This is a genomic window from Halomonas sp. M1 (genome assembly GCF_029581375.1).
Taxonomy (GTDB): domain Bacteria; phylum Pseudomonadota; class Gammaproteobacteria; order Pseudomonadales; family Halomonadaceae; genus Vreelandella.
The window spans coordinates 1,897,427-2,128,112 of record NZ_CP121119.1; the positions used below are offsets into that span (position 1 = coordinate 1,897,427).

Annotated in this window: 199 protein-coding genes, 1 pseudogene and 2 riboswitches (2 of these 202 cut by a window edge); of the genes and pseudogenes, 116 read left to right on the forward strand and 84 right to left on the reverse strand. The window is 54.8% G+C overall.

Translation table 11 applies throughout. From position 1 onward, the window contains the following. A protein-coding gene (locus P8S54_RS08660; RefSeq protein ID WP_281441400.1) for an aminotransferase class I/II-fold pyridoxal phosphate-dependent enzyme crosses the window boundary here: on the reverse strand, positions 1–650 show its 5' portion. It extends 511 nt beyond the left edge of the window; the window shows 650 of its 1,161 coding nt (coding positions 1–650); the start codon lies at positions 648–650; its stop codon lies off the left edge, out of view. 213 nt (positions 651–863) lie between these two features. On the opposite strand from P8S54_RS08660, the gene dksA reads away from it, so the two are divergent. The 11 genes and pseudogenes from dksA to P8S54_RS08715 all read left to right on the forward strand — a co-directional run bounded on the left by dksA (position 864) and on the right by P8S54_RS08715 (position 13,176). Further along, positions 864–1,301 carry an RNA polymerase-binding protein DksA gene (gene dksA, locus P8S54_RS08665; protein WP_009101440.1) on the forward strand — a complete coding sequence of 146 codons (438 nt, stop codon included), beginning with the start codon at positions 864–866 and terminating at the stop codon, positions 1,299–1,301. Positions 1,302–1,400: 99 nt separating this feature from the next. Further along, positions 1,401–2,300 (forward strand): tRNA glutamyl-Q(34) synthetase GluQRS, encoded by a 900-nt coding sequence (gluQRS, locus tag P8S54_RS08670; protein WP_281441401.1) that lies wholly within the window; start codon positions 1,401–1,403, stop codon positions 2,298–2,300. A gap of 1 nt (position 2,301) precedes the next feature. Next, the gene (locus P8S54_RS08675; protein WP_009101435.1) at positions 2,302–2,478 is read left to right on the forward strand and encodes a hypothetical protein; all 177 of its coding nucleotides are present in this window, start codon (positions 2,302–2,304) and stop codon (positions 2,476–2,478) included. Then, positions 2,468–5,413: an ATP-binding protein gene (locus P8S54_RS08680; protein WP_281441402.1), complete on the forward strand. Its 2,946-nt coding sequence runs from the start codon at positions 2,468–2,470 to the stop codon at positions 5,411–5,413. The genes P8S54_RS08675 and P8S54_RS08680 overlap by 11 nt, the downstream gene beginning before the upstream one ends. Next, positions 5,391–6,771, forward strand: a pseudogene (locus P8S54_RS08685) (sigma-54 dependent transcriptional regulator). Before P8S54_RS08680 ends, P8S54_RS08685 begins: the two are co-directional and overlap by 23 nt. An 856-nt stretch (positions 6,772–7,627) precedes the next feature. Beyond that, complete coding sequence (gene pcnB / locus P8S54_RS08690; protein WP_035540871.1) at positions 7,628–9,013, forward strand: polynucleotide adenylyltransferase PcnB; 1,386 nt, start codon at positions 7,628–7,630, stop codon at positions 9,011–9,013. An 8-nt stretch (positions 9,014–9,021) separates the two neighbouring features. Next, positions 9,022–9,555: a 2-amino-4-hydroxy-6-hydroxymethyldihydropteridine diphosphokinase gene (gene folK, locus P8S54_RS08695; protein WP_281441403.1), complete on the forward strand. Its 534-nt coding sequence runs from the start codon at positions 9,022–9,024 to the stop codon at positions 9,553–9,555. 136 nt (positions 9,556–9,691) lie between these two features. Further along, on the forward strand, positions 9,692–10,483 hold the full coding sequence (panB, locus tag P8S54_RS08700) for a 3-methyl-2-oxobutanoate hydroxymethyltransferase (RefSeq protein ID WP_009101428.1): 792 nt from the start codon (positions 9,692–9,694) through the stop codon (positions 10,481–10,483). 45 nt (positions 10,484–10,528) lie between these two features. Then, positions 10,529–11,398 carry a pantoate--beta-alanine ligase gene (gene panC / locus P8S54_RS08705; protein ID WP_281441404.1) on the forward strand — a complete coding sequence of 290 codons (870 nt, stop codon included), beginning with the start codon at positions 10,529–10,531 and terminating at the stop codon, positions 11,396–11,398. A gap of 26 nt (positions 11,399–11,424) precedes the next feature. Next, complete coding sequence (gene panD, locus P8S54_RS08710) at positions 11,425–11,805, forward strand: aspartate 1-decarboxylase (protein ID WP_009101425.1); 381 nt, start codon at positions 11,425–11,427, stop codon at positions 11,803–11,805. Between the two features lie 192 nt (positions 11,806–11,997). Next, positions 11,998–13,176, forward strand: a complete 1,179-nt coding sequence (locus P8S54_RS08715; protein ID WP_281441405.1) for an acetyl-CoA C-acetyltransferase — start codon at positions 11,998–12,000, stop codon at positions 13,174–13,176. 114 nt (positions 13,177–13,290) lie between these two features. On the opposite strand, the gene P8S54_RS08720 is transcribed toward P8S54_RS08715, so the two are convergent. Next, positions 13,291–14,460, reverse strand: a complete 1,170-nt coding sequence (locus tag P8S54_RS08720; protein WP_281441406.1) for an MFS transporter — start codon at positions 14,458–14,460, stop codon at positions 13,291–13,293. A 279-nt stretch (positions 14,461–14,739) separates the two neighbouring features. Beyond that, positions 14,740–15,021 carry a hypothetical protein gene (locus P8S54_RS08725; RefSeq protein WP_009101418.1) on the reverse strand — a complete coding sequence of 94 codons (282 nt, stop codon included), beginning with the start codon at positions 15,019–15,021 and terminating at the stop codon, positions 14,740–14,742. A gap of 349 nt (positions 15,022–15,370) precedes the next feature. On the opposite strand from P8S54_RS08725, the gene P8S54_RS08730 reads away from it, so the two are divergent. Then, positions 15,371–16,312 (forward strand): exopolyphosphatase, encoded by a 942-nt coding sequence (locus P8S54_RS08730; RefSeq protein WP_281441407.1) that lies wholly within the window; start codon positions 15,371–15,373, stop codon positions 16,310–16,312. A 145-nt stretch (positions 16,313–16,457) separates the two neighbouring features. Further along, positions 16,458–17,663, forward strand: a complete 1,206-nt coding sequence (locus P8S54_RS08735) for a CoA transferase (RefSeq protein WP_281441408.1) — start codon at positions 16,458–16,460, stop codon at positions 17,661–17,663. Positions 17,664–17,808: 145 nt separating this feature from the next. Here P8S54_RS08735 and P8S54_RS08740 read toward each other — a convergent pair whose 3' ends face one another. From P8S54_RS08740 to speB (P8S54_RS08765), 6 genes are all read right to left on the reverse strand, one after another. Next, a complete protein-coding gene (locus tag P8S54_RS08740; RefSeq protein WP_281441409.1) occupies positions 17,809–19,281 on the reverse strand; it encodes an aldehyde dehydrogenase family protein in 1,473 nt (490 codons plus the stop codon). A gap of 13 nt (positions 19,282–19,294) precedes the next feature. Then, on the reverse strand, positions 19,295–20,029 hold the full coding sequence (locus P8S54_RS08745; RefSeq protein ID WP_281441410.1) for an MBL fold metallo-hydrolase: 735 nt from the start codon (positions 20,027–20,029) through the stop codon (positions 19,295–19,297). Beyond that, positions 20,026–21,336: a cytosine permease gene (locus tag P8S54_RS08750; RefSeq protein ID WP_281441411.1), complete on the reverse strand. Its 1,311-nt coding sequence runs from the start codon at positions 21,334–21,336 to the stop codon at positions 20,026–20,028. The genes P8S54_RS08745 and P8S54_RS08750 overlap by 4 nt, the downstream gene beginning before the upstream one ends. Further along, positions 21,326–22,951 (reverse strand): 5-guanidino-2-oxopentanoate decarboxylase, encoded by a 1,626-nt coding sequence (locus P8S54_RS08755; RefSeq protein WP_281444083.1) that lies wholly within the window; start codon positions 22,949–22,951, stop codon positions 21,326–21,328. The genes P8S54_RS08750 and P8S54_RS08755 overlap by 11 nt, the downstream gene beginning before the upstream one ends. 73 nt (positions 22,952–23,024) lie before the next feature. Further along, entirely contained in the window at positions 23,025–24,407 is a 1,383-nt protein-coding gene (locus P8S54_RS08760; protein WP_281441412.1) for a YjiH family protein, read from the reverse strand. Positions 24,408–24,512: 105 nt separating this feature from the next. Then, positions 24,513–25,463, reverse strand: coding sequence for an agmatinase (gene speB, locus P8S54_RS08765; protein ID WP_281441413.1), 951 nt, complete (start codon positions 25,461–25,463; stop codon positions 24,513–24,515). A gap of 287 nt (positions 25,464–25,750) precedes the next feature. Between speB (P8S54_RS08765) and P8S54_RS08770 the strand changes: the two genes are divergently transcribed. The 8 genes from P8S54_RS08770 to P8S54_RS08805 all read left to right on the forward strand — a co-directional run bounded on the left by P8S54_RS08770 (position 25,751) and on the right by P8S54_RS08805 (position 34,620). Next, entirely contained in the window at positions 25,751–27,166 is a 1,416-nt protein-coding gene (locus P8S54_RS08770; protein WP_281441414.1) for a sigma 54-interacting transcriptional regulator, read from the forward strand. 113 nt (positions 27,167–27,279) lie between these two features. Beyond that, entirely contained in the window at positions 27,280–28,410 is a 1,131-nt protein-coding gene (locus tag P8S54_RS08775; RefSeq protein WP_281441415.1) for an ABC transporter ATP-binding protein, read from the forward strand. A 41-nt stretch (positions 28,411–28,451) separates the two neighbouring features. After that, a complete protein-coding gene (locus tag P8S54_RS08780; protein ID WP_281441416.1) occupies positions 28,452–29,732 on the forward strand; it encodes an ABC transporter substrate-binding protein in 1,281 nt (426 codons plus the stop codon). Positions 29,733–29,812: 80 nt separating this feature from the next. Continuing rightward, positions 29,813–30,697 carry a sugar ABC transporter permease gene (locus P8S54_RS08785; RefSeq protein ID WP_281441417.1) on the forward strand — a complete coding sequence of 295 codons (885 nt, stop codon included), beginning with the start codon at positions 29,813–29,815 and terminating at the stop codon, positions 30,695–30,697. Beyond that, positions 30,694–31,548, forward strand: coding sequence for a carbohydrate ABC transporter permease (locus P8S54_RS08790; RefSeq protein ID WP_009101387.1), 855 nt, complete (start codon positions 30,694–30,696; stop codon positions 31,546–31,548). The genes P8S54_RS08785 and P8S54_RS08790 overlap by 4 nt, the downstream gene beginning before the upstream one ends. Before the next feature lie 64 nt (positions 31,549–31,612). Continuing rightward, positions 31,613–33,448 carry a DNA helicase RecQ gene (gene recQ, locus P8S54_RS08795; protein ID WP_281441418.1) on the forward strand — a complete coding sequence of 612 codons (1,836 nt, stop codon included), beginning with the start codon at positions 31,613–31,615 and terminating at the stop codon, positions 33,446–33,448. Between the two features lie 93 nt (positions 33,449–33,541). After that, positions 33,542–33,943 (forward strand): MbcA/ParS/Xre antitoxin family protein, encoded by a 402-nt coding sequence (locus P8S54_RS08800; protein ID WP_281441419.1) that lies wholly within the window; start codon positions 33,542–33,544, stop codon positions 33,941–33,943. Then, positions 33,940–34,620 carry an RES family NAD+ phosphorylase gene (locus P8S54_RS08805; RefSeq protein ID WP_281441420.1) on the forward strand — a complete coding sequence of 227 codons (681 nt, stop codon included), beginning with the start codon at positions 33,940–33,942 and terminating at the stop codon, positions 34,618–34,620. Before P8S54_RS08800 ends, P8S54_RS08805 begins: the two co-directional genes overlap by 4 nt. A gap of 15 nt (positions 34,621–34,635) precedes the next feature. Here P8S54_RS08805 and mtnA read toward each other — a convergent pair whose 3' ends face one another. Then, positions 34,636–35,652 carry an S-methyl-5-thioribose-1-phosphate isomerase gene (mtnA, locus tag P8S54_RS08810; protein WP_281441421.1) on the reverse strand — a complete coding sequence of 339 codons (1,017 nt, stop codon included), beginning with the start codon at positions 35,650–35,652 and terminating at the stop codon, positions 34,636–34,638. 98 nt (positions 35,653–35,750) lie between these two features. Here mtnA and mtnB point away from each other — a divergent pair, with 98 nt between their 5' ends. Genes mtnB through P8S54_RS08825 form a run of 3 tightly spaced genes read left to right on the forward strand, consistent with a single transcriptional unit; the run spans position 35,751 to position 37,636 of the window. Then, complete coding sequence (mtnB, locus tag P8S54_RS08815; protein ID WP_281441422.1) at positions 35,751–36,338, forward strand: methylthioribulose 1-phosphate dehydratase; 588 nt, start codon at positions 35,751–35,753, stop codon at positions 36,336–36,338. 28 nt (positions 36,339–36,366) lie between these two features. Beyond that, on the forward strand, positions 36,367–37,053 hold the full coding sequence (mtnC, locus tag P8S54_RS08820) for an acireductone synthase (protein ID WP_281441423.1): 687 nt from the start codon (positions 36,367–36,369) through the stop codon (positions 37,051–37,053). Between the two features lie 34 nt (positions 37,054–37,087). Then, positions 37,088–37,636: a cupin gene (locus P8S54_RS08825; protein WP_281441424.1), complete on the forward strand. Its 549-nt coding sequence runs from the start codon at positions 37,088–37,090 to the stop codon at positions 37,634–37,636. Between the two features lie 78 nt (positions 37,637–37,714). On the opposite strand, the gene mtnK is transcribed toward P8S54_RS08825, so the two are convergent. Then, on the reverse strand, positions 37,715–38,974 hold the full coding sequence (mtnK, locus tag P8S54_RS08830) for an S-methyl-5-thioribose kinase (RefSeq protein ID WP_281441425.1): 1,260 nt from the start codon (positions 38,972–38,974) through the stop codon (positions 37,715–37,717). 126 nt (positions 38,975–39,100) lie between these two features. Next, positions 39,101–39,367: a DksA/TraR family C4-type zinc finger protein gene (locus P8S54_RS08835; protein ID WP_281441426.1), complete on the reverse strand. Its 267-nt coding sequence runs from the start codon at positions 39,365–39,367 to the stop codon at positions 39,101–39,103. 345 nt (positions 39,368–39,712) lie between these two features. On the opposite strand from P8S54_RS08835, the gene P8S54_RS08840 reads away from it, so the two are divergent. From P8S54_RS08840 to P8S54_RS08890, 11 genes are all read left to right on the forward strand, one after another. Next, positions 39,713–40,126, forward strand: a complete 414-nt coding sequence (locus P8S54_RS08840) for a DUF350 domain-containing protein (RefSeq protein ID WP_281441427.1) — start codon at positions 39,713–39,715, stop codon at positions 40,124–40,126. A 6-nt stretch (positions 40,127–40,132) separates the two neighbouring features. Then, complete coding sequence (locus tag P8S54_RS08845; protein ID WP_281441428.1) at positions 40,133–40,744, forward strand: DUF1190 domain-containing protein; 612 nt, start codon at positions 40,133–40,135, stop codon at positions 40,742–40,744. Between the two features lie 19 nt (positions 40,745–40,763). Continuing rightward, positions 40,764–41,930 carry a glutathionylspermidine synthase family protein gene (locus P8S54_RS08850; protein ID WP_281441429.1) on the forward strand — a complete coding sequence of 389 codons (1,167 nt, stop codon included), beginning with the start codon at positions 40,764–40,766 and terminating at the stop codon, positions 41,928–41,930. 232 nt (positions 41,931–42,162) lie between these two features. Next, positions 42,163–44,175 carry a methyl-accepting chemotaxis protein gene (locus tag P8S54_RS08855; protein ID WP_281441430.1) on the forward strand — a complete coding sequence of 671 codons (2,013 nt, stop codon included), beginning with the start codon at positions 42,163–42,165 and terminating at the stop codon, positions 44,173–44,175. A gap of 12 nt (positions 44,176–44,187) precedes the next feature. Next, positions 44,188–45,258: a chemotaxis-specific protein-glutamate methyltransferase CheB gene (gene cheB, locus P8S54_RS08860; RefSeq protein WP_281441431.1), complete on the forward strand. Its 1,071-nt coding sequence runs from the start codon at positions 44,188–44,190 to the stop codon at positions 45,256–45,258. Continuing rightward, on the forward strand, positions 45,255–46,682 hold the full coding sequence (locus P8S54_RS08865; RefSeq protein WP_281441432.1) for a CheR family methyltransferase: 1,428 nt from the start codon (positions 45,255–45,257) through the stop codon (positions 46,680–46,682). The genes cheB and P8S54_RS08865 overlap by 4 nt, the downstream gene beginning before the upstream one ends. Position 46,683: 1 nt before the next feature. Beyond that, complete coding sequence (locus tag P8S54_RS08870; RefSeq protein ID WP_281441433.1) at positions 46,684–48,792, forward strand: response regulator; 2,109 nt, start codon at positions 46,684–46,686, stop codon at positions 48,790–48,792. Positions 48,793–48,829: 37 nt separating this feature from the next. After that, positions 48,830–49,186, forward strand: coding sequence for a response regulator (locus P8S54_RS08875; protein WP_281441434.1), 357 nt, complete (start codon positions 48,830–48,832; stop codon positions 49,184–49,186). Positions 49,187–49,270: 84 nt separating this feature from the next. Next, positions 49,271–50,950, forward strand: coding sequence for a diguanylate cyclase (locus P8S54_RS08880; RefSeq protein WP_281441435.1), 1,680 nt, complete (start codon positions 49,271–49,273; stop codon positions 50,948–50,950). After that, the gene (locus tag P8S54_RS08885) at positions 50,940–51,473 is read left to right on the forward strand and encodes a chemotaxis protein CheW (RefSeq protein ID WP_281441436.1); all 534 of its coding nucleotides are present in this window, start codon (positions 50,940–50,942) and stop codon (positions 51,471–51,473) included. Before P8S54_RS08880 ends, P8S54_RS08885 begins: the two co-directional genes overlap by 11 nt. Before the next feature lies 1 nt (position 51,474). Beyond that, complete coding sequence (locus tag P8S54_RS08890) at positions 51,475–51,882, forward strand: hypothetical protein (protein ID WP_281441437.1); 408 nt, start codon at positions 51,475–51,477, stop codon at positions 51,880–51,882. A gap of 12 nt (positions 51,883–51,894) precedes the next feature. Here the strand turns inward: P8S54_RS08890 and glp (P8S54_RS08895) are convergent, their stop codons facing one another. The 11 genes from glp (P8S54_RS08895) to P8S54_RS08945 form a co-directional block, all read right to left on the reverse strand. Then, the gene (glp, locus tag P8S54_RS08895; RefSeq protein ID WP_281441438.1) at positions 51,895–53,100 is read right to left on the reverse strand and encodes a gephyrin-like molybdotransferase Glp; all 1,206 of its coding nucleotides are present in this window, start codon (positions 53,098–53,100) and stop codon (positions 51,895–51,897) included. Next, entirely contained in the window at positions 53,093–53,611 is a 519-nt protein-coding gene (gene moaB / locus P8S54_RS08900; protein ID WP_009101355.1) for a molybdenum cofactor biosynthesis protein B, read from the reverse strand. The genes glp (P8S54_RS08895) and moaB overlap by 8 nt, the downstream gene beginning before the upstream one ends. Before the next feature lie 3 nt (positions 53,612–53,614). Further along, the gene (locus P8S54_RS08905; RefSeq protein ID WP_009101353.1) at positions 53,615–53,941 is read right to left on the reverse strand and encodes a DUF1244 domain-containing protein; all 327 of its coding nucleotides are present in this window, start codon (positions 53,939–53,941) and stop codon (positions 53,615–53,617) included. An 85-nt stretch (positions 53,942–54,026) separates the two neighbouring features. After that, positions 54,027–55,127, reverse strand: a complete 1,101-nt coding sequence (locus P8S54_RS08910; protein WP_281441439.1) for a formate dehydrogenase subunit gamma — start codon at positions 55,125–55,127, stop codon at positions 54,027–54,029. Between the two features lie 11 nt (positions 55,128–55,138). Continuing rightward, positions 55,139–55,753, reverse strand: coding sequence for a formate dehydrogenase FDH3 subunit beta (fdh3B, locus tag P8S54_RS08915; protein ID WP_009101348.1), 615 nt, complete (start codon positions 55,751–55,753; stop codon positions 55,139–55,141). 75 nt (positions 55,754–55,828) lie between these two features. Further along, positions 55,829–58,681, reverse strand: coding sequence for a formate dehydrogenase subunit alpha (locus P8S54_RS08920; protein WP_281441440.1), 2,853 nt, complete (start codon positions 58,679–58,681; stop codon positions 55,829–55,831). A gap of 25 nt (positions 58,682–58,706) precedes the next feature. Next, positions 58,707–58,910: a twin-arginine translocation signal domain-containing protein gene (locus P8S54_RS08925; protein ID WP_281441441.1), complete on the reverse strand. Its 204-nt coding sequence runs from the start codon at positions 58,908–58,910 to the stop codon at positions 58,707–58,709. 30 nt (positions 58,911–58,940) lie between these two features. Beyond that, entirely contained in the window at positions 58,941–59,555 is a 615-nt protein-coding gene (locus tag P8S54_RS08930) for a molecular chaperone TorD family protein (protein WP_281441442.1), read from the reverse strand. A gap of 4 nt (positions 59,556–59,559) precedes the next feature. Next, positions 59,560–61,284 (reverse strand): 4Fe-4S dicluster domain-containing protein, encoded by a 1,725-nt coding sequence (locus P8S54_RS08935; RefSeq protein ID WP_281441443.1) that lies wholly within the window; start codon positions 61,282–61,284, stop codon positions 59,560–59,562. Positions 61,285–61,471: 187 nt separating this feature from the next. After that, on the reverse strand, positions 61,472–62,095 hold the full coding sequence (locus P8S54_RS08940) for a DUF3306 domain-containing protein (RefSeq protein ID WP_281441444.1): 624 nt from the start codon (positions 62,093–62,095) through the stop codon (positions 61,472–61,474). Then, the gene (locus tag P8S54_RS08945; RefSeq protein ID WP_281441445.1) at positions 62,092–62,532 is read right to left on the reverse strand and encodes a DUF3305 domain-containing protein; all 441 of its coding nucleotides are present in this window, start codon (positions 62,530–62,532) and stop codon (positions 62,092–62,094) included. The genes P8S54_RS08940 and P8S54_RS08945 overlap by 4 nt, the downstream gene beginning before the upstream one ends. Positions 62,533–62,704: 172 nt before the next feature. Here P8S54_RS08945 and P8S54_RS08950 point away from each other — a divergent pair, with 172 nt between their 5' ends. The 5 genes from P8S54_RS08950 to P8S54_RS08970 are packed head-to-tail and all read left to right on the forward strand — an operon-like array spanning position 62,705 to position 67,444. Then, a complete protein-coding gene (locus P8S54_RS08950) occupies positions 62,705–63,562 on the forward strand; it encodes a formate dehydrogenase accessory sulfurtransferase FdhD (protein ID WP_281441446.1) in 858 nt (285 codons plus the stop codon). After that, positions 63,559–64,179, forward strand: coding sequence for a molybdenum cofactor guanylyltransferase MobA (mobA, locus tag P8S54_RS08955; protein ID WP_281441447.1), 621 nt, complete (start codon positions 63,559–63,561; stop codon positions 64,177–64,179). Before P8S54_RS08950 ends, mobA begins: the two co-directional genes overlap by 4 nt. Next, a complete protein-coding gene (gene glp, locus P8S54_RS08960; protein ID WP_281441448.1) occupies positions 64,176–65,429 on the forward strand; it encodes a gephyrin-like molybdotransferase Glp in 1,254 nt (417 codons plus the stop codon). Before mobA ends, glp (P8S54_RS08960) begins: the two co-directional genes overlap by 4 nt. Continuing rightward, the gene (gene moaA / locus P8S54_RS08965; protein WP_281441449.1) at positions 65,426–66,433 is read left to right on the forward strand and encodes a GTP 3',8-cyclase MoaA; all 1,008 of its coding nucleotides are present in this window, start codon (positions 65,426–65,428) and stop codon (positions 66,431–66,433) included. Before glp (P8S54_RS08960) ends, moaA begins: the two co-directional genes overlap by 4 nt. A gap of 3 nt (positions 66,434–66,436) precedes the next feature. Continuing rightward, positions 66,437–67,444 (forward strand): GTP-binding protein, encoded by a 1,008-nt coding sequence (locus P8S54_RS08970; protein ID WP_281441450.1) that lies wholly within the window; start codon positions 66,437–66,439, stop codon positions 67,442–67,444. Here P8S54_RS08970 and P8S54_RS08975 read toward each other — a convergent pair. Next, entirely contained in the window at positions 67,412–70,405 is a 2,994-nt protein-coding gene (locus P8S54_RS08975) for an EAL domain-containing protein (RefSeq protein ID WP_281444084.1), read from the reverse strand. The two genes, P8S54_RS08970 and P8S54_RS08975, sit on opposite strands and share 33 nt — an antisense overlap. 293 nt (positions 70,406–70,698) lie before the next feature. Between P8S54_RS08975 and P8S54_RS08980 the strand changes: the two genes are divergently transcribed. Beyond that, positions 70,699–71,604, forward strand: coding sequence for a LysR family transcriptional regulator (locus P8S54_RS08980; RefSeq protein WP_281441451.1), 906 nt, complete (start codon positions 70,699–70,701; stop codon positions 71,602–71,604). Positions 71,605–71,664: 60 nt separating this feature from the next. Here the strand turns inward: P8S54_RS08980 and P8S54_RS08985 are convergent, their stop codons facing one another. Beyond that, the gene (locus tag P8S54_RS08985; RefSeq protein WP_281441452.1) at positions 71,665–73,182 is read right to left on the reverse strand and encodes an NCS1 family nucleobase:cation symporter-1; all 1,518 of its coding nucleotides are present in this window, start codon (positions 73,180–73,182) and stop codon (positions 71,665–71,667) included. Between the two features lie 625 nt (positions 73,183–73,807). On the opposite strand from P8S54_RS08985, the gene P8S54_RS08990 reads away from it, so the two are divergent. From P8S54_RS08990 to codA, 5 genes are all read left to right on the forward strand, one after another. Continuing rightward, positions 73,808–74,674 carry a nitrilase-related carbon-nitrogen hydrolase gene (locus P8S54_RS08990; protein ID WP_281441453.1) on the forward strand — a complete coding sequence of 289 codons (867 nt, stop codon included), beginning with the start codon at positions 73,808–73,810 and terminating at the stop codon, positions 74,672–74,674. A 34-nt stretch (positions 74,675–74,708) separates the two neighbouring features. Next, entirely contained in the window at positions 74,709–76,148 is a 1,440-nt protein-coding gene (hydA, locus tag P8S54_RS08995; RefSeq protein ID WP_281441454.1) for a dihydropyrimidinase, read from the forward strand. A 39-nt stretch (positions 76,149–76,187) separates the two neighbouring features. After that, positions 76,188–77,567 (forward strand): NAD(P)-dependent oxidoreductase, encoded by a 1,380-nt coding sequence (locus P8S54_RS09000; protein WP_281441455.1) that lies wholly within the window; start codon positions 76,188–76,190, stop codon positions 77,565–77,567. Continuing rightward, positions 77,564–78,898, forward strand: coding sequence for an NAD-dependent dihydropyrimidine dehydrogenase subunit PreA (gene preA, locus P8S54_RS09005; protein ID WP_281441456.1), 1,335 nt, complete (start codon positions 77,564–77,566; stop codon positions 78,896–78,898). The genes P8S54_RS09000 and preA overlap by 4 nt, the downstream gene beginning before the upstream one ends. Before the next feature lie 128 nt (positions 78,899–79,026). After that, positions 79,027–80,283, forward strand: coding sequence for a cytosine deaminase (gene codA, locus P8S54_RS09010; RefSeq protein ID WP_281441457.1), 1,257 nt, complete (start codon positions 79,027–79,029; stop codon positions 80,281–80,283). Between the two features lie 27 nt (positions 80,284–80,310). Here codA and P8S54_RS09015 read toward each other — a convergent pair whose 3' ends face one another. Next, positions 80,311–80,763 (reverse strand): GNAT family N-acetyltransferase, encoded by a 453-nt coding sequence (locus P8S54_RS09015; protein WP_281441458.1) that lies wholly within the window; start codon positions 80,761–80,763, stop codon positions 80,311–80,313. 111 nt (positions 80,764–80,874) lie between these two features. Here P8S54_RS09015 and P8S54_RS09020 point away from each other — a divergent pair, with 111 nt between their 5' ends. Continuing rightward, positions 80,875–81,480 carry a DNA-3-methyladenine glycosylase I gene (locus P8S54_RS09020; protein ID WP_281441459.1) on the forward strand — a complete coding sequence of 202 codons (606 nt, stop codon included), beginning with the start codon at positions 80,875–80,877 and terminating at the stop codon, positions 81,478–81,480. A gap of 213 nt (positions 81,481–81,693) precedes the next feature. Then, positions 81,694–82,386 (forward strand): phosphatidylcholine synthase, encoded by a 693-nt coding sequence (gene pcsA / locus P8S54_RS09025; RefSeq protein WP_348651281.1) that lies wholly within the window; start codon positions 81,694–81,696, stop codon positions 82,384–82,386. Here pcsA and P8S54_RS09030 read toward each other — a convergent pair. From P8S54_RS09030 to P8S54_RS09040, 3 genes are all read right to left on the reverse strand, one after another. Next, positions 82,383–83,003, reverse strand: coding sequence for a TetR/AcrR family transcriptional regulator (locus tag P8S54_RS09030; RefSeq protein WP_281441461.1), 621 nt, complete (start codon positions 83,001–83,003; stop codon positions 82,383–82,385). The genes pcsA and P8S54_RS09030 overlap by 4 nt on opposite strands. 113 nt (positions 83,004–83,116) lie before the next feature. Next, complete coding sequence (locus P8S54_RS09035) at positions 83,117–84,613, reverse strand: CoA-acylating methylmalonate-semialdehyde dehydrogenase (protein ID WP_281441462.1); 1,497 nt, start codon at positions 84,611–84,613, stop codon at positions 83,117–83,119. Between the two features lie 20 nt (positions 84,614–84,633). Continuing rightward, the gene (locus P8S54_RS09040; RefSeq protein ID WP_281441463.1) at positions 84,634–86,007 is read right to left on the reverse strand and encodes an aspartate aminotransferase family protein; all 1,374 of its coding nucleotides are present in this window, start codon (positions 86,005–86,007) and stop codon (positions 84,634–84,636) included. 194 nt (positions 86,008–86,201) lie between these two features. On the opposite strand from P8S54_RS09040, the gene P8S54_RS09045 reads away from it, so the two are divergent. Beyond that, positions 86,202–87,479, forward strand: coding sequence for a Zn-dependent hydrolase (locus P8S54_RS09045; RefSeq protein ID WP_281441464.1), 1,278 nt, complete (start codon positions 86,202–86,204; stop codon positions 87,477–87,479). 51 nt (positions 87,480–87,530) lie between these two features. On the opposite strand, the gene frdD is transcribed toward P8S54_RS09045, so the two are convergent. Genes frdD through frdA form a run of 4 tightly spaced genes read right to left on the reverse strand, consistent with a single transcriptional unit; the run spans position 87,531 to position 90,921 of the window. Next, positions 87,531–87,941, reverse strand: a complete 411-nt coding sequence (frdD, locus tag P8S54_RS09050) for a fumarate reductase subunit FrdD (protein ID WP_281441465.1) — start codon at positions 87,939–87,941, stop codon at positions 87,531–87,533. Position 87,942: 1 nt separating this feature from the next. Further along, a complete protein-coding gene (locus tag P8S54_RS09055) occupies positions 87,943–88,338 on the reverse strand; it encodes a fumarate reductase subunit C (protein ID WP_281441466.1) in 396 nt (131 codons plus the stop codon). A 16-nt stretch (positions 88,339–88,354) separates the two neighbouring features. After that, a complete protein-coding gene (locus P8S54_RS09060) occupies positions 88,355–89,137 on the reverse strand; it encodes a succinate dehydrogenase/fumarate reductase iron-sulfur subunit (protein ID WP_281441467.1) in 783 nt (260 codons plus the stop codon). After that, positions 89,134–90,921 carry a fumarate reductase (quinol) flavoprotein subunit gene (frdA, locus tag P8S54_RS09065; protein WP_281441468.1) on the reverse strand — a complete coding sequence of 596 codons (1,788 nt, stop codon included), beginning with the start codon at positions 90,919–90,921 and terminating at the stop codon, positions 89,134–89,136. The genes P8S54_RS09060 and frdA overlap by 4 nt, the downstream gene beginning before the upstream one ends. A 575-nt stretch (positions 90,922–91,496) precedes the next feature. On the opposite strand from frdA, the gene P8S54_RS09070 reads away from it, so the two are divergent. Together P8S54_RS09070 and P8S54_RS09075 are read left to right on the forward strand one after the other, a co-directional pair. Next, complete coding sequence (locus P8S54_RS09070) at positions 91,497–92,966, forward strand: anion permease (RefSeq protein ID WP_281441469.1); 1,470 nt, start codon at positions 91,497–91,499, stop codon at positions 92,964–92,966. 100 nt (positions 92,967–93,066) lie between these two features. After that, complete coding sequence (locus P8S54_RS09075) at positions 93,067–93,993, forward strand: 1,4-dihydroxy-2-naphthoate polyprenyltransferase (RefSeq protein WP_281441470.1); 927 nt, start codon at positions 93,067–93,069, stop codon at positions 93,991–93,993. Between the two features lie 32 nt (positions 93,994–94,025). Here the strand turns inward: P8S54_RS09075 and P8S54_RS09080 are convergent, their stop codons facing one another. After that, a complete protein-coding gene (locus P8S54_RS09080) occupies positions 94,026–94,331 on the reverse strand; it encodes an antibiotic biosynthesis monooxygenase (RefSeq protein WP_009102062.1) in 306 nt (101 codons plus the stop codon). A 111-nt stretch (positions 94,332–94,442) separates the two neighbouring features. Between P8S54_RS09080 and P8S54_RS09085 the strand changes: the two genes are divergently transcribed. Beyond that, positions 94,443–96,023, forward strand: coding sequence for an FAD-binding domain-containing protein (locus tag P8S54_RS09085; protein WP_281441471.1), 1,581 nt, complete (start codon positions 94,443–94,445; stop codon positions 96,021–96,023). A gap of 160 nt (positions 96,024–96,183) precedes the next feature. Here P8S54_RS09085 and P8S54_RS09090 read toward each other — a convergent pair whose 3' ends face one another. The 4 genes from P8S54_RS09090 to P8S54_RS09105 form a co-directional block, all read right to left on the reverse strand. Beyond that, on the reverse strand, positions 96,184–97,329 hold the full coding sequence (locus P8S54_RS09090; RefSeq protein WP_281441472.1) for a hypothetical protein: 1,146 nt from the start codon (positions 97,327–97,329) through the stop codon (positions 96,184–96,186). Between the two features lie 110 nt (positions 97,330–97,439). Further along, positions 97,440–98,108, reverse strand: coding sequence for a DUF6602 domain-containing protein (locus tag P8S54_RS09095; protein ID WP_281441473.1), 669 nt, complete (start codon positions 98,106–98,108; stop codon positions 97,440–97,442). A 366-nt stretch (positions 98,109–98,474) separates the two neighbouring features. Further along, on the reverse strand, positions 98,475–99,746 hold the full coding sequence (gene gabT / locus P8S54_RS09100; RefSeq protein WP_281441474.1) for a 4-aminobutyrate--2-oxoglutarate transaminase: 1,272 nt from the start codon (positions 99,744–99,746) through the stop codon (positions 98,475–98,477). An 11-nt stretch (positions 99,747–99,757) separates the two neighbouring features. Further along, positions 99,758–101,209: an NAD-dependent succinate-semialdehyde dehydrogenase gene (locus P8S54_RS09105; RefSeq protein WP_281441475.1), complete on the reverse strand. Its 1,452-nt coding sequence runs from the start codon at positions 101,207–101,209 to the stop codon at positions 99,758–99,760. A gap of 140 nt (positions 101,210–101,349) precedes the next feature. On the opposite strand from P8S54_RS09105, the gene P8S54_RS09110 reads away from it, so the two are divergent. The 4 genes from P8S54_RS09110 to P8S54_RS09125 all read left to right on the forward strand — a co-directional run bounded on the left by P8S54_RS09110 (position 101,350) and on the right by P8S54_RS09125 (position 106,242). Next, complete coding sequence (locus P8S54_RS09110; protein WP_281441476.1) at positions 101,350–102,768, forward strand: PLP-dependent aminotransferase family protein; 1,419 nt, start codon at positions 101,350–101,352, stop codon at positions 102,766–102,768. A 180-nt stretch (positions 102,769–102,948) separates the two neighbouring features. Next, the gene (locus P8S54_RS09115; protein WP_281441477.1) at positions 102,949–103,629 is read left to right on the forward strand and encodes a lysozyme-like domain containing protein; all 681 of its coding nucleotides are present in this window, start codon (positions 102,949–102,951) and stop codon (positions 103,627–103,629) included. 133 nt (positions 103,630–103,762) lie between these two features. Further along, complete coding sequence (locus P8S54_RS09120) at positions 103,763–105,751, forward strand: methyl-accepting chemotaxis protein (protein WP_281441478.1); 1,989 nt, start codon at positions 103,763–103,765, stop codon at positions 105,749–105,751. A gap of 119 nt (positions 105,752–105,870) precedes the next feature. Further along, on the forward strand, positions 105,871–106,242 hold the full coding sequence (locus P8S54_RS09125) for a hypothetical protein (protein WP_281441479.1): 372 nt from the start codon (positions 105,871–105,873) through the stop codon (positions 106,240–106,242). Positions 106,243–106,252: 10 nt separating this feature from the next. Here the strand turns inward: P8S54_RS09125 and P8S54_RS09130 are convergent, their stop codons facing one another. Further along, positions 106,253–107,956, reverse strand: a complete 1,704-nt coding sequence (locus P8S54_RS09130; protein ID WP_281441480.1) for a methyl-accepting chemotaxis protein — start codon at positions 107,954–107,956, stop codon at positions 106,253–106,255. Positions 107,957–108,223: 267 nt separating this feature from the next. On the opposite strand from P8S54_RS09130, the gene P8S54_RS09135 reads away from it, so the two are divergent. The 3 genes from P8S54_RS09135 to P8S54_RS09145 all read left to right on the forward strand — a co-directional run bounded on the left by P8S54_RS09135 (position 108,224) and on the right by P8S54_RS09145 (position 110,598). Next, positions 108,224–109,342, forward strand: a complete 1,119-nt coding sequence (locus P8S54_RS09135) for an alkene reductase (RefSeq protein ID WP_281441481.1) — start codon at positions 108,224–108,226, stop codon at positions 109,340–109,342. 156 nt (positions 109,343–109,498) lie between these two features. Next, positions 109,499–109,966 (forward strand): TspO/MBR family protein, encoded by a 468-nt coding sequence (locus P8S54_RS09140; RefSeq protein ID WP_281441482.1) that lies wholly within the window; start codon positions 109,499–109,501, stop codon positions 109,964–109,966. 26 nt (positions 109,967–109,992) lie between these two features. Then, positions 109,993–110,598 carry a cell division protein ZipA C-terminal FtsZ-binding domain-containing protein gene (locus P8S54_RS09145; RefSeq protein WP_281441483.1) on the forward strand — a complete coding sequence of 202 codons (606 nt, stop codon included), beginning with the start codon at positions 109,993–109,995 and terminating at the stop codon, positions 110,596–110,598. Between the two features lie 4 nt (positions 110,599–110,602). On the opposite strand, the gene P8S54_RS09150 is transcribed toward P8S54_RS09145, so the two are convergent. From P8S54_RS09150 to P8S54_RS09160, 3 genes are all read right to left on the reverse strand, one after another. After that, the gene (locus P8S54_RS09150) at positions 110,603–112,192 is read right to left on the reverse strand and encodes an ABC-F family ATPase (protein WP_281441484.1); all 1,590 of its coding nucleotides are present in this window, start codon (positions 112,190–112,192) and stop codon (positions 110,603–110,605) included. A gap of 83 nt (positions 112,193–112,275) precedes the next feature. Then, positions 112,276–113,142, reverse strand: coding sequence for a CbiX/SirB N-terminal domain-containing protein (locus tag P8S54_RS09155; RefSeq protein WP_281441485.1), 867 nt, complete (start codon positions 113,140–113,142; stop codon positions 112,276–112,278). 22 nt (positions 113,143–113,164) lie between these two features. Continuing rightward, the gene (locus P8S54_RS09160) at positions 113,165–114,079 is read right to left on the reverse strand and encodes a histone deacetylase (protein WP_281441486.1); all 915 of its coding nucleotides are present in this window, start codon (positions 114,077–114,079) and stop codon (positions 113,165–113,167) included. A 38-nt stretch (positions 114,080–114,117) separates the two neighbouring features. On the opposite strand from P8S54_RS09160, the gene P8S54_RS09165 reads away from it, so the two are divergent. Both P8S54_RS09165 and P8S54_RS09170 read left to right on the forward strand, forming a co-directional pair. Further along, positions 114,118–114,702, forward strand: a complete 585-nt coding sequence (locus P8S54_RS09165) for a gamma-glutamylcyclotransferase (RefSeq protein ID WP_281441487.1) — start codon at positions 114,118–114,120, stop codon at positions 114,700–114,702. Further along, positions 114,699–115,622 carry an EamA family transporter gene (locus tag P8S54_RS09170; protein WP_281441488.1) on the forward strand — a complete coding sequence of 308 codons (924 nt, stop codon included), beginning with the start codon at positions 114,699–114,701 and terminating at the stop codon, positions 115,620–115,622. Before P8S54_RS09165 ends, P8S54_RS09170 begins: the two co-directional genes overlap by 4 nt. Here P8S54_RS09170 and P8S54_RS09175 read toward each other — a convergent pair. Further along, a complete protein-coding gene (locus P8S54_RS09175; protein ID WP_281441489.1) occupies positions 115,597–115,890 on the reverse strand; it encodes a hypothetical protein in 294 nt (97 codons plus the stop codon). The two genes, P8S54_RS09170 and P8S54_RS09175, sit on opposite strands and share 26 nt — an antisense overlap. Before the next feature lie 131 nt (positions 115,891–116,021). Continuing rightward, positions 116,022–116,112: riboswitch (glycine riboswitch) on the forward strand. 8 nt (positions 116,113–116,120) lie between these two features. Continuing rightward, positions 116,121–116,228, forward strand: a riboswitch (glycine riboswitch). Between the two features lie 59 nt (positions 116,229–116,287). Here P8S54_RS09175 and P8S54_RS09180 point away from each other — a divergent pair. Next, positions 116,288–117,526: a D-amino acid dehydrogenase gene (locus P8S54_RS09180; protein WP_281441490.1), complete on the forward strand. Its 1,239-nt coding sequence runs from the start codon at positions 116,288–116,290 to the stop codon at positions 117,524–117,526. Positions 117,527–117,575: 49 nt separating this feature from the next. Here the strand turns inward: P8S54_RS09180 and P8S54_RS09185 are convergent, their stop codons facing one another. Then, positions 117,576–118,484 (reverse strand): GGDEF domain-containing protein, encoded by a 909-nt coding sequence (locus P8S54_RS09185; protein ID WP_281441491.1) that lies wholly within the window; start codon positions 118,482–118,484, stop codon positions 117,576–117,578. 377 nt (positions 118,485–118,861) lie between these two features. On the opposite strand from P8S54_RS09185, the gene P8S54_RS09190 reads away from it, so the two are divergent. Further along, positions 118,862–119,218 carry a DUF6482 family protein gene (locus tag P8S54_RS09190; RefSeq protein WP_281441492.1) on the forward strand — a complete coding sequence of 119 codons (357 nt, stop codon included), beginning with the start codon at positions 118,862–118,864 and terminating at the stop codon, positions 119,216–119,218. Positions 119,219–119,287: 69 nt separating this feature from the next. Here P8S54_RS09190 and P8S54_RS09195 read toward each other — a convergent pair whose 3' ends face one another. After that, positions 119,288–119,992 (reverse strand): HAD family hydrolase, encoded by a 705-nt coding sequence (locus P8S54_RS09195; RefSeq protein WP_281441493.1) that lies wholly within the window; start codon positions 119,990–119,992, stop codon positions 119,288–119,290. A 115-nt stretch (positions 119,993–120,107) separates the two neighbouring features. Beyond that, positions 120,108–122,801 carry an EAL domain-containing protein gene (locus P8S54_RS09200; RefSeq protein WP_281441494.1) on the reverse strand — a complete coding sequence of 898 codons (2,694 nt, stop codon included), beginning with the start codon at positions 122,799–122,801 and terminating at the stop codon, positions 120,108–120,110. Positions 122,802–123,005: 204 nt separating this feature from the next. Between P8S54_RS09200 and P8S54_RS09205 the strand changes: the two genes are divergently transcribed. After that, a complete protein-coding gene (locus tag P8S54_RS09205; RefSeq protein WP_281441495.1) occupies positions 123,006–124,538 on the forward strand; it encodes a GGDEF domain-containing protein in 1,533 nt (510 codons plus the stop codon). 13 nt (positions 124,539–124,551) lie between these two features. On the opposite strand, the gene P8S54_RS09210 is transcribed toward P8S54_RS09205, so the two are convergent. The 4 genes from P8S54_RS09210 to P8S54_RS09225 form a co-directional block, all read right to left on the reverse strand. Further along, a complete protein-coding gene (locus P8S54_RS09210) occupies positions 124,552–125,856 on the reverse strand; it encodes a TRAP transporter large permease subunit (RefSeq protein ID WP_009098904.1) in 1,305 nt (434 codons plus the stop codon). 30 nt (positions 125,857–125,886) lie between these two features. Continuing rightward, a complete protein-coding gene (locus P8S54_RS09215) occupies positions 125,887–126,450 on the reverse strand; it encodes a TRAP transporter small permease (RefSeq protein WP_281441496.1) in 564 nt (187 codons plus the stop codon). A gap of 70 nt (positions 126,451–126,520) precedes the next feature. Beyond that, positions 126,521–127,504, reverse strand: a complete 984-nt coding sequence (locus P8S54_RS09220) for a TRAP transporter substrate-binding protein (RefSeq protein WP_281441497.1) — start codon at positions 127,502–127,504, stop codon at positions 126,521–126,523. 17 nt (positions 127,505–127,521) lie between these two features. Next, complete coding sequence (locus P8S54_RS09225) at positions 127,522–128,511, reverse strand: LysR family transcriptional regulator (protein WP_281441498.1); 990 nt, start codon at positions 128,509–128,511, stop codon at positions 127,522–127,524. A 446-nt stretch (positions 128,512–128,957) separates the two neighbouring features. On the opposite strand from P8S54_RS09225, the gene P8S54_RS09230 reads away from it, so the two are divergent. Genes P8S54_RS09230 through P8S54_RS09240 form a run of 3 tightly spaced genes read left to right on the forward strand, consistent with a single transcriptional unit; the run spans position 128,958 to position 131,337 of the window. Beyond that, positions 128,958–129,710, forward strand: coding sequence for a 5-oxoprolinase subunit PxpA (locus P8S54_RS09230; protein WP_281441499.1), 753 nt, complete (start codon positions 128,958–128,960; stop codon positions 129,708–129,710). Beyond that, positions 129,707–130,411, forward strand: a complete 705-nt coding sequence (pxpB, locus tag P8S54_RS09235; protein ID WP_281441500.1) for a 5-oxoprolinase subunit PxpB — start codon at positions 129,707–129,709, stop codon at positions 130,409–130,411. Before P8S54_RS09230 ends, pxpB begins: the two co-directional genes overlap by 4 nt. Continuing rightward, the gene (locus tag P8S54_RS09240) at positions 130,408–131,337 is read left to right on the forward strand and encodes a biotin-dependent carboxyltransferase family protein (protein ID WP_281441501.1); all 930 of its coding nucleotides are present in this window, start codon (positions 130,408–130,410) and stop codon (positions 131,335–131,337) included. Before pxpB ends, P8S54_RS09240 begins: the two co-directional genes overlap by 4 nt. A gap of 92 nt (positions 131,338–131,429) precedes the next feature. Here the strand turns inward: P8S54_RS09240 and katG are convergent, their stop codons facing one another. Beyond that, positions 131,430–133,583: a catalase/peroxidase HPI gene (gene katG / locus P8S54_RS09245; protein ID WP_281441502.1), complete on the reverse strand. Its 2,154-nt coding sequence runs from the start codon at positions 133,581–133,583 to the stop codon at positions 131,430–131,432. 408 nt (positions 133,584–133,991) lie between these two features. On the opposite strand from katG, the gene P8S54_RS09250 reads away from it, so the two are divergent. The 5 genes from P8S54_RS09250 to P8S54_RS09270 are packed head-to-tail and all read left to right on the forward strand — an operon-like array spanning position 133,992 to position 139,868. Next, positions 133,992–134,492, forward strand: coding sequence for a GspH/FimT family protein (locus P8S54_RS09250; RefSeq protein WP_281441503.1), 501 nt, complete (start codon positions 133,992–133,994; stop codon positions 134,490–134,492). A 1-nt stretch (position 134,493) separates the two neighbouring features. Beyond that, on the forward strand, positions 134,494–134,901 hold the full coding sequence (pilV, locus tag P8S54_RS09255; protein ID WP_281441504.1) for a type IV pilus modification protein PilV: 408 nt from the start codon (positions 134,494–134,496) through the stop codon (positions 134,899–134,901). Position 134,902: 1 nt separating this feature from the next. Continuing rightward, the gene (locus P8S54_RS09260; protein WP_281441505.1) at positions 134,903–135,988 is read left to right on the forward strand and encodes a PilW family protein; all 1,086 of its coding nucleotides are present in this window, start codon (positions 134,903–134,905) and stop codon (positions 135,986–135,988) included. Positions 135,989–135,990: 2 nt separating this feature from the next. Continuing rightward, entirely contained in the window at positions 135,991–136,434 is a 444-nt protein-coding gene (locus tag P8S54_RS09265) for a PilX N-terminal domain-containing pilus assembly protein (protein ID WP_281441506.1), read from the forward strand. Beyond that, the gene (locus P8S54_RS09270; RefSeq protein WP_281441507.1) at positions 136,431–139,868 is read left to right on the forward strand and encodes a PilC/PilY family type IV pilus protein; all 3,438 of its coding nucleotides are present in this window, start codon (positions 136,431–136,433) and stop codon (positions 139,866–139,868) included. Before P8S54_RS09265 ends, P8S54_RS09270 begins: the two co-directional genes overlap by 4 nt. Before the next feature lie 11 nt (positions 139,869–139,879). Here the strand turns inward: P8S54_RS09270 and P8S54_RS09275 are convergent, their stop codons facing one another. Then, positions 139,880–140,803, reverse strand: coding sequence for a LysR family transcriptional regulator (locus tag P8S54_RS09275; protein WP_281441508.1), 924 nt, complete (start codon positions 140,801–140,803; stop codon positions 139,880–139,882). Between the two features lie 183 nt (positions 140,804–140,986). Here P8S54_RS09275 and speB (P8S54_RS09280) point away from each other — a divergent pair, with 183 nt between their 5' ends. Next, positions 140,987–141,898, forward strand: a complete 912-nt coding sequence (speB, locus tag P8S54_RS09280; RefSeq protein WP_281444085.1) for an agmatinase — start codon at positions 140,987–140,989, stop codon at positions 141,896–141,898. A gap of 71 nt (positions 141,899–141,969) precedes the next feature. On the opposite strand, the gene P8S54_RS09285 is transcribed toward speB (P8S54_RS09280), so the two are convergent. Next, positions 141,970–143,244 (reverse strand): aminotransferase class I/II-fold pyridoxal phosphate-dependent enzyme, encoded by a 1,275-nt coding sequence (locus P8S54_RS09285; protein ID WP_281441509.1) that lies wholly within the window; start codon positions 143,242–143,244, stop codon positions 141,970–141,972. 838 nt (positions 143,245–144,082) lie between these two features. Between P8S54_RS09285 and P8S54_RS09290 the strand changes: the two genes are divergently transcribed. Further along, complete coding sequence (locus P8S54_RS09290; RefSeq protein WP_281441510.1) at positions 144,083–145,732, forward strand: sodium:solute symporter family protein; 1,650 nt, start codon at positions 144,083–144,085, stop codon at positions 145,730–145,732. 72 nt (positions 145,733–145,804) lie between these two features. Then, complete coding sequence (locus P8S54_RS09295; RefSeq protein ID WP_281441511.1) at positions 145,805–145,933, forward strand: putative transporter small subunit; 129 nt, start codon at positions 145,805–145,807, stop codon at positions 145,931–145,933. Between the two features lie 33 nt (positions 145,934–145,966). Here the strand turns inward: P8S54_RS09295 and P8S54_RS09300 are convergent, their stop codons facing one another. From P8S54_RS09300 to ccoG, 3 genes are all read right to left on the reverse strand, one after another. Further along, positions 145,967–146,755 (reverse strand): alpha/beta hydrolase, encoded by a 789-nt coding sequence (locus tag P8S54_RS09300; RefSeq protein ID WP_281441512.1) that lies wholly within the window; start codon positions 146,753–146,755, stop codon positions 145,967–145,969. A 41-nt stretch (positions 146,756–146,796) separates the two neighbouring features. Beyond that, positions 146,797–148,539 carry a GGDEF and EAL domain-containing protein gene (locus tag P8S54_RS09305; protein WP_281441513.1) on the reverse strand — a complete coding sequence of 581 codons (1,743 nt, stop codon included), beginning with the start codon at positions 148,537–148,539 and terminating at the stop codon, positions 146,797–146,799. Between the two features lie 292 nt (positions 148,540–148,831). Continuing rightward, complete coding sequence (gene ccoG, locus P8S54_RS09310; protein WP_281441514.1) at positions 148,832–150,295, reverse strand: cytochrome c oxidase accessory protein CcoG; 1,464 nt, start codon at positions 150,293–150,295, stop codon at positions 148,832–148,834. 283 nt (positions 150,296–150,578) lie between these two features. Here ccoG and mapR point away from each other — a divergent pair, with 283 nt between their 5' ends. Together mapR and P8S54_RS09320 are read left to right on the forward strand one after the other, a co-directional pair. Continuing rightward, positions 150,579–151,988, forward strand: a complete 1,410-nt coding sequence (mapR, locus tag P8S54_RS09315) for a GntR family transcriptional regulator MpaR (RefSeq protein ID WP_281441515.1) — start codon at positions 150,579–150,581, stop codon at positions 151,986–151,988. Positions 151,989–152,236: 248 nt separating this feature from the next. Further along, a complete protein-coding gene (locus tag P8S54_RS09320) occupies positions 152,237–153,088 on the forward strand; it encodes a sensor domain-containing diguanylate cyclase (RefSeq protein WP_281441516.1) in 852 nt (283 codons plus the stop codon). Between the two features lie 74 nt (positions 153,089–153,162). On the opposite strand, the gene P8S54_RS09325 is transcribed toward P8S54_RS09320, so the two are convergent. After that, positions 153,163–154,959 (reverse strand): ABC transporter transmembrane domain-containing protein, encoded by a 1,797-nt coding sequence (locus P8S54_RS09325; RefSeq protein WP_281441517.1) that lies wholly within the window; start codon positions 154,957–154,959, stop codon positions 153,163–153,165. 419 nt (positions 154,960–155,378) lie between these two features. Next, positions 155,379–156,701 (reverse strand): MFS transporter, encoded by a 1,323-nt coding sequence (locus P8S54_RS09330; RefSeq protein ID WP_281441518.1) that lies wholly within the window; start codon positions 156,699–156,701, stop codon positions 155,379–155,381. Positions 156,702–156,979: 278 nt separating this feature from the next. Between P8S54_RS09330 and P8S54_RS17230 the strand changes: the two genes are divergently transcribed. Next, positions 156,980–157,597 (forward strand): PAS domain-containing protein, encoded by a 618-nt coding sequence (locus P8S54_RS17230; protein ID WP_348651265.1) that lies wholly within the window; start codon positions 156,980–156,982, stop codon positions 157,595–157,597. A gap of 186 nt (positions 157,598–157,783) precedes the next feature. Here the strand turns inward: P8S54_RS17230 and P8S54_RS09345 are convergent, their stop codons facing one another. Together P8S54_RS09345 and P8S54_RS09350 are read right to left on the reverse strand one after the other, a co-directional pair. Then, on the reverse strand, positions 157,784–157,990 hold the full coding sequence (locus tag P8S54_RS09345; RefSeq protein ID WP_009099216.1) for a cold-shock protein: 207 nt from the start codon (positions 157,988–157,990) through the stop codon (positions 157,784–157,786). A gap of 284 nt (positions 157,991–158,274) precedes the next feature. After that, positions 158,275–159,642 carry a VOC family protein gene (locus P8S54_RS09350; protein ID WP_281441519.1) on the reverse strand — a complete coding sequence of 456 codons (1,368 nt, stop codon included), beginning with the start codon at positions 159,640–159,642 and terminating at the stop codon, positions 158,275–158,277. Positions 159,643–159,843: 201 nt separating this feature from the next. Between P8S54_RS09350 and P8S54_RS09355 the strand changes: the two genes are divergently transcribed. Next, positions 159,844–160,728, forward strand: coding sequence for a LysR substrate-binding domain-containing protein (locus tag P8S54_RS09355; protein ID WP_281441520.1), 885 nt, complete (start codon positions 159,844–159,846; stop codon positions 160,726–160,728). A gap of 76 nt (positions 160,729–160,804) precedes the next feature. On the opposite strand, the gene P8S54_RS09360 is transcribed toward P8S54_RS09355, so the two are convergent. Continuing rightward, a complete protein-coding gene (locus P8S54_RS09360) occupies positions 160,805–161,671 on the reverse strand; it encodes a hypothetical protein (protein WP_281441521.1) in 867 nt (288 codons plus the stop codon). Positions 161,672–161,842: 171 nt separating this feature from the next. Between P8S54_RS09360 and uraD the strand changes: the two genes are divergently transcribed. From uraD to aceF, 3 genes are all read left to right on the forward strand, one after another. Then, positions 161,843–162,376 (forward strand): 2-oxo-4-hydroxy-4-carboxy-5-ureidoimidazoline decarboxylase, encoded by a 534-nt coding sequence (uraD, locus tag P8S54_RS09365; protein ID WP_281441522.1) that lies wholly within the window; start codon positions 161,843–161,845, stop codon positions 162,374–162,376. A gap of 131 nt (positions 162,377–162,507) precedes the next feature. Further along, positions 162,508–165,180: a pyruvate dehydrogenase (acetyl-transferring), homodimeric type gene (aceE, locus tag P8S54_RS09370; RefSeq protein WP_281441523.1), complete on the forward strand. Its 2,673-nt coding sequence runs from the start codon at positions 162,508–162,510 to the stop codon at positions 165,178–165,180. 57 nt (positions 165,181–165,237) lie between these two features. Beyond that, complete coding sequence (gene aceF / locus P8S54_RS09375) at positions 165,238–166,929, forward strand: dihydrolipoyllysine-residue acetyltransferase (RefSeq protein ID WP_281441524.1); 1,692 nt, start codon at positions 165,238–165,240, stop codon at positions 166,927–166,929. Between the two features lie 137 nt (positions 166,930–167,066). Here aceF and eno read toward each other — a convergent pair whose 3' ends face one another. The 7 genes from eno to gcl all read right to left on the reverse strand — a co-directional run bounded on the left by eno (position 167,067) and on the right by gcl (position 175,929). Continuing rightward, the gene (gene eno / locus P8S54_RS09380; RefSeq protein ID WP_009100533.1) at positions 167,067–168,359 is read right to left on the reverse strand and encodes a phosphopyruvate hydratase; all 1,293 of its coding nucleotides are present in this window, start codon (positions 168,357–168,359) and stop codon (positions 167,067–167,069) included. A gap of 127 nt (positions 168,360–168,486) precedes the next feature. Further along, positions 168,487–169,254 carry a GntR family transcriptional regulator gene (locus P8S54_RS09385; RefSeq protein WP_328287041.1) on the reverse strand — a complete coding sequence of 256 codons (768 nt, stop codon included), beginning with the start codon at positions 169,252–169,254 and terminating at the stop codon, positions 168,487–168,489. Between the two features lie 55 nt (positions 169,255–169,309). Continuing rightward, positions 169,310–170,785, reverse strand: coding sequence for a pyruvate kinase (pyk, locus tag P8S54_RS09390; protein WP_009100539.1), 1,476 nt, complete (start codon positions 170,783–170,785; stop codon positions 169,310–169,312). Then, on the reverse strand, positions 170,782–172,110 hold the full coding sequence (locus tag P8S54_RS09395; RefSeq protein WP_281441525.1) for a glycerate kinase: 1,329 nt from the start codon (positions 172,108–172,110) through the stop codon (positions 170,782–170,784). The genes pyk and P8S54_RS09395 overlap by 4 nt, the downstream gene beginning before the upstream one ends. A 177-nt stretch (positions 172,111–172,287) precedes the next feature. After that, positions 172,288–173,172 carry a 2-hydroxy-3-oxopropionate reductase gene (locus P8S54_RS09400; protein WP_281441526.1) on the reverse strand — a complete coding sequence of 295 codons (885 nt, stop codon included), beginning with the start codon at positions 173,170–173,172 and terminating at the stop codon, positions 172,288–172,290. Positions 173,173–173,278: 106 nt separating this feature from the next. Next, the gene (hyi, locus tag P8S54_RS09405; protein ID WP_281441527.1) at positions 173,279–174,055 is read right to left on the reverse strand and encodes a hydroxypyruvate isomerase; all 777 of its coding nucleotides are present in this window, start codon (positions 174,053–174,055) and stop codon (positions 173,279–173,281) included. Between the two features lie 86 nt (positions 174,056–174,141). Further along, positions 174,142–175,929: a glyoxylate carboligase gene (gene gcl / locus P8S54_RS09410; protein ID WP_281441528.1), complete on the reverse strand. Its 1,788-nt coding sequence runs from the start codon at positions 175,927–175,929 to the stop codon at positions 174,142–174,144. Positions 175,930–176,534: 605 nt separating this feature from the next. Between gcl and P8S54_RS09415 the strand changes: the two genes are divergently transcribed. The 3 genes from P8S54_RS09415 (at position 176,535) to P8S54_RS09425 (ending at position 179,745) form a co-directional block, all read left to right on the forward strand. Continuing rightward, positions 176,535–177,281, forward strand: coding sequence for an aspartate/glutamate racemase family protein (locus P8S54_RS09415; RefSeq protein ID WP_281441529.1), 747 nt, complete (start codon positions 176,535–176,537; stop codon positions 177,279–177,281). Positions 177,282–177,443: 162 nt separating this feature from the next. Next, entirely contained in the window at positions 177,444–178,829 is a 1,386-nt protein-coding gene (locus tag P8S54_RS09420) for an NCS1 family transporter (RefSeq protein WP_281441530.1), read from the forward strand. Between the two features lie 118 nt (positions 178,830–178,947). Continuing rightward, positions 178,948–179,745 (forward strand): aspartate/glutamate racemase family protein, encoded by a 798-nt coding sequence (locus tag P8S54_RS09425; protein ID WP_281441531.1) that lies wholly within the window; start codon positions 178,948–178,950, stop codon positions 179,743–179,745. 115 nt (positions 179,746–179,860) lie between these two features. Here P8S54_RS09425 and P8S54_RS09430 read toward each other — a convergent pair whose 3' ends face one another. The 7 genes from P8S54_RS09430 to uraH all read right to left on the reverse strand — a co-directional run bounded on the left by P8S54_RS09430 (position 179,861) and on the right by uraH (position 185,716). Continuing rightward, complete coding sequence (locus P8S54_RS09430; protein WP_281441532.1) at positions 179,861–180,349, reverse strand: ureidoglycolate lyase; 489 nt, start codon at positions 180,347–180,349, stop codon at positions 179,861–179,863. Between the two features lie 44 nt (positions 180,350–180,393). Beyond that, positions 180,394–181,230 (reverse strand): bifunctional allantoicase/(S)-ureidoglycine aminohydrolase, encoded by an 837-nt coding sequence (locus P8S54_RS09435; RefSeq protein WP_281441533.1) that lies wholly within the window; start codon positions 181,228–181,230, stop codon positions 180,394–180,396. 50 nt (positions 181,231–181,280) lie between these two features. Beyond that, positions 181,281–182,057 carry an IclR family transcriptional regulator gene (locus P8S54_RS09440; protein WP_281441534.1) on the reverse strand — a complete coding sequence of 259 codons (777 nt, stop codon included), beginning with the start codon at positions 182,055–182,057 and terminating at the stop codon, positions 181,281–181,283. 3 nt (positions 182,058–182,060) lie between these two features. Next, the gene (gene puuE, locus P8S54_RS09445; protein WP_281441535.1) at positions 182,061–183,011 is read right to left on the reverse strand and encodes an allantoinase PuuE; all 951 of its coding nucleotides are present in this window, start codon (positions 183,009–183,011) and stop codon (positions 182,061–182,063) included. Between the two features lie 160 nt (positions 183,012–183,171). Beyond that, positions 183,172–183,903 carry a GntR family transcriptional regulator gene (locus P8S54_RS09450; RefSeq protein ID WP_281444086.1) on the reverse strand — a complete coding sequence of 244 codons (732 nt, stop codon included), beginning with the start codon at positions 183,901–183,903 and terminating at the stop codon, positions 183,172–183,174. A 175-nt stretch (positions 183,904–184,078) separates the two neighbouring features. Further along, complete coding sequence (locus P8S54_RS09455; protein ID WP_281441536.1) at positions 184,079–185,284, reverse strand: urate hydroxylase PuuD; 1,206 nt, start codon at positions 185,282–185,284, stop codon at positions 184,079–184,081. A gap of 78 nt (positions 185,285–185,362) precedes the next feature. Then, positions 185,363–185,716 (reverse strand): hydroxyisourate hydrolase, encoded by a 354-nt coding sequence (uraH, locus tag P8S54_RS09460; protein ID WP_281441537.1) that lies wholly within the window; start codon positions 185,714–185,716, stop codon positions 185,363–185,365. Between the two features lie 460 nt (positions 185,717–186,176). Here uraH and P8S54_RS09465 point away from each other — a divergent pair, with 460 nt between their 5' ends. The 3 genes from P8S54_RS09465 (at position 186,177) to P8S54_RS09475 (ending at position 190,039) form a co-directional block, all read left to right on the forward strand. Then, on the forward strand, positions 186,177–187,640 hold the full coding sequence (locus P8S54_RS09465; protein WP_281441538.1) for a nucleobase:cation symporter-2 family protein: 1,464 nt from the start codon (positions 186,177–186,179) through the stop codon (positions 187,638–187,640). Between the two features lie 166 nt (positions 187,641–187,806). Next, positions 187,807–189,417 carry a methyl-accepting chemotaxis protein gene (locus P8S54_RS09470; protein WP_281441539.1) on the forward strand — a complete coding sequence of 537 codons (1,611 nt, stop codon included), beginning with the start codon at positions 187,807–187,809 and terminating at the stop codon, positions 189,415–189,417. A 103-nt stretch (positions 189,418–189,520) separates the two neighbouring features. After that, entirely contained in the window at positions 189,521–190,039 is a 519-nt protein-coding gene (locus tag P8S54_RS09475; RefSeq protein WP_281441540.1) for an AmiS/UreI family transporter, read from the forward strand. Here P8S54_RS09475 and P8S54_RS09480 read toward each other — a convergent pair. After that, positions 190,029–190,388 carry a hypothetical protein gene (locus P8S54_RS09480; RefSeq protein ID WP_281441541.1) on the reverse strand — a complete coding sequence of 120 codons (360 nt, stop codon included), beginning with the start codon at positions 190,386–190,388 and terminating at the stop codon, positions 190,029–190,031. The two genes, P8S54_RS09475 and P8S54_RS09480, sit on opposite strands and share 11 nt — an antisense overlap. Before the next feature lie 211 nt (positions 190,389–190,599). Here P8S54_RS09480 and P8S54_RS09485 point away from each other — a divergent pair, with 211 nt between their 5' ends. Both P8S54_RS09485 and P8S54_RS09490 read left to right on the forward strand, forming a co-directional pair. After that, positions 190,600–192,573, forward strand: coding sequence for a DUF1510 family protein (locus P8S54_RS09485; protein ID WP_281441542.1), 1,974 nt, complete (start codon positions 190,600–190,602; stop codon positions 192,571–192,573). A gap of 2 nt (positions 192,574–192,575) precedes the next feature. Further along, positions 192,576–193,664: an ADP-ribosylglycohydrolase family protein gene (locus P8S54_RS09490; RefSeq protein ID WP_281441543.1), complete on the forward strand. Its 1,089-nt coding sequence runs from the start codon at positions 192,576–192,578 to the stop codon at positions 193,662–193,664. 16 nt (positions 193,665–193,680) lie between these two features. On the opposite strand, the gene ovoA is transcribed toward P8S54_RS09490, so the two are convergent. Continuing rightward, positions 193,681–195,828 (reverse strand): 5-histidylcysteine sulfoxide synthase, encoded by a 2,148-nt coding sequence (gene ovoA / locus P8S54_RS09495; protein ID WP_281441544.1) that lies wholly within the window; start codon positions 195,826–195,828, stop codon positions 193,681–193,683. A gap of 315 nt (positions 195,829–196,143) precedes the next feature. Here ovoA and P8S54_RS09500 point away from each other — a divergent pair, with 315 nt between their 5' ends. Both P8S54_RS09500 and P8S54_RS09505 read left to right on the forward strand, forming a co-directional pair. Continuing rightward, positions 196,144–196,620 (forward strand): NYN domain-containing protein, encoded by a 477-nt coding sequence (locus P8S54_RS09500; protein WP_281441545.1) that lies wholly within the window; start codon positions 196,144–196,146, stop codon positions 196,618–196,620. 360 nt (positions 196,621–196,980) lie between these two features. Next, entirely contained in the window at positions 196,981–198,228 is a 1,248-nt protein-coding gene (locus tag P8S54_RS09505; RefSeq protein WP_348651282.1) for a carboxylate--amine ligase, read from the forward strand. Between the two features lie 76 nt (positions 198,229–198,304). Here the strand turns inward: P8S54_RS09505 and P8S54_RS09510 are convergent, their stop codons facing one another. After that, positions 198,305–198,889: a phasin family protein gene (locus tag P8S54_RS09510; RefSeq protein ID WP_281441547.1), complete on the reverse strand. Its 585-nt coding sequence runs from the start codon at positions 198,887–198,889 to the stop codon at positions 198,305–198,307. A gap of 408 nt (positions 198,890–199,297) precedes the next feature. On the opposite strand from P8S54_RS09510, the gene P8S54_RS09515 reads away from it, so the two are divergent. The 6 genes from P8S54_RS09515 (at position 199,298) to paaX (ending at position 205,055) form a co-directional block, all read left to right on the forward strand. Continuing rightward, complete coding sequence (locus P8S54_RS09515) at positions 199,298–200,200, forward strand: PHB depolymerase family esterase (RefSeq protein ID WP_281441548.1); 903 nt, start codon at positions 199,298–199,300, stop codon at positions 200,198–200,200. A gap of 117 nt (positions 200,201–200,317) precedes the next feature. Then, a complete protein-coding gene (locus P8S54_RS09520; RefSeq protein WP_281444087.1) occupies positions 200,318–201,943 on the forward strand; it encodes a BCCT family transporter in 1,626 nt (541 codons plus the stop codon). A gap of 97 nt (positions 201,944–202,040) precedes the next feature. Then, positions 202,041–202,526 carry a hypothetical protein gene (locus P8S54_RS09525; protein ID WP_281441549.1) on the forward strand — a complete coding sequence of 162 codons (486 nt, stop codon included), beginning with the start codon at positions 202,041–202,043 and terminating at the stop codon, positions 202,524–202,526. 292 nt (positions 202,527–202,818) lie between these two features. Further along, positions 202,819–203,475, forward strand: a complete 657-nt coding sequence (locus tag P8S54_RS09530) for a hypothetical protein (RefSeq protein ID WP_281441550.1) — start codon at positions 202,819–202,821, stop codon at positions 203,473–203,475. Further along, complete coding sequence (locus P8S54_RS09535; RefSeq protein ID WP_281444088.1) at positions 203,476–204,042, forward strand: GGDEF domain-containing protein; 567 nt, start codon at positions 203,476–203,478, stop codon at positions 204,040–204,042. It begins immediately after the preceding gene. 86 nt (positions 204,043–204,128) lie between these two features. After that, a complete protein-coding gene (gene paaX, locus P8S54_RS09540; protein ID WP_281441551.1) occupies positions 204,129–205,055 on the forward strand; it encodes a phenylacetic acid degradation operon negative regulatory protein PaaX in 927 nt (308 codons plus the stop codon). 1 nt (position 205,056) lies between these two features. Here the strand turns inward: paaX and paaY are convergent, their stop codons facing one another. After that, on the reverse strand, positions 205,057–205,671 hold the full coding sequence (gene paaY / locus P8S54_RS09545; RefSeq protein ID WP_281441552.1) for a phenylacetic acid degradation protein PaaY: 615 nt from the start codon (positions 205,669–205,671) through the stop codon (positions 205,057–205,059). 11 nt (positions 205,672–205,682) lie between these two features. Continuing rightward, the gene (gene paaN / locus P8S54_RS09550) at positions 205,683–207,359 is read right to left on the reverse strand and encodes a phenylacetic acid degradation protein PaaN (RefSeq protein WP_281441553.1); all 1,677 of its coding nucleotides are present in this window, start codon (positions 207,357–207,359) and stop codon (positions 205,683–205,685) included. Between the two features lie 366 nt (positions 207,360–207,725). Between paaN and paaF the strand changes: the two genes are divergently transcribed. The 12 genes from paaF (at position 207,726) to paaZ (ending at position 220,250) form a co-directional block, all read left to right on the forward strand. After that, a complete protein-coding gene (paaF, locus tag P8S54_RS09555; protein WP_281441554.1) occupies positions 207,726–208,499 on the forward strand; it encodes a 2,3-dehydroadipyl-CoA hydratase PaaF in 774 nt (257 codons plus the stop codon). 16 nt (positions 208,500–208,515) lie between these two features. Continuing rightward, the gene (paaG, locus tag P8S54_RS09560) at positions 208,516–209,307 is read left to right on the forward strand and encodes a 2-(1,2-epoxy-1,2-dihydrophenyl)acetyl-CoA isomerase PaaG (protein WP_281441555.1); all 792 of its coding nucleotides are present in this window, start codon (positions 208,516–208,518) and stop codon (positions 209,305–209,307) included. Between the two features lies 1 nt (position 209,308). Further along, positions 209,309–210,850 carry a 3-hydroxyacyl-CoA dehydrogenase PaaH gene (gene paaH / locus P8S54_RS09565; RefSeq protein ID WP_281441556.1) on the forward strand — a complete coding sequence of 514 codons (1,542 nt, stop codon included), beginning with the start codon at positions 209,309–209,311 and terminating at the stop codon, positions 210,848–210,850. Continuing rightward, positions 210,843–211,325 carry a hydroxyphenylacetyl-CoA thioesterase PaaI gene (gene paaI / locus P8S54_RS09570; RefSeq protein ID WP_281441557.1) on the forward strand — a complete coding sequence of 161 codons (483 nt, stop codon included), beginning with the start codon at positions 210,843–210,845 and terminating at the stop codon, positions 211,323–211,325. Before paaH ends, paaI begins: the two co-directional genes overlap by 8 nt. Further along, positions 211,322–212,527, forward strand: a complete 1,206-nt coding sequence (gene pcaF / locus P8S54_RS09575; RefSeq protein WP_281441558.1) for a 3-oxoadipyl-CoA thiolase — start codon at positions 211,322–211,324, stop codon at positions 212,525–212,527. The genes paaI and pcaF overlap by 4 nt, the downstream gene beginning before the upstream one ends. A 95-nt stretch (positions 212,528–212,622) precedes the next feature. Further along, complete coding sequence (gene paaK, locus P8S54_RS09580; protein ID WP_281441559.1) at positions 212,623–213,936, forward strand: phenylacetate--CoA ligase PaaK; 1,314 nt, start codon at positions 212,623–212,625, stop codon at positions 213,934–213,936. Positions 213,937–214,239: 303 nt separating this feature from the next. Beyond that, positions 214,240–215,226 (forward strand): 1,2-phenylacetyl-CoA epoxidase subunit PaaA, encoded by a 987-nt coding sequence (gene paaA / locus P8S54_RS09585; protein ID WP_281441560.1) that lies wholly within the window; start codon positions 214,240–214,242, stop codon positions 215,224–215,226. Between the two features lie 88 nt (positions 215,227–215,314). Then, positions 215,315–215,596: a 1,2-phenylacetyl-CoA epoxidase subunit PaaB gene (gene paaB / locus P8S54_RS09590; protein WP_009101609.1), complete on the forward strand. Its 282-nt coding sequence runs from the start codon at positions 215,315–215,317 to the stop codon at positions 215,594–215,596. A gap of 11 nt (positions 215,597–215,607) precedes the next feature. Beyond that, the gene (gene paaC, locus P8S54_RS09595) at positions 215,608–216,438 is read left to right on the forward strand and encodes a 1,2-phenylacetyl-CoA epoxidase subunit PaaC (RefSeq protein ID WP_281441561.1); all 831 of its coding nucleotides are present in this window, start codon (positions 215,608–215,610) and stop codon (positions 216,436–216,438) included. Further along, positions 216,422–217,036 carry a 1,2-phenylacetyl-CoA epoxidase subunit PaaD gene (paaD, locus tag P8S54_RS09600; RefSeq protein WP_281441562.1) on the forward strand — a complete coding sequence of 205 codons (615 nt, stop codon included), beginning with the start codon at positions 216,422–216,424 and terminating at the stop codon, positions 217,034–217,036. Before paaC ends, paaD begins: the two co-directional genes overlap by 17 nt. Before the next feature lie 19 nt (positions 217,037–217,055). Continuing rightward, positions 217,056–218,138: a 1,2-phenylacetyl-CoA epoxidase subunit PaaE gene (gene paaE, locus P8S54_RS09605; protein ID WP_281441563.1), complete on the forward strand. Its 1,083-nt coding sequence runs from the start codon at positions 217,056–217,058 to the stop codon at positions 218,136–218,138. A gap of 69 nt (positions 218,139–218,207) precedes the next feature. Then, complete coding sequence (paaZ, locus tag P8S54_RS09610) at positions 218,208–220,250, forward strand: phenylacetic acid degradation bifunctional protein PaaZ (protein ID WP_281441564.1); 2,043 nt, start codon at positions 218,208–218,210, stop codon at positions 220,248–220,250. Positions 220,251–220,366: 116 nt separating this feature from the next. Here paaZ and P8S54_RS09615 read toward each other — a convergent pair whose 3' ends face one another. From P8S54_RS09615 to P8S54_RS09630, 4 genes are all read right to left on the reverse strand, one after another. Continuing rightward, complete coding sequence (locus P8S54_RS09615; protein ID WP_281441565.1) at positions 220,367–221,662, reverse strand: TRAP transporter large permease; 1,296 nt, start codon at positions 221,660–221,662, stop codon at positions 220,367–220,369. Next, the gene (locus tag P8S54_RS09620) at positions 221,655–222,197 is read right to left on the reverse strand and encodes a TRAP transporter small permease (RefSeq protein WP_281441566.1); all 543 of its coding nucleotides are present in this window, start codon (positions 222,195–222,197) and stop codon (positions 221,655–221,657) included. Before P8S54_RS09620 ends, P8S54_RS09615 begins: the two co-directional genes overlap by 8 nt. Positions 222,198–222,269: 72 nt before the next feature. Continuing rightward, the gene (locus P8S54_RS09625; RefSeq protein ID WP_281441567.1) at positions 222,270–223,331 is read right to left on the reverse strand and encodes a TRAP transporter substrate-binding protein; all 1,062 of its coding nucleotides are present in this window, start codon (positions 223,329–223,331) and stop codon (positions 222,270–222,272) included. Between the two features lie 360 nt (positions 223,332–223,691). Then, the gene (locus P8S54_RS09630) at positions 223,692–224,180 is read right to left on the reverse strand and encodes a MarR family winged helix-turn-helix transcriptional regulator (RefSeq protein WP_281441568.1); all 489 of its coding nucleotides are present in this window, start codon (positions 224,178–224,180) and stop codon (positions 223,692–223,694) included. 443 nt (positions 224,181–224,623) lie between these two features. Here P8S54_RS09630 and P8S54_RS09635 point away from each other — a divergent pair, with 443 nt between their 5' ends. The 6 genes from P8S54_RS09635 to maiA form a co-directional block, all read left to right on the forward strand. Continuing rightward, positions 224,624–225,592: an MBL fold metallo-hydrolase gene (locus P8S54_RS09635; RefSeq protein WP_281441569.1), complete on the forward strand. Its 969-nt coding sequence runs from the start codon at positions 224,624–224,626 to the stop codon at positions 225,590–225,592. Between the two features lie 76 nt (positions 225,593–225,668). Next, complete coding sequence (locus tag P8S54_RS09640) at positions 225,669–227,399, forward strand: FAD-dependent oxidoreductase (RefSeq protein WP_281441570.1); 1,731 nt, start codon at positions 225,669–225,671, stop codon at positions 227,397–227,399. After that, positions 227,386–227,586, forward strand: coding sequence for a DUF2783 domain-containing protein (locus P8S54_RS09645; protein WP_281441571.1), 201 nt, complete (start codon positions 227,386–227,388; stop codon positions 227,584–227,586). The genes P8S54_RS09640 and P8S54_RS09645 overlap by 14 nt, the downstream gene beginning before the upstream one ends. An 82-nt stretch (positions 227,587–227,668) precedes the next feature. Next, positions 227,669–228,976 carry a homogentisate 1,2-dioxygenase gene (hmgA, locus tag P8S54_RS09650; protein WP_281441572.1) on the forward strand — a complete coding sequence of 436 codons (1,308 nt, stop codon included), beginning with the start codon at positions 227,669–227,671 and terminating at the stop codon, positions 228,974–228,976. A 57-nt stretch (positions 228,977–229,033) separates the two neighbouring features. Then, positions 229,034–230,053 carry a fumarylacetoacetate hydrolase family protein gene (locus tag P8S54_RS09655; RefSeq protein WP_281441573.1) on the forward strand — a complete coding sequence of 340 codons (1,020 nt, stop codon included), beginning with the start codon at positions 229,034–229,036 and terminating at the stop codon, positions 230,051–230,053. A 25-nt stretch (positions 230,054–230,078) separates the two neighbouring features. Next, on the forward strand, positions 230,079–230,686 hold the 5' portion of the coding sequence (maiA, locus tag P8S54_RS09660; RefSeq protein WP_281441574.1) for a maleylacetoacetate isomerase. Its footprint extends 37 nt past the window's final position; only the first 608 of its 645 coding nucleotides appear in the window; it begins with the start codon at positions 230,079–230,081; the stop codon falls past the right edge of the window.

Below are 230,686 nucleotides of genomic sequence, written 5' to 3' on the forward strand. Positions count from 1 at the left end.
GCAGACAACGGCGCATCGTCGTAATTTAAACCCTGATAAATCTCGTCAACGATGACATCGCCACCTCTGGCCGCTACCGTTTTAAAGACGGCCGTTAGCGCTTCTGCTCCTAGCGTGTGGCCGGTGGGATTCGACGGGCTTGCCAGCATCGCCAGCCGCGTTTTCTCTTGCCAGTGTTTCTCAATCAGCGGGGCGTTCAACTGCCAGCCGCTCTGGCGACCTACCGGTATGGCATCCACCTCCGCCCCTGCCAAGGCCATAAAATGGCGATTACAGGGATAGTTGGGGTCAGCCATAAGAACCCGGTCGCCGGTTTCTACCAATAGCTGGCTGGCCAACAGCAGCGCGCCTGATGCTCCAGGGGTTACCAGAATACGCGCCGGATCAACGCTGGCATTGAAGTGCTCGGCGTAGTGGCCTGCAATGGCTTCGCGCAGCGTCGCTAAACCAGCCGCCGGTGTATAGCGTGTTTTGCCTGTGGCCAGGGCTTGCTGGCCCGCCGCCACAACAGGCTCAGGCGTCGCAAAATCAGGCTCCCCCACCTCCAAGTGAATCACATCATGGCCTTGGGCCTCGCGGGCCTGAGCCATCTCCAATAAGTGCATCACGCGAAAGGGTGCGACATGACTCACGCGGGAATTCCAGGCCATAGTGTCTCCTTCACCTTATGTCCATAAAAACGCAGTTATAAAGGCCCAGTAGAGAAGCATGGGCGAGGCCAAATAAGCTGTAAGACCTTAGTATAAGACCGCTCATTATGCTTGCAACACGGTCAGTTTTCAGCTAAACAAGCATCCCTTTGGCGTGAGATCGTGACACACGCTCATGGTCGATCAGCAGTCACATACGTAAGGGGCACTCCCATGCCAGTAGCGGAAAAGAAACCGGAAGCGTCCAAGTCCTTCACCCCGTACGAGCCAGCGCCGGGTGAAGAGTATATGAACGAGAAGCAGCTTGCGCACTTTCGGCAGCTGCTCCTGGATTGGAAACAGGATCTCATGGAAGAGGTGGACCGTACTGTACGCCACCTGCAGGAAGACGCTAACAACTACGCCGACCCCGCTGACCGCGCTACCCAGGAAGAGGGCTTTAGCCTTGAACTGCGTACGCGGGATCGCGAGCGTAAGTTGCTGAAAAAAATTAACGAGACAATCGACAAAATCGATGAAGACGACTACGGCTTCTGTGAAGCGTGTGGCGTAGAAATCGGCATTCGTCGCCTTGAAGCTCGCCCCACGGCAACGCTGTGCGTTGATTGTAAAACACTGGCAGAGCTTAAAGAAAAACAGCTCGGCGGCTAATGTCGTCAGCGGTAAAGCACTAGACGCTACAATAAAAGCCGGGCACCTTTAGGGTGCCCGTTTTTGTTGGTCATTTAATTGAAATTGCTATTGGCACCCATGATACAGACCGCTTGCTACCGGGGGCGCTTTGCTCCCACGCCATCAGGGCCTCTCCACTTTGGCTCGTTAGTCGCAGCCTTAGGCAGCTTTCTAGATGCCCGAGCAGCGGGGGGAACGTGGCTGGTACGCATTGAGGACATTGACCCACCGCGCTGTCCAGCGGGCACCGACAGCACTATTCTGCGCCAGCTTGAAGCCTTTGGCCTGCACTGGGACGAAGAGGTAACGTGGCAACATAGCCGCCAGGCTGCCTATCAGCACGCATTAGACTGCTTGATGTCGCAAGGCTTGGCCTACCCCTGCAGCTGCTCACGAAAGCAGTGGCAAGCGTTCGCGATTTATCCTGGCTGGTGCCGCAACGGGCAGCGCGAGACCAACAAGCCCGTCGCCTGGCGGCTACGCAGCGACTTAGCCAAACGCCCCATTACGTGGCACGACCGCTTATTTGGCCACCAGCTGTTCGATCCCGCCACACAGGGCGACGTGGTCTTAAAGCGTAAAGACAACCTCTGGGCCTACCAGCTTGCCGTCGTGGTGGACGATGCCGAGCAGGCGATTAGCGATGTCGTCAGGGGCTACGATCTGCTGGACAACACCCCTTGGCAAGGCCAACTACAAAAAGCACTTGGCTTACCGACACCGCGCTATCTCCACCTACCACTGATCGTGACGGATGAAGGCCAAAAGCTCTCTAAGCAGAATATGGCCCCCGCGCTGGCAGAGCGTGCTGATGATATTCGTCGCCAGCTATTTCAAGCGCTTCAAGCGCTTGACCAAACACCGCCCGCCGAGTTGGCCCAGGAAGCCCCTGAAACACAGTTAAACTGGGCAATAGCACACTGGTCGATTGAGCAGTTAAGGCCTTTCCACCACCGTGCATTACCCTCGGAGCACTGACATGTACGTTTATCGCATCATGCTGTTTCTTGTATTTGGGGGCTACCTGCTCTCGCCACTGCTCATGGACGGCTGGGGCGACCCCAGTATCGCCTGGTACCGACCGTTTGCTATCTGGGGCGGCCTGATTGCGCTAACGCTGTGGCTAGAGCAAAAGAGGAAGTTAGATGAGCGTTGAGTTACTCGGTGTACTGCTTCTAGGCCTTGGCTACCTCGCGCTCCTGTTTGGCTGTGGCATGGCCGTAGAGCGCGGCTGGGTGCCAGTACGCGTTACCCGTCACCCAGTGGTGTATACCCTGGCGCTAGGCGTCTATGCCAGCGCATGGGCCATTTACGGCAGCATTGAGTTCGCCTCCAAAGCAGGGTTTGGCTATTTAGCCTACTATCTGGGCGCTGCGGGCGCTTTTTTGCTTGCGCCTGTGCTGCTCGTGCCTATTCAACGCATCACCCGCACTTACCAGCTCTCGTCGCTGGCCGATCTGTTTGCTTTTCGCTTTCGCTCGCGCTGGGTCGGCACTGTGGTCACCCTGCTTAGCCTCTTGGCGGTAATGCCGCTGCTGGGCATTCAGGTACAAACCCTTAGCGATACAATACACCTGCTAACCGGTAGCCGTTTTAGCGCGGCAGTGGCCCTCTTATTCTGCGCCGTGATTGCGGGCTGCGCCGTGCTGTTCGGCGCACGGCATAGCCACCGACACCGCCACGATACACTGCTTAGCGTGATTGCCTTTGAATCCATCATTAAGCTTTTAGCCATGCTTGGGCTAGGCGCTATTGCGCTATGGTGGGTGTTTGATGGCCCACAAGATTTACAACAGTGGCTAGAAGGCCCGGGGGCAGCGGCTCAGGCCGCGACCCCACAGCTAGAAGCGCCGCAATGGCGCACGTTGCTACTGCTGTTTTTTGCCGCCGCCTTTATGATGCCGCACCTCTTTCAAATCACCTTTGCCGAAAGTCTTTCCCGCCATACGCTGCTGCAGGCCAGTTGGTCGCTACCGCTATTTTTACTGCTGATGGCACTGCCGGTACCGCTCATTTGGTGGGCAGCGCAGTCCACCAATGAGTCAGTCCCTATGGCCGCTTATGCAGCCTATGTCATGACAGAGCACTGGTGGGTCGGGGCGCTGGCGTTTATTGGCGGCTTAGCGGCCGCCAGCGGCACCATGATGATGATTGCGCTGGCGCTTTCCGGCATGCTGCTAAATCACGTGGTACTCGTCGCACGCCCCCCCGAAGCACAAAACGATCTATACGGCTGGCTACTTTGGCTTAGACGCGGATTAGTGGTGGCCGTTATTTTCGGGGGCTGGCTATTTGCCGAAAGTGTTGGACGCTACCACTCACTCACTAACCTTGGATTAACCGCTTTTGTGGGCATGGCCCAATGCCTACCTGGGATGCTCGCGCTGCTTTACTGGCCAGGCGCTAATCGTAAAGGCATGGTGGCAGGATTGATTGGCGGTATCTCAGTCTGGCTAGCGGGCGTTTGGCTGCCACTGCTTTTTGATATCTCGGTGACAACGCTTTTTTTCATGCATTCACTGCCGACCGATTCGCCACACTGGTATAACGTCACACTAACGTCCCTTGCCGTTAATATTTTGCTACTCATCCTAGTATCACTGTTTACCCGTACCTCAGAGGGCGAGCGTTCAGCGGCTGAAGCCTGTTCAGTAGATGCTGTCATCCGCTCCAAGCGCTTGCCGCTAGAAGCTGCGACGGCCGGTGATTTTACCGCGCATCTTGCTCAAGCAGTGGGGGATGAAGCTGCTGAGCGTGAAGTTGAGCGTGCCCTAAAGGCGCTTAATTTTACCCCTCAGGAGCGGCGCCCCTACGCACTGCGCCGCCTTCGCGACCGGATTCAGGCCAACCTCTCCGGCCTAATGGGGCCATCCGTAGCCAGGGATATCGTTGATCGCTACCTTCCCTATCGCCACAACGACGCGCCGCTTACCGATGACATCCACTTTGTTGAAAGCCGACTTGAAGCCTACCGCTCACGCTTAACCGGACTTGCCCGCGAGCTTGACGGGCTGCGCCGCCACCACCGCCAAACCCTGGCCAAGCTACCCGTCGGGCTATGCGTATTGGGGGATGACGATGAGCTACTGATGTGGAACCAAGCACTCTCTAAACTCTCGGGCATTAGCGGTGATAGCGTGATTGGCTCCCACCGAGATAGCCTGCCAGCTCCCTGGCCTACTCTGCTCGGCAGCGTGCTTAGCGCCACCCATACCCCCCTGTACAAGCAAGCGGTAGCATTGCACGGTAGAGACTACTTTCTAACCTTGCATCAAGCGGTGCTTAGCGGCCACGACAGCCGGGGCGGCAGCGTTATTCTGGTGGAAGACCACACTGAGATGAAGTGGCTCGAAGATGAGTTGGTGCACGCGGCCCGGCTAGCCTCTATCGGCCAGCTTGCCGCAGGGGTTGCCCATGAAATCGGCAATCCCATTACCGGCATTTCATCGCTGGCACAAAACCTGCGCTACGATACCGAGGATCCCGCATTACTGGAAACCGCGGATCAAATTCAACAGCTTACCCAGCGGGTTACTAAAATCGTCAACTCACTGGTAGGCTTTGCTCACGGCGGGCGTCAAACCGTGCCACTGCCTGCTTCGCCCGTGACACTTAAGACTATTAGCGAAGACGCCTTGCACTTGATCCACTTAGGCCGCTCAGGAGAGGATGTCATCTTCACTAACCACTGCCCTGGCAATATCGTGGTACGCGGCGATGACCAGCGCTTAACTCAGGTAATGGTTAATTTACTAAGTAACGCCAGGGATGCCTGCCAGCCGCAAGGCAATATCCGCATTGAAGCGGGTACAGACGCCAACCATGCCTGGTGGCTCGTAAGCGACGATGGTCACGGCATTGCACCCAGCGTTAAAGATCGCCTTTTCGAGCCGTTTACGACCACTAAACCTGCGGGTGAAGGCACTGGGCTTGGACTATCGTTGGCGTATCAAATTATTAACGAACATCAAGGCAAAATAGACGTGGCCTCGCCACCTCCCGGCCAGCCTTGCGGCACCGCCATTACCCTCTGGCTACCGCTCTACCAACAGGATGATCTTTCACCCCATGCCCCGGATACTGATTGTTGAAGATGAAGCGATTATTCGCAGCGCCCTAAAACGCTTACTCGACCGCCATGGCTATACCGTGAGCGAGGCCGCCAGCGCTGAAGAAGCAATTGCTCTGCCGCTTAACGAATTTGACCTCATCATCAGCGATCTGCGCCTTCCAGGGGAGCCGGGCACTACGCTGATCACGGCGGCAGCGCCTGCGCCGGTGCTTATTATGACCAGCTACGCCAGCATGCGCTCTGCCGTAGATGCCCTAAAACAGGGGGCCGTGGACTACGTAGCAAAGCCGTTTGATCACACCGAGCTGTTAGAAACCGTTGAACGTATCCTGCACAAGCAGTCGATGCAGCAAGGCACCCCGCCGGATATTACTGACGAAGGGGGTGGGCGCCAGACCATGATTGGCAACTGCGCCGCCATGCAGCAGGTGTACACCCGCATCCGCAAAACCGCACCGGCAGATGTTACCGTGCTGATCCAAGGGGAGTCTGGTACCGGCAAAGAGCTAGTGGCCCGCGCCATTCACCAGCAAAGCAAACGCGCAAAAGCATCCCTAATCTGCGTTAACTGCGCGGCAATTCCTGAAACGCTAATTGAGTCGGAACTGTTCGGCCACGAAAAAGGCGCCTTTACCGGCGCCAGCGCTGCCCGCACTGGGCTAGTGGAAGCCGCCGACGGCGGTACGCTTTTCCTTGATGAAATTGGAGAGCTACCGTTGGATGCCCAGGCACGCCTGTTACGCGTACTGCAAGAAGGTGAAATTCGTAAAATCGGCTCTGTCGAAACCCGCCATGTGGATGTCCGCCTGATCGCCGCTACCCACCGGGATTTACGCGCGCTCTCAAAAAGCGGCGAGTTTCGTCTTGACCTTTACTACCGCCTGAACGTGATGCAGATCGAACTGCCGCCCCTACGTGAGCGCGAAGAAGACGTCCTAAAAATCGCCGATATCCTGCTAGACAAAGCCTGTAAGCGCCACGAGCGCCAAGGGCTAAGGCTATCGCGGGCAGCGCGCCAAGATTTACAGGACTACCCGTGGCCCGGAAACGTACGGGAGCTGGAGAACGCACTAGAACGCGGAGTCATTCTGGCTGAAGGGCACCTGATTCACCCAGATGATCTTGGCCTAGGGCCAGTGACTAACCGCCCCCACCCCCACCGTCCATCCGGCGCCCCTTGGCAACGATGTCCAAACGCCTGCCGAAGAGGACGATCTCTCTCTAGAAGATTACTTTCAGCACTTTGTGCTAGAGCACCAGGATCAAATGAGTGAAACAGAACTGGCACAAAAGCTTGGCATTAGCCGAAAAAATCTCTGGGAGCGCCGCCAGCGGTTGGGCATTCCACGCAAGAAAACCGCCCGCCGACCTAGTTAGGCAGTGCTCACAGCGGCATCAATGCCTACGCCTACGACCAATGTCTAATACACTGATTTTAATAAGAAACATCCAAAAATCGTTACCTCACGACTGTTACCTTCCCACACAACCACCGTTAAAAAACCCCGCAAGCGGGGTAACACTTTCTGTTGCTATTAGTTCCCTGGCATCACGCTAAAACGCCAAGTTTATGAAATGTATGATATATCCAATGAGTGGCACGGCGAGTGCACTATTACTGGGTAAGAAAAACAAACTGGGCAGCGCGGTAAGTCGCTAACAAAAACAACATGACACCGCCCCGACCTGAGCCAAAACAAAAACAACAGGGCCAGGTAGAGATAACAGCACTAACAAAAACAACAGGCTTGAGTCTCACAACTTGCTTGCGCTAAGCAAAAGATAGATAGAACAAGCGCAGCGAATAACAATAACAACGCCAGCAAGTGCCCAAATGGACGCGACGTACAACGAGTTACCTGCAACCAAACAAAAATAACAGCAGGTCGTGTGTACACCCCGGAGCCAACAACAATAAGCCGGGTAGACAAAGTTCGCGGTTGGATTATTGTTTTGAATACGAGGCGGTCGGAATCAGACTGGTTCTTACGCCTACCGACTGCGGTGCGTATTCAGGGCGATGTGCCATCATGAAGAAAAACAGCAGCATGGACGCTGATTGTCTGCTTTATAGGGGAGGCTTGCTTAGCTTCCCCTTTCTGCGTTTATAGGCCTTAGCATCGACCAAACCCACCATAGACGCTTTGCAAGCCTTAAGGGGTCGGCTACACTCAGCAACTTACTGCTAATTGTACAGCCACTTTTTCTATACCCTGCGAGTCGATATCGCCGCATGTTCAAAGGATTTACCCGTTTCTTACATAGCCCGGGAGAGCAATTGAAATCCCTGCTCGATTCCCCAGAGAGCGCCGTTGAGCCTCTCAGCCCCCGCATTATCCCGCGCTCCGAGCACCCTGTTTCTCGTCAGCAGATCAGCGATGCCGCTTTAAAAGTTCTACATCGCCTTAACAGCGCCGGATTCGATGCTTTCTTGGTAGGTGGCTGCATTCGCGATGCACTGCTAGGCAAAATGCCTAAAGATTTTGACGTCGCGACGAACGCTACGCCAGAACAAGTGCGCGATCTGTTCCGTAACTCACGCATGATTGGTCGACGCTTTCGCATTGTGCACGTGCGGTTTGGCCGTGAGGTGATTGAGGTCACCACCTTCCGTGGCAAGCCCCAGGACGAGCACGGCGACCATATCGCCCAGCAGTCCGATGCGGGCCTACTGCTGCGTGATAACGTGTGGGGCAATATTGAAGAGGACGCCCTACGCCGCGACTTCACCGTCAATGCGCTGTACTACAACATTGCCGACTTCACTATTCATGATTTCGCCAATGGCGCCCAGGATATTAAATCACGCACCCTGCGCCTGATTGGCGACCCGGCAACACGCTACCGGGAAGACCCCGTGCGCATGCTAAGAGCCGTGCGTTTCGCTGCCAAGCTAGATTTCACCATCGACCCGGCGACCGAAGAGCCGATGTTTGACCTAGCGCCACTGCTGCTACAGATTCCGCCTGCCCGTCTGTTTGATGAGGTGCTGAAACTGTTTATGTCGGGGCATGGCTTAGTCACCTTCCGCCTACTCAGCCATTACAACCTGTTTGGCATGCTCTTCCCTGAAGCGGAAGAAGCCATGGCGGACGCGGCCTGGGCCGAAGAACTCATTGAACAAGCACTTACCAATACCGATAAGCGCATTGCGGAAGACCGTCCAGTTACGCCGGCCTTCCTGCTAGCCGCATTTTTATGGGCACCGGTGGCACATCGCCAGGCAGAGCTTGAGCGCGAAGGCATGCCTGCCATCCCTGCGCTGCAAACTGCCTCCCAAGAAGTGGTCTCTCGTCAGCTTCAACACATCTCAATTCCCAAGCGCTTTGGGATGCCGATGCGTGAGATTTGGGAACTACAGGCACGCCTGCCCATGCGCCGTGGCAAACGCGCTTTTCAGACCCGCGAGCACCCGCGCTTCCGTGCCGCCTATGATTTGCTATTACTGCGTGAACAGGCGGGCGAAATACCGCGTGGCCTGGGCGACTGGTGGACCGCGTTCCAGCATGGTGATGAACACGAACAGCGCCGGCTGCTGCAAAAAGTTGGCAGCGACCCGGCAAGCCAAGGTGACCGCCGCCGTAAAAAACGCCGCAAGCCACGCAAAACCGACCCGTGAGCATCCCGATGGCGCTTGCTTATATCGGATTAGGCAGCAACCTGGAAAACCCGGTCGCGCAGGTACGCCAAGCCCTTGACGAACTCGGTGGCCTGCCTCTCAGCTCGCTAGTGGCCCAGTCATCGCTCTATGCAACGCCCCCCTTAGGGCCGCAAGACCAGCCTGATTTTATTAATGCCGTAGCGGTTATCAAAACAGCGCTTTCCCCCCTGGCGATGCTAGACCAGCTTCAAGCGTTAGAGCAGCGCCATCGCCGCCAGCGCTTACGTCACTGGGGACCCCGCACGCTGGATTTAGACCTACTACTCTACGGACAGCAGACGATTGAGCGCCCACGACTGCGGGTACCCCATCCGCATATGCACGAACGTGCCTTTGTTCTAGTACCTTTAGCCGAAGTATCCGCCGCTGCTGCCGAACAACCGCTAATGCTGCACCAGCAGACGCTGGATCAATGGCTTACCCAATTAGATCACTCTGCTATAAAACGCATATCTAACGCTGAAGCCCCCAAAAGTGTCACCGTCACTGCTACCAGCTGACACAAATCTCGACACCACGCCCCCATTCAGGTAACAATTGCCGGTTACGCCACTTCACGCATGCAAGGATGCAGCGTTAATAACGGTCGGCTTCCTTAGTGATGTATCGGCCCCACGTAGAAAACGAGAGCACGCCATGAAAACCGTCACCCTGAGCACTCTGCAGGCGTACAAACGCGCCGGCGAAACGTTCAGCTGCCTGACCGCTTACGATGCCTCCTTTGCCCATGCTGCCAGCGATGCAGGCATTGATGTCTTACTAGTGGGCGACTCCCTAGGCATGGTCTTGCAAGGGCACAGCAGCACCCTCCCCGTCACCATCGACGATATCTGCTACCACACCCGCTGTGCGGCGCGTGGCAAAGGGCACAGCCTGCTCATGGTTGATTTGCCGTTTATGAGCAATGCCACTACTGAACGCCTGCTGGAAGATGCGGCTGCCTTGATGCGCGCGGGCGCCGAGCTGGTCAAAGTAGAAGGCGAGGCATGGATGGCTGAAGGCATCCGCGAGCTCACTCGTCGCGGCGTGCCGGTTTGCGCGCACCTCGGCTTAACGCCGCAAACGGTCTATCAAATGGGCGGGTATAAAGTGCAGGGCCGCGAAGCCGCCCAGGCTGAGCAAATTATCAACGATGCCAAAGTGCTGGTTGAAGCAGGTGCCTCGGTAATTCTGCTTGAGTGCGTCCCGGCAAGCTTAGGCAAAGCCGTTACTGAGGCCCTGGACGTACCGGTCATTGGCATTGGTGCAGGCCCCGATACCGATGGACAGATCCTGGTAATGCACGATGTCCTTGGCGTTACCCACGGTCGCACACCACGCTTTGTGAAAAACTTTATGGTCGACGCAGATAGCATTCAGAACGCTTTTCAGGACTACCATGAAGCGGTCAAAACTCGCGCCTTCCCAGCACCGGAACACTGTTTTTAAGCGGTGTTTTCACTTTTGTAGCCTGTGAACGACGAAACTTCTCTTATGCGTACTTTACGAGACATCAACGAACTACGTAGCGCTCTAGGCGAGCACCGCTTAGACGGCCAGCGCATTGCACTGGTGCCCACCATGGGCAACCTGCATGAAGGCCACCTGGCGCTCGTCGCGCGGGCCCGCCAACATGCTGATATCGTGGTGGCCAGCCTGTTTGTGAACCCCATGCAGTTTGGTCCCGGTGAAGACCTTGATGCATACCCACGCACGTTTGAGGCAGATCACGCAAAGCTGAGCGATGCAGGCTGCGATATTTTGTTCGCCCCAACGGTTAGCGCGCTCTACCCAAACGGCCTGACTGCCCAAACCAAAGTACACGTACCCGTCGTAGGCGAAGGCCTGTGCGGTGGCTCACGACCTGGGCATTTCGACGGCGTATCTACCGTCGTCAGCATGCTGTTTAACCTCGTACAGCCAGACGTTGCCTGCTTTGGCGAGAAGGATTACCAGCAGCTCGCGGTGATTCGTAAGCTGGTGAGCGATCTACATGTGCCCATTGAGATTATCGGCGTGCCTATTGTGCGTGCCGAGGACGGCTTGGCGCTCTCTTCGCGGAATGGATACCTAAACGAGCAAGAGCGCACCACGGCTCCGATGCTCTATCGCACTCTCTGTACACTTAGGGACGCGCTGGAACGCGGCGAATCCATCGAACAGGTACTACAACAGGGCAAAACGACCCTGTATGATGCCGGCTTTACGCCCGATTACCTTGAGCTGCGCGATACCACCCTTGGCCCAGTAACCGCCACCACGCGCCAAGCGGTAATGCTAGCTGCCGCGAAGCTAGGCCCTGCCCGGCTTATCGACAACCTCAGCGTGCAGCTGCCAAGCACGACTACTGACGCTAGCCGCTAGGCTAGCTTCGCTATTTAGGAGTTACCATGCATACCATTATGCTCAAAGCCAAGCTGCATATGGCTCGCGTTACTCACGCGGTACTCAACTACGAAGGCTCCTGCGCTATCGATGGCGACCTTCTCGATATGGCGGGGATTCGCGAAAACGAACAGATTCAAATTTATAACGTAGAAAACGGTGAGCGCTTCACTACCTACGCTATTCGCGGTGAAGAGGGCTCCCGGCTAATTTCCATTAACGGCGCGGCTGCGCACTTAGCGGCCCCAGGGCATCGTATTATTATTTGCAGCTATGCTCACTACTCCGATGCTGAGCTGGACAACCACCAGCCCGCACTGGTGTATCTGCAAGAAGGCAATCACGTTAGCCATACCAGCAACGCGATTCCAGTGCAGTTAGCCTAAGCCGAATAACTGAGCAAGCGTACTTAAAAATGGGCCGTAGATCGGCCCGTTTTTATTTGCTCACAATTGCGTATTGCCGCAATGCACACCCTTCCCCTATGCTGAAGAGACGGCTGAGAGATACGGCTAGCAGAGTACGCCTATCAGGCAATTGGTTTCAGAGTGTCTGTTATTTACTCCAGGAGTCATTTTATGCAAGAAGTAGTCATTGTTGCGGCACGCCGCACCGCCGTAGGCGCTTTCGGCGGTTCCCTCGCAGGTATTCCAGCGAGTGACCTAGGCGCCTTGGTGATCAAAGATATTCTCGCCTCAACCGGCGTTGCCCCTGACCAAGTCGATGAAGTATTACTCGGCCAGGTGCTTACCGCAGGCGTGGGCCAAAACCCTGCGCGTCAGGCGGTGATCAAAGCAGGTCTTCCCGAATCTGTCCCCGCCATGACGATTAACAAAGTCTGCGGCTCTGGCTTGAAAGCGCTTCACCTAGCCACCCAGGCGATTCGTTGCGGCGATGCCGAGCTCATTTTGGCTGGCGGCCAGGAGAATATGTCCGCATCGCCCCACGTGTTGCCTAATTCCCGTAACGGCCAGCGAATGGGTGATTGGAAAGCGATCGACACCATGGTTCACGACGGCCTGTGGGACGCTTTCAATAACTACCACATGGGCATTACCGCCGAAAACTTAGCCGAAAAGTACGGTATTACCCGCGAAGCGATGGATGAATTTGCCGCTGCGTCTCAGCAGAAAGCAGCTGCCGCCATCAAAGAGGGCAAGTTCAAAGGGCAAATCGTGCCGGTGGAAATTCCACAGCGCAAAGGCGATCCGGTGGTGTTTGATACCGACGAAAACCCACGCGAAGTATCGGCTGAAAAGCTTGGCGGCATGCGCCCAGCGTTTAAAAAAGACGGTACCGTGACCGCGGGTAACGCTTCATCACTCAATGATGGCGCAGCCGTCGTCATGCTTTGCTCCGCAGAAAAAGCCAAAGAACTTGGCCTTGAGCCACTAGCGCGCATTGCTGCCTACGCGAACGCTGGCGTTGACCCTGCGATTATGGGCATTGGCCCCGCACCGGCCACCCGCCGCTGCTTGGAAAAAGCGGGCTGGAGCCTGGACGACCTGGATCTAGTTGAAGCCAACGAAGCCTTTGCCGCCCAAGCACTGTCGGTAAACAAAGAGCTTGGCTGGGATACGTCCAAGGTCAACGTCAACGGCGGCGCGATTGCCCTGGGCCACCCGATCGGCGCCTCCGGTTGCCGTGTGCTGGTTACGCTGCTGCATGAGATGATCGCGCGTGACGCCAAAAAAGGCCTCGCAACATTGTGTATTGGCGGCGGGCAAGGCGTTGCGCTGGCGATTGAACGCCCTTAACGCCTAGGCATCACCTACCGGCTTAAAGCCTCTTCGCAATTATGAAAAAGCCCTCGTCATTTCAAACGACCAGGGCTTTTTTAATGTTTATTCGTGTAAAACAGCGCGGCCATTTCAGCGAGCTTTTACGCCTACCACCGTGCTGGGTGTCCTCAGCACCAGTAATGCGCCGACTAAGAACAAGCCAGACGCTATCCACATGGCGATGGGTAAGCTAGTGCTATCCATCACTTGCCCACCCAACATGGCCCCCAGGCCAATCGACATATTAAACGTAAACGCCATTAGCGCAGTGGCCGCCTCGGTGTTTGGCGCTGTGCGTATAATCCACGTCTGAATACTGACCGAGACGCTGCCAAATACCGCTCCCCACACCATCAATAGCATCACACCGCTGCTCGGCTGCCCGCCTAACAGTGGAAAAGCGGCTACGACAATGAGCAACAAGCTAGGAATAACCAGCACGGCGCGATAAGGGTGACGCCCAGCAAACATACCCGCCGCTATATTACCCATGATGCCCGCTGCTCCATAAAGCAGCAGTAGGCTGCCCACATGGCGTTGAGAAATCCCACTGATTTCTTGCAGAATCGGGCTGATAAACGTGTAAGCCGCGAAGTGCCCAACCACCACAAAGCCCGTGGTTAAGACCGCCACGCGCACGCCGCGATTGCTAAACTGCTGAGCAAGCACCCGCAGGCGCACCGGCTCGCGCGGTGGTAGTGGCGGCAGCCAGCACCATAGCGCAATAGCCGTTAATAAACTAAAGCCCCCTAACGCTCCAAAGGCCACACGCCAGTTGCTGTAGTCCCCCAGCAGCGTGCCTAATGGCACGCCGAGCACCGATGCCGCCGCAACGCCACCAAAAATCATTGTCATCGCTTTAGGCACCTGAGCTTCAGGCACTAAGCGTGGTGCGATACCGCCTGCAACGGCCCAAAAGCCACCAATGCTTAGTCCCACCAGCACACGGGCGGCCAACAGCTGACCAAAACTGCTCGCAAACGCCGAGAGTAAACTCCCCACCACCATGACAACCATGAGTACCGTGAGCATGATGCGTCGATCTAAGCGCCCCACAGCGACGGGTAGTAAAGGCGCTGAAAACGCAGCAACCACGCCAGGCACCGTCACCATCAACCCCGCCATGCCCGGCGTAACCCCCATTGAAGAAGAGACTTGAGAAAGCAAACCAATCGGCAGTTGTTCTGCAGTCACCAATAGAAAAATACCGGTCATCACGGCGACCACCGCCCACCAGCGCGGCGCTTGTTCCTGCTCCATGGCTCTCTTCTCTTTTTCTGTACGACCTATAAAACACTGCGCTAACCGCAGCTAGTAAATAAGGAGGAGGACTATACCCGTAATATGGGTTAATTAGCGATATCTGCTATCGCTATGCCTGGATGGAAAATGGGATGAGCTTTAAAACCTGCTATCGATGATATTTACAGCACACAGAGGGTAGGTAACGCGCGCACCAAAAATGCCCCGCAGCTGGCGGGGCATTTTTTATCTCATCCATGAGACGTTGAAGCGATTAATCCTTTAGCAGGTTAGAGATTACCAAGCGGTATCATCTTCTTCCTCAGTTTCCCACTGATCCTGCTCATCGTCCTCTTCATACGTAAATTCTTGCTCTTCCTCTTCAAACTCAGTAGTGGCGTCGTGCTCATGCTCAGTGTCATAAGAGTTGAAAGAGCCTTGATCGTCCTGCATGGTCTCTTCTTGCGGAGTCGGCTCGTACTCGTCATTGCCTTCCATTCCAGCGAAAGCTAATGGGCTGGCCATCAGGCCGAAAGATACACCTAGGATGCCGAGTTTCTTTAAAGAATCCTTCTTCATCATCATGCCTCCTCATATGGCTTCTTGGTAAAAGCGTCATGCCTTCCTGACATTTCGCTCTTACCAAACTCATTGCACAGGCCATACCAAAAAATGCCAATAAAAAATATAAATTATAAAAATCAATTGTTTAAAAACAAAAACACTGTGCCAACTCTGCGCCTGGTTAATGTTTAAGGCGCTTTTAATTGTTTACTAATGACACATGAGCCCTAGGTGCCCATGCCAAGATGCTCCGCTGTACGTTGGCTAAACCGTTGGAGCAAGCGACGATAAGCCTGGATGGTTTGTTTTAACCCTTAGTGACTACTGGTATCTTTTGATGACCTTCATCGTCATGAGAAAAATAATGCCTACGCAACAAGCCTCCACGTTTCGTTTAGTTACCCGCAGCGATTTTGATGGGTTGGTATGCGGTGCACTGCTCAAGCACCTACGCCTTATTGATGAAATCACCTTCGTGCATCCAAAAGATATGCAGGATGGCAAGATTGATATCGATGCCAACGACATCACAACCAACCTTCCCTATGTACCCGGCTGCCACTTGGCCTTCGACCACCATTTAAGCGAGACCGTGCGTAATGTGGAGCGGGCAGACAACCACATCATTAACGCCGATGCGCCATCCGCTGCTCGTGTGGTCTGGGAGTATTACGGCGGCCATGACGCCTTCCCCGCCCGCTGGGACGATATGATGGAGGCCGTTGATAAAGGCGACTCAGCTCAGTTTAACAAAGAGGAAATTTTAAACCCTCAGAGCTGGGTACTGCTTAATTTCATCATGGATGCGCGCACGGGCCTGGGTCGCTTCCGCGACTTCCGCATTTCCAACTATCAATTGATGATGAAGCTGATTGACTACTGCCGTGAACATACCATCGACGAGATTCTCGCCCTTGATGATGTTCAAGAACGCACAGCGCTCTACCGTGAGCACGAACAATTAGCGAAAGAACAGATTCAGCGCTGCGCCACCGTACATGGCAGTTTAGTGGTGCTAGACCTGCGTAACGAAGAGACGATTTACGCCACCAATCGCTTTGTGATTTATGCCCTATACCCCGAGTGCAATGTCTCTATTCATGTTATGTGGGGGCTTAAGCAGCAGAACACCGTGCTGGCGATTGGTAAATCGATACTCAACCGCTCAAGCCACACGAATATTGGTGAGCTATGCCTTAGCTACGGCGGCGGCGGGCACTTAAATGCGGGAACCTGCCAAATAGATAACGAACAAGCTGAAAGTGCACTCACTGGCATTATTGAGCGCATTAATGCTGATGGATAATCTCCACCCCTAATATGCTTCGCCCCTGGCTCAGATTGTATGATGGGGCGAAGCAAACCTATTTCTCTCTTCTCAACACCCCATCGTTTTGGCAGCCACGCCACCCGTTTCAGCATAATCATTAGTCGCACAGAGAGAGGCCTTCATGAATGTTTCCGAAGCGCGCCAGCTTCCGCTACAGGGCTTAAAAGTGCTTGAGCTCGGCCAACTGATTGCCGGGCCTTTCGCCACCAAACTGCTGGGTGAATTCGGTGCCGATGTGATTAAGATTGAGCCGCCCGGTACCGGCGACCCACTTCGCAAGTGGCGAATAATTGAAGACGGCACCTCGCTGTGGTGGCACGTCCAGACCCGCAACAAGCGCTCGGTGGCCCTGGATTTACGCAGTGAAGAGGGCCAACGTCTGGTACGCCAGCTTGCCACCGAGGCCGATGTGGTAGTTGAAAATTTCCGCCCCGGCACGCTTGAGAACTGGGGACTGGGTTATGAAGCGCTCTCAAAACTCAACCCCCGGCTGATCATGGCGCATATATCCGGCTACGGGCAGACAGGACCGTACCGCGACAAGCCCGGCTTTGGTGTCATTGGCGAAGCCATGGGAGGGCTGCGTTACCTCACAGGCCAACCGGGGGAGCCTTCGGTACGCGTGGGCGTAAGCATTGGTGATTCCCTTTCTGCCCTCTACGCGGTCATCGGCACCCTGCTAGCGCTCCAGGAGCGCAACCGCAGTGGCTTAGGCCAAGAGATCGATGTGGCGCTATATGAATCGGTGTTTGCGATGATGGAGAGCCTGCTGCCGGAGTTCGATGCCAGCGGCCAGGTTCGCGAACCCAGCGGCAGCGCCCTGCCCGGCATTACCCCTTCCAACGCTTACCGCTGTCAGGGCGGCGATTACGTGCTGATTGCCGGTAACGGCGATAGCATCTTCAAACGCTTGATGAGTGTCATTGGACGGGATGATCTCGGCTGCGACCCAGCACTGGCTCATAACGATGGGCGCAGCCAGCACGCCGAGATGATTGATGCCGCTATTCAGGCCTGGACTGAAGAGCGCCCTCGGGAGGCCATCTTAGAGGCGCTGGACGGTGCCCGTGTGCCAGTGGGCTATCCGTATACCGCCGAAGATATTGCCGTTGACCCCCATTACCTAGCGCGGGAGATGATTCAAACCTTTACCCGCCCCAACGGCAAACCGCTAAAAGTACCCGGCGTGCTGCCAAAGCTTAGCGCTACCCCTGGGCGAATTGGCGACGGCGGCCCAACGCTTGGTCAGCATACCGACGACGTGCTGGATGAACTGGGCATTGATCACGAAACCCGCGCCAAACTGCGCCACGCAGGCATCATCTAAGAAGCGTGCTTAACGTGAACCCGCCAAGCCCATGCCCCACCAAAATCGAGATCTAAGACGTTGCCCCGCAACGTCTTAGAAATTGAGACAGGCTTTATCTCAACCTCTACAGGAGGATAAAGCCCACTGATTTGACGCGTTCGCCTTATGCAGGCCCTACGATATGCTTCACTTCCAGGTAAGCGCTCAGCCCCCAGGGGCCAAGCTCACGACCAATACCGCTGCGCTTGAAGCCACCCCAGCCGGTTTCGGGTAGCACTAGCTGCTCACTGTTATACCAAATGCTGCCCGCCTTAAGCTGGCGGCCAATACGCTTTGCCCGCTCAGGGTCACCGCTAATGACCGTTGCCGCCAAGCCATAGGCACTGTCGTTGGCAAGCTGGACAGCCTCGGCTTCGCTTGCCACGCTGCGACCGCAGAGCACCGGGCCAAAAATTTCTTCCTGCCATAAACGGCTCTCGACCGGCACGTCACGGTAAAGCGTGGGCGCGAGGAAGTAGCCTTGAGCGGGCAGCGTGCGGTGTTTGCCGTCGCGCACGACTGAAAGCCCCTCCTGTTCGGCAATATCCAAATAGCGCTGCACGGCATCACGCTGCTTGGCGCTGGTCAAAGGCCCTAAGTCGGTGCCTTCAGCAAGCGGGTCGCCTAGCGTGAGCGCATCCATCCGCTCGGCAAGAGCGGTATAGAGTGCTTCTGCTACGTCTTCGTGTACCAACAACCGCGAGGTCGCAGAGCAGATTTGTCCAGCATTGAAGTAAATACCCGCCATTACCCAGTCAGCGGCTTGGGCAGGGTCGGCATCTTCCATTACCAGAATGGGGGATTTTCCACCTAGCTCTAGAGAGACGCTGGCGGTGCGAGCGGCGGCGGCTTGCATGACCGCTTCGCCTACTCGATTACTGCCGGTAAAGGAGATTTTATCAACACCAGGATGCTGAGTAAGCGGTGCGCCGATGCCTTCACCGTCGCCATTCAGCAGGTTGAGCACACCTGCGGGCAGGCCAATTTCCAGGGCTATCTCTGCCAGCACCCGCTCGGGGAGCGGCGTCACTTCCGACGGTTTGAGCACCGCGGTACAGCCGGCCGCCAACGCAGGCGCCAGCTTCCAGGCGCTGGTCACCAGCGGGAAATTCCACGGCGCGATCATCCCCACGACGCCAACGGGGTCGTGATACGTGCGCGCCTCAACGCCCTCCATGTCTACGCTGACTAACTCGCCCTGGCGGGCATCTAGCGCCTTGGCCTGCCCGGCGTAGTAACGATAGCAAGCAATCGCGTCGTCGAGATCGATCTCCGCTTCTGCGAGCGGCTTACCGTTGTTGGTCGCGGAAAGCGTGATAATCGAGTCACGGCGGGCCTCCAGTGCATCGGCAAACCCCTCAAGGTATGTTGCCCGTGCGGCTCCGCCCAGCGCTTGCCAAGCGGGCTGCGCCTGCTGGGCGGCGTTTACCGCGGCGTCGACATCCGCCGCATCCCCGGCGGTCACCTGGGCAATCCGCACTTCGCGATAGGGGTTCATCACGTCAAGCAGGCGGGTGCCCGCCGAGGGCACCCACTGGTTGTTGATGAATTGGTGGTCAACCACCGAAGGGTAATCGGTCTGGGAGGTTATGGGCATTGCCGTGGCTCCTTTAAAGGTCGTGTTGGCGAAGCCAATCATCGATAAGTTGGGTTAGGTGCTGGCCGCTAAAGCTGGGAAAATGGCCGCCGTGCACGGTGCGAACGGGCAGCTTACGCAGCCTGCGCATGCTGGCAGCGTAGTCAGCGAGATTGCTGTGCCAGAGGTCTTCGATTAACGGGCCATCGTAAATCAGATCACCTGAAATCAGCGTTTGGGTTGCTGCTTCCCACAAGGCGATACCCCCAGGGGAGTGCCCCGGCGTGTGAATCACCTCCCACTGACGATTGCCTAAATCCAGCATTTCGCCATCCTCTAACGGGGATACCATTTGCGGCGCCGTAATGCGGTAGCCCGCGTGGGAGTACGGCTTCGCGGGTAGCGCCTCAAACATATCGTCGCTAAGAAACTGCTCTGCCAGGGTGCGCGCGTTGTCGGGTGAGGCAAGAATCTCTGCCTCGTCGGCATGTACATGACAGCAGCCAAACTCGTGGGCTGCGCCGATATGATCAAAGTGCGTATGGCTCGCTACCGCCAAAAGATCACGCTCGCTAAGCAGCGCCACGTGTTGACGCAGCGGCACGGCCCCCAGGCCAAAGTCTACGACCATGCCACATTTACTGCCTTGGACATGCCAGATATTGCAGCGATAAAACGGCTTGATCCACGGTTCATCGATCAGGGTGATACCGTCCGCCTTGGGGGCGGTACGGTACCACTGCTGTTCATTGATGCGCTGAAGGCTCATACGGCTACCCGCTTCGCGAAAGCAACCTTACTAACTACAAAATAGAGCGCCCCCGTAATCACGAAAACCGGCAGCGAAGCGCCAAAGTCCAGCGGTGCGACCCAGTTCCAGTAATAAGCCAACAGAGCGCCTAACGCGTAGCTACCCAATGCCAGCCAGTTGAAAGCAGGTAGGCTATGTTCAGCTTGGATTAACTGTGCCGAGGTATAGCGCTGGCGACCCAGCAGGTAGTAATCCACGATCATCAGGGAAAAGGCCGGAATAAATACGCTGCCAATAATTAATAGAAAGGTCTGGAACTGGTCAAGAATACCGGGGATCAGCGCGCCTACTACAGAGACCACGCCAATGATTAATGCCGGTTTCCAAAACGGTACTTTAGGCCGCACGCTCATAAATGAAAGCGTTGCGCTGTAGACACACATGACGTTGGTGGTCAGTACCGAAAAGAAAATCACCAAGGCGGCGGGCAGGCCGAAACCAAAACCACTGAGCAGCGCGGTTGGGTCATAGGTTTGCTCCATGCCCACCGTAATTGAGAGTGCCGACACCGTGGCCCCCAACCCCATCGCAATTAACGTGGCAGTAACGTAACCACCCCACGTGCCCACAACGGCAGCTTTCAGCGAGCGGCAGTGACGGTTGTAATCCGCGGCTAATGGTATCCAAGAAAAAGCGGTCGCCACCACAATGTCGAACACCACGCCACCGCCTAGCACGCCTTCGGGCGGAATCTGAGTAATGCTGGGTAAATCATAGTGACGACTCAGCGCAAAAAGCACTACGGCCGACAGCCCCACCATCAGAACCGCCGCTATTTTCTCTACCTTCTCGATGCCTAAATGACCGCGTAAGGCGATCAATACGACCAGCGACTCACACAGCACCGTAAACAGCGCCACATTGGAGTAACCGGTGAGACTTTCAACCGCGTAATCCAGACTCATGCCTGCTAAGAGCGCTTGAATCCAGCTCCACGCAATGAGCGCTAGCAAATTAACCCAGGCGGGGAAATTAGCGCCTTTGCGGCCAAACGTGCCCCGCGCCAGCACCATGGTCGTCATGCCAGTTTGCTGCCCCATTACACCGATTAACACCAAAGGAATAATGCCAATCGCTGAGCCCAGGACAATCAGCAGCATGGCATGCTGGAAAGTTAGGTCGGGCACCAAAAACATGCCGGTGAGAATGGTAGTAACCACCACATTAGCCCCCAGCCACAGGGCAAAGGTTCCCGGTAGTCCCAGGCTGTGCTCAACGCTATCCGCTGAGAGGGTATCTTGGCCCAACACGCTATTATTCTTCATTATTATCTCCTGGTTTTAGCAGGCTTTTTTGCCAGGCCGCGGCGTCAATTTCGATCATTAACGGCCCGTTGGTTTCGCGGTTGGCGAGCGCCTTGGCAAGTTCAGCGGGGCTTTCTACCCGTACGCCGGGGCAACCAAAGCCTTCGGCCAGGGTGAGGAAGTTGGGCGCTTGAATATCCACGCCCAAGCGGGCCACGCCGTTGGCATCCATATAGCGACGAATCTCTTCGTGACCAGCGTTGTGCCATAGCACAATCACCACGGGCAGGCGCTCTTCTACGGCCGTTGCCATTTCCGAAAGCGTAAACATCACGCCGCCATCACCCACCAGTGCCACCACCGGCAGATCCGGCTGCGCCAACTGTGCGCCCAGCGCCGCCGGTAGCCCATAACCCAAGGTGCCGTAGCCAGTAGATGCATTGAAGTAGCGTCTTGGTGCTGGCTGGCTAACCACGTGGTTACCGGCATACACCGGTGCAGTGGAATCGCCCACCAAAACTGCCTCAGGTAGATGATCAGCCAGGGTTTTATAAAGCGGTACGAAGTCGCTAAAGGCAGGGTCGTTTGCCAGATTCAACCGGCGCAAAGCCGCGGCAGTTCGCTCAACGCCGTTCCGCTTCAATGAGTCAGGGAAGTGAGCTAGCAACAGTTCCAGGCTACGCCCAGCATCGCCCACTAAGCCAAGCGTTGTACGCTGGTTGCGCACCAATTGCTCAGGGTCGAGATCAATACGAATCAGCGCGCCGTTGAGGTGAAAGCCATCATCAAACACTACGTCGTAATCGGTTTCACCTAGCTCGGTGCCTATGGCCAGAATCACATCGGCGTTGGCCGCCAGTTCACGTACCGCGGGCAGTGCCGCATTAGCCCCCAAGTCCAGCGGATGGTCGCGGCCTAGCAGCCCTTTGGCATTAATGGTGGTGACCGTCGGGGCATCGAGTTTGTCTATCAATGCCCGCGCTGCCGCTGGCGCTGAAACACAGCCACCGCCTAACAGCACTAAAGGCTGCTTCGCTGCGTGCAACAAGCGAGCGGCTTCGGCAAGCCCTTCTGGGTCAGGCGCTGCCCGGTATAGCGTTGGCGCGTGCCAGCTAGTCGGAAGGTGGACTGGCGCATTGAACAGGTCGATAGGAATTTCGATATGCACCGGGCCTGGGCGCGCGCCATTGAAGATAGCAAAGGCGCGGGCCAGCACGTCAGGTAGCGTATTGGCATCCAGCAGCGTGTGGCTAAACCGCGCCACACCGCTGATCATCTGCTGCTGGCTGGGCAATTCATGCAGCCGCCCCTGGCCTAAGCCCAGGGTGTCACGGCGGTTCACGCTGGAGATCACCAGCATGGGGATAGAGTCCGCCAGGGCTTGGCCCATGGCGGTGGCAATATTGGTCATCCCCGGCCCGGTGATAATCAGGCACACCCCCGGCAGGCCGCTGGCGCGGGCATAACCGTCCGCCATAAACCCCGCTCCTTGCTCATGACGCGGGGTGATGTGCCTCACATCGCCACCTTCCAAGCCGCGATACAGTTCCACCGTGTGCACGCCGGGGATGCCGAACAGGGTACGCACCCCGTAAGTATCGCGCAGCAGGCGAATCAGTAGCTCAGCACAGGTCATGGTTGCACGATTTTTCTTTGCATCAGCGTTCGTTGCATCAGAGTTCTTGGCATTAGCGTTCATTGCAGGCCCCTTAGAAGAAAAACGTGTGGGCCATAAAGGCAATGATCGGCAGCGTAATGGCAGTCCGCAGTAGGAAAACGACCGCCAGTTCCCAGAACTTGATGGGAATTTTCGACTTGAGCAGCAGCGCGCCAATTTCAGACATATACACCAACTGCGTCATGGAAAGACAAGCAATCACGAAACGGGTCAGCTCGCTTTCAATGTTGGTCGCCAACACCGCCGGTAAGAACATATCGGCAAACCCTACCAGCGTAGCAGGGGCCGCCGCCTGAGCTTCAGGAATACGCAGCAGCTCCAGCACCGGCACCATCGGGTAAGAGAGCCAGGTAAACAGCGGCGTAAATTCGGCCAAAATCAGCGCAACAGTGCCGATTGCAAAGACCAGCGGCAGCAGCGTGAGGAAGATATCAATGACATTGAGTAGCGCTAGGCGGGCTAGCTCCCGTGGCCCCGGCGCACTGCCTGCCCGGCGGGTGGCTTGCAAAAGGCTGTAGCGGAACAGGCCTACATTGTCGTGACGCTCTTCGCTTAACTGACAGCCAACCGGCTCATGGTAGTCGTTGGTTTTGCGCGATAGCGGCGGAATTCGTGACACGATGACCGCGGCGATCAGCCCGGACACCACCACCGTAAAGTAGAACTGCACAAAAAGGTGGTTAATACCCACAAAGTTGATCACCAACAGGCTGAAAGCGATGGAGGCAACCGAAAAGTTCGTGGCAATCACCGACGCTTCGCGGCCATTGTAATAGCCTTGCTCGTACTGCTGTGCCGTAATCAAAACACCTACGGTACCCGAGCCCATCCACGAAGCCGTGGCATCGATAGCACTACGCCCAGGTAGATTAAAAATCACCCGAAACGGTTTACGCACCATGGTGCCGATAAACTCCATAAAGCCGAACTCGACCAAAAACGGCAGCAGCACCGCCGCAAAAAAGAAGAACGTCAGCAGCACCGGCGCCAAATCGTTGAGCATCACGCCACCGGTAAAGGAAGCAGTGACGAACTCTGGCCCAAACTGGAAATAGGTCATCAGGACAAAAATGGCGCCTAGTACGCGCATCACCACCCAAATAGCCCCTACATCAAACATATCGTGAAAGGGGCCACTTTTTATCCAGGCAGGCTGGGCGATTTTGGCGTACAGCGTTACCACGACGGACAAGCAGAGTATCACCACGGCAATGGCAGGCAGCGCCGAGCCCAGCAGGGTTTGCAGGCCATCGGCCATCAGGCCCATGCCAATATTAATGGAGTCACCCACTTGAAAGGGGATTAGAAACAGCAGCACCCCAATCAATGAAGGAATCAGAAACTTCAGTAAATGCGCGCGGGGTATCGGTGCCGAGGGGGACGGCTGCTCCGCTTTATCATTGCTATACGACATAGGGGTCACCCATTGGAAGTGATTATTGGAGGTGGGCTGGCGGCGTTGTTAGGTCGGCGCTTTTTTTATTTGTTAGCTATTGATGAGTTAGCTATTCGGTTAGCATTAATCGCTACGCTTAACGCCCGGCAGTACGCAAAGCATTTCATACAGCAGCGTGGCGCCCATTAGGGCGGTGTTACCGCTGGGGTCATAGGGAGGTGACACTTCTACCAGATCACAGCCGACGATATTGAGGCCAGCGGCACCACGCACAATCTCCAATCCTTGAGCAGACGTCAGGCCACCCATTTCAACGGTGCCGGTGCCTGGTGCAACGGAAGGATCCAAACCATCAATGTCGAAACTGATATACACCGGAATATCGCCCATCTGCTCACGCACTTCCTGCATCAATGGCGCTAGCGAGCGGTACCAGCACTCCTCGGCGGGCACGACGCGAAAGCCTTGATCGCGGCACCAGTCAAAATCTTCAGCGGCATAGCCAGTGCCGCGCAGACCGATTTGCACCACCTTACCGTGGGCTAACAAGCCCTCTTCTTGAGCGCGACGAAATGGCGTGCCGTGGGCAATCGGCTCGCCGAACATGTGCTCGTTAACATCGGCGTGGGCATCAATATGAATCAGTCCCACCGGGCCGTGCTTTTTGGCTATGGCTCGCAGAATCGGCAGCGTCAGCGTATGTTCACCGCCCAGCGTTAGCGGAATGCAGTTGTGCTTAAGCACGTCATCGTAGAAGGCGGTGATGATGTCGACGCTTTTCGGCAGGTGGAAGGTATTGATAGGCACGTCACCGATATCCGCCACTTGTAGGCTTTCAAATGGCGCGGCGCGGGTTGCCATATTGTAGGGGCGCAGCATACGCGACTCATCGCGAATCTGACGCGGGCCAAGGCGTGTACCCGGGCGGTTGGAAGTGCCGATATCCATGGGGATGCCAATAAACGCAGCGTCTAAGCCCTCGGCAGTGGCTTGGGTAGGCAGGCGCATCATAGTGGCGGGGCCTGCAAAGCGTGGCATGGTGTTGCCACCTAGGGGCTGATTAAACTCCGACATAAACATCTCCTTGGATTTGTTGTAACGCTTTAGCGTGGTTGACGCATCTTTACTAAGACGCTGCCTTAGCTATCTCTTTTAAACATTGCACAGACCATGCCAAGTCGTAGATGCCCTAAACAGGTAGGATTACCAGCCAATTGATGCAAAAATGAATCGAATGAGCGCTCATTTAATTCACTCATGCATCGATGATTCAAAAATGACTCAAAGAAAGAGCCGACATCATTGGATTCACGTGAGTGGCACTAAATGAGTGAGATAGAACGAGAGAGTTGAGCAACAACATGAGTGAAATAGACAAGCGCGTACTGCAAACCATCGTGGAAACCGCCAACGACCACTTCTTTATCGTCAGTGGCGATGGGCAAATAGTCGATATTAGTCCAGGCGCTGAAGCGGTTTACGGCGTTTCTCGGGAAGAGCTTCTCTCCAGCAGTGTTCATCAGCTACAAGCTGCCGGCGTGCTTAAACCGTCTATTACCCTGGAAGTGATGCGCACCCGCAAGCCTGCACAGCTTATGCAGATAACCGGTACAGGTCGCCGAGTCATTGCCGAAGCCTACCCTGTGTTCGTCGATGGCAAGCTGGAACGCATTATTAGCCGCTCGCGGGATTTAACCGACCTGCAGTTATTGCAGGACGAATACGCGCTGCTGCAAAAACGCTTTAGTGAACACTTAAAACGCAGCCAGGCAGCCCCAGATGCCGAGGAGCAGGCGTTGGATGACGCCTTAGACAATTTGCAGGTGCGCAGCAGCGTAATGCGCGAAATAGCGCTACTGCTTAAGCGGGTCGCCCCATCAGATGCTAATGTGCTGATGCTGGGTGAATCCGGCGTAGGTAAAACGGCGTTCGCCAAGCAGCTACACCGCTGGAGCCAGCGCTGTGATGGCCCCTTTATTGACGTTAATTGTGCAGCGATACCTGAAAACTTGTTTGAGTCGGAGATGTTTGGCTATCAACCCGGCGCCTTCAGCGGGGCTGCGCGGCAGGGAAAAGCGGGCCTTTTAGAGCAGGCCGAAGGCGGTACGCTGTTTCTGGATGAAATTGGTGAACTGCCGCTGTTGATGCAAACCAAGCTGCTTAAAGTGATTCAAGACGGCAGCTTAACCCGATTGGGTGATACCCGTGCTCGCAAGGTCAACTTTCGTTTGGTAGTGGCCACCAACCAAGACTTGGCAAAACAGGTAGAAGCCGGGCTGTTTCGTCTGGATCTTTACTACCGACTTAATGTCATCCCGGTCACCCTGCCACCACTACGTGACCGCCGAGAGGATATCCCTGATCTAGTTGAAGCGTCTTTAAATCGGCTCAACCAGCGCTATGGCCGACGAAAAATTCTTGATACCCGCGTTTGGTCGACGCTGATGGGCAGCGAATGGCCGGGTAACGTCCGCGAGCTGGAAAACTGGTTAGAAAGAGCCTGGCTCTCAAGCCCCACCGACCAGATCGAGGAGCCCGCCGTGCTCCCTCACGCCGAGCAGCTCCCCGTCAATTTACCGAACGCCTCACCCGCACAGGCAGTTACACTTGAACCCCACGAAACGCTTAAGCAATATCTTGCTCGACTGGAACGGGAAACCCTTGAAGAACTCAGCAACACACTCCCCAGCACCTACGCCATTGCGAAGCGGCTTGGCATTAGCCAATCCAGCGTAGTGCGGCGGCTGCAGCACTACGGCATCAAAATTACCAAGTGAGTTTTTGCTTAATGCCGCTCACGTAATACACCTGCCACACAAGCGTCACACAACGGCAACATCTTCATAACAAGATTTACCCATTACAGCTAACAGCCGGTGATGGGTGTGCCATGTCAAATCAATCGCGAATCCGCTTGGAAAGCGTCAGCAAGCGCTGGGGCGCAACCGCCGCTGTCGATAACATTTCCTTCGACGTCACCCCCGGGCAATTTGTGATTCTGCTGGGCCCTTCAGGCTGCGGTAAATCCACCACGCTACGCATGATCGCAGGCTTGGAAGAAGCCAGCGACGGCCGCATTCACATTGGTGAACGCGACGTTACGCGCCTACCGCCCGGTGATCGTGGGCTCAGCATGGTGTTTCAATCCTACGCGCTGTTTCCGCATTTAAGCGTGGCCGACAATATCGTGTTTGGTTTGCGTAGCCGCAAAGTGCCCAAAGATGAACAGCGCCAGCGACTGGCGAACGTTGCCGAGCTGGTCGATTTAACCGACTACCTGAACCGCAAACCCGCCCAACTTTCCGGCGGACAGCGCCAGCGCGTTGCGTTAGCGCGCTCGGTTATTTCTGAACACCCGATCTGCTTGATGGATGAGCCACTCTCCAACCTTGACGCCCGTCTGCGCAGCGATATGCGCCGGGAAATCAAAGCGCTGCAAAGCCGCCTGAACATGACGGTTATCTACGTTACTCACGATCAAGTCGAGGCCATGAGCATGGGCGATCGCGTTATTTTAATGCAGCACGGCAAAATCGTTCAGGATGACTCGCCTGACGAGCTCTATAACCGCCCCGCCAGTGCCTTTGCGGCAAGCTTTATTGGCAGCCCCGCCATGAACCTGCTGCCACTGGTGGTAGGCGAGAATGGTGCTGTGATCGAAGGCGAACCCAGCACGCCAGTAGCCCCAATGGAAGCGGCAGGTGGTCACTTGGGTGTCCGCCCGGAAGATATTGAGCTAAGCACCACGTCAACCACAGGTGTACCCGCCATAGTTGTCAGCGATGAGTACCTGGGTGCCGATACGATTGCCCATGTCACCGTTGGCAGTCATACCGTGAGGGTTCGCATGAGCGGTAAACACGCGCTAGCGGGTCAGCCCTGTCGCCTTCGCTGGGCAAGCCAACACGCTCACCTGTTTGGCAGTGACGGCCTGCGCCGAGATGACATAACCCCACACGCTTTACCCAACGCCTCTCGAGCTGTTCCTCGCCCACCGGCAGTGGGCTCTTTCCAACACTGATCGCTAAACCTGGTTCAGTACTGACACTTGCGGAGTCTCTTATGCGTTTGCGTACCCCTTTTGCAATGACTGCTTTGGCAGCGGGCTTATTAAGCGCCGCTCAGGTAAACGCCGATAGCATTGATCTCACCATGTACTATCCCGTCTCGGTGGGCGGTGCACTCACGGATGTCATCGACAACTTGGTCGCTGAGTTTGAGAGCGAACACCCTGAGATTAATGTGGAAGCGATTTACGCCGGTAACTACGACGACACCCGCGTACGGGCAATGTCGGCCATTGAGGCCGGTGATGCACCGCAACTATCGGTGCTGTTCTCCATCGACCTTTACGAGCTAATTGAGCAAAATGCCATCGTCGCTTTCGACGACTTAATCGAAACTGACGAAGAGCGCGAATGGCTAGATAGTTTTTATCCTGGCTTGATGGAAAACGGCCAGTTAGATGGCAAAACCTACGGCATCCCCTTCCAGCGCTCTACCATCGTGCTGTTCTGGAACAAAGACGCCTTTGAAGCCGCGGGCCTAGACCCCGATATGCCTCCCGAGAACTGGGAAGAGATGGCCGACATGGCCGCTACCGTGCGTGAAGCCTCCGGCGGCGATCAGTGGGGCGTGATGGTACCTTCCACTGGCTACCCCTATTGGATGTTTCAGGCCTTCGCCTTTCAAAACGGCCATCGTCTAATGAGCGAAGATGGCACCGAGGTCTACTTTGACGATCCGGCGGCCATTGAAGCGCTTGAGTACTGGGTTTCGCTATCCACTGAGCACAATGCCATGCCCGACGGCACCATTGAGTGGGGCACCTTGCGCCAGAACTTCCTTGAAGCGTCTACCGCCATGATGTGGCATACCACGGGCAACCTAACCGCCGTACGTAACGAAGCGACGTTTGACTTCGGTGTTGCCATGCTGCCAATGAATACCCAGAGGGGCAGCCCCACCGGCGGCGGCAACTTCTATATTTTTGAAGACGCGACCGAAGAAGAACAGCGCGCGGCAATGACCTTTATTCGCTGGATGACAGACCCCGAGCGCGCCGCTGCATGGTCCATTGAGACGGGCTATATGGGCGTTAGCCCTGCCGCTTATGAGACCGACGCGCTGCAAAGCTATGTGGAAGCGTTCGCGCCTGCGGCGGTAGCCCGTGACCAGCTTGAACACGGTACTGCGGAGCTTTCCACCTACCAAGGCGGTCGTGTACGTCGCGCTTTGGACAACGCTGTGCAAGCCGCACTAACCGGCCAGAGGTCGCCGGAAGAAGCGCTAAGACAAGCGCAGCAAGAAGCAGAAAGTGCGTTACGTCGCTACGCACGCTAAGTGCGCTAGCGCTGTAACACTTGCCCGATTGCCATGCTCGCCGGGGTACGCCCCGGCTTTTTCTCCTGCGGTACATCCCTATGAACTTAACCTCTTATCGGCGAATGCAGTTATATGGCGCCCTACTGTTACTGCCTGCCGCAGTGCTGTTAACCACGTTCGCCTACCTGCCTACGATCACAACCGTTATCAATAGTCTGTTTTTGCCCAGCTTTCGCGGTGCGCCCGCCGAATTTGTAGGGCTCGAAAACTATCAGGTGTTGTTTGATGACCCCACGTTTTGGAAGGTAGCACGCAACAACTTAATTTATGCCGTGGGTACGATTCCTACCTCTATTGCACTGGCATTGGGCATGGCGCTGTTCGTTAACGGTAAACTTCCGGGGCGCGGCTTTGTGCGTATGGCGTACTTTACGCCCACCATCCTGCCCATGATCGCCGCTGCCAATATCTGGATGTTCTTCTACGCCCCGCAGATTGGCTTATTTAATAAACTGCTCGGCGCATTAGGGTTTTCTGGGGTTAACTGGCTTGGCGATCCCAGCATGGCGCTGGGGTCAGTGATTGTGATGTCGGTATGGAAAGAAGCCGGCTTTTTTATGATTTTCTACTTAGCGGCATTGCAGGGTATTGCCCCCGAGCTTAAAGAGGCTTCCGACCTTGAAGGCACCAGCCGCTGGAGCTTCTTCTGGCGAGTCACCTTTCCGCTGTTAATGCCCACCACGCTTTTCGTGCTCATTAACGCCTTGATTAATGCGGTAAGGGTCGTCGATCACCTGTTTATTTTGACTAAAGGTGGGCCCAATAACGCCACCAACCTGCTGCTTTATTACGTTTACGAGAATGCGTTTTCGTTCTTTGACCGCACCACGGCGGCCACTATTACAGTGGTCATTTTGCTGGTACTCGCCGTCGTTGCCACGCTTAAGTTCACGATTTTAGACCGCAGGACCCATTACCAATGAGTTCAACCCTATCGCCTTCAAAAACCTATGCGTCCCGCTATCGTTACCTCTCCATTCCATCGCTGGAAACCGTGGCAGCATGGTTGCTGGCGATTATCTGGGTATTTCCCCTACTGTATGCGTTCTGGGCCGCCTTTCATCCCCCGGCCTATATGGTGCGCTTCGACTTATTTGCCCCCCTTACGCTGGATAACTTTAAAAACGCTTGGGCGCAGGCGCCCTTTGCCCGCTACTACCTGAACACGTTTGCCCTGGTTACCGGCGTTGTTTTTGCTCAGTTTGTAGTCTGCACCCTGGCAGCCTTTGCCTTTGCGCGTTTTCCCATCCCAGGCAAAAACGTGCTGTTTATGCTGGTGCTAATTCAGCTGTTTGTGTTCCCCGAAGTGCTGATTGTCGAGAACTACCGCATCGCCAGCGAGCTGGGGCTGATCAACACGATCACTGGCATTGGATTGCCCTACGTGGCCAGCGCCTTCGGTATTTTCCTGCTGCGTCAGACGTTTAAAACCATACCCAGGGAGCTTGAAGACGCTGCGCGTATTGAAGGCTGTAACTGGCTAGAAATTCTCTGGAAGGTGTACGTCCCACTGGCCAAACCCACCTACCTTGCTTACGGGCTTGTCTCGATCAGCCATCACTGGAATAACTTTCTATGGCCACTGGTGGTCACCAATTCGGTAGAGAGTCGTCCGTTAACGGTAGGCTTAGGGGTTTTCTCAGCGCCCGAAACCGGCGTTAACTGGGCCACCGTTAGCGCCGCCACGCTGTTAAGCATCGCCCCGTTGCTCATCGCTTTTCTACTCTTTCAGCGCCAGTTCGTGCAGTCGTTCTTAAGAGCAGGGATTCGCTAGGCAGACGCCCCTCAGGTTTTTCGTGCGACAATTCTCCCTCACGCATGAGACAAGGAGAGCATTGATGCACGGCGACCCCCATCCTGCAGCCCTAAAGGTGCTGCAGGAGGTCTTTGGCTACGACAACTTTCGCGGCCCACAGCAGGCTATTATTGAGCATGTGATTGCTGGTGGCGATGCGCTGGTGTTGATGCCCACCGGCGGTGGCAAATCGCTGTGCTATCAGATCCCCGCGCTACTGCGCGAAGGCACCGCTATTGTGGTTTCGCCGCTGATCGCGCTAATGCAGGATCAAGTAGCAGCGCTGGAACAGAACGGGGTTAGGGCAGCCTACCTCAACTCAAGCCTCGATTATCACGAGGCGGTTGATGTGGAAAATCGCCTGCGGGCGGGCGAGCTGGATCTTTTGTATGTGGCTCCCGAGCGGCTGGCCACGGCGCGCATGCAGATGCTGCTGGAACAGACCCACATTGCCCTGTTCGCCATCGATGAAGCCCACTGCGTCTCCCAATGGGGTCACGATTTTCGCCCGGAGTATCGCCAGCTCTCCCATCTGCATCAGCGCTTTCCCCAGGTGCCGCGCATCGCCCTGACCGCCACCGCCGACGTGCCCACCCGGGGCGATATCATGGAGCACCTGCAGCTTCAAAACGCGGCGCTATACAACAGCGGCTTTGACCGCCCCAACATTCGCTACCATATCGCCGAAAATCAGGGCAACGCCAAGGAACAGCTGCTGCGCTTTATTCGCGAGCACCACAATGGCGAGGCAGGCATTGTCTACTGCCTTTCCCGGCGCAAAGTAGAGGAGACTGCCGCTTGGCTGGAACGCCAGGGGCTCACCGCGCTGCCCTACCACGCGGGGCTTCCTGCCGAGCAGCGCCAGCACCACCAAACCCGCTTTCTACGTGAAGATGGCGTGATTGTGGTGGCCACCATCGCCTTCGGCATGGGCATCGACAAGCCGGACGTGCGCTTTGTGGCGCACCTCAACCTCCCCAAGAGCATCGAAGCCTACTACCAAGAGACTGGCCGTGCCGGGCGCGACGGCCTGCCTGCCGATGCCTGGATGGCCTATGGGCTTCAGGACGTAATCACCCTGCGCCAGATGCAGCAGGGCTCCAGCGCCGCTGACCAGCAAAAACGCATTGAGCAGCAGAAGCTCGACGCTATGCTGGGGCTATGTGAAATCATTAGTTGCCGCCGCCAGGCGCTGCTCCACTACTTTGGCGATCACTTGGACGCGCCCTGCGGCAACTGCGATAACTGCCTGACCCCACCCGAGACCTGGGACGCCACCGTGGCTGCACAAAAGGCGCTGTCATGCGTCTATCGCACCGAGCAGCGCTTTGGTGTGACCTATCTGGTGGATGTCCTGTTGGGCAAAAGCAACGAACGAATCACCCGCTTTGGCCACGACAGACTCAGCACCTACGGCATAGGCAAAGACCTCTCCGCCAACGAATGGAAGGCGCTCTTTCGGCAGCTGATTGCTAGCGGTTTTTTAAGCGTGGATATGGAGGGCCATGGCGGCATCAAGCTAACCGCTAACGCAAAGCCGGTACTGCGCGGCGAGCATGACCTCACCCTGCGCAAGCCAATCAACAAACCCAGTAAGGCTAAAGCCGCTCGGCGGGGCAGCAAAGTCTCTGCCACGCACAGCCACGGCCCACTGTGGGAGGCACTGCGACAGCACCGCCGGGAGCTTGCCGAAGCCCAGGGCGTGCCTGCCTATGTGATTTTCCACGACGCCACCCTGGCTGAAATGATCGAGCAGAAGCCCCAAAGCCTGGAGGCGCTGGGCGCGATCTCTGGCATCGGTGCGCGCAAGCTGACGGACTACGGCGAGGGCTTTTTGGATGTGATCCTGCAGCATCAGGAATCCGGGCAAAGCAGCTGAACCAGCGCGCCGGGGATTAAAAAGCTCAAATGATCGATATTTTCAAAAATCGCTCACTTGGCGTAAACTAGCCGTAAGTGAGGAGAACGATATATGGCCATTCAGCATAAAACAGCCGATAAGCGCCGCGAGATGGGGGCCGCAGCAATGCGCACCTACCCCAAGATTTCACACGCCTGGGGATTGAAAGAGAGCGAAGCCGCGCTGTTGTTAGGTGTACCGGACTCCACCTATCGACGCTGGAAGCAGTCGCCTGAGCAGGCGCGGCTTGATGCGAACCATTTGGAGCGGATGTCGTTAATTCTGGGCATCTACAAGGCGCTGCATATACTGTTGCCCAACAAAGAAGCCGCTAACGGCTGGCTGCAACGAGCTAACAGCAATCCTCTTTTTGCCGGTCACTCGCCAGCGGAGCGCTTATTAAATGGCCAGGTCTCCGACCTTTATGTTGTTCGCCAACACTTAGATGCAGCGCGTGGTGGGGGCCATGCATGACGTTCCCGCTTAGCAGCGTTACATGGCGCCCAAGTTATCGAGTTATCCCCTCACGTTTCCCACCCATCGATCTATTTGAAAGCGTCAATAACAGCGCTGACGACTGGGACTTACTCAATGAGCTGGAGGGTGAAACATCAGCACGCCTGCGTGAGCAGGCCGGGGCTATTCACCTAGTGCGCGATGAAGACCGACGCTACGGGCCCGGCTGGACGCCCATCATGGCCGCCTTCTGTCACTTTCCCGCTACCGGCTCGCGTTTTACCGATGGCACCTTCGGTGCTTACTACTGCGCGCTCACAGAAGCCACCGCCATTGCCGAAACCTGTTACCACGCTGAACGCTTTATGAGCGAGTCGAACCAGCCACCGCTAATGCTTCAGCAGCGGGTTTATCTGTCAGATTTAGCAGGTCAGTTGATTGATTTACGTGGGCAAAGTGCAGCTCAGGCACTTCTCACACCGGATAGCTGGGCAGCCGGTCAAGTGTTTGGCAGCCAAGCCTGGCAAGAGCAAGCCGCTGGCATCGTCTATCCAAGCGTTAGAGACCCTGAAGGCGAGTGCGCTGCCGTACTACGCCCTCCGGTATTGTCCGAAACACGCCAAGGGCGCCACCTTGGCTATGATTGGGATGGTCAGCGTATCCGCCATGTTTATGAGCTAACGCTACTGGGTTAGCGCCTGCCGATACGGTTAATCCCGCCGGCAATGCTCGCCACGAGCGATGGCAGCTGCATCAAACACGCCAGTATCCAAAACCCAGGCGGTGACGAGGTTGGCGGGCGTAACATCAAAGGCGGGGTTCCACACCGGCGCATCTTTAGGTGCCCACACCACATTGCCAAAGGCACCCGCAGCGCCGCGGATCTCGGCGGGATCGCGCTGCTCAATAGGAATATCAGCACCGGTGGCACAAGCAGGATCTACCGTGGTGTAGGGGGCGACCACATAGAACGGCACCTGATGGTAGTGAGCGATCACTGCCAGCATGTAAGTACCCACTTTGTTGGCGAAGTCGCCGTTGGCGCAGATACGGTCGGCGCCCACCATCACTTTATCTACCTTGCCTGCTGCCATCAGGCTTGCAGCCATGCTGTCAGTAATCAGCTGATAGGGAATCCCCAAATCCGCCATTTCCCAAGCGGTTAAACGGCCACCCTGCAGCAATGGGCGCGTTTCTCCCACGTAGACATGCAGCTCAACGCCGCGCTGTTTGGCCACTGCCAGCGCGCCAATCGCGGTACCCACCCCTGCGGTGGCCAGCGCCCCGGTGTTGCAGTGAGTCAGCACCCGGTCGCCCGGTTGTAAAAGATCAGCGCCCCGCTCGGCCATACGCTGGCAAAGCTCTCGGTCTTCTGCATAAAGCTCGGCGGCTCGCTCGGCAAGTGCCGCGGCGCCTTGCTCAAAGCAGGCTTCCATGGCATCTAAGCAGTACATCAAGTTAACCGCCGTGGGGCGAGTGGCGCGTAAGCGATCGCTTACCAACTGCCAATCACCACCTGGATGGCGCGCGGCATGCTGCGCAAGCACAAAGGCTGCGCTCAAGCCAATCAACGGCGCGCCGCGAATTGCTAAGCTTTTCACCGCCATCTGCCACGCTTCTGGCGAATCACAGGGCACCCACTGCTCCGCCTGGGGTAGTTGGGTTTGATCCAAATACTCAAGGTGTTCGGCATAGATCCGCAAACTGCGTGATTGAAGGTGAGGCATCGATAGGCTCCTTGAGCACTTGAGCGGAACAGCTGGCTTATCAGCCGCGAAGCTTATCATATAGAATGGCTGCCATTAGAAGAGGCGACGCAGATCCTATGATGACGCTACAAAATGAATTGCTGGCTGCCATTTCATGGGCGGCGCAGCAAGGCTGGACACCCGCCACCGGCGGCAACTTTTCCGCCCGCACCGAGGCTGGCTACCTTGTCACTGCCTCTGGCCGGGATAAAACCCGCATTCAGGCCGATGACCTGCTGGTGTGTAACCTGGGTGGCAAGATGCTTGAAGGCAACGGCACGCCGAGTGCAGAGAGCGATCTACATGCCGCGCTGTATCGGCTAGACCCGACCATTCACTGCGTGCTGCACACGCACACCGTGGCCAGCACGGTGCTCTCACGTCGCTTCCCCCAGGGCATAAAGCTAAGCGGTTTTGAGATGCAAAAAGCGCTAGCGGGCAATGTCACCCACGACGCTACCATTACGTTACCGGTGGTGCCCAATTCCCAGGATATGCAAGAACTGGCCGAGCATGTGCGCAATGGCTGGCCAATGCCCTGGGGCTTTTTGGTCTCGGGCCACGGCATTTACGCCGTAGGTGATAGCATCGCCAGCTGCCGCCGCCACTTGGAAGCCATCGAGTTTTTACTCACCTGTGTTCTTGAAGAGAGTCGCTGGTCTTAAATAAGCAGTCTTATATGAGTAGCCCTAAATGAGCCACCCAACCGTTCGCGCTATTGTGACCGATATTGAAGGCACCACCACGGACATTAACTTTGTCCATAAGGTGCTGTTCCCCTACGCCCACGCCAAGCTGCCCGACTTTCTACGTGCGAATGCAGACACCCCCGCAGTTGCTGAGCAGATCAACGCGGTGCGCAGTGAAATGGGCGACCCTGATGCCACGCTAGAAGCCGTCATTGTTCAGCTGCTGCACTGGATCGAAACCGACCAAAAAGTCACCCCGCTGAAAGCCTTGCAGGGCATGGTGTGGGCGGATGGTTACCAGCGCGGCGACTTTAAAGGCCACTTATACAGCGACGTTGCTCCCGCACTACGCCAATGGAAAAATGCTGGCATGGCGCTGTACGTCTATTCGTCCGGCTCCGTGCAGGCGCAGAAGCTGCTGTTTGGCTACAGCGATGAGGGCGATTTAACCCCGCTGTTTAGCGGCTACTTTGACACCCATATTGGCCATAAACGCGAAGCCACTGCCTACCAGCGAATTATCGCGGCGCTTGACCTGCCACCGGACGCGGTGCTGTTTTTGTCTGACGTGGTCGAAGAGCTAGACGCCGCCAAACAGGCCGGCATGCAAACCCTACAATTAGTACGCGAAGGCACCCAGGCGGGCACCGCTCACGCTTGCGTCACGCGCTTTGATGAAATCGCTGTGTAGCGTTGTCGTTTATCGCTTTTAAGGAGAGTTTTTAATGTCGCAGCTAAAAATATTTGCTGATCAGAACCCTAATGACGCACTCGTGGACACCACTGACGGCGAGCAAATTACGACTGAGCTCAACAAAGTGGGCGTTCTGTTTGAGCGCTGGGCAGCGCCGGGCGAGATTGCCGACGATGCAACCCAGGAAGATATTTTAGCGCTTTACCAAGAAGACATTGACCGGGTAAAAGCCATGGGCGGCTATCAAACCGTCGATGTGCTGCACATGGTGCCCACCCATCCTGAAAAAGACGCCATGCGTCAGAAGTTCTTAAATGAGCATCGCCATCACGAAGATGAAGTGCGCTTTTTCGTCAAAGGCCAGGGGCTGTTCTGCTTACACATTGAAGACAAGGTGTATCAGGTGCTGTGCACCCGTAATGACCTGATTAGCGTACCCGCCAACACGCCGCACTGGTTCGATATGGGCCCAGCGCCGGAATTCACTGCGCTACGTTTCTTCGACAATGTGGAAGGCTGGGTGCCCCACTGGACAGAGAGCGATATTGCCGGAAAGTTTGATCGTATTGACCAACTGTGAGTGGTGAATCGTAAGTTGTGAATTGTAAAACGCAGCTTTAGCGCGAGACCGCTAAAGCTGCGATTAAATGATTTGTTGTTACAGCACCTCTTGCTGGTTATACGCCCGGGCTAGCTCTGCCAGCGCGCTAAGATCGCTGTAGGCTTCTGGCTCTAGAATCAGTGCTTGGCCCATTAGCACATTGCGTGCTTCAAGCTTAGCGCGCAGCGCGTTGTCTTTAATCTCTTCAAAGTCGGCGTTGTGGGCCAGCGACAGTACGCGACGGTGCATTTCGATGCCGCAGTAGGCCAGTGCGTCCAGGCGGATCTCTTCAAGCAGTGCATCGCAGGCGTCGTCGGCGCTATTGCCCTGCTCTTCAAATAGCGATTTGGGAAACAGAATACCGGTGCGTTCGGTTTGCCATAGATGGCGGAACTCGGCGTCAAAGCAGATAAAGCATGCCTCGATCACCTCAAGAATCCATTCCTGATACGCCTCAAGCGCCTGTGGTTGACGGTGGGCCGGTTGGCTGAAATAAGCCATTAGGAAGTTAGCCACCGCCATGCCTAAGTCAAACGCCATCGGCCCGTATTGCGAGAACTCGGGGTCAATAACCCGCACGTCAGTATCCGTGGCCATTATCGAGCCGGAGTGCAAATCACCGTGGAGCATGGTTTCGGTGTTAGCGGTGAACTTCATCAACAGCCGCTGTACTTTGGCTTTTAACCGCGCATTACGGCGCAGCTCATCCACCACCGGCGAAAGCTCCGGCGTGTGGTGATTCATTTCGGCGCCGTAATAGGGGTCGGTAAAGACCAGCGACTCGGTAATAGCGGGAATCGCCACATTGCCGGAAAACAACCCCACATCCGCCTTTTTCTCAGGGCTGCTTAGCGAAAGCTCCGAGCCACGAAATGCCATGCGCGCGCAAAATTCACCGATGGTTTCGCCAAGCTGAGCAACCCGCTCACCGCTGATCAGCTTGCGGCGCAGAATCGTGTGCGGATAGAGGTACTCCATGACAATCAGCGCTTGGGGCTTATCGAAATAAAACACCTCTGGCGCAATGCCCGGCGCGCGCTGGGCCTGACGCACTAAGGCATAATATTCAAAGTGGGCGCGGTAAAGTGGCAGCGGCCAGCTTTCACCCACCATACGCACATAAGGCAGCGCCTGTTTCACCACGACGCTGCCTGCACTACCTGAAACGATAAACACAAGATTTAGGTTGCCATCGCCGACTTCGCGAACTCGCCAGGTTGACGAATCGCCCCCTACCCTGCTCGCGACGTCATCCACGCCACCTAGCCGCTGGGAAAGTGTCTCAACACTGAGTGCACAGTACTGTTGATCAGTCACCAAAGGTCCATCCTCATAGAATTGTTGCGTGCAGGCATGCCCTAAAGCAGGACGTAAAGACGTTAATTTGAGGAGGGTAACAAAGGCGCTGTCGCCATCGCCATTAATTAGTAAAAGCGGGTAGCGTTAACGCAGCTGGCTATCTTTACTGCCGCGCCGATTATAGCCGCTGAAGCCCGACTGTTTTTTGTCCAACGCTTCCTGACAAACAATACAGAAACGAACACCGGGAATTGCTTTACGGCGCGGCTCAGGTATGGGGTCACCACACTCCTCACAAGCGTCAAGGCTCTCGCCACGGGGCAGCTGGCTACGAGCGCGCTGCACCGCGTCATCTACCGTACTCTCAATTTGCTCTTGTTCCGCGCCATCTTTTGCCCATCCACCGGCCATGGTTTAACTCCCCTTTCCGTGATTCGCACCCTTTCAGCATAGCAGTAGCGCCACCAAGCCAAAAAGCTGGCCCACCAGAACACCTTGGCTTAGGTTATTTAGCATTGAAAACTACCCTCTACTTAGTGTTGTCCTTTTCCGATACGCGCACACATAAGGCGTACTCTTTTCGAGCAAGCGATGGAGTCGTTGCACATGCAGTGTTCGGCTTCTGAAGTTACTCAAAAAAGATCGTTCTGCTGCTGTCGCGTCTTTATCTTCATCTGCGATAGCCCCACATAGCGCTATGCTATGTCACAATGGGTTTATCTACAGGCGCAACTATTAACCAGGAAGAGACTCGCAATGCTGCACTATCTACAAGGCCTCCCCCATTTTTTTGGCTACTTGATCAGCGCTCTTGGGCTATTAGTTGCCTTTATGTACTGCTATAGCCGCATTACGCCACACCACGAGTGGACACTGATTCGTGAAGGCAACGCCGCTGCCGCCCGCGCCTACGGCGGCTCTATTCTGGGCTTTACCATACCGCTGTATAGCGCCATGGCGAACTCTGTCAGCTATATCGACTTTATTCTCTGGGGCATTATTGCCTTTGGTGTTCAGTTAGCGACTTTCTTTGGGTTGAAGCTGTTTCTGCGTCAGCAGGGCGAAAGCCTTTCCCAGCATATTAACGAAGGCCACCAAGCCTACGGCACGTTGGTAGGCAGCGTTTCCATTGCGGTCGGCTTGATCAACGCAGCCTCAATGACGTGGTAAAGGAGAGTGACATTGGATACGCATAACCACCCGGCACATTTACCCCGTCGCAAGCGCAGCGCTCGCCTGACCCTGGCGATGATGGGCACCAGCGCTTTTGGCTTAACCGCGTGTGTTGAATCAGCGCCTGATGAACACGTGACCGAGGTCAGCTTCGATGAACCCAGAAGCTTTCAAAGTGTTGAGGAGTGCGTTGCTGCCAACGTTTATACCCGCAGCGCCTGCGAAGATGCTCACGCTGCATCGCTTGAGTCTGTTCCCCGCTTTGACACACTGGAAGCCTGCGAAGCAGAGCACGGCGAAGGCGCTTGCACAGCGCCTACCGAGGAACAAGCCCAAGCCACTAGCGGTGGCGGCAGTTGGTTTATGCCCGCCATGATGGGTTACATGATGGGCAGCATGTTGTCGAACACCAACCGTGGTCGTTCTATTGAGCGGGTCTATCAAGAACCGGTTTACCGTAATCGCCAAAACCAAGGCAATTGGAATACCGCCTCCACCCAAGCAACCCAGCGTGTTAATCAGCGCAATGAGGCCATGCGTAGCTCGGTGGTTCAGAACCGCCAAGCAACGACACGACGCGGTCTGGGCACACGTTCAGCCTCCTGGGGTTCATAGCCAGTATTCGAGGATTGCTATGCTGCGGGTAGATATACCTGAACGTAAAGAGTGGAAAGCCCTAGCCGACGAGCTAGGGTTTCATTTTCACACCATTGATGGTGCGCCGTATTGGAAAGAGGACGCCTACTACCAGTTCACCCTGGAGCAGGTAGAACAGGACATCGAGGCTCCAACTGAAGCGCTGCATGAGATGTGTATGGAGTTGGTCGACAAAGTCTGCCACTCCAATGTGTTAATGCAGCGCTTAGCGATTCCTGAGTTTATGTGGGACACCATTCATAACTCCTGGAAAACGGGCCAGCCGCACCTGTATGGCCGTATGGACTTTGCCTATTCCGGTAACGGCCCAGCGAAGCTGTTAGAGCTGAATTACGATACGCCCACATCGCTCTATGAAGCGGGATTTTTCCAGTGGGTATGGCTTGAACAAGCCATTGAGCAGGGCATTCTTCCTCGTCAGGCAGACCAGTACAACTCGATTCAAGAGCGCTTAATCAACGCCATGGCCCATTTAGGCGACCGCTTGGAAAGGCGTACGCTCTACTTCTCCTGCGTAAAAGGCAGCAATGAAGAGCGTGCAACGGTGAGCTACTTGCAAGATATTGCCCTTCAAGCGGGGCTGAATACACCCTTTATTTATACCGATGATATAGGCCTGCAGCCCGGTGCCACCCACTTTGTCGATTTAGACAACCAGCCCATTACAGCGATCTTCAAACTCTACCCCTGGGAAGAGATGGCTGACGATGCGTTTGGCCAGCAGCTGCCGTTGCTCAACACGCACTGGTTCGAGCCACCCTGGAAAGCGATTCTATCCAATAAAGGTATTTTGCCGCTGCTTTGGGAGCACTTTGAGGGCCACCCCAACCTGCTACCGGCTTTTTTCGAAAATGCTAACAGCCCACCGCTACCAGCGGGCTGGGTGCGCAAACCGTTCTTCTCTAGGGAAGGCAGTAACATAGAGCTGATTACCCCATCAGGCCAGCGCGAGGCCGTAGATGGCCCTTACACTGACAGCCCCTGGATTCGTCAGGCTTACCACCCGATGCCGCGCTTTGGTGACAATCATGCCCTAGTCGGTAGCTGGGTAGTGGGTGACCGCGCCTGCGGCATGGGCATTCGTGAAGACATGGGCCGCATCACCAAAGACACCTCGTGCTTTATTCCCCACGCGATCGTATAAACAGAAGTACCAAATTCAACTTATTAGCGCTGGACATTGCTCCCTAAAAAAGCTGAAATCGTTGGTATTACTGATTAACACTACCGGGAGTATTACTTTCGCGAGTATTACTTCCGCGAGTAGAGGGGCCATCGACCCTTCATCTTCTATACCCTGAGCGTTGCCTAACAGCGTTAATGCTAAATGCCGTTGCGTCTTCAGGGCCACCGTCTACTTTGGAGCAACGGCGAACATGATGGCGCGCTGGAAATCCCTACCTTTAAGGCTTCGGCTATTTTCATCCCTTGGGATCGTCTTAGCGCTGGCAATGCTTCTAGCGCTCTATCTTCAAGCGCGCTCCCACAGCCAGGCGCGGCTGGATAACCTGCTTAATCAGGAGCTACCGGCACAGATCGAAGGATTAGCTGCGCATATAAACCTTAACCTTAGCCAGGATCTGGCCATTTCCGAAAGCCTTGCCAATAGCTACTTTATTGAACAGTGGATTAGCGACGGATTACCTGAAGCACAACAAAATGACATTACCCGCTACCTAATGCGCCTGATGGAACAGATAGATACCGAGCTACTGTTTATCGCCGCTCAGCACCAGGGCCGCGGTTACTATTTCCAACTGCGCAATGGCGAACTCCTGCAGCGTACTATCCAGCCGCCAGGCAGTGACGATGATTGGTACTACCGTTTTACTGAAAGCGATAACGCTTACGAGTTAAATTTAGATAGCGATACTTTTTCACCCGAAGATGCCTTTGTGTATGTTAACTACCGCAGTGCCGTCAATGCCGCCAACGGACGACCGCTGGTAGTGGCCGGAGCGGGGCTTGATCTCTCCCAAATGGCCAGCTTGATTAGTGACTTCCGCTTAGGGAATACCGGGCGCGCCTCGCTTATCAGCGCCGAAGGTGAACTGCTCATTCACAGCGGTGAGGGCGTAATAACGTCAGAACCTCTGCCCGATCAAATGTCCCAGCGCTTGCAGCCCAATGAACGGCGCCAGGTTCACGAAATTGAGCGCGATGGCAGCACACTGCTGGTTAACACACGCTGGCTGCCCGAGCTGCAGCGCTACCTCATGGTTGAGGTCGATAAAGAAGCGTACTTGGCATCCACGCGTGAGCGCTTTCTGGAATCTAGCGGTGTAGGTTTACTCATACTGCTTGTTGGGTTGCTGATTCTCTATCCGCTGACCGGCAGTCTTATTCGTCCACTCATTGATTTCCAGCGCCAGTTGAAAGATATCACCCACAGTTTAGATCTCTCGCGGCGCGTCAGCACCGACGACAAAGCGGAGCTTGGCGACTTAGCCCATCAAACTAACGAGCTCCTTGAGCGTCTCTCCCGCGCCATTGCGGCAGTGGCCAAGAACGCAATGGCGCTAACACACGTCGCCGACCGGCTGGCAAAAACCGCTGGGCTTTCCGGTGTCCACGGAAGCGATATTGACAATGAAGCAAGCCAAACCATGGCCGCAGCCGTCGAAGAGATGGCCTCTTCGGTGGCTGAAATCACTTCCACCATGGAAGAACTTTCTACCTCATCTACCCAAATCGCTGACCACTCCCAGTCAGTGGTCGACGTTGCCAACCAAACCCTGGAGCGCAGCCGCAAAGGCAGTGCGGCCATGCAGCTTCTACAGTCAAAAATGCAGGATATCCGCAGCGACAGCGAGCAGAGCCTGACCGAGATCATGACGCTGGGGGCTAAATCTAAGCAGATCAATAAAGTCATGGAGTTGATCAATACGCTGGCCGCCCAGACCAAGCTGATCGCCTTTAATGCCGCGCTGGAAGCCTCCAGCGCGGGGGAATCGGGCCGACGCTTTTCGGTTGTGGCCAGCGAGATACGCCGTTTGGCGGACAGCGTGACCGACTCTACTCAAGAAATCGAAGCGCACACCGATGATATTCAGACGGCTATTAATCGCTTAGTTGTGGCGTCTGAAAAAGGCGCCTCCTCCATCGAGCAAGGCGTTGAAGCCAGCATGAGCACTGCCCAGGACCTTGAAGCACTGCTCAAAGCGGCCAGTCAAACCAGCAGTGCCGCCCAGCAGATATCGCTCTCTACTCAGCAACAAAAAACTGCCAGTAGCCAGGTGGTCATGGCGCTGCGCGACATCGACACAGCCAGTTCACGCAATGCCCATTCGGTGCGCAGCATTACCGATATCAGCCAAGATATGATCCATATGTCGACAGAGCTTAACGCGCTGGTGCAGGAGTTCACCCTTACCCATAAAGATCGCTGATAAGGATACCGGATGAGTGTAATTCGGGTAGTCATTGCCGACGACAGCCAAGTAGCCCGCGACGTGCTACGCGATATCCTTAGCCGAGCCGATGATATTGAGGTTGTAGGTGAAGCTACTAACGGCCGCGAAGCAGTGGAGCTGGTCAAACGCCTTGCACCGCAGCTGATCACCATGGACCTCAACATGCCGGTGATGGACGGCCTAAGCGCTATTGAAGAGATTATGTATAGCAGGGGCGTGCCCATCCTGGTGGTCAGTGACCGCTCCGATGCTCAAACGGCTTATCAGGCTTTAGAAGTGGGTGCGCTTGAAGTAATGCCTAAACCCACATTAGAAGGGGCCGACGCAGATCGCCTATTGGAACGTGTTCGCCTGCTTGCGGGCGTTGCGGTGATTACTCGCCTACGGCGGCGCGCCACAACACCGGCTCCCATTATCACCCTGCCTACCCTGCCCGCGGCCTCAAGTGGCGTGCCGCGGAACTTTCAACACGTCGTCGCGATCGCTTGTTCGACCGGTGGCCCGCAAGCCCTAGTGCGCCTACTGCGAACGCTACCCGCTAGGTTTCCAGCGCCTATTGTGATCGCCCAGCACATCAGCCATGGGTTTATTGATGGTATGGCTGAATGGCTAGCATCGCTATGCGCCATGCCGGTCAGTGTTGCCAAAGAGGGCGAGCAGATTCAGCCTGGGCACATTTACCTATCACCTTCAGAGCGTGATTTATGTGTCTCCCCCCGCCACCGTTTCCAGCTTCAGCCCAGCCCCCAAAGCTCTCTGTATCATCCTAGCTGCGATGTGCTGTTGCAGAGTGTCGCAGAGGTCTACGGCAGAGATGCCATCGGCATTATCCTGACCGGTATGGGCCGCGATGGCGTTATTGGCATGCGGGCTATTTATCAGGCAGGTGGCACCACCTTCGCGCAAGATGAAGCCAGCTCAGTTATTTATGGCATGAACCAGGAAGCCGTTAAAGCGGGTGTTATTCAGTATGAGCTACCGCTAGATAGCCTGGCGGGACGTCTATTGCGCGATGTGCGCGGCTCCCTAAATAACAACCGACCGGAGCCTCTAGCATGAGCGCGTTAGCGCCCTTTAAAGCCCTTGTGCATCAGCGCTGCGGTTTACACCTAGAGGGCTTGGCCGAAGCTCGGCTATTACGCGCGGTCGCCAGCTTGCAAGCCTTCTCAGGACTAGCGGATAACACCCAGCTTCTTAAACAATTAACCAGCGACACAGTGCTCTTCGATCACTTTGTCAGCCAGTTAACGGTTAACGAAACCTATTTTTGCCGTGAACCGGATGCCTTGAACTGGTTAGTTAACACCTATCTGCCTGAGCGTTTAGCGGCAGGGGGGCCACCGCTATCCATCTTTAGCGCAGGCTGTTCTTCCGGTGAGGAGCCCTATAGCGTAGCGATGATGCTGTTTGAGCGCTTTGGCGAGCGCGCTAAATCACTGTTTACTCTCACCGGCGGTGACCTGGATCACCAAATTCTCGCCAAGGCACGCCAGGCGATTTATAGCGGCATGGCGTTTCGCGCGCTCTCACCCGACTTCAAAGCGCGTTACTTTAGCCCTTTCCAGGGCCGCTTTAAGCTTCACGAATCACTTCGCCAATGGGTAACTTTTTGTCCATTTAACCTTTTAAACGCCCATGAGAGCCACCCAGGCGGCCCCTTTGATGTGATTCTGTTTCGCAATGTATCGATCTACTTTGACCCGCAGACGCGGCGGCGTATTCACCATCAGCTGAGCCAGTTGCTGGCCCCGAATGGCATCTTACTCTGCGGTGTTACCGAAACGTTGGGTAACGATCTCGGCGTCTTTGAGCTGGTCGAAGATCAGGGCATATTTTACTTTCGCCGCGCAGAGCAATCCGCCGCAGTGCCAACGGCTCCCCTTGAGCCGCCCATGCTTGCGATGCGCGAAAAGGCTGATGACAGTAGTGACATCCGTGAGAGCGCCCGTGAAACGCTAGGGCTAGCAAGCAGCACTGATTTAGCGCCCGGTGCGCCTCTTGCCCAAACGGCGGATAGCGAACAAGCAGATAGCACCGCTGATCAGCTGCATACCGCCCATCAGTTGCTCAATCAAAATGCCTTTAACGAGGCCGCAACGTTGCTAGAGGCGCTTCTTAAACAACAGCCGTGGTCAATCGATACGCTAGTACTAGCCGGGCTAGTCGCCCGCTGGCAGCAAAAGCCCCATGTGGCCTACGACTATTTTAAACGGGCTATTTACGTTGCCCCAGAGTGCTGGCCAGCGCACTTCTACTTAGCTGAACTGTATCGCCAGGGTGAATTGACCGACGAGCCGCTACAACGCAAGCAACGCTATGCTGCGGTGGTGCGTTTGCTGACCACCGCGCCCACCTCCAGCGGCGGGTTAGACACTATCGTCCCACCGCTGCCACCTGGCGATGCGCGCTTCCTTGCCGAACGTTATTTAGAAGCGGACAGCACCACGCTGGCATCCCCTAACCTCTCACAGGGAGTGAGTTAACATGGCGCTGGATATTCGTCGCTTTATTCAGCGCTTTGTGGAAGAGGCCGCCGACCACCTGCCGCGCTTACGCGAAGGGATAAGTGCATTAGAGCAGGGCCATGCTGACCGAGAGCAGATCAATGAGCTGTTTCGCGCAGCGCATACGCTCAAAGGCTCGTCGCGTATGTTAAAGCTGGCGCCCATTACGGCACTGGCGCATAGCACGGAAGAACTGCTCAGCGCCCTGCGCGATGGCTCCCTAACCGCATCGCCGACAGTTACCAGCCTGCTTAACCAAGCCGTTGATGGGCTTTCTGACTTTGTCAGTCAGCTAGCCCAGGGGGCAACAGGTGATGACTTACCGGCCGCGGATGAGGCGTTGTGTAACGCCCTTGAACAGGCGGCTCTTCAAACCCAACCCCTGCCCAGCACACCTGCACCCCCGCCTCCTGTTACGCCTTCAGCACCTTCGACCTCCACTGCGCTGACCACCGAGAGCGAACTACGCCTCAGCGATACGGTGCGGGTTCGTTTGGACCGGCTAGACGATGTTATCCGCTTGATGGGTGAAGTACTTTCCGGCCACCACCACTTACATACCTTGGTTGACCAAGCCCGCGCGTTAAGCACCACGCTCCCTGCCGAGCAGCAGGTGCCCTTTCACGCTTTTCACCGTGAGCTGAAAGATAGCGTTTTAAGTCACGATTCGCTGATGAACGACTTGCACGACCGGGCACTGCAAATGCGCATGCTACCGCTAAGCGTAGTGCTTGATCCGCTCGCGCACATGTCCCGTGAGTTGGCCCAATCACTCGGCAAACAGGTCGACTGCCGCTTACGAGGCGCCGAAATAGAGCTTGATCGCCAGATGATTGATCGCTTGTCAGACCCGCTCATTCACCTGCTGCGCAATGCCCTGGATCATGGCTTCGAGCCACCTGCCGAGCGCGTGGCATCGGGTAAATCACCCCGGGGGAAGCTGGTGATTGAAGCGTGGCAAGATGCTGACTGGGTAATGGTTGAGATGCATGATGATGGCGCAGGTATTGCGTTAGACGCGGTGCGTCAGAAAGCGCTTGCCAAACAGCTCGTCAGTGAAGAGCAGCTGAATACACTGAGTGAGCAGGAAACCCTGGAGCTTATTTTCCTGCCGGGTTTCTCGACTAAAAGTATGATTACCGACTTTTCTGGGCGCGGCGTGGGCTTAGATGTGGTCAAGCGCACGGTTATGGACGAGCTTAATGGCGACTTACAGCTTACCAGCGAACGCGGCAGCGGCACGCGCTTTACCCTGCGCCTGCCACTCTCACTGGCCATGATGCGCGTGCTGTTGATCAGCGTTGGCGGTGTCACCCTAGGGGTAACCGCGCCTTACGTATCCGAGCTGGTGGAGTGTTCACCTGACTCATTCATTGATGCTGCTGGACAGCGCACGCTGATTTTGCGCAATGAATTTGTACCGGTGGTATCACTAGCCCAACTGCTTGAGTTACCTGAGACAACGTCCGACACCGATAATACCTTACTGCTGGTCGTCCACCAGCGACACCAGAAGCTCGCCTTGATAATTGATTCACTGATTGATGAGCGCGATATGGTGATTAAGCCGCTCCCGGTGCATCTACGTCACTTACCGCTGGTCTCGGGCATGGTTTCCATGGGGCGTAATGCGCTGGTGAGCCTACTGCACATACCTGCGTTGCTGGAGGCTACCCGGCACAATGTCCAGCACCTTGGTAATGAGCGTCCCTCATCCACTCTCGCGAAGCGCATTTTGGTGGTCGATGACTCACTGAATACCCGGGAAATAGAGAAAGACGTACTCGAAGCGTGGGGCTACCACGTCACGCTGGCCGAAAATGGTCGCGATGGGTTAGCCAAAGCACTGGCGGAGCCATTTGATGCAGTACTAACCGACGTTGAAATGCCAATAATGGACGGCTTTGCGCTGACTGCCCGACTGCGCGAAAATGAGGTTTATCGTTATCGGCCGATTATTATTATCACCTCGCGGGAAAAAGAGTCTGATCGGCGACGCGGCATTGAGGTTGGTGCCGATGCCTATATCGTCAAGGGCAGTTTTGATCAAAACAATTTAGTAGAGACTCTCCAGGCCCTGCTGGGCTAAAGCGCGGGTTACTTACACAACACTCAAGAGGTCATGGATGCATATTCTGGTCGTAGACGACGATCCGCTAGCGGGTGAAATGACGGCGGCACTGCTTGAATCACAAGGGCATAATACCTTGATGGCCAATGACGCAATGGGCGCCGTCGAGCAGTTAGATTCTCACAGCGATATCAAGCTGATTGTCAGCGATATGCACATGCCCCTTGTCAGCGGCACAGCACTGCTAGCGATGCTGCGCGAGCAAGGCAATCACCTGCCGTTTATTTTACTTACCGGGGACACCCCGGATGAAGCACTACGCCAGACACCGGGTCTGAACGCCTGTTTGCGTAAAGATGCCGAGCTGGCAGGTAATCTAGAAGCCGCCGTTCAACAGGCACTCAACAGCTAAGCATGCTCCGAAACAATGTTAGATGCGATGGAATGGATAAAATGGAACGGATCGCCGCTTTCGACCAATCACTTAGGTAGTCTGATGTCTCAGCCCGCCCCTTCGCTGCACGAAAAGCTCAATCAGCTGCGTGCGCGTTTTATTGAGCAGCTTCCAGCCCGCTTAGCGCACACCGCCAAGCTGTGGGAGCAGAGCCGCGCCTCGACCGAAGAGCAAACGCGACTCGCGCCGGAGCTGCACCGCTTCTTTCATAGCTTGAAAGGAACCGGGAGGTCGTTGGGCTTTGAGCGGCTTGCCCAGCTAGCAGACCAGGCTGAGGAGTCGCTCACCTCCTCTCCTCTGCGTACTGATATCGACACCTATATCAGCGAGCTGCTACATAAGCTGGGGCGCGAACAGCAACACTTGCGTTCGCATAATGGCCAGCAGCAAGCGCTGTCCGCCGTGCACAGCTTTGAGCTGACCGGCCAAGTGGAGCCGATGCGCAATAAGCGCCAGCGGTTAATTTACTTATGCGACGATGAGCCCGAGCAGGTCGATCAACTAATCCACCATCTCCGCTGTTTTGGTCATGAGGTCGTGCACTTTATCGACACAGAAACGTTCTTTAACGCCGTGCTCACTCGTCGGCCAGACGCGGTGATCATGGATGTGCAGTTCCCCCAAGGCCAGACAGCCGGCACGGAAACCCTGGCCAGCCTCAACAAATTGACCGACCAACCGCTGCCCGCCATCGTACTGTCGGCCCACAGCGACTTTCATTCACGCCTGAGCGCCGTTCGCGCAGGCTGCGACGGCTACTTCATAAAGCCAGTGAAGCCGCTGGATCTTATGTTGGCGGTGGATGAGCTCACCGCTCCGGCGGCGGAAGAGCCGCTAAAGGTACTCGTAGTGGATGATGAGCCTGAAGTAGCTGCCTACCATGCCTTACTGCTTGAAGAGGGCGGCATGTTGGCTCACCAAGTTCACCATCCCGCCGATGCACTCACTACGATGGAGCGCTTTAGTCCCGACTTACTGCTGGTCGATGTTTATATGCCGGTGTGTTCAGGGGAAGAGCTGGCGACGATTATTCGTCAGCAGCCGGAGTATCTAGGGCTACCGATCATCTATCTCTCTAGTGAAACCGACAGCCAAAAGCAAATTTCCGCGATGTCCGCGGGTGTTGAAGCCTTTCTTACCAAGCCCGTACAGGCAGAGGAGCTGGTCTCGGCGGTGCGGCTGCGCGCTGAACGTCTACGCCTACTGCGCTCATTAATGACCCGCGACAGTATGACCGGCTTGTATAACCACAGCACTACCACCGAGCTCATCAATAAAACCCTCGCCCAAGCACACCGCGAAAACAGCCAGCACGCCATGGCGATGATTGATATTGATCACTTTAAACATGTGAACGATACCCACGGCCACTTGGCGGGCGATCAAGTGATTATCACCTTGGCAAGGCTATTAAAGAGCCGCCTGCGGCTCTCAGATATTATCGGCCGCTACGGCGGCGAAGAGTTTGTTGTGCTGCTAAAAGGTATCAACGCCGAGAAGGCCGCCACATTAATTAATAGTTTGCGCGAGGATTTTGCACTGGTCGATTTCCACGCCGGTGATGTCCGCTTTCGCTGCACCTTCAGCGCAGGTATCAGCAGCTTCCCCGCGCAGCCTTCTACCGAGTCGCTGCGTTTAAGCGCTGATCAGGCGCTCTACCTTGCCAAAGACCAAGGACGCAATCAGGTCGTCGTATCAATGGAGCAAGCCGATGAGCGCTGAAACGCCACGCGACAGCCACTCTTTGGAAGAGGCGTTAGCGGCACATGGCGATGCTAATACAGTGGTCGATGTTGATGAGCCCACCCAGCAGCTAGTGCTTTTTCGGCTCAATGACCAGCGCTTTGCACTACCCGGCAGCGCAGTGAGCGAGATCTTACCCAGCGACCAGCCCGTTTATTACGTACCGGGGCTACCTGTCTCTACTGAAGGCGTACTGCACCTGCGTGGCCACATTGAGTCTGTCATTAGCCTTCATCAGCTACTCGGCCTGCCCACGCCTGAGAACCCAACCCACGGCATGATTTTGTTAGTCAACGCGGCGGGCATGAGCAGCGGCGTGCGAATAGAACAGCTAGACGATGTGTGCGACGTGGCCCAAAGCATGCTGCAAGCGCCTCCCGAAACGCTTCCCAGCACGTTGCGCCCTTATGTTAGCGCGCTGTGGCAGATAGATGATCGCCAAGCGCTTGCCCTGCTTGAGCCAGAGGCGCTATTCAACGCCTACCAGCAGGGGCTGGGTTAACGTGCTTCAGCATCAAGATCATGACGAGCAAGCTCAGGTGGCTATGGTGCTGTTTCGCGTAGGGCCGTACCGTGCCGCCCTAGAAGCGTGTCATGTTCTCGCCATGGCCGATCAACCGACGGCATTGCGCAGCGCCAGCGCCCACTCGTTGCTTTATGAAGGGCGCGACCGACCGACGCCACCTAGCCGCTGGCTAACCCTGCGCGACGCTCAAGTAAGGAGCGAAAAAAACAGCACTTGGCAGCTAGGCGTAAGCGGCGACATTACCCTTCGGCAACTGCCTGCCAACACGCTTTACCCGCTACCTAAGCTGCTGCGTTCCCGACGGTTTTCAATGGCGCTGTGCGGCTTTACGTTTGAACAGCAGCAACTCGTGCTGCTGTTGGACGCGCGCAAGCTGACTCCTTAGCCTTCTCATCCCCTAACTTGCCAACCATAAACAGCGGATCTTATCGCCCTTAGCGATTTCGCTATTAGGCGGGATCACCGCTAAGGCATCGGCGTTAATACACGACGAGAGCACCCCTGAGTTCTGGTCATCAAATGCCGTCGCCGTCACGCCGCTGGGCGTGAACTTCAGCGTGACGCGCATATAGTGTTCGCGGGGGCCGGTTGAGGTGGCAAAACCAGCGCTAGCAGTCATATTGGGCAGTGCTTTTAAAGTAGGGCAGCCAAGCAGTGCGCCCATTAGTGGCCGCAAAAATAGCCATGCCCCTACAAAACTAGACACAGGGTTCCCAGGAAGCCCTACAAAGCGTGCGTGGCTGCCATCGTTGCGGGGCAAACGGCCCAGCGCCAGCGGCTTGCCAGGGCGAATCGCCAGCTTCCACATATCGAGCTGGCCCAGCGTTTCCAGCGCGGCTTTGACATGATCCTCTTCGCCCACGCTTACACCACCGGTGCTGATAACCACGTCAGCGTTTAGCCCCGCTTGGCGCAGTAGTTCAACGGTTTGAGCATAGTCATCCGGCACGCTAACCAGTTGCACGACGTCAGCCCCAAAGTTTTCTAACAGCCGCTTGAGCATTGGCCGGTTAGAGTTATAGAGCTGACCGGGCTTTAATGGTGTGCCGGGGTCAACAATCTCATCGCCAGTAGAGAGTAGTGCCACACGGGGCCGACGGCGTACGCTCACGTCGGTGACGCCTTGCCCGGCCAAATGACCTAATGCAGCAGCTTCCAACCGTTCACCGGCATTTAGCAGCACAGAGCCACTTTGCACGTCGCGCCCCTGACGGCGCACATTGTCCCCCGCCGGAATATCCGCAGGCATCAGTGCGCGCTCGCCGTCAATCTCTACGCGCTCTTGCATCACCACGCAATCCGCCCCTGCAGGGATCTCACCACCGGTAAAAATACGCGCACAGCTACCCAAGGCAAGCGCCTGAGCCGGGGTGCCCGCCGCAATGCGCTGACTTACCGGCAGCCATTGCCCCGCATCAGCGGCGCGCAGGGCGTAGCCATCCATGGCGCTATTATCAAACGGCGGCACGTCCAACTGGGCATAAACAACGTCGGCCAGCACGCGACCCGCCGCCTGCACTAGCGGCACTGGCTCAGCTTCCAGCGGTACCACCCCTGCCAGCAGCGCCTCAAGGGCTGTTTCGATCGGCTGTAAATCAGCCATGCTGCCCCCGGCCTGGAATCACTAAGTTGGCAAAATTGCACGGCTTATGGCGGCTATCCAACTGCTCGGCCAGAATACCGTCCCAGCCGGTGCGGCACGCACCGGTTGAGCCGGGCAAACAGAACACGACAGTGGCGTTGGCAAACCCACCCAAAGCGCGGCTTTGAATCGTGGAGCTACCGATCTCGTCGCCGCTCAATTGGCGAAAGCGCTCACCAAAGCCTTCGATGCGCTTATCCAGCAGCACTGAGATAGCCTCGGGGGTGGAGTCGCGCCCGGTAAAGCCTGTCCCCCCCGTGGTAATCACCACCTGAATCGCAGGGTCGGCAATCCACTGGGCCACCACCGCGCGAAGTTGATACACATCATCCTGCACAATGCGCTTTTCAGCCAGGGTATGGCCCGCGCCGGTGAGCCGCTCTATTAGGAATTGGCCCGAACGATCGGTCTCTTCCGTGCGCGTATCCGACACCGTTAACACCGCTACGTTTAACGCCACCATGCTTTCCATGGGCTACTCCTGGGTTTTCTTCTGAGCGTGACGCGCCTCTAGCGCAGCGAGCTGTTCGGGCGTTGCCTTACCCTGGTAGTGCGCTTTCCACTCGCTATAGGGCATGCCATAAACGTACTCACGGGCGGCTTCCATCTCAAGCGAAGTACCCTGCTCCTCTGCCGCCGTGACCAGCCACTTGGAGAGGCAGTTACGGCAGAAGTCAGCCAGGATCATCAGATCAATATTTTGCACGTCTTTGTTGTCGTCTAAATGCTTCAGTAGGCGGCGAAAAGCGGCTGCTTCAATTTCGGTACGCGCGGTAGTATCCAGTTCGTCAAATGTTGCCATGTTGATATCTCTTTAAAGTGCGTTAAGGGCAGCATAACAAAAGACACCGCCCGTAGGCGGTGTCAAAGGGCATTACTTTACGTCGCTAGCTAGGTCGAGAAGCTGAAACGTCACTGCTGCTGTCACCCGACTTGCGAGCAGCAACCTCCTCTTCCGAGATCGCTTGATCCTTCACTTCTTCATACCAAAGGTTGTGGTGCTCTTTGGCCCACGTTTCGTCCACATAGCCGGTCGTCATACCTTCCAACGACCCTTCCGTACCTAACGTGCCAATATAAATATGACCGATAGCGACGGCGGTTAGCCCCAGTGCACCAACAGCATGGATGATATTTGCCCACTGCATCGTATCGCGACTTTGGCCAAAATTGGGAAAGTCCAGTACGAAGCCGCTGGCGACCACCATTAACCCGACGCTGGCCAACAACCAGTACCAGACTTTTTCGCCGCCGTTGGCAAAACCTGCATCCACGTGACCTTTACCTACCAAGCCACCACCTTTCTTGAACCATTCCAAATCATGCTTTTTGGGAATGTTGTCCTTAATCAGGCTGACCAGCAGTATGACCAGCAAGATACCAAAGATGGGACCTAAATAGTTATGGGCCACATAAGACGCAGACGTCATCCACGACCATACAGCAGCGCCAAACAACGTGGGGAATATAAACTTGCCGAACAACAGGTTAAGGCCAGTAAGGGCTAGCACGATAAACAAAGATGCTACCGACCAGTGTAGGGCACGCAGGAATAACGGCCAGCGGAACAGCTTGCGTCCCGTTCGAGGTTCTTCCAGGTGCTTACGGCCAACAATCAGATAAAACAAGGCAATGACACTGATCATACCGCCAATCACGATCAATCCAAAAGGCGACACCCAGCGGTTGCGTATCTGCCGCCAAGTTTCGCCACTGGCGTTGATCAGGTTGTAGTCGCTCTCATAGCGGGAGTCACGGTAGTTTGCATCCGTCTCACCACTACGCACCTGGCGCCACTGATCAGCCGTAATGCCGGGGGCAGCGGTTCTCATTTCGCGGTCAGGTTCAGCCTGGGCCACCGCTACCTGGGTGAACCCAAGGCTCAGCATCACTACCAGCGCTACCATCACCAAGCGCCAAATGCCCAGGGCGAGCCCTTTACCTGAGCGCGGCACCCTGACGGGTGCCTGTGCAGTCAACAGGTTCATGACACGCCTCCTCACCCTTTACGGGTAGCATCATAGGCTAAGTTATCGGCACTGGCCTGAGGATTATTAGACCAAGCACCGTCTGGGTGGCCGCGATGCACTACACGCTGACGGAAGATATCAGCCACGTCTTGGGCGTCACCCGCCAGTAGCGCCTTGGTAGAGCACATCTCTGCACATAGCGGCAGCTTACCCTCGGCAATGCGGTTAGAGCCGTACTTCTCATACTCCTCCTCTTTGCTCTCAGCAGGGCCGCCAGCGCAGAAGGTGCATTTGTCCATCTTGCCACGTTCACCAAAGGCATTCTGTTTGGGGAACTGGGGCGCACCGAAGGGGCAAGCGTACAGGCAGTAGCCACAGCCAATGCACAGGTCTTTATCGTGTAGCACGATGCCGTCATCGGTTTTGTAGAAGCAGTCGGTGGGGCAAACGGCCATGCAGGGGGCGTCATCACAGTGCATGCAGGCCACTGAGATAGACATCTCGCTTGCTTCACCGTCGTTCAGCGTGACGACACGACGACGTTGAATGCCCCATTCGACATCGTTAGCGTTTTTACAAGCGGTGACACAGCCGTTGCATTCGATGCAGCGCTCGGCGTCACACATAAATTTCATTTGAGCCATGGTGTTCTCCTCATGCCGGTGCGGGATGGCTCCCGCACCGCCGTGCTGTCAGGTCGGTCGGCCTTTTCTCAAGCCTCAGGCGCGCTCAATGCGGCAAATGGTGCACTTAGTCTCTTGCATTAGTGTCACCGGATCGTAGCCATAGGTGGTGGCGGTGTTCGCTGCTTCACCAATGATGTACGGATCAGAGCCGTCCGGGTAACGGTCACGCAGGCTTTCACCCTGGAACATGCCGCCGAAGTGGAACGGCATAAAGGCCACTTTGCGATCAACGCGGGGCGTTACCAGCGCTTTCACCTTGACCCGACCGCCTTCTGCACCTTCTACCCAAACATCATCGCCATCCCGTACGCCAATGTCGTTAGCATCGGCTGGGTTCATCTCGACGAACATCTCTTGTTGGAGCTCCGCTAGCCACGACATGGAGCGCGTCTCTTCACCACCGCCTTCGTACTCAACCAGCCGGCCTGAGGTCAGGATAATTGGGTAGTCGGCGCTGTTATCCCGATCCTGAATGGTTTTATACAGCGTAGGTAGACGCATAATGGAGTCGAAGTCGTCCCAGGTGGGGAAGCGTTCAACCAAGTCACGGCGCGTGGTGTAAAGCGGCTCGCGGTGTTTTGGCACTTCATCGGGGAAGGTCCACACCACAGCGCGCGCTTTGGCGTTGCCATAGGGGGCGCAGCCGTGCTCAATCGCTACCCGCTGGATACCGCCTGAGAAGTCGGTTTTCCAGTTTTTACCTTCAGCGGCCACTTTCTCAACGTCGGTCAGGTCATCCCACCAGCCTAAGTCTTTCAGCAACTGATCGTTAAACTCGGGGTAGCCATCGTCGATGTCTCCACCGACAGGAGCCGAACCTTCGGCCAGCAGGTTGACGCCGTTTCGCTCAATGCCAAAGCGGGCACGGAAGCCCATGCCGCCTTCCATGACCGGCACGCTGGTGTCATACAGGTTGGGTGAGCCAGGGTGACGAAACTCCGGCGTTCCCCAGCAGGGCCACGGCAAGCCATAGTAGTCACCGTCAGCGGGGCCGCCCTGGGCACGCAGGTTTTCAAAGCTGAAGGTATGCCAGTTTTTCTGGTGATCTTTAAGCCGCTCAGGGCTTTGTCCGGTGTAACCCACCGTCCACATGCCACGGTTAATTTCCCGCAGAATATCCTCGATCAGCGGCTCATTGCCGTTCATCTGATAGTTCTTAACCAATTCATTACCAAAGCCCAGCTTGCGGGCGAACAGGTACATGATTTCGTGGTCGGGCTTAGCCTCAAACAGCGGCTCAATCACTTTATCGCGCCACTGGATGGAGCGGTTGGTGGCGGTTACGCTACCGGTAGTCTCGAACTGGGTAGCCGCAGGCAGCAAGTAAACACCGTCGCTGCGGTCGTGCATAACGGCGGCAACGGTGGGATAAGGGTCAACGATGACCATCATCTCAAGCTTCTGCATCGCCTTTTGCATTTCAACGCCGCGGGTTTGCGAGTTAACCGCGTGCCCCCAGTAGAACATTGCTTTTAGCGCGGTACGCTGGGAGATGTTTTCATCCTCTTCCAGCACGCCGTCCACCCAGCGGGATACCGTAATACCGCTGGTATACATGGGTTTGCCGTCGGCATATTCGGTGTCATCAAAGCGCTCTTTCAGCCACTCATAGTCAACGTCCCATACGGTTGACCAGTGCTCCCAGGCGCCTTCAGCCAAGCCGTAGTAGCCGGGCAGGGAGTCGCTGCCCAAGCCAAGGTCGGTAGCCCCTTGCACGTTGTCATGGCCGCGCAGAATGTTGGCACCGCCACCCGATTTACCAATGTTGCCCAGCGCCAGCTCTAAGATGCAGTACGCACGGGTATTGTTGTTCCCGGTGGTGTGCTGAGTACCGCCCATACACCACACTACGCAGCCTGGGCGGTTGTCCGAAAGGCGTTTGGCCACATCAAACATGTCCGCTTCCGGCACGCCGGTAACTTCTTCTACAACGCTCGGGGTAAACTGGGCCACTTCAGCACGGACATCGTCCATGCCATAAACGCGCTGGCTTATATATTCGCTATCTTCCCAGCCGTTCTCAAAAATGTGCCACAGCAAGCCCCAAATATACGCCACGTCCGAACCAGGACGAATACGTACAAATTTATTGGCTTTCGCCGCCGTGCGGGTAAAGCGCGGGTCGGCAACGATGATGTCGCAGTTATTGCGCTCTTTGGCAATCAAGATGTGCTGCATTGCCACCGGGTGGGCTTCACTCGGGTTAGAGCCAATAAACAGGATGGATTTGCTTTTTTGCATATCGTTGAGCGAGTTGGTCATCGCCCCGTAACCCCAGGTGTTCGCCACACCCGCCACCGTGGTGGAGTGACAGATACGCGCCTGATGGTCGGTATTGTTGGTGCCCCACATGGAGGCCAGCTTGCGCATTAAATACGCCTGCTCGTTATTGAACTTGGCCGAGCCTAGCCAGTAAACGCTGTCCGGGCCGTGCTCATCGCGCAGCTCAAGCAGCTTGTCACCAATTTCGTTGACCGCATCGTCCCAACTCATGCGCTGCCACTCACCTGACACCAGCTTCATCGGGTATTTCAGACGGCGGGTGGAGTGGCCGTGCTGGCGCAGCGAAGCACCCTTGGCACAGTGGGCACCACGGTTAATGGGGTGGTCAAAGGCAGGTTCTTGCTTTGTCCAAATACCTTCCTGTACCTCAGCATAAACGCCACAGCCTACAGAGCAGTGAGTGCAGATAGTGCGCTTAGTCTCTACGGGGGAGTCCAGCACCGGGGTTTTCTGGGCCGACTCGGCACGCTGCATCATCGGCGCGCCCATAAAGCCTACGGCCGCCACGCCACCGGTCGCGACACCCGTGCGCTGCAAAAACTGACGGCGGGAAATTCCAAGACCTGAGGCCTTGGGGGCTGTTGTTTTGCGTGTTAGACGCATGGCAATTCTCCTGGCGTTTTAGCCGTCAGTCGCGCAGCGACGCGTAGTAAGCACGAACATGGTCAGTCTCACGGTAATTAACTGACGCTTTTTCGCTCTCAACCGGCTTGTTGTTATCAGCTTGAGCCAAGGTTACATGGCCCACAGCAGCGGCCGCGCCCGCGGCAGCGGTTCCTAATCCTACGGTCCTGATAAACCGGCGGCGCTCAGAGTTATGTGACGTTTGCATGGGGGGTCTCCTCTTTCATGCCCTTTCTTTTTATGGCTCAACAATACGAACCGGCTGATAGGCCGCTTGATCACTCAAGCTAGCCTGTTCGCTTTCCATAAAAGCGCCACCCAACTGCCCAAGCGCTGCATAGAAAGCGGTGTCTACCTTGGCAAGGTCAGCAAAACAGCTACCGGCCCAGGGCTTAATATGTTGCTGAAAAAAGTAGCCTTGCTCTTGGCTTTGCGAGGCCACCAGCATTGCCATGACTTCGCATACTGCGGCTAGGTGATCTTCTGGCTCGTGGACCGACTCGCGACGTTCAAAGCCTAATGCGCGCAGGTCGTGGCGCAGCGCCACCAACGCCGCTTCCATTAACTCGCCGTTTAAGTACCAGGAGCCATAAGGGACTATTTCGCCCTGAATGACGCCCACCAAATGGCGAAAATAAGCACGCTGTAACGCCTCAGGCGTAGTGTCACGGGCAGTGCTTGATAGCGCCGCCCAGCACTCTGCTAGTCGGCTGCCATCCTGCTCAATCTCAAGCGCTGCCAACCATTGCAGCAGCTCTGCGTCTGGCGCTTGGCGCAATAAGCTGGCTAGTAGCTGATAAATATCAGATCTAAGTGCCTCTGAATCACTCAGCGTGGGCATCGCATCGCTCATGGCTTTACACCTTTAATTGCGCGTCAGGGTCGCGGATCATGGTTTTCCAAACGTCCTTCACCCGGCAGTCTTCACACATTTCTAAACGTGTCATCGCCTCACCAGCAAAGTAAGGGTGGTGGGCGAGTTTTTGTTTAATCGCCGCCACGGTACTGGCCGTTGCAAAGGCTTTGCCACAGCTAATGCACTCAAACGGCGCTTCTTCGTGGCAAACATGCCGCACGTGCCGCTCAGGAGCGGCTAAAAATCCAGGCAACAGGCTAATGGCGTCTTCAGGGCAGGCCTTTTCACATAAGCCGCACTGCACACAATCCGCTTCGCGGAAGCTAAGCGAAGGCGTATCGCCACCGGCACTCAACGCAGGGGTTGGGCAGTTGCTAACACAGGCGTAGCAGAGCGTACAGGCGACACTATCTACTTCGATAGCACCATAAGCAGCACCGCTTGGCATCGGGTGGCGTTCGCCACTGGGTGTCCCAAGCGTGGCTAAGTGTTCCAGCACACGATTTAACCGCTGGCGCTTATCTGGTTCAGGCAAGGCCAGTGCAGCATCGGTTAGCGGCGTTAAGACGGGGAGCGCATCGCGGGCGTCGCTATCGCTTGGCTCAATGAGCTGGATACGCGCGGCATCATGACCCAGCGCTTCAAGCAGGCTACGGGCCTGAGTAAGCTGATCGGTTAAAAAAGCGCTTAAGCGTGGAGGCATTGCTTCGTGCAGATGGATGCGCACTTCAGCGGCACCACTGGCCAGCGCGGTGAGCCACTGGTCGTGACCCGCAGCGCCAAGCTCTTCAAGAGGCGCATCCAATATGAAGCCCGGCGTGACGACGCCCGTTTGGCGTTCAGCGTCGAGGGAGTCTTGGGTGATAAAGCGCACTACCGGCACTTGCCCACCGGCCTCGCGATAGGCGGCCAGCCATGTCGACAAGGTGTCCTGCTGCCGGCGGGTTTCTGGCAAGCGAAACTCAATGGCGCCGGTGGGGCAGGCGCTGGTACAGCTACCAACGCCCTGGCAAAGAAAGGGGTCAATTTCAATGCGCGACTCGATCCGCCCTTTATAGCTGGAAATGGCGTCTGCGGGGCAAACATCCAGGCAGCGCGTACAGCCGATATTACCGCTGGAGGAGTGGGCGCACAGGTCACTATTGACCTGAAAGTAACGTGGTTTATCAAACTCGCCGATTAGCTCAGCAACACCGTCTAGCACTTCACCAGGGTTGCTGGCCGTTGCCCAATCAAGCGCCACGTAGCCAGGCGGCGGCAACTCCCAGGGAGGCGTGTTAATCGAACACTCGGCCCCGGTCATGTCCAACACCACGTCAAAGTCACTTCGCTCAATCAGCGCTTGGGCTAGGTTAAGTACGTCACCTTCAACGGGACGAAGCTCAACGTGAAAAGCCCCTAAGTGGCCCGAAACGTGGAGCTGCTGCAACTGCTCAGTGGAGAAGCGGCGCTCTATTAAAGGCTCGCTGCCGCCGGAAAGCGCGCTCTGCTGCTCAGGCTCATCCATCATCAGCAGAGTCAGCGAAGCAAGACCGCGACCTTGTAAAAGGCGGGCGGCCGAGTACGCGGTATGAGCGCTGCCAATCAACAGCACATGGCCACGACTATGGTAGGTCACATTAGCCGGCGTTAAATTGGCCGGCCACGAGATGCGCTGACGCACCGCCTCACGGGCGGCGACATTGCGCTGGTCGTCTAACGACGCCAGTTGGATACGTTGATTCATGCATGCTCACGGTCAGGAAGTCATTTTTTGTTATAATGAAATGTCATTTTTTAGTTTCAGACGCTTATCTTAACGCTTTCTATTCCTTGAGCGTATGGGCCTATGGTCTTTTTTGCCACTCTCTTAGCGACTGAAGTGTCAACGCTAAGCCATCTGCATACTCATAACCCATTGTATAAAAATAATTTTATTGTTTTTCGCGTGTTGTTCCTGATAGGGCACTTACTCTATCAGACTGGTCGTCTAGACCACCATTTTGCGCTAAATGCTCCTCATCTTCACGGGCATTCAACGCAGCTGAACGCTCTTCCACACCCGTTTTTTCTTCCTCTGTGATCGTTTCATCTACGACGTTTTCATTAGTAGCAACGTGCTCTTCTGCTTTATTAGCCCAACGCCGCAATTTACTCGCTAGCTCACTTGCCATGGGCTTGAGTTGCTGACGGTAGTCGGCATCGTAGTCGTCTAAGCCATCGCGCACGTTGTAGTTACCCGTAGCCCATAGCCGTTTGAGCGCTCGACGACGTAGCGCAGCGCTAACGCCAGAAGCCATAAACACGCTGAAGTCACTGCCTGGGGGCAACGCATCAGGGTCAGGTAGCGTATGGTCCAAGCTTCCCGGTGCGGGCGTCTCATCAACCGCTTGCTGTGTTGACAACTCGCTGGGCGCAGCCTGCTCTTCTGCGCCATCGTTTATCGGTGCGCTCTCCCGGGGCCGTTCTTCCACTGTTGCTGATGCCGCGCTTTCCAGCGGTTGCTCATCAACTTCTTCACCGCGCTTTTTGCGCGACCAGCGCTCTAATCGGCTCACTGCGGCTGCTCCTTGGTGGGCATTTCTTTTGCTCGCCCGGCCCCTTTACGTTTTTTCTTACGCATTTCCAGTGGCGCCTCGCCATGGCGGGCAAGGTAATTTTCAATCCATACCTGAATCGCCATGGGCATTGGCGCTTCTAGCACCTGCTGCTCGCCATCCAGCCAGCCGGCCGCCACATCCTGGCTCGCGGTGATGGCATCCGGCTTGGGCGTTTGACCACTAAATCCTGCCCGAACGAATAGCCGAGGAGAAGCCGACGTTAGATTAAAGCGGTAGGCAGCGCGCTCAGTCATCGAGAGCTGAAGCGCTAGCACACACTCGCCCTGATCTCCGGGCGCTAGGCTAGCAATGCGCCACTGTGTCAGGGTAAATCCCTTCACCTGTTTAGGCTCAGCGACCAAGGTAATACTCAATGCGCGTAAATTATCCGTCATAGCGGGAGACCTCTTAGCTAATTACCTTAGACTTAGAATGGGTAGACAAGTAAGCCCCCCGAGCGCCATCATCGTCAACTCAGAGTGTTTTACTCAACTATTATTGTTTTTAGGTACTGTTTTTCAGGTATTGCTTTTCAGGCGCTTGATTAAGTACCAGCGAGGATTGCGGATGCCCGCCCTTCAATTAAGCCGAGCCCGGTTACCAGCGACCACCACTATCAACGTCATGGATGCCTATGGCGAAACACGCCAGCAGGCGATTGCCGCCGAGCGCGCCTTGACGGTTTACCTCAATAAACGCGAAATCGTTACGCTCATGACCTTGGGAGACGACCCAGAAGCCCTAGTGGTGGGCTATTTGCGTAACCAGGGGCTGCTGCGCTCGGCCGAGGACTTAACCGCCGTTCAAGTGGAGTGGGAAGTGGAAGCGGCCGTTGTGGTTACACGCCACCTGCCGGAAGATTTAGAGGCGCGCTTAAGTACGCGCACGGTGACCACCGGCTGCGGTCAAGGAACGGTGTTTGGCAACTTGCTCGCCCAAACCTCATTAACCGCGCTGCCTGAAACACTGCTTACGCAGTCAACGCTCTACCAGCTACTGAGCAATCTTAACGCTTACAACGAGACGTACCGCAGTGCAGGCGCGGTGCACGGCTGTGCGCTATGCCGCCAAACCGAGGTGCTTGATTTTGTTGAGGATGTTGGCAGGCATAATGCCGTAGACACCTTGGCAGGCCGCCAGTGGCTTAAGCAAGCGGAGAGTGCTAACGCCGACATTTTTTACACCACGGGCCGCCTGACTTCCGAGATGGTGCTAAAAGTGGCGCAGATGGGCATTAGCGTGCTGGTCTCGCGCTCCGGCGTCACCCAAAAAGGCGTGGAGCTGGCCGAGCGCTTCGGCGTGATGCTGATTGGCCGCGCTAAGGGCAAAAACTTTCAGGCGATCAATGCTAATGGCCGTTTAACCCTTGACGCTATCCCCGACAAACCCCCGACTGCGCGTACATCAAAGGAGGCGGGCATATGATCGCAACACACGACATAACCGGCATGATTTTGGCCGGCGGTGAAGGTCGCCGGATGGGTGGCCGCGACAAAGGTCTTGAACCCTTCGCCGGGCTGCCGCTGGTGGCCCATGTTGCAAAGCGCTTGGAAGGCCGCGTGGCTGAGCTGCTGATTAATGCCAACCGCAATAGTGACGGCTACGCGCCATTCGCTAACCGGGTGATAAAAGATGCAGAGGGCGGCTTTAAAGGGCCGTTGATGGGCATTTACAGCGGGCTACGGGCGGCTAAAACGCCCTGGCTTCTGGTCGCCCCCTGCGACTCCCCTGCTCTACCCAACGACCTCGTGCCGCGCATGCTTGCGGGCATTATGACGGAAAGCGGCGAGCAGGATATCGCCGTCGCCTTTGACGGTGAGCGCCTTCACCCGGTTGTCGTCCTCTTGCGCACCTCGCTAGCCGACGACCTTGCCGACGCCCTTGCCCAGGGCGAGCGCAAAATCGACCGCTGGTTCGCCCGCCACGCGTGGTGCAAGGTGGATATGTCCGACTGTCCCGAGGCGTTTGCCAACTTAAATACTGAGGAAGAAAAACATCGCTTGGAGCTAGCGCTAGCGACTGCCACCCAGGAGAGACCATGAGTCTGTCGTGCTTTGAGCTAGGCGAACAGATGCTCCCCGTTGACACCGCGCGGGAAGCGCTTATGACACTGGTTGAGCGCCCAGTGGGGAGTGAGCACATCGCGCTCAGTCAGGCCTATGGCAGGCGACTCGCTGTCGATATCACCGCCCCAATTAATGTGCCGCAAAACACCAATGCTGCCATGGACGGGGTAGCGCTTGCTTGGCCCGAAACAACGCCTTGCCAGACCCACTGGCCCATTGCAGGCGACGCCTTTGCGGGGCACATGTTTGCAGGCCAAGTGCCTGCAGGCCAGTGCGTGCGCATTACTACCGGCGCCCCGCTACCCGCAGGCGCTGATACCGTCGTTATGCGGGAGCAGCTAGTAGAGCACCCTGATTACGTGGTGATTGATGCGCCTGAGCGGGTGTTACGCGGCCAGCACGTTCGCCAAGCAGGGGAAGATATCGCTGCAGGCGAGGTTGCCCTGGCTGCGGGTACTCGCCTTGATGCCGCTTGTTTGGGGCTGGTTGCCTCGCTGGGTTATGCCAACGTTGCGGTCTTTAAACGCCCCAAGGTAGCAATTTTCTCCACCGGTAATGAAGTGACGCCCCCTGGCGAGGCGCTACCCAGCGCCGCTATTTACGATACCAACCGATTTGCCTTGATGGGCCTACTCGCCGAACAAGGCGCCGAGGTCGTCGACCTAGGAATTCTGCCCGATGATCAAACCGTCATTCAGCATGCGCTGGCAGACGCTGCCGAAAACAGCGATTTAGTAATTACCAGCGGCGGCGTTTCCGTCGGCCATGCCGACTTCACTCGCCAAGCGTTAGAGCAGCTTGGGCAGTTAGCTTTCTGGCGGGTGGCGCTGCGCCCAGGACGGCCTATGGCCTGCGGCAGGCTTGGCCAATCGCACACGCCGTTTATTGGCTTGCCCGGCAACCCGGTAGCGGTCATGGTAACCTTTAGCCAGTTTGTGGTCCCGCTGCTGCAACGCCTGCAAGGGCAAATGCCTTCACCACCTGCGCGCTTAACGGCCATTGCGGAAACGCCGCTAAAAAGCCGCTTGAAGCGCACCGATTTTTTACGGGGCGTGTATCGCTGCGACTCGCAAGGCGTACTTCACGTGCGCACGACCGGCGCTCAGGGGTCGGGTATTTTGACCTCGATGGTAGCGGCCAACTGCCTGATTGAGCTGGGCGATGATCAGGCAGGTGCTCAGCCCGGCGAAACGGTATCCATTCAACCACTAACGGGGTGGCAATGACCGATCCACAGATTGCCAAACAACTGATTGACGACTTTGGCCGCCGTGTCAGCTACGTGCGGATTTCTGTCACTGATCGCTGCGACTTCCGCTGCGTGTACTGCATGAGCGAGGAGATGGTGTTTCTGCCTCGTGCGCAAGTGCTCACCTTGGAAGAACTGGCGATGGTAGCCCGCGCCTTTACCGAGTTAGGCGTTGAGAAAATCCGCCTCACCGGCGGCGAGCCGCTGGTACGAAAAGGCATTGAGCAGTTAGTGGATGAAATAGGCACGCTGCCAGGGCTTAACGACTTCACCATGACCACCAACGGCGCCAGCCTACGCAAACACGCCAAACAGCTCTACGCGGGTGGGCTGCGTAGACTGAACATCAGCCTGGACTCCCTCGACCCGGAACGCTTTAAGCAGCTCACCCGCACCGGTGATTTAGCCAAGGTGATTGACGGCATCCATGCCGCCAAAGAGGCTGGTTTCCAGCGCATTAAGCTCAACGCGGTGATTTTGAAAGGGCGTAACGACGATGAAGTGCTCGACCTCGTTGCCTTTGCCCGCCAGGAAGGGCTCGATATTAGTTTTATCGAAGAGATGCCGTTAGGCGACGTTTCTGACCACTCCCGGGCAGAGACCTTCTACTCCAGCGACGATGTACAGGCACTGATTGAAACGCGCTACCCGCTAATCCCCACCACAGAAACGACGCCCGGCCCGTCGCGCTACTTTAAAATGGCCGATAGCGAAAGTCGTGTGGGGTTTATCTCGCCCCATAGCCACAATTTTTGCGACACCTGCAACCGTGTTCGCGTCACCGTTGAAGGGCGCCTGCTGCTCTGCCTGGGCAACGAGCACTCGGTAGATCTACGCGCTGTACTGCGCCGCTATCCAGGGGATATGCAGGCACTGAAAACGGCTATTATCAATGCGCTGCCGCTGAAGCCTGAACGCCATCATTTCACCACCGATGGCGACGTTCAGGTGGTACGTTTTATGAACATGACGGGGGGCTAGGGCGTGGCAGCTTTAAAAAAAGTACCGGTGCATATCATCACCGGCTTTTTAGGCAGCGGAAAAACCACGCTTATCCACAGCCTGCTTGAACAAAAGCCTGTGGATGAAACGTGGGCGATTCTGGTCAACGAGTTTGGTCAAATTGGCATTGATCAAGCGATGTTTGACCACCGCGAGGATGTGGTAGTGAAAGGCCTGCCCGGCGGTTGCCTGTGCTGCCAGCTGTCGTTTGTGCTCCAGGCAGCGCTGGTGAACCTACTGGCGCGCAGCAAACCTGACCGCGTGATTATCGAGCCCTCGGGGCTGGGACATCCCGCGGGCCTACTTGACCTACTGCGAGGCGAGGCGTTTCAAGACGTCGTGGATGTCCACGACATTATCGCCACGCTCGACCCTCGCCGCCTGGATGAAGCACGCGTGTGCGCCCACGAAACGTTTCAAGACCAGTTGGCCATGGCCGACGCGGTAGTCATTACCATGCGGGAACAGTCAGCCCCAGAGCAGCTTGAAAATGCACAGCAGTTCGCCAACGCGCTTTGGCCAACGCGCAAATGGATTCACCACGCTAACGCCGGACAACTGCCTATTTCCCGATTACTTAACAGCGGTAAAGCCACCTCGACGCGTGCTGACGTGCCCGTGGCCCATCAACAGCCCGCCACCCCTCCTAGCCTAGAAGGCGGTTTTTTTGACTTTCCACCTCCGCCTGGCAAACCCCAGCAAGAAACCGCTAGCGCCCTTGGCTACACCAGCACCGGTGTGCGCTGGCACCCGAGTGAGCGCTTTGACCTCGACCGCTTAGCGGTGTGGTTGGGCGAACTCCCCGCTTCAGCACGGGTAAAAGGGGTGTTTCATACCGACAGCGGTTGGAAGCGCCTTAATCGCGCCGACGGTACACTCAGTGTAGAGAGCAGCGCCTGGCGTCAGGATTCGCGCCTGGAAGTAATTGTTCCCGACGCGCTAGCGACCCGCCTTCAGCTACCCCTTATGCTGGCTGACCCATTGAGTTAACGCAGACAACGCCATCGGCGGTGCAAACAGATACCCCTGGTAACAGTAGCAGCCGTGCTCGGCCAGCCAGCGCTGCTGTTCGCCGGTTTCTACGCCTTCAGCAATCACGTCAAGCCCTAAGCTCTTGGCAAGCGCAATGGTACTCTCCACGATCGCCGCATTGGCAGGGCTTTGCAGAATTTCACGCACAAAGCTCTGGTCAATTTTCAGCTGATCCAGTGGCAGTTTTGCCAAGTACGCAAGCGATGAGTAGCCGGTGCCAAAATCATCCAGAGAGAAGCGTACGCCGAGTGCTTTTAATGCCTCCATTTTAGCCCGGGCATCATCGCGGGCTTCTACAAACAGACTTTCAGTCACTTCAAGTTTCAGCTTTTCCAGCGGCGCGCCAGTGCGTTGCAAAATAGCTTGGGTGCGGGCGAGAAAATCTGGCTCACGGAACTGCAGCGGGCTCACATTCACAGCCATTTCCAAGTGTGCGTACTGCGGCTGCTGCGCCCATTCGGCCAGCTGGCAGCACGCCTCTTCCAGCACCCAGTCGCCTACTTCGTTAATTAACCGCGTGCTCTCAAGTAGTGAAATAAACACCCCGGGCGACACCATGCCGCGCTCAGGGTGCTGCCAACGTAGCAGCGCTTCTACCCCCGTTGGCACTCCGTCGCGGTCGACTTGGGGCTGATAGTGCAACCGCCACTGCTGATTGGCCAAGGCATGGCGAAGGTCTGCCTCAAGCCGCGCACGCTGCACCAACTCTGACTGCATGGCGGGGTCGAAGAAGCTCAGCGTATCGCGCCCGGCTTCTTTGGCCTGGAATAGCGCCATATCCGCTTGCTGAAGATAGTCATCGACGCTTGGCGCACTGCCATCCACCACCGTAATACCAATACTTCCGGTGACCATCACGGTCTCATCGCGCAGCAGCACCGGGCGGCGAATAGCGACCAGTAACTTTTGGGCAATCGCTTCCGCCAACAGCGCCGTCTGCTCAGCGTCTTCGTTGAGCGTATCAATCACCACTGCAAACTCATCGCCCCCTAAGCGCGCCAGGGTATCTGTTTCCCGTAGTACCGCCTGCAGCTGCGTGGCCATTTGCTGAAGCAGCTGGTCTCCGGCGTAGTGGCCTAGGGTGTCGTTGACCTGCTTGAAGTTATCTAAATCAATAAATAGCAGCGCGCCGTGATGCGGGTTCCGCGGACGAGTCTTCATCGCAGCATCCAAGCGTTCCATAAACAAACGGCGATTCGCAAGCCCGGTTAACGGGTCGTAAAACGCTAGCTTGTGGATCTCTTTTTCCGCCGCTTTACGCTCGGTAATATCGCTAAGCGTCGCGACATAATGTGTCAGTACACCGTCATTATCTTTAACCGCACTGATGGTGAGCCACTCAGGAAATACTTCGCCATTTTTACGCCGGTTCCAAACCTCACCTTCCCAGCTGCCTGATTTAGCGACATTACCCCACAGCGTGCGGTAAAAATCAGCATCGTGACGGCCCGAGCTAAACATGCGCGGGTTTTCCCCCAACACATCGCTCTCTTGGTAGCCTGTAATGCGCGTAAAGGTTCGGTTAACTTTTAAAATGCACCCCTGGGCATCGGTAATCAGCATACCCAGATGTGTTTGAAACGCAGTCGCAGCAATGCGTAGCTGCACATCATCCATCTTGGCCTGGGTAATATCCCTTACCAGTGCCAGCACCCCATCAAAACCACCGCTAGCATCACTTAACGGGCTGACAGTGGCAGCGAAATATCTCACTTCGTCCTCAAATGTCAGCGAATACTCAAGCTCCTCAGCATACCGGTGACGCCGTACGCGATAAAAGACGCTGGAAAATGCCTTCGCCACCTCCTCAGGCAACACATCACTGTAGTGTTTTCCGGTAATGTCATGAACATTCTTAAGCAGCCGGTGCTGATGAATCGCGTGAACGTAGCTCACGCACCCCTGGCTATCAAACACAAAGATCATATCCTGGATGGAGTAGACCAGCGCCTGTAGCCGCGCTTCTCGCTGCTGCGCCTCTGCCCGTGCCAGTTCTCGCTCCTGCATACGCTGATAAAGCTGCATTTCAAGCTGTAGGCGGTTGAGATAGTGGCGTAAGCCCCAGCCCCCCAGCAGGCCAATCAACACCAAAATGGCACTGAGTATCCATAGCCGCTGCCACCAGCCCGCCAGCACCTGACGCATGCTCTCACCTACCACCACGGCAAACGGCAATCCCTCAACGCGGTGCAGCCAGAACAAGCGATCATCGCCTTCCAGCGGCGAGACGATGCGCATGCTTTCGCTAGGCATAGCGCTGTTTAAAAACTGGGTAATACGCGCGTGATCAATAGGCGTCCCCAGCGCAGTCTGATCATCTAACCCTGGACGGCGCGCCACTAATTGTCCCTGGGTATCAATGATGGCGATGCTCTCACCCGCTCCCATGCTTAAGCGCTGCAGAGCACTGTCCAAGACGCGGGGAGCAATTTGCACAACCGCCAACCCGCTGAAGTGTCCCTCTAAGCCTCGCAGTCGCCGCACGTGGGAAATGTGGTAGTCGCGTGAAAAGGCTGACCAATAGAGAGGGGTTACCAGCTGTTCAAGCTGCGGCGTTTGTTGAAACGTCTGGAAAAACGCCGTGCCACGGGTATCAAAGCCGGGAGGATGACTCAAGTTAGAACTGACCAGTAGCTGCCCATGCTCATCGATGATGCTTATCTCTTCGACCATCGGCAGGCTATCGCGGCGCTTTTGAAGCAGCGACTCAAAATGGCGGTGTTCCGTAGAAAAAGGGGTCATGGGAGGCTCAAGCAACTGAGAGACATCCATTAACACCTGATCGCTCAGAGCAAACGTGGTGCTTACCCACTCCCCTACCAGCTCCGCACGGGTCGCACTGCGATCTCGGGAGGCGTTGACCTCTTGATGGTATTGATCACTTAATACCCACGTAAACAGCACCAGCAGCCCCACCATGGCCGCATAATAAAGCGCAATGCTCCCCCAGCGCTGACGCCGGTATAAAGGAAAAGCGTTGGAAGACAAAGACGATGACGGCGGCAAACTCTGCGGCATGGTGCCTTAAAATCCTTATAATTATGTTAACAACGGGAATGCAGGCCCTCTTTTGCACAGGGACAATACCCCACTGAATAACGTTAAGCGTACAGCTCTATCTACGATTAAATTGGATATAGGCTTAGTTTACAATGTAATAGAGCCATTAAAGAGCTAATTTTGCTAGGTTTCTTCAAGGATATAAAAGCACCATGCCCACTCTAGGCCAAATGAGCGACTATGAAATACGCTTGGTGCGTATTTTTAAAACCGTGGTGGAGTGCGGCGGCTTTACCTCGGCCGAAACTGCCCTGGGGATTAGCCGCTCAGCCATTAGCCAGCACATGAACGACCTAGAAGGCCGTTTAGGCTTTTCACTCTGCCAGCGCGGGCGCGGAGGGTTCAGCTTAACCGAAGAGGGCAAAGAGATTTATCAGGCAGGCCTGACGCTTCTGACGGCGCTGGAGACGTTTAAAAGCGACGTTAACTCCCTGCACCACAGCATCAAAGGCGAGCTGAATATCGGCATTACCGACAACTTAGTAACGCTGCCCGACATGCACGTTACCCATGCACTGGCGGAGCTGACCGCCCCCCATCACAGCGTTACGGTTAATATTCACATGGAGCCTTCGGATGCGGTCATCCGCGGAGTAATGGACGGCCACTTACAGGTTGGCGTGGTGCCTGCGGTGAACCTGCCCACCAGCTTGGAAACTCGCCTACTTTATGATGAGCCCTCCTACCTTTACTGCTCAGCCGATCATCCGCTTTATGAACAGCCTGACGACGCCATAAGCGCTGCAGAGATTGCCCATGCGCCAGCCATCACCCCTCGCTACCCACTGCCCAGCGATGCGCGTATAGCCCACGACACGCTTAACCCACAGGCGTCGGCCTCCGACCGCGAAGGCGCTGCCTTTTTGATTCTCACCGGACGCTTTATCGGCTTTTTACCGGAACACGTTGCCGCCCAATGGGTTGCAGCGGGCAAAATGCGCACGCTCCATGCAGCCACCCAACACTATCTTACGCCCTTTGTGTTAATCACCCGCCGCGACCGCCGTCCCAACCGAGTGGTTAATGCATTTTTAAGCTTTCTCAAACAGCCAGACTAAACCGACAACGCCCAGCCAAAGGCCGAGCGCTGTCTTTGCTGATCAAGCGTTAGTAACGTCTTATGGCTGTTTTACCGCTTCACTTGCGTCTAGCGGCGTAGGGCCCACCTGAGATGAGGTGGCTAACGCTTGGCTTGCAACATAATAAACAATCGCGCCCAACGCTGAGCCAGTAAACCAGCCGTAGTCATAGAACCAGTTCATGGTGCCGGTTAATAGTGAAAGCAACGTCAGCGCCACAGGCACACCGAAAGCGATAAATCCCGCTACATTCACCGCAGGATACGCATGGTTATCCATATAGAGGCTGGGCACGTCTAGACGCTGCTTTTTAATCAGAAAATAATCAACTGCCATAATACCCGCTATCGGCCCCAGAAGACTGGAGTAGCCCAGCAGCCAGTTAGAGTACATTTGCTCCAACGACACCCCCTGGGTAATCACCCCGGCCTTTTGCAACAGGTCATAGCCCATAAGCACCACACCAACCGCCCCGGTCATCAACACACCGCGGGTCTGATTGATAAATTTAGGCGCTATGTTCTGGAAGTCATTCGTCGGTGAAACAATATTGGAGGCTGTATTCGTGGAAATGGTGGCGATGATGATAAATAACATGGCTAACACCACCCAGAAGGGGCTGTCGATATAGCCGATCAGGCGCACGGGGTCAGCAACAGTTTGACCCACTAGCGTCTCAGATGCAGCGGTGAGCACAACACCCAAAGAGGCAAAAAAGAACATGGTCAGCGGCAAGCCCATCACTTGCCCTACAATTTGGTCTTTTTGGCTTTTCGCGAAACGGCTGAAGTCGGGAATATTCAGCGACAACGTGGCCCAAAAACCTACCATAGCGGTTAAGCCAGCAAAGAAGTAACCATAAACCGACGCACCTTCAGGGCGCGATGGCGGCTGAGCCAGCAGCTCTGTCATCGACATATGCGGCCATGCCCACATCATAAGCCCAATCCCCACCGCCAACAGTAACGGTGCGGCCAGTGTTTCCAGCCATTTGATCGATTCAGCGCCACGAATCACCACATACAGATTCATCGCCCCAAAGACAAAAAAGCCGATCACTTCACCAATGCCACCCAAGGCTGCCCAGGCAGGAATTAACGCAGAGAGCAGCAGGTGAATAGCGAGACCGCCAAACATGGTTTGGATACCAAACCAGCCACAGCCTACTAACGCCCGTACTAAACACGGCACGTTAGAGCCTAAAATACCAAACGATGAGCGCAGTACGACGGGAAAGGGAATGCCAAATTTCGTGCCAGGAAAAGCGTTTAAGGTAAGAGGAATCAACACGATGATATTGGCCAAGAGAATGGCAAATAGCGCCTCTCCCACGCTTAAGCCAAAATAGGCGGTTAGCACACCGCCTAACGTATAGGTCGGCACACAGATCGACATACCTACCCACAGCGCACCAATATTCCATTTGCTCCAGGTTCTTTCAGCCGCCTTTGTGGGGGCAATATCCTCGTTAAAGCGTGGGCTATCGCGTACGTCTTTACCTACATCAAGTTCAATTAATCCCTCTCTATCCACCATTTGGGAGGTTGAGCCAGTCATTTTATTCTCCTCAGCAGCGCTGTTGCCCGTTACATTCACGGTATCAGTCTTATGCAGAGCAATAAGCGTGCCTAAAACAACGACAATGCCATTAACTTATTGATCAAGAAGCTGACTTATCCGACAGACATACAGAACCTGTTAGCGTGATTGTTATTATTCGCCTTGTGGCTTTACAAACCACTAATCAGCGTAGTTCTTCCATAAAAAATCGCACCAAAAAGATGCTGTTAAAATTAAAAAAATCCGCCAAAAATTTATTAACCTCTTATTTTTTATGAATTTAAAAAACACACCATTAACGTGCATGCTTTCACCAATTTAGTAAAAAAAGTCATAATCGCTATAAAAAATTTAACAAATCAAAGAGTTAAATAAAACTCAAAAAAATCTTGAAAACACACCACATAACAGTCTATGTTCAAAAAGCTGTCAAATATGACAACTTTAGGAAATAACAATAATCGCTAGCCTCTCACGCTATATAAAAAAGCGAAGGGCAGCGCCACTGCACGCCACGCAGCCATCGTACTTGGTAGGAGTTAAACACTAACTCTCCACTTAACCGGTAACGAACCCATGCGCCCGCATGCGGTTGGCGCGTATGAAAAGAGAGGGCTGTAATATGCAGAAAATGAAAATTGGCTTAATTCAAATGAGCCTTAAAACCACTACTGACCTAGACCCTGCCGCAATTCGCGATGCCATGAACGAAGCGCACCTGCCAATGATTGAGCAGGCCGCCGAACAAGGCGTGCAGGTACTCTGTTTTCAAGAAGTATTTAACCAACCCTATTTTTGCCCAAGCCAGGATGAAAAGTGGTACGCCGCCGCTGAGCGAGTGCCAGAAGGCCCCACTTGCCAGATGATGCAGAAGCTGGCCGCCAAGCACCGCATGGTGATCATCGTTCCTATCTATGAAGAGACCGAGACCGGCGTTTACTACAACACCGCCGCTGTGTTCGATGCCGACGGCAGTTACCTAGGCAAATACCACAAAACCCATATTCCCCAAGTGGCCGGTTTTTGGGAGAAATACTTTTTCAAACCGGGTCAATCCAACTGGCCGGTGTTCGATACTGCTTACGGCAAAATTGGCGTTTATATCTGCTATGACCGCCACTTCCCCGAGGGCTGGCGAGCACTGGCACTCAACGGTGCTGAAGTGATTTTCAACCCATCCGCCACCGTAGCGGGGCTTTCCCAATACCTGTGGGAACTTGAGCAGCCCGCTTCCGCCGCCGCCAATGGCTGCTTTATTGCCGCTATTAACCGCGTGGGTACTGAGGCCCCATGGAACATCGGCGACTTTTACGGCTCCAGCTACATCGTTAACCCCCGCGGCAAAATCGAAGCCCAGGCCAGCGAAACCGAAGACGAACTGCTGGTACACGAGATCGATTTGGACATGGTGCGTGAGGTGCGCAACAACTGGCAGTTCTTCCGTGACCGCCGCCCCGAGACCTACACCCGCCTGACCGACGGCGAATAAGCCCTGTTACATAGATTTTTTTAAGGAGCAAACCATGAGCTTATTAATCAAGGGCGGCACCGTCGTCACCCACGCCGATACCTACCGCGCCGACGTGCTGTGTGTCGATGGTAAAATCCACGCCATTGGTACCGATTTAGACGTGCCTGAAGGCTGCGAAATCGTTGATGCCAGCGACCAGCTGGTGATGCCCGGCGGCATTGACCCCCACACCCATATGCAGATGCCGTTTATGGGCGCCGTCGCCAGCGAAGACTTCTACACCGGCACCGCTGCAGCCATGGCGGGCGGCACCACCACTATTATCGATTTCGTGATTCCCAGCCCCGGTCAGTCCCTACTCGAAGCCTTTGAAACCTGGCAGGGCTGGGCAGAAAAAGCCGCCACCGATTTCGCCTTTCACGTAGCGATTACCTGGTGGGACGAGAGCGTTAAAGAGGAGATGGGCACCTTAGTGCGCGAGCACGGGGTTAACAGCTTCAAGCACTTTATGGCCTACAAGGGCGCGATCATGGCCACCGACGACATTCTGGTGGAGAGCTTTTCGCGCTGCCTGGAGCTGGGAGCCATCCCCACGGTGCACGCGGAAAACGGCGAGCTGGTCTACCACATGCAGCAGAAGCTGCTGGCTCAAGGCATTACCGGGCCAGAAGCCCACCCACTTTCCCGCCCACCTCAGGTGGAAGGCGAAGCCGCCAGCCGGGCCATTCGCATTGCCAGCACCTTAGGCGCGCCGGTCTACTTGGTGCACGTTTCTACTAAAGACGCCGTAGATGAAATCGCCTACGCCCGCCAGCAGGGCCACCCGGTGTTTGGCGAGTGCTTAGCAGGTCACTTGGTAATTGACGACAGCGTGTACCAGCACCCGGACTGGGCCACCGCCGCCGCCCACGTGATGAGCCCGCCCTTCCGCCCCAAAGGCCATCAAGAAGCGCTCTGGCATGGCCTGCAATCCGGCAATTTGCAAACCACCGCCACCGACCACTGCTGCTTCTGCGAAGAGCAGAAAGCCGCCGGTAAAGATGACTTTACCAAGATTCCCAACGGCACCGCCGGGGTGGAAGATCGTCTCGCCGTGCTGTGGGATGAAGGCGTCAATACCGGCAAGCTCTCGCCCCAGGAGTTTGTCGCCGTGACCTCCACCAATACCGCCAAAATTTTTAATCTCTACCCGCGCAAAGGCGCGATTCAGGTCGGCTCCGATGCCGACATTGTGGTCTGGGACCCGAACGGTACGCGGACGATTTCTGCCAAAACCCACCACCAGAACGTCGACTTCAATATCTTTGAGGGCAAAACGGTGCGCGGCATCGCCCGCCACACCATCAGCCAAGGCAAGTGGACATGGCGCGACGGCGAGCTACACGCCGAGCGGGGTGCAGGCCGCTACTTAGCGCGCCCCGCCTACCCCGGCGTCTTCGAGCTACTGGCCAAACGCGCTGAGCTAAATGCGCCCGTTGCGGTAACGCGCTAAAGCCCTGCCCCTGAAAGAACAGAGCAATGGAGAAAAACCGTGACCCATTCACTTGATCATTTACCCAGCGCAAAAGAGGTCGGCACCTACGACCCAGCGACGCTGAAGCATAACTTTAGCGACCTGCACCCACCGCTGACGCCGCGCCAAGCCATCATCGAAAGCCAGCGCTGCCTTTACTGCTATGACGCGCCCTGTGTGGAGGCATGCCCGTCGGAAATCGACATTCCCAGTTTTATCCGCCAAATCAGTGAAAGCAACATCAACGGCGCGGCTGAAACCATTCTGGAGGCCAACATTCTGGGCGGCAGCTGTGCCCGCGTGTGCCCCACCGAAATCCTCTGCGAACGCAGCTGTGTGCGTAACCATGATGCTGAGTGTCAGCCGGTGCTCATCGGTTTATTACAGCGCCACGCCACCGACAATATGCAGTTTGAGGGCCACCCGTTCAAACGCGCCGCTACCACTGGCCGCCATATTGCTGTGGTGGGGGCGGGTCCTGCCGGGCTTTCCTGCGCCCATCGCCTCGCCATGTTAGGCCACCAAGTAACGATATTTGAGGCCGAGCAGAAGCCTGGTGGTCTCAACGAGTACGGTATTGCCCGCTACAAAATGACCGACGACTTCGCCCGCAAGGAAGTCGAGTTTTTGCTCGAAATCGGTGGCATCGACATCCAGTACGGCCAGCGTCTGGGCGATAACCTGACCCTCGACACCCTGCACCAGCAGTATGACAGCGTTTTCCTGGGCCTGGGGCTTGGTGCCAGCCGAGCGTTAGGGCTCACTGGGGAAGATGCTCCTGGCCTGATGCCTGCGGTGGATTACATCAAAACCCTGCGCCAAGCCGATGACTTGGGCACTCTTGCGGTCGCTAAGCGCTGCATCGTGATTGGCGCTGGTAACACCGCGATTGATATGGCCACTCAAATGGCCCGCTTAGGCGCCAGCGAAGTAACCCTCGTGTACCGCCGTGGCGTAGACGCGATGTCCGCTACCGATCACGAACAAGAGATCGCTAAGGCCAACGGCGTGCGCATGGTCACCTGGGCGCAGCCCGATGAGATACTGCTGAATGAGCAAGAGCAAGTGGCAGGCATGCGTTTTGCCAACACTTCTGAGCAAGCAGGACGCTTAGCACCCACGGGCGAGACGTTTGAAATTGCTGCTGATGCGATTTTCAAAGCCATTGGCCAAGGCTTTGACGCGACGAGCCTGCGTGATGCCACGGCCAGCGAGCTGGCCCGCGACGGCGAGCGCATCCACGTCAATGAGATGTTCCAAACCTCAATGCCCAACGTTTACGCCGGGGGCGACTGCGTTCAACCCGGCCAAGACCTGACCGTACAGGCCGTGCAGCACGGCAAGCTGGCCGCCCACGCCATTCATCAAGCACTTACCGCCAAGCAGGAGGCCGCATGAGCACCTTACCGTTTACCCCACCTGGCAAGAAAAATAGCGGCGACAGCGTGGTTAATGGCGTTGATCTATCGGTTAACTTTGCGGGCATTAAAGCCCCCAACCCGTTCTGGCTGGCCTCGGCCCCGCCAACGGATAAAGCCTATAACGTGGTACGCGCCTATGAAGCGGGCTGGGGCGGCGTGGTATGGAAAACCCTCGGCGAAGAGCCGCCGGCGGTGAACGTTTCCTCACGTTATTCGGCCCATTATGGCAAAAACCGCGAGGTCATCGGCTTTAACAATATCGAGCTGATTACCGACCGTTCACTGGAGATCAATCTTCAAGAGATCACCCAAGTGAAAAAGGATTGGCCCGACCGCGCGCTGATCGTCTCCATCATGGTGCCCTGCAATGAGGAGGCCTGGGCGTACATTTTACCGCTAGTGGAAGCTACCGGTGCCGACGGTATCGAGCTTAACCTCGGCTGCCCCCACGGCATGCCGGAACGCGGCATGGGCGCGGCAGTGGGCCAAAACCCGGACCTGATCGAAAAAGTCACCTACTGGTGTAAGAAGCACTACTCCAAGCCGGTGATTGTGAAACTCACCCCCAATATTACCGATATTCGTGTAGGTGCCCAGGCGGCGCTACGTGGCGGCGCGGATGCAGTCTCGCTGATCAACACCATTAACTCCATCACCAGCATTGACTTGGACAACATGGTCGCCATGCCCACCGTGGGTCACCAGAGCACCCACGGCGGCTACTGCGGCAGCGCGGTTAAGCCCATTGCGATGAATATGGTGGCAGAAATCGCCCGCGACCCCGCCACCGCAACGCTGCCAATTTCCGGCATCGGCGGCATTTCCACCTGGCGCGATGCGGCGGAGTTTATCTCCCTCGGCTCAGGCAGCGTGCAGGTGTGCACGGCGGCGATGCTGAACGGTTTCAGGATTGTGGAAGAGATGAAGGACGGTCTTTCCCGCTGGATGGCGGAGAAAGGCTACGACTCCATTGATGCGTTCTCACGTAAAGCGATACCGCAAACCACCGACTGGAAACATCTGGACATCAACTTCAAGACCATCGCCAAGATCGACCAGGATCTATGTATCGAGTGCGGCCGCTGCTATATCGCCTGCGAGGATACCTCCCATCAGTCGATTGCCAAACTCACCGAGCAGGACGGCGCACGCCGTTACGAGGTAATCGAAGATGAGTGTGTAGGCTGTAACCTGTGCCAAATCACCTGCCCAGTAGAAAACTGCATCACCATGGTGCCTCAAGAGACCGGCAAGCCCTTCCTCGCCTGGGACAACGACCCGCGCAACCCTTTCCGCGTCGCCTCTTAATCGCCCTGTTAGCTGATCAACCACCGCCCTCATCTCACGAGGGCGGTCAACGCTGTGCTGCTACGCTTAAAGCACGCTACGCTAAGCAATACGTCTTTTTAACAGCTATGCACTAAGTGAGCATTCACATGCAGATCATTAACGCCCGCCTTCGCCAGCGCCCTGAACTTTATCGGCTTGAGATTGAGAACGGTACGTTCAGCGCCATTACCGTACAAGATTCGCCACTGAAGGCAGACGATAGGCAGATTGATGCGGGTGGCAAGCTGGTTTGCGCCCCCTTTATCGAGCCGCATATCCACCTGGATGCTGCACTCACCGCAGGCGAGCCACACTGGAACCAGAGCGGCACGCTATTTGAAGGTATTGAGCGCTGGGGCGAACGTAAGCCTATGTTGACCGAAGCGGATATTCGCGAGCGGACACTTAAAACGCTCAACCTGCTGATTAGCAACGGCGTGCAGTTTGTGCGCACCCACGCCGATACTAGCGACCCGAGCCTGATCGGGCTTAAAACCCTATGCGACTTGCGCGATGAATTGAAAGATAAAATCGACATACAAGTCGTCGCTTTCCCACAAGATGGCCTGCTCTCTTACCCTGGCGGCGAAAAGCTGATGGAAGAGGCATTGGAGTTCGGCGCTGACGTGGTAGGCGGTATTCCTCACTTCGAATATACCCGGGAGCTGGGCGTCGCCTCCATGAAGCGAGTGATCGAATTGGCGATTAAGTACGACCGCTTGGTGGATGTGCACTGTGATGAAATTGACGACCCTAGCTCACGCTTTCTAGAAGTGCTGGCCTGCGAAGCACTGTTTAACGACTTAGGCAGCCGCGTGACCGCCAGTCACACCACCGCCATGCACTCCTACGACAACGCCTACTGCTCCAAGCTGTTTCTGCTGCTCAAACGCTCGGGCATCAACTTTGTCTCCTGCCCTACCGAAAGCATTCACCTGCAGGGGCGCTTTGACACCTACCCGAAACGGCGCGGCGTGACGCGCGTAAAAGAGCTCAACGCAGCGGGCATTAACGTCTGCTTTGCCGAAGACTCCATTTTTGACCCCTGGTACTCCTTGGGTAACGGTAAGCTGCTACGCACGCTGGATTTTGGCCTGCACATCTGCCAAATGATGGGCTATCAGGACTTCAGCCAAGCGCTTTCATTGATTACCGATAACAGCGCCCGCACGCTCAATATCGAAGCGCGTTACGGCATTGAGGTCGGCAAACCCGCCAGCTTCAACCTGCTAGAGGGCGAGGATGATTACAGCGTGCTGCGCACCCAGGGCGAGGTGCTGCTTTCCGTGCGCCATGGCGAGATCATCATGCAGCGCGAGCCAGCCAAAATCACCACGCCCCAGTGGCTTGGCTCATGCCAATAAACACCCGCTCAAGGCGCTTCTAGGCGATCATGCGTTAACGTCCAGCAGATAGCCGTAGAACGCCGTGTTGCGCTGCCAGCCCAGCGATTCATAAAGGTGTTGTGCACGCTCGTTCTCTACCTGGGTCATTAATATCAAGCGTGCCACGCCATGCTCACGGGCAAGCTGAGTGGCGGCTTCCATTAACGCCCTACCGGTGCCTTTATCACGACATTCTGGAAGCACAAACAGATCGTTTAACGTCCAGCGTGCGTTTAAGCCCACGGTGGAAACACCGGGATACAGCTGCACAAAGCCGGTGAGCGCCCCTTCACTATTTTCGCTCACTAAAATACGTGAATCTGCCTGTCCGAAACGCTGGCGTAGAAAGGCACGCGCAGCATCAATATCACTGGGCTGCTGATAAAACTGGCGATAGCCATCTAATAGTGAGGTTAAAGCATCAAGATCGTTAATAGTGGCTGAACGAATGGTGTTCATAGCGGAGTCTCCTTAAAAACATTCCTCATAGGGCCGGCTTTGCTTGCCTCTTGAGTAAACAACGTATCGACGATGGAATACAGTGTAGACAACACATTCTGAGACTCTGCCATGCCTGATTTTATCGCCCCCGACGGTTACCCCCGCTGCCACTGGTGCGGCGGGGCACCCGCGTTGCTGCCTTACCATGACAGCGAATGGGGCTTTCCCGTCGCTGATGACCAGCAGCTATTCGAAAAGCTCTGCTTGGAGAGTTTCCAATCGGGATTGAGCTGGCGCACCATTCTTAATAAACGCGAAAACTTCCGCCGTGCTTTTCACCACTTCGACTTCCACCAAGTCGCCCGCTTTGATGAAGACGACGTACAGCGCCTGCTGCAAAACGCTGGCATTATCCGCCACCGCGGTAAAGTTGAAGCGGCAATCAATAATGCCCAGCGGGCGATAGAAATGGTCGCACAGGAAGGGTCACTTGCCGCGTTCTTCTGGCGTTTTGAACCAGACGCCGATGCACTCGCCACACCGCAAACCCAGACCACCTCGCCTGAATCCATCGCGCTTGCCAGCGCGTTAAAAAAGCGCGGTTGGAAGTTCGTTGGCCCGACCACCGTTTTTGCTTTTATGCAGGCCATAGGGCTACTTAATGATCACTCGCTAACCTGCATAACACGCGAGCGGGCTGAACAGGCGCGCCAGCAATTTCAGCGGCCAGTGTAAAAAAACAGCGGCAAGACACTATACTTCTTGCACCCGTTGCAAACGACCGCGCCATAAACAGATAGCCTGCCTGCGTGTTCGTCGGATGCTTTCTTGTAGTAAGGTATGATTTTTACACGCTTATCTATAAACCAAACAGTAAGGGGACACCACGTTCCCAATGGGGTTAATGTGGCTCAACCGCTCTCATCGCAGACAGAATCACGCGCTTCGATATATAAGGCGTGGAGCGTGCACGTATTTACCGCCAGCGGGGTGCTGCTTGGCACAATGGCGCTGCTTTCACTGATCGATAATAATCCCGTCGCATGCCTACTCTGGCTAGGCGCAGCGATGATGGTCGATGGATTTGATGGCACCCTGGCGCGCAAGTATGAAGTGAAAACGATTTTGCCCCACTTCGATGGTTCGACCCTTGATATGGTCATCGATTACCTGACCTGGGCGTTTATTCCCGCCTTGTTCATTTACTTCTTTATTGAGCTGCCGCCCTATTTAGGGCTGATGTCCGTCTTTATTATTTTATTGTCATCGATGTTCTGTTTCTGCAATGTCGATATGAAAAGCCAGGATAATTACTTTGTTGGCTTTCCTGCTGCCTGGAACATCGCCGCGGCCTATTTCTATATTCTTGATTTCCCGCCGTTCATCACCTTTGCCGCTATCGTCTTTCTCGCTATTCTCACCGTCACGAAGATGAAGTTCCTTCACCCCTTTCGCGTGCGCTTGTTTATGCCACTCAATATCGCCATCACGCTTGTATGGTGTGCCTGTACAACGTCGTTAGTACTCTCCAGCCCCGAGCACGCAGCCTGGGCACTGTGGGGGTGGGGCATAGCATCGGCCTACTTCATCGGCATGTGTATTTGGCGTACTGTTCAAGAAAAGCCATCGTTACAGGGCTAAGCCGTCAGCCCAATGCCTCTTAAAATTACCGTGGTCACCGACTGAACGGCTTTTTCAAACTGTAGATCGTCCAGCGGTTTATCGTCGTTCAGCAGCGAAATTTGGTAGTCGAAGTCGGCGTAGTGCTGGGTCGATGCCCAGATCATATAGAGCAGGTAAGAGGGCTCGACGGGGGTAATCTGGCCGGACTCGACCCATTCGCGGATTTTTGACTCTTTTAATTTGGCCCATTCATAAAGATTATCGCGCAGGCGCTCTTTTAAAATGGGTGCGCCCTGCATCACTTCCGCCGCCCAGATTTTCGAGCCGTGGGCGCGATAGCGGGAGTGGTTCATCTTGGCGCGAATGTAGCTGGTGAGCACCACGCGGGGATCATCGTATAGCTCAAAACAGAGCGCGTCCTGCTTCCATATCTCCAGCAGCGCCAACAGCACTTCTTGGTAAAGCGCTTTTTTGGTAGAGAAGTAGTAATGCACGTTTGATTTGGGAATATCCGCCAGCTGGGCAATTTCCCCCATCGAGGCCCCGGCGTAGCCTTTCTCGGCAAACAGCTGCTCCGCCGCCTGAAGGATCTTTTTGACGTTCGTTTGCCGAATTTCGTCCTGTGTTCTCGCCACGCTGGTATCCCTTTGCAACCCTGACCGCTAATAATACGCACCAAAAAATACACCACCGCCCAACAATGATGCAGGCGGTGGTGCAGTGAAGATGGCGCAGTTAGCGCATCGCGTCAACGCTGGTTAGTAGGAAACGAGAACTCCGCCCGTGTGGCTTCACTCGCCGAAGGCCAGCGCTGGGAGACCGCTTTACGGCGGGTATAGAAGCGTACCGAGTCTGGCCCGTAGGCGTGGAGGTCGCCAAACAGCGAGCGTTTCCAGCCACCAAAGCTGTGATAGGCCACAGGCACCGGTAGCGGTACGTTTACCCCCACCATGCCCACTTCGATACCGTCGGTAAACCGGCGGGCGGCTTCGCCATCGCGGGTAAACAGGCAGGTGCCGTTGCCGTATTCGTGGTCGTTGATCAGCTGCATGGCATCATCCAGGCTGCCAACCCGCACCACACAGAGTACTGGCCCGAAGATCTCTTCCTGGTAAATACGCATTTCAGCGGTGACATGGTCGAACAGGCAGCCGCCAACAAAATAGCCCTCTTCATTACCCGTCACTTTTAGGCTGCGGCCATCCGCCACCAGCGAAGCGCCAGCATTCACGCCCTCTTCAATAAAGCCAAGCACTTTATCGCGGTGCTCTGCCGTCACTAGCGGCCCCATATCTAAACCTTTATCGGTGCCGGGCCCCACCTTCAGTTCGGCAATTTTAGGCAGCAGGGTTTCAACTAGGCGGTCGGCGGTCTCATCGCCTACGCATACCGCCACCGAGATCGCCATACAGCGCTCGCCGCAGCTGCCATAAGCCGCGCCCATGAGCGTATTCGCAGCATTCTCCAGGTCGGCGTCCGGGAGAACCACCGCATGGTTCTTCGCCCCACCCAAGGCCTGAACGCGTTTACCCGCAGCAGAACCGCGTGAGTAAATCGCTTCCGCCACGGGCGTGGAACCCACAAACGAAATGGCTTTAACCGCCTTGGCATCCAGCAATGTTTCCACCGCTTCGCGCCCGCCGTGGATGACATTCATCACACCTTTAGGCAGCCCCGCTTCTTGCAGCAGTTCGGCCACGGCCATGGCCGCCGATGGGTCTTTTTCGGAAGGTTTCAGAATAAAGGTGTTACCGCAGGCAATCGCCATCGGGTACATCCACAGCGGCACCATGGCGGGAAAGTTAAACGGGGTAATACCCGCGACCACGCCCAAGGGCTGGAAGTTAGACCACGCATCAATGCCCAGCCCCACGTTGTGGGAGTACTCGCCTTTTAAAAGCTCCGGCACGCCGCAGGCGTACTCGACGTTCTCGATGCCGCGCTTCAGCTCGCCCATGGCGTCTTCTATTGTTTTGCCATGCTCTTCACTGACCAACTGCACCAAGCGGTCGGCGTGTTCTTCCAGTAACTGCTTAAAACGGTACATCACTTGGGCACGCTTGGCGGGCGGCGTATCGCGCCAGGCAGGAAAAGCGGCCTGGGCCGCGGCAATGGCACGCTCTACATCGGCGGCATCCGCGTCAGCGACTTGGCGAATCACTTGGCCCGTTGAGGGGTTAGTAACCTCCAGCGTGCGCTTACTTTCAACTAACTCGCCGTTAATCAGGTGGGAAACAACACTCATTTTTTACGCTCCGTAATGATTTATGCCAGCGAATCCAAGGTGGACGCAACCGCGTCGAACAGCCGCTCTAGCTCGGCCTCGGTGGTGCCGAAGGGAGGGCCAAACTGCAGCGTGTCGCCGCCATAACGTACGTAGAAGCCCGCTTCCCAGAGCGCCATGTGGGCATCCCGGGGGCGAATTGTTGGGTCGCCATCCCGAGGCGTTAGCTGAATCGCACCGGCTAAGCCGTAGTTACGAATATCGACAATATGGTTGCGGCCTTTCAGGGCATGCAGCTTCTGCTCAAAGGTAGGCGCAATGGCGCTGACCTGAGAGGGGAAGTTCTCACGCTCCATCATTTCAAGCGCCGCCAGACCCGCGGCGCAAGCCACCGGGTGGGCGCTATAGGTATAGCCATGGGGGAACTCAACGGCGTGCTGGGGGCCGCCTGCATGCATAAAGGTGTCGAAAATTTCACTAGAGGCAATCACCGCCCCCATGGGGATCGCGCCGTTGGTGATCTGCTTGGCCACGTTCATGATATCCGGCGTCACGCCAAAGGCTTCAGCACCCGTGGTTGCGCCGCTGCGGCCAAAGGCGGTAATCACCTCGTCAAAAATCAGCAAAATATCGTGGGCGGTGCAAATCTCGCGCAGCCGATCTAAATAGCCTTTGGGTGGCACGATCACCCCTGCAGAACCTGACATCGGCTCCACAATCACCGCCGCTATGGTGGAGGCATCGTGTAGCGCAATTTGCTCCAGCAGTGCATCGGCAAGCTCAGCGCCGGTTTCCGCTTGGCCACGGGTGAAGGCGTGGCCCGCCTGAAGGGTATGGGGCAGATGGGTGACGTCCATCAACTGGCCGTAGTGCTTACGGTTGCCGCCAATGCCACCCAGGCTGGTGCCGCCAATATTCACCCCGTGGTAGCCCTTAGCGCGGCCAATCATGCGGGTTTTTTCCGGTTTACCTTTTAGCCGCCAGTAGGCCTTGGCCATCTTGACCGAGGTGTCGGCGGCTTCTGAACCTGAGTTGGTAAAAAACACGTGATCCAGCCCAGCAGGCGTTAGGCTGGCGATTTTTTCCGCCAGTTTGAACGCCAGCGGGTGGGCAATTTGGAAGCCAGGGGCAAAGTCGAGGCTGCCTAACTGCGCCGCCACGGCTTTTTGAATTTCTTCACGGTTATGGCCCGCGCCGCAGGTCCATAGCCCGGAAAGCGAATCGAATAACTTACGGCCCTGGTCATCAATGTAATAGCGCCCTTCCGCCCCGGTAATAACACGCGGGTTCGCATGAAAGTCGCGGTTGGCGCTAAACGGCATCCAGTAGTGCTGATTCAGCGCAGAATGGGAGGGGCGGTCTTCAATAGCCCCTTCTGAGGATTGCGAGATTGTATTACTTTTTAAACTAAACATGGTGTCCAGCTCCAGCCCTATGAGACATAGCCACAGCATGCGCCACCAAACACGTTTATAAAATTATGCTTTTCTTTTGTTCACGTTAGATAATTTATACGTAACGTCGCCTTTTTTATCTCTACGCTAGCAGTGAGCCAAACAATCAATGTGGGAGTCGCCAGCCTCGTCCGCGCTCAATAAAAGGAAGTCTTATGAACTCGCTTGCTGAACCGAAAACCGCCATAGCTGATTTACGCACTGACAGCGACCGCCTATGGGAATCGCTAATGGAGATGGCCAAACTAAGCGCCACCGCCAAAGGCGGCGTTAATCGTCAGGCGCTTACCGATTTAGAACGCCAGGGGCGTGATCTCTTTATTCAGTGGTGCCGTGCCGAGGGCTGCACGATCCGCATTGATAATATCGGCAATATCTTTGCCCGCCGTGAAGGCAGCGACCCAACGGCTAAAACGGTGATGGCAGGCAGCCACTTGGATAGTCAGCCTACCGGCGGCAAGTACGATGGCTGCTTTGGCGTGCTGGCGGGATTGGAAGTCATTCGCACGTTAAACGAACACAACATCACCACCAAGGCACCGCTTGAAGTTGCCGCCTGGACCAACGAAGAGGGCTGCCGCTTTCCGCCCTGCATGATGGGCTCTGGGGTATTTAGCGGCGTGCTTGAATTCGACACGATGATGGCGCGCACTGATGCTGACGGCGTCACGGTAAGCGATGCCCTTGACGCTATTCAGTACCGCGGCAGCGATAGCGTCTCGCCAAGCGAGATCAACGCCTATTTTGAGCCGCACATCGAACAAGGCCCCATTCTCGAAGATACCGACACCACCATTGGCGTGGTGATTGGTGGATTGGGCCAGAAGTGGTTTGATTTAACCCTGACCGGGCTTGAAGCCCACGCTGGGCCCACACCGATGAACCTACGCCGGGATGCCATGATGGGCGCTGCTGAAGTCACCCAAGCGCTCAACCGTATTGCCCATGAACATCAGCCCCACGGGCGCGGCACGGTCGGCAGTATGATGCTGCATCCTGGGTCGCGTAATGTGATTCCCGGTCAGGTTAAGATGACGCTGGATATGCGCCACTGGGAGCCTGAAGCGCTTATTGCGATGGGCGAATCGGTGGCAGCTGCCGTTGACGAAATTTGCCAGCGCCACGGGCTGGGATATGAATTAACGCCTACGGCAGACTTTGCACCAGAACACTTCAACAAGGAGTGTGTTGATGCGGTGCGTGAAGGAGCGAAGAAGCTCGGCCTATCGCATATGGATATCATCAGCGGCGCGGGCCACGATGCCATGTTTGTTGGCCGCGTGGTCCCCGCGGCAATGATCTTTATCCCCTGCAAGGATGGCATTAGCCACAACGAGGCAGAAAGCGCCACGCCTGAGCACGTTCATGCAGGCTGTAACGTACTACTCCACGCAATGCTGAACGCTGCGGGCCTTGGTGAAACAAAGGCGTAAGCATGCTCAACGCCATAGGCGATTAATCGCCTATGGCGTTTCGGCCGCTCTTCAACCCAACATCCCTACTATTACCATCCCTAGCGCGACAATACTCAGCAGCGCGGCACTCCCGTACATCAGCTTTTTGTTAAGCGCGTCATTGCCCACGCTGATGTCGAACAAACCATGGCGCAGGCGGTGGGCAGCATGAAACAGCGGCAAGCAGACGACCGCCCCAACAAACAGAACGCCCGGCACACTGAACAGCAGTGCGGATGCCCGTTCGTAGCTCAGCGCCTCGGGAGGCAGCAAACCAAGAGGTAGTAATACGGCAATAAATAAAATCACGGCAGGCAGAATAACCGCAAAGCAGACGCCGCCTGCGCTAAACAGCCCCCACCAGAGCGGCTCATCAAAGGCTTGTTTATGCGGTGTACCCTGTTTGTTCATGCTGGGTCTATCCATGCTTGGCTTGCTCATCTTATGCACTCCCTAATAGCCAGATAAACAGCAGCACCACTGCCACGACCCCGGCCCACTGTGCCGCGACAATGGCTTGATCAGGCAGGCTTCGCCCCGCGATGCGTAGCGGCATTACCCGCGGAAACAGCACAAAAAAGGTGGCGGCGTGAAACAGGCTAGCCACCAGCGCAACAAGGTTTAGCAGCAGCACAATGGGGGAGCCCATAAAGGCGATCCACCCCTGCCAGCTTTCCGCCCCCTGTAGCAGGGCGACTATACCGGCCAGTAAACAGAGCGTGAAAAACACCAGCGGCAGTACCGTGGCTTCGCGCAGCATGTAGAGCTTAAAAAAACGGTGCTTGAGCCACCAGTTACGTTTCAGCGGCGGCAAGCGTTGCGATGATGACTTATCCATACTCTCTCTCCTTCCCCTAGCCTTTAAACAGCGCAATAAGCGTGTGCTTAGCCGCTTCCACCTTGCCCTGATTGACCGCAGCGGCCGGGTCAACGTTTTTTGGGCATACCTGGGAACAGAAGCCGACAAAGGTGCAGCTCCATACCCCTTCGTGACGGTTAAGCTGTGCCATGCGCTGCTTCTTGCCGTGGTCGCGGCTGTCCAGGTTGTAACGGTGGGCCAAGGTTAGCGCTGCCGGGCCGAGAAACTCTTGGTTCAGCCCAAACTGTGGGCAAGCCGAGTAACAAAGGCCGCAGTTAATACAGTTGGCAAACTGCTTGTAGCGGGCGAGCTGCTCGGGTGACTGTCGATAGGTTTCCGGCGCCTTTGGGTCGTAAGGTTTTACTGGGTTGTCATCAATTAAATAGGGCTTAACCGCCTCCAAGTGCTCAAGGAAAATCTCCATGTCCACCACTAGATCCCGCTGCACGGGGAAGTGGGCTAACGGCTCGATGCGTATTTCACCTTCATAATCGCGTAGGAAAGTTTTACAACCGAGCTTGGGAATGCCGTTAACCATCACCCCGCAAGAGCCGCAAATCGCCATTCGGCAGGACCAGCGATAGCTCAGCGTGCTATCAAGCTGCTCTTTAATATGGTTAAGGGCATCCAGCAGCGAGGTGCTGTCGTCCACCGGCATCTCGTACTGCTGCCAATAGGGTTCAGCCGAGCTGTCGGGCAGGTAACGTTTGACACTGACCTGCTTGGTGCGAATGTTATTAGTGCTAACACGCTTGGTGCTGGTCTGCTCGGTGTTCATGCTTTTGCCCCTTTGCCCGCATCGCCATAGGCCCGCTCAGCCGGGGCGGAAAACCGTACATCCACATCCTGCCAGCGCAGCTCGGCATTCGCTTCGCCTTGGTAGAACACTTGGCTATGCTTGAGGTAGTTAACGTCGTCGCGTTTTTGCATGCCTTCATCCAGGCGCTGATGGGCGCCGCGGGATTCACGGCGCTCCAGCGCGCCTAAACAAGAGGCTTCGGCAATATCCAGGCCACACTCTAGTTCAAGACACTCAAGCAACTCGGTATTGAAGATCTTGCTGGTATCGTTAACGCGCACCTTAGTAAAGCGCGCCCTTAGCTGGCGCATGGTCTCCAGCGAATGGCGCATGCCCTCTTCGGTGCGGTAAATGCCGCAGCCGCTCTCCATGGCCTGCACCATGGCGTGCTTGAGTTCTACCCAGTTTTCACCGCTTCCAGTTCCGTCACAGAGCCGCCGCAGCTTGGCTTTTTGACGGTTACCCTGAGCTTCCAGCAGAGGCATATCGGCCCATTCGGTTTGTGCTGCCCGCTGGCTGGCGCGTTCTCCGGCCAAGCGGCCAAACACCAATAGCTCGGTGAGTGAATTGGAGCCTAAGCGATTAGCACCGTGCAAACCGACTGAAGCGCACTCCCCAGCCGCATAGAGCCCAGCAATAGAGGTTTCGCACTGAGGATTGGTCTCAATCCCCCCCATGGTGTAGTGCACCGCCGGGCGAATGGGGATTGGCTCTTTGACTGGGTCGACATTGATATAGGCTTTCGCCAGTTCGCAGATAAACGGCAGGCGCTCCAGAATGGTTTTTTCACCTAGGTGGCGCAGGTCGAGATAAACCACATCGCTGTCGCCAAACTTGCCGGTGCGTCCTGCCTGCTGCTCCTGCCAAAATGCCTGGGAAAGCTTATCCCGTGGCCCCAGCTCCATGTATTTGTTTTCCGGCTTGCCCAGCGGGGTTTCTGGGCCAAGGCCGTAATCCTGCAGGTAACGATAGCCCTCTTTATTGAGCAAAATCCCCCCTTCGCCACGGCACGCTTCGGTAATCAAAATGCCAGAACCCGGCAAGCCGGTGGGGTGGTATTGCACAAACTCCATATCCCGCAGCGCCACGCCATGACGGTAGGCCATGGCCATACCGTCACCGGTGACAATGCCCGCGTTGGTATTGAAGCGGAACAAGCGCCCAGCACCGCCGGTAGCCAACACCACGGCTTTAGCGCGTAGCAGGGTCAGTTCGCCGGTGGCAATCTGTAGGGCAATCACGCCAATCACCGCGCCTTCGTGTACCGCCAGATCAAGCACAAAGAACTCATCGAAACGCTCGATTTCAGGGTATTTCAGCGAGGTCTGAAACAGAGTGTGGAGCATATGGAAGCCGGTTTTGTCGGCAGCAAACCAAGTGCGGGCGGTTTTCATACCACCAAAACGGCGCACCTGTACTTGGCCATCGTCTTTACGACTCCAGGGGCAGCCCCAGCGCTCCATCTGCACCAGCTCTTGGTAAGCGTGATGAACAAAGTAGTCGGCGACGCCCTGCTCCACCAGCCAGTCACCACCAGATACGGTGTCATCAAAGTGAGCTTGGTGTGAATCCTCCGCACTGGTAACCGCAGCAGCACCGCCTTCTGCGGCCACGGTGTGCGAGCGCATTGGGTAAACTTTAGACAGCAGCGCAATACGCTGTGGAGTGCCCTGGGCTTTGGCCTGCTCAGCCGCACCAATGGCCGCGCGCAAACCCGCTCCTCCCCCTCCCACAATAACGATATCGAAATCTCGCTGCTGCATAACATTTCCTTTCGTTAGCCAAGCAACACCACATTAAGAGTGACGCACTTGGGCAATGTCTTCTTTACTTAAATTTACCATACCCACACGTTGCCCTTGGCATAACTCTAAAGGGCTATTGACATATATCAACAAAGGCAGAAATAAGTTTTATATCACTTTACCTTAGTGACACAGCATCTACTCTAGAAATAGTTAACTGTTAATATCGAATGCTAAAAAAATCCTAAAATTAAGATTTAAAAACCTGTTTTTAATGCTTTTTATGAAAGCACTGAAAAACTAATCACTAACAACACTAAGCATTTGAGCTAGATAACTTAACTAATAAGGCAATTTTTTTAGCAATTCCTAATGAGCTACGTAACAGTGATGTTTTGGCTTGGTTTTCCTATCAAAAAATATCTAGGGAGCCTCTGATTAACGTAATGAGCGAAGGCCAGACAAGGCAAAAATCAACGAAAAAGCGGAGTTTACGGGTCGTAAATGAGCATTTTGAGGCGATTTTTTAACGCCGTATGGTCGAGCGCAATAGTTAATCAGAGGTTTCCCAGAAAATAGACAAGAGAGGCAGCATGAACAGTGTTACTCCCTCCACGCCTCGGTGGAAGCTATTCGCTCCGCTTATTATCGCCATTATTGTTGCGTTAATACCCACGCCTGATGGAGTCGCGCCCCATGCGTGGTACTTCTTCGCTATCTTTCTTGGCTGTGTGGTGGGCTTGATTCTTGAACCCTTGCCCGGTGCGGTCATTGGGCTAATAGGCGTTACCCTCATTGCGCTGCTCTCGCGCTGGGTACTGTTCTCTCCAGAGCAGCTGGCCGCTGACGGCTTCAACCCTGCTAACCAAGCGTTTTCCTGGGCGGTATCGGGCTTTACTAACTCCACCGTCTGGCTGATTTTCGGTGCCTTTATGTTTGCCTTGGGGTACGAAAAAACCGGCCTTGGCAGGCGTATTTCTCTCTGGTTGGTCAACGCTATGGGTAAGCGCACGCTGACGCTTGGCTACGCGGTAATGATCTCGGATACCATTCTTGCCCCCTTTACGCCCTCCAACACGGCGCGCAGTGCGGGCACCATTTATCCGGTGATTCGCAACCTGCCACCGCTTTATGATTCGCACCCCAACGACCCGAGCATGAAACGTATGGGTAGCTTTTTAATGTGGACAGCGCTGGCCTCTACCTGCGTTACCAGCTCGCTATTTCTAACCGCGATGGCCCCCAATTTATTAGCCGTTGCCTTAACCGAAAGCACGACCGGCATCCAAATTAATTGGGGGCAGTGGTTTATGGCGATTGCCCCGGTCGGCATTTTGCTGCTGTTATTAGTGCCGCTGCTCTGCTACTGGCTATGCGCCCCTGAGGTAAAAGCGGGCCATGAAATTTCAGACTGGGCCAGAGATGAGCTAAAGCAATTAGGCGCGCTTACCCGTAAAGAGATAGTGCTGGTCGTGATGGTGGTTGCTGCTCTGCTGCTGTGGATTTTTGGCGGCGGCATTATCTCTGCGTCACTAGTGGGGTTAGTGGTGATCTGCGGCATGCTGCTAACCGGCATCGTCACCTGGGATGATATTCTTAATAACAATGCCGCCTGGAATACCTTTGTGTGGTTTGCCACCTTGGTGGCGCTAGCAGGCGGGCTAAGCCAAGTGGGCTTTGTGAGCTGGTTTGGGAATGTGGTCGGCGGGCAGGTAAGTCACTTTAACCCGATGGTCGCCATGGTGGCGCTGGTGGTGCTGTTTTACGCGTTGCACTACTTCTTTGCGAGTATTACGGCTCACGTAACGGCCCTATTACCGGTTATTTTGGCAGCGGCGTCAGGCATCGCTGGCCTGGATATGCAGCTGTTTGTGCTACTGCTGCTGCCCACCCTTGGCTTTATGGGCATTCTCACGCCCTACGGCACAGGCCCAAGCCCGGTTTACTACGGCAGCGGCTACTTGCCTAGTGCGCTCTTCTGGCGTCTTGGGGCAATTTTCGGGCTAATCTTCTTAGTGGCTTGGTTAGTCATAGGCCTACCCTGGCTGCTGCTACTTACCTAACCGGTCGTTAACTGCCCCACTCACCGCCTTTTAAACAGACGTAGTTCATAAAACAGTTCATAAAACAGTTCATACGAAAGCCCATAGGAATATCGACGTAATGGATCAAATCGCTAAGCACAGCACGCACCACGCCTGGGTATTAGCCGCACGCCCGAGAACGCTACCACTGGCGTGTGCATCTATTCTGCTGGGCAGTGGGCTTGCAGCGCACTCACAGGCGTTTAACCCCACTGTGCTGGTGCTTGCGTTACTAACCGCAATCACTCTTCAGGTGCTGTCTAATTTAGCCAACGACTATGGCGATGCCGCCTCAGGGGCTGACGACGAGAAACGCAGCGGCCCGGTAAGGGCTGTCTCTTCTGGCTTACTGACTCCAAAAGCAATGCGCGGCGGCATGGTCTTCGCGGCAATCGTAGCCGCATTATTGGGGCTACTGTTACTGGTCGCCGCTTTTGGGAATCAGTGGGGGCAGATTCTCACCTTCATATTGCTAGGCGCTGCCGCCCTATTGGCCGCGGTGACCTATACCGTTGGGCTAGGGGGCGCCCCTTATGGCTACCGAGGGTTTGGCGATATTTCGGTGTTTATGTTTTTCGGGCTGCTCGGGGTATTAGGCACCTACTACCTGCATACCCACACGCTAAACTGGCTGCCCTTTCTTCCAGCCGCTACGTGCGGGCTGCTGGCAACTGCCGTTCTCAACGTGAACAACGTGCGCGATATTGAAAGCGATGCACGCTGCGACAAGATCACTCTAGCGGTGCGGCTAGGCCGCGAAGGCGCGATTTTGTATCACTGGGCGTTGCTCGGGTTAGCGCTACTGCTCACCTTGATCTACCTAGTGGCGCAGCCAGTGCCACTGATGGGGTGGAGCTGCCTACTGGTGGCCAAGCCGCTCACTGATGCGGCCAGAATGTTACGCCATACCCGAGATGGCAAAATTCTGACCAACATGCTGAAGAAAACAGCCGTTTCAACGCTGCTCTATAGCGTGCTGCTTTCTGTTGGCTTGGCCTTTTTCTGACTGGGCGATAAAACGATCCGCCTGTGTCCGGACTATGTAAGCGCTACCTCATAGCCTTCAAATTTAGGCGGCCCTAAGTAGATACCCTCCGGCGCTTTGGCATTGGCGTGGGCCTTGCGGAAAGCGTCTGACTTCGTCCAGGCGCGGAAGGCCTCTTCGGATTCCCATACGCTGTGGGAGATAAACACGGTGTGGTCTTCCTGGCTTTCGCCCTGCAGCATTTGGAATTGCTTGAAGCCGGGCACCTCATCCAAGTGGGAATCGCGGTTGCGCCATACCTCTAGAAAATCCTCTTCGCGGCCTGGGGCAATCCGAAAGCGGTTCATGGCGATATACATAGTGGTTCTCCTGTGAGCGGGTGTGACTCAGTTGGTTACGCAAACAATCGCTTGATGGTAACGTCATCACTGCATCACGAATAGATAAGTGACGAACAGGCGTTACGGCTAATGGCTCAGGCACCCCTTCAGGTCGTTTGGTTCAAACGCGATTTACGCATTCACGATCACGCACCGCTGGCCAACGCCGCAGCGGCGGGCCCTGTGCTGCCGCTATTTGCCATCGAGCCTGGGCAGTGGCAAGCACCCGACAGCGCCCTGCGCCACTGGCAGTTTGCCGCCGATTCGCTAGTCGATCTTGCCCAAGCGCTAAACACACTCGGCCTGCCGCTCTGCCTGTGGCAGGGCGAGTTGGTGGAGTGCCTAGCCGCGCTCAAAGCCCACTACGGCGAACTGGTGCTGCACTCCCACCAAGAGACCGGTAACGCCTGGAGTTTTGAACGCGACCAGCGCGTTCAAGCGTGGTGCCACGCCCACCACGTGCCCTGGCAGGAAGCCCGCCAGCAGGGCGTGATTCGCGGGCTGAGCAGCCGCACGGGGCATCAATCCCGCTGGGAAAGCCACTGGGAAACGCTGATGGCCGCCCCCACCTACCCTGCACCGCCAACAGCGGTGGCAGCCACCGGTTGGGAAGCGTTTCATCACGTAGACGTAACGCAATTGCCCTCGCTTCCCCTGGGGTTCGATACCACGCCCTGCCCCCAACGCCAGCGGGGCGGGCGCAGCGAAGGCCGCGCGCTATGGCTGAGCTTTATTACTCAGCGCGGGCGGCGCTATCGCGGCTCGCTTTCTAAACCGTTACTGGCCTGGGAGTTTGGTTCGCGGCTCTCCCCGCACTTGGCCTGGGGCACGCTCTCCATGCGGGAAGTGGTGCAATCCCTGCGCCGCCAGCGGCAAAAGCACGCCGACGACACCGCATGGGCCCGCTCGCTGCGCGCCTTTACCTCGCGGCTCTACTGGCACTGCCACTTTATTCAGAAGTTGGAGAGCGAACCCAGCATCGAGCATCAAACGCTGCACCCGGCGCTGCGCGGCCTGCGGGAGCGCGGCCCGGAACACCCTAACCTGATCGCCTGGAAGCGCGGCCAAACCGGCGTGCCGCTGGTAGATGCCTGCATGCGCAGCCTGACCACCACCGGCTGGATCAACTTTCGCATGCGCGCCATGCTGCTCTCCCACGCCACCTTTGGCCTGGGGCTGCATTGGCGGGAACCAGCGCTGCACCTAGCGCGGCTCTTTACCGACTTCGAGCCCGGCATTCACTACCCCCAGGTGCAGATGCAAGCAGGCGCCACCGGCACCAACGCCCTGCGGGTCTACAACCCGATCAAGCAAGCAGAGGATAACGACCCCACCGGCGAGTTCATCGCCCGCTGGGTGCCCGAGCTTTCGCCCCTGCCTCAGGAATGGGGCGCCAAGCCGTGGGCGCTGCCGGAAAGCCTGCAAAAACGCTTCGGCTTTCAACCGGGCGTCGATTACCCCATTCCGAACGATTTTGAAGCCGAAGCGCGCCACTGGAAGAAGCTGCTGTATGAACTTCGCCGCACGCCGGAGGCTAGAGATGCCAGCAAAGCGATTGTGGAGAAGCTAGCGAGTCAGCGGCGACCGCCTGCTCGGCGGGCTAAAAAAGCGAAGGCCGCTGATCAGCAGCAGCTTTTGCTGTTTGATGAGGGCGGGTTGGAGGATGGATAGTGATTATGCTTGGCTTGGGCTTACTAATGTATTCGACTGGAGACATGCAGTGTCGGGAAAATCACTGCACAGCATATACTCGGTTAGAATGCTACCTTTAGTTTTCGCTAGCACTGATATTCTTGTTATTAATGACGCAGAGTGCGGCACTTCGATGGACTTATTGGCTTCCTTCTTGGACTATCTTATTCCACCAGTTGTTGAGAACACCATTGACAAAGTAGCTGAATGTATTCATTGATATTGGCAAATCATCTGACTTCCAACTCGCCCCCAGAGTATGAACTGCCAGAAACAAGCAACCTTTTTCAGATAACCCTTCCGCAGCACTAGTTTTTTCAGGTGGACTGCAAAGTGGTGCAGGAAAAGGAATACCTGCATGCAGAGCTATAGAGCGATATTTATAAACCACATTAATAATTGATTTAAAACCTGTTTTACTCCACTTAACCCGAGCATGCTCACAGGGTCTAATCGCTGGTGGATCCGGAAAAAAACCTAAACAAAACTTAATAAATTTATTAGTCGCCCCTAGGGTAGGAGCGAAATCCTTAGCTATCACCTCCAATAATTCTTCACCACCCCTCGAAACTATTAGATCAGATAAATCTGGCTTTGATTTCTTCATTTTTTCAATAGGGGACAAGTCCTGGGCTGACCACTCATTTGCGGCTGTTTCTATTGCAGATACCAACATTAGCCATGCCAACTCTGGCTCACTTTCTGCAATCCAAATTGCATCCTGATACTGCCTTGCAGCTCGTACTAACGCAGCATACTGAGAGGGGGTGACTTTCTTTAAACCTTGGATATCCTTAAGAGAATTCATACTTACAGTTTTCACAACTCCTGGAAGAATTGGCGCTCTCTCTTTGAAAAATATTTCAGGCCTTTTCTTACAGGATGTTCTAGGAGTACCTAATGGGTCGCTACTGTACCCACCAAAAAGGCGTGTTTGTTCACCTGCCTTTAATCTAATACCTAGTCGCAATGATGCTAAGGCAGCTATCTCATCGGTAGCCCAACCACCATGATATTTAGAAAAATCTGTTTTAACTTCATATGTTCCTCGACCATCAATAAACCATGCCACACGCAACATAATTGATTCATTTATAACCCCAGCTTCATTCAAACTAGGAACGAGGTTCAAAAACTGATATGGCCCTACTTCATCATTTACTTCACCTGTGATATGAGAATCACTAAAAAGAGGAAACTCCGAAACTTGGCTGACTTGCTTATCTTTATCGAATTCAACCATGTTCCAATATGAAAGAATGCTAGATTTATCTTCTTCTGCCAAAGGTAAACTCCGATGATAGTTTTAAAGCTAACGCCCACAGCATACGTAACTTTGGAATGGAGGCACAGCCGCAACATAAAATCCACCGCTGTGCCTGCGATTGTTAACTTTTAGCCGAACATCCACTCTGAAATACTGAACTCTTTACGTGAGCTTGCCGAAGCTTCAATTGCAGCTAGCAACATCGTCAAGAATAAACGCATATTCTGTTCTATCCCTACATTAGGCACAGCATCGACGCCTTTTGTTATAACACATACGGGACAGGTAGCCCCAACCAGATCAGGAATCCCCTTTTTACTTTCGACAATATTTGATAGCGTTGACTTATAAGCAAATAGAGATGCAAAAGGGTAATAAGACCGTCCATTTTCAAGATTGCCTTCCGTGGCCATTTTAAGCCCATCTGGATTAGAAGGAGACAAGGAATTGGATAGCCTTCCAAGCTGCTTTAACCCGTCCTTGTCTAAAGTGCTTTTAACTTCTATAACTCTTAACACGGCATCCATCGGATAAATACCGTGACCATTTTCTTCTAGTATTGGTGGCAGTCGCCTCCTATCGAAAATAATAAGATCAACCTGAGGGCTCTGACGACGCCATTTATCTACCACAATCCCAGTACCCACACCAAAGTGAGGCGGCAATAATGATTCTAAAACTCGTTTTACAAACATTTCACGAAGCAACCCTTTTTCTCCAGGATGTTTCAATTCACCAGTAGCTTCGTATAAGTTCCAGAGATCTCGAATTCGAGCATCTAAAATACTTTGGAACACCTCCCTCTCCTTTAAAAACTAAAAATTATTAGATAGCGTGCCTTATCATTAGTGGAAAGTGAAGATATGATTGTACTAAAAATGCAGCCTGTCACTACCTTCCAAGCCTTTAATTTTTATATGCATCAATTTTTTAGACTGCATAGCTAAAACTCGCGCTTCTGCTGCATTTACTAGTACCTCCACGTGAGGAGGTTACCTGTCTTGCTATTTTTTTCATCCACCCTACCAAATCCAGCTTAGCACAGGGTTCTTAGGACGACTGACTATCTCCGCTTTGAGGTTTCAACGCCTATAAAAAAACCCGCCAATCGCCAACAGCTTTCGCTATTTGACGATGGCGGGCTTGTTACTACCTAAACGCTATTAGCTAAGCGCTTCCAACGATTCCTCAATAATACTCAACCCTTCTTCCAACACCGCAGAAGAAACCGTCAGCGGCACCAAAATCCGAATGCTGTTGCCGTAGAAGCCGCAGGAGAGCAGGATCAGGCCTTTCTCGCGTGCTTTGGCGCAGAGCGCGCCGGTCATCTGCGGGTCGGGCTTGCCTTCACCGTTGAGCAGTTCGAACGCGGCCATGGCGCCGAGCTGGCGGCCGTGGGCGACGGCGGGGAAGCGCGCTTCCCAAACGGCGAAGCGTTCGGCCAGCATGTTGCCCATCTGCTCGCTGCGGGCCAGGATGTTCTCTTCTTCGATGGCTTCGATTACCGCCAGGGCCGCCGCACATGAAAGCGGGTTGCCGCTGTAGGTGCCGCCCAGCGAGTTGGGGCCGGAGGCGTCCATGACCTTGGCGGTGCCGACCACCGCAGAGAGCGGCATGCCATTGGCGAGGCTCTTGGCGGTGGTGAGAATGTCCGCTTCGATGCCGCTGTGTTCCAGGGCAAACAGCTTGCCGGTACGGGCAAAGCCGGACTGCACTTCATCGGCGATCAGTAGAATGCCGTGCTCGTCGCACAGCGCGCGCAGGGCTTTCAGGTAGTCCGGTGAGGCGATGTAGAAGCCGCCTTCGCCCTGGACCGGCTCGATCACGATGGCCGCCGTGCGGTGCGGGGCGATATCGGTTTTGAACAGCGTGCGAATGGCGTTCAGCGAGGCTTCTTCGCTAATGCCGTGCAGCGGGTTGGGGAACGGTGCGCGGAACACGTCGCCCGGCATGGGGCCGAAGTCGTTCTTGTAGGGCAGCACCTTGCCGGTCATCGCCAGGGTCATCATGGTGCGGCCGTGGAAGGCACCGTCAAACGTGATGATGCCGGTGCGGCTAGTGGCGGCGCGGGCGATCTTTACGGCGTTTTCCAGCGCTTCGGCACCGGTGTTCACCAGCATGGCTTTGCGCTCGGGGCCGCGCACCGGGGTGAGTTCGCAGAGCTTTTGGCACAGCTGCACGTAGGGCGCGTAGGAAATGACCGCCGCGCTGGTGTGCATGACTTTCTTGAGCTGCGCTTCGACCGCCGCGACGATTTTCGGGTGGCGGTGGCCCAGGTTGAGCACGCCAATGCCGCCCGCGAAGTCGATCCAGCGTTTGCCGTCGGCGTCCCATAGCTCCGCGTTTTCGGCGCGCTCGGCAAACTGGGTGGTGGGCGTGGCGGCACCGTTGGCCACGAAGCGGTTTTTCAGGTCGTTCAATTCTTGGTTAGTCATCATCGTTCTCTTTACAGGCCGCCAACGCAGACGTATTTCAATTCAGTAAATTCATCCAACCCGTGGTGGGAGCCTTCGCGGCCCAGCCCGGACTCTTTCACGCCGCCAAACGGCGCCAGCTCGGTGGAGATCAGCCCTTCGTTCACGCCCACCATGCCGTACTCCAACTGCTCCATGGTGTGCCAGATGCGGCGGTAATCCGTGGCGTAGAAGTAGGCGGCTAGGCCAAACGGGGTGTCGTTGGCCATGGCGATGGCTTCTTCGTCCTGCTTGAAGCGGAACACCGGGGCCACCGGGCCGAAAGTCTCTTCATCGGCCACGGCCATTTGAGTAGTCACATCCGCCAGCACCGTGGGGGTAAAGAAGCGATCACCCGCCGCGTGGGGCTGGCCGCCGCAGAGCAGCCGTGCGCCTTTGTTCACCGCGTCGTCGACGTGGCGCTGCACTTTATCCACCGCTGCCTGATTGATCAGCGGGCCGATGATGCTGCCGTCGGCCAAGCCATCGCCTACCTTCAGTGCGTTCACACGCTCGGTGAGCTTGGCGACGAACGCATCGTAAATGCCGTCCTGCACCAGGAAGCGGTTGGTGCATACGCAGGTTTGCCCGGCGTTGCGGAACTTGGAGACAATGGCCCCGTTCACGGCAGCGTCCACATCGGCGTCATCAAACACGATGAACGGCGCGTTGCCGCCCAGCTCCATGGCGGTTTTCTTCACCGTGCTGGCACACTGGGCCAGCAGGTGTTTGCCAACAGGGGTGGAGCCGGTAAACGACACTTTGCGCACGCGCGGATCGGTGGTGAGCACTTCACCTACCGCTGCCGGTTTTGATGCGGTCACCACGTTAATGGTGCCTGCGGGCAGGCCCGCTTCCAGCGCCAAATAGGCAGCGGCCAGCGCGGTGAGCGGCGTGGCTTCAGCTGGTTTAATCACCACGGTGCAGCCAGCGGCCAGGGCCGGGGCGCACTTGCGGGTAATCATCGCCAGCGGGAAGTTCCACGGGGTAATCGCCGCCACCACGCCCACCGGCTCGCGCAGTACCAGCAGGCGCTTATCCGCGCCGTGGCTGGGCAGGGTTTCCCCCGCCATGCGCTTGGCTTCTTCGGCGAAGAACTCGATGAACGATGCGCCGTAGATCACTTCGCCTTTGGCTTCCGCCAGCGGCTTGCCCTGCTCTAGGGTCATCAGGCGGGCCAGGTCGTCGGCGTGCTCATTGATCAGCTCAAACCAGCGGCGCAGAAGGGCCGAGCGCTGTTTGACCGGGGTGGCGCGCCACGCGGCACCGGCTTCATAAGCAGCGGCCACAGCGTCGCGGGTGTCGTCGGCGCTTAAATCTGCCACGTGGGCAATGGTTTCGCCGGTGGCGGGGTTGTCCACCGCAAAGGTCTGCTGGCCTTTGCGCCACTCGTCGCCCACCAGGGCGGGGACGGCATTGTGCAACCACTGTTCAATAAAGCTCATGACCTTCTCCTGGTTTACAACGTGTCCTGCACACTATCAGTAATGTGCCAGCAGGCGAATGCACCACTTTTTCGTTCAACCAGACCACTTTTCTGTTTTACTAACTAAACGGGGAGCATCGTGACGGTAAGAGGATACGGATGGTTTGCCAGGACGTGTTACAACAGCTCGTAAAGCACTATGCGCAGCAACCTGAGCGCTTGAGTAAACAGGTGCGGTTAGAGCAAGCCTTGAGGCAGGCGGTCACCCAGGCGTGGCCGAACCAAACTCGCCTGCCGTCACACCGGCAGCTAGCAGTAACGTTGGGCGTTGCTCGGCACACGCTGTCCCGTGCCATTGCGTCGCTTATCGAAGAAGGCCTGTTGACGACGTTTCATGGCAAGGGCACTTGGAGCTGTAAGAAAGAGGCGTCTATTGCGCCCACATCAACCACCGTTCAACTTTCAACACGCGCTCAACAAGTGTTGCGCTGGCCAGGGGCGAGCACGGTGCAAAGCGGTGCCTTTGTACCTGGCATACCGGATATCGCCCAGTTTCCTATGCGCAAGTGGCGCCAACTTTATGCCAGCGTTACGGTGCCGCAAAATGCTTTGTTGCTGTCTTATTCCACCGGTGGTTATGGGCCGCTTAAGCGCGCTATTCGTGAATTTCTGGCGCATTGGCGCAACATTCATTGTGATACGGAACAGATCATCATCACCGACGGCACCCATAACGGCATTGAGCTGTGCGCCATGGCATTGGCCGATGTGGGTGGCACCGTGGCGATGGAGTCGCCCTGCTACTGGGGGGCACGCAATGTGTTTACCGCTGCGGGCTTAACGGTTGAGATGGTGCCCTGGTTTCCTGACAAGGGGCATGCTTTTCCGAAGGTGGCTGGCAACATTTCCCTCGCTTATTTGACCGGCTCTCATCATTACCCACTCAGCGTGCCCACCCGCGCGGCTCATAAGCAGCAGTTCTGTGATGCGTTATCGCCCACCTATGTGGTGGAAGATGACTACGAATTCACCCGCGACGATCATACTAATCTGCTGTTTGACCCACATTCGGAACGCCATTTATTGGTGGGTTCATTCTCCAAAATGATGTTTCCAGGCTTACGGCTTGGCTACTTAGTAGTGCCACGGCATTTGGCCGCCCCTATGAACCGTCTGCGCAGCGAGCTATTCCGTGAAGGCCGTATGCTTGAACAAGCGGTACTGGCGCAGTTTATTTTTGACGGCGATTTAGACACTTGGTGTCGTCGTATCCAACCGGAATACTTGGGTCGCCAGCAAGTGCTACATGATCAGCTACGTTCACTGCCTAGGGTGCGCCACGTATCACCACCCAGTAGCGCAATAAGCTTGTGCATCGAATTTGAACCCGGCGTGAACGATGTTGCGCTTGCCCAGGCACTGATGAAAGAACATTTGATTGTGCGTCCACTTAGCCCCGTATGTGCTAAAACAGACCAGAGGGTAGGGCTGGTTATGGGCGTAGGCATGTTGTCAGGGGAAACCTTGGCACGCGAAGCCCAGCGGATTCGCCGCTGTTTAGAGAAGCTACTTCGCTAGTCGAGGTGTTAGAAGAGAGATGTCATTGACTCGATTACCATATTGATAAACACATTGATGAAAATTTATTCATAAAAGCTTATTTATAAGAACTTGGCATCATTACTTGCCCAGAATAACTTTCTAATAAGAATGTGCTTATATAAACTTTTCTGAAACACTTATCCACAAGGATTTTCCATGCACTGCCCTGTTGATCGTTTTGATACGCGCTCCCCGTCTATGCCCACAACGTGGCGACTATGGTTAATCCTAGGCCTTGTGCTGTTTCTTTCAGGCTGCGCCACGCTTGCACCTAACCCGCCGCAGGATCAAAGCAATATCTGCGAGATATTCCGCGAGCAGCCTAGTTGGTACGACTACGCCCGAGACTCCCAAGAGAAGTGGGGCACACCCATTGCAACGCAAATGTCGTTTATTCAGCAAGAGTCATCGTTTCGAAGCCACGTGCGCCCAGACCGAAAGCGCTACCTAGGCTTCATTCCTGGCCCTCGGCCATCTTCCGCCAGAGGCTACGCCCAAGCGCAAGATCCCGTTTGGGGCGAATACCGTGACCAAGCAGGCAGCACCTTTGCACGGCGCACCCATATGAAACATGCCACCGATTTTATCGGCTGGTATAACTCCCGCACCCGCGCCCAAACGGGCATTTCACTGAGTAATCCTGAGCACCTTTACTACGCCTATCATGAGGGAGCAGGCGGCTACCGGCGGGGCACCTATCGCAATAAATCCCACGTTTTACGCGCAGGCAGCCAAGTGGCGGCACGGGCTAACCGTTATCAAACGCAGCTCAATAGCTGTGAAGCAGAGTTTCAGTGTCGACGCTTTTATCAAGTGGGTCCGTTTTGCAGGCGTTGAAACAGACTGGCTGATCTCAGGTAAAGTTGTCATCACGATGCGCCGATATCTACCACATACGCACAGGGAGCTAGAAATATACCAAGCGCTATTTCGCTAATAGCGGTCTACTGACTGAGTAGGAGCACCTATAATGACAACACGCTCAACTGACTTTGCCGAAGGCAATGCAGCGAACTCAGAAAACGGATTTTCTAACACGACAACGCAGCAACCTAACCGCCGCATCAGCTTTCGCACCCGGTTAACCAGCTTGATCATTGGGCTGGTACTGCTATCTGTCACCGTTGTGGCAAGCCTCGTCTATTTGCAGTACCGCCACGCGTACACTCAAGCTACCGTAGAGCGGCTCCAAGGCACTGGGCAAATGATGAGTGAATCTTTCACTCAGTGGCTTAATGCTCGGCAAGATGATATGCGCTATATCGCTAGCCTTGATGCTGTGCGCTCCGTAGACGTAACGCAGATTGACCACCTCATCGCGCAGATGGCGGCACAAGATGGATTCTATGACACAATATTTTTTGTGGGCGTAGACGGAATAGGTGTTTCTGGCGTGAGTTATGACAATGGCGCTCAGGTTCTTACGCCTGAGCAAGCAGCTCAATTCGACGTAGCAGACCGCGCATGGTTTCGGCAGGCCATCCAAGGTGAAATGGTGTTTTCTCAGCCATTGGTGTCACGCGCGACAGGCAACCAGGTTAGTAACGTTGTCGCACCCGTATTTGATACCAATGATAATGTTGTTGGCGTGGTAAGGGCTGCCGTAAGGCTAGATGTACTGTTTGAGCGCATGACCCGCATGTCGCAAGGGAATAATGCCAATACTTACCTACTCGCCAGCGACGGCACTCCAGTGACCCCCATTGCCGGTTTGAATGGGCAAGATATTACCCTCGACACACAGGCTGCTAATGCTATTGCGAATGGGGAATCTGGTGTTGGCCAATATAACGATGCCACAGGCAGCGCCGTTATTGGCAGCTATACCTATCTGCCAAGGCTAGATTGGGGGCTTGTTGTGGAAATCTCTGAGCAACAAGCATTGGCTAACGTAAATAGGGTGTTTTGGCTTCTCGTCGCTACCACCAGTGCTATTGTCGTGTGTGCCTTGCTGTTTAGTTTATGGGTAGTACGCTCAGTAGTGAACACACTGGGCGGTGACCCACAAATCGCCACCAATATTGTTAAGCGCGTTGTAGCGGGAGACTTAACGACAGCGGTTCCCGTCAAAATGGGCGACACCACCAGCCTGCTCGCCCACATCGCTGAAATGCAGCGTAATCTGCGCCAAATGATGGCGGATATAAAAGGCACGGCGGACTCAGTCAACACAGCCAGTAACGAGATTGCCCAAGGCAACGATGACCTTGCCAGCCGTACTGAAGAGCAGTCCTCTTCACTTGTTGAAACCGCATCCAGTATCGAACAAATGAGCGCAGCCGTTCGCCAAACGGCCGACTATGCACACCAAGCAAACGAACTAACGCTTGCCCTGGATGAACAAACACTCACGGCTAACCAAGTGGGCGAGCAAGCCAGCCATGCGATGCAGGCGATTAAACAAGCCAATCTACAGGTTGTGACGATAGTGGAGTCTATTGACGCCATTGCATTTCAAACCAACCTGTTGGCCTTAAATGCATCCGTCGAAGCGGCCCGTGCAGGTGAACATGGGCGTGGATTTGCGGTCGTTGCCGATGAAGTGAGAAAGCTGGCTAAGCGATGCGCTGATGAGGCAAGCCAAATTCGCGAAGTGGTCAACAATAGCGCCGTGAAAGTGGACGAGGGTGAAAGCTTGGTTGCTGACGCGGGGCAACACTTATTAAGCATTGCGCAAAGTGTTAAACGCGTCACAGAGTTTGTGGGTGAAATCTCCACGGCCGCAAGCGAGCAGTCCAGTGGCATCGATCAGATTAATCAAGCCGTTAATCAACTCGAAGAAGTGACCCAGCAAAATGCGGCGCTCGTAGAACAGGCCTCAGCGGCCAGCCAATCGTTAAATGCGCAAGCCGCTGAATTAGCAGCCCTACTGGAACGCTTCCACCTTGAAGAGAATGTGAGTAACGCGACTCAAGCATCGTTGCCAACTGCATCAAAGCACCTGCACACACAGGTATAACGGCCCGCAATTGACAGTGCCATGGAGTGGCGCTATCGTTACCATAAATGCAAATGAGAAACACTCTCTATAACCCGCACCTTGGTAGATAAAGAGTCGTTGAGGTAAAGGGAAATTACATGACCAGTGAGCAGCGCCAGCTTCGTCAAACACTGCTTTTTTTGCGAACCTCTTTCGAAGCCATTCAGCATTCGATTGCGGGGCGTCTAGATGACCCGCTGCCCTGCTGGCTGGATACCAGTATGCTTTCGATGCTGTCGCGGGAGTTGACCCGCTGCTGCGAGCACGCCAAGCCGCTGTTTACGCCCTCCGTTACCGAGCAGCTTTATATCGCCTCGCAACAGTGCGATTTGCTTCTCAAACAGTGCCCAGGTGTACTCAGCAGCACCGTTTGTTATCGCCAACTGGGCGCTATTATGCTTCCGCTGACCAACGCTATCGAGCAAACAAACACGCCCGCCAAGCGCCGCTGGCCTTGGCTGCGGCGCTAATGGCAAAACGCTAGAACGTCTCCCACTCATCCACTGCTGCCTCGGCCCTTTTTACGGGCTTCTTCTGGGAATGCATAAGCTCGGCGGCGAATAGCGCGCGCTCTTCTTGCGGAGATGAAAGGCTCTGCGGTGTAGAGAGAGGCTGCTTGCCGTCAACCACTTTGAAGAAAGCAACCGCGCTTGCAAGATCCCGGGCTTGGTCTCCCAGGGAGGCCGATGCGGTAGCGGTCTGCTCTACCAGCGACGCGTTCTGCTGAGTAACATCGTCCATCTGGTTAATTGCAATGCTCATTTGATCAATGGCGGAGGTCTGCTCGTCGGATGCCCGGCTAACGTCCTCCATAAGATCCGACACCTTGCCGATGTTCGTCACTATCTGTGCCATTGAATCACCAACGGCTTTCACTAGGTCACTGCCCTGCTCAACCACGCTGTTATTCTCGGCAATCAGGCCTTGAATTTGCTTGGCCGCATCGGCGCTGCGCTGTGCCAGGCTCCTGACTTCTTGGGCCACAACAGCAAAGCCACGCCCTTGCTCCCCCGCACGGGCAGCTTCGACTGACGCATTGAGAGCAAGAATGTTGGTTTGGAACGCAATCCCGTCGATTAGCGAGACGATACCGCTAATTTTTTCCGAACTGTGGTTGAGTTCATCCATTTTATTAACGGCTTCTTTGACTTTTTCGCCGCCGTAGCTCGCCGAACGGCTGGCCGTATGCGCTAGCTGGTTCGCTTCGCCGGTGTGCTGGGTATTATTTTTTACCGTCGCGGCCACCTGCTCCATACTGGCGGCAGTTTCTTGAAGGCTTGAAGCCTGCTGCTCAGTACGCTGGGAAAGGTCAATGTTGCCTGATGAGATTTGGCTTGAGGCGCTGGAAATGGCGCCCGCCGAGGCCTGAATACTGCCGATAAGCCCCTGCAGCTTGCCTTGCATATCGCCTAACTCATCGAGCATATCGCCAATTTCATCACGGTGGGTATGGTGAATTTTCTGGGTCAGATCACCTTCAGCCATGGCATGGAAATGTTGGCGGGCTTGGGCAAGCGGCTGCAGAATGCGCTGAATGAGCAGCCAGCTAAGTATGCCCGCCAGAACGGTGGCTATCAGCAGCGCACCCAGCATCAGGTTTCTCATTAAGCCAGCCTGTGACACAGCCCCCTCGTAACCCGCCTGCGCTTCACGCTCTTCCTGTGCAATCAGCTCATTCAACGTGGCATGCATTTGGCGGTAGGCAGGCAACGCTTGAGTGAACGCCATCTCATTGGCTTCGTCGTAGTTACCCATTGAGTAGAGTGGCATGGTCGGCGCTACCGTCACTAATAGCTGTTGATAACTTTCTCTAAAACGTGCCGCCAGCGCTTCAGTCTCGGCAGTCATTTCATTCGACGAATATGCGAGCCATATCGCATCAATCTGTGAAATATTTTGAATGATATTATCCATGTGCATCTGCACGGAGTGGTCGTGCAGGGCGCTAACGGCTAACATAGGGTCGTGCTGACCCGCAAGCGACAGCTCCATAATCATATCTTTGGAGTGCTCATTAAGCTGAGCAATGCGCTGCGTATCACGCAGGTTCTCTTGGTAGATGGTATCCACTGCGCGGTTAGAAGAGACCATTCCGCTAAAGCCCAACGCACCAATGATTAACATCAGCACTAACATCACGATAACCATTAAGATCAGGCGTTTTTTAATTGTCATTCTCAACATAATAGCTCTCTGCGCATGGCGGTTTGGTTAAACGCTTCAAAGTCGCAACTATTTTACGCGTTAACTTTTTTTAACTAAATTCACTCAGTTGATACGCATCAAGCAAACAGGTTATTTATCTAAATAATTTTTCAGGCTAATGATGCAGCGGTCGCCCCCCCTCCCCAGCTGTGGCTCTGCGGCATTGATGTCACTCGCCAGCATTTTGTAGTAAACTGGTCTATTCTAAAACTGCTTAACCGTCTCTACTTAAAAGGAGTTTGCCCAATGGCGTATGAAACGCTGTTTTCCCCTCTCCAGCTTGGGAGCTTGTCGATTCCTAACCGCGTGATTATGGCGCCGCTGACTCGCTCACGCACACCCGACAGCGTGCCGGGCACAATGCAAGAAGCCTATTACGGCCAGCGCACCGGCGCAGGGTTGATTATCAGCGAAGCAACCAACATCTCCCCCACTGCCCGCGGCTATGTATACACCCCGGGCATTTGGACGGATGAACAGGAAGCCGGCTGGAAAGGTGTCGTGAACGCAGTGCACGCCAAAGGTGGCCGTATCGCGCTACAGCTGTGGCACGTTGGCCGTGTTTCCCATGAGATGGTGCAACCTGATGGACAGCAGCCGGTGGCGCCTAGCGCGCTGAAAGGCGAAGGCGCCCAGTGCTTTGTAGAGTTTGAAGATGGCACCTCTGGCCAGCACCCCACCAGCACGCCCCGCGCGCTGGAAACCAATGAAATTCCCGGCATTGTGGATGACTATCGCCAAGCAGCTGTTCGCGCCAAGCGTGCTGGCTTTGACATGGTGGAAGTACACGCGGCTAACGCTTATCTGCTAAACCAGTTTTTAGCCACCGGTACCAATAAGCGTACCGACCAGTACGGCGGCTCGTTGGAAAACCGCGCCCGCTTCCCGTTGGAAGTCGTCGATGCAGTGATTGAGGTTTTTGGTGCCGACCGCGTTGGCATTCGTATGACGCCATTTATCGAGCTATTCGGCTTGACCGACGATGAGCCGGAAGCCATGGCCTTTTACATGGCAGAGCAGCTGTCCCAGCGCGGCCTAGCTTACCTGCACTTAAACGAGCCTAACTGGGCCGGTGGCGATATCACTTTCCCTGATGGTTTTCGTGAACAGATGCGCGAGCGCTTTAGCGGCAGCCTGATCTACTGCGGCAACTATGACGCCGAGCACGCTGAGGCACGCATTAGCGATAACACCACGGATGCCGTGGCCTTTGGCCGCCCCTATATTGCCAACCCGGATTTAGCTGAACGCTTTCGGGTTAACGCGCCGCTTACCAAGCCAAACCATGAAACCTTCTATGGTGGCGACGAAAAAGGTTACACCGACTACCCTTTTATGGATAACGGCTACGACCGCATCAGCTAAGCTAACGTTAAAAAGGTAAGTTAACGTTGAAAGGCTAAGTATTTAGCAAAATAAGCATCACTTCGGTGGTGCTTTTTTTATCTCAACACTTTTATGCCAAAACGCTTTAAAACGCTGCTAGGCTATTGATTCTTGAATTTTACAGTAGGGTGAAGCATGTTAGGGTCGCTGTTCGCATTATTGGTATCGCTGCTGCTGGTAGGCGCCACGGCCACCACCGGCGCACGCTTTCGCCCTGATGGCTGGTACCGCGAGCTACGTAAACCCAGCTGGACACCGCCTGACATCGTTTTCCCTATTGCGTGGGGCATCCTGTATTTATTAATGGCGATAGCCGCTTGGCGTGTTTATATGGCCGATGCGTCGCCACTACGCACGGCAGGCCTTGTGGTATATGGCCTGCAGCTAGTGGCTAATGCGGCGTGGTCGTGGCTATTTTTTGGCCGTAAGCAGATAGGTGCAGCATGGGTGGATATTGCTCTACTGCTGGGTTTAATTACGCTAACGATTGGGTTATTCATTAATGTAAGTGCGTTAGCCGCTTGGCTAATGGTGCCTTACTGGTTATGGGTGGCGCTTGCATTAGCACTTAACACATCCATCTTGAGATTAAATAAGGCCTAAGTGCCAAACAATAAGGGTTCAAGCGAATGGACGATACTTCCCTGCCTGTTTTGCTCGCGTTTGCCTCGCTGATATTAGGCATGTTGGCAGCCGCTATTTTCGTGTATATCGTGGTACCAAGACGCCGCCGCGCCAAAGAGAAAGCAGCGGCGGCAACACCTGTGGTGCCAACGCCGCCCCCTGCAGAGCCAGCGCAGGAGCCCGAAGCGCCCCCAGCGCCCCCAGCGCCAAAACAGGCAAAAAAGGTAAAGCAGCACTCGTTGTTCGTCATTTTTTCCCAGCCCGATGCCACCACCGATGCGCGCTTAACCGAGTGGCTGCGGAGTAAGAACGCTCGCTTTGACGCCATCAAGAAGGTGTTTTTAATCGACGGCCAGCAGCCCTCTAACCCTGTTACCGTAGCCAACGCCTTTCCCCCCGGGGATATGCCCGACTTACTCGGTGGCGAGACCCACGAGCCGATTCGCGGCGTCAGCTTACTGGTGAAGCCGCCGCTGCGTAAACGCCGCAATCAGCAGATGCACGTTTATGTGGCGCTGGCTAAAGAGATGAACGAAACCTTCAGTGGCGACATGCTCGATGCCGACCGAGCGCCGGCCACCGAGTCTACCTATACACAGATCATTGGCTAATGCTTTAAACCACACCCTGGCTACGCAGGTAGTCGTCATAGCTACCGCTGAAGTCCACAAGCCCCTCAGGCTGCATATCAATAATCCGGGTCGCGAGGCTTGAGACAAACTCCCGGTCGTGGCTGACAAATATCAGCGTGCCTGGGTAGTTTTCCAGCGCTAGGTTCAGCGCTTCGATAGATTCCATATCCAGGTGGTTGGTTGGCTCATCCATTAACAGCACGTTGGGGTTAGTGAGCGTTAGCTTGCCAAACAGCATCCGCCCCTGCTCGCCACCGGAAATCACCTTCACCGATTTACCAATGTCATCACTGGAGAACAGCATCCGACCCAGCGCACCGCGCACTACCTGCTCTCCGCCTTTGGTCCATTGGCTCATCCACTCGAAGAGCGTGGCATCAACAGGAAAGTCGTCGGTATGATCCTGGGCAAACATGCCAACCTCGGCGGCATCGGTCCACTTCACTTCACCGGCATCGGGGTGTAAATCACCCGCCAGGGTTTTCAGCAGGGTGGTTTTACCAATGCCGTTGGGGCCGATAATCGCAATACGCTCGCCCGCTTCGACGGTCATCGAGAAACGCTCGAAAAGCGGCTTCTCATCGTCGTAGCCTTTGGTAATCGCATCAACATTCACGGCATTGCGATGGATTTTTTTATTCTGGTCAAAGCGGATAAACGGGCTGACCCGGCTGGACGGCTTGATATCTTCCAGCTTGATTTTATCGATCTGGCGCGCCCGCGAAGTGGCCTGTTTAGCTTTGGAGGCGTTGGCCGAGAAGCGGCTAACAAACTGCTGAAGCTCGGCAATTTGGGCTTTTTTCTTGGCATTATCCGAATGCTGGCGCTCGCGGGCAGCGGTGGCCGCGGTCATGTAGTCATCGTAGTTGCCTGGGAACAGGGTAATTTCTCCGTAATCCAGATCCGCCATGTGCGTGCACACGCTGTTCAGGAAGTGGCGGTCGTGGGAGATGATCACCATGGTGCTGCTACGCGCTTTGAGAATGTCTTCCAGCCAGCGAATCGTGTTGATATCCAGGTGGTTAGTGGGCTCGTCAAGCAGCAGCACATCAGGGTCGGAAAACAGCGCCTGGGCCAGCAGTACGCGTAGCTTCCAGCCCGGGGCAACTTCACTCATGGGGCCGATATGCTGTTCAATGGGAATACCTAGGCCCAGCAGCAGCTCCCCTGCGCGGGACTCGGCGGTATAGCCGTCAAGCTCGGCAAAGCGCACTTCAAGATCCGCCACCGCCATGCCGTCGGCTTCGCTCATTTCTGCCAGTGAATAGATACGCTCGCGTTCGGCGGCCACTTTCCACAGTTCAACGTTACCCATGATAACGGTGTCGATGACCCGGTCATTCTCATAGGCGAACTGATCCTGACGCAGCTTACCCAGCCGCGTGCCGCTATCCAGCATTACCTGTCCAGAAGAAGGCTCAAGCTCGCCCCCCAAGATCTTCATAAAGGTGGACTTACCGCAACCATTGGCGCCAATCAAACCGTAGCGATTGCCGTTATTAAATTTGACGGAGACATTTTCAAACAGGGGCTTGGCCCCAAACTGCATAGTGATATTGGCGGTTGCGATCAAGATGTAAGCCCTGGTTAACGTAGAGAGTGCGCTTGCAAAGGCTCGCGATTCTACGCGCCTTTGGGCGGCGTTACACCTCCCACCTAACCAGCATCGTGATGCAGTGCTGGGAGTTCTAGTAGAAAGCGTTCTCCATCAAGCGCTTGGCGCAGCCGCGCGTGTAGTATCTCGACGATGCCCGAATGCTCTCCAACCAGCGCGGTAGTGGTTACAGTCAACTCTGGATGGCGCAGTTCAGCGGCGGCGCAAATCTCGGCGATGTCGCCGCCTTCACCCGCATGACGCCCAGGCGATAGAAACAGCATCGCTAAGATGACCGGGCCAGATTGGAACTCCGACGTATCCAGCAAATGCTCCAACAACGGCTCGTTAAAGCGGTATTCGTCACCTTCACGGCGCTCCATGGATGCTGCCGCGACACAGCTCGCTTCATCTGCCAGTAACACGCTTAACTGCCCAGCCAAACGATTGCGCACTGCGGTGACTTCTGGAATCGGGCTGCCGTGATCCACCAGCGCCACCTGTGGCGTTGTGCCCGCCTGCAGTTTTTCGCGCACGTTATCGGCCAATAGCTTGGCCAAACGCAGGTCGTTATTACCTCGCTCATCTACCAGCGGCTGGGCTACGCGAACGCTCACCTCGGGAAAACGCGCCTGTAGCGCGGCCATGCGCTCTGGCAGGTAGCCGGTCAGCGCTTTGCTTGGCCCAAAGAAGAACGGCAGCACAATAATCTCTTTGGCCCCCTGCTCAGCGCTGCGTTCGGCGGCTGGGCCAAGGGTAATCGCAGGGATGCCGTCGACCTCTTCAGGAGGGATCTTATTGGAGTGCAGCAGTGAGGCCGCCTGCACGGTTTCGCCCAGCTGGTGGCTGAGTTCCAGGGCCACGCGGCGTAGGTTGTGGGTTGCCTGGGGCCGTAAAGAGCCGTTATCGACCAGAAAAATAGCGCGCATTAGGTTTCCTTAAATGATGAATTTAAGCATTAAACGTCAGCACATCCGCTGCCGCACGGTGCAACTGGGCGTGGCGCCCTGCCAGCGCGAGAATATCCCGGTCATAGCCGCCGCCGATCACCGCCGCCACGGGAATATCCGCGTCATGGCAGCAGCTAAGCACATAGTGGTCGCGGGCATACAGCCCCTGGTTGCTTAATGCTAGATAGCCCAGGCGATCATCTTGATGGACATCAACCCCCGCGTCATACAGCACTGCATCAGGCTGATAAGCTGCCAGGATTCCCGGCAACCATGACGCAAGCTCGGCGAGGTAGGCGTCATCGCCCATTCCATTAGGCAGCGCAACGTCCAAATCGCTGGTGGCTTTGCGCGCTGGGAAATTACGCGCGGCGTGCATGGAAAAGGTAAACACGCCGGGCACATTAGCAAATAGCCGAGCGGTGCCATCCCCTTGATGAACATCGCAGTCAACGATAAGCACCCGCTCGACCCAGCCTAGCGCCAAGGCATGGGCGGCGGCCACAGCCAGATCATTAATCAGGCAATAACCGCTGGCGGCATCGGCATGGGCGTGATGCGTTCCCCCCGCTGAATTACAGGCGAGCCCGGAGGTAAGTGCCGCTTCTAACGTTAGCAGGGTACCGCCGGTTTCTAGCCGCACACGCTCCACTAGCGCCTCCGACCATGCAAACCCACTGCGCCGCTCGGCAGCACGCGCTAAACGGCCCTGCAAAAAAGCATTCAGATAGTCACGGGTATGCACCCGGGCAAGGGTATTAATGGGTGCAGGCTCAGGTGTTAGCCACTCAATGGGGCACGCCAGCGACTGTTCGCCCAACAGCTGGCGCAGCAACCTGAATTTCTCCATGGGGAAAGGATGGTTGGCTGGTAAATCAATCGTATAACCCGGATGATGAACAACCGTTAACGCCATGCGCGTGCAGCCACTTTGGTCATAAATGTAAATAGCTTATGTTGCTTGATACCACTGTTTTAAACCAGCAAAGAAACTTCTTCGATGGCCATGAGGATATATGGCTTTTTGGTTACGGCTCGCTGATCTGGAAAGCTGATTTCGAGTACTTGGAGCGCAGACCCGCCTATATCACCGGCTGGGCGCGGCGCTTTTGGCAAGGCTCCCACGACCACCGTGGCACGCCGGAAGCACCAGGGCGTGTTGCTACGCTAATCTGCGCTCAAGGCGCCCTGTGTCATGGCATGGCATACCGCATTACCCCCGACGTACTGGCACCGCTGGATGTGCGGGAGAAAAACGGCTACCTGCGAGAAAAAGTACCGCTCACGTTTCTAGGGGAGCGTGGAGAAGCGCAGAAGAGTAAAACGCAAACCGAAGGGTTAATTTACTTAGCCACTGAAGATAACCCTGCTTTTTTAGGCGATGCGCCGCTGGAGGACATCGCCCACCAAATTGCCCACGCCCACGGCCCGAGCGGCTCGAATAAAGCCTACTTGTTGAACTTAGCGCAGGCGCTGCGCGACTTGTGCATCGACGATGAGCACGTCTTTAGCCTTGCCGACAGGATGCATAAGCGATGACCCGTCATGCCGTACTCTCCCCTAGCACACCCAGCATCGCTCCTTCGAGTTTAGTGCTTGCCGTCGTCGCTGCCGTGGGCATGGCGACCATTGGCGTTATTTCGCGTATTACCGAACTAAGTGCCGAAAGCATTACCTTTTATCGCCTGGGCCTAGGGGCTGCGTTTTTACTTATTTACTTGGTCCTGACAAAGCGCCACGCATCGCTTAAAGCGCTGCCGGGGCGTCACGTGGTGCTTAGCGGGCTGTTCTTAGCGGCATTTATTCTGTTTTACGTGCAGGCCATGAACTACACCCAAATGGCTAACGCTATTTTGATGGTGTATCTCGCACCGATTTTTGCCGCCGTGGTCGCGCATACGCTGTTTGCCGAACGCCTGACGCCTCAACAGGTGAGCTTCATCGGTTTGGCACTGTTTGGGTTTGCCATGATGCAGGAGTTCCGCCTTAACCTAGAAGACCGCCAAGACGTGATTGGGATGGGGTTTGGCCTCGCCGCCATGCTGGCCTACAGCGGCTTTATACTCACCAACCGCCGTTTACCCCGTCACTTAGATGACCGCACCTGCGCCTTTTGGCAACTGTTGGTTGGGGCGCTGGCGATTCTTCCGTTTGCCCTATGGCAGCCCGACGGGCTAACCGCCGCTACCTGGCAGTGGCCGTGGCTATTGGCGGCGGGCTTCGTACCGGGCTTTTTAGCGCTGTTGTGCGCGGTTATGGCCATTAACCGATTGCCTACCGCCCTTTACGGTACGTTAGCCTACTGCGAGCCGGTAGCCGTGGTGATCTTTGGCTGGAGCCTGTTTGGTGAAGCACTCACGCCGCTTCAGTTGGCCGGGTGCTCGCTGGTGCTTGCCAGCGGCATTGCCCAAGCATGGCTAGGCGGTCGGGCAGCTACACCATCAGCCACGACAGGATAACCAAGCCCAGCACGATACGCACAATGGCGCCTAGCAAGGCGCCTCGCAGCAGCGCACGAACCCCGCGCCACAACAGCCAAAGGCCGATCACTAGCACAAGAAGACTGAAAAATGAGGCGTTGATACCCAGTGATCGGCTCAGCCCATCGACAAAGTCTTCAAGCGCGCCGAAGAAATTGGTAAATATTGCCAGTAAAAACTCGACGACCGCGCGAATGATATCGCCAATGATTTGTCCCGCTTCACTAAAAAATCCGTTTGCCTGCATGCGTCTCGTCCATTGCTATAAGGTGTGGGGCATTTTCGACCAAAATATCCCCCCTGGCAAAGCAATGCTGCCCGCCCTCTACGACGTTAGCCTTATTCCCATGCAACCTTTAACGCGTTACAACGTCTAACTCTGCTATCGCGGGAGAGACTGGTGCCCGACACCAGCGCCGAAGGAGCAACGACCCCGGAAACTCTCAGGCCAACGGACCGCGACGGCAAACATCATTACCAGTACGTTCCGAAGAGCGGTTGATGACTGCGTCACTCAGCCCACCGAAGGAGCAAGCGCCTCACTTGATGCGTGAATCTCTCAGGTTCCATGACGGAAGGGGTACGCCTAGCAAACACGCTGCTGGGGGTATCGCCCGACGCTCATACAATCTGTGGAGAACTTCATGCAACGCATTGCAATTATCGGCGGTGGCATTACCGGTATTACCAGCGCCTATGCCCTCGCTAAACGTGGCTTTGATGTCACCGTCTTTGAAAAACACCGCTACGCGGCGATGGAAACCTCTTTTGCTAACGGCGGGCAGCTATCGGCCTCGAACGCGGAAGTGTGGAACCACTGGCCAACAGTGATTAAAGGTATGCGTTGGATGTTGAAAAACGACGCGCCACTGCTGGTCAACCCCCGCCCGAGCTGGCATAAACTAAGCTGGTTTGCAGAATTTATCGCCGCCATTCCCCGCTATGCCGACAACACCACGGAAACCACCCGGTTAGCCATTGCTGCCCGAGAGCACCTATTTCAGTGGGCGAAAGACGAGCAGATCGACTTTGATGTAAAGCAGAAAGGCATTCTGCATATTTACCGCGATAAAGCGGGCTACGACCACGCCGCCAAGGTATCGCAACTGCTGAGCAAAGGCGGGCTAGAACGCCGGGCAGTCACCCCCGATGAGATGCGTGCCATTGAACCTACGCTTGCGGGCAGCTACTACGGCGGCTTTTTTACTGAGAGCGACGCCACGGGCGACATCCACAAGTACACCAACGGTCTCGCCCAAGCGGCGGCAAAGCGCGGCGTAACGCTTAATTACGGCCACCAGATCACAGATATCGGCGCGAATGAAAGCGGTGCCTGGGTGACGGCGGCGATGGATGACGAAACCATCAACCAAAGCTTTGACAGCGTTGTGGTATGCGCCGGCGTAGGCAGCCGCGCCATTGCCGCGAAGCTGGGCGACCGAGTGAACATTTACCCGGTTAAAGGCTACTCCATCACCGTACAGCTGGATGATGAAGCCTCACAACAAGCCGCCCCCACCGTCAGCCTGCTGGATGACGAAACCAAACTGGTCACCAGCCGCCTGGGTGACGACCGCTTCCGCATCGCCGGTACCGCTGAATTTAACGGCGCAAACCGCGACATTCGCAACGACCGTATTCAGCCGCTCATTCGCTGGGTAGAAGAGTGCTTCCCGGGTGTGAGCACCCAGCGGGTAGTGCCTTGGGCGGGCTTGCGCCCGATGATGCCCAACATGCTGCCTAAAGTTGGCCCCGGCAAACTACCTACGGTGTTCTACAACACCGGCCACGGCCATCTGGGCTGGACGCTTTCTGCCATCACCGCCGAAATGCTAGCGGATGCGGTGGATACGTCTCAGGCGGCGTCCGTCGTGTTGCGCTAAGCGATTTAAAAAGGGGCCTGCGGGCCCCTTTATCTTTGCTAGCTGAATACTAAGATTCAAACTCCACACGATCCCGCCCTTTCTCTTTGGCGCGATACAGAGCGTTATCAACGCGTTTCATCACGCTTTGTTGCGTCTCATGGGGAGTCACTTCAACAACGCCCATACTGACCGTCACACTGCCAGCGCCAGGAAAATGGCTACAACGGATACGCTGACGAACTTTATCAGCCAATTTTACGGCCTGGGCTAGCGCAGTTTCAGGGGCGAGAATCATAAACTCCTCGCCTCCCCAGCGGGCACAGTAGTCCGACTCACGTAGGTTCTCTTCTAACAGCTTGGAAAGCGTTGCCAACACTTGGTCACCAACGTCGTGCCCTAGGCTGTCATTAACCGACTTAAAATAGTCAACATCCAACATAATCAGTGAAAAAGGACGTATATAGCGGTTCAAGCGGCCAATTTCGTGCTTAATCAAATAGTCAAAGCGCGCTCGATTAATCAGCCCCGTGAGCATATCCGTGGTCGCTAAACGCTTTAGCTCGGTTTCTTTTTCAACCCGCTTAGAGATATCGCGCTGTGTCAAAACCAAGACTTTTTCAGCATAACCGGGCATTTCCATCGCTGTGATACGCCATTCGATAAAAGCAGACGCCACACCAGCAGAGAGATTACCCTCACTCTGATCGACGCCTGAAAGAGAGTCTCCCGTACGCAGCTCGCCTTTCATTAAGGCACCGCCAAGCTGGTCCAGTAACTGCTGATTCTCCACTTCACGGCGGACAATTTTAGGTAACGCGCCAAGCCATTCGTCGCGTTCACCGCCCCAGAAGTGGGCGTACTCCGCGCTAACATCCAATATACGAATGCCGCGTTTAGTGGGCTTGCCGCTCAACACAGCAATCGCTTGGTTGCTTGACTCATTTGAGGGGGGTGAATGGTGTAATGGTTTCAGCATAGTGTTTTCGTCCAATGAATCACCTTCATGCTGCGCTTCGTTGTTCCGCAACAATAATGGATAAACGGAGGCACTCCTTTGCCTACCGACTGACAAGTACAGCGTTTAGCGTTGCAACGCTATACCACTTACGAAAAGTACTCGCTTTTACGTTACTTAAAAATAGCTCACGTTACGCAGTCGCTAATTAGACAGTTGGTTTCGCTCTTCAAAGATTAGCACAAAGGCGGCATCGCACTTGAGAGGCTCTCGTATCCACCGAATTACTGATGCCAACGAAGAAAAGGCACGAGGCAAAGGCTCCAAAAATAGCTGTACAAAAACAAACCAAAACTTAGACTTAAACGTACAACACTTCCCGTTATTGAGGCTAAGTCATGTCGTCAACGCTGCCCCCACGTCTGACCCTTGAAGAACTCTCTCAGCTTTCAAAAAGCCTACAATCTTCTGCGCCGCTTCCCGACGTAGAGCTGCATGGTCTTGATATGGGCTGGTATATCGTGCGACTGCATTACAGTGATTCGGTTGGTTTACTGGTCGATGCGCAGGGTGAAACCAAGCGATTTAGCGGCACACAATGGGTCAGCCGCGCACTGGCGCCGCTCGGCTTTACCCACGGTGTACTCACCTGGGCAGATGCCACTGATGAGATGGTTGGCAACGAAACTCCGCCCGTTACCGCTCAACAACGCATGGCTTACGGCGTTCGCGTGGCGTTCGAGACGCGGCACTGAAGCGCTGCTTTACCGCTTAGTATCCGAGCCGTCATATTGGTGGGCATAAAACTTAATCTGGCAGGCCATTCAGCATGCGCCGTCAGTCAAGGTGAGCGCGGCCGCTCGCCAGTCTAAGCGCCGCCATCCTTCAACGCTAGCCACCTCAGCCAGTACTGGGTCTGGGTTAACCGCCACGGGACAATCGACATATTGCAGTAACGGTAAGTCGTTGCGTGAATCAGAGTAGAACGTGGTATGACTGGGTGTGACCTGCTGTTCAGCCAGCCACTGCTTCAAACGCAGCACTTTGCCACCGCGATAAGAAAATATGCCTTCGCTTTGGCCGGTATAGCGCGCCTCTTCATTGATGCCGCGCTCCACGCTCAGCTCTACTGCCAGCACGTGTTCAATGCCCAAGGTGGTCGCAACAGGCTCTACTAAGTGGCGCGATGAAGCGGAAATCAGCAGCAGGGTATCGCCTGCCTGGCGATGTGCTTCTAGGCAGGCCCAGGCTTGTTCAAAAATACGCGGCTGTAAATGCATAGCAACAAAGCGCTCGACCTCTTTTTGAACATCTGCCACCCGGCGACCACGCAGCGGAGCTAACGTCATGGACAGGTACTCTTCCAGCTTTAACTTACCGGCATGATAGGCCCGCTGCATCTGCTCCGCGCGCGCCATAAAGGTCTCTGCATCGCTAATCCAACCTTGCTCTATCATCCATAAATTCCAGCGGTCGCTGCAGTCTCCATCCAGGAGGGTGTCATCAAGGTCAAACAGAGCGAGGCGCATAAGGCACTCCTTTTTCGCGAGTTCGGCGGCGCGTAGGGTATGCCAAGGATGATGACAGGACGATGACGCCAGTACTGGAATGGAGTGTTGCTGCCCTTGTTGCGGTTCAAACGGCTTAAGAAGCTAACCACTTCGCGGCAAACTCATCGGCAGAAAGCGGGTGACCAAACCAGTAACCCTGGGCTTGGTTGCAGCCCATCTTCGCTAACAGCTCGGCTTGGGCGGCGCTTTCTACTCCTTCAGCCAAGGTTTTCATTTCCAGGTTATCGGCCATAGCAATGATGGTTTGTACGATGGCTCGGTCGTGATGGTTATCAAGCATGTCACGAACGAAGGAGATATCGATTTTTAGCGCATCAGCGGCAAACCGGCGTAAATAGGCAAGCGATGAGTAGCCGGTGCCAAAATCATCAATAAACAGCGCGTAGCCCGCCTGCCGCATGGCTTGGGTAATGATGACCGCTTGATCGGGGTCACGCATAAAATCGCTTTCAGTGAGTTCGAGAGCAATGGCACTTGGCGCTACGCTGGCGGTTAGCTCGCCCACATGCGTCGTCAATTGGGGGTCAGCAAACTGCTGAGCCGACATATTGATCGACAACCTGCCCGGTAGTGGCGTATCGCAAGCTTGCCAATGAGAGAGCTGGCGGGCGGCCTCTTCCAGCACCCAGTCGCCCAGCATGCAAATTAACCCTCGCTCTTCTGCCAACGGAATAAACTCTCCTGGGCTTACCCACCCCCATTGCGCATCGTGCCAACGGCAGAGTGCCTCGGCACCTGTTAACGTGTGGCTGGCGAGGTCAATCTGAGGCTGAAAATAGAGTTCTAACCGGCCCTCTAGGATGGCGAGATGGAGCCGCTCAGTCATCCATTGCCGGCGTTCTAAGGCATGGCGCATGGCGTGGGTATAGGGGCAGTGAGTGGATTCGCCCCTTTTGGCATGATGCAGGGCGATGCTGGCGGCGTTAAACAATTCTCCCACGTCCGGCACATTATTCGGGTAGCGGGCAAACCCGATACTCACATCGAGATTAAACACGCGATGATCTAGCTGAATAGGCTGCTTAATGACAACGCCTAACTCCTTGACGGTTTCCAATAGCCGCGCCTCATCGGCCAGCGGTAGCAGTAAGGCAAACTCGTCTCCCGATAGCCGTGCAACCGCTCGCTGGGGGAGTTCGTGGTTCTGTATACGCCCAGCCACCGTGGCTAACAGCTGGTCCCCGACGTAATGCCCATGCAGGTCGTTGATCTCTTTGAAGCGGCGAATATCCACCAACAGCAGTGAAAGGGAGTGCCCTAACGCCAGCGCCTCTTCGCTCATGCTCGCGAGCAGCTCCATAAAGCGGATGCGGTTGGGCAACCCCGTGATGCCATCGGTATAAGCAAGGCGATGCATGTGTCGGTGGTCGCGACGACGCTCTAATTCAGCGGCGGCACCTGTGGAGAGAATCTGCAGCACCGACCGCGCAAATGCATTCGTCGTTAAGGGCTTCCGGTAGAACACCATCATGACCCCAATCGCCTCTCCACGGGCGTTATCAAGTCGACGCCCTATCCAGGCTTTGGCGCGAAGTGGTACACCGGGGAAGGTGACCTCCTCACCTTGATAAACAACGCTCTCTTGCTCCAGTACAACGCGCTCAGCGGGTGTGCCAGGCAACATAAACGTCAGATTATCCAGCGTTGTATGGGAAGCCACTAGACTTACGGTGCTCATTGTCGCGTTAGCAAGTAACGCTTTTGCAGGCGCGTTCTTTGCCATGGCGACAGGATGATTAAGTAGCCCTATAAAGCCTGCGTCTGCTTCTAACAACTCTACCAGGGTGGCAATCAACTGTTGAAAGTACCCATCTCCCGCCCGTGAGGTCACCGTGGAGGCCACCTGCACCACGGCGCTCTGCACGCGCTGAGCCTCTTGTTGGTCGGTAACATCCGTAATAAAGCCTTCTAAGCAGGCAACCTCACCCAGATCATCAAATACCGCTTGCCCCTGCTCCCACACCCAGCGGTAATCGCCGTTCCGGTGGCGATTGCGATACACAATTTGATAAGGGCGCCGCTGACGAATTGACGCTTCTACTTCTTGCTTAAGGCGCGGCTTATCCTCTGGGTGAACAAGGGAGGCGAAACTCACTAAACGGCTGCCTTCTAGTTCATCTGGCCGGTAGCCAATCAACGCCTCGGCTCCCTGGCTTACCAGCTGAATGGTCCAATCACTATCATTTAAACAGCGGTAAGCCATACCAGGCAGATGATTAAGTAGCGTATTTAAGCGGCGCTCGCTCTCCCGAGACGTTAACTCACTTCTTCGCAATGCCTCTTCGGCTTGGCGACGCCCCAGCTCTGTCCCCGCTTGGGCTGCCGCAATACGAATAATGTCGTTTTCAACAGCTTCAACTTGCATTGGTCGATTATGCAAGATGGCGAGCAAGCCGATGGCAGAGCCGTCTGATGCAAATAGCGGCACTCCCATATAGCTTTCAGCCCCTAGCTGACCCAGCAGCTCATCTTTAGGAAAGCGCGACTGGACGTCGCAAGGATATAGGCAGGTCTCGCGCCCCACCACCGTTTCGCAGGGCGTACCCAGCAGCGGGTAGGTAAAGTTGGCTTGCAGCTCCCCCGCCGACCAAACAGCCAAGGTGTCTGCTATACGCTCTTTAGTGACAGCCGCGATCAGGACGTGATCGACGCGTAACAGATGGGCCAGCAGCCCCACCAGCGCCTTAAAAAAATCAGGCGTACCGCTTAGCGATAACCCTTCCGCTAGCTGGCGGAAGGTGTCCGCCGCATCATTACGTTTGTGCATATCGCACTCGCCTTATTATTTTGAAGCCGCTAAGCAATGTACGCTGTATCGATAGAGCACAGCGAATTACTAAGGATAAACAGCAACTTTACGACTTTGCAATGCTCACAAATGAGGACGATGACTCATCATGGGTATATGATTAAACGCAAAGAACATGCCTTGGTGCTCGCCGCCACGCTGATGAGTGCAACGGGAGAAAACATGACAAGCCTTTCAGCAGTGGATAAAACACGCTACATAGCGCTTACTGACGAGCTTCCATGTTTAGTCAGTCAGGCACTTTTAAAGTGCTCAAGCCTGCCAACGTTACCAGCAGTGGCGTTAAAAATATTAGAGATTGCTCGCACACCGGATGCCACTCTGCATGATTATGCGCAGGCAATTGAGTACGATCCGGCGTTAACCGCACGGCTCATAGCGGTGGCGAATAGCGTGCAGTTTATTCACTCCAGCCAACCTGTCGACACCAGCCTTGAAGCCACCCAACGCCTGGGGCTTGATGCCACCCTAGCCACTGTTTTGAGCTTTAGCCTGCTGCGCCACGCCCAAGGGAACAAAACCCAAGTTCGCATTTGGCAGCGCGCCATCACTTCGGCCATTGTGGCAAGTCGCTTAGCCCACCAGCTTTGCCCTGCACATAGGGGCAGCACGTTTATAGCGGCATTGTTGCAGGATATTGGCATCTTAGCGCTGCAGGCAGCTTATCCTCAGGAAGTGGAAAAGCTTTACGCTCATAGTGAGTCCTCCCACCAGCAAATAGCCCGCACTGAACGGCAACAGTTTGGTTGCGACCACACTTTGGTAGGCGCTTGGCTAGCGGCTAAATGGGACATGCCCACCTCCCTCGTGGATGCGATTTATCAAAGCCACGATGGCTTTTTAACGGATCAGTTAGCAACGCTATGTGTACGTTTGTCTGGGCCAATTGCCGATGCCTGGCTGTCAGAAGAACCGGTCAGTGCATTTGCCACCCTGCTACGCCAGCTCTCAGCGATGGAAAGCGCCCCCCTACTGACGCTCGACAACTTGCTACACCGCTTGCAGGAAGACTTAGCGATAGTCGCTGACACGCTACAGCTTGCGCAGCCCATTGACATGGATAGTCATGCACTGCTCATTGAAGCTCAGCAACTGCTTTTTCAGCACACGCTTACCCTTAGCGCTCGGCTTGATGAACAGACCCAGCGGTTAGAAAGCTTGCACCAACACTACGCAACGCTTGAAAAACAGAGCCGTCTCGACCCATTAACCCAGCTAGCCAATCGCGCTTGGCTAGAGGAGCAATTACGGGAGCGCTTTGTATTTTGCCAAGAAAACAATCGAACCATGTCAGTGGTATTTATCGATCTTGATCACTTTAAAACGCTCAATGACCGATATGGCCACCGCATCGGCGACCAAGTACTTGAGCACTTTGGCCACACCCTGTCATCACTGATTCGCACGGGTGATTTAGCCGGGCGCTACGGCGGTGAGGAGTTTTTAATTATCCTGCCCGACGAGACGGCCCAATCGGCCAAGCTTTTTTCACAACGCATTACCCAGCACCTCCAAGAGCGTCCAATGACCAACGTTGACCAACAACCGATTTATGTGTCGGTCTCCATCGGCGTGGCCTGCTTATGTGATGGCGACTTTGGTAATGAACGCGAACTAATAGATGCCGCCGACCAGAGCATGTACTTCATCAAACGCTCTGGCCGAGGCGGCATTGCTACCTATGGTGGGGAGTGAGTATCCCTAACGGCTAACGGTTCATTGCCTGGGGGAGATAGAGCGCAATCTCCGGAAAGACGTGCATTAGCGCAATCGCCAGCGCCATGAGCAGGAAGAAAGGCAGCGTCGCTTTGGTAATCGTAAAAATATCTTTACCCGTTAACCCCTGGATAACAAACAGATTAAACCCTACGGGGGGCGTTATCTGCGACATTTCCACAACGATCACCAGGTAAATACCGAACCAGATCAGATCAAACCCAGCCGCACTCACCACTGGCATAATAATCGCGGTAACCAGCAGGATCAGTGAAATACCGTCAAGAAAGCAGCCCATGATTAGCAGTAACAGCGTTAACGCTATTAGCAGCATGGTCGGCGAAAGCCCCATCTCACCGATGGTGCGCGCCAGCTGCATGGGCACCTGGGTAAACCCCATGGCGGAGGTGAGAAACGAGGCCCCGGCAATAATAAACCCAATCATGCAGGCGGTGCGCACGGCGGCAAAGAGCGAGCTGGTAAAGATCTCGCGGTTAAAGTGGCCGTTAAACCGGGCAATGACCATGGATAGCACTACGCCCACCGCCGCCGCCTCCGTAGGCGACGCAAGCCCCCCATAAATCGATACGATGATCCCGCCAATTAGCAGCAAAATAGGTAACAACGCCCAGGTATTGCGCAGCTTTTCAGCAAAGCTCATGCTTGATTCATCAGCGCCGGTTAAGCCGTTTCGGTTACCCTTCAATAATGCCCAGAGAACCAGATACGTCATAAACATGGCAAGGATCATCAGACCCGGCCCGATACCTGCCATGAACAAGCGCGAAATAGACTGCTCAGTGACCACGCCGTAAACAATCAGCACGATAGAGGGAGGGATCAACAGCCCCAGGGTAGAGGCACTGGCTAACGTACCAATCGCCATATTGCTGTCGTAACCTCTGCGCTCAAGCTCTGGCAAGGTCATTTTGCCCACCGTAGCGCAGGTTGCCGCTGACGAACCACACACGGCTGCAAACATACCGCTGCCGATAATATTGGTATGTAGCAAGCGTCCCGGCAACCGGTTCAGCCAAGGGGAGAGCCCCCGGAACATATTGTCAGCAAGCCCAGAGCGAAACAGTATCTCCCCCATCCAGATGAACATCGGCAGCGCGGTTAGATCCCAGCCGTAGCTTGCGCCCCAAAAATCGGAGGCTAAAATTGGACCCGGTGAAAAGGGGCTAAAAAACTCCAGCGCAATCCAGGCAGTCCCCATCAGTGCGATGGCGATCCACACCCCACTGCCCAGGAGCAGTACCAGGGTAAAAACAGTCGCTAAACTTAGTAGTAACACGGCAGATTCTCCAGGGTAGAAGCCTCAGGCTTAGTGCGTCTCGCTGTCATCAATTGCTGTAGCCTCACGAAAACTAGAGGGGTCACGAGCGGCGATACGCAGCGCCATAAACAGGGCTTCAGCAAGCGCCAAGCACAGCAGCCCTACGCTGGTCGCCAGAACAGTTTGGGGAATCCATAGTGGAATCGATAAAAAGCCCGATGAGACATCGTTGTACTGAAGGCTCTCTCGCGCCAGCTCAATCAAGCCGTAACCGAGCAGCAGGCCGATGGCTAGGGCCACAATCAAGCCAAATACTTCAAACCACACACGAATGGCCGATGGCAACCGCGAAATCAACAGCGTCACGCGAATGTGCGCGTGATGTACGAAAGTGTAGGCAAGCCCAAGGAAGGTAGCACCGACCAGTAAGTAGGCAGCCATTTCTGACACACCTGTGATACTAAGGCCCAAGCGGCCTAGCCCTACCGAAATCAGCAGCGCATCAATCAGGCGAAAGGTGACTTGAAGTGCAATTAGCGCACAGATAGCGACCATACATGCCGCAGCACCCCAAGCACCAAGGCGGTAGAGTTTGTCGAATTTAAACGTCATGTTCGTAGCCTCTTAGAGCGCGTAGATGGAAGAGACGGCAAAACGCCGCCTCTTTAACGTCACTAACGGCTTAGTTCGAAAGCTGCTCGCGGTAGGCTTCTAACGCTTGCTTGGCCTCGTCATCAGCACGCGCTTCCCAGTCGGCAAATAGCTCTGCGCCAGCGGCTTGTAACGCATCGGCAACAGCTTCGTTCGGTTCAGAGACCGTGACGCCGTTGTCAATGAGCGCCGCTATACTGGTGTCATTGTTGTCCCGGCTCATCTGCCAGCCACGCTCTTCAGCCCGCGCGGCTGCTTCCAGCAGAGCGTCTTGTGCAGCTTCATCTAAACGGTCAAAGCTACGCTGACTCATGAACACAATATTCTTGGGCAGCCACAGGTTGGCGTCGGTGTAGTCGGATACATAATCCCAGGCAGCCATGGCGTTGCCGGTCGCGCTTGACGTAATCATGGCGTCTACGCGGCCAGTGCTAAATGCCGTGGGGATGTCAGACTCTTCGGTTTCAGTTGGGCTGCCGCCCAGGTTATTCACGAAGCGCTGGGTATTGATGTTCGGCGCTCGAACGCGTAAGCCTTCAAACTGCGCAGGGTCTGTTAGCGGCTTAGCGGTGTAAATGCCCTGGGCAGGCCAAGCAACGGCGTATAAAGGAACCAATCCTTCATAAGCAAATAGCTCGGTAATCATTGGCTTAGTGGCTTCCCATAAGGCGTAGGCATCTTCGTAACTACCCGCCACGCCCGGCAATGTGTCAACTTCAAAAATCGGATCATCGTTAGAGAGCACCGAAAGGAACACCTCTCCCGCATCAATCGTGCCACGGCGTACCGATGGCTTAATTTCACCATGGGAGACTAGCGAACCACCGCTGTGAACCGTAATGGTCAGCTCACCATTGGTCGCTTCCGCCACATCCTCTGCAAACTGCTTGGTGTTTTGGGTATGGAAGCTGGCATCGCCGTAGGGAGTCGCCATTGTCCACTGGGCGGCATGTGCCGTGGCAGCGAGACTACAGGCAGTGGCGAGAAGCAGCGGAGTAAAAATGCGTGTACGCATGGGAAAAATCCTCTTATTCATATTAGTGGAGGTGTTGCTTCGGGGGTAAAAACGGAGGCATTGGGCGGCACCCAGAGCCCAGTAAAATGCGACGTTGTCATTTCCGCGTGCCTAGCGCTTGCATACTGGGTGGCACACTCCTGGGCTAGGCGTCCTACGCTGCGGCAAAAGCGCGGATGGCTGGCGCTGCGCCATATCACATCATAGTTCATTGGCGGCAAAGGCTTGGGCAGCGCGATGCGGTATAACTCCCCTCGTCGCCACTCATCCAGCACCGTGGCCACGGGTAGTGCACCTATACCCAACCCTTCGATGGTTAACCGTACTATCGTCATTAACGTACTAACGCTATGAATACGCGGCTGTTTCAGGCCTTGGTCGGCTAAATAGCGGACAAGCTCTTCATAAGGTCTGGCTAATTTACCAAAGGAGATAAAGGGTAGTGTGCGGCACCACGCATGAGGACGTTCACTGAGCATCTCGGCGTGACGAGGGGCTACAAACATACCCATCTCATAAGGGCTTAGCGTGTCGTACTCAATATGCTCTGGCGATAAGTAGCCATTCATCGCCAATAAAATATCCAGCTCGTTACTCATCAGCCGATCATTCAGCGCAGGCGAGTAGTCAACGGTGAGCTCAATCATCAGCTTGGGGTAGCGCTCGGTAAGGCGCTGCATAAATACCGGAAACCAGCTGTGAACAATAGTTTCAATTGTGCCGAGCCTTAGCGGTGCTGAAAACGCCTCTTCGCTATCAAATAGCTTCAGCGCTTCATCACGCTGTTCCAACATGCGCTCTGCGTGCAAGAAGAACTCCCGACCGCGCATAGTAGGCTGAATTGGCCGGGCCGAGCGCTCAAGCAGCAGCTCTCCCACCGTCGTTTCCAAGCGTGATATACGCTCAGATACAGAGGGCTGAGTAATATGTAAACGCACTGCCGCTTTACGAAAGGAGCCGAACCGCACTGCCCACACAAAAGCTTCGAGTTCTTTAAAATCGAGCATAATCTTGCCTAACCAGCATTTTTAAATACATTTTCTAGGATCCTGCACAGGCGCCGATGTACTGGCTTACCTTACCGTTCCATGATGCATCACCTCGCCTGTTCAGGCGTTGGCTCTGCGGTGTCTGGCTGGCGTATGCGCTTCTTTTTTGTCTTTTTATTGAAACGCTTTATTTAGTTGATAATCGTATAGAACCTCAGCGTCAACTATTTTTCCACTAAATAACAGCATGATAGAAAGTGCCGATACTTAATATCGCTAAAAACGATTGGCGCTTAGCGAGCTAGCTCCATATATTGGCTTTACACTGATAATTAACTAACTGCGATTACTATATTAGCCATTTACAAACAACAACTAATAACGCTGTTTTCTTACGCTGTTTTTTAACTACTTTTAATTAATAAAAGCTCTTAAGAGCTAATAACCCCCACCCAGGAGACGTTATGGCAATCCCGCTGCTTAACTGCGATATGGGCGAAAGCTTCGGCAATTGGTCGATTGGTCTGGATGCTGAGGTAATGCCCCACGTTGACTGTGCCAACATTGCCTGCGGCTACCACGCCTCTGATCCCCACGTTATGCGTCGTACCGTTGCTCTCGCTGCCAAACATAACGTGCGCATCGGCGCGCACCCTGGTTATCCTGACTTGATGGGCTTTGGCCGCCGCTCAATGGCCTGCTCACCCGCTGAAGTGGAAGATATGGTGCTTTACCAAGTGGGCGCGCTGGCAGGTATTTGCCAAGCAGAAGGCGCTTCGCTTCGCTATATAAAACCCCACGGGGCAATGTATAACGACATGGCGGCAAACCTTGAACTTTTGGAAGGCGTCATGCGCGCTGTTCGGGCTTACGATGCCCGCCTTCCACTGATGGTCATGGCCACGGCTGATCCTGAACCTCACCGTGAACTAGCCGCCAAGATGGGTATAACCCTTTGGTTTGAAACCTTTGCCGATCGCGCCTATGAAGCCAACGGTCACCTTGCCTCACGTCGTCTGCCAGGCGCCGTTCACCACGATCAAGCGACCATCGTCGCTCAGGCCGTGGCGCTCGCGAAAGGGGAAGCGTTGACGGCCCGCGATGGCACAGCGCTCAATCTTCCCTGCGACACGTTATGTGTTCACGGCGATAACCCGGAATCCGTTGCCGCCGTTCGCGCTATCCGAGAGGCCTTTACAGCGCTGGAGTCCGCGTGAAACTGCGTTTAGAAACAGCGGCAATGGACGCACTTACCGTGCGCCTCTTCGATGAGATCGACGAAACCAATATGGCATGGATTATTGCCGCCGATCACGCTTTACGCGAGGCCTTTGGCAATGCCCTTATAGACCTGATTCCCTCCTACACCACGTTGCTGGTGCACTACGACTGTCAACAGCTCCCTTTTGCCCAGGCCACCACGCTGATCCGCGACGCCTTACGCCATTTAACGCCTGCTGAGAACCAACACGGCCAGCTACACGAAATCCCCGTTTGGTATGACGAAAGCGTTGGCCCAGAGCTACCGCTGGTCGCTGAACGTGCAGGGCTGAGTGTTGCTGCCCTCATTGAGCGTCACTGTAGCCACGATTACTGTGTCTTCGCGCTTGGCTTCGCGCCCGGCTACGGCTTTATGGGCTTAGTGGATGAACGCTTAGCCACACCCAGGCTGAAAACACCACGCCGCCGGGTGACGGCAGGTAGTGTTGGGATTGCCGAGCGCCAAACGGCTATTTACCCACTGCCATCCCCAGGAGGGTGGAATATTTTAGGGCGTACCCCCGTGCCGCTGTTTGACTACGCCAAACGAGGCGAACCTTTATTGCGGCCAGGCGATAAAGTGCGCTTTAAAGCGATTACCAAGGCTGAGTTCGAAGCATCGGGTGGTGATACCTCGCCGATGGAGGAGCGTCCATGAGCCAAGCAATGCTAACCGTCAAACAAGCAGGACCGCTCGCACTCGTTCAAGACCTTGGGCGCTTTGGCGTGGGCCACCTGGGATTTACTCAAGGTGGTGCCGCCGATTGGATAGCGTTTCGCTGGGCCAACTGGCTGCTTGGCAATGCACCAGATAGCGCCGCGCTGGAAATCGTCATGGGCGGTAACCTAACGCTAGAAACCAACAGCGAGGTTCGCTTGGCGCTGACCGGTGCTGATTTGGCCGCTACCCTCGACGGCAAGCCGCTGGCGCCTAACCTAAGCTTTAAGCTCCAGCCAGGGCAGTCTTTAGTGTTTCGCCAGCCACGCAAAGGCTTACGCGCCTATTTAGCCTTTCCCGGCGGCTTACATGCATCTGAAGTGCTCGGCAGCCGTGCCTGCACCGCACGGGAGCAGGTTGGCGGCCTGCACGAAGATGGTAAACCACTGCAAGTAGGCGACTGCTTAACCTGGAAAGGCACTGCACCGGCGGTACGCCGTATCCCTGAACATCATGACCTGTCGATGCCCGACTCAGGCTGCCGCTTACCCATCGTACTCGGCTCACAAATCGCCTCTTTCAGTGGCCGGGGGCTTTTTCGAGCGTTTAATCAGCCATGGAAAGTGGATAACCGCGCTGACCGCATGGGCATCCGCCTAACCGGTCAACCGCTATTGAGTACACAGGGCGGTATCATCTCTGAAGGCATTCCCCTTGGCGCGGTACAAATACCCCCCGATGGGCAACCTATTGTGCTGATGAATGACCGTCAGACCATCGGCGGCTACCCGCGCTTAGGCGCGCTAACACCCATCGCCTGCACCACACTGGCCCAGTGCCTGCCCGGTACCGAGGTGTGGTTAACGCCGATGAGCGCCAGCCAAGCGCAGGAGGCTTATCGGCAACAGCTGAGCGTGTGGGCATGACCACATCTTTTGGTATGTTGTTCGCACGAAAAAGCCCGCATCTTTCGATGCGGGCTGATCACTCTATTTAAGACACATAAAGCGTGTGATGATTAGGCGATATCGAAGCGATCCGCGTTCATCACTTTCGTCCAGGCGGCCACAAAGTCTTTTACGAACTTCTCGCCATTATCATCCTGGGCGTACACTTCTGCGTAGGAACGCAGCAGTGAGTTGGAGCCAAACACAAGATCAACGCGAGACGCGGTCCACTTAACAGCACCAGTAGCGCGATCGCGGATTTCATAAGCGCTATTGCTTACCGGGTGCCACGTATTGCCCATATCGGTCAAGTTGACGAAGAAGTCGTTGGTCAACTGGCCTGCACGGTCAGTGAAGACACCATGCTTAGTACCGGCATAGTTAGTGTCTAGCACTCGCATACCACCCAGCAGCACGGTCAATTCCGGTGCTGTCAGCCCCATTAGCTGGGCGCGGTCCAGCAACATCTCTTCCGGCTTCACGATGTACTCTTTCTTCTGCCAGTTACGGAAGCCATCTGCCAGTGGCTCAAGCGGCTCGAAAGAGTCAGCATCGGTCATCTCGGCAGTGGCATCACCGCGCCCTTTCAGGAACGGTACGCGGACGTCGTAGCCTGCCGCTTTGGCGGCTTTCTCAACACCCAGGCTACCTGCCAATACGATGACATCAGCAACGCTGGCGCCGGTGTCGGCAGAGATCTGCTCATACACGCTCAGTACCTTTGCCAGACGCTCTGGCTCGTTACCTTGCCAGTCTTTCTGCGGTGACAAACGAATACGGGCACCGTTAGCACCACCACGCATGTCGGAGCCACGGTAGGTACGGGCACTATCCCAAGCGGTTGAGACCATCTCGCTGATACTTAGGCCGCTTTCTACGATTTTCTGCTTAACCACTTCTTCGCAATAGTCGGTGCTGCCTGCCGGGATCGGGTCCTGCCAGATCAAATCTTCAGCGGGGACTTCCGGACCAATATAACGGGATTTTGGGCCAAGATCGCGGTGAGTCAATTTGAACCATGCCTTGGCAAAGGTCAGCTTGAAGTACTCTGGATCTGCCATGAATTTTTCGCAGATAGCGCGATAAGTCGGGTCCATCTTCATCGCCATGTCCGCATCCGTCATAATCGGATTGTGACGAACCGAAGGATCAGTAGCATCGACCGGCTTATCTTCTTCTTTGATATCAATCGGTTCCCACTGGTGCGCACCGGCAGGGCTCTTCCTTAACTCCCACTCGTAGCCGAACAGCAAGTCAAAGTAGCCCATATCAAATTGGGTAGGGTTGGTGGTCCAAGCACCTTCAATACCGGAGGTCACCGCTTTGTTCGCTTGACCATCCATGTGCGGATTGTTCCAACCAAAGCCTTGAGTTTCTACATCAGAGGCTTCGGGCTCAGCGCTCAACGCTGATGCATCACCGTTACCATGGCATTTACCCACGGTATGACCACCGGCCGTTAGGGCAGCCGTTTCTTCGTCGTTCATAGCCATACGGGCGAAGGTTAGGCGCACATGTTCCGCGGTTTTCAGCGGATCGGGCTGGCCGTTAACACCTTCGGGGTTAACGTAGATAAGGCCCATCTGAACCGCCGCCAGGGGGTTTTCCATAGTGTCGGGCTGATTAACATCAGCGTAGCGCTCGTCAGAGGGCGCAAGCCACTCTTTCTCTGCACCCCAGTAAATATCTTTTTCCGGGTGCCAAATATCTGCGCGACCAAAAGAGAAACCGTAGGCAGGCAAGCCCATCGATTCATACGCTACGGTGCCGGACAGAATAAACAAATCCGCCCAGCTAATTTTGTTGCCGTACTTCTTCTTAATCGGCCACAGCAGACGACGCGCTTTGTCCAGGCTGGTGTTATCAGGCCATGAGTTAAGCGGCGCAAAGCGCTGGCTGCCCGTACCACCGCCCCCACGACCATCGGCAATGCGGTAAGTACCTGCTGCGTGCCATGCAAGGCGAATCATCAAACCGCCGTAATGGCCCCAATCCGCAGGCCACCACGCTTGGCTATCGGTCATCAGTGCGTGTACATCTTGCTTGAGAGCGTCAAAATCCAGTGTTCTGACGGCTTCCCGATAGTCAAAGTCAGGGTCCATTGGATCCGTTTTGCGGTCATGCTGGTGCAAAATATCCAGGTTCAGCCCCTCAGGCCACCAATCTTTGTTGGAAGTACCTGTGGACGTATTACCACCATGCATTACAGGACATTTACCACTCATCGTTATCTCCCCTTACTGCTACGTGCCTTGGCCAAACCAAGGAAACAAATGGTGAGCGTCTCTGGAAATCTCTACTTACACCATCTGCAAGCAAGAAGACGCATCACATACATAACACTGTTTTAAAGCACATTACCGATAGCTACAATTTGCATTTTCATAACGAATTCATAGCTTTTATCTATTTATTAAACAGCTTCTGTGACTAGAAGTAACCAAATTTTCATCTCGCCGACTAACAAAATTCAGCATCAAACACTTGTTTAATATTTCACTATTATTAGCTACGCTGTTGAAGGTACAATTCCTAAAAAAGATAACTATATAATCATTTTAATTGATTCCACATTAGTAACTTTATCGCTCCTCGGCAACTCTGCCGTCTACAAATGACAAGAGTAGCACTTCATGTTCACGGCAAAACGCACCTCCCTAGGCTTCACGCTGTTAGAGCTGCTGGTGACGCTTGCACTGTTTGCCGTATTAGCCACCATAGCGGTTCCGAACTTCTCACGGATTATTCAAGAAAACCGCGTCATTACCGCTGCTAATGAGTTCAAAACCGGACTAAGTTTTGCTCGCAGCGAAGCACTTAAACGCAACCGGTCCATCAGCCTTCTGCCAGCCCCTAACGGCTGGAGCGCTGGCTGGAGCGCTGGCTGGGAAGAGGGTGGCAGGAGAACTACCTTACGCACTTGGCCGCAATCGCGCGCCAGCATCACCATCACCGGCGCACCCGATCAATTTACCTTCAATAGCCAAGGGCGACTGGTAACCCCTACATTTATTGCGCCACACGTTTCTATTACGCTGGATGAGCGGGGCCGCTGCGTTCGGGTTGAACCAAGCGGCATGGCGCGCGTAATTGCTAACCGACAAGCGTGCCCACAACACAACGTTGAGCTATAGAATGCATAAAAATCAGCTAGGTATTTCGTTATTAGAGTCGCTGATTGCCATTCTCGTGTTATCAATTGGCTTACTGGGCGTTGCAGGTTTGCAAACCCAGTCGCTTATTCATAACCGTGCAGCGTACTTTGAGACCCAGGCCACCAATATGGCTCAAGACATGCTGGATCGAATACGCGCCAATAGTGACAACGCGTCAACCTATTCACTTGGGGTAGGAAGCGAAGTCAGTGGGAGTAGCTTATCTGCTGCTGATCGTAGCGAGTGGGTGGAAGACCTAGCCACTACGCTGCCAAGCGGCGAGGGAGGCATCTCCATCAGCAGTAATCGTATGCGTGTTACCGTTCGCTGGGCTGACACATCGGCACCTGATGATGTACGTCAAATCGAACTCGTCTCGGAGCTATAATATGCATCACCCTGCTGGCATGCCTAACCTTCATAACATAAGCGCATGGCATGCCTACAAGCGGCCGCTTTTTTCACCACAGGCGGGCTTCACGCTGGTGGAGCTACTGGTGGCCATGGTGATAGGTCTATTGGTTATGGTCGGCGCCGCTCAGCTCTTCATTTCCTCCCAGCAAAGCTTTCGCTTTCAATCAGCGCTTGCGGATATGCAAGACACCGGTCGGTTTGCGATGGATACGCTATCGCATGAGCTGCGTCAAGCTGACTATAGCGGTGGCTGCGCGCCTAACCAGACGACAGTTCATCTGCGTAATGTTGCCAACGCCAGCAATCCACCGCACTCCTTGGAAGCATGGAGCGATGCAAGTACCACTGCGTTCGCTGCTGATCTCACTAACCCATTAGCGGGCCAGCATGGCCTGGCATTTCGGGGCGCACTGATAACACGCACAGGCTTTGCCGATGAGTCGCTGGAAATTAGCAGTGTTGATAGTGACCAGCAGATCACATTGAACCGCTCTCTTCATAGTCTATTTAGCGGCCAGTTGGTGCTGCTACAAGGTATGCAGAGCTGCGATATTTTCTACAATACCGCCGCTAACCTCAGCCTATTGCAAAAATCCTCCAGTGGAGGGTGGCTGGGTAACGTAGCGGCAAATAATAGTCCGTGGGGTAACACGGGAGGGTTAGCCTATAGCGCTGAGCAAAATGTTTCGCTCAGCGCGCTCAGCAGCGCTATTTACTATATCGGCCAGGATGTTAATAACGCTAATACCCCTGCATTAATGCGACTAGATATAAGTCAAACAACTACTCGAAACGAGGTGCTAGCCAGCAATGTTGTCGCGATGCGAACCCGTTTTTTAGTTGATGAGCAGTACCTACCTCCTGACGATCTCGACCAAGCTCAGTGGGCAAACGTTCGCGCCATCAGAATCAGCCTCATCGTACAAAGTGATCAAGATAGCCTTCGCCGTGCCGATACCATCCTTAACGTGGGTAACTTTCGCGGCGATGACGCCTTTAGGGCTGAGGATGGTCGCCTGTATCAAGCATTTACCACTACCGTGACACTGAGGAACCGTTAAGGATGCATGAAGGGGTAGCCTCACAGCGAGGCATGGCACTAGTGCTCAGCCTGATTTTCCTCGCCATTGTGACCATTCTTAGCGTCTCCTCTATGCAGGGCGCTCTTACTCAGGATCGCATGGCCTCTAGTCAACGAGATCATACCGTGGCTTTTCAAGCTGCAGAAGCGGCCCTGCGCGATGCGGAAAATCAACTTCAAAATGGCACAACGCCAGCGACTGGTTGGGTAACCTATACAATGAATGTTGAGCAGTTGTCGCGTAACCCGCGTTACCAGGTACAAGCGCTCGGCTTTACCGGCTCATACTCCAATAACGAGCGCGGAGAAGTGCGGGAGGAGTTATACCGTATTGAAGCTCAAGGCTTTGGCAGCAGCGAAGATACAAGCGTTACCCTCGAAACCCTCTACGTTCGCCAACAGCAGGCTGAGGTGATAACGCCATGAAGTATTATCGGATCTCTGCTGTCTTCTTAACACTAACGCTACTACTTAGCTATTTTGATAACACTGCCTTCGGGATGGGTAACCGCCCTCCCCCAACGCCCCCTGATCCACCCTCACAACCAGAACCAGAGCCCCCTCCTCAGGAACCAGAGCCGGAGCCTACGCCAGACCCCGAGCCCCCCATTGGCGGTGGTGACGATCCTATTGATGAGGATTATGAAATACCAGATGACCAAACAGGTATTTCGACAGCGCCTTTAAACGTCGTTAGTCGCGTGCCCCCTAACGTACTGCTGATACTCGATAACTCCGAAAGCGGCCAAGAAGGGCTTGATGGCCGTGTAGCAGTTGGTACAGAAACAGGGGATCGTGACACCCTAGCGGCCTGCCAGCCCAATACATTTAATGCCACACTTTGCCCCGCAGGTGCCCGCTCACCGCTGAGTAAATCCAGCATTATGAAACGGGTTGGCCGCGACTTGGTAGAACGTTACCAGAGCGATATCAATATGGGCCTCATGGCCTACCAGCAGAACCCAGCGTCGCTAACACGTAATGATGCTTTTAGTGGCAATACCGTTGTGTGGCGACTAACCGAACGAGCCTTGGCAGCGCGCTACTCTAGCAACGCCAATCCCAGTTGGTACGATTCGGACTTTGATGGAGCCTGGAACGCCAGCACCAAACGCTATCGCGCAAGGCTTCCGGGTACAGTTATCTATGCGTTCTTCAACGTTGGCGTGCCCGGCTATATGTTCGAGGAAAATTTCTCGACGGGTTTACCGCGCAACGACGTTACAGAGTATTGGCGTCGTATATCTAACCCAACCGCCACCTCTGAACAGCTTTCCGAGCGCTTTCGTGGATTAACCACAGGCTTTTCAAATTCTCCCTCTATTGGCGATGGCGTCTCCTACAGCAACCCAGTGAACTCTAACTTTACGCTTCCATTAGTTGACAGCCTACGCCAACGCGGCATTCCAAACTGGGGTGCCCATACCGCTTCGATACAGCTCAACCAGTGGGAATGGCGTACCACCACTTCACCAGGGCTTGGTTATTTACATGTGCCAATAGGCGGCCTCAATGCGGATGGTACTGTTAACAATGCACACTGGGCAGCTATCGAGACCAAGTTAGGCACCCAGCGACACGAGTGGAACGGCAACGGCAACCCCATGACCGACCCAAGCTGGCCACTTGTTGCAGCTGGGCTAACACCCATTGAAGGCACCATGTATACCGCACGGGACTACTTCCTGAATAATACTGGCCCAAGCAGCGCTTTTCACAGCGCTCAAGGCCAGCGTTCCGGCATTAGCATCCCCAATATCAACAACCCTGATGCCCAGCAGTGCTTAGTGAATGCCAATATCTGGTTAACGGATGGCCTACCTTCCGTGGACCGCTCGGGTAATTCGCTAGGCAGCAACGTTAGCGGGGCACTCAACAGCGCTGAAGCCGCTATTAAGCGGCTATATGATGATACAAATGCTCAGCTTCCCAACCCAGTTAAAACGTATGTGGTGGGCTTTAACCTGCCACCAGATATTGCCAACCTGCCCAATGTATCTGAAGACCCGCTAGGGGATTTAGCCCGTGCAGGCGGCACGGGGCGTGCCTACTTTGCCAATGACGAAGCCTCCCTTAACCGAGTCATGCAGCAAGTATTCGGTAATATTATTGCCGCTTCTCAATCGAACACTTCAGCCGCAGTGAATAGCGATGAGTTTGGCGTGGAAGACGGCAATCTGCTCTATACGGCTGGGTTTAGAAGTGAAGATTGGTCGGGCCGCCTGGCCGCCTTTGCCATTCAGGCAGACGGCAGCAGAAGTAGTCGCTGGAATGCTGAAGCAGAGCTTGCTCAACAGGCAGGCAGTCGTCACTTGCTGACTTCTCAGCGGCTCGAAGATGGCACGCGCACTGGCGTATTACTTAATTCTGCAAGCACCGGCTTAACCGTTGATGAAGTGCGGTGGTTTCAGGGTGAAAGTGTTTCGGGCCTAAGGTCACGCCAATCGCTGCTGGGCGATATTATTAATGCCAATCCCGTCGTCCTGCAAGGTAAGCAGGGCCGCGCGCCGCTGTTATTGGTAGCCGCGAATGACGGCATGCTCCATGGTTTCAACGCCGCTACCGGCCGAGAGCTATTTGCTTACCTGCCTGCCGAGCTAACCCAAGGTGAAGAACCCGCCCTGCGCCCATTAACCCAAGAAGGTTATAGCCACCGTTACTTTATGGACGGCACCCCCGCCGTACGTGAGGTAAACATTCCAGAGGGGCCTGGTGCGGTCGCCGTCGGCACCATGGGCGCAGGCGGGCGAACAGTATTTGCTCTGGACGTCAGCGACCCAACCAACATGGGGCCGAGCAAGGTACTATGGGAGTTCCGCCACCCCGAACTCGGCACCGGAGTAAGCGAACCCACGATTACCCAGCTCACTGACGGCTCGTGGGTCGCTATTTTTGGCAATGGCTACAATAGCGCTAGCTACCAAGCGTCACTATTCGTGGTTAACCTCAAAGATGGCAAACTGATTGCCCATTTAAAAACAAACTCAGGTAGTGCCGAAGCCCCTAACGGCCTGGCCACGCCTACCGTTACCGCTTGGCCAAGCTTTGCAGGCGCACGCTTTGCCTACGCTGGGGATCTTGCGGGCAATATGTGGCGCTTCCCACTGACCGAGGGAAGCAGTGTCAACCAACTCTACTCGGGCAGCGCCGACCAGCCGATCACTTCCGCCCCGGTCGTGACAATGAGTAGTGGCTCTCCTGACACGCTGATGGTGCTATTTGGCACCGGCAGCTATTTCCGTAACAGTGATATCGGTGATAGCGTACCTCAGCAATTCCTGGGTATTCAGGATCGTGTAGGGCGCACCGCGACCTACGGCACGTCAGATCTGTTGACCCAGCGCATTACCGGCAATGCGTCTCGGGATGGCTTCAACTTGAGAGCGAGCACCAATCTTGCGCCTTCCAGCAACCAGCGCGGGTGGCGCATAGAGCTGCCCCCGGGCGAACGCGTGATTGCCGCGCCATCGATATCCAGCAGCCTGCCACGCCGTGTCCGCTTCTCTACACTACTCCCCGATGAGTCCGACCCCTGTGGCGGCGGGCGTAGCGGTTTCTTCATGTCGCTATTAGCCGATACCGGCGGCAGTGGCGGCTCCACTACCTTTGATCTCAGTGGCGACGGAAAGCCGGACAGCGATGCCACTATCGACGGCGATGCCATCACGGGTCTTCAAGCTGGCACAGGTGAGCGCTTAGTGGGCGTTAACGATGGGCAGGTAGAGCGCTTGTTTATCGGCAACCCCGATGACCTCAACGCTTCGCCTAATGGGGATGGGTCAATAGCTATTGGCTTTAGCGATGGCCACTTAGGCCGCCGCTCATGGCGTCAGCTGTTTGAAGAAGAGGCCGATATATAATTGCTCACACCTTATCGGCCAAAGCGCTTAGCAAACGCGGTAAGCTCATTAGCTAGCCAAGCTATCGCAGGATCATTGGCATACAGCCCGTGCTGGATCAGCGTCATGTTAAGTGCAGGGAGCTCTTGGGGTGGCACAACGATGCGCACTGGCAGCATCGTGATGAACCGCTCAGCCATTTGCCTCGGCAGGGTCATAATGGCATCGGTTAATGACACAACTCTAGCCGCCGCGATGTAATTTAGATTTTTAGAAATAACGCGGCGGCTTAGCTGATGCTGCGCTAAGCAGTTTTCGATACTACTGGGCAATAAACCACTGATATCGGCCAACTCAACATGGGGCTGACGGGCAAACTGCTCGATGGTCAGCGCCTCTCCCACGCCGTCATTATCCGCTGCAGCTAAGCAGACCAACGCTTCATCCATCCACGGTGTTTGGATGACACCTGTGGGCAATGCGCTCTGGCTATCTAACCCCACCACCATATCTACCTGGCGCTGCTCTAACGCATCGCTAAGCACGTCAGGCGTAATTAGCTCTATCGAAAAGCTGATCTCCGGCGCGTAAGTCAGCAATTGACTAAGAAAAGCCGGATACATCACCTCTTCAAAGTAATCGGTAGTGGCCAGGGTAAAGCGACGCGTGCTGGTCGCCGGGGTGAACGATTCTGGCGGGGCCAAGCCTGCTTGCAGCAGTGCCAATGCTTGCTGCACCACCGGCAGCAGCGCCAGCGCCCTTGGGGTTGGCTGCAAGCCATTGCCCGTTCGCACTAACAGCGGGTCGTCTAGCGCTTCCCGCAGCCGCTTTAAGGCGTGACTAAGCGCTGGCTGACTTAGATGCAGCTTTTCTGCCGCCCGCGTCACATGGCGCTCGCGCATCAACGCCTCAAATACCAAGAGTAAATTTAAATCAAAGTGGCGAAGCGAACGCATGGTGACTCACTATTTGCAGTACGAATGGTTTCATTCTAAACATTCATTTCATTCATTACCAAAAACGCCTTATCGTCACGCTTCTTTCGCCTCTTCCACCTCTATAGGCGATGTCACCTCCTTTTTAAGTACGTCAGGAGACGCCCTGCAGTGACCCTTTCGCACACTCTCTCTGCACCCACCATGCCCAGCTTATATGGCGATGTAATCTCAACCTTTATGGGCGTACCCAAAGCTATTGATCCCAAAGCGACCGATGCTGAGGTAGTGGTAAGCGGTGTACCCTTTGACTTGGCGTGTTCTGGCCGGTCAGGCACCCGCATGGGGCCCAACGCCATTCGTCAAAGTACCGCCAATTTAATTTGGGAAGGCAAACGCTGGCCTTGGGATTTTGCCCTGGAAGAGCGTCTGCGGGTGTGCGATGCGGGCAATCTGGACTATGCCTACGGCGAGCCGGAAAGCTTGGTAGATAACCTTGAAACCCATGCGATGCGTTGGCTAAAAGCGGATAAAAAAATGCTCACCCTGGGCGGCGACCACTACATCAGCCTCCCGCTGCTGCGTGCCCATGCTCGGGAACATGGCCCGCTGGCACTGATCCATTTTGATGCCCATACCGACACCTATGAGCAAGGCACACGCTTTGACCACGGCACCATTTTCCACCACGCCTTAAAAGAGGGGCTGGTAGTGCCTGAACACTCACTACAAATTGGTATTCGCACCAGCTACGACCGTCACAATCACCCTTACGAAGTGCTGGATGCCGACTGGGTGAACGACCACGGCGCCGCTGCGGTGTTGGAGCGCATCCGAGCCCGCGTGGGTCATCATCCGGCCTATGTGAGCTTGGACATCGACGGCTTAGACCCCGCCTATGCCCCCGGCACTGGCACACCCGTCTGCGGTGGTATGACCACTGATTTAATGCTGAAAGTGATACGCGGCATGGTAGGGATGGACTTGGTAGGAATGGACGTAGTGGAAGTAAACCCTGCTTACGACCACGGTGACATCACATCGCTTGCCGCGGCCACACTGGGGCTTGAGTTTTTATACACGCTGGCCGCGTCGAAAAGCGCTTATAGCCGTTAGCTTTCCCCTCGGCCACCGCGTATTGGCTGACCGAGCCAATACGCGGTGGCCCCTCAACGGCTTAGGCCTCTCTAGCCTTGGGAGGCGGCTAGTGCTTGGTCGATATCTGTCAATAGGTCATCAATATGCTCAATGCCAATCGACAGCCGCACCATATCCGGTGTAACACCAGCGGCCTTTAACTCCTGCTCGTTTAACTGGCGGTGCGTGGTGGATGCGGGAATAGAAGAGCAGCTCTTGGCATCGCCGATATTAACCAATCGCAAAATCAGTGATAGCGCATCGTAGAAGCGCTCACCCGCCGCTTGGCCGCCCGCAATGCCAAAGCTTAAGATGCCTGATGCCTGGCCCTGCATATAGTGCTGGGCCAGTGCGTGATCGGGATGGCTTTCAAGCCCTGCATAGTGCACCCACTCTACCTGCGGGTGATTCTCCAAATGCTTGGCGACCGCTAAGGCGTTGGCACAAATGCGTTCGATGCGCAGCGACAGTGTTTCTAACCCCTGCAACAGATTCCAGGCGGCTTGGGCAGAGAGCGCTGCCCCCATGTTGCGCAGTGGCACCACGCGGGCACGGGCAATAAAGGCCGCCTCCCCCACATCGCGGGTATAGCTAACACCGTGATAGGAGATATCTGGCTCGTTGAGTAGCGGGAAACGGCTAGCGTTTTCCGCCCAGGGGAATTTTCCTGAATCAACGATTACACCGCCCACCGTAGTGCCGTGGCCACCGATATATTTAGTCGCCGAATGGACGACGATATCCGCCCCGTGTTCAATGGGTCGAAACAAAAACGGCGTTGCGGTGGTGTTATCAACAATGACCGGCACCCCATGGCGATGGGCTGCGTCAGCAAGCTTTTTAAGATCCACCACCCCACCGGATGGGTTACCAATACTCTCGCAGAACACCGCTTTGGTGCGCTCATCAATCAGGGCTTCAATGCCATCAATATCATCTTTATCGGCAAAGCGTACTTGGATACCTTGGCGCGGGAGCGTGTGGGCGAACAGGTTATAAGTGCCGCCATACAGCTCGCTGATTGAGACGATATTATCGCCCGCCTCGGCAATGGTTTGAATGGCATAGGTAATAGCCGCCATGCCAGAGGCCACCGCTAGGCCCGCGATGCCGCCTTCCAACGCGGCTACCCGCTGCTCCAGCACAGCGCAGGTTGGGTTCATAATACGCGAGTAAATATTTCCTTCTACTTTCAAATCAAACAGATCCGCTGCGTGCTGCGCATTATCAAAAGAGAAAGAGGTGGTCTGATGAATCGGTACAGCAACGGCGTTTTGTGAATCAGGCGCATAGCCATGATGGAGGGCAATGGTTTCAGGCTTCATAAGATAGGCTCGCTGGTTGATGAGAAGTCATTATTGATCTTAAACAAGCGTCACCCATAAGCCAATTAATGCCACAAAATAGACGAAACACTTGTGAGCATGACACCCCCAACATATAGCCGTGCCATATGAAAAACTTATTTTTTATCTTTAACGAATTAAAAAATAATTATTACTTATAAAAAAATCTAGCAAGTAAAAGCAAGAATAATAACAACACAACCATTCATTAAATTATTTTTCAACCAGCAATCAAGACTAAAAAACCATTGCTTTATAATAAATAACACAACCAATAAAACTGCTTAAAAAAGCCACCAAACAACACATAGCCAATATTTACAACACTTGTCTTAACACTTTTAAAATTAGACAAAGTAGACATTTTTTGCCTTGCAGCTTAAGGTAGGTGCCCCTTAGGTTTGGAATTATCAGCTAGTGAACCTACTGTAACGCCCAAAATGGGGCGTACCATTTTGCCTTATTACACGCTGGATCATTGGTATTTTCGACTCCCTGCCCGGTGCAGATGCCATCGATATAAGAGGGAATCCATGTCAAGCCTCTACTCAGGCCACTACTCAGATGAGGGCCGCTGCATGCCGCGACGCCCGCCCCCCCTACTAGCCTGCTTTGGGGTAATGCCGCTCTAAGGCACCTTATTGCCGTCATTCGCCCACCGCGATAGCCCATGGGGTATCGCACGGTGTGCTTGCTGCTTTTTCTAAACGCACGGCTTTAGTGTTCGCGCACGCCCCCTTTTTAAAAAAGGCGCCGGGTACGTTGCTCTGTTTAACGTGCCGTCGACGTGTTCATTTCACTAACCAAGAGACTAGCCTTGAATAGCGTATCGTTATATCAATTCTCGACCCTCACCGTTATTTTATTAATGCTTGCCTTCTACGGCGGCACCTATCTGATAACCCAAGGCATCCGCAAAAAAAACGAAGATGCTGATGCGTTTATGGTCTCCAATCACCGCGTTGGGTTTGGTATGGGGGCCGCCAGCATGACCGCCACCTGGATATGGGCGGCCTCCTTCTACGCCGCCGCCACTTCTGGCTATATCTATGGTGTTTCAGGGCCCATCCATTATGGATTGTGGGGCGCGCTGATGATTCTGTTTATCTACCCCTTTGGGCGCCGCTTTCGAAAACTGGCGCCCAACGCCCATACCCTAGGGGAGCTGATCCACGCGCGCCACGGCGCCTCTAGCCAGCTAATTTTGGCACTCTCGAACGTGCTAGGCAGCGTGATTAGCCTGATGGTGAATTTCACCGCAGCGGGGGCACTGGTATCCGTGCTTTCCCCGCTTTCCTTCCAGGCAGGCGTGATAATCGCCGGCATTGGCGTACTGCTTTACACGCTGCAATCGGGTTTCCGTGCTTCAGTACTCACTGACTTTGCGCAACTGGTAGCCCTCATGGTGATCGCCATTGTGATCATACCGGCCGTGTTCTTCGCTATGGGCGGCCCTTCTGAGCTGGTTGCCGGTTTGGAGAACCTAACGCCTCAACAAAATAACTTCTTCTCTACGGACGCCATTCTCAATCAGGGGGCGCCCTTCTTCGTCGCCGTACTGGCCTACGCGATTGGTAATCAGACGATTTCTCAGCGCTTATTCGCGGTCAACGAGAAGCACATCAAGTCCACCTTCCTGACGGCCACCGTGGGTTACGGCGCTATCGTTATCGGCCTGGGCATGATCGGCTTAATGGCCCTAACGCTTGGCCTCCAGCCACTTGATGGGGATATGAACAACCTGATTCCCCAGATGGTTTCTGAGTATTTGCCGCCGCTGTTTATTGCCTTGTTTTTCATTCTCGTCATCGGGTCGCTGTCGTCGACGGCGGACTCAGACCTTTCGGCGTTATCGGCGATTATGATGGCGGATGTGTATGGCAAAAACATTGCTAAGGGCAAGGCAAACCCCAAGCGCATGTTACTGATAGGAAGGCTCACTATGATTACCGCCACGGTGGTTGGCATTGTGTTTGCCAGTTTCTCACTGGATATTTTGGTGATGTTAGTGTTCGTCGGTGCGCTGTGGGGAGCGATTGTTTTCCCCGTCATCGCCAGCTGCTTTTGGGATCGAGTGACCAATGCCGCCTTCACTACCTCGGTATTAACTGCCATGGTGCTGTTCTGCATCGCGCGGTTTGAATTAGTGCCATTAGGAGGCTTTGGCGGCCTGTTCTTCGAACTGCTTGCCAGTATTGGTGGTGGGGTGATTATCGGCCTTATGGTGTTTGGTTTTCTTGGTCGCACCGCAGGCTTCATCGCGGCGGTCCTGGCAATGCTCGCCATGCTGATCTTCGCTACCGGCTTCCTACGTGACTACACCGTGCTCCTAGCCTCACTTACCGCCTACGGCACCAGCACCTTGGTGTGTGTGGTCATGAGTCTGACCAGCCGTCAAAAGCGCTTTAACTTCAAGCTTATCAACGAGCGTGTCGGTAACTACGAGCCAGCGGCAGAGCCACGTTAATACCGTCTCTCCCTCAAATACGCTGCGGCACCACCCAATGGCGCCGCACTCGCCACTAAGGAATTTACCGCTATGACAACTGCCTTTGCGTTTTATGTGCTCATTTGGCCAGCGTTAACACTGGGAGTTTTGTTCGTTATCTGCCGGGCCGTACTTCAAGACCGCCGCCAAGCACGTAAGGAAAAGCGCGAGCTTGTTTAAAAGCAGCCCATTGTGCCTGCAAAATGACAGCGATTAGTCATCGAGCCAGGCCTGAATTTCTCGCAAAACAAGCGCTGGGTGTGTCATGTGGATACAGTGCCCTTCGCTTTCCATTATGCGCAGCGTGCTCTGAGGCATCTGCGCATGGATGTAACGACCGACTTCCGGGTTGGCAAGCGCATCATCTTGGCTTTGAAGCACAAGCGCAGCGTGCTGTGCTTGTGGCAGTAAATGGCGATAGTCTGAAAAGAACGTAGCCTTCGCGAATGTCTTCGCCAACACCGGATCGGTAGAACAAAAACTGCTTGAAAGCTCATCAATAAATACCGGTGCGTTTTCACCTCCCACTACAAGGGGTGCTAGGTAATTAGCCCACCCCATATAATTGCGCCCCATAAGATCAATCAGCTCTTCAAGGTCGTGTTTTTCAAAACCACCGTAATAGCCCGGCGGCATATTTAAAAAACAGGGCGATGGGCAAATCATGACGTGACTGGCGAAACGCTCTGGGCTAGCAATAGCGGCAAGCAAGCCAATACTGGAACTAACCGAGTGTCCTACGAAATGCACGTCGTTAAGGTCTAGCGCTTCACATATCTCGTTTACATCGAGGGCATAGCCTTCCAGCGTACTATAGCGTGATTCACTAAAAGCGGATGCTTGCGAGTGACCTGACCCTACATAGTCAAATAACACTAGCGTGTAGCGCTCTTTTAAATGGGGTGCAATATATTGCCACATACTTTGATCACAGCCAAAACCGTGGGCTAGCATTAGCATTTTCTCGCCAGACCCCATAACCGTTACATTATTGCGCAGCATCACCTGCTCTTTCGATAGCACGCTAAAACCACTCCCTTACGTCAAATAACATTACGGTTAAACTTCTTTTTAAATCCTTGCTGATGCCACTCATCCATCCAGTCTGGGAAGTCTTGAGCAGGCATAGGATGAGCAATAAAATACCCCTGCCCACACTCACAACCAAACTCAATAAGCTGTTGGCTATGCGCTAGCGCCTCAACACCTTCAGCAACTACATCACACTCGAATGCTCGCGCAAAACCAATCACCCCTTTTAGGATGGCTCGGTCACCGGTACTGGTCAGCATGTTCTGCACAAAGCTACGGTCAATTTTGAGCGTATCGACCGAGAGATCTCTGAGATGGCTTAAAGAAGAATAGCCTGTGCCAAAATCATCTAGCGAGATTCGGATTCCCATCACTCTGCAAGCATTCAGCACGGAGTAGACATGCCCCACATCTTCGATAGTGCTTGTTTCAAGCACTTCAAGCTCAAGCCGCTGCTTAGGTAAGCTTGGAAAGTCCGCAAGTATGTTGCTTAAATCATGAAGAAAGTGGGAGTGCTGCAAGTGATACCCGTCGATATTAACGCTGACGTGTACATCTAGGCCCTGTTGAAGCCAGGTTTGCAGCTGGCGAAGTGCACTGGTAATAACCCACCGCCCTAACGCTACGCCCGTAGAGGTATTAGTGAGCACGGGCAAAAAAGTTACCGGTGCCTTTAACCCTTCACTGGGGTGGTTCCAGCGTATGAGTGCTTCAACCCCCAGCACTCTCCCGGTCAGCATGTTGATCTTAGGTTGGTAGTAAAGCTCGAACTCGTTAGCCTCCATGGCCGCTTTAATAGCAGATAGTTCTGACTGTTTACTTTGTTGAACGTGTTCATTGTCCACATTAAATAAGCAGATTTGATTCTTGCCTGACAGTTTAGCTTGATACATCGCTTGGTCAGCTTGTCGAATCAAGTGATCCGGCTCAACCTCTTTCGACTGCGGGTATAACGTAACGCCGATACTGGCTGAAAGCGTTAACAATACGGAGTCTATCTCAAAGGGCTCAGCAAGCTTGTTAATAAGCCGCGAAAGCGACTCCTCTACTAAGCGCGCACTAAAGCGACCATTTAAAAAAATAACGAACTCATCACCGCCAAAGCGGGCAATTACGTCATCACTTCTTAGATTACTGGCTAAACGCTTGGCGACGAGCTGAATGACCTTGTCACCCACATGATGCCCATAGCGGTCATTGACCTCTTTGAAGCCATCAAGGTCCACAAACGCAAGTGCAAATGCCATATCATCTTTTTTTTGTTCGATAATTTTCTGATCAAGATGCTTAGCCATAGCAGTACGGTTAGGCAGGCCCGTTAACTGATCCGTATCAGAGATCCTACGCAGTAAAGACACCTTCTGCTCAAGCAGCTGCTTGGTTTCCGTCAGCTCCTCAAATAATCGATCAGAGCGGCGGGCACTGCTAATACTCCAGAAAAATTTTCCGTTAGCGCTGTCATCGCACAAAATACTAACCACTATCGGCAAAGCAGTGTTGCAGTGGCTCACCATACACAGCCGGATTTCATGGCACTTTCTTTCTCGCACCAAAATAGGCACTAAATAAGTGTCATACATAATCTGTGACGCTTTACTCAGCAAGGTAAACAAATCGGCGCCCAACAGCTCATCGGTTGAATAGCCGTGATACTCCTCAAGATAGCGGTTGCAGTAAAGAATGCGTCGCTTACTGTCGGTAATCATGCATCCCACTGGGAACGTATCGAGCGAAAATTGGTTGGATGTGTACATGATCGACCTTGGACAATGTCACGATGATTCATAGTAAACTCTCTATAGTTCCATATAGTCCCTGATAATTAGCTAGGTTGCTATTTTTATGGCGTAACCAATTGATACTGGCTAAAAAAGATATCTAACCTAAGTAGCTAAACGTAGCTTAGTGTATTAGTGGTATCGCGATGCTCTCAAAGGGTGAACATTTCGAGAGAGTAATAGAGTGACAACGGCGCCTTTTGGTAGGCGCCGTTGTCACAGTGGTGCAAGTCGTTAGATGCTTAGCTTGATGCTTAATCGCCAGCGACTACTTCACCATAGGCCCTAAAAATCGGGTTTCGTTAGCACTTATTATCGAAGGGTCACCTAGCGCGATGAAGCGCAACTCGACAGGGTGGCTAGGCTGTGTCAGGTCAGCTGCATCTGCCGTTAAGGCGACCCTTAAGCTGCGTGTCTCGTTAGCGCCTACCTCTATGGTGTCCATCCCCTGCAAGCGCAGCCCCGGCAACCCCGATACTGATAACGCATAGCGATGTGTCTGGCTATCTTGATTACGCAATGTCAAATTGTAGTAATTGATAATGCGCCCCTCCGCCGTGCTTTCAAACAGCGTTTGACGGTCCCGAACTACGTCAACATCAATGGGTACACGGGTATTCAAAAAGTCGACGAGCAGCACCACCATGGAGAGCAGCGCTACGGCATACACAAGCAGCTGAGGGCGCCAGAAGCGTGTCAGTTGACCCTCCAGCGCACGTTCTGTGGTATATCGGATAAGCCCAAGCGGTTTGTCAATGCGCGTCATCACACTGTCGCACGCATCGATACACGCGGCACAGCTAATACATTCGTACTGCAGGCCATCACGAATATCGATACCTGTCGGACAGACCTGAACACACAGCTCACAGTCGATGCAGTCGCCAGCGCGGGATGTCTCTGTGCCCGTCTGGGGGTGTTTGCGGCGCGGCTCACCGCGGACGGCATCATAAGAAACGATCAGTGTATTGGCATCAAACATTGCCGACTGAAAACGCGCATAAGGGCACATATGCAGGCATACCTGATGGCGCAGCCAGCCCGCGTTAAGGTACGTAAAAACCGTGAAGAAGCCGATCCAAAATAGCGCCCAGGGGTGCGCCGTCAGGCTGACAACATCCACTACCAATTCTCTAATCGGCGTAAAGTAACCGACGAAAGCAATCCCCGTTGCCAAGGCAATGAGCAGCCAAGCCGTATGTTTAAGGCTCTTGCGCCATAGAGTCACCAAACGCCGCGGCGCTTTATCCCGGCGTATGCGACGATGCCGCGGCCCCTCCAAGCGGTGCTCAAACCAGATGAATAGAAACGTCCAAACGCTTTGCGGGCAGCTATAGCCACACCATACACGCCCAGCCACCACGGTGATCAAAAACAGGCCGAACGCGCACAGCACTAATATCCAGGTCAGCAAGATAAAGTCCTGTGGGTAAAACGTCGCCGCAAACAGATGGAACTCTTGGGCAGACAGGTCAAACCATACCAGCGGCCTATCCCCCCAATTAAACCATGGCAAACCAAAATAGAGGGCCATTAACAACCAATTTGAGCGGCGCCGGATGCGCTGAAAAAAACCACCTATTTCTCGTACATAAATATGCCCAAGCGTGGGGGGCTTATTAGGGGAAGGAGGGTTGCTAGAAGCGTAGTGACGGGAAGCATGAGACGAAGGTGAGTGATGCTCAACCGCTGCCTCAGCGGTTAGGTTGTGCAGTGGAATGCGTTGCGTCATACCGATATCCAGAAAAGAAGGAGTGGAGGTCTAGACAGTCGAGGGGCGTCACCGATGATTAGCCACTACTATCCCCACTAAGCCGGATGACAAACAGGCGCAGTTTTAGAGAAATATTGCGGATCAGTTGAGGCATTCCCGCCTATAAACCTCCATCTGATATGCTTTTTATTGCCTGAGTTGAGCCTGTTTTAAATTTTTCAACTGCGTCACAGTGGTACTTCCCTACCGCAGAGCGTTACGCCGTGCTACCTAACACTGTGCTAAACAGACGGTTTATCCCATGAAACGCTACGAACAATTTGCCAATGAGATAGCCGCGCTAATTCGCCAGGGTGTCCTGGGCCCTGGGGAGCGCATTCCTTCCGTTCGTCAGGCCAGCCTCCATCATGGCATTAGTCCATCCACGGTGTTTCAGGCTTACTACTTACTTGAAAACCGCGGCCTCATCACCGCGCGGGCACGCTCAGGCTATTTTGTTCGTGAGCATGCCCGGCGCCTGCTGGGCGAACCACGTGTGACGTTGCAGCCCGCCGCCCCAGCGGACGTAAAAGTAAGTGAGCTAGTATTCTCAGTACTCGATTCGCTGCAAGACGACCAAACAGTGCCTTTTGGGTCCGCATTCCCCAGCCCTGAGCTGTTTCCGCTCTCTCGATTGAGCACTAGTATGTCCCGGGGGCTACGTGCTCTTTCGCCCCAGCAGGTGGTGGCCAATATGACAACGGGGCATATCGACCTCTGTCGACAAATTGCGCTGCGCTACATGCTGGGCGGTATTACGCTGCCTATGGAGGAGTTGGTTATTACCAACGGTGCAATGGAAGCGCTCAATCTAGCTCTACAGTGCGTAACCCAACCAGGCGATTTAGTAGCGGTTGAGTCCCCGGCTTTTTATGCCAGCCTGCAAGTCCTAGAACGGCTGAAATTGCGTGCGGTGGAAATTCCGGTTCATCCGCGGGAGGGCATCGACCTTGAGGTGTTAGCAGAGCGAATGGCGTCGCTACCTATCAAAGCCTGTTGGTTTATGAGCCATCTACAAAACCCGCTCGGTGCCAGCCTAAGTAATGAGCGAAAACAGACCCTTTACCAGCTGTTAAAACAGCACCAAGTCCCCATGTTAGAGGATGATGTGTATGCCGAGCTTTACTTTGGAAGCAAGCCCCCTACCCCAGTAAAAGCCTATGATGATGAGGGGCTGGTTATTCACTGCAACTCGTTCTCGAAGTGCTTGGCACCCGGCTACCGCGTTGGCTGGGTAGCCGGTGGCCGCTACGCCAAGGCCGTTGCTCGGCTGAAGCTAATGACAACCATCTCGCCTTCCGTGCCCGCCCAGGCAGCCATTGCCGATTATTTGCAGCACGGCGGTTATGATCGCCATTTACGTAAGCTTCGCCACGCTTTAGAAGCCCAACAAGGCAGCATGCTGGCAGCCGCAGATCGTTACTTCCCCACCCAAACGCGTATCACTCGCCCTGCTGGCGGCTACTTTTTGTGGGTAGAGCTTCCTGAGGCAGTAGATTCGCTGCGCTTATTTAACATGGCGCTCGATCATGGCGTTAGCTTAGCGCCCGGTCCGATTTTTTCAGCAACACAGCAGTTCCGGCACTGCGTACGATTAAGCTATGGCCACCCGTGGACCACACGCAGCGAACATGGCATGGAAACGCTAGGGCGGCTATTAACCCTGTTCTAAGCCCTGCGGTTACGTAGCTCTTTCAAGCGTGCTTCTCAACTGATACGGTCTTCATGTATTTGTGCTCCATGACGACTTTCATACCGTTCTCAGTTCATGATGGAGCTAGTGAGCTTAACCCGCTAATAGTCTTACTTTGTCTGGTCAACGTATTAGGGTTTGAACCATGGGTTATGATCTGTTTTCTCAAGATGCTTAGCGCTACTTGACGACTAGCCGCCATCGAACAATGTTCACCGGATTAGCCTATGCCCGTTGACCTGCAAGCACTCTACCCCAAGCTAGTTCACTTGATGCTGGACACGGTCTTCGTGGTTGATGGAGACAATCAGATTCTCTTTGTGAGTGACGCCTGCGAGTCGCTGCTTGGCTACCGTGCCGATGAGCTGGTCGGCACCTTAATCACCCGTTACATGCACCCTGAGGATCTCGCGCTCACCAAAGCGTCCATTGTGCGCGTCATGAGCGGCCAGCCTCACGTTGATTTCCGCAACCGCTACCTCCGCAAGGATGGCAGTACGGTGCACATTTTATGGTCTGCTCGCTGGTATGAAGACGAGGAAGTGCGTATCGGCGTTGCCCGGGACGTCACGGCCCTCGTACAAGCCGAAGATGAATTACGTTTTCTCGCGCATCACGACCCATTAACGAAGCTAATCAATCGGTCGCTCTTTTATGATCGATTAGTCTCCGGCTTGAGCACAGCCCGGCGTCACCAGAATAGCCTCGCGGTACTTTTCCTGGATGTGAATGACTTCAAAACGATAAACGACACCTATGGGCATGCCATAGGGGATGGGGTGCTCTGTACGGTGGCGCAACGACTAGAAAGTTGCCTACGCGAAACGGATACCGTCGCGCGGATGGGCGGCGACGAATTCACGGTACTGCTGACGGATATCCCATCGATGGAAGCCGTGACACACAAGATAGAGCAGATCCTCACCGTCTTGGCCGAGCCGCTGGGCGCAGAATTCGGTGGGATCAGCATGCCATCTTGCAGTATCGGTGTGGCGTGCTACCCCGCTGATGGGGACGATGCGGACACGCTCCTCAGGCATTCAGATAGCGCGATGTACACTGCCAAAAAGCGCCGGTAAAACGCCCATCGTGCTAGTGGGGCATCCCGTTGATAACCAGCAACAAAAGGGGCACTCCTGCCCCAGGACATCTGCTACGCAGGGGATGAAACCGACTCGGTTCCTGGCGGCGTTTCTGCGCCAAACTGTAACGCCGCCAGATGACGATACAGCGCGCTAGTCGTCATTAATTCAGCATGGGTGCCCAATGCTACAAGCCGCCCCTCTTTGAGTACCAGCAGGCGATCCGCGTTAATCACCGTGGCTAGCCGGTGGGCAATCACAATACTGGTGCGCCCCAGCATTAATCGATCTAGCGCCTGCTGGACAAGGCGCTCGCTCTCCGCATCCAACGCACTGGTCGCTTCATCAAGCAGCAGCACGGCCGGGTTTTTAAGCAGCGCGCGGGCAATCGCGAGCCGCTGGCGCTGCCCACCGGAAAGCTGCACGCAGCCCGGGCCAAGGGGCGTATTAAACCCTTGGGGAAGCGCGTTGATGAAGTCGATGGCGCTGGCATCCTCCGCCGCCGCACGAAGCCTTTCATCACTTGCCTCAGGGCAACCGTAGCGGAGGTTCTCCGCCACCGAGCCACTAAACAGCACGGGTTCTTGAGCCACTAACCCCAGGGCGCTGCGCAAGGTGGCAGTATCTAACCTACGAATATCAACGCCATCCAACGTGACGCGCCCCTGGTCGGGGTCGTAAAAGCGAAGCAGTAGCCCCAGCAGAGTACTTTTGCCCGCGCCGGAGGGCCCGACAATGGCCACGCGCTCTCCGGCCTGAATGTCCAGGTCAAAGCCGCTAAGGGCCGGTGTTTCCCGCCCGGGGTACGTGAAGTGAATATTTTCTAAGGCGATCTCACCGCGCGTGGGGGTTGGCAATGCCACTGCGTTGGCTGGGGACCGTATGGTGGGCTGGGTGTCCAGCAGTTCCAGCAGCCGCTCTGCCGCCCCCGCAGCGCGCTGCACATCACCCGCCACCTCAGCCAAGGTAGCTACCGCACCCGCCGCCAGCAGCGCGTAAAATATAAATGCCGATAGCTCACCAGCACTCATTGTTCCGGCCAATACCGCCTGCCCACCTTGCCAAAGCATTAAGCCAACGCCGCTGAACACCACCAACATTGCAACGCCGGTTAGCCAGGCGCGCTGTTGAGTGCGTGCCACCGCGCTACTAAATGCCTGCTCAACACGCTGACCATAGCGGGCTTTATCAACGGCTTCATGGTTAAACGCCTGGAGTGTTTGGAGGCCACTGAGTGCCTCTTCAGCATAGCGACCAAGCTCCGCCACGCGGTCTTGGCTAGTGCGCGAAAGCCGTCGCACGCGGCGGCCATACCACACAATAGGCAGTAGCGTGGCGGGAATACCCACAAGCACCATTGCCGAAAGCCACGGCTGGGTCATCAGCATGAGCGCCACCGCACCCACCAGCATGACCAGATTACGCAACGCCAGCGAAATGGATGAACCAAACAAGCTTTGCAGCACGCTGGTGTCAGCGGTAAGCCGCGACGCAATTTCCCCCGCTGCACGGCCATCACTGGCACTCTCGAAAAAGCTCGGCTCCAGGCTAAGCAAATGATCAAAAACACGCTGGCGAAGATCTGCGGCCAAGCGCTCCCCAATCCAGGTCACTTGGTAGTAGCGCAGCGCTGATGCCATCGCCAATAGCGCCACCACGCCTAACATTAGCCCCAGCGTTTTGGCCAGTGCGCGTGAGTCTGCTGCCATAAAGCCATTGTCAATCACCAAGCGCAGCCCATTGCCTAACAACAGTACGCTGCCCGAGGCGAACAGTAACGCCATGCCTGCCAAGGCAAGACGCAAGCGATAAGGGCGCAGGAGTCCTAATAACCGAAGCAACACACGGCGGTTGGGGTACTGGCTCATAAGGGCAAAGGCTCGGTAATAAGAAGCGGCTTTTGACCATAGCAGGCAACAGGGTGGCATGCAGCCGACGATTGCGCTGGAGCGCGCTTTTGTCACTGCTGGGTTACGAGACCAAGGGGTGCTAAAGTGAATGAAAGTGCTTCTATCAAGGTAAGCAATCGCACCAACTTTTGACCGTGCAGCCCCCTTTAAACCCGCCCGCTATAAAGGCCAAAATTATGACAGCCCCCATAAAACCAACGCCTCCTTCACCCACGCCCCTGCGGCTGCCCTGCCGTGGCTGCTTAGCCGACTGTGCAAATTATGCGACCTGTGAAGGCAAGCCATGGCGGAAAACGGCGATAAAACCCTGACGTCACCAGAGCTGCCGATTTGGCTTCAATAGTTCCTTCGACCGCACAACGTGAATCAGAAGCGCCTTAGGACGCGCTGGCCTCTTGGTCAACGGGTTCCTCAAGGGGGTCGCCATTTTCATCCAGCAGTTGGTGATCGTACGCAGCCTGGAGGCCCGTCTCTTCAGCAACCGGCTGCTCCTCTTGCTCTTGGGGTGATTCTTCTTCCGCAGCTTCTTCTATCAAGTCCGCCCAGTAATCAATATGGCCTGGGTAAGCGGGCGATATAATCGCTATCACGATACCCACTACCGCGAATACTGAGAACGCATAAGCGTAACCAAAGCCATCTACCAGTAAACCGACCACAGGGGAACCTGCCGCTTGCCCCAGCGCACAGGCCATAAAAGGCAACACCGGCCCCATGGCAAGCCGCCCCGGCAATAGCCGAATGCCCGTCATCAGATAAAGCCCGGTTAAGCTCATGTAAGCAAGGCCAAACACCATGGCCGCAAACATCGCCAAGGCTAAATAACTTGGGCTAGCCGCCAGCAACACTAAGCTTGAAGAGAGCATCATCAGCATTAATGCTTGCGTAATAGGTGGGTTATTGCGGTCAGCCAAATCACTCACGACGGCACCCCCAAGCCCAGCAAGCCCCACGGCAAACCAGAGCCAACCCGTTTGGTTTGGCGGCAAAGCGCCAAGAGTAACGGCCAAATCGGGGGCAAAAAGCCAGTATGGTGCCGCCACAAAGCCCATAGCAAAGGCGAACAGTGAAAGCCGGATAAGGCGCGACCACTGCAGTCGCGTAATCGGCGGTGGCGGTGCAGCATTCGCTGGCACAATTCGAGAGACCGAGGGAATAAAGTACCATGCGGCAACAACCCCCAAGCCCGCTAACACGGCAAAGCTTGAGTAGGTAAAACGCCAGGCATCCGCCAGGAAGACGACGGTAGGCACTGCGACGATAATGCCAACACTGGTGCCTGCGTTCATGATTGAGCTGACACGGCCATGCATCGTTCGGCTCACCAACGCCTGCATAGCAGCGGTCAGTGCGGGCATCATCAACCCCGTGCAGATGCCGCAGATGAACACACCCACACCGAGCGACAACGCACTGGTTGACTGGCTTATGACAACAAGCCCTGCCACCCCAATGCCACCAGAAAGTACCGCCAAGTTACGCGCACCAAACCGGTCTGCAGCCAGTGGGGCAACCAGCGTGGCCAGCACAAAACTAATGAACGGCAGTGCCCCAATAATGCCCACCAAGTACGCGGTCAGGTCCAGTTCAGCGCTAATGGAAGGCACAAACAAACCAAACGCAAAGCGCGCAAGCCCATAGCTAATCGCGACCAGGGCTGCCCCAAAAAAAGCAAACCCCATATTAGACATAGTCTTCATACTGGGTCCTCCACGGCCGTGTGCTGCCTGCACCACTCAGCGCCATCTTCTCAATGACACCCTTCACAAGCAATGCAGGAAATTCGCTAAATTATTCCTCCTTCAAACTGCTAAAAAGAAGTACCTAAGTATTAATAGTTCAAGCCCACAACGAGTCGGTTAACCCACTTGATCAACCGGTTAAAATCTAGACAGCTTCACACTACGCTGGACTACAACCCCCAACGGCGGCACAGTGCAATAGTTACGCCCCACACAAGAGAAAAGGTCACCGTCGAATGTCTGAGCACGACAATGTGTATGAAAGTATCGCTACGCGTATGAACGGCTTCTTATATCGCTGTCGAAACGACGAACACTACACAATGCTGAACCTGACGGGCCGGGTAAAAGACCTGACTGGGTATACGGTTGAGGATTTGCTAAACAATCGCCACCAATCCTATGTAGAGCTAATTCATCCTGATGACGCTGCGGCGCTTGACCAGGCTATCGAAAAAGCCATTGATGCCAAACAAAACTGGCAAGCCGACTATCGATTAAAAAATAAAGACGGCAGCCTGCGCTGGGTAAGTGAGTATGGCGGCGCAGTTACAGATGAAAACGGCACCGTTATCTATTTGGAAGGTGTGGTCACCGATATCCAGGCACGGCGTCAAAACGAGGAACGGCTTGCGACAATTAGCCGTGGAATCGCCTCAGAAACCGAACAAATTGTACATACGTTAAAAATGCTGCGCTTATTGAGCATTAACGCCGGCATAGAGGCTGCGCGTGCTGGCGAGGCTGGTAAAGGGTTTGCTGTAGTAGCTGATAACGTGCGAAAACTTGCTGACGACACAGGCAGCTCCGCCAAAAACATATCTAAGCTGATGAATGAATTAGATAACAGGTAGGTAGAGCGAAATGCCTCTCTTACAGCGCCTATCACTATTTAAAGCCATTGGTTTATTAAATAATAAAAACACACTTAATAACCGAGATTGAAAGTCTAACCAAAAAGGCAATAACGCAAAAACCCCGCACTTGGCGGGGTTTTAAGCTTACCGATCTAGTCGGTAGCTAATATCGTGATATGGGGTTTATTCCATAACCTTGATATTAGAAGCCTGAAGGCCTTTTTGGCCCTGGGTGACGTCAAAAGAGACCTTTTGACCGTCTTGCAGGGATTTAAAGCCATCTGCTTGAATTTCGGAGAAGTGTGCGAACAAATCGTCGCCGCTAACTTCAGGAGAAATAAAGCCGAAGCCTTTAGTGTCGTTAAACCACTTTACGGTACCAGTTGCCATGATCGAAATCCTCGATTTAGCGAAATTAATGCCGGGGAAATACCCGAGTTACAGAGGGTAGAACAAGAAACTTTCACCAGGCTCAACGCTAAAATGCTTCGATACTGCTGACAACGTTCGACTTGCTAACCAACTACAGGCAGTCTGCGCTTCTATATCACTCGCGTCAACAGCAAATACATAAATGTTTTTATACGCTAGATAATTATATTAATTTCCAGGCATTAACCCATGAATTAAAACAATAAATACAGCACATCCTTATGCTGTACGTTAATCACAAACTACGTATTAGCTTTTAAACGTGCCAATACGTTCTCTTTAGACATATTTTCACGTTCAGCATAGAGTGCCAATTCATCGGTCACCTGGGCGCCCAACGCTTCTTCAAAGGCTTCGCGGTTAGCGTTGGCTGCGTAGGCGTCATTTTGTGCACCGCCCAAGTTAGACTGGAAAATGCCGGCGGCGCTCACCGGTAGAAAGTCCTCATAGGTGATGGGCTGTGCTTCCACCAAACCTTGTTCTACCAGCGCATCCATATTTTTCTCAACGCTGCCGTTAAAGGCTCGGCCAGTATCGGTCAGGTGATAGTGAAAATAGGCCAGCTGCTGGTGCCGAATCGCCTCGTCATTATCAGGAAATTCAGCAAACACCTTATTCATTACCGCCTGGTGGTCGTCGTTACCCAGGCCTGCGGTTTGTTTTCGTCCTTCATTAAGTAGACGGTCATAAAGGGCACGACCCTTCGGTGTTAGCGCCATACCACGCTGCTCAATTTCACCAAAGCGTGCTGTGTGAGTCCCCTGCGTATCGCCAGCAAAGCGGATAGACTCCTCAAGCGCTTTAAAACTAGTTTGGCGGAGCAGAATTGAGCTCTCACGACGCGGAGGCCCCTCAATCACCGCTTTAGGATTCATACCCATTTCCGGCATACGGCGCTGAACTTCATCAATGTCTAAGGTGCGCGGCGTGAGATGGTTAATATGCGGCCCCTTAAAGCACACCACATCGGCAATCAGGCGGTGCTCATCGTGTAGTGCTTGGTACGTGTCTAGATCTACCGTGGCATCTTGGTGCCAACGGAAAGTTTCAAGCGCTTCCTTAACGAACTGATCCGCCTCTTCACTGGTTAACCCGCCCTGGCTTTCATAGCGCTCAATTAGCTCGCGCACCGTAGGGGTAAAAATATCCCGCTTCGCCAAAATGGCTGCTGCGCGCTGGCGCAGTGCTTCGCTTTCGATAAGCTCTAAACGCAGTAGCGAGGTAAAAACACGGAAAGGATTCCGCGCCAAAGCGTCATCTTCGATAGGCCGGAAAGCGGTTGAATGAACCGGCACCCCCGCTTCAGAAAGATCGTAATAGCCCACCGGATACATGCCCATCACGGCAAACAGGCGGCGCAGCATGGAAAGCTCCTCGACGGTTCCCACGCGAATGGCCCCGTGGCGTTCTACGCTCAAACGAGCCAACTCACCCTGCGCTTCCAGGCGGCGTTGCAGCTCAGGCTGTTGGCTAAGGGTTTCTTGGTTAACCCGCTCGACAAGTTCAAGAAGCGTACCGTACTGCGGCACTTCGGCTTGATACATGGCCGACATAGCTTTAGAGAAACGGTCGCGAACATCATTGGTTGAAAGAAGGTCTGTTTGGGTCATGTTATGGCTCTCAATGTCCGTTTAATACACTTATCAAAACAAGTACACGTGACGGATCACAAACGAAAAAAATAGCCGAATGCATGCCTAACAGGAATGTATACTCAACATTTGAGATATAAGCACTGCTCGTTACTGCTCCACTCCTCGCCGGGGTGGTGAAACATCAAGACAGTGCATAAATCAGCAGGAGCATTTTGTTTGGCATCTCGTAACCTTCCCTCAACGGCGGCAATGCAGTGCTTTGAAGCCGCGGCACGGCATATGAGTTTCACTCGTGCAGCCGATGAACTGAGCCTCACACAAAGTGCGGTGAGCAAGCAGGTCGCTCATCTTGAAACACTGCTGCAGCACAAGCTTTTTCGTCGCGTAAGGCGAAGCTTGCTGCTGACGCCTGAAGGCGCCATCTTTCTTAGCGATGTTCGCAAAGTGCTCACTCAAATTGAGATGTCGGCCCACACCATTATGACCTTTAGCGGGAATAGTGAGGTGTTGAAAATTGCGACGCTGCCAAGTTTTGGCAGCCGCTGGTTAGCCGATAAATTGCCCGCTTTTTTAGCCACTAACCCCGGCATTAGCTTGGAGTTTCATGACCGGGTAAAAGACTTTGATCTTGAGCAGCAAAATATCGACATCGCCTTTTTTTACGGTCATGGCAGTTGGCCTAGCCTTGCCTGCCATAAATTATTCGATGAAGAAATGGTGGCGGTTGCCGCCCCTGCGCTGCTGGCTCAACACCCCGTTCACACGGTGGATGACTTAGCACAGCTACCGTTACTCCACCTTTCCACCCGCCCGGATGCTTGGCATCACTGGTTTGCGGGCCAAAAAATTACCACGGATCGCAGCTATCACGGTACACGCTTTGAGACGTTTACCATGCTGGTGCGAACCTCCATGGCGGGCGGCGGCGTTGCATTAGTGCCCCGCTTTATAGTCGATGAAGAGCTCGCCGCCGAACGGCTAACGCTTGCTTGGCCGCATAAAAGGCTCAGTGAGAGCGCTTATTACCTGGTGTATCCCGAACACTTAGGAGAACTAGCAAAGGTAAGGCGTTTTGTAGACCATATAATGCAGGCGTGTTGATCGTTTAAACGTAACGCTGGGGGCCTAAAGCCCCCAGCGACGTGATACCCATAACGTTATGCGTCGTGCTGAATAATCAGAAATGCCACTCTAGATTAAACGTCATGGCATCAGTATCTACACCGGGCTTGTCGTGGTTGCCAAATTTATTACGCCAATACTCATAGCCAACACCTGCCCATAGAGAGTTTTCCGCCCCCCATGCAACCTGCCCTACATCCAGCATTAGTGAGGTGCGCATTAACTGCTCAGGTTTGGTCGAGTCACCAAAGTAGTCGTCACCTTTCGCACCGTTGTAGCTATAGAAGCCTTGAAATTTTAGCGGTAACGCAGCGGCTTCAAACGGTAGCCCCCAAGCCAAATTGATTTGGTAATAAGGATCAAAGGAGATGCTGTTCTGGTTTTCCGGTAGCCCACAGGGCGGTAGACCACAATGGTTCCACTCACGGCTATAGAACAGGCTTAGGTCGACAAAGCCACGCGGTACGTCAAACTTAAACGTTGGCCCAACCAGCAGTTGGCGCTTACGCGGCGCAAAGCCGGTGTTTTTGGTGTTTAGGTCAAACCCAAAGGTCAGCGCCATATCCCTCACTGGCCCGAACGCGAGCGGTTCATCAAATACCCCCCCGGCATGAAGTTGATGACGGTAGGCCAGGTACGCTTCTGTTGCCCCTGAATCACTGTTATTGGCAGGGTCGTCACTGCTGGATTGAAGAACATCTAAATTGAAAAAGTTTTGGCCTAGTGAATAACCACTTACATGGGTGAACTGGAGAATATGCTTCTCCACATTCTCGGGGTTATTAGGCTCCGTAAACTGTGTTCCATAGCGATACCCCACAAACGTATCGCTCCATGTCGCCGCATGGGCACCTGCCGACATACCGCCAAGAAGCGTGACCACGGATACATACTTAGCCACTGCACGGTTTCTCTTCAACATGCGAAAACCTCGTTTGTTTGATTTTGTTTTTAGACGCATTTTTCAACGCCGCGAATGCTTCTGCTGGCGTGAACAACCGTTTTTTTTGCGATAACGGCATTACTTAGAGTACATTTAGCTATATTTCTTGTATACAATAAGAAAGACAAAAACATACAACTGGAGCATACGATGCCGCACACTTTAAACGCCGCCCGTCCTAGCAGCCTCGGTTTAGAAGCCTTTCTTGCCCACTACGGTGATATCTTTGAACACTCGCCATGGGTAGCAGAAACTGCCTGGAAACAGGGCCTTACCACCCAGCATGATGATGCCGACGTATTGGCAGACACTATGGGAGCAGTGCTTCGCAACGCAGCTATCGATGAACAAATTGCCGTTATCCGCGCTCACCCTGACCTCGCAGGAAAAGCCGCTTTGGCCGGCGAGTTAACTCAGGACTCCACCCGTGAACAAGCAGGTGCCGGGCTAGACCAGTGTTCGACTGAAGAGTTTGAGCGCTTCCAACGGATGAATCAGGCTTACCAAGATAAGTTTGGCTTTCCCTTCGTCATTGCCGTTAAAGGGCTTGATCGCCACGCCATTCTCGCTGCGTTCGAAACGCGTCTTGAAAACGACGCAGCGACTGAACGTCAAACCGCCATTGACCAAATCATTCAAATAGCGCGCTTTCGCCTGCACGTGCGTGCTGAGATGGCAGAGTAAGTTTTCATACACTCAATTTTTCAAATACTTACTACTCGCACGCTTAGCATGACTGCTTTTCCCACAGCCTGAACGGAGACCACCCTTCAGGCTGTGAGGCTTACCCTTTATCGTCATTCGGAGAGACCTCTATGAGTCTGGAGACAAGAGAAGATCTCGATACAGTCGAAACCACGGAGTGGCTGGACTCCTTGGAATCAGTACTGGATCGTGAGGGCGAAGATCGTGCCCGTTACCTGATGACCCGCCTGGCGGATCGCCTGCGCCGGGATGGGATGAAGGTACCCTTCTCGGTGACGACCCCGCACCGCAATACGATTCCGGTTCACCGCGAAGCACCGATGCCTGGCGATTTGTTCATGGAGCGTCGTATCCGCTCTTTGATTCGCTACAACGCCATTGCCCAGGTCATCCGCAACAACCGCGCTAACCCAGGCTTGGGCGGGCACATCGCCAGCTTTATGTCATCGGCAACGTTATACGACGTGGGCTTTAACCACTTCTTCCGCGCCCCCAAAGGCGATTTTGAAGGCGACCTGATTTACATCCAGGGTCACGTCGCGCCGGGTATCTACGCGCGCTCTTACCTGGAAGGGCGCCTGTCGGAAGAGCAGATGGACAAGTTCCGCCGCGAAGTCGATGGCGATGGTCTCTCGTCCTATCCGCACCCGTGGCTGATGCCGGACTACTGGCAGTTCCCCACCGTCTCCATGGGCCTTGGCCCCATTCAGGCGATCTACCAAGCCCACGTGATGAAGTACCTGCATCACCGTGAGCTGAAAGACATGCACGACCGCAAGATCTGGTGCTTCATGGGCGACGGCGAGTGCGACGAGCCGGAATCTCTGGGCGCGATCTCGTTGGCGGGCCGTGAGAACCTCGACAACCTGATCTTCGTGATCAACTGTAACCTGCAGCGCCTGGACGGCCCGGTTCGCGGTAATTCCCGCGTGATGGACGAGTTCGAAGGCGTGTTCCGCGGCGCCGGTTGGAACGTGATCAAGGTGGTCTGGGGCCGTCACTGGGACCCGCTGTTCGAGAAGGACAAAAAGGGCGTCCTGCAAAAACGCATGGACGAAGCGGTCGACGGCGAGTACCAGAACTACAAGGCCAACGGCGGCTCTTACACCCGTGAGAACTTCTTCGGTAAGTACCCCGAAACCGAAGAAATGGTTAAAGACCTCTCCGATGAGGATATCTGGAAGCTCAACCGTGGTGGCCACGACCCGTTCAAGGTCTACGCGGCCTACCATGAAGCGGTTAACCAGGCCAACGGCAAGCCCACGGTCATTCTGGCGCACACCGTAAAAGGCTACGGCATGGGCAGCGGCGACGGCGAAGCCGCCAACGAGTCCCACCAGGTTAAGAGCATGGAGTACGAAGCGCTGCGCACCTTCCGCGACCGCTTCGGCATTCCGCTCACCGACGAACAGCTTAAAGACGTGCCCTACTACAAGCCGGAAGACGACTCTCCCGAGCTCAAGTACATGCACCTGCAACGCGAGCGTCTCAACGGCTACCTGCCGAGCCGCCGCAGCGACTTTGAGGCGCTGGAGATCCCCAGCTTGGAAGACAAGACATTTGCTTCCCAGATGGGCGGCTCCAAAGGCCGTGAAGTCTCCACTACCATGGCGTTTGTGCGCATTCTCAATGGTCTAGTGAAAGACAAGCAGCTTGGCAAGAACGTGGTGCCGATTATTCCTGACGAAGCGCGCACCTTCGGCATGGAAGGCATGTTCCGTCAGTTAGGTATCTACACCTCGGAAGGTCAGAAGTACGAGCCGGTCGATAAAGGCCAGATCATGTACTACCGCGAGGACCAGAAAGGTCAGGTTCTCGAAGAAGGGATTTCAGAAGCCGGTGCCATGTCGGCGTGGATTGCGGCCGCCACTTCTTATAGCAACAACAACGTCACCCTGCTGCCGTTCTACATCTACTACTCGATGTTCGGCTTCCAGCGGATTGGTGATTTGGCCTGGGCCGCCGGCGACCTGCAGGCGCGTGGCTTTATGGTCGGTGGCACTGCCGGGCGCACCACGCTCAACGGTGAAGGCCTGCAGCACCAGGATGGTCACAGCCTGATTCAGGCATCGACCATCCCCAACTGCCGCAGCTACGACCCGACCTATGCTCATGAAGTGGCGGTTATCGTTCAGGATGGTCTGAAGCGCATGTTCACGGATAAAGAGAACTGCTTCTACTACCTGACGGTGATGAACGAAAACTACGAGCACCCCGCACTGGAAAACGTACCCGCCGACGATATCGTCAAAGGTATGTACCTGCTCAAAGAAACCCAGGGTGACAAAGGTCGCGTTCAACTGCTGGGCTCCGGCACCATCCTTCGCGAAGTCGAAGCGGCCGCCGAGCTTCTGGCCAACGACTGGGGCATTGGTGCTGACATTTGGAGCGTCACCAGCTTTAACGAGCTGCGCCGCGAAGCGCTGCTGCTGGAGCGCGAAGCCTTCTTGAACCCCGATGACGAGGCCGCCAAGCCCCACGTCACGAAGTGCCTGGAAGGCCGCGATGGCCCGGTGATTGCCTCCACCGACTACATGAAGCTGTATGCGGATCAAGTGCGTGCCTGGGTACCCAGCGACTACACCGTACTGGGAACCGATGGCTTTGGTCGTTCGGATACCCGCGAGAAGCTGCGTTACTTCTTCGAAGTTGACCGCTACTTCGTCACCGTGGCCGCACTGAAGGCGCTGGCCGATCGGGGCGAGCTAGACCGCAAGCACGTCGGCAAGGCGCTGAAGAAGTACGGCATCGATGCCAACAAGCCCAACCCACTGACCAGCTAAACCGCAGCCCGGCGGGCAGACGCCCGTCGGCTCGACCGATTTGGAAGGAGCGCGACCTTGAGTAGCGAAATCATCAAAGTTCCCGATATCGGTGGGGATACCGATGTCGAAATCATCGAGATTGCGGTGTCAGAAGGCGACGTCATTGAAGCGGAAGACACCCTGATCACTCTGGAATCCGACAAAGCCAGCATGGATGTACCGGCCCCGAAAGGCGGCAAGGTGCTTAAAGTGCTGGTCAAAGAAGGCGATACCGTCTCCGAAGGCGACGACATCGTTGAGCTGGAAGTCGAAGGCGGCGGTGAGAGCGATGCCGAGCCGGAAGCTGCCGCTGAAAAAAGCCAGCCTGAAGCGCCTGCCAAGCAGCCAGAAGCGGCCCCTGCGCCGAAGAAAGCCAGCGGCGGCAAGCAAACCGTGGATATCAAAGTCCCGGACCTGGGTGGCTCTGACAACGTCGAGATCATCGAAGTTGCCGTAGGCGCAGGCGATGAAGTAAGTGCAGAAGATACGCTGATTACGCTAGAGTCCGACAAAGCCTCTATGGACGTGCCGAGTCCTTACAGCGGCAAGATCGTGACCTTCACCGTCAAAGAGGGCGACACGGTATCTGAAGGCGACGTCATCGGCCAAATGGAAATTGCCGGTGAAGACGATGCCGACGACAACGCGCCCGCCCAAGCAGACACACCTGCTGCGGCCAGCGAGCCTGCGGAAGAAACGGCCACGGCACCGCACACAACGCCGCCTGTGACAGAAACCCGAGCAGCGTCACCCGTTGGAACGCCCAGCCCTGAAGCGCAAATGGCGTCTCACAAGCCTCGCGATGGCAAGCTGGTTCATGCTGGCCCTGCGGTGCGTATGCTGGCCCGCGAGCTAAGCGTTGACCTTGGTTTTGTTACACCTACTGGCCCAAGAGGGCGCGTACTCAAAGAGGACGTGCAGGCCTACGTGAAGCAAGCGATTGCTAACCAAGGCAACGCGTCGGCAGCAGCTCCAGCAGCCACCGGCGGCGCGGGCATTCCCGCCGTTCCAGAGGTCGACTTCAGCCAGTTTGGCGACGTGGAAGAGAAGCCGATGGGTCGCTTGCTGAAAGCGGGCGCTACCAACCTGCACCGCAGCTGGCTCAATGTGCCACACGTCACCCAGTTTGATGAAGCCGACATTACCGAGCTTGAAGCCTTCCGCAAAGCCATGAAGGCGGAAGTAGAAGCCCAAGGTGCCAAGCTAACGCCGCTGCCGTTTATGGTCAAAGCCTGTGCTTTTGCACTGCGTAAGTTCCCCCAGTTTAACGTCAGCTTGAAGGGTGACGGTGAAACCCTGGTGTGGAAAAACTACGTGCATATCGGTATTGCGGTGGATACGCCGGACGGCCTGATGGTGCCGGTAGTGCGCAACGCCGATCAAAAATCCTTGGTTGAGATTGCCAAGGAAATGGCGGAGCTAGGCAAGAAAGCGCAAACCAAGAAGCTTAAGCGTGATGACATGACCGGTGGCTGCTTCACTATTTCGAGCCTGGGCTCGATTGGTGGCACAGCATTTACGCCGATTGTTAATGCGCCGGAAGTAGCCATCTTAGGCGTGTCGAAAGCGCAGATGAAACCGGTCTGGGATGGCAGCACCTTCCAGCCGCGTTTAATGATGCCGCTGTCGCTCTCCTACGATCACCGGGCCATTAACGGTGCGGATGCGGCGCGCTTTACCGCCTTCCTAGCGGATGTGTTAACCGACATTCGGCGGTTGTTGTTATAACAGTTGCTATAACAGTTGTTGTAACAGATGCTGTAACAGCGTTCATAACGCACAAAAACACTAACGGCGCCTATAGGCGCCGTTAGTGTTTTAACATTAGTATTCAAACGTAAGGGTTTAAACAACTCAACGTTACGTTACTGGCGTTTGATCGCTTTTATACCAGGGTACGTAACCTGCCCTTCAAGCTCAGCTTCAATCACCAGCAAGCGGTTGTACTTAGCCACTCGGTCGGAACGGCAAAGCGAGCCGGTTTTAATTTGCCCGGCACAGGTGCCTACGGCCAGGTCAGCAATAGTGGTGTCTTCGGTTTCCCCGGAGCGGTGTGAAATCACGGCGGTAAAACCAGCCTCCTGCGCCATGCGAATAGCATCCAGTGTTTCACTCAGCGAGCCGATCTGGTTGAACTTGATCAAGATCGAATTGCCAATTTGCTCATCAATACCGTGTTTAAGCAGCTTGGTGTTCGTCACGAACAGATCATCGCCGACTAATTGAACACGATCGCCCAGCTTATCCGTCAGTGCTTTCCAAGCCGGCCAGTCAGACTCGTGCATCCCATCCTCAATCGAAACGATGGGGTAGTCATCGCATAGGCGAGCAAGATAGTCGATGAAACCAGCGGCATCGTACGACGCTCCTTCCCCAGCCAACACGTACTGGCCATCTTTGTAGAATTCGCTAGAAGCGCAGTCCAGCGCCAGGGTCACATCGCGCCCCAGGGTGTAGCCAGCGTCTTCTACCGCTTGCTTGATGACTGCCAGGGCCTCGGCGTTGGATGCAAGATTAGGGGCAAAGCCACCTTCGTCGCCCACCGAAGTGGAGAAACCGCGAGTAGAAAGCACGTGCTTCAAAGTATGGAAGATTTCCGCCCCCATACGCAGCCCTTCACGGAAACTTGTCGCACCTACTGGCTGCACCATGAACTCCTGAATATCCACATTGTTGTCGGCATGTTCGCCGCCATTCAAGATATTCATCATCGGCACAGGCATCAGGAACTGCCCGGGCTGACCATAGAGCTCAGCGATATGCGCATACAGCGGCATTTGCTTCGCTTGCGCGGCCGCTTTAGCCGCGGCCAGTGAGACCGCCAGGATCGCGTTAGCGCCCAGCTTCGCTTTATTCGTCGTACCATCCAGCGCCACCATGGCGTTATCAAGGCTGCGCTGATCGCCTGCATCTGCGCCTAGCAGGCAGTCACGAATCGGGCCGTTAATCGCCTCGACGGCTTTGAGCACCCCCTTTCCCAGGTAGCGTGCCTTGTCGCCGTCGCGCAACTCCAAAGCCTCACCTGAACCGGTCGACGCGCCGCTAGGCGCAAAGGCCTCGCCGACGATGCCGTTTTCCAAGCTGACTTGCGCCATGACAGTGGGGTTGCCGCGAGAATCCAATACTTCCAGTGCTGATACGTTAACAATGTTGAGCATTACGTGCCTTACTTGTTGTTATTTCATTAAATACAGTGCGTTATTAACGCATGGCGTCAATAAGCCTAACGTCAAACCTGGAGAGTCGTTAATCATAGGTCGCTAAAAAGTGGCGACAAGGTAGGGGTTAAGCCTGCACTAATTTGCCACCCAAAATAGCCTTTAAGTCGGTCTCTGCTCCTCGTGGGGAGAGGTCCAACAGGGCTTCTAAACTGTGCAAGTGGTCATGCACGCACTGCCTGGCCCCTTCAGCATCACCCTTAGCCAAATGCACCATTAGCGTTGCATGGTCGCCTTCTAAGTAGCACGAAGCCAACGTTGGCCGCTTGTATAAAGCGATCACAATAGACGTGCGTAAAATCAGGTCGGTGAGCATAGTGCCGAGAATGCGATTGGAAGCGTGCTCAGCCAGCAGATGGTGAATGGTTAGCGAATGTTCAATGCGCGCTGGCTCGTCTTGTCTGGCATAGGCCTGCTGTTCATCCTCCACTTGCGCGTTCAGTGTCGCCAAAGTGTCGGTGCCAAGCTTCCCAGCCAGCAGGGCCACTATCTCACCCTCAATTAACCGACGCGCTGAAAACGTCTCCCGCGTCTCTTCAACAGTGGGCGCACGCACACGCGCCACTTGATTAGGGCGTTGATTGATAACGTGCTCTGCCGCCAGCCGTGTGAGCGCCTTGCGCACGACCGAGCGGCTGACGCCGAACACTTCGCCCAGGGTGATTTCTGGCAATTTAGTATTCGGCGGCAGGCGCTGCATCAGTACCGCGTTACGGATATGCTCAACGATCGTTTGATCGTTATACCCACCTCGTTTGGAAGTGTTCAAAGGTTGTTTGTGCCAGCCGAGGCTCATGTTGCCTATCTCCAGGTGATCCTCATTCAACGTTCGCATTGTTACCTCGGCCACTATACCAGCACACTGTTTTAGCTTCCTAAAAACGCGTTTCTTAGCCGCGCTGGTGCTTAGCTTTTACATCCAAAATCTTCAGGGTATTTGTGCCGCCATGGGCATTCATGTGGTCACCACGCGTAAGAATAACGTGGTCATCCGGCGCCGCGATTCCGTGGGCCACCAGTACCTCCAGCGCCCGGTCGTTAAGCTCTTCCGCCTTCATCTCGCTGGTATCAAATGCTAACGAGACAACGCCACGGTATAGCGCCATACGCCGCTGGGCAATCTCGCTATGCGCCAGGCCTACGATGGGCAGCCCAGAGTGGATGCGCGAGGCAATCAGTGCCGTGAAACCACTCGACGTCATACAGGCAATGGCAGCCACGCCTTCCAGATGATTGGCGGCATACATGGCAGAGAGCGCCACGGTTTCGTCGATTTTTGAGAACCCCTGGTGAATGCGGTGACCTGACTCTTGGGCACTACGCTCGCGCTCGGCTCCCAAACATACTCGGTTCATGGCTTCAATGGTTTCGACAGGGAAATCACCCGCGGCCGTTTCAGCCGAGAGCATCACCGCGTCGGTGCCGTCCAGCACCGCATTCGCCACATCAAACACCTCTGCCCGAGTGGGCAGCGGTGAGCTGATCATGGTCTCCATCATCTGGGTAGCGGTAATCACGGCACGGTTAAGGCTGCGTGCGCGCTTGATTAAGCGTTTTTGTACGCCAATCAGCTGTGCATCGCCAATCTCTACCCCTAGGTCGCCCCGCGCCACCATCACAGCTTCAGACGCGCTGATAATGCCGTCTAAAGTGGCATCATCAGCCACCGCTTCAGCACGCTCGACCTTGGCGATCAGGCCAATTTCCTTGCCTGCCTCGCCCAGCAGTTCACGCGCTTCCTGCATATCTGCGGCACTGCGTGGAAAAGAGACTGCTAAATAGTCCACGCCAATCTCAATGGCGGTCTTGAGATCTTCTTTATCCTTGTCGGTGAGGGCAGCTGCCGATAACCCGCCGCCCTGCTTGTTAATGCCTTTATTGTTGGAAAGCTTGCCGCCGACAATCACGCGGGTGTGGACTTCTTTACCCCGAATGGCGCTAACCTCGAGCACCAGACGGCCATCGTCTAGCAGCAGGCGATCACCGACACTGACATCATCCGCCAGCGTCTTATAGTCACAGCCAACCCGGGTGGCATCCCCTGCCTCGCCATCCAATAGCATGTCGAGTACGAAGGTTTGTCCTTCTTCAAGTATCACGGCACCATCTTTGAAGCGCGCGATACGAATTTTGGGGCCTTGCAAATCGGCAAGCGCAGCGACGCTTTTGCCTAAGCGCTGGGCAATCTCACGTACTTCACTTAGGCGACGACGGTGGTCATCCGCCGACCCATGGGAGAAATTGAGCCGAACAACATCCACGCCTGCCCGCAACATCGCTTCCAATACGCCTTGACGGTCGCTAGCGGGGCCTAACGTAGCCACAATTTTTGTGCGGCGAATGGGGGTATACGCGGTAGGTTTCATGGCTGCCTCGGGAGAATAAGAATGGCTCGAAAATCATTGACGTTCGTGCGGGTTGGCCCAGTCACGATCAGGTCGTCAAGCGCATCGAAAAAGCTGTAGGCATCATTGCGAGCCAGGTAGTCCCGCGCTGACAGCTGTAAAGACTCGGCGCGTTTCCAGCACTCAGGGCCGATTAACGCACCGGCGTTATCCTCCGACCCGTCAATGCCATCGGTGTCGATGGCCAGAGCGTAAATGCCCTCTGCGCCTTTGAGGCTATCGAACAGCCCCAGTAGATACTCGACGTTACGCCCACCACGCCCGTCGCCTTTTACGGTAACGCTGGTCTCGCCACCGGAGAGCACCAACAAGGGGCGGGTAATTTCATCTTGCAGCTTGAACGCCATGCGCGCTTGAGCGGTGCCTAAATCACGCGCCTCGCCCTCTAAATCATCGCCCAATACACGAACATCTATGCCGTCTTCTCCGGCGCCCACTTCCGCGCTGCGCCGGGCAGCATCAAGCGCATCATAGGCGCGGGCGAGGATGATGTGTTGGTCGCGGGCAAACTCAGGGCTATTGGGTTGTGGCGCGTTGTGGTCGGCCAGCAGGTGCTCGCGCACGTTAGCGGGCACGTCGATCTGGTGGCGCTCAAGAATTGTTAGCGCATCACGTGGCGTGGAGTTATCAGGCAGCGTAGGGCCAGAGGCAATTAACGACGCTTCATCGCCCGGCACATCCGAAATAAGGTACGTCACTACGCGGGCGGGGTGTGCACAGGCCGCTAAACGGCCGCCTTTAATCGCGGATAGATGACGACGCACCGTATTAATTTCACGAATCGTCGCACCGCAGCGCAGCAGCGTTTTGTTAAGGGCTTGCTTATCTTTCAGGCTAATCCCCTCAGCAGGCAGCGACATAAGCGCAGAACCACCACCGGAAATTAACGCAATGACCAGGTCATTTTCACCCAGGTCTTTGACCGCTTCCAACATACGTTTTGCGGCCTGCTCACCCAGTGCATCGGGCATGGGGTGAGACGCTTCCAGTACTTCAATGTGTTGGCAAGCGGCACCGTGCTGATAGCGGGTAACCACCAAGCCTTCCAAGTCAGTTGACTCACCAGAGGACTGCGACGCCCATGCCAGCTCCAACGCACGCGCCATCGCTGCGGCGGCCTTACCAGCACCCACAACAACGGTGCGGCCAGTCGGCTTTTCAGGTAATTGGTCGGGTAGCAGGCTGTCGGGATGAACCGCAGCGATCGCCTTTTCGGCTAAACGCATCAGCCACTGGCGTGAGTCTTCTTCACTGGTAAAAGGGGCTAAGCGAAAAGGGGCATTCATCGGCAGACTCCTCAGGCAAGAGCCAGGGCAAAGAAGAAAAATAAGGGGAAAAAGCCGGTGGCAGCGAAATGGCAAAAAGGGGGAACTGCCACCGGATAAAAACCAATGTCTCACATGCAATTACAGCGGTGGGCCATGAACCAAAACCCACCGTTACTCACTAACGCCGATTAAGAGTTACTCGCCCACCTCGTGATCTGCCAATTTTTCCAGCGCACGTAGAATGCCCGCGTGATCCCAGTCCGCGCCGCCGTTAGCAGCGCACGCTTGGAATAGCTGCTGCGCATTGGCGGTACCTGGCAGAGAAAGGTTCAGGCTACGAGCGCCTTCCAGTGCGAGGTTAAGGTCTTTCTGATGCAGGCGAATCCGGAAGCCCGGATCAAAGGTACGCTTGATCATGCGCTCGCCATGGACATCAAGAATCTTCGACTGAGCAAGGCCGCCCAGCAGCGATTCACGCACTTTAACCACATCAGCACCGGCTTTAGAGGCGAATAGCAGCCCTTCAGCAACGGCTTCGATGGTCAGTGCCACTACGATCTGGTTGGCGACTTTACAGGTCTGACCTGCACCGTGACCGCCAATGTGGGTAATCGTCTTGCCAACCACTTCAAGCAGCGGTGTCGCACGCTTAAAGCCTTCATCGGTCGCGCCGACCATAATAGTGAGCGCAGCATTAATGGCACCACCTTCACCACCAGATACCGGGGCATCTACATACTCACCGCCCGCGTCGGTAATACGCTTGGCAAACGCCTGAGTCTGCATCGGCGCGATGGAGCTCATGTCGATCACCAACGTGCCCGGCTTGAGACCTTCAATGACGCCGTCTTCACCGAACAGCACGGTTTCAACGTCAGAGGTGTCTGGCACCATGGTGATAATCACATCAGCAGCCTGGGCAACCTCTTTGGGGCTGGCTACTTCTTGCATGCCTTTTTCCGCAAGGCCTGCATCCAGCGTACCGCGCTTCACGGTCACCAAGGAGTGGCCCGCGTCAAGCAGGTGGCCAGCCATCGGGCGACCCATAATGCCTAAACCAATAAAACCGATCTTGCTCATGATGTTGCTCCTTCCAATTAATTCACCAAACGTGGGTTCAGCACACACGGGGCAGTACTCACCCGTTTGCCGTTAGCCCGCTTGGAACCTATAGATGCGGTTGGCCTTAACGTGCGCTATCCAACCAGCCCAGCCCTTGCGTCGTTCCCGCTTTGGGCTTGTATTCGCAGCCAATCCAGCCGTCGTAACCCAGGCGCTCAAGGTGCGCAAAAAGGAAGGGATAATTGATTTCGCCGGTACCCGGCTCATGACGCCCTGGGTTATCCGCCAACTGCACGTGGGCAATACGCGCTAGATGCTTTTCGATGGTGGGGGCTAGATCCCCTTCCATGATTTGCATGTGGTAGATGTCGTATTGCAGTTTCAGGTTGTCGCTGCCCACTTCATCAAACAGGGCCAGGGCCTGCTCCGTGCGATTGAGGAAAAACCCCGGAATATCGCGGGTGTTAATCGGCTCTGCGATCAGCAGGATGCCCGCCGCTTTAAGCTTTTCAGCCGCAAAGCGCAGGTTCTCAACCACCGTTTTGTGGGCTTCGTCGTCACTGACGCCGTCCGGCTTAATACCCACCAAACAGTTGACTTGGGTGTTACCCAGCACCTTCGCGTACTCAATGGCCTTATCTACACCGGCGCGAAACTCCTCAACGCGGTTTGGGTGGCAGGCAATACCCCGCTCCCCGGCACCCCAGTCGCCTGCGGGCAGGTTGAAGAGCACCTGGCTCAGGCCATTAGCGTCCAGGCGCTGTTTGATGTCCGCTGCCGGGTAATCATAGGGAAAAAGGTATTCGACACCCTTGAAGCCAGCGTCGGCAGCGGCTTTAAAACGATCGAGGAAGTCCACTTCGGTGAACAACATGCTGAGATTTGCAGCAAACTTGGACATGCAGGTCTCCTTACTTGTTATGCAGGACTAGCGAACGGGAGGGGCGATAAACCCTGGCGTTGAGCACGTCGCGGCCAGGGCATCCTTTAGGTCAAGCTAGCAATAGAGCTCGGCGCATCGGCAACGTTTTCGGCCAGCTCTTCAAACTCGTTAACCCCATCAAGATCGGTACCCATTGAGATGTTGGTCACACGCTCAAGGATGATCTCTACCACTACTGGCACGCGGTGTTCACGCATCAGCTCACGGGCTTTCTCAAGCGTGGGGGCAATATCCTCGGGCTTGAACACACGCAGAGCTTTACAGCCTAGCCCTTCAACAACCGACACATGGTCGACGCCGTACTCAGCGAGTTCCGCTTCTTCATCGGTGTAGTTGATGTTCTTAAACGACAGCTGAACGCAGTAATCCATGTCGAAACCGCGCTGAGCTTGGCGAATCAAGCCAAGGTAGGAGTTATTCACCAGCACATGGATATAGGGCAAGTTAAATTGTGCACCTACCGCCAGCTCTTCGATCATGAACTGGAAGTCATAATCACCAGAAAGACCCACCACTTCAGCCGTAGGGTCTGCGCGGCAGACACCCAGCGCGGCAGGCACTGTCCAGCCTAACGGGCCCGCTTGGCCACAATTGATCCAATGGCGCGGCTTGTAGACGTGCAGGAACTGAGCACCGGCAATTTGCGAAAGCCCAATGGTGCTGATGTAGCGCGCGTTTTTACCAAACACTTTGTTCATTTCTTCGTAAACACGCTGGGGTTTCACCGGCACGTTATCGAAGTGGGTTTTACGCAGCAGCGTACGCTTACGCTCCTGGCACTCTTCAGCCCATGCGCTGCGGTTCTTAAGCTTACCGGCAGCCTTCATTTCGCGAGCGACTTCCAGGAACAGCTCAAGCGCCAGCTTAGCGTCTGACACGATGCCGTAATCAGGCCCGAAGATACGTCCTAACTGGGTTGGCTCAATATCAACATGTACAAATTTTCTGCCTTTTGTATATGTTTCAACGTTACCCGTGTGGCGGTTAGCCCAGCGGTTGCCGATTCCCATCACGAAATCTGAGGCAAGCATGGTAGCGTTGCCATAGCGGTGAGAAGTCTGTAGGCCCACCATACCCGCCATCAGCGGGTGGTCGTCAGGAATCGTGCCCCAGCCCATCAGTGTCGGAATAACCGGCACGCCAGTCAGCTCAGCAAACTCCACCAGCTGCTCGGAGGCATCCGCATTGATGATGCCGCCACCCGCTACCAACAGCGGTTTTTCGGCTTCGTTGAGCATCGTCAGCGCTTTTTCAATCTGGGCACGCGACGCTGACGGCTTGTAAGCCGGAAGCGATTCGTAGGTGTCCGGATCGAACTCGATTTCACTCATCTGAACGTCAATCGGCAGATCAATGAGCACCGGGCCTGGGCGGCTGGAACGCATCAGCTGGAAGGCTTTCTGGAACGCTCGCGGCACTTGGGCAGGTTCCATCACCGTCACAGCCCATTTGGTCACGGGACCGGCAATTGCCTGAATGTCGACGGCCTGGAAATCTTCTTTATGCATCTTGGCACGGGGTGCTTGACCCGTGATGCATAAAATAGGGATGGAGTCGGCGCTGGCGGAATAGAGACCGGTAATCATGTCGGTGCCCGCAGGACCTGACGTACCGATACATACCCCAATATTGCCTGCGATGGTGCGGGTATACCCTTCAGCCATGTGCGACGCGCCTTCTACGTGCCGAGCCAGCACGTGGTCAACGCCACCTACTTTACGCATTGCTGCGTAAAAGGGATTGATCGCGGCGCCCGGCACACCAAAGGCGACGTCTACGCCTTCTTTTTTCAGGACGTGAATGGCGGCTTCTGCAGCTGTCATTTTAGCCATTACAATTTCTCCTCAACAATTGAATACTATTTTTGTATTCATTTTAGTATTTGTTCTTGTATCCAAAGTATGCGCCCAGCGAATCACTGTCAATAATTTATGGAAAATATTTCCATATAATTATTCAAATAAAAAACCAGCCTGACTTCTCACCGACACACATCGCCAACGCCTCATGGCACACGCCTTTCCGCTACAGCCTTAACCGCTGGAATAGATGAAGATTGACGGTATACACCAAAAACTTAGCCACTTAATGCTGTTCATCCTGCTGCGTTACGCGTGTCACTTAGGATTTTCTGAATATTGCAGAGCTTAGTTTTGTCCACTATCAAGCAAAGCAATTCTGCTCAAAAATTGTATACAAAGCATGTTGACAAAGCACTCTCCTTTTGAGGCTAGCGACCATTGTCTAGTACGTTCAAAAAATCACAAAAATTCGAAAATATCTCTAACCACTTGTTTTAAAACACTTATCCACATAATCGGAAGTTTTTATAATGGGTTGCTAGATATACAAAAACAATCTATTTTGTTCACAAGACATTTTATCAATGTTCACAAAAATACCATTCATTGTTTTCAAAAAAGAGGGGAGTACTGCCATGCATATACGCGTCATCAACCCTAATACGACTGCCGGAATGACAACAAAAATTGGCGAGGCTGCAAGCCGTATCGCTGCGACGGGAACCCGCATCTCAGCTACCCAGCCCGACGACGGACCCGTCTCTATTGAGAGCCACTTTGACGAAGCAATTAGCGCTGTAGGCGTATTAGAAGAAGTGCTGGCTGGAGAGCGACAAGGCGTCGACGCCTACGTTATTGCCTGTTTTGGTGATCCAGGATTGTTGGCAGCCCGTGAACTGACCCGAGCACCGGTAATCGGCATCGCCGAGGCCGCCTTCCACATGGCCAGCCTGATCAGCACACGGTTTTCAATTGTTACTACGTTGGGGCGTACCGGCATCATCGCCGAGCATCTTCTTGAGCAATATGGCTTTCGTCATCACTGCCGCCGAGTGCGCGCCGCGGAGATTCCTGTGCTGGATTTAGAAAAGGACGGGGACGCTGCACTAAACCGACTCATAGATGAGTGCCGCCGCGCCCGTGATGAGGATGACATCGGCGCCATTGTACTGGGCTGCGGCGGTATGGCCGATCTCACCGATGAAATTGCACGGGAAGTAGGCCTGCCCGTGATAGAAGGCGTCACCGCCGCCATCAAGCTGACCGAGGCGCTGGTAGGGCTGGGGCTAGGCACCAGCAAGCACGGCGACTTGGATTTCCCGCGCCCCAAAGCCTTTACTGGGCGGTTCTCACACCTTTCGGAGCTACAACCACGGCGCTAAACCCAGCAACGTACTGTCGCGATACGCCAGCACAACGAAAAACCTAACACATCGATCATGCCGCAAGCCCAACCCCTGGCGCTTTAACCCCAGGGCATAACAACGACAACGACAACGACAACGACAACGATAACATCAAGAAATGACTTGCGAGGAAGCACAATGAGCCATTCCAAACTAACACCCTCTACGGCCAGTACGGATTCCCCTCCATCCAGCCAGGCAGGCGCCCATGCCGGCACTAAGGCGCCCGGGGAGGAGTCACTTGCTCCCCAACAGACCCGCATTATGGGCATCCCTTCTTATTTTCTAGCTTGGTTCGGCGGCTGCGTGTCAATCGGCACCTTCGCCATGGGCTCCAGCGTGGTTGGCACATTGAACCTGATCCAAGCAACCTTGGCCATCGCCATCGGCTGTTTTGTGATCGGTATCGCTCTAGCCATTAATGGTGCCGCCGGTTACAAATACGGCATCCCGTTCATGGTTCAGGCACGAAGCGCCTTCGGCTTCGCGGGTACTCGCATTCCTGGCCTAGTGCGCGCAGTGCCCGCTATCGTCTGGTACGGCTTCCAAAGCTGGATCGGCGCTGGCGCTCTGAACATGGTATCGACGACGCTGTTCGGCTTCGACAACCTAGTGTTCTACTTCATCACCTTTCAGTTTCTGCAGATTGGTCTATCGGTGATGGGCTTCCAAGGCATCAAGTGGCTGGAGAATATCGGTAGCGGCTTCATCCTCGCCTCATTGGCATATATGTTTTACGTCACCGTTCAGCGCTACGGCGATGAACTCTCTGCCAACCTGCTGACCATGGAAGGCTCTTGGGGCTTACCCTTCTGGGGTGCCACCATGCTCTTTCTGGGCATTTACAGCACCATGATGCTCAACGTCAGCGACTACGCCCGTGAACACAAACACGGCACCAAACCCGGCCTGCTGGCCACTATTTATGCTATGTCAATCCTGCCCTGCACCATGTTCATGGGGTTGATCGGCTTTATGGTCTCTGAAGCTACCGGTACTGCTGACCCCATTCAGGTCTTCACCAATGCCGTGGACAACACGCCACTGTTAATGGCCACCCTGTTATTTATTGCCTTTGCTCAGGTCACTACCAATGTACTCAACAACGTGGTGCCGCCTACCTATGTGTTGATGGACGTCTTCAAAATGAAGTTTCGCACCGCCACCATACTGGTGGGGCTACTAGCATTCGCCACCTTCCCCTGGAAACTCGTACAACCTGACTCCGCCGCTGGCCTTCAACTCTTTGTGCAGACCTACTCGGCGTTCCTCGGCCCCATCTTCGCCATCCTGGTGGTGGATTACTACATCATTCGTCGCCGCACATTGGACCTTAGCAAGTTATATGACGAGGCGGGTCCCTATCAGGGTTTCAACTACGCGGCACTGATCGCCACCCTGGTAGGCATTGTTGCCGCGCTCACCTTCTCAGCCGTCTCCTGGTACGCAAGCCTGATCCCTGCAGGCCTCACCTACTACTTGCTGATGAAGCACTGGGCACCCTGCCAGCGTTTCCGTCAGTAAGCCCCACTGTGCCCGGCAACTGCCGGGCACCGTATCGCGCTCGATAAGAGCAACAGATAGCCAATGCATCTCCCACTTTCTATAACAACAAACTAATAGTTTCGCGGAAGTTTCCACCATGATCCCATTTCCATCAAAATCATCTCTTGTCCAGCTCACCACCGGCAGCCTATTAAGTCTCTTCTTGTTACCCTCCCTCTCTCAAGCCGGTCAGGAGACCGACATGACGGCATCGAACCCTGTTAATACGGCAAAGACCATCATTCTCATCAACCCCAACTCGAATGCTCAAGCCACGCGCTCAATGGCCGACCTCGCCCGACTGGAAACCAAAGGTGTAGCGACGGTGGAAGAGCGCAGTAACCTATCGGCCCCAGCGCTTCTCACGACACCTCAGGACATGATCAATGCTGCTCCAGGTGTTGTGGCCATAGGTATCGAAGCCGCCAAGGACGAGAACGTTGCCGCCATTATTGTGTCGGCGTTTAGCGATCCAGGTCTTGAAGAACTGCGTGCTGAGGTCAATATCCCAGTATTCGGGATTGGCGAGGAAGTGTTTCATGAAGCCGCTCGTAATGGCCGAGCGTTTGGCATCGTTACTATCACGCCAGATAAAAGTCTGATCGAATCATTCCGGCAAAAAGCCGCTTCATTGGGCTACGAGCATTTATACCGCGGTGTCAGGGTCACGCCTGGAGACCCCACAGAACTGGTTCAATCCCCTGACACATTGGATGCCGCACTAGCCGAAGCTGTTAAGGCATCGGTCGAAAATGACGCGGCGCAGGCTGTCATAATGGGAGGGGGACCTCTGTCGGCTTCCGCTATCCGGCTGCAGCCCGAATTTGATGTTCCGCTCGTGGTGGCAGTCAATGCTGCTGCCCGAGCTGCGGTCAACGCCATTCAAGCTGAATAAGCGAACCTTATTGTTCAACACATTATTGTTTAATAAATCATCGCTTAACAGAAGTTACAGCACCCTCTAAATAGAGGGTGCTGTAACTACAACGTCAGTATCTTTATACAATCAGTTAGCCAAACGTCACACGACATTCCAGCGGGTATTCAAGGCAGTTATTGCCTTCTCCACCACGGTCCACCACCAAGAAACGCCCCTCACGCTCTAGCACCGACTGGATCGCATGCCACGTACCGGCGTGGTAGTTAACGCCTTGATGGCCATCGGTCACAAACGCGCGAACATCTTGGCTATCAATCGTTTCGCCCTTGGGCGCCACCACCACGATAAAGCGCTCTTCATACAGCGGTATAAAGGCTTGGCTGCCGAGCGGGTGGCATTCGAGAAAGTCTAGCGCCAGGGGTATCTCAACCGGCTGACTCACAAAGATATTGATCAGCGCTCGGGCGTCTTCACCCAAGGTTTCTACGCGCGCTAGGTCGTGATAACGCCGCGTGCGTCCGGCATTGATAGGAAAGTAATCCGCCGTACGCGTATCAATCACGTCACCAAAGGGCGCAAAGGCTTCGGGTGTTAAAGGCTGTGCTTTTAATTCCAGCATTGCTGGCTCCTAAGTGTGTATCAACCGCACTGTTATTTAACGCCTTAGCGCGGGCCAACGCCGCCTAATTTCATGTGGCGGTTAACGTCTTTGTAAAGCAAATAGCGGAACGGTCCTGGACCACCGGCGTAACACGCCTGAGGGCAGAAAGCACGCAGCCACATAAAGTCGCCGGCCTCAACCTCTACCCAGTTCTGGTTCAGGTGATAGACCGCCTTCCCTTCTAGCACGTAAAGCCCATGCTCCATGACGTGTGTTTCATCGAAGGGAATCACTGCGCCGGGCTGGAAGGTCACGATATTGACGTGCATGTCATGGCGAATGTCTGCAGGGTCGACAAAGCGCGTGGTTACCCACTTTTCATCAGTGCCCGGCATCGCCGTTGGCTCGATATCGTTCTCATTGGTGACGAAAGGCGCTGGCACGTCAATGCCTTCAACCTGCTCGTAGGCTTTACGCACCCAGTGAAAACGCACCGGTGCGTCAGACGTGTTATGCGCTTCCCAGCGGGTACCAGGAGGCAAAAAGGCATAACCACCGGGCTGCATCACGTGCTTCTCGCCCTTCAAGGTAAGCGTTAACTCCCCTTCAACGATGAACAGCACACCTTCCGCCGCGGGATCAGGCTCTGGCTTCTCACTGCCGCCACCGGGGGAGACTTCCATAATGTATTGGGAGAACGTTTCAGCAAAACCCGACAGAGGCCGTGACAACACCCACAGGCGCGTTTTATCCCAAAAAGGTAGGTTACTGGTCACGATGTCACGCATGACCCCTTTGGGTATCACTGCGTAGGCTTCAGTAAATACGGCGCGGTCCGACAGCAATTGTGTTTGTGCCGGATGCCCCCCTTGCGGAGCGTAGTAGTTGCGCTTGGTCATTATCTTTCCTTTTGTCATTAATATATTGCTATGGCATCCACTCAGTCGGCTTAACCGTGGCCTAGCATGCTTGAAATATTCGCTGCGGCCTCAGCCACCCGCTCCTGCAGCTGACCGTGGGCATCTTCGGGAATCTCGTGCACCGGCACCATAATGCTGACAACGCCCTCCATCGCCCCGTCTTGGTTATAGAGCGGATAGACAATCGAAGAGATACCAAAATGAAAATAAGAGTCGGCGATGACATAGCCTCGGCGGCGGTCTTCTTGCACTAGCTCCCACAACGCATCACGATTCGCTGGCGTGCCTGGCTTGTTGTCTAACAACTCACCGGAGGGATAAAGCGTCTCAAACTCTTCATAGGAGAGTTCGGCCAATAGCATCCGCCCCAACCCTGTGCGGTGTAGAGGTAAACGTGTGCCGACACTCACGCGGCGGACGGTAGCGTTTGTTGCCCCCACCCGCGCGACATAGACAGCGTCGCGACCATCGCGAATCGCGATATGACTTGAGCAACCGGTGACTTCGCACAGCGCCTCTATCACCGGCTGCCCCACTTGAACGACATCCAGCGACGCCACGTACTCAAAGCCCAACCGAAGCACATTGACGCCAAGCGAATACAATCCCGTTACCGGGTGGTGGCGTAAAAACCCCATGTGCTCAAGCGTCTGTACCGTTCGGTAGGTCGTCGACTGGGGAAAACCGACACGCTTGACGATTTCGGCGAAACTCATCTCACGGTGATGTCGGTTTAGCTCCATTAAAATCATCAGCCCCCGCTCTAGCGCGGGAATCAGCCGCTGCTGCTCATCCTTGACCCTCATGGCTCACCTGCTCTCTTCAGAACGGGCTTCAAAGCGGGCGGGGTGGTGCTCAGCCCAGTGACGCGCAATATCAACACGCCGGGTCACCCAGACACGGTCATGGGCTTCAATATGATCAAGGAAGCGCTGTAGCGCGCGGAAGCGCCCGGGGCGGCCTATCAAGCGGCAGTGCAAGCCAATCGAGAGCATCTTCGGCGCGTCATCACCTTCGGCGTATAGGACATCGAAGGCATCGCGCAAATAACTAAAGAAGTGATCTGCGGTGTTAAAGCCCTGGGGTGACGCAAAGCGCATATCGTTGGAGTCCAACGTATAAGGCACCACTAAATGAGTGTGGGTATCACCCTGACTATCCTGCTCCCGCGTCCAGAACGGTAGGTCATCACCGTAATAGTCGCTGTCATACAGGAAGCCGCCCTGATCGAGCACCAAACGGCGCGTATTGGGGCTGTCGCGACCGGTATACCAGCCCAAGGGTTTTTCGCCGTAAAGCGTCTGGAAAACCTCAATAGCGCGCTGCATGTGCTCACGCTCTACTGCTTCTGGCACTTCTTGGTAGTTAATCCAGCGATACCCATGGCAGGCGATCTCGTGGCCCAGCTCTTTGAACGCATGGGCAACCTCGGGGTGGCGCTCCAACGCCATGGCCACACCAAAAACCGTCAGCGGCAGGCCGCGCCGTTCAAATTCACGCAAAATACGCCACACGCCACTGCGCGAACCATACTCATAGATTGATTCCATGCTTAGGTGACGGTCGGGAAAGGCAGGGGCGCCCAGTATTTCAGAAAGGAACTGCTCGGAGCCGGTATCGCCGTGCAGTACTGAATTCTCTCCCCCCTCTTCGTAATTCAGCACAAATTGAACGGCAATTTTCGCCTTGCCGGGCCAGTTAGCATGAGGAGGGGTTCGGCCGTAGCCGACCAGATCACGAGGGTAATCAGGCGAATACATGATGTAAGTCCCTTGTTGAAGACAGCATGCCGGTAAGAAACCAAAGCATTACCGATAGTTTTTGTATACAACAACAAGATAAACTGTACTCATATTTAGCGCAAGTGCTTAGCTGAACCTCCGCAACTACACATAAATTTCAACGCTGCTGCGCTTATTTTTAAGACGTTATTCCAAATATTTGGTGAAAATCAGGCGCAAACGAGGACTCCTCTAAAAAAGAGAGTGACGACTCAATCTCATCTAAGTGGTGTTGCATAAATGCCCTGGCTTTTTCACCCTCGCCTGCGGCTAAGTAATCAATCAGGTCATCATGATCATGGGACTCACACCCCAAATGTCCCGCACTCCCATAGACGGCAAGAATCAATGATGAACGCGAGCAGAGCTGGCTAACGAAGGCAGCTAAAGTAGCATTACCCGAAAGCTGCGCCAGGCGTTCATGAAAGGCCGCTGACAACTGGATTGCCGTGCTCTGCTCTCCCGCCTTAAGTGCCTTATGTTCACGCTTAGCCATCTCGCGCAATTCAAGAACATCTTGCGGGGTAATATGAAGCGCTGCCTCAGGCATCAAGCCACACTCCACCATCTTGCGAGCAGCAAATACATCGCGCGCTTCTGCGGCCGTAGGCCGGGTAACGCTAGCGCCACGCCGCGGGGTAATCGTGACCAGTTGTTCCATCGCCAAACGCTGCAGAATTTTGCGTATACCCGTCCGGCTGATATTAAACACTTCCGTTAGGGCGTCCTCTCGAAGCCTAGCGCCTGGATGCAGCTGCTGCTTGATAATAGCGTCACTAATCGCCCGGTAAATGACCTCATGACGCTCAGCGCCATCCCCGTTTTTACCTAAACGCTTGGGGCGTGCCTTCTCTAAACTGCTTAAACTCAACTTTTGCTCCACGATAGATCACCTTATATGCCTCACTTGTTCTCTATTGTATACGTATTAAGGGGTGACTTTCATCGCACGAAGTACAATGCGAAAAACAGCCCATTAAAAAGCCCACAGCCTGCCGAATGGCAGGCTGTGGGCGTCACTACAACCAACACGTTACGCTAAACGGTTACTCCGACCAGGCTTGAATCACTGCCCGCTCTTCGTCCGTCATATTGGTCATGTTGCCAAGCGGCATGTAGCCACTCTGCACCACTTGCTGAATCCTCTCTTTCTGGAGCAGAATTTGCTCCATATCGTCATACACTACGCCAGCAGGGGGAGCTGAGAAACCGGGCTGCGTCGGCGACTGCGAGTGGCATGCCACACAGTGCTGATTAATCAGTGTGGTTACTTCGGTGATATCTGGGGCATCACCTTCTATCTGAGCGCCAGAAGATGCTGTTTGAGACGGCATCGCCACCCAAAACGCCACCAGGATCAGCGCAACACCCACCACTGGGTAAGCTGGCTGTATCTTGCCCTGATGCATCAGGACGAAGTATTGACGAATCAGCGCACCCGCAAAGATGAACAGCGTCATCAGCACCCAAGCGTACTCATGGGTATAAGCAAAAGAGTAGTGGTTGCTGATCATCAGCAGCACCACGGGCAGGGTAAAGTAAGTGTTATGGACTGAACGCTGCTTACCGCGCTTACCGTCAAGTGGGTTCGGTGCTTCGCCAGCCTTCATCGCTTTTACCATGCGACGCTGACCAGGGATGATCCAAAAGAAGACGTTCGCCGACATCGCGGTGGCCATGACCGCGCCGGTGAGCAGAAAAGCTGCGCGGCCTGAGAACATCTGAGTACTCAAGTAGGCAACCACGATCATCATGACCGCCACGCCGATACTCAAGAGACCATCCCGTTCCATGTTCGGGCTGATGCGCTTACACATCTCATTATAAACAACCCAACCCAGCAGCAGGAATGCCAGGGCCAGGATATTGGCCTCCCAGCCAGCCAAATTGGCGGCCCACTCCCAGCTACTGTTGGGGTTCACCAGATAGAAACCTGGGTTGACCATATACAGAATAATGAACAGAGCAAAACCGGAGAGCCAAGTGGTGTAAGCCTTCCAGAATGACCAGTGCAGATCATCCGGCAGCTTTTCCGGGCTAGTGGCGTATTTTTGGTTATGGTAGAAACCGCCACCATGCACGGCCCACATTTCACCAAACACACCTTTTTTCCGGCAATTTTCGTCTTTAGGCTTTTTCAGCCCGTTATCCAGCATTACAAAATAGATAGACTCGCCTATCCAGGCGATTGCAGCGATGACATGTAGCCAGCGCAGCATAAAGTTTCCAAATTCAATTAGGTAGGCCTGCATCGGGGTTTCCTCGCCTCGTATGATTGTTTTAGGGCGGCTATATAAGCATTGTTAGGGGATTTTCTAAACGAACGGTGTTTAGCTGCCGCGGTAAGTCGAGTAAGCATAGGGTGAAAGCAGTAGCGGCACATGATAGTGCTGCGACGCGTCGTTCACCCCGAAACGCAGCGGGATAACGTCTAGAAAGCTGGGTGCTTGCAGCTCTATTCCCTGACGCTTTAAATAGTCGCCAGCATGAAACACCAGCTCATACTCACCTGTGACCAGCTCACTGCCTTCCAGTATCGGCGCATCACAACGGCCGTCATCATTAGTCTCAACGGTCTTAAGAAGCTGGCGAAGCCCGCCTCCTAAACGGTAAACCTCGATTTTGATACCTTCTCCAGGCTGTCCCTGGGCGGTATCTAGTACGTGTGTCGTAAGGCGTCCCATCAGTTTCTCCTGAGGCTGTCTAACGAAGCCGCTGTAAGCGGCATATCAGTGGCAAAAGCGTAGCGGGGATAAAAATCTCAGCATCCCAGAACATACTGACAACATTTTTATATAATTACTCGCAACATTTCAAAGATTTTTTGTATACATTTTGCTTTTAAGCTTTAATCTTGGCCTGGTAGTCACCCAAATCCCTGCAACAGCGCCCATTTCCTTCCTGACTCTCGCTACTGCTCGATGAGTAGCCCGTGTCAAACGCGTCATTCTGGGATGTATGGGGTGATCCAGCATCAAAAACAGCGATGCTGGAATCCTTTTGTCGACATTTCAGTACTAGAAAAAAATACAAATATATTCTGCAATAATATTTATTATTGAATAATTTTTTGTGTACAGTACTGATCAACAATAACGACAATAGCTAAACGCTATTGAATACAAAAACAAAGGAGAAGCAGATATGAATGAAGCCTCATCCTCTTCCGAACAACGAAATCAACCGCCCCAGCGCAACACCTCGCTCTTTGATTTCTATGGAAAACCGCCATTTCTGAAGGCCCTTCCCCTATCGCTCCAGCACCTTCTGGCGATGATTGCCGGTGTCATTACGCCGCCCATTATCGTTGCCGGCGTAGTGGGTGCGAGCATAGACGAAAGATTGCTGCTTATTCAGATTGCCGTGCTGGCATCTGGGGTATGTACCGTTTTTCACCTGTTCGGTGTGTGGAAATTTGGTGCCCGCTTGCCAGCAATTTTCGGCGTGGGGTTTGCCTACGTACCAACGTTAGTCGCCGTAGGCGCTCAGTACGGTATTGAAGGGATTCTTGGCGCGCAGCTGATTGGCGGCATGACCATGGTCGTAGTGGGTTATTTCATCCAGTACATTCGTCACCTCTTTCCGCCCGTTGTTGCTGGAACCGTGGTGTTGGTTATCGGCCTTTCGCTTTACGATATTGCCATCCGCTACATGGCGGGCAGCGGTAACGTGAACGACCCCAATTTTGGCGACCTTTCCAACTGGTTCGTAGCGATAGTCACGCTACTTACCGTATTGATTGCTGCTCAGTTCGGTAAAGGCGTGGTTAAGCTTTCTGCCATCATCGTGGGTATCGTGGTGGGCTACTTGCTCTCGCTCTCCATGGGCATGGTCAGCTTCGAGAATGTTAGGAACGCTTCCTGGGGCGCGGTACCCAAAGTGATGCCTTTCGAGATGGAGTTTCACACAGCCGCTATCGCTTCCATGGTTGTCATCTGCATCATTAACTCTGTACAAACTATCGGCGACTTGTCAGCAACGTCTGTCGCGGGCATGAACCGCGAGCTTAAAACTAAAGAGCTCACCGGCGGCTTACTGGGTAATGGTCTAACCACCACCCTAAGTGCTTTCTTTGGCGCGTTACCCACCTCTACGTTTAGCCAAAACGTGGGTATTGTTGCAATGACCAAGGTGATTAGCCGTTACGTCTTGGCATTGACCGGCATCTTCATGATTGTGGCCGGCCTTAGCCCGAAGTTTGGCGCTATCATCACCACCATTCCCTTCCCTGTGCTGGGTGGTGCAACGATTACCGTCTTCGGCATGATCACCATGACCGGCATTCAGCTACTGGTCAAAGATGAAATGTCCGCGCGCAACATGACCATCGTGGGCCTCTCTCTGGCACTAAGCCTAGGGATCTCTGCTGTTCCCGCCGCTATTGAGCAGTTCCCGGAAGTAGTGAGAGACCTGATTGGCGGCGCCCCTATTGTGGTAGCAGCCATCACGGCCTTCACACTCAATATCGTACTGCCCAAGAAGTCTCTTTCAGACGAAGCCAAGGAGCGAGAAGCCATTGCCAAAGCGGATGCAGAAGCAGAAGCGGCTAAAGCGGAAAGCACCAAACTGAGCCAAAAGCTCTCCCCAAATAACGGCAGCGCCGATTAAGTAACGTGACACAAATCCTGGGTAACAAAAGGTTATGACGACTTAATCACTGCCTGTAATCGCTCATAAGTGCGCAACAAAACTTATGCAATAGAACTGCTGCACTCGTCGGCAGTTCTATTTTGCGTTTATGGTCATCCTCCTACGGCTCAACTTAGGAATACCGATGCGTTTACTAGACAATATGACGTTAAGAATGAGCTGGACGCTGGTGCTACTCTCTTTCTTGCTTATGCTGCTTGTGCTTAGCGGCACAGGGCTTTATGCCGTCAACCACAGCCAACAAAGCCTTGAGCAGCTCACTAATGTCAATGTTAACCAGCAGTCTAGCCTCAACCGAACTAACTCTACGCTACAAAGCGCACGCCTTGGCATGGCACGACTCTATGAAGAGTTAGTTGAGCCGCAAACAGCGCTAGGCGCTGAAGAGAGGCAACAGCGCGCTGCTGAGCTGCGTAGCTCGCTCAACACGGCCCAAGAAGTGTTTTCAAACTTCCTTAAGCTCCCCGCCAACCCTGCCCACGAGGCGGTCATTTCGCCTATCGCCGTAAGCTTCGATGCGCTGCTGGAAGAGCATCTTTTACGGCAAGTCACTGCACTTCAGCAGGGCGATGCGGCTGCTTACCGCGAACAGCGTGATGCCGCTTACCAGGCTTATAGCGCTTTCTATCAAGATGCCATCGGCTTTTTTCATCGGGTAGAAGATGAAGGTAACGAACGGCTGGCGAATTTTGACTCGGTTATCAGTCTTTCCACTATGACTATCATTACTGTCTTCATCATCGCGCTGATGGTTACCGTGGTGGTTTACTGGGGTGTAGGCGCTAATCTGATACGCCCCATGCACCGTATTACCGACCATTTTCAAAGCATGGCGGAAGGCGATCTTTCAAGAGACGTGGAAACCCGTGGTCGAAATGAAATCGGCGTGCTTTTCGCTTCTCTACGCCATATGCAGCAAAGTTTGCTCGGCACCGTGACCACCGTTCGGGAAAGCAGTAGCGAGGTCTTTACCAGTGCCCAGGAAATCGCCAAAAATAACCAAAATCTTGCCGCGCGCACTGAGCGCCAGTCCGCCTCTTTAACGCAAACTGCGTCCAGTATTGAGGAAATGACTTCGACTATGGAGCGCAATAGCGAGAACACGACTCAAGCAAGACAAGTCGCTCGTGAAGCAGCAAACAGTGCGGATCAAGGCGGCAGTGTGGTCAATGACGTCATTAGCCATATGCACAAAATCCGCGAAAGTTCGCAGAAAATCACCGATATCATCAAGCTCATTGACTCCATTGCCTTCCAGACCAATATTCTCGCGCTCAATGCGTCAGTAGAAGCGGCACGCGCCGGAGAGCATGGCCGCGGCTTTGCCGTCGTGGCAAGCGAAGTACGCCAGCTAGCGACCCGCAGCGCTAGCGCCTCAACGGAGATTCGAAAGCTGATCGAAACATCGGTCAACATGGTAGAAGCTGGCACGCAACAGGCGGATAAAGCAGGCGAAACCATGGCGCAAATCATGTCCTCGGTAACCCAGGTCACCACGTTAATGGATGAGATATCTGTCGCAACCGAAGAACAACGCGCGGGAATTCGAGAAGTTAATGTCGCCGCTAACGATATGGATCAAACCAATCAGCAAAATGCAGCGATGGTCGAACAAGCCAGTTCGGCCGCCATTGAGCTTCAGCACGAAGCTGAGCGCCTAACGTCTATTGTCGCTCGGTTTAAGCTCAATGAAGAGTTACCGCTGCTAACATCGCACGCTAGCCACGCCCACTAACGCTATTTATTAACGACGTGCCAAAAGCACAACACCACTAAAGAAAAAGTCACGTGAGCGATCACGTGGCTTCATTAAAACTAAACATCTGGAGCAAGTCAGCATGATCCTGGGTCTTACATTGCTATATGTGGGCGCTGTTTTGTTTATAAATGGTATCTGGCTCCTGGGAAAAATCAGTAACCACGAAGTATCCATCATCAACGTACTGGTTGGGTTGCTCAGCTTTATTATCGCCACGCACTTAATCTTCAAAGACCCCAGCAACACGATTGAGGTTAGCGCAGGGGCTTTTACGCTCTTATTTTCAATCACGTATCTGTGGGTAGGTGCCAACCAGTGGCTAAAATCTGACGGCAGAGGGCTAGGCTGGTTCTGCCTTTTTGTCAGCATTACCGCCGCAGTGATTGGCGTGCACTCCATCTCCAGCTTCGCAACCAGTTTCAAACTGTGGAATACGGTGAACTGGTTTGCATGGTCGCTTTTATGGCTCAGCTTCTTTTATCTGCTGGCACTGGCGAAGCCCATTCAACGTCCTGTCGCGACCTATACCATCTTTTGCGCCATCTTTACTGGCTGGATTCCAGGCGTAATGATTTTACTCGAGGTTATTAGCACGTGAGGCAGTCATCAACGTCTACTCGCGTAAGGATTAGCCGCCGCCCTTCCTTTGGTGAGAAGTGAAACTGGCCTTCTACCTCCACAGCTTCACCTAAATACGGCGCTATTTTCTGGTGAGGGAATATCTCAACGCGATTGAGCGCTTCGTCTTCAATCCAATAATGAAGGGGATCATCAAAGTGCCGCACTACGCCCTGGGTAACAATGTGTTTGTCGTCGAAGGCAGCAGGGTTATTCACCAAGATCGTCAGTGGCGCTTCCACGGGCTCTTGCCCGCGGCACCCGCTCACAAGCGCTGCTATTAGCAGCGCGATTGCCGCAAAGCCTATATATTTTTGGCGTGACCTCATTGCGTTGCTCCCTTTGAGTATCGACTGTTATTTGGCCTCTATGTCGTTTGCCATGGGCAGTGTCGCATGCGTGCATAGCACCCGCCATTCCGAACATTTCTTATACATCCTTTATATACATTGATGCTCGCGGTAATGTATCCATTCAACTTCTGCCTTGGGGTGCCTGATGTTGTCTGTTCATCACTGCGGCTTACTGCGTCGAGTAAGCGTGAGCACTTTGTTATGGCTGTTGGCAACGGGTTTTGCCTGGGGGTCGCCGTCAGAGCACCCTGCTGACCGCACCCTTACCATCCAGTTCGACCCTACTACGCGCTCGCTACAAGGTGAGCTACACCAACCTCTCGCAACAGAACGCAGTTTTCATTTACTGGAAGGCCTCACGATCACCTCGGCAACGCATGGCGATAACGAGCTGGCGGTGACTCAAGAGGCAGATGGGCGCTGGCATCTACCGCTGGATGCCGGTGCAGCAGACAGCACTACGCCTGTGACGCTTCGCTGGGAGGGTACGCTGCCACAGGCCGATAGCGGCAGCCGCCACCAAGTAGCCGCCGAAGGCAGTTTGCTACCCACCCGCGCGGGCTGGTACCCACACCTTAGCGACTCCGCCATGCCCCTATGGTTAACCGTTAGCGTGCCCGACGGGCAGCTCGCCGTTGCCACCGGCTCGCTGGTAGACGAACAGTACGCCGACAGCGCTCCCTATGTGGCACGCTTCTATCACCCCAACACCCGTGAGGTAGAGATTGCGTCCGGCCCCTGGCGGCTTCGCCAGCATGAGAGTGAAGGCGTGCAGCTGCGCACGCTCTTTCCTGAGCCGCTGGATGCCGCCTTTGGCGAGACGTATTTGCAACACGCCGCCGAACAGTTGGCGCTCTTTCAGGCACGCCTGGGGCCGCTGCCCTATACAAGCTTTTCCATCGCCGCGTCTCCCGCGCCTATAGGTCTCGCCTTTCCTGGTTTTACGCTGCTGGGCGAGCGCGTTATCCCCTTGCCCTTTATTCCTCACACTTCGTTGCCCCACGAATTAATGCACGCTTGGTGGGGAGCGGGGGTCAATGTCGACTACCCAAGCGGCAACTGGGCCGAGGCGCTGACCACGTACCTTGCCGATTACGCCTTGGCGGAGCAGCGTGGTGAGGATGACGACATGCGCCGCCGCTGGCTGGCCGACCTAGCCGCCCTCCCCAGCCACCAGGAAACCGCCTTATTGAATTTTCGCGGAGTCCCCGACCCCGCTGGTCGCCTGATCGGCTACCAGCACGGCGCGATGCTCTTCCACATGCTGCGCCAGCGCATTGGTGACGAGGCGTTTGACCTCGCTCTCCGTCATTTTGCCGATCAGTGGATGCACCGTACCGCTGACTGGCAGGCGCTCATTGATGCTTTCAGCATGGCCTCTGGCGAATCACAAGACGCCTTTATCATGCCGTGGATCTCCCAGCCAGGCCGCCCCACGCTGCACATAGCGTCCATAAAAACCCAAGCCCACGAAGACGGCTACCGGATCAGCGGCACGCTGATCCAGAGTGGCCAACACGCGCCTTGGCCGCTGGAGGTCCCGCTACTGGTCACCACCGAAGAGGGGCCCGTTAACGTGCGTCAATCACTGCACGACGCACAGCAAACCTTCGAGCTGCATCTGGCATCTCGCCCCCTATCGCTTGAGGTAGATCCAGGCGCCGACCTGCTGCGCCACCCTGGCCCAACGCCTGCCATTCTGCGCCAGCTGATGCTTGACCCAACCACGCGGGTCCTGACGCTGGACGAAACCCTCTTCCCCTCGGCACAGCAGGTGCTAGGCAGAGACGCCGAAGCGCTTACCACACCGGTTAACCTACAGGATGAAGCACAGCCACCGCTGTTAGTGATTGGCACCACCGAAGCAGTGAGTGACTGGTATCAGCGCAACGCGCTACCCGCGCCACCACAGCCGATAGTGAGCGCAGGTGAAGCACGCTTTTGGATGGCGCCAGGCACACAAATCGGTTTGCTGAGCGGCAACGATGCTGCTGCCATCCGCCAGCTTGCTGCCTCGCTTCGCCATCACGGCCAACAAAGTTATGTAGTCCAAGAACAGGGCGTGCAAGGACAAAGCGCTGAAACCGTACAAACAGGACGTTGGCCAGCCGAAGACTCCCCGCTCAACGTGACGTTCACCGCAAACGATTTCCAAGAGTAGAGATGACGACCATGACCCACACCGTGCCCGCAAGAGCGACCGCCGCGCTTAAAAACCTGTTTATCGGCGATGCACTGGCCATGCCTGTGCACTGGTTCTACAACGTTCACGACATCGACCGCGCGTTCCCGAAGGGGATCAACACCTTCGAAGCGCCGCCAGCATTCCACCCTTCATCAATTATGTCGATGCACTCCACCAGCGGCGGCGGCCGCAAGCGTGCAGGCAACCAACAGCCTGAGGTTGTCGGCGGTGTCATTCTTAAAGGGAAACAGGCCTACTGGAATCGCCCTAACGTGCACTACCACCAGGGCATGCTGCCCGGTGATAACACGCTCAACGCCCACTGCGCGCTAACCCTGATGCACACCCTGGCAGGGCCTGATCAACATTATGAGAGCGATGCCTTTTTGAAGGCTTATATCCAGCTAATGACGGCGGAGCCCCCTGCCCACCCGGACACCTACGCCGAATCCTACCATCGCGGTTTTTTTGCCAATCTGGAAAAGGGGCTGCCGCCCAAACAGTGTGGCGCCGTGACCCACGATACGCCTTCGATTGGTGGCTTAGTGACCATTGCGCCGCTGGCGATGGGCGAGCGTCTGAAAGGAACATCACTCGCGGATACCCGCAAGCTATGCCGTCAGCACCTGGCCCTGACCCACCCGGACGCTTTTCTAGCGGACGTGTGTGACGCCTATGTAGAACTGATCGACAGCCTGCTGTTTAGAGACGATGACGACGCGGTAGAAGACACTCTGCTCAAGGCAACCCGAGGACTATCAAAGCGTGAGCTGAAAAAGCTGGTGGAAAGCCAGTACACCGAACGTGAGGTGGTAGGCAGTGTGTTATCCACCGCCTGTTACATCACCGACGCCTGGCCTGCCGTGCTCTACTTGGCCTGCAAACACCACAAAGCGCCGTTAAAAGCCTTACAGGTCAACGCCGAAGTAGGCGGTGACAACGTTCATCGGGGGGCGGTGTTAGGGGTGTTGCTGGGGTTGATCAACGGCGAGGCGGACGAAGGCTTGTTTGCCCGGTTAACCGAACACGCGTCGATTAACCGGGCCATTGCGGGTCTGGTGGGCTAGAAGCCCATCAGGTGCTTTAGGAGCGCCGCTCCCACAAGGTGACTTCCGAGAGGCTGTGCTGATATTTATGCATGGTCTCGCGGATCACAAAGGGCACCTTCTCAGGCTCGCTGATCATCTGGAAGTGAGGTTCCAACAGCTCTTTTAAACCATCCAGGGTAGTGACATTCTCCCCGTCTCGCTTGAAGCCACCAATCCACTCCTCCTTCGGCGTGTACTCTTCCAGCCAGGTATAGGGCGAGGCGATCATCAAAATACCGCCCGCGTTGATGCGCTCGTGAATGGTCTGCAAAAACTGCGCCGGTTTATAAAGCCGGTCGATCAGGTTGGCCGCCAGCACTAGGTCGTAATGGCTAAACTGTGGTTTGAGGTTGCAGGCATCGCCCTGGTGGAAGCTAACCCGGCTCGCCGCCTCTTCCAGCCCCAGGCTCGCCAAGGTGCGCTCCTGATAGGTAACCAGCTCGCCCTCTTCAACCCGGGTATAGCGCAGCACTTTCTGCTCGGCCATTTCCACGCCTTGGCGAATAAAGTTGGCCGAAAAATCCACCCCGTCAACATGCTCAAACTCACGGGCCAGCTCAAAGCTGGAACGCCCGCTGGCACAGCCCAGATCCAGGGCACGCTTCTTCTGATTGCCCGCTACGCTCGCCAGTGCCCGGTTGGCTAATGCCTGCGAGAAGTTGGCAACGCCAAACCACTCATCGCCGTAATGGAACTCCGCGTACTCGGCCATGCGGGCATCGCTTTCGTAATAGGCACTGGGCATTTTGACTTCAGCATCCGACACCACATAGCGGAAGCCCGCATGCTGGAAGAAGTGACGGCGAAACGCATAGCGGGCGCTGAGCCGCGTTTCGTTACCACAGGAGATCCAGGAGCCGCCCTTGATCAGGTTATGCTGGTTATCAAACGTCGGCGTGGTGAAATCATCGTACAGCGGATGCACGTCAAAGCCTGGGAAGGGGTAGGTGGGCGTTTCCACCCACTGCCAAACGTTGCCCACCACATCAAACCACTGGCCGTGCTGGAAGCGGGTAACCGGGCACGAAGACGCGCCGTGATCCAAATGCAAATTCGCATTGGCGGGAGCGCCGCTCTCAAGCTCGGTGACGCCCGCTTCCTCCGCCAAACGATGCCACTCATCCTCTGTCGGCATACGCACCGGTTGGCCGGTTTGTTCGCTTTTCCAATTACAGAACGCTTTGGCCTCGTGGAAGTTGACCTCCACCGGCCAGTCCCAAGGCATTTCGACCTCTTCGGTCATCAAGCGCAAAAACCACTCGTTTTTCCACACCCAAAACGTCGGGTGCGTTGCCTTGGCAAAGTTGCGCCAGCCCAACCCTTCTTCCGACCAGAACGTATCGGTGAGGTAGCCACCGGCTTCAACAAACTCAAGAAACTCACTGTTGCTGACCAGAAACTGGCTCGCCTTGAACTCTTCAACGTCGCTGTGGTGGTGGCCGTACTCGTTGTCCCAGCCGTAGAAAGGATCATCGAAGGATTTACCTAACGTCACCTCCCCCTTCGGTACCGTGATTAGGCTATTTTCCGGCGGCTCACCGGTCGTACGGATAGGCGCCCACTCAGGCTGCGGTGTCACTAGCTCAAGCAGCTGCTGACGAATCAACACCGACGAAGTTTCCAAATGAATCCGCTCGTGCTCGATACCCATGACGATGGGCCAGAACGGGCTTTGCCAATCGACGGGTAGCGACAGCGGTAACTCGCGGATCAAGGTGAGTACCGCCGCACGAACCTTGGCGCGATACGCCATCACCTCACTGACCGACGGCCACTCATAGTGATCATCATTCAGGTCGTCCCAGCTCATCTCATCGACGCCAACCGCGAAAATAGACTCCATATTCGGGTCGATACGCGCCGGCAGAAGTTTCGCCAGCACCAGCTTGTTGATGAAAAACGTCGCCGTATGCCCAATATAGAAAATTAGCGGATGCCTAAGCGGGATGGACTTCCGAACGTACGCCTCCTCATTCACCAGCGTGGTAAAAAGCGACTCGTAGCGGTCAAACGTCGCGGTAAAACAGGCTTCAATCTCTCGGCGTGTGGCTTCAGGGTCTTTACCCGCAAGCATCACAGAGCGGGGGAAGAGAGCAGACGATGCCGATTCCTGTAGCCCAGCGGGGGAATTAGTGGAAGTCATAGTTGTTGGCGCCTTTTAGCTTGAACGACGAGGGTTCGCATACGCATAGGTAAACATATAAAAGCATTAAAAACCAAAAACTAGTACAAAATCTACCATTAGTTGTACAAATATGAATATGCGGAAATTTGCATTTAACCGACAAACCTCGTTGGTCAACAATTTTTTTCAAAAAAAAGCACAGACTTGCTAGGTTTTCATAGCAGAATCTTGTAGTAGGGAGATTAACAGGTAAAGGAGTAGACTAATCATTATCCAGGCGAACGTTTAGCCCTAATGTATAATTACCTTAATATCTTTAAAAAAGGCTAGCTGATGATAAAAGTTGCTATATTTGTTGATATTCAAAATGTTTATTACACCGTCCGAGAAGCGTACGGCAAAAACTTTGATTACAACATGTTTTGGGCCAAGGCCACCGCTAATAGAAGCGTTGTAAACGCTTTTTGCTATGCCATTGATAGAGGTGATCAAAAACAGCGGGAGTTTCAAAACATACTCAGAGCGATCGGCTTTAATGTAAAACTGAAGCCTTTTATACAGCGCTCAGACGGTTCCGCCAAAGGGGATTGGGATGTAGGCATTGCGCTAGACGCCATGGAGTACGCCGAACAGGCCGATGTTATTGTGCTGGTATCAGGCGACGGTGACTTTGACCTTTTAGTCAACAAAATTCGTACCAAATATGGTAAGAGAGTCGAGGTGTATGGCGTTCCTCAGTTTACCGCTGCCACACTAACGCATGAGGCCAGTCAGTTTATCGCCATAGATAAAACATTTTTATTACATTAAATAAATAAACAATGTATTAGCTGTATTAGCTGTAAAACATAGGCCGATTTTTTGCCGCAACAACCGTGCCAACTTTTCACAGGGCTTTACCGTTTAATTGCCAACTGTAACGCGCTCGTCTATGTTAGTACTATAACGAGGTTGGTACTGAGAAATGCCTGATTACATCCTGCCCAGCACTGGCTTTCTCGATCATCTCTAAGTCTCTTTTTCGAAACAATACTGACTGCGGCTTAGTTCACCTGATGCGCCCAATGTTGGTGCAGTCAGTCTGGGTTAACCAGCATAGGAGAACACCGAATGTCGATAACATCAGAAAAGCAATTACCCGAAGCCGTCGCGGCATGGCGCGACCCTGAAATGGACTCGGTGAAAGGCACCGAAACCCCTAAGGACCCCAACAAAGGCTATATTGCCCTGCTTGGTTGGAGTGTTAATGCCATCAAAGCTGCGCAAAAATTTGATCGCCGCTATGTGGTGGTTGCCCCTGAATGGGCTGAGGATTTCTGTACCGCCAACAACATACCCTTTATCTCTTGGGATTTTATCCGATTGAATGATCGGTCAATAGAGATTGCTGAACGGTTAAAAGCCGAGGGTGTTGACGTAGCCATCCCGCTATTTGAAGAAACCGTGGAGTGGTCCGGTGCCATCAACTCTGTCCTCATGGATAGTCCTCGCATGTACGGGCAGTCTATTCTGTTCCGCGATAAGGCGTTGATGAAGCGCCGTGCCCAGCTTGGCGGCATTCGCGTTGGGATCTTTGAAGAAGCGCACGAGAAAGAAGATATCGTCCGTTTTATGAAGCGCGTCAACCAGACTCTGCTCAAGCTAGACGGTGATCCAGACGACCCGATTCACGTCAAAGCCTTCGATAAAGCTGGTTGCCTTGGCCACCGAATGATCCGCACGCTGGAAGAAATCGACAACATTCCGGACGAAGAGTATCCGCTGTTGATGGAAAGCCATCTAAGCGGCTGGGAATTTGCCGTTGAAGCCTGGATACACGATGGCAAAATCCAGTTCCTGAACATTTCGGAATACGTAACGTTGGGCTATTCAGTATTCGTACCTGCTACTGCGGAACTCGAAAGCTGGCGTAACGCAATTACCAAGCAGATCGAGCTACTGATCAAGACATTCGACATTCAGTTTGGCCTGATTCACCCCGAGTACTTCGTGACCGCTGACGGTGAGATGTACTTTGGCGAGGTCGCCTACCGCCCACCCGGTTTCAAAGCCTTCGAACTGATTGAGAAAGCCTACGGTTTCAACGCTTACCAGGCATCCATGCTGGTATTCGACCCGAAAAGTACCAAAGAAGAAGTCGCTGCCTTCTTCCCCAAAGAAGTGGTGGATGCGAAGGGCTACGCCGGTTGCTTTGGTGTGTACCCACGCCGTCGCGTCGTCAGCCAACTGGTAATGCCCCCAGAGTGTGTAGATCACCCCTATTTCGAGTCGCACGAACTGGTCGCACCCACCGAGGAGACGGTGCCTGACCGCTCAGCCTTCGGCACACATTGGGGCTTAGTCTTCTTTTTTGGCGACGATCCCATCGTCATGCGGGATCTGCTCAAAGCCCAAGAGGACTTGGACTTCTACATCTAGCGGTTTGTTAAAACCGTATACTGTCTTATGGGCGCAGCTATCAGCTGCGCCCTTTAAGCTATCTGTTATAGAAGCTTCAGTGGCCTTGCTTGTTAGGCGTACTGTTCGATTTATGACTTTTATCCGCTTGATGCTGCCCTTTGTGCTGATTACCTTCTGATGGGGGCGTGCTTTTCTGCTTATCATTGTGGTGCTGTGCGTTATCTTGAGCCTGCTCTTTGCCCTGCTGCATGCTGTTCTTAACCTGCTCTTTACCCTGCTGCACATTTTCTTCGAGCTGCTTACGGCCTTGCTGCATGCTTTCCATCGCCAGCTGTTGGCTTTCTTTCAGATACTCCTCACTCAATGTGCTGATTTTCTGGGCATCTTCCTTTAAACGTTCGCCCATATCGCGAATCGTTTGCTGCTGCTCTTTCATCGCCTTCTGAAAACTTTCAGAGTCTTTAACATCAAGCCAGGAACGGGATTGAGCCAAATTCTTATCGGCTAAAGCACGAACAGCCTCGAACTGAGTTGAAAACAGCTTTTCATAATAATCAGTGATCAATGCCCCATAAGCACGAGCCGGCTCGATGGCCGATTCATCAAACTGCTCCTTGGCACGGTTGGTGGCTTGTTCAGCAGCGTGATCATTAGCATTCGTCGTCTTTTCAGCGCTCATCTAACACCTCCATGTTTTATAACAAAATAAATCATAAAACCGCTAATAAATGACCACTGGTTAGCATAAAACCTAGCCCCACAGTTATCAGCGATGATCAATAGCAAGTTGCGCTACATTAATGGGCAGAATACTTCATTTTCGTAACGTCACTTCTAAATTATCTCTTCAAGCGTAGGCCGTAAGACGCCATCCTTCCGTGCGGCAGCACACCTATACGGTTGCTCGACCCTAGCGCCATGTGATGCGTTATTTACGCTAAGTCACTTTATAAAAACAATGTTTCTTGCAGCCGATAAAAGTACGTAACTTGCACGCCTGAACATTCCACACCGTTACGTTCGCAAGCGCACAGTACATGCGTGCATTAAGGGGCATTCTAAGGTTTTGCATGGCAAAGGAGGCCATATGGCGTCATCTTCAAATAGCCACGACCGACTAACCCACTTAAAAGAATTCGGCACTGACCCCGGGTCGTTGCACGCGGATATCTATATCCCCAAGAACTTTTCCAAGAACGGGCCGCTCGTTGTCGTGCTACACGGCAGTACCCAGTCGGCGGAAGGCTATGACCGCGGTTCAGGCTGGTCGGAACTTGCCGACGAATGCGGGATAGCGCTCCTATATCCCGGGCAAAGAAAAACCAATAACCCCCTTAGTAGCTTCAACTGGTTCAAGTCTGGCGACACCCGCCGTGGCAGCGGCGAACCACTCTCTATCTTTCATATGATTGAGCAGGTCGTTGAGGATCACGCCATCGACCCGTTGCGCGTCTTTATCACGGGGATGTCCTCAGGAGGCGCCATGGCATCTGTCATGCTGGCAACCTACCCAGAGGTGTTTGCGGGAGGCGCGATCATCGCCGGGTTACCCTACCGAAGCGCGGACAACCTGATGGAAGCGATGGTGCGCATGAAGGGGGTTGGTGGTCCGTCAGACAGTAGGCTCAACTCCCTTGTGCGCGGCGCCTCGACCTTCGAAGGCCCCTGGCCAACGATTTCGGTTTGGCATGGCGGCAGTGATTCAACTGTCGACAACGCTAATGCCGACGCCATCGTCCGGCAGTGGCAGGCTATTCACCAGGTTGAAGGCCCACCGACACGGGTCGAAGACGTTGTCGGCTTCCCTCGGCAGGTCTGGTGCAACGAGGCGGGGCAGGAGGTTATCGAAGAGTACATCATCGGAGGTATGGGTCACGGCACGCCTATCATGGCCCGTGGCGAGAAGGGGCTTGGGGAAGAAGACAAGTACATGCTGGAAGTCGGCATTTCCTCAACCCGTCACATAGCATATTTCTGGGGACTTACTTGATTTGTGGGGGCTTACTTAACAGAGGAGGTGTGCTGGATAACCATTAAAGTTTGCTAACAACTTGGCGTGATAGGCAAATAGCTCCTACGTTGTTGAAAAGACAACGGAGAAAAAATGATGGAAGCTCTTGCGAGAAAGCTGGGCCTCAAGACTGATCCCACCATTTTTTTCACGTCTGCGGGGATCATGATCCTTTTTTTAGTGGCGCTTCTCATTGCACCTGAACCCATAGGGGCAGCCTTTGGCGCGGGGCGCCAGTGGATCGTTACTAACCTTGGCTGGTTCTTTATTTTAGGGGTGACGAGTTGGGTGGCGTTCCTGCTATGGGTCGCGCTCAGCCGTTTCGGGGCAATCCGGCTGGGAGGGAACGATGCCAAGCCGGCCTATAGCAATATCTCCTGGTTTACCATGCTATTCGCTGGCGGTATCGGCACGGTGTTGATGTTCTGGGGCGTGGCCGAGCCTATTTCTCACTTTACAACCCCCCCAAGACCGGGTGTCGAGCCCTTCTCTGTGGCAGCCGCCGACGACGCTATGAGCTTTTCGATCTATCATCTGGGGCTACATACCTGGGCGATCTTCGCTATGCCGGGGCTGGCTTTTGCGTACTTTATTTATCGTTACAACCTCCCCATGCGTTTTAGCTCAGTATTCTATCCACTGATCGGCGAACGCATTTACGGCCCTGTCGGCAAAACCCTCGATATCTTTGCCATTCTCGGTACTCTCTTTGGTGTGGCGGTTTCTATTGGCCTGGGCACCCAGCAAATCAATGCGGGGCTAACGGAACTGTTTGGTGTTCCGGACGCCGTGATGACAAAGGTAATTATCATCGCGGTACTAACAGCCGTTGCCGTGGGGTCGATCGTCGCGGGGCTGGATGCAGGCGTTAAACGGCTTTCCAATATCAATATCGGGATGGCCGTCGGCCTGTTGGTGTTTGTGCTGTTCACCGGATCAACCGTTTTCCTGTTGCGTGCCATCGTCGAGACCTTTGGCCTTTACATCACCAACCTGCTACCCATGGCGTTTTGGAATGATACGTTAGCAAGCTATACCAGCAACGACGGCAGCGGCTGGGGGTGGCAAGGCAGCTGGACAGTGTTTTATTGGGCCTGGACAGTCACTTGGTCACCCTTCATCGGGATTTTTGTGGCGCGCATTTCCCGCGGGCGAACCATCCGAGAGTTTGTCCTGGGCGTGTTATTCGCTCCCTCCATCTTTACGCTGGTTTGGTTTGCGATCTTTGGCTGGTCGGCAATGGAGATCGATGGAATAGGCGCAGAGGCTAGGGCAGCTATGGGAGATCAGGCCGGTGCATTATCCGCTGCCGTGGGCGAAAGTATCCCGCTCGCTATGTTCGCATTTTTCGAGAACTTCCCCGCTGCTACCTTAATCCAGGGCTTAGCAGTGGTTATCGTTGCCATCTTTTTTGCCACGTCATCAGACTCTGCCTCTCTGGTCGTCGATATGCTGTGTACAGGCAGCGCGGATCCTGGCCCCTGGCACCAACGAGTATTCTGGGGTGTTTCTGAAGGCATGCTGGCGGCTATGCTTATCGTTCTTGCCGGCGATGCCGGGCTTAGTGCATTGCAGGAAGTGATTACCGTGGTTGGTCTACCGATGTTTATTCTGGTGTTTGCCATGATGTTTTCATTGTTCCGCGGCCTAGCTCATGAGGATCTCAGCGAAGTACGCGTTGGCAGCCCACCCAAGCGGGAGGCGCTAAGGCCAGATGAGTAGATAGCGCTTGTGACTCTCTCAAGAACACGACACGTAGGCGAGATGGGTCACGTTGCGTGTCGTTAAAAAAATAAAGGGACAATAAAGGGAAATAGGAATGTTCAAAAAAACTAACCCAGTCGCTATTTCGATCGCTACTTCTTTTTCTATGCTGTTTTCTTTCTCTGCTTTGGCGGGTGAAGTGTATAGCGAAACAGCCACAGGCATGATCGAAGTAGCTGTTCAAGCCATTTGCGATGGCGATAAAGAAAAACATCTTTCAATGCACCAACGTAAAATTGAACCAGATCCATATTATGATGAAAAGTTTTCTGCCTTCCATGAGGCATGTAAAGATAAAGGTATAGAAAATATTGAAATACAATCAGATCTTGATGATGCACTAATGCAAGAGCAAAAACGTAGGTATCACATTAACGCGGACGTTATTATGGGAGATGGGTCTATATATACAAACACGTTTAGGGTGATTTGGGCTTCAGTCCAAGCATCAGAGGGCCACTATCCCGTTGGGGCGTGGAGATTCGCTGGCATTAGTAGAGTAGAAGTTCCCATCCTTCGGGAAGACCCGTTAGGCAATTAAGCCAGCCTTAAGCTTAGTGAATGCTAATTTAAAATTGTCTTCTTAAACCGCCACTGCTCCTTATCACGCATCCAGCGGGGGAGCGGTGTTGCCTCACGCTAACGATGCTTTTAAATGTTGGAAAGCGAGCTGCCAAAATGCTGTCATTACGCTGTGAAAACAGGTTAATTTAAACAACTGAAAAAATAACCATAGGCGGTTTTCCAGGAGGCGCTTCGCTGCTCAAGTCCCGAAAAATTCGCCTTTTATAAGGGGAGTGTGGGCCTTGGGATCACGAAAGACGCCAGATCAAGTGCATTGGCTGACGGGGCAGTTTTGCGAACATAGTAAAGAGTTAATATATCGAAAAACCATCACATCGAGGGTGCAGTTTGACAGCTGCCTTTCGTTGGTTATTTCTGCCTCAATCTTTGGCATGTTTTCGATATCCGACTATGGTCTCCTTGGCCTTACCAACGAATATTATCTGTTGCTCACTATGCGCGTCGTAGTAGTGGTCCTGTGCCTTTTCCTCGCTCTTATCATTCGCCGTTGGGGCGGCTATGCAAATAGGACTTGGCTACACGTTTTGCCACTATGGATACTGGCGACAGGCATCATTTTAATCGTTCCCTTACGCCCCGATAGCCTTTCTACTCAGACCACCGCAGTGGTGGTGGCCACCATGGCTTTTTACCTCCTGATACCCAACTTGCTGACAGTGGTAACCATTGCAAGCCTCTATTTAAGTGTGGGCTTTATCATCTCAGCAGTATTGTTTGCAGATATCACTCCGGTGGTCACGCTCCGTATTGCACTGTTGCTGATTATGGCCAATGCGGTGGGCTTCTTTGCCTTATTGCGTTTAGAAAGCCTACAGCGCAAGCAATTTTCGTTGCTTCACGAAGAGCGTCATCAGAACTGCACGCTGCTCAAGGAAATAGCCCACCGAAAATCTCTAGAAACATAGCTGCGCACACTCGCTGAGCGGGACGCTTTAACAGGACTGAATAATCGTGGTCATTTCATGAAGCTAGCTGCCGCATTGTTACAGCGCGCACAGCATGAAAAGCTGCCGTTCAGTCTTTTCATGATCGATGTAGATCACTTCAAAAGGATTAACGATACCTGGGGCCACAGCCATGGGGATTGGGTGCTGACTAAAATTGCAGAGGCGTGCGTACAGACTCTACGTCCTACGGATGTGATAGGGCGTTTTGGGGGTGAAGAGTTCGTGGTGGCCTTACCCAACACCAGCGCCGAAGAGGCTCACGACGTGGCGGAGCGTTTAAAAAAACAAGTCGCCGAGCTGCCGTTAAAGGAGGGCATGAGCGAGCTGCGCTTAAGTATCACCACCGGTATCGCGGTAGCGCACAACGAAGGAATCTCTCTTGAGTCGCTAATCAATCAGGCAGATCAAATGCTATACGTCGGCAAACGCGACGGCCGAGACCGAATAGTGATGTGTCGCACGGAGGAGGAGCAAGCCCCCGCGAACAACCAAGGGGCGCAAGCAACGACTCAGGCCAAACCCTAAAAAAACGTGATACGATAATCGCTTATATTATTTAGATTTTATGTCGTTTTGCGGCCACTTTATTTTAAAGGGAATCAACATCCACCATGTCGTCAGCTAAAGACTGCGTCGCTACGCTTATTGATGATTTCCAGAAGCGTCGGCCAATTCGCGCTGGTTCACTGATTATTACCGTCTATGGTGACTCTATCGTTCCGCGGGGCGGTACTGTGTGGTTGGGCAGTCTGTCGAAACTGGTGGAGTCCATCGGGATCAATGAGCGGTTGGTGCGCACCTCCGTTTACCGGCTGACCACTGAAACTTGGCTACGGGGCGAGAAGGTGGGCCGTCGCAGCTATTACCGATTGAGTGGCCCTGGGCGGCGGCGTTTTGAACAAGCTTTCAAGCGCGTCTATCACGGCGCCCAGCCGCCCTGGTCGGGCCAGTGGACATTGGTGCTGCTGACACAGCTTCCCCCAGACCGACGCCAACAAATTCGTGATGAGCTTGAATGGCTCGGCTTTGGTAGTTTTGCTCAGGGCGTGCTGGCTCACCCTACGTTGTCATGCGCAGAGACCATGGTAACTTTGCAAGAGTTGGATGCGGTAGACGACACGATCGTGATGCAAACCCAGACCATGGAGCCCATGACCAGCAAGCCACTGCGCCTGCAGGTCAGAGATAGCTGGAACCTCGATGAACTCGCCGAACTTTACCAGCGTTTTCTCGTTAAGTTTCGCCCACTCTGGAATGCACTCAGCGCAGAGAACCATTTAGGGCAGGAAGAGTGCTTCATTGCTCGTACCTTGCTGATTCACGAGTATCGCAAGGTTCAATTACGTGACCCCCTTCTGCCCGACGAACTACTCCCCACGGCATGGGAAGGTCGCTACGCCCATCAGCTCTGCCGCAACCTCTATCGCTTGCTCTACGAACGCGCAGAACGCTGGCTAGACCGACATCTGGAAACCGCCGAGGGCCCATTACCAGCCCCCGGCCCCAGCTTCTACCAGCGCTTCGGCGGGCTGGAATAGTTCATGGTTGTGGCGACTTATCCAGCGTCTGCTGCTTAGGTTGTGTATCACCGGCCAGCAAGGTTGGCCGGTCAGCATCGAGTTCTGCCAGCGGCTCACAGGGCTCCAAGCTGTCACGGCAACGGGTTACTAAGCGCTGATACTCTTGGGTACCCTGCTGCTTCCAGGCAAACTCCTCATCACTCAGCGCCCGCTTAACCTTTGCAGGCGCCCCCATTACCAGCGACTGCGGCTCACACTCGAAGCCTGCCTTGACGAATGCCGCCGCGGCAACGATAGACCGCTCAGCAATGTTAGCGCCGTCCATCACCACGGCGTTCATACCGACCATGGCATCACGCCCAATCACGCAGCCATGCAATACCGCGCCATGGCCGATATGGCCATCCTTCTCGACCTTAGTGACGCAACCCGGAAAGCCGTGCATCACGCAGGTATCCTGAAGGTTCGCGCCCTCTTCCAGCACCAGGCGGCCGAAATCGCCACGCATCACCGCGCCGGGACCTACATAACAGCCGGGGCCAACAATCACATCCCCGATCAACACTGCTGTCGGGTGAACATAAGCCGTCGGGTGCACCACCGGCGTCACCCCTTCAAGTCGATAGTAAGGCATAACGTTCTCCGTTAGTTTGATGGGCTGTGGCGACGGCTTTGCACCACCACGAAACGGCTGGCGACAAAGGCTTGGTTACATAAGGAAGCATTGGCTGCCGGATTACCGCCCGTGGCGTGAAAGTCACTAAAAGCAGCCGACTGGTTGACGAATATCCCCCCATCCAGGTTCAGAGAAAGCGGAACGGCCACATCCATCGCTAGCTGCTCGAACTGTGCGGCCACGGCCTCATCGGTGGTGTAGGCACCGAGTGTTATCGCGCCCTTTTCCCGAATCACCTCCCGCGTCAGTTCAATGCTATGCGCGGTGTTCTCAGTCGCGATGACAAAGCTTATCGGGCCGAAGCGCTCCTCACTGTAGGCAGCTTTCTGCGCTGCATCCACCTTGAGGATAAGCGGCGTGTGGATGCGGGCGTCAGGGAATTGGGCGTGTTTGCGTAACTCGCTGTCCAGCGCTATATCGCCCAGCCCACGACATTCATCAATTCGTGCTCGCGTGTCTACTGACTGCAGGGCACCTAACACCGTGCAGGCGCGGTCATTGTCACTCAGAAACGCCTGGACAGCTTTCGCAAGCGCTGCCGATATGTCATCAAAGCTTAAATGGCCATCCGCTGTTTCGATCCCGCTTTTCGGTACATAAATGGCCTGAGGGGTCGTGCACATCTGCCCAGAATAGAGGCTCAGCGAGAAGGCCAGGTTCGCCGTGACCGCTTTAAGGTTATCCACACTGTCGATAATAACCGTGTTGATGCCGGCTTTCTCGGCAAACACCTGAGCTTGGGTGGCGTTCTGTATTAGCCAGTCTCCGAACGCGTTGGAGCCGGTGAAATCGATTAGTTTGACCGCAGGGTCAAGCGCCAGCGTCTTGGTGAGCGGCGCATCGACAGTGTCGGGTACCAAGCTAACCAGACAAGGATCAAAGCCCGCTTCCTCCAGTACCTGTTGAACAACCCGTGCGGTCATCGCCACAGGCAAAATAGCGCCAGGGTGTGGCTTAAGGATGACCGGATTGCCCGTCGCCAGACTGGCAAACAAGCCAGGATACGTATTCCAGGTGGGAAACGTGGAACAGGCCACTACCAACGAGATACCGCGCGGAACGATGTGAAAACGCTTATCCATGACAATGGGATCATGCTTGCCCTGGGCCTTGACCCATTTCGCGGCAGCGGGAATCTGAGCCATTGCCTGCCAAGCATAGGCCACGGCTTCAAGGCCGCGATCCTGGGCATGCGGCCCACCCGCTTGAAACGCCATCAACGGCCCCTGGCCGCTGGTATGCATCACCGCCTGGGCGATCTCTGGGCTCATGGCATTAAGGCGTGACAGGACTTCCATACACACCCCAACACGCGCTTGCGCCCCGGCATCCCGCCAGTCGCGCATTGCTACTTGCATGGCCGCTACCAGCTCGTCGAGGTTTGGCTGGTCATACGTAATGCCGAGTTCAAAGCCATAAGGTGACACTTCGCCACCCACTTGCTGGGTGCTGCCAACACCATTAAGTGCAAATGGCTGATTGAGTAGTGACTCGAACGTCGACGGCGCCGCTTTAACGGCATCCTCGGGGTATTTCCGCATGCTTTCTGGATAGGGCGTCCAGAAATTACGGCTGGAAATGGCATCGACAGCTTGGTCAAGAATCTCACGATGAAGGTCGAACATCTGCTGCGCTGATTGCGTCATGGGGCGCTCCTGCACTCACTTATTTTTTGATACGCTATATTTTTGAAGACTATCTTTCCCGTAACAAAACATCAAACGCTTTCCCTGTCACCACTTACTAAAGAACGGGTGAACTGATATCTAAAAACTCGATATATAGGGGTTAAAAGTCGCTTTTTTAGCCACGCACCCAGGCTTCATACCATGGTCTAACAACCATATTTCGTTCGCCAAAATGCACTCAAGCCATTGTTAATAAAGAACAAATGATCAAAAATAACGTTAAGCGACACACTAACAACATCTAAACAATATTGATGCGTATCAAAATAAACCTATACTCGGCAGATATTCATCCTGTGCGCCACAGGCCGAACTGAGGTAAAAATGCCCACTACTCTAAAAACAACCCCACCCCAGGAAGGCGTTTTATGCATCACGCTGAATCGCCCAGACGCACTGAATGCGCTTAATACGCAGCTTCTCGGCGAGCTCGCCGACACCTTGAGCAAGGCTGATAGTGACGACAACGTTCGCGCCGTGGTGATTACCGGCAGTGCGAAAGCGTTCGCCGCCGGTGCGGATATTAACGAAATGGCCGAACGCGATCTGGTCGGCATGCTGGAAGATCCTCGCCAGCACCACTGGGCCACCATTACGCGCTTTCGCAAACCGATCATTGCCGCCGTCAATGGCTATGCCTTGGGCGGCGGCTGCGAACTGGCCATGCATGCCGACATCATCATTGCCGGTGAAAACGCCCTGTTTGGCCAGCCGGAAATCAACCTGGGCATCATGCCCGGCGCTGGCGGCACCCAACGATTGCTTAGAGCGGTAGGCAAATCTCTGGCTACCCAAATGGTGCTGACCGGCGAGCCAATTTCTGCTCGCCGTGCCCTTGAAGCTGGCCTGATTAGCGAGATTACCCAACCCGAACTCACCCTTGAAAACGCCATGGCCATTGCAACACGCATCGCCGCCAAGGCACCGCTGGCGGTGCGTTTAGCGCGGGAATCGCTGCACAAGGCGATGGATACCGACCTAGCCACCGGCCTGCGCTTTGAACGCCATGCATTCACCTTACTGGCGGGTACCGCCGACCGCGAAGAGGGCATTCGCGCCTTCCAAGAAAAACGACCTGCCACTTTTCAAGGGCACTGACACAAGGATATACCCCATGAGCCAAGCGCCCCTGCTTTACACCGTGGAAGACGGCGTTGCCTGCATTACGCTAAACCGCCCCGACAGCTTGAACAGCTTCAATACTGAGATGCATGCCGAGATGCGCAAGGCGCTTAAGGACGTGCGCCAGGACGCAAGCGTTCGTGCTTTGTTGCTGACCGGCAACGGCCGCGGCTTCTGCGCTGGCCAAGATCTTTCCGACCGCAGCGTGGCCCCCGGTGAGCAAGCCCCCGATCTCGGCGAGTCACTTGAGAAACGCTACAACCCCATGCTGCGCGCTCTTAAAGATATGCCGTTCCCGACCATTTGTGCGGTGAACGGCGTGGCCGCAGGTGCCGGTGCCAACATCGCCCTGGCCTGCGACATCGTGTTGGCCGCACGCTCGGCGAGCTTTATTCAGGCTTTCTGTAAAATCGGCTTGATTCCCGACTCCGGCGGCACCTGGACCCTGCCTCACTTAGTGGGCATGGCGCGTGCCAAGGGCCTGGCGATGCTTGGTGACAAGCTGCCCGCCGAGACTGCCGAACAGTGGGGCATGATTTGGCGCTGTGTCGACGATGAGGCGCTTCAGGAAGAAGCCATGAACATGGCTCGCCACTTGGCCACACAGCCGACGCGCGGCTTGGCGCTTATCAAACGCGCCCTGCATGCCAGCAGCGATAACAGCTTCAACGAACAGCTCGATCTGGAGCGCGATCTACAACGCCTTGCCGGGCGCTCCGACGACTACCGCGAAGGTGTCAGCGCCTTTATGGAAAAACGTCGCCCCACCTTCAAGGGAGAGTGATATGGCAGCCCTACCCACGTCCGCCGTCATTGGCGTGATCGGCGCAGGCGCCATGGGTGCCGGTATCGCTCAGGTAGCCGCCCAGGCTGGCCACTCGGTAATCTTGCACGACAATCAGCCGGGTGCCGCCAAAGCAGGTATCAACAACATTCGCCGCCAGCTGGAAAAGCGCGTTGCCAAGGGCAAGGTGAGCCAAGCCGATGTGGATAACATCATGGCTCGCCTACAGCCCGCCGACACAATCGACGCCCTGGCCGACAGCCGCCTAATTATTGAAGCCATTGTTGAAAACCTTGAGGTTAAACGGCAGGTGTTCGCCCAGCTCGAAGCGCTATGCTCGCCGGATACTTTGCTCGCCAGCAATACCTCGTCGCTGTCGATCACCTCCATTGCCGCAGACCTGAAGCACCCTGAACGCATGGCGGGACTTCACTTCTTTAACCCCGCCCCAGTGATGAAGCTAGTAGAAGTGGTGTCAGGCCTGGCGACCACCACAGATGTTGCGAACACCCTTTTCGATACCGCTAGCGCCTGGGGCAAGGTGGCGGTACACGCAAGCTCTACCCCTGGGTTTATTGTTAACCGCGTGGCGCGGCCATTTTATGCAGAAGGGCTACGCCTGCTGCAGGAGCGCGCAAGCGACGCCGCGACCCTAGACGCACTGCTGCGTCAGGCGGGCGGGTTCCGCATGGGGCCCTTCGAGCTAATGGACCTGATTGGTCATGACGTTAACTATGCCGTGACCCGCTCGGTGTTTGATGCGTACTACGGCGATACCCGCTTTGAACCCTCATTAGTACAGCAAGCCTTAGTTGAAGCAGGCCGCCTGGGGCGCAAGTCAGGCCTAGGCTTTTTTGATTACTCTGCTGAAGAGCACGCCAAACCACAGCCTGCGTTTGCCGCCCCCGCAAACGCAGCGTTGCCGCCGCTGGTCGTCCAGGGCGCAGACAACAACACCCTTGCCCCGCTGTTGGAACGCGCCCAAAACGCAGGGGTTGAGGTGGTTTACCGCGAGTCGCTGCAGCCAAGCGGCACACCCCGCTTATACCTAGGCGACCTGGTACTGGGCCTCAGCGACGGACGCTGCGCAGCCGAACGCGCGACCAATGAAGGGCTCGATGCCCTAGTACTGTTCGACTTATGCCTGGACTACCGCAGCGCCAGCGCCATCGCGCTTGCTGCTAGCCACAAAACATCACCCGAGGCCCGCCAACTGGCCACCGCTTTCTTCCAGCGCCTGGGTATGGACGTAGCCTGGCTAACCGACACGCCGGGGCTGGTAGTGCTACGTACCGTGACCATGCTCGCTAATGAAGCTGCCGATGCCGTGCTGCAAGGCGTGTGCAGCGCTAAGGATGGCGACCTAGCGATGCAGGCGGGCGTTAACTACCCACAAGGCCCTCTGGCCTGGGCAGACTCACTGGGCCTGCACTTCGTTCACCGCACCCTTACACACCTGCAGCAGAGCTACGGCGAAGAGCGCTATCGCAGCTCGTTCCTGCTGCGTCGCAACGCCTTGGGCGGGGGAAGCTTCCATGAGTGATGCCCAACTGACCCCACAACAGCTGGCGGAAGCCTGTGCCAAGGCAATGTTTGCCCGTGACCATGCCAGCCAAGGGCTGGGCATGCGGGTTACCCGCGTAGCCCCCGGCTTTGCAGAACTGACCATGACCGTACGCCAGGACATGGTGCAGGGTCACGGCAACTGCCATGGCGGGTTTCTGTTTGCCCTGGCTGATTCCGCCTTTGCCTTTGCCTGCAATAGCTACGATGAGGCCACGGTGGCCTCAGGCTGCAGCATCGACTACCTCGGCCCCGGCCAGCTAGGCGATGAACTCATCGCCACCGCCGAAGAGCGCAGCCGCCGCGGGCGCACCGGCATTTACGACATCACGTTACGCAATCAGCATGGCGATACCGTTGCCTTGTTCCGTGGGCGTTCCTACAAAATTCGCGGCAGCGTACGCCGCTTGGAAGACACTGACGCAGAAAATACTGCTGCTGGAGATAACCAATGAAAGACGCGCTGATCATTGATGCCATTCGTACCCCAATAGGACGCTACGGCGGCGCGCTTTCGAGCATGCGTGCCGATGACCTGGGCGCCATACCCATGCGCACCCTGATGGAACGCAACCCGAACGTCGACTGGTCGCTGATTGACGATATCTTTTACGGCTGCGCCAACCAAGCAGGGGAAGATAACCGCAACGTGGCGCGCATGTCCGCGCTGCTGGCCGGGCTTCCGGTCGAGGTGCCTGGCTCCACCATCAACCGCCTTTGCGGCTCTGGCATGGACGCCATCGGCAATGCCGCCCGCACCATCAAGACCGGCGAAGCGGGGCTAATGATTGCTGGCGGGGTGGAATCAATGTCCAGGGCGCCCTTCGTGATGGGCAAGGCGGAGCAAGCTTTCTCACGCCAAGCCGATATTTTCGATACGACCATTGGCTGGCGCTTTATCAATCGTGCAATGAAAGCTCAATTCGGCGTGGACTCCATGCCCGAAACCGCTGAAAACGTGGCTGAGCAGTTTGGCATTTCCCGAGAAGATCAGGACGCTTTTGCACTGCGCAGCCAGCAGCGTACCGCCGCCGCTATCGAGGCTGGCCGCCTTGCTGAAGAGATCGTTCCGGTCGAAATCCCCCGCCGCAAACAAGACCCGTTAGTGGTGGATACCGACGAGCACCCGCGCGCCGCCACGACCGCCGAGCAGCTCGCCAAGCTACCCACACCCTTCCGCGAAGGCGGCAGTGTGACAGCGGGTAATGCCTCTGGGGTTAACGATGGCGCCTGTGCGCTGCTGCTGGCATCCCCCGAGCAAGCAGAGCGTTTTGGCTTAAAAGCCCGCGCCCGCGTGGTAGGCATGGCCACCGCTGGGGTGGAGCCGCGCATCATGGGGTTCGGCCCCTCTCCCGCCACCCGTAAGGTACTTGCCCAGACCGGGCTTACCCTCGAACAGATGGACGTGATCGAACTCAATGAAGCCTTTGCTGCTCAAGCGTTGGCAGTCATGCGCGACCTGGGCCTGAGCGATGATGCCGAACACGTCAATCCCAATGGGGGCGCTATTGCACTCGGCCACCCGCTGGGCATGAGCGGCGCTCGGCTTGTGACCACTGCCTTGCATGAACTCGAACGTCGGCAAGGACGCTTTGCGCTATGCACCATGTGTATTGGTGTCGGACAGGGCATTGCTCTAATCATCGAGCGCTTATAAGACGATTTCATAGGCCACGACTTCATGGATCACTACCCCGCCCATGGCTCATAAAACGTTGACCCAATAACAACTTGCTTGACCGGAGACCCCTGATGAATCAGCCCGCTACGCGTATCGACACTGCGACTCTCGACCCCTTGGAAACCGCCAGCGTCGACGAGCTGCGCGCCACTCAGGTCAAGCGCCTGAAGTGGAGCCTGAAACACGCTTACGACAATGTGCCGTTCTATCGCCAGTCTTTCGACAGAGCAGGAGTGCATCCCGACGATATCCAGACGCTAGCGGATCTCGCCAAACTACCGTTCACCACCAAGGCCGATCTGCGCGACAACTACCCGTTTGGCATGTTGGCCACGCCAATGAGCGAGATCGTGCGCATTCACGCGTCCAGCGGCACTACTGGGCAGCCCACGGTGGTGGGCTACACCCAGAAAGATATTGATGTGTGGTCCGATGTGGTGGCGCGCTCAATCCGCGCCGCTGGCGGCAGCCGCAACGACAAAGTGCATGTGGCGTATGGCTACGGCCTGTTCACCGGCGGGCTGGGCGCGCATTACGGTGCCGAGCGCCTGGGCTGCGCAGTCATCCCCATGTCGGGGGGCCAGACGGAGAAACAGGCTCAGTTGATTCGTGATTTCCAGCCAGACATTATCATGGTCACGCCCTCGTACATGCTCAACATTGCTGACGAGATGGAGCGCCAAGGCATCGATCCACATACACTGCCGCTGCGCACCGGCATTTTCGGTGCCGAACCCTGGACCGACAGCATGCGCACTGCCCTAGAGCAGCGTCTGGGCATCGATGCCCTCGATATTTACGGGCTCTCCGAGGTAATGGGGCCAGGCGTGGGCATGGAGTGCCTCGAAACCAAAGATGGCCCCACCATCTGGGAAGATCACTTCTATCCCGAAATCATCGACCCAGTCAGCGGTGACGTCCTGCCAGACGGTGAGTACGGCGAGCTGGTGTTCACCACCCTAACCAAAGAAGGCCTGCCGGTGATTCGCTACCGCACCCGCGACCTGACCCGCCTGCTGCCAGGCACTGCGCGCCCTATGCGGCGCATCGACAAGATCACTGGCCGCAGCGACGACATGCTGATCATTCGCGGGGTTAATGTGTTCCCCACCCAGATCGAAGAGCAGCTGCTTAAGATCGCGTCACTTTCTCCCCACTACGAGATCGAAGTCAGCCGCCAAGGCAATATGGACATGGTGCTTGTGCGGGTAGAGGCGAATCATCATGACATCGCCCGCGACCCCGTAGCCTGTGAAGACGCCGCGCAGCAGCTCCAGCATGCCATCAAGACATATATCGGTATCAGCACCCAGGTTGAAGTGTGTCCGGTAGAGAGCGTTATGCGCTCGCTGGGCAAGGCCAGACGCGTCAAGGACCTTCGCTGATTCAGCTCCTTAACGCTTAGCGGCCTCAGGTAAGCAACGCCGCGCCAACGCAGCCCCTGTAGGAACTCCCCTACAGGGGCTTTTTTACACCCAAATAGTCAGCAAACGTCAGAAAAAATATCATATTAAGAATCACTTATCCTTGGTCATTTTTACTATATAAAACAACAACATTGTCTTTATACGTAATCACAAAGTCTTAAAGTGACACACAAAAATACTTGTTGATAAAATATTTCGTGTCACTATACTTTAAACAAGATAAGCCACACTCCCTGATAGTCCGACGCCGCGGAGGTCTCTATGTACGCGCAGCTCGTTGAAACCGGTTCTAACAAACTTAAAACGCTTGATGAGATGAGCCCTGAAGAACGCCAGTTCCAGGAGCGCATCAATGATGAAATTAAAATAGAACCCAAGAATTGGATGCCGGATGCCTACCGTAAGACGTTGATCCGTCAGATTTCTCAACACGCGCACTCCGAGATCGTCGGTATGCTGCCGGAAGGTAACTGGCTGACACGTGCGCCGACCCTTAAGCGCAAACTGCAGCTAATGGCCAAGATTCAGGACGAGGCGGGTCACGGCCTGTACCTTTATAGCGCCATGGAAACGCTAGGTGCCGACCGCGACGAAGAGATCGACAAGCTTCACGATGGCCGCGCCAAGTACTCCAGCATCTTCAACTACCCCACGCTCAACTGGGCTGACATGGGCACGATCGGCTGGCTAGTCGACGGCGCAGCCATCGTCAATCAGGTACCGCTACAGCGCACCTCTTACGGTCCCTACGCGCGCGCCATGATTCGCGTGTGCAAGGAAGAGAGCTTCCATCAGCGCCAGGGTTATCAAATTCTGTTGACCATGATGCAGGAGGGCACTGACGACCAGAGAGCCATGGTGCAGGACTCCATCAACCGTTTCTGGTGGCCATCGCTAATGATGTTCGGGCCATCCGATGAGAACTCACCCAACAGCGCTCAATCGATGGCCTGGAAGATCAAACGCCACAGCAACGATGAGCTGCGTCAGCGCTTCCTCGACCAAACCGTACCGCAGCTAGAGCTGCTGGGCTGCACCGCCCCTGATCCGGATCTCAAATATAACGAAGAGACTGGTCACTATGAGTTCGGTGAAATCGACTGGCAGGAGTTTTTTGACGTAGTGAAAGGCAACGGCCCCTGCAACCGCGAGCGTGTCGAGGCACGTCGCAGCGCCATCGATAACGGTGCCTGGGTACGTGAAGCCGCCGTGGCCTATGCCGCCAAACGTCAACGACGAGCGGCCTGATTTTAAAACCTGCTCTTAAAACACGTGATCCTTACAACAATGGGGAGTCTCGCGAGTCGAGGCTCCTCTGACCACTGAGGCTTCTCTCATGGCTGACTGGCCCCTCTTCGAAGTTTTTATACGCAGCAAGCATGGTCTTAACCACAAGCACGTCGGTAGCGTACACGCCGCCGATCGCTGCATGGCAATTGAAAATGCCCGCGAGCTTTACACCCGCCGTAATGAAGGGGTAAGCATCTGGGTGGTTCCAGCCAGCGAAATCACCGCCTCTTCTCCCGACGAGAAAGAGCCGCTGTTCGACCCGTCTAATGACAAGGTCTATCGCCACGCCTCCTTCTACAAACTGCCGAAAGAAGTCGGCCACATGTGAGGGAGGCAGTGATGCAGAACCTAGCTCTGAAAAACCCAGTTCAAAAAAACATAGCTCAAAAAACACAAACACCGTTGACCGATTACCTGCTACGCCTTGGCGACAGCGCCTTAGTGCTTGGCCAGCGCCACGCTCAGCTGTGTGGCAAGGCCCCAGCGCTGGAAGAAGAAATGGCGTTGATGAATGTGGGTCTTGATCTGTTCGGACAGGCGCGCAACTGGCTAGGCTATGCGGCTGAGCTGATAGCCGCTGAAGGCGGTGGCAGCCAGCATAAAATTGATGCCGATCACCTGGCTTTTCGCCGCGACGCACACGACTTTCGCAACCTGCTGATCGCCGAACAGCCCAACGGTGACTTCGCCGACATCATGGGACGCCAGTTCCTGTTCGATGCATGGCATGTTCACCTACTTGACGGCCTAGCCGAATCCAGCGACCCGCGCATTGCTGAAGTGGCCGCTAAGTCACTCAAGGAAGCGACGTATCACCTGCGCCGCTCCTCCGAATGGGTTATTCGCCTAGGTGATGGCACCGAAGAGAGCCACACCCGTATGCAGCGCGCCCTCAACAATCTCTGGCAGTTTACCGGCGAGCTATTGCAAACCGACGAAATTGACCAGGCCATGATAGAGGCCGGTATCGCGCCTGACCCGGAAACCATTGCCGCTCGCTGGAAAGCGACGGTGGAAGAGGTGCTTGAGGAAGCCACGCTGGAACGCCCTTCCTATGACGCCTGGATGTATACCGGCGGCAAAGTTGGGCATCACACCGAGCACTTGGGCTTTTTGTTGGCGGAAATGCAATACCTGCCGAGGACGTATCCTGATGCGACCGTCTGGTAACCCACCGCCTGCTCCTATCGGTAATGGACCTGTCAGTGAAGGGCCTATCGATGACTGGCCCTCCAGAGACCTGATCGGCAGCGACCGCAGCGGGCTGCCACGAGCGGGCGAAAACGGCGATGTCGACGCTGTACTGGCCGTTTTACAGGAAGTGCCAGACCCGGAAGTGCCTGTGGTCAGCGTGGTTGAGCTGGGGATTGTGCGCGATATCGACTGGGTGGACGGTCGGTTGGCGGTCAACGTGACGCCAACTTACTCCGGCTGCCCAGCGACGGAAGTTATTGAACAGCATATCCATGAAGCACTGGTGGCCGCTGGCTACTCAGACCCGCTGATTCAGCGCCGCCTATCCCCCGCCTGGACCACCGACTGGCTAACCGACGAAGGGCGCGAAAAATTGCGCGCCTACGGCATCGCACCGCCGGTAGGAAGTGCTAGCAAACGTAGCCTGACAGGCCAGTCTGATCCGGTCGTGCCCTGCCCTTTATGTGGCAGCAACGCGACCGAACGCGTCAGCGAATTCGGCTCTACAGCTTGCAAGGCGCTCTACCGCTGCCGCGATTGCCTGGAGCCTTTCGATTATTTCAAGTGTCTGTAAAACGACGAGACCATTTCCCATGAGCCGATTTCACGCCCTGACCGTCAAGGATGTACGCAAGGAAACCCATGATGCCGTTTCCATTGCTTTCGACATTCCCAACGACCTGCTGGACGCCTTTCGTTTCACCCAGGGGCAGTACCTGACACTGCGCCACGACATCAACGGCGAAGATGTTCGACGCTCTTATTCAATCTGCACCGGCGTCCACGAACATGAGATGAGAGTCGCCGTCAAGCTGGTGCCAGGCGGCAGCTTTTCCAGCTTTGCCAACCAACAATTAAAGCCTGGTGATCGCCTTGACGTGATGCCGCCCCAAGGCAAGTTCTTCGTGCCGCTCGATCCCAGCCGTGAAGGCCATTATCTGGCGGTGACCGCTGGCAGCGGCGTTACCCCCATCATGTCGATTGTTTCCACCACCCTGGAAAGCGAGCCAAAAAGTCGTTTTACCGTCATCTATGGCAACCGTTCCACCACGGGCACGCTGTTTCGCGAGCGACTACAGGATCTCAAGGATCGTTACCTAGAACGCCTCAACATCATTTACGTGTTCAGCCGCGAACAACATGAAATCGAGCTGTATAACGGCCGTATCGATGCCGATAAGTGCAATGCCCTGTTTGATCGTTGGGTAGACGTACCCAAACTCGACGCTGCGTTTATCTGTGGTCCGCAAGAGATGACCGAGATTGTGCGTGATGTCTTGACCAACCACGGACTACCGAAGGACAAGGTGCACTTTGAGCTTTTCACGACGGGGCTACCGACCGCAGGCGCCAAGCGCCGCAAGGCAACCAGCGCCGCTGAGCTTGAAGCAGAAACTTCGCACATCAAAGTGATCATCGACGGCCGCACCATCGAATATAACCTGCCCCGCAATACCCAGAACATTCTGGACGCGGGCAACGAAAACGGTGCCGATCTGCCGTTCTCATGTAAGGCTGGCGTGTGCTCCACCTGCAAGTCCAAAGTCATCGAAGGCGAGGTGGAAATGGACGCTAATTACGCTCTGGAAGATTACGAAATAGATGCCGGCTACGTGCTGTCCTGCCAGTGCTATCCGATCAGCGACAAGGTGGTCCTCGATTTTGACGAGGTGTAAGCCCTAGTCCACCTACTTCCAAGCCGGCGACCACGCCGGCTTTGCCTATGTTGTACGGGAGAACACGCAATGCCAGTTTTACAGAGTTACATTGCCGGTCAGTGGTTTGGCAAAACCGAGTCCAAAACACTAATCAGCGCCATCAACGGCGAGACCGTTGCGCATACTCACCAAGAAGCGATCAATTTCCGTGAAGCAGTAGCGTATGCCCGCCAAACCGGCGTAAAAAATATGTTGACGCTGGATTTCCAGCAGCGGGCTGCCATTCTTAAGGCGCTGGCCGCCTATATCCAAGAGCGTAAGCGTGAGCTCTATGCCATCTCCCACCACACCGGCTGCACCAAGGCTGACTCTTGGATCGACATTGACGGTGGTTTCGGCACCCTGTTTACCTACGCCTCCACGGGGCGTAAGGAGTTGCCCTCCGGCAATGTGGCCCACGAAGGCCCAGTGACCCAGCTAGGTAAAGAGAACCACTTCAACGGCACCCACATTCTGGTGCCCCGCCGCGGTGTCTCGGTGCATATTAATGCCTTCAACTTCCCCATCTGGGGCATGTTAGAGAAGTTCGCGCCCGCCTTTCTGGCAGGCATGCCGTGTATCTTCAAACCGGCAACGGCGACCAGCTACCTGACCGAAGCCGCCGTGCGCGTCATCATCGACTCTGGCCTACTGCCGGAAGGTGCGCTGCAACTGGTGATTGGCGGGGCGGGCGACCTACTAGATCACCTAGAAGAACAAGACTTTGTGACCTTTACTGGCTCAGCGAATACCGCCCTAATGCTGAAAGGCCACCCTAACATTATGGCAAAGAGCATTCCCTTCAACGCTGAAGCGGATTCACTCAACAGCGCCATCATGGCCCCGGATGTAAGCCCGGAAGATGAAGAGTTCGAGATCTTTGCCAAAGAAGTGGTCAAGGAAATGACCGCCAAGGCAGGCCAGAAATGTACCGCGATTCGTCGAGTGTTAGTGCCCGCCGAGCATCTGGATACATTGGCGGACATGATTAAAGAGCGACTTTCCAGAATCGTGGTCGGCGACCCCAATGAAGAAGGTGTACGCATGGGCGCGCTCTCGTCCGGCGACCAGCTACGCGACGTAAACGAAGCTATCGAGCAGCTGCTGGAAACCAGCGAGTGCGTTTTTGGCAGAGATGGCAACTTCAAGCCTGTCGGCCAGGGCGTGGAAAACGGTGCTTTCATCACTCCCCACCTACTGATCAACCGCAACCCACTGAACGATGGCGGCGCTCACGACATTGAAGCCTTTGGCCCTGTTGCGACGCTAATGCCTTACAGCGGTATCGACGAAGCGCTGGCCATCGCCGCCAAGGGCAAAGGCAGCCTGGTAACTACGCTGACCACAAAAGCCCCCGCCATTGCTGCCGAAATGATCCCCGTGCTAGCCGCCCAGCACGGCCGCCTGCACATTCTAGATGCTCAGGCATCAAAGGAGTCTACGGGTCACGGCTCTCCGCTACCGATGCTCAAGCATGGTGGGCCTGGCCGCGCAGGCGGTGGCGAGGAACTCGGCGGTATTCGTGCAGTTCACCACTACCTGCAGCGCACCGCTATCCAAGGCTCTCCGACCATGCTGGCGGCAGTCACAGGGGAGTATGTGCGTGGCGCCAAGGTGATCGAGAACGATATCCACCCGTTCCGCCGCCATTTCGACGACCTGCAGGTGGGTGAGTCACTGTTAACCCACCGCCGCACCGTTACCGAAGCCGACATCGTCAATTTTGGCTGCCTTTCCGGCGACCATTTCTACATGCACTTCGACGACATTGCCGCGAAAGAGACCCAGTTCGGCCAACGTATTGCCCATGGCTACTTTGTGCTGTCGGCGGCTGCGGGCCTGTTCGTCTACCCAGGCGAAGGACCTGTACTGGCTAACTACGGCCTGGATACGCTGCGCTTTATTACACCTGTGCTGGTCGGCGATACCATCCGCGCCCGCCTCACCTGTAAACGCAAAATTGATCAGGGCCGGGCCTCTCCCGACGGGCACCCACAAGGCGTGGTGATGTGGGACGTGGCCGTGACCAATCAACATGATGAGCTGGTCGCCAGCTACGACATTTTAACGCTGGTCGCGAAACGCCAGTAACGTTTCAGCCGATACAGCTAGACAAAAAAGCAAGACAAAAACGGATGACAGGGCGCTTACCCTGTCATCCGTTTCCTTAGCACGGACGTTAATAGAACCGCATTAATCGCGCAGCGTTAATACAGCAACTGCGGCAGGAACAGCACAATCGCTGGGAAGATAAGCACGAGTAGTGCGCGGATGGTACCTGCGACCCAGAAAGGGGTGACGCCACGAAAGATAGTGCCCGTTGATACATCCGGCAATACAGCCCGCAATACGAACACGTTCATACCAACAGGGGGCGTTATCAAACTGATCTCGATGACAATAACGACAAGTATGCCAAACCACACCAAGTCGTAACCTAGCCCCGCAACGACAGGGAAAAATACCGGCACGGTTAGCAGCATCATCGACATGCTTTCAAACACACAGCCCAGTATCACGTAGATAGCGATAATCACCAGAATGACCACAAAAGGTGCCACATTGAGGCCATTAACCAGCGCCAGCAAGTCTCCAGGCAGCCCCGCACGGTTGATAAAGTTAGCGAAGATCAGCGCCGTTAACACCACTGCAAATAGCATCGCCGTAGTACGCACGGTGTCCATCAACACATTCATCAACACTTGTGGTGTCAGCGCACGCCGCGTCAGTGCAATCAAAAATGCACCCATCGCACCAATACCGGCTGCTTCTGTGGGCGTAAACACGCCTAGGTAAATACCGCCAATCACCAGCACAAACAGCGCTAGCGTACTGCCTACGCTTTTTAGTGCTTGAATCCGCTCTGCCCATGGCACTCTCTCTGCTGCAGGACCTGCACCGGGGTCACGCCAGAGAACCCACTTGATGGCACCTATATAAAGAAAAATGCCAAGAATGCCGGGAATAAAGCCAGCCGCGAACAGCTCACGAATACTGGTTTCGGTCAGAATTCCATAAATCACCAACATAACGCTCGGTGGTATCAAGATACCCAAGGTGCCACCCGCAGCAATGGAGGCAGCGGCAAGCGAATCCTTATAGCCATACTTGCGCATTTGCGGCATGGCGACTCGGCCCATGGTCGCGCACGTCGCCAAGCTCGATCCACATATCGCGCTAAAACCGCCACAGGCAACAATCGTCGCCATCGCCTGACCACCCTTGCGGTGACCTAGAAAGCCATTAGATGCTCGAAATAAGGCATCGGATAATCCCGCATGGGAAACAAAGTTGCCCATAAGAATGAACAATGGAATAACCGACAGCCCATAGTCCATGGCCGTGTCGACTACCCGACGTGCCGCCATTGCCTCAGCAGCATTCCAATTGCCGGTCAGCAGATAGAACCCGCCAAACCCAACGATACCCATCGCAAACGCCAGGGGCACACGCAGGAACACTAAAAACAGCAACACTGCGAAACCGTACAGCGCTTCAGTCATGAGACTCTCCTTTGCTCAATGGGCCGCCTTTTTCGATTACCTTAAGCCCTTCGAGCAAATAGAAAACGGCTCGCATGAGAGTGAGTAGCGCTGAAAGCGCGAGCATGATGGCGATCAACCCGATCAGATAACCGCGTGGAATGCGCAAAAACTCGGTCACGTCTCCCCATGAGAAAGCGCGCTCTGCCAGTGCCCACACGCGCTGCGCCATCACCCACAGGGCGGCCGTCACGATCAGGTTAACAATCACTTCACGTATCCAGACAAGCTTTGCTGGGAAAACCGCATCAAGCAGATCAACAGCGACATGCTCTTGACGCCAACAAACGACCGGCAGCGACAGAAATACCAGCGCTGCCAACATCAGCTGGGTTAATTCAACGGTGCCAAGGATGGGGGAGTTAAAAAAGTAGCGGCCGCCTACGTCAGCAGTGGTCAACAGCATCATGCCAAAGAGGGTAGCGCCGGCCACCCCCTCTAGCATCATCTGCAGAACCCGGCTAACGCGCGTAGCACGTGCCATTTGGGTTTGCATGGTCGCTCTCCGTCTAGCGCCAGTAAGTACTTACTTTGAGTTATCAGGTGCCAAGTCTTAAGGGGCTAAGTCTTAAGGTGCTAAGTCATCAGGTACTAGGCCACTTACGCTCTCTTCTTCCGCTGCAGCAATAAGCTGCTCGCGATAGAATTCGATAGCGGCCATCGCATCGACGTTGCGGTTTTCTGAGACAGACTCAGCCCACTCAGCAATCATGCTGTCACTCATACTTTGCAGTGTGTTGAGGTCATCGCTACCGAGTTCGGTAAAGGTGTGGCCGAGTTCTTCTGCAAAGTCGACGCCACGCACATCCGATACATCCATCATGTAGCCGAACAAGCGAGACAAGCGCTCACCCGAGACTGATTCAACGGCCTCACGATCCTCAGGCGACATTTCATCCCAGATCATGGGGTTGACGACAATGGTGAAACTGCCGCGATAGAAACCGCCATCGACTTTAAGGGTGTAGGGGAAAATCTCTGCCACGCGGAAGCTGCGCAGCCCTTCAGGCACTAGCATGGCCCCGTCGATGACGCCCTGAGAGCCCGCTTCATAAACCCCTGTAGGCGGCAAGGCAACGCCGGTCAGCTCCAGGGCATTAGAGAGGTCTCCCATTACGCCACCGCCTACGCGAATGCGCTTGCCTTTAAGGTCTTCTAAGGTTTCGTATTGCTCACTGCTAAAGATCCAGCCGGGCCCGTGGACACCGGCGGCCACAACATCAACGCCACGGTGTTCACCTGCCGCTGCCAGATACTCCTGGTGGGTGCGCCAGTAGGCACTGGAGGCATGTTCCGATGAGAAGTCCTGGAAAGTGGGAAATTCCGGAAGCTTGGTTAGCTGAAAGCGACCAGTGTTATAGCCGTGGAAAACCCAGGTCGCATCGGCGATACCATCGGCCACCATTTCCATCTGGGAAGCCGGGGGCCCCATATCATGTATCACGTCTACGGTTACGCGACCTTCCGTTGCTTCTTCAATCCACGCTTTCCACGTTGGCCATACCATGGTGTTGATGCCGTGATTCGGGCCAGCCCAGGTACTCACGGTGATGGTTGTTTGTGCAAAGGCGGAGGTGCTCAGCGTTGCGGCGGCAATGGCGCCGACCATTAAATTTGTTGTTTTATTCACTTTTCTTTCCTCTAGTCGTCACGAAGCGGAAGCGCTAAACGTGATACTTTATTATTCTATTAAAAAAAATATATGAATCACGTTATTTGTCACAATGCCTGCAGATACGTGGATCGTGCAACGACCCATCGACTAATAGATGCTAATACTTAAGTATTAATCAATATTTATTTATTAAATTACAATGCCTTATATGAAAAATAACCACTCCCTTGAGTCGCTATCAATGACTATAGGGGATGATTTTTCTCTCAGCTTTTTTGTTACACAAATATTATCTACTGAGCCACTAACGACGCCCCATTGATAGCATGCCGCTTTGCATTCGCCAACGTGTCTCGTTTTGCCTCTCTCTGGCCTTTAGCCAATTCTCTCCAACTGCCGTTCAAGCTTGCGCATGGTATTAAGCAGGTCACGATACTCACCAACGCTTAGGGTTGACACCAGATTGGCTTCCCACGCCTGAGCTTCTGGCACTAACTTATTGAGTAGCGCTTGCCCGGCGTCTGTCAGCTGTAAGTCATGTAATCGCTGATCCTGCTGTGATGGTGTCCGGCTTATCAGTCCACGATCTTCCAGCGACTGAATAGCGCGAGACACGCGTGCCTTATCCATATTGGTGTAAGCACAGACCTTCTTAGCGGTTAAATCATCACAGTGGCTAAGCCACGCAAGCACACGCCACTGGGCGATGTTGAGCTCATAGGACTCAGCATAAAGCTTCTCTAACGCCTGGCTGATGCGGTCAGCGAGGCGATTCAGCTGATAGGGTAGAAACTGATTAAGGTCTAGCTCTGCCCTGGCTGAAGAGTCCAAAGAGGCCTCGCCGTCTGCTTTATCCATCGTCATTGTATTTCTCCTAGAGCCGCCGGATGATGGCAAAAAAACAGCACGATAGCTGGGAATATGGGCACCAGCAACGCGCCTATCACACTGATATTGTGCCTCGTCAGCACCTCTCGTGGCGGCATAAACTCCATGTCTCGATATAGCAGCAGGCGCATCAAACGCGTGACTGACATCACTCCTCGTTAAAGCTAGTGAGCCTCTATGAAGCTCATCACAGCCGTGAACACTGCCCCCACATGGTATCTTATGCAACCAATTTACAGATTTTAATCATTAGACCTAGGTCTTATTTTGCATTAAACAGCTGATTTTTTCAGATTTATTGTTAATACCTTGCAAAAAAAGACCCAGCCGGCACACAGCATACTGGACATTTAGTTTCATAAGAAACTATCCTCCTGTCGTACAACGATCTGAATCACCCTGATAGCACCGGAGATACCATGAGCAAGAAATTCGCATCCCATGCCGATACTGAAGAGAAACAGATCAGTTTCATCAAGCTGGCAGAAGGGCTTTACGCCTACACGGCCGAAGGTGATCCCAATACCGGTATTGTGATTGGCGATGACAGCGTAATGGTCATCGACACCCAGGCCACGCCCATCATGGCCCAGGACGTTATCCGCCGTATTCGCGAGGTAACTGACCTGCCGATTAAGCATGTGGTCATGAGCCACTACCATGCGGTGCGTGTTCTCGGTGCTTCGGCGTACGATGCTGAGAACATCTACGCAAGCCAGAACACCTATGACCTGATTGTAGAGCGTGGCCAGCAAGACTATGAATCAGAAGTCGGCCGCTTCCCGCGCCTGTTCAAAGGGGTCGATTCTGTCCCTGGTTTAACCTGGCCAACCACTGTCTTCCAGGAAAAACTGACCGTCTTCATGGGTGAGCGCGAGGTACAGATCATCCACTTGGGCTGCGGACACACCAAGGGCGACACCATCGTCTGGTTACCGAAAGAAAAAGTGATGTTTGCCGGCGACCTGGTTGAGTATGGCGCGACCCCCTACACCGGCGATGCTTACCACGAAGACTGGCCTGCCACGCTTGACCGCCTGCAGGCCATGCAGCCTCAAAAGCTGGTGCCCGGCCGCGGCGATGCACTGCAAACTGCCGAACAGTGCCAGGAAGCTATTCAAGGCACCCGCGACTTCTTGAATGACATGTACGGAAGCGTCAAAGCCGGTAAGGCAGCGGGCAAATCACTCTCTGAGTGCTACGCCGAGACCTACGCGCTACTTAAGCCGAAGTATGGCCACTGGGTCATTTTCGATCACTGTGTGCCTTTCGACATCACTCGCTGCTACGACGAAGCAGGCGGCGAATACCCAGATCCCCGCATCTGGACGGCAGAGCGCGATACCGCTATGTGGCACTCGCTGCAAGACGCCGTTGAAAATCAGTAAGTGCCTCACCAGTGACACCCACTGATCATGCCCAGCTGTCGGGGGCAACGCACCCGACGCTGTAGGGGAGTAATAGATGCCAACAACCTATAAAAATCCTGTCTATCCTTACCGACGCCCGCCTGAGCTCGATGCTCCAGGCGTTCGCCATTACCCGGTAGTGATTGTCGGTGCTGGGCCCAGCGGCCTCGCTGCCGCTATCGACTTGGCTCAGCAAGGCATTAATTCGATTGTCCTGGACGATAACAACACCGTTAGCGTCGGGTCACGGGCACTGTGCTTTGCTAAACGTTCGCTGGAAATTGTCGACCGCCTGGGCTGTGTCGAGCCGATGCTTGAAAAAGGCGTTACTTGGCAGCACGGCCGCGTCTTTTTCCAAGACCGCGAAGTCTACGACTTCAACCTGCTGCCAGAAGACGGCCACCGTATCCCGGCCTTTATTAACTTGCAGCAGTATTACTTTGAAGAGTTTCTGGTCAACCGCGCTCACGACTTTGCTGAACAGATTGATCTTCGTTGGAAGCATAAGGTCATTGATGTTGACGCTCAGCCAGAAAGCACCGCCATCAAGGTCTCGACTCAGGAGGGTGATTATCAACTGACCTGTGACTATCTCCTTGTCTCGGATGGCGCAAACAGCCGAATCCGCGACATGCTGGGCCTTGAGTGCAAAGGCCAGGTATTTCAGGACCGCTTCCTGATTGCTGATGTGGTGATGAAGGCCGACTTCCCAACAGAGCGCTGGTTCTGGTTTGACCCGCCCTTCCACCCCAATCAATCGGTGCTGCTACATAAAGAACCCGACAATGTGTGGCGTATCGACTTCCAGCTAGGCTGGGACGCTGACCCGGAAGAAGAGAAGAAAGAAGAGAACATTCGCCCACGCGTACAGGCAATGCTTGGCCAAGACGTGGAGTTTGAGCTTGAGTGGGCCAGTGTCTATACCTTCCGTTGCCGCAAGATGGATAACTTCATTCATCACAGCGTGATATTTATGGGCGATGCGGCTCATCAAGTATCCCCCTTTGGTGCCAGGGGCGCGAATGGAGCCCTACAGGGCGTGGAAAACTTAGCCTGGAAATTGGCTCGCGTTCTCAAACAGCAGGCGCCAACGACGCTTTTGTCCACGTACAATACCGAGCGCCAGCACGGCGCGGCAGAAAACATCCTTAACTCTACCCGCGCCACTGATTTTATTACCCCGAAGAGCCATATCAGCCAAGTGTTCCGCGATGTGACGCTGGAGCTGGCTGAGAAACATGCCTTCGCACGTAGTCTGGTCAACAGTGGCCGCCTTTCCATGCCGTGTCGCTATGACAACTCACCGCTGAATACGCCCGATGTTGATGGTGGCCCAAGCGAGTTGCGCCCAGGTAGTCCAACCAAGGACGCGCCCATTCGATTGGGAGAACAGAACGCCTGGCTACTCAATCAATTTGGTAATGGTTTTGTGCTGTTACTCGACGGCCGTGTTGATGATAGGCACGCCGCCACACTTGCCGCACCGTTGAGAGAGCTGTTAGGCCGTCGCACTGATTTAAGCCTGGTGGTCGTTGGTCCAGCACCAGATGAGCTTAGCGCTTTACCGCGCACTATCATCGTTGACGATGTTGAAGGTCTAGTGACAGAGCGATACGGCTTGAAGGCAGGTGCCGGATACCTTATCCGCCCTGACCAACACGTTGCTGCTCGCTGGCACGCCGTTACAGCTCACAAGGTTGAAGATGCTCTAGACCGTGCGCTAGGCGTTCATCTTGCAGGTACCGCTGACACTACCTTCCAGGAAAGTTGCCATGCCAAAGCTTGAACTGAATCCGAATTTCACTGACCCGGACGCCTTTTACGCGGCACTTACAGCGCTGCATCGTGACCGCAGCGACGCCGAAAGCGAACGCATCAATGCCCGCCTGATCCTGTTACTTGCCAACCACGTCGGCGATCAAGCGGTGCTCAAAGAGGCGATGGCCCATGCAGCCTGTGACGGCGATCAATAGCCGCGCCATAGGTTTATAACAATTTAGCTTTAACAAAATATACGTTTATCAAACTAACGTTCAAATAAAGCAGGACCTAACAATGACTGAACAGTTAAGCTATCAAAACGGCTTTCATAATCACTTTTCAAGCGAAGCGCTGCCGGGCGCCCTGCCGATTGGGCAAAACTCACCCCAACGCTGCGCTTACGGCCTATACGCGGAACAGTTAACCGGTTCCGCGTTCACTGCACCGCGTCATCAAAACTTTCGCAGCTGGCTCTACCGCATTCGCCCGTCCGTTGTTCAGAGCGCGTATCAGCCGCTAGAAAACAAAAACATCCATACGGCTCCGTTAGACAAACCTGCGGCGGACCCCAACCAGATGCGCTGGGATCCCGTTGCTATTCCAGATGCACCGACTGATTTTATCGATGGCTTGTTTACCATTGCGGTCAACGGGGATGCGGGAACCCAAGCTGGCGTGGGCGTGCATGTTTATACATTCAATAAAGACATGACCGAGCGGTTTTTCTACAACGCCGATGGCGAACTGCTCTTCGTGCCGCAAATGGGCGCCATTCGTTTACGCACCGAATTTGGTGACATCGAGATTGATAACGGAGAGATTGCCGTTATCCCACGTGGCGTGAAGTTCCAAGTGCGCAGGGCACAGGGGGTTGACGCTGCGCGGGGATATATTTGCGAGAACTACGGCAGTCCTTTAGAGCTACCCGGCCTCGGCCCCATCGGAGCTAACGGTTTAGCCAACCCACGTGACTTCCAAAGCCCCGTGGCAGCCTATGAAGACCTTGAAGGCGATTACCGCTTAGTGGCTAAGTTCTCTGGACGCTTCTGGGAGACAAAGCTCAACCATTCACCGTTAGACGTGGTGGCGTGGCACGGCAACTGCGCGCCCTATAAATATAATCTGGCTAACTTTAACACCATCAATACGGTGAGCTTCGACCACCCAGACCCATCAATCTTTACCGTCTTGACGTCACCCTCTGATACGTCGGGAATGGCCAATCTTGATTTTGTCATTTTTCCACCGCGCTGGATGGTTGCCGAGAACACCTTCAGGCCACCCTGGTTCCACCGTAACCTGATGAGCGAGTTTATGGGGCTTATCCACGGTGAATATGACGCCAAAGCGGAAGGCTTCACCCCAGGCGGCGCCAGCCTACATAACTCTATGTCGCCCCACGGCCCGGATGCTGAGACATTTGAAAAAGCCTCCAACGCCGAGCTGAAGCCCCAGTTCCTGGGGGACACACTGGCCTTCATGTTTGAAAGCCGCTACTTCTTCCATCCGACCCCTGCGGCGCTGGATGCGGACTTCCGCCAACGTGATTATGTTGATGTCTGGTCAACGCTGCGTTCGCACTTCGATCCAAACCAGCCCTAACACTATTATAACGAGTGGGGCTGCGCGCCCCACCCTGATGACAAGGATTGAATCATTATGAAACTTGCAACACTTAAAAAGGGGCGCGATGGGGCGCTCATCATTGTCTCCCGTGACCTCACTCGTGCAGTGAGCGCTGACGATATTGCTCCCACGCTGCAAGCCGCCATTGAAAATTGGGAAGCGGTTAGCCCGCCGCTTGAAGCGCGCTATGCACAGCTGAACAGCGGTGATGCTGACGGCGCTTTTGAACTTGACCAGCGCGCACTGCACTCCCCGTTACCGCGTGCCTACCAGTGGGCCGACGGCTCCGCCTACCTGAACCATGTCAAGCTGGTACGCCAGGCACGTAATGCCGAGATGCCTGAAACCTTTTGGACCGACCCGCTGATGTACCAGGGCGGTAGCGACTACTTCCTAGCCCCCACTGACGATATTGAGGCGGTGAGTGAAGAGCATGGCATCGACTTTGAGGGCGAGATCGCCGTTATCACCGATGACGTACCCATGGCCGTGACCCCAGAGGAAGCCGCCAAGCACATTAAGCTCGTAATGCTGGTTAACGATGTGAGCCTACGTGGCCTTATCCCTGGCGAACTTGCTAAGGGCTTCGGCTTTTTCCAAGCGAAACCGGCCTCTTCATTCTCGCCCATTGCCGTTACCCCTGACGAGCTAGGCGACGCCTGGCAAGAGGGCAAGGTGCACCTTCCGCTGACCGTGCACCTTAATGGCGAGAAGTTTGGCGAGCCGGAAGCGGGTCCCGATATGATTTTCAGCTTCCCACAGCTGGTTGCCCATGCGGCTAAGACTCGATATCTCGGCGCGGGTGCTGTGATTGGCTCGGGCACTATTTCTAACCCAGACCCCGACGGCGGCCCTGGAAAGCCAGTGGCTGATGGTGGTGTAGGCTATAGTTGCTTGGCCGAAGTACGCATGGTCGAGCAGATACTCCACGGCCAGGTGAAAACGCCCTTTATGCGCTTTGGCGACCGAGTTCGTATCGAAATGTTCGACCGCGATGGCCACAACATCTTTGGCACGATTGATCAACAAGTCGTGAAGTATCAGCCCAAATAAAGCACGGCAATATAAGGAAAGCGACATGACGACGCTTTACGGCTACTTCCGCTCGTCGGCTGCGTATCGGGTGCGCATCGCCTTAAACCTCAAGGGTCTGACCTACGACCAGACCCCCGTCAATCTGGTGAAAGGCGAGCAACGGGGTGACGAGCAATTGGCGCGCAACCCGCAGGGGATGGTGCCAAGCTTGGGGCTAGATGACGGTGTAGTGCTCAACCAGTCACTGGCGATCTGCGAGTACCTTGACGAGGTGTACCCAGCTCCCGCGCTGCTGCCGGCTGACGCCTTAGCGCGCGCGCGGGTGCGTAGCCTTGCGCAGTTAATCGCTTGCGACACTCACCCGCTCAACAACCTGCGGGTACTCAAGTACCTGGTGGGCGAGCTGGGAGCGGACGACAACGCCAAGCTTACCTGGTACCGCCACTGGGTTACCGAGGGATTTACCGCTCTGGAAGCAGCGCTTGCAGGTGGCGCCAATACCGGCGATTTTTGCCATGGCGACACCCCAACGCTTGCGGATATCTGCCTGATTCCCCAGGTGTATAACGCAGAACGCTTCGAGTGCGATTTATCAGCCTACCCGACGATCCAGCGCATCGCTGCCAATTGTCGTGCGCTGCCAGCCTTTGC

Excerpts from the sequence above, each read along its gene's own strand:
- dksA (WP_009101440.1), top strand. The coding sequence starts at position 864 with ATGCCAGTAGCGGAAAAGAAACCGGAAGCGTCCAAGTCCTTCACCCCG.
- gluQRS (WP_281441401.1), top strand. The coding sequence starts at position 1,401 with ATGATACAGACCGCTTGCTACCGGGGGCGCTTTGCTCCCACGCCATCA.
- P8S54_RS08675 (WP_009101435.1), top strand. The coding sequence starts at position 2,302 with ATGTACGTTTATCGCATCATGCTGTTTCTTGTATTTGGGGGCTACCTG.
- P8S54_RS08680 (WP_281441402.1), top strand. The coding sequence starts at position 2,468 with ATGAGCGTTGAGTTACTCGGTGTACTGCTTCTAGGCCTTGGCTACCTC.
- pcnB (WP_035540871.1), top strand. The coding sequence starts at position 7,628 with ATGTTCAAAGGATTTACCCGTTTCTTACATAGCCCGGGAGAGCAATTG.
- folK (WP_281441403.1), top strand. The coding sequence starts at position 9,022 with ATGGCGCTTGCTTATATCGGATTAGGCAGCAACCTGGAAAACCCGGTC.
- panB (WP_009101428.1), top strand. The coding sequence starts at position 9,692 with ATGAAAACCGTCACCCTGAGCACTCTGCAGGCGTACAAACGCGCCGGC.
- panC (WP_281441404.1), top strand. The coding sequence starts at position 10,529 with ATGCGTACTTTACGAGACATCAACGAACTACGTAGCGCTCTAGGCGAG.
- panD (WP_009101425.1), top strand. The coding sequence starts at position 11,425 with ATGCATACCATTATGCTCAAAGCCAAGCTGCATATGGCTCGCGTTACT.
- P8S54_RS08715 (WP_281441405.1), top strand. The coding sequence starts at position 11,998 with ATGCAAGAAGTAGTCATTGTTGCGGCACGCCGCACCGCCGTAGGCGCT.
- P8S54_RS08720 (WP_281441406.1), bottom strand. The coding sequence starts at position 14,460 with ATGGAGCAGGAACAAGCGCCGCGCTGGTGGGCGGTGGTCGCCGTGATG.
- P8S54_RS08725 (WP_009101418.1), bottom strand. The coding sequence starts at position 15,021 with ATGAAGAAGGATTCTTTAAAGAAACTCGGCATCCTAGGTGTATCTTTC.
- P8S54_RS08730 (WP_281441407.1), top strand. The coding sequence starts at position 15,371 with ATGCCTACGCAACAAGCCTCCACGTTTCGTTTAGTTACCCGCAGCGAT.
- P8S54_RS08735 (WP_281441408.1), top strand. The coding sequence starts at position 16,458 with ATGAATGTTTCCGAAGCGCGCCAGCTTCCGCTACAGGGCTTAAAAGTG.
- P8S54_RS08740 (WP_281441409.1), bottom strand. The coding sequence starts at position 19,281 with ATGCCCATAACCTCCCAGACCGATTACCCTTCGGTGGTTGACCACCAA.
- P8S54_RS08745 (WP_281441410.1), bottom strand. The coding sequence starts at position 20,029 with ATGAGCCTTCAGCGCATCAATGAACAGCAGTGGTACCGTACCGCCCCC.
- P8S54_RS08750 (WP_281441411.1), bottom strand. The coding sequence starts at position 21,336 with ATGAAGAATAATAGCGTGTTGGGCCAAGATACCCTCTCAGCGGATAGC.
- P8S54_RS08755 (WP_281444083.1), bottom strand. The coding sequence starts at position 22,951 with ATGACCTGTGCTGAGCTACTGATTCGCCTGCTGCGCGATACTTACGGG.
- P8S54_RS08760 (WP_281441412.1), bottom strand. The coding sequence starts at position 24,407 with ATGTCGTATAGCAATGATAAAGCGGAGCAGCCGTCCCCCTCGGCACCG.
- speB (WP_281441413.1), bottom strand. The coding sequence starts at position 25,463 with ATGTCGGAGTTTAATCAGCCCCTAGGTGGCAACACCATGCCACGCTTT.
- P8S54_RS08770 (WP_281441414.1), top strand. The coding sequence starts at position 25,751 with ATGAGTGAAATAGACAAGCGCGTACTGCAAACCATCGTGGAAACCGCC.
- P8S54_RS08775 (WP_281441415.1), top strand. The coding sequence starts at position 27,280 with ATGTCAAATCAATCGCGAATCCGCTTGGAAAGCGTCAGCAAGCGCTGG.
- P8S54_RS08780 (WP_281441416.1), top strand. The coding sequence starts at position 28,452 with ATGCGTTTGCGTACCCCTTTTGCAATGACTGCTTTGGCAGCGGGCTTA.
- P8S54_RS08785 (WP_281441417.1), top strand. The coding sequence starts at position 29,813 with ATGAACTTAACCTCTTATCGGCGAATGCAGTTATATGGCGCCCTACTG.
- P8S54_RS08790 (WP_009101387.1), top strand. The coding sequence starts at position 30,694 with ATGAGTTCAACCCTATCGCCTTCAAAAACCTATGCGTCCCGCTATCGT.
- recQ (WP_281441418.1), top strand. The coding sequence starts at position 31,613 with ATGCACGGCGACCCCCATCCTGCAGCCCTAAAGGTGCTGCAGGAGGTC.
- P8S54_RS08800 (WP_281441419.1), top strand. The coding sequence starts at position 33,542 with ATGGCCATTCAGCATAAAACAGCCGATAAGCGCCGCGAGATGGGGGCC.
- P8S54_RS08805 (WP_281441420.1), top strand. The coding sequence starts at position 33,940 with ATGACGTTCCCGCTTAGCAGCGTTACATGGCGCCCAAGTTATCGAGTT.
- mtnA (WP_281441421.1), bottom strand. The coding sequence starts at position 35,652 with ATGCCTCACCTTCAATCACGCAGTTTGCGGATCTATGCCGAACACCTT.
- mtnB (WP_281441422.1), top strand. The coding sequence starts at position 35,751 with ATGATGACGCTACAAAATGAATTGCTGGCTGCCATTTCATGGGCGGCG.
- mtnC (WP_281441423.1), top strand. The coding sequence starts at position 36,367 with ATGAGCCACCCAACCGTTCGCGCTATTGTGACCGATATTGAAGGCACC.
- P8S54_RS08825 (WP_281441424.1), top strand. The coding sequence starts at position 37,088 with ATGTCGCAGCTAAAAATATTTGCTGATCAGAACCCTAATGACGCACTC.
- P8S54_RS08835 (WP_281441426.1), bottom strand. The coding sequence starts at position 39,367 with ATGGCCGGTGGATGGGCAAAAGATGGCGCGGAACAAGAGCAAATTGAG.
- P8S54_RS08840 (WP_281441427.1), top strand. The coding sequence starts at position 39,713 with ATGCTGCACTATCTACAAGGCCTCCCCCATTTTTTTGGCTACTTGATC.
- P8S54_RS08850 (WP_281441429.1), top strand. The coding sequence starts at position 40,764 with ATGCTGCGGGTAGATATACCTGAACGTAAAGAGTGGAAAGCCCTAGCC.
- P8S54_RS08855 (WP_281441430.1), top strand. The coding sequence starts at position 42,163 with ATGATGGCGCGCTGGAAATCCCTACCTTTAAGGCTTCGGCTATTTTCA.
- cheB (WP_281441431.1), top strand. The coding sequence starts at position 44,188 with ATGAGTGTAATTCGGGTAGTCATTGCCGACGACAGCCAAGTAGCCCGC.
- P8S54_RS08865 (WP_281441432.1), top strand. The coding sequence starts at position 45,255 with ATGAGCGCGTTAGCGCCCTTTAAAGCCCTTGTGCATCAGCGCTGCGGT.
- P8S54_RS08870 (WP_281441433.1), top strand. The coding sequence starts at position 46,684 with ATGGCGCTGGATATTCGTCGCTTTATTCAGCGCTTTGTGGAAGAGGCC.
- P8S54_RS08875 (WP_281441434.1), top strand. The coding sequence starts at position 48,830 with ATGCATATTCTGGTCGTAGACGACGATCCGCTAGCGGGTGAAATGACG.
- P8S54_RS08880 (WP_281441435.1), top strand. The coding sequence starts at position 49,271 with ATGTCTCAGCCCGCCCCTTCGCTGCACGAAAAGCTCAATCAGCTGCGT.
- P8S54_RS08885 (WP_281441436.1), top strand. The coding sequence starts at position 50,940 with ATGAGCGCTGAAACGCCACGCGACAGCCACTCTTTGGAAGAGGCGTTA.
- glp (WP_281441438.1), bottom strand. The coding sequence starts at position 53,100 with ATGGCTGATTTACAGCCGATCGAAACAGCCCTTGAGGCGCTGCTGGCA.
- moaB (WP_009101355.1), bottom strand. The coding sequence starts at position 53,611 with ATGGAAAGCATGGTGGCGTTAAACGTAGCGGTGTTAACGGTGTCGGAT.
- P8S54_RS08905 (WP_009101353.1), bottom strand. The coding sequence starts at position 53,941 with ATGGCAACATTTGACGAACTGGATACTACCGCGCGTACCGAAATTGAA.
- P8S54_RS08910 (WP_281441439.1), bottom strand. The coding sequence starts at position 55,127 with ATGAACCTGTTGACTGCACAGGCACCCGTCAGGGTGCCGCGCTCAGGT.
- fdh3B (WP_009101348.1), bottom strand. The coding sequence starts at position 55,753 with ATGGCTCAAATGAAATTTATGTGTGACGCCGAGCGCTGCATCGAATGC.
- P8S54_RS08920 (WP_281441440.1), bottom strand. The coding sequence starts at position 58,681 with ATGCGTCTAACACGCAAAACAACAGCCCCCAAGGCCTCAGGTCTTGGA.
- P8S54_RS08925 (WP_281441441.1), bottom strand. The coding sequence starts at position 58,910 with ATGCAAACGTCACATAACTCTGAGCGCCGCCGGTTTATCAGGACCGTA.
- P8S54_RS08930 (WP_281441442.1), bottom strand. The coding sequence starts at position 59,555 with ATGAGCGATGCGATGCCCACGCTGAGTGATTCAGAGGCACTTAGATCT.
- P8S54_RS08935 (WP_281441443.1), bottom strand. The coding sequence starts at position 61,284 with ATGAATCAACGTATCCAACTGGCGTCGTTAGACGACCAGCGCAATGTC.
- P8S54_RS08945 (WP_281441445.1), bottom strand. The coding sequence starts at position 62,532 with ATGACGGATAATTTACGCGCATTGAGTATTACCTTGGTCGCTGAGCCT.
- P8S54_RS08950 (WP_281441446.1), top strand. The coding sequence starts at position 62,705 with ATGCCCGCCCTTCAATTAAGCCGAGCCCGGTTACCAGCGACCACCACT.
- mobA (WP_281441447.1), top strand. The coding sequence starts at position 63,559 with ATGATCGCAACACACGACATAACCGGCATGATTTTGGCCGGCGGTGAA.
- glp (WP_281441448.1), top strand. The coding sequence starts at position 64,176 with ATGAGTCTGTCGTGCTTTGAGCTAGGCGAACAGATGCTCCCCGTTGAC.
- moaA (WP_281441449.1), top strand. The coding sequence starts at position 65,426 with ATGACCGATCCACAGATTGCCAAACAACTGATTGACGACTTTGGCCGC.
- P8S54_RS08975 (WP_281444084.1), bottom strand. The coding sequence starts at position 70,405 with ATGGTGGGGCTGCTGGTGCTGTTTACGTGGGTATTAAGTGATCAATAC.
- P8S54_RS08980 (WP_281441451.1), top strand. The coding sequence starts at position 70,699 with ATGCCCACTCTAGGCCAAATGAGCGACTATGAAATACGCTTGGTGCGT.
- P8S54_RS08985 (WP_281441452.1), bottom strand. The coding sequence starts at position 73,182 with ATGACTGGCTCAACCTCCCAAATGGTGGATAGAGAGGGATTAATTGAA.
- P8S54_RS08990 (WP_281441453.1), top strand. The coding sequence starts at position 73,808 with ATGCAGAAAATGAAAATTGGCTTAATTCAAATGAGCCTTAAAACCACT.
- hydA (WP_281441454.1), top strand. The coding sequence starts at position 74,709 with ATGAGCTTATTAATCAAGGGCGGCACCGTCGTCACCCACGCCGATACC.
- preA (WP_281441456.1), top strand. The coding sequence starts at position 77,564 with ATGAGCACCTTACCGTTTACCCCACCTGGCAAGAAAAATAGCGGCGAC.
- codA (WP_281441457.1), top strand. The coding sequence starts at position 79,027 with ATGCAGATCATTAACGCCCGCCTTCGCCAGCGCCCTGAACTTTATCGG.
- P8S54_RS09015 (WP_281441458.1), bottom strand. The coding sequence starts at position 80,763 with ATGAACACCATTCGTTCAGCCACTATTAACGATCTTGATGCTTTAACC.
- P8S54_RS09020 (WP_281441459.1), top strand. The coding sequence starts at position 80,875 with ATGCCTGATTTTATCGCCCCCGACGGTTACCCCCGCTGCCACTGGTGC.
- P8S54_RS09035 (WP_281441462.1), bottom strand. The coding sequence starts at position 84,613 with ATGAGTGTTGTTTCCCACCTGATTAACGGCGAGTTAGTTGAAAGTAAG.
- P8S54_RS09040 (WP_281441463.1), bottom strand. The coding sequence starts at position 86,007 with ATGTTTAGTTTAAAAAGTAATACAATCTCGCAATCCTCAGAAGGGGCT.
- P8S54_RS09045 (WP_281441464.1), top strand. The coding sequence starts at position 86,202 with ATGAACTCGCTTGCTGAACCGAAAACCGCCATAGCTGATTTACGCACT.
- frdD (WP_281441465.1), bottom strand. The coding sequence starts at position 87,941 with ATGAGCAAGCCAAGCATGGATAGACCCAGCATGAACAAACAGGGTACA.
- P8S54_RS09055 (WP_281441466.1), bottom strand. The coding sequence starts at position 88,338 with ATGGATAAGTCATCATCGCAACGCTTGCCGCCGCTGAAACGTAACTGG.
- P8S54_RS09060 (WP_281441467.1), bottom strand. The coding sequence starts at position 89,137 with ATGAACACCGAGCAGACCAGCACCAAGCGTGTTAGCACTAATAACATT.
- frdA (WP_281441468.1), bottom strand. The coding sequence starts at position 90,921 with ATGCAGCAGCGAGATTTCGATATCGTTATTGTGGGAGGGGGAGGAGCG.
- P8S54_RS09070 (WP_281441469.1), top strand. The coding sequence starts at position 91,497 with ATGAACAGTGTTACTCCCTCCACGCCTCGGTGGAAGCTATTCGCTCCG.
- P8S54_RS09075 (WP_281441470.1), top strand. The coding sequence starts at position 93,067 with ATGGATCAAATCGCTAAGCACAGCACGCACCACGCCTGGGTATTAGCC.
- P8S54_RS09080 (WP_009102062.1), bottom strand. The coding sequence starts at position 94,331 with ATGTATATCGCCATGAACCGCTTTCGGATTGCCCCAGGCCGCGAAGAG.
- P8S54_RS09085 (WP_281441471.1), top strand. The coding sequence starts at position 94,443 with ATGGCTCAGGCACCCCTTCAGGTCGTTTGGTTCAAACGCGATTTACGC.
- gabT (WP_281441474.1), bottom strand. The coding sequence starts at position 99,746 with ATGACTAACCAAGAATTGAACGACCTGAAAAACCGCTTCGTGGCCAAC.
- P8S54_RS09105 (WP_281441475.1), bottom strand. The coding sequence starts at position 101,209 with ATGAGCTTTATTGAACAGTGGTTGCACAATGCCGTCCCCGCCCTGGTG.
- P8S54_RS09110 (WP_281441476.1), top strand. The coding sequence starts at position 101,350 with ATGGTTTGCCAGGACGTGTTACAACAGCTCGTAAAGCACTATGCGCAG.
- P8S54_RS09115 (WP_281441477.1), top strand. The coding sequence starts at position 102,949 with ATGCACTGCCCTGTTGATCGTTTTGATACGCGCTCCCCGTCTATGCCC.
- P8S54_RS09120 (WP_281441478.1), top strand. The coding sequence starts at position 103,763 with ATGACAACACGCTCAACTGACTTTGCCGAAGGCAATGCAGCGAACTCA.
- P8S54_RS09125 (WP_281441479.1), top strand. The coding sequence starts at position 105,871 with ATGACCAGTGAGCAGCGCCAGCTTCGTCAAACACTGCTTTTTTTGCGA.
- P8S54_RS09130 (WP_281441480.1), bottom strand. The coding sequence starts at position 107,956 with ATGTTGAGAATGACAATTAAAAAACGCCTGATCTTAATGGTTATCGTG.
- P8S54_RS09135 (WP_281441481.1), top strand. The coding sequence starts at position 108,224 with ATGGCGTATGAAACGCTGTTTTCCCCTCTCCAGCTTGGGAGCTTGTCG.
- P8S54_RS09140 (WP_281441482.1), top strand. The coding sequence starts at position 109,499 with ATGTTAGGGTCGCTGTTCGCATTATTGGTATCGCTGCTGCTGGTAGGC.
- P8S54_RS09145 (WP_281441483.1), top strand. The coding sequence starts at position 109,993 with ATGGACGATACTTCCCTGCCTGTTTTGCTCGCGTTTGCCTCGCTGATA.
- P8S54_RS09155 (WP_281441485.1), bottom strand. The coding sequence starts at position 113,142 with ATGCGCGCTATTTTTCTGGTCGATAACGGCTCTTTACGGCCCCAGGCA.
- P8S54_RS09160 (WP_281441486.1), bottom strand. The coding sequence starts at position 114,079 with ATGGCGTTAACGGTTGTTCATCATCCGGGTTATACGATTGATTTACCA.
- P8S54_RS09165 (WP_281441487.1), top strand. The coding sequence starts at position 114,118 with ATGTTGCTTGATACCACTGTTTTAAACCAGCAAAGAAACTTCTTCGAT.
- P8S54_RS09170 (WP_281441488.1), top strand. The coding sequence starts at position 114,699 with ATGACCCGTCATGCCGTACTCTCCCCTAGCACACCCAGCATCGCTCCT.
- P8S54_RS09175 (WP_281441489.1), bottom strand. The coding sequence starts at position 115,890 with ATGCAGGCAAACGGATTTTTTAGTGAAGCGGGACAAATCATTGGCGAT.
- P8S54_RS09180 (WP_281441490.1), top strand. The coding sequence starts at position 116,288 with ATGCAACGCATTGCAATTATCGGCGGTGGCATTACCGGTATTACCAGC.
- P8S54_RS09185 (WP_281441491.1), bottom strand. The coding sequence starts at position 118,484 with ATGCTGAAACCATTACACCATTCACCCCCCTCAAATGAGTCAAGCAAC.
- P8S54_RS09190 (WP_281441492.1), top strand. The coding sequence starts at position 118,862 with ATGTCGTCAACGCTGCCCCCACGTCTGACCCTTGAAGAACTCTCTCAG.
- P8S54_RS09195 (WP_281441493.1), bottom strand. The coding sequence starts at position 119,992 with ATGCGCCTCGCTCTGTTTGACCTTGATGACACCCTCCTGGATGGAGAC.
- P8S54_RS09200 (WP_281441494.1), bottom strand. The coding sequence starts at position 122,801 with ATGCACAAACGTAATGATGCGGCGGACACCTTCCGCCAGCTAGCGGAA.
- P8S54_RS09205 (WP_281441495.1), top strand. The coding sequence starts at position 123,006 with ATGACAAGCCTTTCAGCAGTGGATAAAACACGCTACATAGCGCTTACT.
- P8S54_RS09215 (WP_281441496.1), bottom strand. The coding sequence starts at position 126,450 with ATGACGTTTAAATTCGACAAACTCTACCGCCTTGGTGCTTGGGGTGCT.
- P8S54_RS09220 (WP_281441497.1), bottom strand. The coding sequence starts at position 127,504 with ATGCGTACACGCATTTTTACTCCGCTGCTTCTCGCCACTGCCTGTAGT.
- P8S54_RS09225 (WP_281441498.1), bottom strand. The coding sequence starts at position 128,511 with ATGCTCGATTTTAAAGAACTCGAAGCTTTTGTGTGGGCAGTGCGGTTC.
- P8S54_RS09230 (WP_281441499.1), top strand. The coding sequence starts at position 128,958 with ATGGCAATCCCGCTGCTTAACTGCGATATGGGCGAAAGCTTCGGCAAT.
- P8S54_RS09240 (WP_281441501.1), top strand. The coding sequence starts at position 130,408 with ATGAGCCAAGCAATGCTAACCGTCAAACAAGCAGGACCGCTCGCACTC.
- katG (WP_281441502.1), bottom strand. The coding sequence starts at position 133,583 with ATGAGTGGTAAATGTCCTGTAATGCATGGTGGTAATACGTCCACAGGT.
- P8S54_RS09250 (WP_281441503.1), top strand. The coding sequence starts at position 133,992 with ATGTTCACGGCAAAACGCACCTCCCTAGGCTTCACGCTGTTAGAGCTG.
- pilV (WP_281441504.1), top strand. The coding sequence starts at position 134,494 with ATGCATAAAAATCAGCTAGGTATTTCGTTATTAGAGTCGCTGATTGCC.
- P8S54_RS09260 (WP_281441505.1), top strand. The coding sequence starts at position 134,903 with ATGCATCACCCTGCTGGCATGCCTAACCTTCATAACATAAGCGCATGG.
- P8S54_RS09265 (WP_281441506.1), top strand. The coding sequence starts at position 135,991 with ATGCATGAAGGGGTAGCCTCACAGCGAGGCATGGCACTAGTGCTCAGC.
- P8S54_RS09270 (WP_281441507.1), top strand. The coding sequence starts at position 136,431 with ATGAAGTATTATCGGATCTCTGCTGTCTTCTTAACACTAACGCTACTA.
- P8S54_RS09275 (WP_281441508.1), bottom strand. The coding sequence starts at position 140,803 with ATGCGTTCGCTTCGCCACTTTGATTTAAATTTACTCTTGGTATTTGAG.
- speB (WP_281444085.1), top strand. The coding sequence starts at position 140,987 with ATGCCCAGCTTATATGGCGATGTAATCTCAACCTTTATGGGCGTACCC.
- P8S54_RS09285 (WP_281441509.1), bottom strand. The coding sequence starts at position 143,244 with ATGAAGCCTGAAACCATTGCCCTCCATCATGGCTATGCGCCTGATTCA.
- P8S54_RS09295 (WP_281441511.1), top strand. The coding sequence starts at position 145,805 with ATGACAACTGCCTTTGCGTTTTATGTGCTCATTTGGCCAGCGTTAACA.
- P8S54_RS09300 (WP_281441512.1), bottom strand. The coding sequence starts at position 146,755 with ATGCTGCGCAATAATGTAACGGTTATGGGGTCTGGCGAGAAAATGCTA.
- P8S54_RS09305 (WP_281441513.1), bottom strand. The coding sequence starts at position 148,539 with ATGTACACATCCAACCAATTTTCGCTCGATACGTTCCCAGTGGGATGC.
- ccoG (WP_281441514.1), bottom strand. The coding sequence starts at position 150,295 with ATGACGCAACGCATTCCACTGCACAACCTAACCGCTGAGGCAGCGGTT.
- mapR (WP_281441515.1), top strand. The coding sequence starts at position 150,579 with ATGAAACGCTACGAACAATTTGCCAATGAGATAGCCGCGCTAATTCGC.
- P8S54_RS09320 (WP_281441516.1), top strand. The coding sequence starts at position 152,237 with ATGCCCGTTGACCTGCAAGCACTCTACCCCAAGCTAGTTCACTTGATG.
- P8S54_RS09325 (WP_281441517.1), bottom strand. The coding sequence starts at position 154,959 with ATGAGCCAGTACCCCAACCGCCGTGTGTTGCTTCGGTTATTAGGACTC.
- P8S54_RS09330 (WP_281441518.1), bottom strand. The coding sequence starts at position 156,701 with ATGAAGACTATGTCTAATATGGGGTTTGCTTTTTTTGGGGCAGCCCTG.
- P8S54_RS17230 (WP_348651265.1), top strand. The coding sequence starts at position 156,980 with ATGTCTGAGCACGACAATGTGTATGAAAGTATCGCTACGCGTATGAAC.
- P8S54_RS09345 (WP_009099216.1), bottom strand. The coding sequence starts at position 157,990 with ATGGCAACTGGTACCGTAAAGTGGTTTAACGACACTAAAGGCTTCGGC.
- P8S54_RS09350 (WP_281441519.1), bottom strand. The coding sequence starts at position 159,642 with ATGACCCAAACAGACCTTCTTTCAACCAATGATGTTCGCGACCGTTTC.
- P8S54_RS09360 (WP_281441521.1), bottom strand. The coding sequence starts at position 161,671 with ATGTTGAAGAGAAACCGTGCAGTGGCTAAGTATGTATCCGTGGTCACG.
- uraD (WP_281441522.1), top strand. The coding sequence starts at position 161,843 with ATGCCGCACACTTTAAACGCCGCCCGTCCTAGCAGCCTCGGTTTAGAA.
- aceE (WP_281441523.1), top strand. The coding sequence starts at position 162,508 with ATGAGTCTGGAGACAAGAGAAGATCTCGATACAGTCGAAACCACGGAG.
- eno (WP_009100533.1), bottom strand. The coding sequence starts at position 168,359 with ATGCTCAACATTGTTAACGTATCAGCACTGGAAGTATTGGATTCTCGC.
- P8S54_RS09385 (WP_328287041.1), bottom strand. The coding sequence starts at position 169,254 with ATGCGAACGTTGAATGAGGATCACCTGGAGATAGGCAACATGAGCCTC.
- pyk (WP_009100539.1), bottom strand. The coding sequence starts at position 170,785 with ATGAAACCTACCGCGTATACCCCCATTCGCCGCACAAAAATTGTGGCT.
- P8S54_RS09395 (WP_281441525.1), bottom strand. The coding sequence starts at position 172,110 with ATGAATGCCCCTTTTCGCTTAGCCCCTTTTACCAGTGAAGAAGACTCA.
- P8S54_RS09400 (WP_281441526.1), bottom strand. The coding sequence starts at position 173,172 with ATGAGCAAGATCGGTTTTATTGGTTTAGGCATTATGGGTCGCCCGATG.
- hyi (WP_281441527.1), bottom strand. The coding sequence starts at position 174,055 with ATGTCCAAGTTTGCTGCAAATCTCAGCATGTTGTTCACCGAAGTGGAC.
- gcl (WP_281441528.1), bottom strand. The coding sequence starts at position 175,929 with ATGGCTAAAATGACAGCTGCAGAAGCCGCCATTCACGTCCTGAAAAAA.
- P8S54_RS09415 (WP_281441529.1), top strand. The coding sequence starts at position 176,535 with ATGCATATACGCGTCATCAACCCTAATACGACTGCCGGAATGACAACA.
- P8S54_RS09420 (WP_281441530.1), top strand. The coding sequence starts at position 177,444 with ATGAGCCATTCCAAACTAACACCCTCTACGGCCAGTACGGATTCCCCT.
- P8S54_RS09425 (WP_281441531.1), top strand. The coding sequence starts at position 178,948 with ATGATCCCATTTCCATCAAAATCATCTCTTGTCCAGCTCACCACCGGC.
- P8S54_RS09430 (WP_281441532.1), bottom strand. The coding sequence starts at position 180,349 with ATGCTGGAATTAAAAGCACAGCCTTTAACACCCGAAGCCTTTGCGCCC.
- P8S54_RS09435 (WP_281441533.1), bottom strand. The coding sequence starts at position 181,230 with ATGACCAAGCGCAACTACTACGCTCCGCAAGGGGGGCATCCGGCACAA.
- P8S54_RS09440 (WP_281441534.1), bottom strand. The coding sequence starts at position 182,057 with ATGAGGGTCAAGGATGAGCAGCAGCGGCTGATTCCCGCGCTAGAGCGG.
- puuE (WP_281441535.1), bottom strand. The coding sequence starts at position 183,011 with ATGTATTCGCCTGATTACCCTCGTGATCTGGTCGGCTACGGCCGAACC.
- P8S54_RS09455 (WP_281441536.1), bottom strand. The coding sequence starts at position 185,284 with ATGCAGGCCTACCTAATTGAATTTGGAAACTTTATGCTGCGCTGGCTA.
- uraH (WP_281441537.1), bottom strand. The coding sequence starts at position 185,716 with ATGGGACGCCTTACGACACACGTACTAGATACCGCCCAGGGACAGCCT.
- P8S54_RS09465 (WP_281441538.1), top strand. The coding sequence starts at position 186,177 with ATGAATGAAGCCTCATCCTCTTCCGAACAACGAAATCAACCGCCCCAG.
- P8S54_RS09470 (WP_281441539.1), top strand. The coding sequence starts at position 187,807 with ATGCGTTTACTAGACAATATGACGTTAAGAATGAGCTGGACGCTGGTG.
- P8S54_RS09475 (WP_281441540.1), top strand. The coding sequence starts at position 189,521 with ATGATCCTGGGTCTTACATTGCTATATGTGGGCGCTGTTTTGTTTATA.
- P8S54_RS09480 (WP_281441541.1), bottom strand. The coding sequence starts at position 190,388 with ATGAGGTCACGCCAAAAATATATAGGCTTTGCGGCAATCGCGCTGCTA.
- P8S54_RS09490 (WP_281441543.1), top strand. The coding sequence starts at position 192,576 with ATGACGACCATGACCCACACCGTGCCCGCAAGAGCGACCGCCGCGCTT.
- ovoA (WP_281441544.1), bottom strand. The coding sequence starts at position 195,828 with ATGACTTCCACTAATTCCCCCGCTGGGCTACAGGAATCGGCATCGTCT.
- P8S54_RS09500 (WP_281441545.1), top strand. The coding sequence starts at position 196,144 with ATGATAAAAGTTGCTATATTTGTTGATATTCAAAATGTTTATTACACC.
- P8S54_RS09505 (WP_348651282.1), top strand. The coding sequence starts at position 196,981 with ATGGACTCGGTGAAAGGCACCGAAACCCCTAAGGACCCCAACAAAGGC.
- P8S54_RS09510 (WP_281441547.1), bottom strand. The coding sequence starts at position 198,889 with ATGAGCGCTGAAAAGACGACGAATGCTAATGATCACGCTGCTGAACAA.
- P8S54_RS09515 (WP_281441548.1), top strand. The coding sequence starts at position 199,298 with ATGGCGTCATCTTCAAATAGCCACGACCGACTAACCCACTTAAAAGAA.
- P8S54_RS09520 (WP_281444087.1), top strand. The coding sequence starts at position 200,318 with ATGGAAGCTCTTGCGAGAAAGCTGGGCCTCAAGACTGATCCCACCATT.
- P8S54_RS09525 (WP_281441549.1), top strand. The coding sequence starts at position 202,041 with ATGTTCAAAAAAACTAACCCAGTCGCTATTTCGATCGCTACTTCTTTT.
- paaX (WP_281441551.1), top strand. The coding sequence starts at position 204,129 with ATGTCGTCAGCTAAAGACTGCGTCGCTACGCTTATTGATGATTTCCAG.
- paaY (WP_281441552.1), bottom strand. The coding sequence starts at position 205,671 with ATGCCTTACTATCGACTTGAAGGGGTGACGCCGGTGGTGCACCCGACG.
- paaN (WP_281441553.1), bottom strand. The coding sequence starts at position 207,359 with ATGACGCAATCAGCGCAGCAGATGTTCGACCTTCATCGTGAGATTCTT.
- paaF (WP_281441554.1), top strand. The coding sequence starts at position 207,726 with ATGCCCACTACTCTAAAAACAACCCCACCCCAGGAAGGCGTTTTATGC.
- paaG (WP_281441555.1), top strand. The coding sequence starts at position 208,516 with ATGAGCCAAGCGCCCCTGCTTTACACCGTGGAAGACGGCGTTGCCTGC.
- paaH (WP_281441556.1), top strand. The coding sequence starts at position 209,309 with ATGGCAGCCCTACCCACGTCCGCCGTCATTGGCGTGATCGGCGCAGGC.
- paaI (WP_281441557.1), top strand. The coding sequence starts at position 210,843 with ATGAGTGATGCCCAACTGACCCCACAACAGCTGGCGGAAGCCTGTGCC.
- pcaF (WP_281441558.1), top strand. The coding sequence starts at position 211,322 with ATGAAAGACGCGCTGATCATTGATGCCATTCGTACCCCAATAGGACGC.
- paaK (WP_281441559.1), top strand. The coding sequence starts at position 212,623 with ATGAATCAGCCCGCTACGCGTATCGACACTGCGACTCTCGACCCCTTG.
- paaA (WP_281441560.1), top strand. The coding sequence starts at position 214,240 with ATGTACGCGCAGCTCGTTGAAACCGGTTCTAACAAACTTAAAACGCTT.
- paaB (WP_009101609.1), top strand. The coding sequence starts at position 215,315 with ATGGCTGACTGGCCCCTCTTCGAAGTTTTTATACGCAGCAAGCATGGT.
- paaC (WP_281441561.1), top strand. The coding sequence starts at position 215,608 with ATGCAGAACCTAGCTCTGAAAAACCCAGTTCAAAAAAACATAGCTCAA.
- paaD (WP_281441562.1), top strand. The coding sequence starts at position 216,422 with ATGCGACCGTCTGGTAACCCACCGCCTGCTCCTATCGGTAATGGACCT.
- paaE (WP_281441563.1), top strand. The coding sequence starts at position 217,056 with ATGAGCCGATTTCACGCCCTGACCGTCAAGGATGTACGCAAGGAAACC.
- paaZ (WP_281441564.1), top strand. The coding sequence starts at position 218,208 with ATGCCAGTTTTACAGAGTTACATTGCCGGTCAGTGGTTTGGCAAAACC.
- P8S54_RS09615 (WP_281441565.1), bottom strand. The coding sequence starts at position 221,662 with ATGACTGAAGCGCTGTACGGTTTCGCAGTGTTGCTGTTTTTAGTGTTC.
- P8S54_RS09620 (WP_281441566.1), bottom strand. The coding sequence starts at position 222,197 with ATGCAAACCCAAATGGCACGTGCTACGCGCGTTAGCCGGGTTCTGCAG.
- P8S54_RS09630 (WP_281441568.1), bottom strand. The coding sequence starts at position 224,180 with ATGACGATGGATAAAGCAGACGGCGAGGCCTCTTTGGACTCTTCAGCC.
- P8S54_RS09635 (WP_281441569.1), top strand. The coding sequence starts at position 224,624 with ATGAGCAAGAAATTCGCATCCCATGCCGATACTGAAGAGAAACAGATC.
- P8S54_RS09640 (WP_281441570.1), top strand. The coding sequence starts at position 225,669 with ATGCCAACAACCTATAAAAATCCTGTCTATCCTTACCGACGCCCGCCT.
- P8S54_RS09645 (WP_281441571.1), top strand. The coding sequence starts at position 227,386 with ATGCCAAAGCTTGAACTGAATCCGAATTTCACTGACCCGGACGCCTTT.
- hmgA (WP_281441572.1), top strand. The coding sequence starts at position 227,669 with ATGACTGAACAGTTAAGCTATCAAAACGGCTTTCATAATCACTTTTCA.
- P8S54_RS09655 (WP_281441573.1), top strand. The coding sequence starts at position 229,034 with ATGAAACTTGCAACACTTAAAAAGGGGCGCGATGGGGCGCTCATCATT.